We start from the raw sequence: 166685 nt of genomic DNA on the forward strand, positions 1-166685 counted from the left end.
TCCATTTGTTCATAACTCAATTCATTTGTCAATACAGCATTGCCAATCTTAGGAGAACCTGTTACATAATAGTGATCTCCTTGGGTTCGATTTGCATAGATATAGCTAATTTTACTTTGCAACTCATTCGAGAGGTTATACGTCTCCATCCAATTGAGATTCGGCTTTAAAAGAGCCGTTTTTGAAGTTTCTTTACACGTTTCACACAGTTTAACCATCCCCAATTGTTCTATCCACTGTACAAGCAATGCATCGCGTTGTGCAGGGGAGGTTACCTGTAGATAGTTTGGTAAAAAGCGAAATAGTTCATAATCCCAATTGTAATTTCCTTGAGCAATAGCAGGATGATGATATTTCAAAAAACCCCACACTCTTCCCAAGAGCGCTAAATTATCGATTTGCTTCTTGTCTAGCGTTGGAAAAACAACAGCAGATCCCGTATCAAAGGCTTTATCCTCTTGAGCAGGATAGTTGATTTCAAACACTTCAGCGGCTACAACATCCTGACCGTCGATCGTTACCTTAAAATCGTCTAACCAAACCGTTCCGCTCCCCATTACCTGAGTAGCCACCACAATTTGCTGGGTTTGTCTAGGTTGTAAATCCACCTCAACTTCATACTTTGTCCATGCTGTTGACCCCGTTATCAATTCCGGTAGTCTTACATATGCTAACATGGGGCTTACCTCAATACTCGGTGTTAACTTAAGTGTAGCATCGCCCTTCGTCTTAATATAAGCAGAGAATACCAACTTTTCCCCCTTATAATTTGGTAAAACCTTAGCTACCATGGTCATTGGATTCGCTTGATCTGTTGCTGGTATAGTAATACGCAAAGAAGACTTTCCTTCCTTATATTCCTCAAAATCTTGAATAGCCGTAAAAGTACTCGCACTATTTACCTGCCAACCGACAGGCTGTCCCGCTTCAAAGGTTTCAAAATTGTAATTTGGATGTGTTTCTTGTGACCAAGAACCCCAGGTCAACCCACAAAAAGCTATAACAGTGTAAAGCTTGGTCTTAACTATAAACATAAGGCTATAATTCGTCTTTTGATTGTTTGCTAAACATACAAAAAACAAATTAATATTTTGCAGATTACTTATTTTTTCGTCAGCGGTCAACCGTTAAACAAACCAACCTTTTCTGCCTTTGTACAGGCGAAAAGAACCAGGACCAATCATAGCAATAGCTAAGGCTCCTACAAGATAGAGCAAATTCAATTCCGCACCTACCCCTCCAGTGGCAGGACTTAAAGCAAAAGACCCACCTCCTTTAACGAGCACCAAAGACATCACCATCGTAAAGGCGATTAACACCCCTGACAAGCGCGTAAAAGCACCGACGATCAATAAAATGGGGGCAACAATTTCCCCGATAGGAACACCTAGCCAGAGCCAAGTTGGTAACCCTTTGGCCGCCAATTGATCTATAATCATATCGTGTCCGTGGATAATTTTGTGGATGCCGTGAAAAATCATCAATCCACCCACACCTAATCGTAAAATAAATTTTCCTAAATCTTGCATATTTTTTTTCTAAGGGTTAACTTGTTTTTAAGGGTCTAATTTCAATCTTACTTGGCAAAGTACGCGGATTCATTTTCAACAAATCCACTACTAACGCTCCAATATCTTCTGGTTGAATTTTCCAAGCATCTTTTTCGCTGGGTTCATGGTTATTAAAATGACTGCTAACTGAACCTGGTAAAATGGTCGTTACTTTAACGTCATGAGCACGTAAATCAAGCATAGCGGCTTGGGTAAAACCTACAACACCAAACTTACTGGCATTGTATCCACTTCCTGTTGCAAAGAAGTTAATCCCTGCTAAACTCGCTACACTGATATAGTATCCTTTGTTTTGTTTTAATTGAGCAACACTCGCTTTTAACGTATGAAATACCCCCGTCAGGTTGGTGTCAATCATCGTATTCCAATCTTCAATTGACAATTCCTCAATCGAGGCAAAAATACCTACACCTGCATTGGCAATAACTACATCCAAGCGACCAAATTTGGCAACAATCTTTGCTACCGCTTCTACTTCATCTTGGTATTGTGTTACATCAGAAGCAAGGGCTAACACTTGCTCTGTTGTGCCTATTTCGCGAGCAACTCGTTCTACTTCTTCCAATTGACGCCCTGATATAGCTACCTTATAACCTGTTGCAACCAAAGCTTCTGCTATTCCTCTACCTATTCCTTTAGTTCCACCTGTAATGTATACTACTTTTTCTTTACTTGCTGTCATTTTGATTTTTAACTTTTATTTTTACTAAAATAAAGAATAAAAAGCACTTTTACACACTACTAGTTTACTAAATAAGATCAAACACACAATAGCCTTGCACAGGTAAACGTTATTTAGGTGATGTGCATTGTATTAACTAAATTTAAGCTACAATTATTTTTTTCACTTTTATTTAAGGGTATGAGCCCTAACAATTATGTATCTTAGTCTATACGTTTTACTAGCGTTCATTCACTTCATTTAAACGCATTTTTAAATTCAATCAATAAAAAATCAAACATATGGCTGTTAAAATAAAAGGTTCAGGTAGTTACATTCCTACCGAGGTTGTGACCAATAACGATTTTCATCAGTTTGACTTCCGCGATGAAAACGGGCAACCTTTAAAAGATTCGACCGAGAGAGTGGCAAAAAAGTTGGAGCAAATCACGGGCATTCAGGAAAGACGCTATATCACAGCTAACTTAACAACCACAGATATTGGTACGATTGCTGCTCAACGCGCCATTGACAATGCAAAAATTGATCCTGAAAAACTAGACTACATCATTTTCGCACACAATTTTGGCGATATGAAACACGGCACAGACCAATCGGATATTGTACCAAGTTTAGCGTCCCGTGTAAAACACAACCTCAAGATTAAAAATCCGAACTGTGTTGCATATGATGTATTATTCGGATGTCCGGGTTGGTTACAAGGTGTTATTCAGGCCTATGCGTTTATGTCCTTGGGCATTGCTAAATACTGCTTGGTTATTGGTGCAGAAACCCTTTCTCGCGTAATTGACTTACACGATCGCGATTCGATGATATACGCCGATGGCGCAGGAGCCACTGTATTAGAAGTAACAGACGAAGCGGGAGGCATTATCGCCACCAAAAGCTGTAGTTTTACTGCAGACGAAGCCTACTATATTCACTTTGGAGAATCCTATAAGAAAGACCCCAAACAAGATACGCGTTACATTAAAATGCACGGCCGAAAAATCTATGAATTTGCTCTAACCGAAGTTCCGCAAGCCATGAAAGCCTGTTTGGACGATAGCGGCATCAAAATCGATCAAATCAAAAAGATCATTATCCATCAAGCCAATGAGAAAATGGATGAAGCCATCGTGAAGCGCTTTTATGAATTATATGACACAACCATGCCTGAACACGTGATGCCCATGAATATCCAAAAACTCGGAAATAGCAGTGTTGCTACCTTACCCACGCTATACGATATGATAATCAACAAACAACTCGATAACCACAGCTTTGAAAAAGGAGATTATCTCTTGTTTGCATCTGTTGGGGCAGGTATGAATATTAACGCATTTGTCTACCAAGTATAGAACAATTCTAATGGCAATTTGCTCTTTTTACAATGGATCTACCTCTAAATGAGCGAATTGCCTTTTATACTTCCCCTCTCCTTTCTGAATAGTTGGGTTATTCACCCTTATTCTTGTACTATTCACCCATTTTACTCCTTTTACTTCTAAAAATAAAACTTCACAAACTGCCTTTATTTTAACTTTATTTTATTTGTTATTGCAAATAGAAACATCATTAATTATATTATTGACAAAATATAAACACATATGATATTATATTATAATTAAATACCCAATTAAAATAAATATCTTATACTAAAAAGTAATAATATATTTTACTTTACTCTTTTTATTATAGCTATGTTTGCACCGTAATAATTACACGTACGTACGTAAGTATCAATTTAATAACAAATTAAAAGCTATGAAAAAGAAAATTTTACTATTCGCTTTATTAGGTGGTTTTATGTTGAGTACAACCGCTTGTAGTAGTGATGACAGTAACAGTGGAACTGAACAAGTTGAAGTACCTAACACGCTAAAAGACGACTACTTCAATATTGAAGGCGCTACTTTTAACGCGGGCAGCATCGAATCGGGAACTGCAGAAGCTATTGCAGAAATCAATGTCAACAATTTCATCATTAACGGTGGAAAGGCGATCATGACAGTGAGCAGTACAGCTCAATTACAGTCGATTCACATTGGTTTAAAAGGACATGATGGCTATTATGATGTAAAAACATCAAATGAAAATCTGACGCGAAATGGACTTTACAGTTATGAGGTAATTCTAGATTTTTCTCAGGATCTGATTTTAGACATTGTAGGATTAGAGCTAGTAGGGTATATCACAGATGGTACACGCACTATTTTATACTTTAGAGAGCTACAAGTGATTCCTGCAGGTACAGGAGAATTGCAAATTTCACTTTCTTGGGATAGAGAAGATGACGTGGATTTACACTTAGTGAAAAGAAATGTGGATCGCATCTACTACGGAAGTAGACAACTACACAACGCAGACGGTGAAAAAATTGCGGAATTGGATATTGATTCAAACCCAGCATGTCGCATTGATGGAATTAAGAATGAAAACATTTATTTCGATCGTTTAGAAGACGGTGTATACTCTATCTATGTGGATCTTTACAGTAAATGCGAGGTTAGTGGTTCGGCGGGAAGTAAATACATCGTTAATGTGATGTACAATGGAACGAGTATTCGCTTATCGGATCACATGATTGGCAAATTTGACGATACAGATCCAGGAAGTGGAAATAACGAAAGTCGTCACGTGTTGATTGGTTCATTCTCTGTGGTAAATGGTAGTTTCTCTTCAGTTGTGGAAGAAGAAGCTACAACGAGAACTTTAGATACTTTTGGATTATCTAAAAAAATGATTTACACAAAATAAAGTGACACCCCAATAGCTTACTATCTTATTCCTTTAGTAGGTTGATTGGTTTTATTTGAAATAATTTGTCTTTAATTTTTCAATAAATTACCTGAAACGCCAGTAAAAAAAACTCTTTTTTACTGGCGTTTTCTTTGTTGACTCCTCTTTCAAATTCAAGGGATATTTCTGTGAATATATTCGAGAAACACCGTGTACAAACTAAACTATTTTGAGTATTTTTGTCTAAACTCATAAAAAGCGACTGAGGTGGATTTTATTAGAATTACGGAGCAACCTTCTTCCTATGATGATTTGGAAAAGATGTCTGTTCAAGAGATTTTGACTAATATCAATACAGAAGATCAAAGCGTTCCTTTGGCAGTTGAAAAAGCGATTCCGCAAATAGAAGCAGTAGTTGAACGAATCGTTGAACAGCTACAAAAAGGTGGGCGTTTGTTTTATATGGGTGCGGGGACTTCTGGTCGATTGGGTATTTTAGACGCTTCGGAGTGCCCTCCTACTTATGGTGTATCTCCGGATTTGGTGATTGGCTTAATCGCAGGAGGAGATCAAGCGATTCGCAAAGCTGTAGAAAATGCAGAAGACAACGCAAACCAAGGTTGGTTGGATCTTCAAGCGCACCAAATCCAGCCCAACGACTTCGTCATCGGAATTGCTGCTTCAGGTACTACGCCATACGTGATTCACGCCTTGCAAGCATGTCAAACGCATCAAATCCCAACCGCCTGTATCACGTGTAACCCCAACAGTCCAGTAAGTCAAGTTGCCCTACTACCTATTGAGGTTGTGGTGGGACCTGAATTTGTTACGGGTAGCTCCCGCATGAAAGCAGGAACAGCACAAAAACTAGTGCTCAACATGATTTCTACCACAGTGATGATTCAATTGGGACGCGTAAAAGGCAATCGCATGGTCGACATGCAAATGACCAATGCCAAACTTGTACAACGCGGTATTAAAATGCTGCAACAAGAACTACAAGTGAGTGAAGAGAAAGCCTCTCAACTCTTACATCAGTATAAAAGCGTGCGTGCAGCACTCGAAAACTACAAATTATAAACATTATGCAAGCAGAAGGAGTAAATCGAAAAGTATTACAAAAAGGAGTTAAATACCTTGCTATTACACTGCCTTTATTGTTTCTTGGTCCAATTGTTATTCACAGTTCGTTGAAAAATCAGGGACATCCATTCTTTATTCCAATCTTTGGATTGGGATGCATCATGTGTTTGTCTGCTATGCTTTTACTTTTTAAAGGCATTAACACCATTATGAAATCATTATTTGGGAAATAATTATCTATGAAAACTAAACTATTCTATCTTTTACCTTGTTTTGCTTTATTTGCATCTTGCTATCAACAAGAGCGAAATTGCGCCAATTTCCGCACTGGTAAATTTGAATTTGTCACGGAAATCGACGGTGTTGAAAAACGATCTACTTTTATTCGCACAGAAGAATATGAAATTGAAGAATTCGAAGGAAAAGTAGATACATCAAGCATCCGTTGGGTCAATGATTGTGAGTTTGTCTTACAAAAAAAACACCCTAAGAATATGGCTGAGAAAAAAGCGGTAAGTATTAAAATCGTCACGACTGATGGTGATACTTGTGTTTTTGAATATGGCTTAGTAGGAGACGCGAGAAGAGAACGCGGGAACCTTAAAAAAATTGGCGAATTATAATTGTTACTCCATATGGAAATTTTTTTAACAGCAGATGCCATTGTAGCGTTTATTACGCTAACATTTTTAGAGATTGTCTTAGGGATAGACAACGTTATTTTCATTTCGATTGTAACAGGTAAACTCCCAGAAGAAAAAAGAAAAAAAGCAACCAAAATAGGGTTGTTTTTAGCCATGTTTATGCGAATAGGTTTGTTATTTGCCATTACTTGGCTAATCAAAATGAAAGCCACCTTATTTGAAGTAGATTGGGGTTGGTTTAGCGCCCATTTCAATGGACAAGCCCTCATACTTCTGGCTGGAGGTATCTTTTTGATTTACAAATCAACCAAGGAGATCCACGAAAAAGTGGCACATGTTCAAGTAGCAGAAGACGTTAGCTCTACACCCAATGCCAAGCAAATTGCAACCAAATCATTCGGAAATATTCTAGTTCAAATCCTATTGATCGATTTGATTTTCTCTGTGGATAGTATTCTTACTGCAGTAGGAATGACCAACGGAATTGAAGGTGCTTTGTACATCATGATTGCTGCCGTTATTGTTTCTGTCGCTGTAATGATGATTTTCGCTGTACCTGTAGGAACCTTTGTCAACAACAATCCATCAATTCAAATCTTGGCTTTGTCCTTCTTAATTCTAATTGGATTTATGCTTACAACTGAAAGTATGCACTTGTCAGACGCAAAATTAGCTGGACAAGATATTGGTGCTGTTCCAAAAGGATATCTGTATTTCGCCATCGCTTTTTCTTTAGTGGTCGAGTTTATCAATATGCGTATTAGAAAGAAAAAATAACAACATGGTTATCGGAAACCGAAAGGTAGTGCAGGTTCGTCCAACACTAAAACCAATATAAAATCAGTGAGATAAATGGGAAACCCGTTTACCGTTTACGGGACATGTATCAAATAAAAAAGGATCAATCTAGTAAAAGATTGATCCTTTTTTATTTATCGTGTATTTTTACTCTTCTCCCTTCTCTGCTCTCCCATCTCCAAAATAGCGTTCGGTAACAAAGTCTATATCCTTAATCGTTTTTCTGGCCCAATCAATGCGTTTAGCAAGTAATTCTTCTTCAGACAGCTGCCAATTGACTTCGGATTCTCTCAAGCGAGTCGTTAAGCTTTGGATGATGATTGCCGCAGAAACAGAAATATTCAAACTTTCGGTGAATCCCACCATGGGAATAGTAATAAAATCATCGGCTTGTTCGATAATTTCTGGTGACAATCCCGATTTTTCTGTTCCAAAAAAGATAGCAACAGGTTCTGATAAATCAAATTTATCCAAACTTTGTGCAGTTCCATGCGGCGTTGTTGCGACCACTTTATACCCTTTAGCTTTAATGGCATCAATACAGCCTTGCACCGAATTATAGCGGTGAATATCCACCCATTTTTCTGCTCCTAGGGCAATTTGCTTATCGATTCGCTTGCCAAACTTTTGTTCAATGACATGGAGTCCCTGTACTCCAAAAACCTCACAACTACGCATCACTGCACTGGTATTGTGCAATTGATAGACATCTTCTGCTACTACTGTAATGTGATCGGTTCGATTGGCTAAAACGTTTTTGAAGCGTTCTACACGATTCTCAGTCAAAAAAGTTTCTAAATAAGCTAAGTATTCCTTGTCTTGAAATAGCTTGTTTGAAATATTCATTATATCTTTAGTTTTATTCAAAAAGGCAAAGGTAACAATATTATGGAAAAACGGTTAGTTGTGCTTTCAGGAGCAGGGATGAGTGCAGAAAGTGGAATAAAAACCTTCAGAGATGCGGACGGACTATGGGAGGGACACGACATTATGGAAGTTGCTTCTCCCCTGGGTTGGGCAAACAACAAAGAACGCGTATTAAAGTTTTACAACGATAGACGCCGGCAGTTGTTGACTTGTGCACCCAATCCGGCACATGAGGCTATTGCAGACTTAGAGCACTATTTTAAGACAACGGTAATCACCCAAAACGTAGATGACTTACACGAACGTGCCGGCAGTAAAGAGGTGATTCACTTACACGGAGAATTGCTCAAAGTGCGCAGTGAGGTCAATGAACACCTAGTATATCCTTGGACAACCGATCTCACGGCTTCCGATTATAACGAACATGGACATGCATTGCGCCCGCATATTGTGTGGTTTGGGGAGATGGTTCCTGAGTTGGAACGCGCCATCCCCTATGTAGAACAAGCAGATGTTATTTTAATCATCGGGACTTCCCTACAAGTATATCCCGCAGCTTCTCTGCTGGATTTCGCTAAACCCGAGGCTGTGGTTTATTATATTGACCTTCACCCCGCCTCCACCAAGCACTTCAAGCACAAAATCGAAGTAATTGCCGAAAAGGCCTCTGTGGGTATGAATATAATTCGAGAATCACTCCTAGAGTTGAGTCAATAGACAAAAAAAATAGGATGGCCATTTTTAACCATCCTATTTTTTTATATCAATTAGTTTAAGACTTTTGCGCCTTTTAGAAAAATCCATGACACACAGATTTTATCTCCTTCATCCGTTTTAAAAACTTTAAACTGTGGAGCGAACACTGTAGCTACAATAGCACTTACTATAGGGAGCCAGATGCCCGACAAATCGGTAAAATACATCAAGCCTACACGCGCTAAGATAAACAAGATCGCAAAACTCACAAATTGCAACAGTAATGTTTTAGTTCCTGCACTCATCGTTTTTTAATTTTGATTCATATATTTTCCTTTTTTACTTCCTTCGTAAAGATCGTATTTCGCCAAACGCGCTTCTAATTTACCATTAAATAATTTAATCTTTCTCGAAGGGCGTAAACCTACGTATTTCAACGCCTCAATATTAGCGGTAATAAACCAGGCTTCTGTTCCTGGGTAGCCTTGCTTTAGGGTATCTCCTATTTCGCGGTAAAAACGCTCTAAATTAATATCCAATCGCTCGCCATACGGTGGGTTAAAAACCATATGTAGAGGTCCTTCAACTTCTTTAGAGGTATCAAAAAAGTTGAGATTTTCCACTTTAATATACTCCTCTAAGTTAGCATTGCGCACGTTATCCATGGCTTTCATTACAGCAGAAGGCGCTTTGTCATAGCCTTGAATGGTATAGTGGAATTCGCGAACGCGTTTTAACAGAGAACCTTGAATCACCTCAAATAAATCAGCATCCCAATCATTCCAACGCTCAAAAGCAAATTCTTTTCTATTGATATTGGAAGGAATATTACAAGCAATCATCGCAGCCTCGATCAAGAGTGTTCCTGAACCACACATCGGATCCATGAAGTGACTTCTGCCATCCCATCCCGAAAGCAAAAGCATACCTGCAGCTAGCACTTCGTTAATTGGCGCAATATTCGTCGCTGTTTTATATCCTCTTTGATGCAAAGAAGCGCCTGAAGAATCCAAAGAAACCGTACACAAATCGCGTTGAATATGCACGTTAATACGCAAATCTGGAAAGTCTTTATCTACATTTGGACGTTTTCCGAATTGCTCTCTAAACTGATCAACAATAGCATCCTTTGCTTTTAATGAAACGAATAAGCTGTTGTTGAACTGATCAGAAAACACAGTCGAATCAATAGCAAAGGATTGATGCGCACCTAAGTATTTACTCCAATCAATACTTTGGATTCCCTTATACAGATTGTTTTCATTGTATACAGCAAATTGTTTAATTGGAACTAAAATTTTTAATGCGGTACGCAAAGCTAAATTCGCCTTATATAAAAATCCTTTATCTCCTTCAAAACTCACCATACGAGTTCCTTCCTTCACTTTCGTCGCTCCTAAAAGCTGTAGTTCTTTTGCCAAAACCTCTTCTAAACCGAACAAAGTCTTAGCAACCATTTTAAAATTTTCCATTTTTTTATATCGCTATAAGGAATAATTGCATTCGTTATCCAAATGTGCAAAAATAAAGTAAATTTGCAAGCTAATAAAAAGATTTAAATTAAAACTATGTCTGAACAAAAGAAAGCTTGGTACGCATCGTGGTTTGATACCCCTTATTATCACATTTTATATAAGGATAGAGATTATGATGAAGCACAACTTTTTATAGATAATCTCACCCATTATTTAAACTTCGATGAGGATGCTACGATTTTAGATTTAGCTTGTGGTAAAGGGCGTCATGCGATTTACCTCAACAGCTTAGGCTATAATGTAGTTGGTGCAGATTTGTCGCCAAACAGCATTGAGGTAGCCAAAACCTTTGAAAATGAAAAATTACACTTTGTGGTGCACGATATGCGTGAACCCTTAGAAAAAAAATACGACGCCATTTTCAACTTATTCACTAGTTTTGGTTATTTTAGTGATCCCGAAGATAATATCAAAGCACTAAAAGCCATCCACAATAGCTTGACTGACTATGGACTCGCTGTGATTGACTTTATGAATGTCAATAAAGTAATTGCAAATTTAGTTCCTACAGAAGTTAAAACCGTTGAAGGGATTGAATTTCACATCGAACGAAAAGTAGAAGACGGCTATATTTACAAAGATATTCGCTTTCATGCAGATGGAGAAGACCATGCTTATACCGAAAAAGTAAAGGCATTCACGCTGCAAGATTTTGAGGCGATGATGAGTGAAAACGACATTTATCTGCTCGATGTCTTTGGCGATTACAAATTAAGAAAATTCTATCCAAACGACTCTGATCGATTAATCATGATCTTTAAATAAGCCGATGGCGTATACTGTACCTTTACTAGCCGTAATTATTGGATATTTAATTGCGCTACTTATTCAACCGAAAAACAAAAAACACATTAAACTCTTGATGGCGTTTAGTGGTTCTTTTTTGCTTACGATCACAGTAACACACCTATTGCCAGATGTTTATCAGGCAGCCATAGGAGATCTTGTTGCAGCAGCTGGTGATCACCTTCACGATCACGGCCACAGCCATGATCACAGTGGAGCAGGTCGAATCGGTTTTTTCATTATGGCGGGAATCGTATTCCAAATTATTTTAGAATATTTCTCAAAAGGAGCCGAACACGGACATGTGCACGGGCACGAAAAATTAGAGCGCATCCCTTGGTTGTTGTTTATCAGCTTGTGTATTCACGCCTTTTTTGAAGGAATGCCCATCAGTCAACACAATGAACTGGCCTTGGGAATTGGTATTCACCACCTCCCCATTGCCATTATTCTAACGGCCTTTTTTATCAATGCCCAAATGAATAAAAAGATGGTGTTTGCCTTTATGATGCTCTTTTCTATAATGACGCCTTTAGGCACCTTGGTCTCAAGTAGTATTCCGGTATTGAGTACGTATTATGCAGAGATATCGGCTGTGGTAGTGGGAATTCTTTTCCACATCTCCTCTACCATTATCTTTGAAAGCAATGAAGACCACAAGTTCAATATAAATAAATTAATAGCGATATTACTCGGTGTAATTGCCGCTTATTTCATATAAAAAGTCGGAAGGATTCTTCCGACTTTTTTGTCTGGACTTGATTTATTTTAGCAATTTAAAAAAACCTCCAGACAACCATATAAATCATTTGGTTTGTTTTTAGTATTTTTGATGCTGTTTACTATTTGTTAGACTTATTCTTTTATGAAAAAAATAATAATGATCACTTCTTTTTTGTGTGTAGCTGCCTTTGTATTTTCGGCTTGCGAAAAGGATGATATATGCGGTAAAACTGAACCGACAACCCCCCAGTATAAAATAGAATTCTTTGATTATGAAGATCAAGAAATTAAAAAAACAGGATTGGTTGAAGCGTATGCTGTAGGCATTCAAGACACCATAAAAAGTACGGGGAATACCTTGTTACTTCCGTTGCGCTTAGATCAACAACAAACGGATTGGGTCTTACAAATCAAAGAAACAAAGGGAAAAGAAACCCTAATTCACCGAGACACCCTAACCCTAAAGTACAGGATAAACACACAGTACTTAAATAAGGCTTGTGGCTATGTATCTACTTTTTCTTTGCTACAAGATGGTAGTTCACCTCAACTCAATGGAGCTGCCAATACAACCAAAGGCAATTGGATCAAATTATATATAACAGAAACAAACGAAATAGAAAATGCAGAGCAAACTCATTTTAACCTATATTACTAGTAGTATACTTTTGTTGTTTTCTGTTGTAAGTATTGCGCAAGAAAAAGGCAAAGACACCAAAAAGAAAACAGAAACCCAGCATATGGCAGCTGTTGCTCCACCGAAATATCCACAGCGCTATGGTTTGCGTTTAGGTGCGGATTTATTTAGAATTACGCGTTCATTCTACGATAAAACGTATAATGGCTTTGAAGTGGTAGGTGATTATCGATTGACTAAAAAGTTATTTGCGGTAGCCGAATTAGGTCACGATAAGCTGGAAAAAACAGAAAGCACCTATGGTTTTACGACCAATGGTACCTATTTGCGCATTGGAGTTGATTACAACTTACACGAAAACTGGCTGGATCGCGAAGATATGATTTACGTCGGTGCACGCTACGGTTTTGCCACTTTTTCACAAAACTTAGATTGGTATAAACCCTATAGCAGCAGTGATTATTTTTCGAATCCTCCTATAGCGGTAGACAAAAAATACAGCGGATTATCCGCGCATTGGGTTGAATTTGTTGCAGGTGTAAAAACTCGCGTTTTCAACAATGTTTTTATGGGATTTAGTCTTCGTTTAACGGGTTTGGTTGCTCAAAAACAACCGGATGATTTCGAAAATCTATATATTCCAGGCTACAATAGAAAGTACAGTGGCGCTATTGGTGTTGGTTTTAACTATACGGTAAGCTACTTTATTCCGTTGTACAAATCAAACAAAAAAGCCTTTACAATTCCGGAAAAAGATGCTCAATACGATTTAGAAGGAAATAAAATCGAAGCGGAAGAGTTGAAAATGATCCAAGAGAATAAGCAGAAAGCTGCCGAAGATCAAGGACAACAACCGTAACATACACAAAAACCTCCTAGTCAAGAACTAGGAGGTTTTTTTATACTACCTGAAAGATAGAATACAAAAACAAGGCGAATGAGGTTCGCCTTGTTTATTATGACCCTTTTGTATTGTAATTCTTTACTAATTGCTTTAAGAAGGCCCATTGTTTCAATGTGGTCTTCGCTTCTAAAGCTGGATATCCCAGTACAGTTTTCCCTGCCTCAACGTCTCCTGTCACACCTGAACCAGCACCTACTACTACACCATCGCCAAGGGTTACGTGATCTTTAATAGAAGCACTTCCCCCTATTACAACGAAATTTCCTAACGTTACTGAACCTGCTAATCCACTGTTGCCTGCCATGATACAGCATTTACCTAAAACAGAATTATGTCCAATTTGAACCAAATTGTCTATTTTACATCCATCTCCAATGCTAGTTGCGCTGAATTTCCCACGGTCAACACAAGAGTTTGCGCCAATTTCAACGTAGTTTCCAATTTCTACATGACCTATTTGTGGAATTTTCACTAATCCTTTTTCCGAAGGGCAGAAACCAAATCCATCCGCACCAATCACCGCATTGGGATGAATAATACAGTGATGTCCGATTTTCGTGCGCTCGCGAATCACAGCCCCTGACCATACGATTGTATCATCGCCGATCACACTGTTATCCATGACTGTAACATTAGGGTATAAAATTACATTCTTACCTAAAACTACGCGATCTCCTACGTAACATCCAGCCCCTATTTGTGTGCCTTCCCCTATTTGAGCCGTCACTTCAATCGTTGCTTTGGGATGAATTCCCTCTTTTACCTCTGGTAATTTAGGTGCAAAAAACGACAGTAACTGAGACATCGCTATATCGACATTGTCTACCTTAATAAACGCTCTATCTTCACCTGGTACTATCGATATATCTCGATTCACAATCGCAATGCTCGCTTTGGAATTTGCCCATAAGCGTTCATACTTCTTATTACCTATAAAAGATATTTGACCATCTTCGGCTTTCTCCAACTGCTCAGCTGCGTGTATCTTCTTTACAGTTGTGCCTATTACAACACCATTTAGGACTTCGTTTATTTCATTAAGGGAGTACGTTCTCATACTGAATTTGGGTTTCTTGGTTTATATCAAAGAAAACGAATAAAAATTAATTATATTGCAAGAATACCTTTTTATTTTTCGAAAAAATAAAGCATAACAATTAATTAACCTAATAATATTCAAAAACACATTTTTATTTTTATTAGTTCACAATGCCTTTACCTAAATCACATACAAATAATCTATCATTTTAACAGAATATAATAGATTATTACTTCATTACATACTAAAATACATAACTGAGAAATAAACACTCAAAAGGCGATCTTTTGTTGCTTTTTTAGTATCAAGATTCCTCAATTACATTAAATACTAAAAAATAAAGGACCTATTTTTTCTTTTTTTTACTTCAACATGGCTCTTTAAACCTACTTATGACTATTGCTTCACGGTATTCTCTTTCAATATATTATGCAATCTTGATCCTTTTATGTATATTTTACTACCACAAAAAATTAGAAATTACATGAAAGAATTATTTAGAATAATCGGCGAGCACATTGCTGAAGAAAATTTCAGTGCTCTACACGATTTAAAGGTAGAAGAGCCGACCCACTTCAATTGGGTAACGGAAATATTCGAGGGAATCCACGTCAAAGAAACGCCAGATAAAACGGCATTACTATGGACAGATGGTGAAAAAACAGCGCATTATACGTTCAAAACGCTCTACCATCGATACAACCAACTCTTGAATTTTTTGCGTAAAAAGGGCATTGAACAACAAGATGTCATCATGACGCAAATGATGTTAGAGCGCATTAATTGGGTCACCCACTTAGCGACAATCAAAGGAGGCTATCGCCTTTCTCCTGCCGCTAGTATTTTAGGCATCAATGACTTAAAATATCGATTTGAAAAGATTGCACCCAAAGTAATCTTAGCTAATGCCGATAACGCAGCCAAGATTGATGCAGCTGAAAAAGCAGCGAACCACAGCATTTCTATCAAAATCATCATTGATGGAGCGCGCGAGGGATGGTATCCTTTATCTGTTTTAGATGAGCAAGAAACCGAAGCGGAAGCTGCTAACACTAAACCCGATGACAACCTCTTTTTATTTTTCACTTCTGGCACAACGGGTATGCCTAAAATTGTGTGTCACACTCAATTGAGCTATCCTATTGGCAATCTGACAACTGCTGCTTGGATCGGCTTAAAAAAAGACGATATTCACTACAATATTTCTCAACCTGGATGGGCGAAATTTGCTTGGAGTAGCTTATTTGCTCCGTGGAGTGTGGGTGCAGCTATATTTGCCTATCACACCAAAGCGCGCTTCCATGCGCCGACAACTTTAGCGCTCATGGAAAAACACAATATTACAACGCTCTGCGCACCTCCTACAGTTTTACGCTTTTTTATTCAAGAAGATTTAACTCAGTACAACTTTAGCTTGCGCCAATGTGTAGCCGCAGGAGAACCGCTAAATCCCGAAATTATCGAAGAGTGGTTTGCTGCTACTGGCTTGTATATTCGCGATGGCTTCGGACAAACTGAAAGCACGTGTATGGTGGCTAACTATCCCAATGCTAAACTCAAATACGGCTCTATGGGAAAACCAACTTTTTTATACGATATAGTTATCGCAGACGATGAGGGATATGAACTGGCGAATAATGAAGAAGGCAATATTTGCGTGAGAACCAACACGGGAAAAATCAATGGAATCTTCAAAGAATACATGTTCGACAAAGAACGCCAAAACCAAGTTTTTAAAAATGACGTTTACTTTACGGGCGACAAAGCTTATAAAGATGAGGAAGGTTATATTTGGTTCATTGGACGTGATGACGATGTGATTAAAGCCTCTGATTACCGCATTGGTCCTTTTGAAGTAGAGAGTGTTTTACTGGAGCACCCCGCTGTAATTGAATCGGCTGTAGTGGCTAGCCCTCATCCTGTGAAGGGATTTGAAGTCAAAGCATTTGTTGTAATCCAAGATTTTCAACAGGCCAACGCTACCTTAGCCCAGGCGCTTTTTCAGTTTTCGCGCCAACACTTAGCCCCCTATAAAATGCCGCGAAAAATCGAATTTGTAACAGAACTACCTAAGACTATTAGTGGTAAAATAAAACGCGTAGAACTTCGCGCCTTACAAGCAGAACGCCTTGCAAAAAAAGAAGAAGTTCCGATGGAATTTGTTTATTAATGGAGGGGCAGGTGGCGATTACAAAACGCCTCTACCCCTATTTAAACTTGATATAAACTAGAAAGGTCAAAAATATATTTTTCAATTTTATTGTACCTTTCTACATATAAAAAACACTGTTATGCTATCCGAACGCTATGCTACTTTTGCACGTGAATTGGCGGCCTATATCAATCCGCTGCAAATCATGACCAATCCGATACAAACGATTGCCTATGGTACGGATGCGAGTTTCTATCGCCTTACGCCACAGCTTGTTGTAGAAGTTCACAATGAAGCGGAGGCGATACGCACCATTACTTTGGCACATCAACAGCAACTTCCCCTTACCTTTCGCGCAGGAGGAACTAGCTTATCAGGACAAGCAATTACCGATTCTATCTTAGTAGTTGCTACCCACCATTGGAAGAACTACAGCATTAGTGCTGATGGCTTACAAGCTACATTTCAGCCTGGTATTATCGGTGGGAGGGCAAATATACTACTAGCGCCTTATGGCCGTAAAATAGGACCTGATCCAGGCTCCATTAATGCCGCCATGATTGGTGGTATTGCTGCGAATAATGCCAGTGGTATGTGCTGCGGAACAGCACAAAATTCATACAATACCCTTGCCGATATTCGACTGGTTTTTTACGATGGGGTCGTCTTAGATACAGCAGACCCACAAAGTAGAGAAGAATTTGCGGAAAAACATCCAGAAATTCTGAGAGAACTCACCACTATACACAGCGAAATACAAGAAAACAAAACGTTGTACGAGCGCATTCAACGCAAGTATAAAATCAAAAATACCACGGGATACAGCTTAAATGCCTTCCTCGATTATCGCGATCCGTTTGATATCATCAAACACTTGATGATTGGTTCAGAAGGCACACTTGCCTTTATCTCGACAATTACCTACAACACTGTTGTAAACTACCCGAATAAATCGTGTACATTAATGGCATTTGACAGTATTGGAACGGCTTGTCAAGCAGTCCCTTACCTTAAAAAAAGCCCTGTTGCAGCTGTGGAACTCCTCGATCGAAATAGCATTCGATCGATTGAACAAGAACCACAAGCGCCTGCTTACTTCAAAACGTTACCTGATTCAGCTTGTTTATTACTCGTTGAAGTTCAAGCGACAACACAAGAAGAATTGGCACACAAACAACAACAAGTACAAGAAGCCGTTTCGCCTATTCCGACTTTGGGTGATTTCCGCTTTACTTCAGATCCCAAAGCTTACGCATTTAATTGGAAAGCACGCAATGGCTTACTTCCAACAACAGGAGCGCTAAGGGAAACTGGAACAACATGCATTATTGAAGATGTTGCATTTCCATTGGATCGCCTAGCAGAAGCTAGTCTAGCTTTACAACAACTATTTGCCAAGTACCACTACGACGATGCCGTACTATTTGGTCATGCCTTAGAAGGTAATTTGCACTTAGTTTTTTCGCAGGACTTCAGCCAAGCGGCTTCCATTCAGCGCTATGCTGATTTAATGGATGAATTAGTGGAATTAGTCGTTCATCAGTTTGATGGTTCGCTAAAAGCCGAACACGGAACGGGACGCAATATGGCTCCTTTTGTTGAACGCGAATGGGGCGAACAAGCTTATGCCTTGATGTTGCGCATCAAACAAATCTTTGATCCCCATTACATTATTAACCCTGGCGTAATCATCAATAGCAATCCACACATCCACTTAGAAAACCTAAAAGCAACACCTGCTACCCATCCCATCGTAGATAAGTGTATTGAATGCGGGTTTTGTGAATCACATTGCGTATCGGAAGGATTGACCTTATCCCCTCGTCAACGCATTGTAATAGGACGCGAAATCAAACGTTTGGAACAAACGAATGAGAATCCCTTGCTTCTAGCTCAATTGAAAAAAGAAGCCCAATATTACCTGGATGACACTTGTGCTACCGATGGCTTATGCGCTATTTCATGTCCGGTAAAAATTGATACAGGTGTTTATGTAAAAGCCATTCGCGAAGAGAAATTAACAGCTAAAAATCACCAAGATGCGCTGTACTTTGTAGAACATTTAGACCGTGTGACTCAAATGGGCCGCTATAGTCTAAAATTTGTGCGTCTATTTCAAAATATGCTCGGTAATCGTTCGATGTTGCGCATAGCCACAAAAATGCGAAAAATAAGCAACAATCGCCTTCCACAGTGGAACACTGCCATGCCAACGGGTACGGCAACAGCTCTTAAACAACCAACACCTACTACAACAGCTAAACCAAAAGTGGTTTATTTCCCCTCTTGTATTAACCGAACTATGGGAAAATCAAAAGACTACGACAAAAGTGAATTGGACCTCAAAGATCTAATTGTCGTATTGCTTGAGCGCGCAGGTTATGAGGTTATTTACCCTACAGATGTACAAAACTTATGCTGTGGCATGCCGTTTAGCAGTAAAGGTTTTCAAGAAGAAGGACTACAGAAGTCCACCGCCCTTGAAACAGCCTTACTCACCGCTTCTGAACAAGGAAAATACCCTATTCTATTTGATATGAGTCCTTGTTTTTACACCTTCCAAAGTCATCATACCACATCAGATTTTACGTGCTATGACCCGATTGAATTTGTATTGGATGTGGTTTTCCCTCTGCTACCCATTACCAAACCTAGGGAAGAAGCAACCATTTTCCCGGTTTGTTCTGTTAAAAAATTAGGTTTAGAAGGAAAATTACTAGATATTGCGAAGCGTTGTGCAAAAAAGGTATATGCAATTGATAGTAATTGTTGTGGTTTTGCCGGAGATCGCGGTTTTACTTTTCCTGAATTAAATCAGCATGGAACGAGAAACCTCCAACAGCAACTCTCTTCCAATTCGCTCAATTGCTCCGATGGTTTTTCAACGAGTCGCACTTGTGAAATAGGGCTGACTGCTAGTAGCAATCACTCATTTAAATCAATTTTTTATTTAATAGAAGAGGTTACTAGATAACGATAAGTTTTACTTAACTCAATAAAAATGTTTACAAAAAAGGCATCTAAGTTCCCTTAGATGCCTTTTTAAATTATAAGCTTATTTCTTTTACAATTCTATATTGTATAGCTTCATTTTATTGTAGAGTGTTTTTCGATCGATTCCAAGCAATTGGGCTGCTTTTGTCTTGTTGAATTTCACTTTTTCCAACGCTGTACGGATCGCTTGTTCTTCGTTTTTAGACGAAAACAATTTCAAATCGCGTTCTTCTTCATTTGAGCTGTCTACAGTGGCGACTTTCGGAGCAAACATTTCGTCTGGCAAAACTTCCTTTTCGATGTAATCGCCTTTAGTTAAAAGTACAGAACGCTTGATAATATTTTTCATTTCACGCAAATTTCCTGGCCAATCATAGGTTAAGAAAATGCGTTCAACCTCACTTGAAAATCCTTTAACTTTTTTCTCTAACTCTTGGTTTGAGTATTTTAAAAAATGTTTGGCGAAAGAGAGAACGTCACTACCGCGATCGGTCAATCTTGGTGCAACAATACCAAATTCATTTAATCGGTGATATAAATCCTCACGGAATTCTCCTTCTCGAACTGCTTTAGGCAAATCCTCATTGGTAGCAGCGATCACGCGGATATCCACGTCAATTTCATTGCTACTGCCCACGGGTTTTACTTTTCTTTCTTGTAGCGCACGCAACAATTGTATTTGCACTTCATAAGATAAATTCCCTACCTCATCTAAAAAGATTGTTCCGCCATTTGCCGCTTCAAAATGTCCAATTTTATCTGTAACAGCACCGGTAAATGACCCTTTTATATGGCCAAAGAACTCACTAGAAGCTAAATCCTTGGGAATAGCCCCACAATCAACGGCGATATAGGGTTTATTTCTTCGTTTACTCAACAAGTGAATGGAATGGGCTATATTTTCTTTTCCCGTACCACTATCTCCGATAATTAATACAGACATATTTGTAGGGGCCACCAATTCGATATATTCTTGGAGCTGAAGCGAAACTTTGCTTTCTCCTTTTACATATTCTTCCGTATCTTCTTCCCTTTGTTCTATACCTACAGCTGTAGGTCCTGTTTCTTTGCGCCCTTTGTCTTCTGCTTTACTTTTCTTATCCAAAGCTTGTTTTATTGTTAAAACAATTTCATCTGGATTGATTGGCTTAGCCACATAGTCAAAAGCACCTAATTTCATCGCGTTTACAGCCGTTTTAATTTCGGTATACCCCGTCATCAAAATCACTTGAGAAGTAAAACATTTGGCTTTGATATATTTCAACAATTCAATTCCGTCGCTATCAGGAAGTCTAACATCCGTTAATACAATATCATAACATGTATCATCAATTGCTTTTTTGGCATCTTGGGAATTGAAAGCGTTCATAACAACAAAACCTTTTTTAGTCAAAAAGGCTTTCAACATCTCGCAAAATGGAACATCATCGTCTATAACAAGAACTTTATGACTCATATTTTATCCGTCTTTTTTTAAAGGGCTAAAGACAAATTTAATATAATTATTTTGTAGAAACTAACAAGTCGTAAAACTTTAACCTACTATAAAGGAATAAGAAGGAAAACTAAGGATTAGGGATTGTTTCTTACAACCTACTGTAGTTGCCCTCAAGCATCGACCGCCTAAAAAAGTAAAAGGGAGCCTGAGCTCCCTATTTACCTGAAGATTTCTCTTCTTCACCTTACTAACGATCTAACCTATTACCTCATTAGGTAATAAAATTTTTTTAAAACAAACACTTAATTTTCTTTTTCTAGCAATTATAGTTGACGAATCAACTCATTTGTTTTTTTGTATAACACCTTACGCTATAGTATATAGAAAAAAGCGTGCCAAAAACTTTTTTTTAGTCAATATTCAAACAAAACATTACCTATCAATGACTTAGGTCTTTTTTTTCTTTTTTGCACTACTTTGGGGAAATAGTATTCCACAACACAAATTGGGTACATATTCCCCAAATACTAGAATGGATACCCAATTGCCAAGTTAAACATCAAGTTGTCTTTTCTCCATTTGCCGCTACCAAAATTAATATCTTTCACTACCCAGCGTTCGCCCGGTTCGTTATAAGGGACGCGCAATGGAAAGGCAAAATCAAAACGCACAACCAAAAACGTAATATCAAATCGGAGTCCTGCTCCGGCACCTAAGGCAATTTCTTTGTAAAAATCGCCAGAAATTTTTCCTCCTGGTCGATCGGATACCTCATTTAAGTTCCAGATATTTCCGCCATCTAGGAATAAAGCCCCATGAATAATACTCACTAATTTTTTGCGGTACTCGAAATTAAATTCAAATAACAAGTCACCGGATTGATCGGGAATAAACTTAGCGTCAAATGAATTGGGATTAAAGCTACCCGGTCCTAATGTTCTTGCCCTAAACGCACGGATACTGTTGGATCCTCCAACAAAAAATTGCTTGGTATACGGAAGGTTTTTTGAATTGCCATACGCATATCCTATCCCTGCGTGAATGCGGCTGACAAATTGGGCGGTTTTACTCAACTTTAAATAATGTCTAAAATCGTGTTCTGTTTTGAAGTACTGACTAAAGGGCACACCTAAAATTGATTTTTCTTTGTCTTTATCGACATCAGCCCCCATGATTAATCCCGTAATATTTCCGGAAAAATCAAGTCCCCCGCGGTAGTAAAACGTATTCTTTTTAAACTGATTCATCGTATTTGTATACGTATAGGTATAGGTAGGACCAAAAATCAATTGCTTGTCTAATACGCGTTCCAATGAAGGATTTCCTGCTGCTGTTTCTCGGTACAAATCGGTAATATTTTGGGGTGTTACATAATTAACTTCCAATACATTAAACTGATGTTCCTTTCTGACGTTTTCTTTCCACAGGTATCCCCAAGATCCTTTAAATGAGGTCAGTGAATACAGCTTGCTTCGCTCTAGGTATTCTCCCCCTAGCGTTGCTCGTGTTCGTGGAATATAACCACTTGAAGAATGGAAATTCCAAGGTGCGATTAGGCGTGGCCATGTTAAACTCGCTTCCATCCCCGTTTTGTATACATTGTATCCTTTATTTTTGGACGACATTTGAAAATCAGCTCCTCCATATGCCGATACAGAAAATAGCTCGGCTCCCTTGAAGAAGTTTTTGTGACTCCAATTGACTTTTAATTCAGCTCCGTTATAACTAGATGAATTTGTTTTCCCCAACATTTCTAATCGAATAGACTTTGGATTATCTGGGGTTAGAAAATAGTATACATCCAATTTATTTGAAACTGAATCCACTAATTCAAACTGGTTTTTTACATATTTAAAAACACCTAAGTTCACGAGTCTGTTGAGCGATAAGTTGTGGTCATTTCGATTGTATAGTTCACCTTCTTCCAAGTAAACTGTGCGATCGTAAATACTCGGTTTAAATTTATTTTTGGGATCGATAATTTCGAAACCATTATGCGATTTCGCGTTTTGTATATCGCGTTTGATGTCTGTTTCTGCTAGGGAATAATCGGGAAAAATATACACTTTATTGATTGTATAGGCTTTTGTAGCCAATACGGGCGTATCGTCTTTTACTTTGACAAATAGATTGACTTTGTGGTTTCCTACCGTACTATCCACCTGAACCAAGAGGTTATCGGGGCTAAAATAAAAATAGCCTTTGTTTTTCACATAATTATCAAAGCGAACGCGTTCTTCTTTGATCTGATCGAGATTATAGGGGCGGTCTTTTTTCAGCCGAGTCCAACGGTTTCCAGCTTCGTAAATGGTTTGTTGTAAAGGCGTAGAATCATTTAAAAAGGTTACGTCATTTATGGTAAACTGCACTCCTGGATGCACGCTATATTTCGCTCCTTTTTTCTTTTCTCCTACTTGAAGGGTATCATAGGCCACTTGAACATTAAAATACCCATCATTTTCCATTCGGTTAACCAAAATGGCTTGATTGTGTTCCATATCTACCTGACTAAAAAGTACAGGCGGTTGCCCCATAGAGTTGCGCAACCAACGTCTTACTTTATTTGTTTTAGTTGGATCGCCCCCTAAATTGTAAAAAAACAATTTGGGTCTAAACCCCAAAAAAGAAGCATTGGGTTCTGGACGCAAAAGGGACTGAAGGGATTCTTCCAACTCTTTTTTCTTTGCTTTATCTACTTCTTCTCCATCAATATCAACAACTCCTTTGGTATACAGAGCTTCACCATCTTCGATATACTTGGTCGAACTACAAGAACTTATAAAGAAACCAGCAATTCCCGTTAAAGTAAATAGTAGTACGTTAGTCTTCTTTTTTAGCTTCATTCCTCAGTTGTTTTTTCAATTGTCTTTTGTCTTTCGAGCGTTCAAATAGCTCTTTAAAATGCTCATAACTCATGGTAATAATAAATCCTACGCCCGTTTCCACAACTTGACCTTGTAAGGCAACTTCGTATTGATTTTTGCGGTAAACGCGCAATAAATAGCGTCCGTCTTTTGACAAAGCATATTCCAATTCTATATCACCTGCAATATTTGTGGCTTGTTCATTTTGCCTTTGATTACCTTCTACCTCAAAGCTACTGCCCACGGTTACTTTTAGGCGATCGGAGAACAAGCGTTTGGAAACGGCAATATTCAAGTCAGTTCGATTTTCTCTGCTTCCAGAGGAGAAATCTTCCGTTGACTCGAGGTTAAAGTTTAGTTCTACTCCTTGAATCAAGTTCGTAGCCAGGTTGTTCAACTGGTCAGACAAGAGTCGGTTTACACTTTGACGAGCCATTGTTCCCGCGCTTAACCCACCCATACTACTCTCAAATGGGTTATCACCAATGAAGTGATTCAGTAAAAGTAAGGCAAATACCTGTTTGTTTAATTCAGACTCGTTGGCTTTAATTTGCTCTAACTTGGATTTAGTTAGGGAAATTACATCTCCTGAAGCACTTGTTATTCCGTCTTTCAAACGAATATCAAACGATATTTCCGGTTTGAGCAACTCGCCTTTCATCATCAACAAGGCCTGGAATGGCAATTGTTGTTTATACTTATTTTGTTCTGTCGGCGTCATTGCTGATAGCTGATTTTGAAGCAAGTCAATTGGGGCTGTTTTGGTTTCATAGATAGCCGTTAAATTGAGGATTGCATCAGTTGGATCCCCAGCGAATGTAATCGAACTTCCTTTTTCAACTAAGAATTTGCGTTTAATAAAATTAAAAGACAAGTCATAGGATCCCTCAGAAAACTCATAACGTCCGGTTAGGGTCACTTTTCCGGAAGGATCAATACCTCCCACAATATCACCTTCTCCTTTTATTACAACTTTATCGCCACTGCTCTTATCCATAATCATCGTGAATGTAGCTTCTTTATCCACAACAATAGATACCGATACATCCATGCCTTTTAAGGCAGATTGATCAAAATCAGCTTGGTATTTAAGCAATTCTGCTTGTCTCAAACTCGCTTCATCAATAAATTCTACAATTCCCTCTCGATCGGCAATTGAAGGATCCTCTTGAGGCATGACCAAGGTAAAATCTGTTTTCTCTCCTATTGTTACTTGACCTGATACCTTAGGCGTATTGAGATCTCCTCTTATTTTGAGATCAGAATCAAAAATCAACGTACCATAATACATATCATTATCCTTAGATGTAGAACTAACTGCTTTAAAATCGACCGCTTTTACATCGAGGTTGAATTTAAAATCTGTATACGTTTGCGTTAAGATTTGTCCGTCAATGACTAGTAAATTCCCCTCTGAATCGGTGATACTAAAGGTATTTAGTTCAATTCCTTTTGGGGTAAAGGCAATTTTTTCATTGATATCTTTAAAATCAGCATTGATAGGATTGACGTGAAAACCAATTTGATTAAAGTCGATCGCTCCTAAAATAGCAGGTTGTTCATACTTACCCCCTAGGGTTATTTCTCCTGAAAGGTAGCCTTGAGCATTACTGAGGTTCCCCATGCTGAAATGTTCTACTGCTTTCAATTGGAATTTATCTACTGCTAGTTTTAAATCTAATGTTTGTTGATCTACATCAGTAGTTCCAAACAAGCGAATTTTATTTTCTTGTCCTTCTAAAACGATATTCGCCCCATACTTGCTATGTGATTCATTAGCCACTCCTATATGCAGATTTCCCAAGCCTATTTCGTAGACTGTTAAATCGGCAATGTCAATATTGGAAACAAAGCGAAAATCCGTGGTTAAATCTTTTAAGTGAATCTCTCCATTAATAGTACCAGCCGCCAATAGTTTTTCTTTTTGAATCATTTTAGTCAGGGTTTCAATGCTAAAATTTTCAAATTTCACAGCCAGTGGGCTATTGATCTTTTCTTCTTCCGAAGCCAAGCGAATCAGACTGCTTTTGTAACTCATTTCAAAATCTGTGGCAAAGAAGCCTTTATCGCTGAGCACAATACTATTATTCGGGTGAACAGTCCACGGTTTGTAATCTAAGATAAAACCACCTTCTTTTAGTTTAACGCGTTGTTGTTGCGTCCCAGCTAAAATCTCTGCTCCCACTAAATAGCTCGTTTGTTCTTGGCGATCGAGTAATTTAAAATTGAGGTCAATTTTATTGTCTTTAGCAAATCCATCCAACACCATGCGTCGAATTTGAAAGGAGGCATTCGAAATACTTTGGATCGCTAATTCATATGACAAAGCCGATGCGCTATTTGGTTTAACATCCAACGTGATCGAATCAATAGTCATATCGCCATATTGAATAGAAGGAATTTCCCCTTTTAAGGTGAGGTAATCGTCTTTTTGTCTGTAGGTTCCACCAAATACAATGGGTTGAATTTCCTTTAACTCTGGCGCTATTTTTTGAAAAATAGGGTCATTTTTGATGCGCAACTGATACGTAAAATGGTTCTGTTTTTCGGTTGTTTCGAGTTCATTTGCATTCGAATCTACTTTCTTAGCTTCATCATTAGCACGTAAGTTGTAATACTTTTGAATGGTTTGGGTCATCGCATCACCTAATTTTGTCAGGAGATAATCCCCCTCCATGTCAAAGTCTAAGATTTGTGATTGCAGACTCATCTTGCGGTAAGCAGGCGTTGCTTCTGCATTGAATGTAATGGGTTGCAGCACAAAAGATCGACTTAATGCGTTGAAACTCAAATCGCGTATTGAGGCTGTTCCGACAAGACTATCTGGCAATATATTCGGCATATCCACTTCTACCTTTCCACTTAGGACAGAAGCTTCATCATTTAGGCGCAATTGATGTAAGTCGATTTGCTTTAAATCCGCTAACAATGATAGACTAAGTGCTTTATCTGTCCAAGTTCCTGTGGCATTCAGATTAAAATTCAAATTGGGATCGTCATTTTGACTGTGTACTTCATAGTGTCCATCTGCCAAATGTGCTTGCAGCAGCATGTCTTTATACTCATAGCCGTTATAGGCCGCTTTTACAAGTTTAATCGAGGCATTGGCTTTTGCATGTGCAGGTTCCAATCCCATTCCATCTACTTTGGCCTGTAAGCTTATGCTTCCAATGGAATCATTTTTAATAATTCGCCCGACATTCAATCGGTCAATTGTCAGATTACCCCAGTATTTTTCTTTGTTTTTTATGCGTTGATTAAATCCTCCATCAAAAAGAATAGATCCTGAACTTGTTTTTAATTCAAACGTACTAACGAGGTCGCGTTGAGTTCCTTTGGCTATACCTGTAAAGCGAATTAATGCAGGAATTTCAATGTCTTTAGGAATTACACTAGCGGGTGCTAGGGTGTAAATATCTTTGGCTGTAGTTTGAAAATCTTTGATATTGACGTCGAGATAGGCTTGCTCAACATCAGGTAAATTTCGAACCTTGCCCTCTGCGTTGATAAAGGTCGACCCCAACAAATTGACATACATTTTCTCGAGAGAGAGATCGCTCATCAATCCTTTTGCGATGAGGTCAATCTCAATTTTCTCTTGGCTTAGTTTTGTCAATCCATGAGCTTTAAAAACATCAGGCATCAAGAGATAGGCGTCTTTCAATCCCAAGTGAGAGTTAGAAATTACCACATCTACAGAGAGTTGTCCTAGTTGTGTTGTCAATTGTTCCAAACTTTTGTAATTGAATACAGCTGTTGATTGGAATTGGGTATTTGGGGTTTCAATACTCAGGTTTTTCACAAAGGACGCCTGCTGACCATATTGAAAATACGCCTTGCTATTCGATAGGGTAAATCCACTTTGTTCTTTAAAGGCAAGCTGTTGTAGATTTCCATTTAAACCCGCATCTGTGTATTGGAAGTCTTTCAAACTAAACTGCAAGTCTTCAATAGCCACGTGATTGACATCTAATCCTTCTTGGCGTTTTTTGTGATTATTATCGTCGTATTTCGCATTAAAGTCGTTGATATCAAAATTGCGCACAGCAAGATTCCACCCCAAGGTCTCATTTTCGGGTGTAGCCAAACTATCCGGGCTCACAGCAGCGGGTGGAGTTGTTGCTTGTGGACGGGATAAGAAGGCAACCTCAGCTTTAGTTTTATTCAACAACACCTCCTCAATATCGAGTTGTTGCTTGGCGAGATCTAATTTATTCAAGGACAATTTGAATTCGCCCAAGTCTAAAATAGCTTGTATATAATCTTCGGCACTTTGATAGTCAATATACGTTTGAGTCAGTTCTATTACACCAACATTCAAATCAATGGGTTGTTCATTCCCTTCGGGTGATGCTGCGGTATCTTCTTCTATTACCTCTGGGTGTTCACCAGCTGGCGATGCCTTGTGATACACCAAAGTGATACCATCAGACGCGATCTTTGGAAGCGCAAAGCGCATCTGCTCTAGATCAAAATCCTTAAAACGAGTAACAAATTGATTGAGTTTAAAATCGAGGTGATGACCATCGTAGGCGTCATCAAAAGTAAGAGCAATGGAATTTAAGTTGATCTGCCCTACTGAAACAGTCATAGAGGAAGGTGTTTCCTCTTTTTCTTCTTCCGAGGCAAAAGCATCAATAATATAATCAAAATTAAAACGCTGTAAACTATCGCGTTTCACCGTTGCTCTTAGTCCATTTAAATCAACTGAACTAACATTAATTTTATTTTGTAGCAATCCGAATAATCCTATGTCGACACCTAAGTGGTTTACATAGGCTAAGGTATCTTTTTCTTGGGATTCAAGATAGAGTCCTTTTAAGACGATTTTCTTAGGAAACGAAATGGCAATTTTATCCAATTTTACAGGAGTCCCTATCTTCTGTTCAACGAAGGTAATAGCCTTGTCTTTGATGGCATTTTGAATCGAGGGTAGCTGCACCAATACAATTAAAAGTATTAGTAAAACAAGGATTGAAAATACAATCCAACCCACTATTTTACTTATTCTAATAAGGAGTTTCTTCAAGGTCTTTTATTTTTAATCAAAAATAGCAAAAACATACCGTATTTAGAGGTGTAAATAACTAATTTTTCACAAATATTCTTGTTTTGACCCACAATAACAGAGAAAAAAATAAAAGTTTAGCTAGCGTACTCACTACTATTACAGCATACTTATTTTTTGCTTCTTTAGCAATTAACGGAAACAGTACATTCAAAAAAGTAACTTTTTTTTTTGAACTGACCGTGATCTGCATATTCTCTATTTCTCGTTGACAAAGAAGCATGCCACCTCCTATAAAAATTAAAAAAAAGTTAAAAATAACAGTAGGTATCAATTGTTTTTTTAGTAGAAAAACAACTAGGATTCCCAGTACTGGTCAAGGATTAAAAGAATAATATTTTTCAAAAAATATCCATTCCTTTTTAAATAAAAAGAAACTAACTTTAAATTTTAACGAAATTAAGTTAAAAATAAAATTATTTTTAGTAATTTTACAGTAACAAAACAACACTTACAATTTTAATTCTATCAAAGCCCCTTACAAAATTGATTGTCGTTCTTAAAAAGTAGCCGAAATGAAGAAATTATTTTTCAATCAAGAAGGAATTGAGCAGAAACAACAAAACATGACTCAACTTCCCGCTCAACAATTGCAAGAGGAGCTCTTAATTATGCTGTATGATACAAAAAATTGGGTTATTAGTAACTTCATTTTATCAAAGCATCAATTAGAAAAATTAGAAAATGCACCAGAGGCATTTCTGAGAAATTTTAAACTTACAACGATGAATATCGTTTGTAATTAAGCTAATTGCAAATTATTAATTGATACTGAAAACAAAAAAAATCCAGCTCAATAGAGCTGGATTTTCTGCTTAAATTACATTTTATTTTTTGCTAAATAGGTTCTAAAATATCCACATTCCTTAATAACCTCTTGGTAGTATTTTGTATCGCTGTATTGGGTCGCCAATTCTTGGAATCCCTTCCATTTTTTAAACATGGGGTCATCCCATCCTGCCCCCCAATAGTAGTCTCTATTGTGGTACTGATTCGCATAAAACTCATTGCGTTCTATCTTGGCTTCTAAATAAGCAATTTTTGCTTTTTGTTCCTTTGTTGTAGCAGCTTTTTTCGCTATGCCGTAGTATTTTTTGGCCTGACTCATATTCAATAAATACTTGCGTTCCGCAGGTGAAATTGAGTTGCCATATTCATTGACTAAGGCATTGTAATAAAATACACGTGCGTTTCCGTAATACGTGGCATTGTAAAAAGCATTTCCTACTAATAGCGCATTGTTAAATCGATCGTCTCCGTTGGCAATTTTATCTTGCATTTCTTTCACTTTGACTAAGAAATCTAATTTTGTGTATTGAATGGACTGTTTTGCCGCGTGATCACAATCGTTGCAATCTTGAATCTTGCCGTTGAATGGATTTCCTAACAATACTGTGTTCTTATACGATTTTTCATAGGTATCTCCGCTGTACTTTGAAACAGTGCGTACAGGTTCTGCCTTTTTCATTTCGACAATCGCCTCGTCTATTATGTCTTGGTAGAACAAATTAATGGCCCTTCTCTCGTATATATCACTTAAATTATACTCGTATTTGTCGACCATCAATTGCTCCAAACTGGTTTTATTTTTGCTCAACAAGAATTTTTCCATTTTCACTGTATTGTCTACTTTACTGTAGAAGTCTAAGTTAGAAAATACAATCTCACTCATAACGCTATTGCCTTGTTCTTGGTAGATGGTAGCCAAGTATTGACGGATCCAATGAAGGGCATAATCATAGCGAAACGGATCTTCCCATGTAGCATTAGGTATGATGTCATTGTAGATCCACTGCATATCAGCCAAGATTACTTGTTCTGCTTGGGCGTCTATTTTTTTAATCTGTGACACTTGATTAATTAGACCAAATAGGCGAAGTTGATTGTTGATTAATTCATTGCCTTTTGCGTCTTTTTTCGCTTGAGCAAAAGCGAGATCTGCCTCTTGATACTGCCCTTGAAAAATAGCTAAATATCCACTAGCCATTTGCCATAGCGCAAGATTGTCAACATGACCTTCTTTTGTTGTTTGCTTCACCCATTCCAAGCCTGGTTGATCAATTTTGTTCTTTAGACTCTTGAAGTAATCTTTGCTCGATTGAAAAGTTTCTTCTCGATAAGCCAAGATAGCTGCTTCTTGTTCATTGACCCAACGCGTGAGTAAGAAATTGGCATGCGGACTTTTACTGTCTACAGCAACCACCTCTTTTAAGGCTTCTATCGCATGGCTATAATATCCTTGCATAGCCCATAAAGCTGCTTGTACCTCTTTTGTAGGTATTGTTTGAGCCAACGCTTTTACACGCGTTGTTTCCATTGGTTTGTAGTTGTATAAAGCCACTTGTCGCAAGGCGGGACTTCCGTTGAAAACTTCTGCATACAACGCATTAGAACGCTCGTAATCCCCGTCTTGGTAATAGGCTCCCGCTACATAACTCAACCCCCTGTAATACAGTGTATTCTTAGGCTGCTTGGCTGCTGTTTGCTCAAAAAAAGTGATAACACTCGCGCGATTAGTCGAATAAAACTTCGCTTTCATCACCTGAAACCACATCCTATTGGTGTAGAACGCATCTTTGCTCTTGAGGTTTTTATATACTTTTTCCACTTTATCCGCTTGACCTTCATGCATCAGATTCGCAACATAGGATTCGTAATCCCAATAGCTATAGCTGTCATTTGAATGCGCATCAATGGCTTTAGCGTGATATAGAAAAGTAACGAAATTCTTTACTTTATCATCTTTTAAGTCCCAACCTTTCGATTGCTTCTTATTCAAATTGGCATACAATTGATCAATCTCAGTGGCGTGTGAACTGGTTGACAAGACAAAGTCCTTAATTTGGTCTTGGTCTATTTTGCCCTGTAAATAGGTGGCCCACTCTTGGACAATATCCTCGTCAAACATCGTGGCATTATCCATATAACCGCCATTGTAAAAGCGATCATAAGGAGCAAAAAACAAGGGCTTGTAAGATTCATCGGCAAAAGCCTCTGGGGTAAAATTAGAAATGCTCGAATAGCTCCACCAGCCATCTGCACAGCCATAGGTGTATACGCCTGATCCTAAGATCAACGACATACTACCTACAACGCACCATTTCTTTAAAGATTTCTTGATCATAGTATTTGATGTTTTTTGAATTCAAATCGTATAGTATTATTTCAGTGGGGCACTTTCCACTGGCTCGATATAAGTCGGTAGTCATTTCTTTGAGCTGACTAGCAGTAGTGTTCTCCACTTTTAGGCGATCTCCTTTTTGAAAGACAAAACCAAACATACTCGCTTCTTGTTTAACTACAAACTCATGGTCTGTTAGTTGTTCTAGTGCTGACTGTTCTTTTAAATCAGCCACGCGCAAGCGACTCACTAATCGAACAACTTGATCGTTTCTACTGTGAACAACCCAAGAATAAATGGGCAAAGCATAAGCTAATGACAATGGATAATCCTTTAATCCGCTATTGTATTTTTGTGCGATATTGCGATCGTAAATGGAATTAAGAGAATCACTGGCAATGCGCCCCATATTGTAATACATCAACACGCCTCGATCAACAGGAGGCACACCTGTTTTGGCTGCATATTTTACTTGATGCAGACGTATTGTTGCGGAAATTTTCATTTCTGTTTCTTTGCGCAATTGCTCTATTAGGGCAAAAAAACGATCTTTACTAGTCAAAGACCAATCGCAATCAAGCTGGATTTCTTGACTGTCGATATTGTTGTGTTCATTAATTTGCTGCACAAAATCCACGAGTTGACTCGCCAATTTTTTAACGTCTAATTTGTCGTAGAGCACTACCTCATTCTTGAGGTATATAACGGGAACCACTTCTAGTTGTGGCACGGATTCTTTAAATACAATCGGTGTAATGGGAACGGCTGTTCCATTTTTTAATCCCACGTCAAAATAGCGTATATACAGTTTAGTCACGGCTAAATTTTGGAGGGTTTCCCGTTCGATTTGATCCAAAGCAAAACTAGTTTTCCAATAGTAAAAGGAAAGTTTAGAATCTGATTTAGGTGAAGAATTCACACAAGATACTACAAGCATAAGTAGCATCCCAACTAGTATTTTTTTCATAGCATTTAAAAGCATCTCATTCCCTTAAAATAGGATGATCTTTGCCATGCAAATGTACAGCTTAGCCTGTATTTTCAACAAATTTATCTTGATTTAATTTCAAGCTTATAGACGCGGTTGACTCCCACAGTGAATGTCATTCCCCCACCTATTTCTCACGATGAATCTTCCAATTTATTAGGGATAGCATCTTGTCTTTTATCGCCTCTGTACAGCAAAAGATCACAAAAAAAGAGAGAATCGTTTGTGATTCTCTCTTTCTATATCTTTCTTTACTTACTAAATTCGTTCATTCGTCAAATCAAATCCCCAGTCTTTCCCTTTTAGGACAGCAGGCACTCCTCTTACCATCCAAACAGGTGCTTGCGCATCTTTTAGATAGTAGTCGAAGAATTGTTGTTGACGAATCTGAATGTCTTTTCTATTTTGACGTTTCATCAAATTGTGTTCATCTCCATTGTAGTTTAGCATCCATACGGGTTTTTCTAATCTACGCATAGCCATAAACATTTCGATTCCTTGATACCATGGCACAGCTCCATCATTGTCATTGTGCATGATTACTAAAGGAGTAGTTATTGCAGGCACTTGAAATAAAGGAGAGTTTTCAATGTATAGGTCATAGCCTTCCCACAGTGTTTTTCCAATTCTGCTTTGTGTTTTTTCGTACTGGAATTGACGGCTCATTCCTGTTGCCCAACGGATTCCACCGTAGGCTGAAGTCATATTAGCAACTGGTGCACCCGCCCAGGCTGCCGCATACCTATCCGTTACCGTAACCAAATGTGTCACTTGATAGCCGCCCCAGCTTTGGCCCTGAATTCCAATTTTATCTCCATTTACCCAGTAATTTTCTTTTAAGAAATCAACGCCCGAATTAATAAACTCCTCTGCCGCTTTTCCTGGAAATCCATCAGTATAGCTAATATCAGGTGTAAAGACTATATAGCCATTACTGACGAAATACGGAATATTCAAACGTGAAGGTGTCGGTGCAGGTGCTTCATATCGATGAAGATTGTCCGATAATTTTTCGTAAAAATACACAATCATAGGATATTTCTTTGTGGGATCGAAATCTTCAGGTTTAAACAAAACACCCGTAGCCTCATAGCCATTTGGCGTAGTCCAATGCACCAATTCATTTGTTCCCCAATTGTAGTTTTGTTGCTGCGGATTCAACTGGCTAAGGCGAGTCGTTTGATCTAACTTTTCCCCAACATATAAATCATTTGACTGGGTGAAATTTCCTTTTATTAAAGCGTAAACATTCGCGTCTTTTGCTTTACTTAAAGAAGCAAAACCACTGTAATTTTCAAGCAATATTTGCGCAGGATCTTGCTGTTTTGCTAAATTAATTTCAAAATACCCTCCCTCTTTTGTCACTTCATTAAAAGCGGTAGCTAAGGTATAGGATTTTTTATCGAAAGATTTCTTCTCTTTGTCCAGCTGGATCAAATCAAATTTAATCTTGTTTTTGCGTCCATAGCCATTAGTAATCATTCGCGCTGCTTTATTTCCTTTGAGGTAAAACTCCCAGATATCATAGCGATCCCCAATAAAAACGGATTCATCGTTATCGCTCCAGCCTTTGATTCCATATGCATCAGGCAAATCAGGCATATCGAATTCTTCTTCGGCAAAAGACACGGATAAGCCTGCATTTAATTGTTTCGTTTTACCCGTTTTCACCTCATAGTGATACCAATTAGCCTCTTGACTATTGTAGTACACAACTGCTGTCCCTTTGGGTGAAACAGACGCAGTTCCTGAAAGGTCTTTACAAATTTCTTTGCGTTTACCTGTTTGTACGTCTACGGTATAATATGAGGTATACCCAGCGATATTCCATTGTCTTTCCACACGTCTTCCGAAATCAGAGGTCTGAAAAACAAAAGAGGCATTTCCTTCATCTACCCAAGTGGTACGATTGGACGTTTCATCCGCTAGGGGTACAATTTGCGTTGTTTTAGTTAGATCAACAGTAGCGAGATACGATCGCTTGAGGTCTTTTTCTAGGTTAACCAATTGTTGGGGTTGTAAATAATCTTCTTTATAGTGCCAGATATCTACAATAGCGTGATCATCGGCTATTAGTGTTGTATCTTTAGGTACGGGATTCGGTGCAATTCCAAAGTACAATCTCTTTCCATTTTTACTAAATTGAGGGCTGTGATTTTCGACAATACCCCACTCTTTTGGCATTCCATTTCCTTGACTTGAAAGTAATACCTTTGCCTGATTGGGCAGGGTGCTATGGTAGATTGTATAGGACTTAACTAAGGCTTTTTCATCATCTTCTGTATAAGTAAAGACCATTTGTTTACCTGCTGTATCAAAACTAAACTGAGAAAACTTTCCTTCGCCTTGAAATAATTGCGTTGTTTTACCTGTTTTAATGTGCAACGCATAAACACCGTAGTTTTCCTTTTCCGTTGTTGTTGGACTTTCTACTGTTTGTACTTCAGCACTCACTTCGCCTTGTTTTTCGTCCTCTTTTTGATCGTCTTCTTTTTTCTTCGGTGTAGGATTCGCTGTTACATAGACCAAATAATGTCCCATGTCATCGAAATAGTAAGCCGATACATTGGCGATGTGCTCTTCAACTGCTGTTTCTAAGTTGCGAACAACAAGTAGAAGCGGTTGATTTTTGTCGTCTTTTTTGGTTGATTTCGCTTTTTTGGTCTGTGTTGTATCTTTTTCCTTTTCTAGTAGATACGCCAATGTTGTTCCAGCTTTTTCAGGCACTTTGAACGATTTTACACCAGGGAGTTTAACTAAGGATTGTGTATTGAGATTGAAAATTCCTAGGGAATCTTTAGCGAGTTCATCTTCTTTCTTTTTTTTGTTTTTTACTGCTTTTATATCCTGATAAAAAGGTTTAATCGCAAAAATCATATACTTAGAATCTGCGGTAAACACCGCATGTTCACCTCGATAAAATTGTGTGTTTACTTTTGTTTTAAGCTGGTCAATAACAAGCTTCTTATCTCCTTCTTGTGGGGCGATTTGATAAAAAATAGCCGTTCCATCATTGGATAATTGCTTCTGCGTAATACTTTCCCAACCATCATATACGCTGTGGTCAAGGGGTTTCTTTTGTCCATATCCAAAAGCAGTTGCAAGAAGCATAAAAGCAATGGAAAAGAATCGATTCATTCGGATCATTTTGTAGATGACTTGGAGTTAATTAATATTTTGAGAAAAGTTACAAGATATTTCTTTATGAATTATATAACAAACCTATTAACACCATCGTTTGAAGGCAGTTGTTTCGATTTGAACGATGTGCAATAATTTAACGTTTTTACAGCTATAGCGCAACACTGACAGAAAAATTTGCCATAAAAAAAGGATAACCCCTTTGTGGTTATCCTCTATAATGGCTATTCTTTTTTTAGATTTATTCCTGTAATTCTCTAATGAAAGTTTCTACATCGGTATCGAATGTAGGTTCTTGTATCAAGGCTAAGGCTAGGGCAGTCATTTTCTTAAAGTGTACTTTGGTATAACTGCGTCCAAAGCTCAGCTTACAGAAATCGCCAACGATACCAAAAACACCGTTAATTTCGGCTTCGGTTACTTTTTTTTTATCTGCATATCGTCCTCTTAGTACAGCTGCACCAACAAAAGCACCAATTTTCACCACCAAATCTGTATTTAAGACTCCTTTTTTATCTGCTAAATACAATAATTCATCCAGGTTGTGATGAATCAATGTCTTTATATCCATAATCTTTATTCTTAGTTAAAACACAAAGTTATAAAACAATTGACGAAATTCCTTGAAATAAAAAAAGCTTCTAGTAAAAATAGAAGCTTTATATAATTTTAGTTGATCTTACATCTTTTTAAAGTAAAGGTAGACCTTCTCACCATTTAATCTTTTGTAATTTGACAAATGATCCTCAATACGCAGGTAACCTGCTTGGAAACCGATTTCTAAAGTACCTGGATAATGTGTTTTTCTTTTTCTTGTTTTAATTATCTCAACTTCAATATTTCCATCTTTATCTACTATGTCTCTTGTTGTAACTTCGATATAATCATCTGTTACATCTGCTTTTAGTTGACCTGAGGATTTTAATTCCATATTTCTAACGATTCTTGGAAACTCGAAAATACTCATACAAGTTTCGCTATTGCCGCTTACATTTCTACCATAATTATTGTATGATAGGGAATCTAAAACTGCTCCTGTACGGTGTGCCACTAAATAATCTTTAGTCTTACACTCATTTGTTTCATGAACTAGCCCTACCTTTCTATCGCCAATCTTATTTCCAACATAGGCATACTTTCCTCCTACTAATTCATCCAAACTTGCCAATTCGGTATATGGTTGAGAAAAAATAGGATCTACAGAACTAGAAGAGCTATCATCGCTAGAACAAGCAACTAGAACAATTGCGCCAGATAACAGAGCCAATACTTTTTTCATTTTGTTTATATTTATATAAATTAGGAAAACAAATATATTGTTTTTTATAGCACAACAACTAAAAAGGAGTCTAAATATTCATTTAGACTCCTTTTTTAACATATATCTATTAAAAATACTTATACGTGTAATGCGCGATTCTCTGTAGCGGCCAAAGCAGCTTCTTTGATTGCTTCAGCAAACGTAGGGTGTGCGTGAGACATTCTTGAGATATCTTCTGCAGACGCTCTAAATTCCATTGCTGTAACCGCTTCTGCAATTAAGTCTGCAGCACGAGCTCCCACCATGTGGATTCCCAATACTTCATCTGTATTTTGGTCTGCGATGATTTTCACTAACCCGTCTAAGTCCCCGCTAGCACGAGAACGTCCTAAAGCTCTGAATGGGAAGCTACCTACTTTGTACGCTACTCCCTCTGCTTTCAATTGTTCTTCTGTTTTTCCGACAGCAGCAACTTCTGGCCAAGTATATACAACACCTGGAATCAAGTTATAGTTGATATGCGGTCTTTGTCCAGCTAAATATTCAGCTACTAGAACACCTTCTTCTTCTGCTTTGTGTGCCAACATCGCACCGCGAACTACGTCACCAATAGCATAAATATTAGAAGCTGTTGTTTGTAAGTGATCATTTACTTCGATTTGTCCTCTTTCTGTCACCTTCACACCTGCTTTATCCGCTTGTAACCCGTCTGTATATGGACGACGACCTACAGCTACTAAAGTGTAATCTCCTTCTAATGTAACGATTTCACCTTTTTTATCTTCGGCAGAAACTTTTACTACATCTCCTTCGCGTACAACACCTTGTACTTTGTGAGACGTATAGAATTTCATTCCTTGTTTCTTTAGTACTTTCGTCAATTCTTTTGAAACAGCTCCATCCATTGTAGGAAGGATACGATCAGCGAACTCAACAACAGAAACTTGTGCTCCTAATCTCATGTAAACTTGACCTAATTCCAATCCAATTACACCACCACCAATGATGATTAAGTGTTTAGGTACTTCAGGAAGTTTTAATGCTTCAGTTGAGGTAATGATACGTTCTTTATCCAATTGGATAAATGGCAAAGTTGACGGTTTAGATCCCGTAGCAATAATGGTGTGTTTTGCTTCAAACTGCTCAACAGAACCATCATTTTTTGTTACATTAATTGTAGTTGCATTTTCAAATGATCCCACGCCTTCAAATACGGTAATTTTATTCTTATCCATTAAGAATTTTACCCCTGAACAAGTTTGATCTACAACTGCTTGCTTGCGTTCAATCATCTTAGCTAAATCCACTTTTACATCACCAGGGATTTCAATACCGTGCTCTGCAAAGTGTTTCACCTCCTCCACCATGTGAGACGATGCCAATAATGCTTTCGATGGAATACAACCTACGTTTAAGCAAGTTCCTCCCAATGTTGCATATTTTTCTACGATTGCAGTTTTAAAACCTAATTGGGCGCAACGGATTGCAGCTACATATCCACCAGGCCCTGAACCAATTACAACTACGTCAAATGAATTCATATTTTTTTTAACTTTTTGATGTTTATAAACGATGTACAAATGTACGCTTTTCTAAAGTAACTCTTTACACGATTTCGTGTTGTTTTTGTGCCAAAAAGGCGAATTTTATGTTAGCAAATAACTTGTAAGCTCTTTTGGATGACTTCGATAGTAAAAAGATGGGTATCATATTCGTAATACTCCCCATCAATTTGAACGCCATTTTTAGGGCTATTCAAAATTTCCACCTCTATTTTGGAAGTTTGTACATAATCAGTACGTCTAAATTTTTCTGTTTTTTTCACCAGAACATATAAGCCAAAGGTCAATTGTTTTAAAATACCTATTTTAGGTACCATTAAATAGTCCAATAAACCGTCCGTCAAACTTGCTTTTGGCGTTAGACTCATGCTATATCCCATTTCATTTGAATTGGAAATAAATAGCAGCAACGGATTGACGTTTTTGGTATGTCCGTTATAGGTAACGCGCATTTGCTTGGCTTTGTATTGTTGAGCCGAATTCAATGCAGCGCGAATATAGGATCCCAATTTTCGCTTGCCTGATTTTTCGTACTGTTCAATAATTGTCGCGTCAATTCCGAATCCCATATTGCTAAAGAAATACGCCCCATTTAAGGACCCAACATCCATAGCGATCACCTTTTGTTTTCGGATTAACTCCAAGGCTTTGTCTATCTCCTTCGGAATAGACAAATTAGAGGCTAATCCATTTCCCGATCCGACTGGTACGATACCAAACCGCACGGACTTTCCAACTAATTCGGTTGCAACTTCGTGAATAGTTCCATCTCCCCCACAAGCAACAATAATGGAGGCTCCTTGGTCTAACGCGAGCTTAGTCAATTCAATTGCATGTCTTTTTCGCTGGGTTAAATGCACGGTAACTTCGTATTGTGTTGCAGGAAAAAAAGTTTTTATATAAGACTCCGTCAGGTCGTGTTTTCCTTTACCTGAAATGGGGTTTACGATGAAGTGAATGTGCGTCATATACGGGCAATAAGGGGTTAAAGAATCAAATCCAGTGGTCTTTTACTGTAACAAAAAAGCCAACTAACGTTGACTTTTTATACCGTTGGTCCTTCCCAAGCTGTGATTCCTCCTACTAAATTGAAGGTATTTTCAAATCCAAGTTGGTTCATTAGCATACACGCTTGGTGACTTCTTCCTCCTGCTTTGCAATATACGTAGTAGTTTTTTGACTTGTCCAGTTGTTCAACTGCATCTAAAAAACCTTGTCCTAAATAGATATCAATATTAATTGCATGAGGTATTGCTGCTTCCTCCACTTCTTCATCGGTGCGAACATCTAAGATAACAGCATTTTCATCTTGCTGATATTGTTCCCACCATTGTTCTTGTGTTAAATCCATTTTTTTTAATTCTAAGAATAGCTTCAAAGATAAAGTTATTTTGTGTTTTATCTAGTATTTGGGGTTAAAAAAAGACTATTAGTAGGATTTATTGTTTTACTTTGTTTACTCAAACGCAAAAGTAATTTATGTCATCACACCACATCGTTCGCGATGATCAAGAACCCGCTTTAATAATTGCTAATGGCGCGGCTTGTAGTCAAGAGTTAATGGACCAATTACTAGAATGGTCTCCTTATATTGTCGTACTAGACGAAGCAATAAAACGCGTCCTGGCCTTAAACATCAAAGTAGATGTCCTTATTGGAGATTTTGACAGGAATTTTGATCCTGCACCCTATTTAGCCATGCAGTACCCTTTAGAGGTTATTCACGATCCCAATCAAGAAAATACCGACTTGGAAAAAGCGCTTAATTTTTTACTTAAAAGAGGAATTAAAGCCGCTAATGTTATTTGGGCAACAGGTAAACGCGCCGATCATACCTTTACGAATATTACTACTTTAGTAAAATACCGGGATACAATGAAAATTGTCATCCTCGATGATTATTCTAAAATTTTTAGATTACCAGCTACCTATAAGAAATGGTATACAAAAGACACTATTCTCTCGCTGATTCCCGTTGGCACAGCTAGGGGAATTACGACAACCAATCTAAATTACCCCTTGCAAAAGGAAGATTTAGTACTGGGTGTACGAACAGGTTCCAGCAATAGTGTTGCTGCAGATGGTTTGGTTACCATCACTTATGAATCAGGAGATTTATTGTTGATGGAATGTACAGATTGAACGGTCGACTAAGAGAAAACCGCAAAGAAATAACCATAAAAAAAGGACTGATTTCGCAATTAGTCCTTTTTATTATTCTATAATTTACTTCTTATTTTCCTAAGAAAATTTGGAAACCAAATGCAATACCTAATCCATTTTGAGCGGTAGCGTTTGCTTGATTTGATTTACTGTAGTTATATCCTACGATTGCTTCTAAAGCCACGTTACGGCTTACAAAGTGAGAATATCCTGCATTGATAGCGAAGGCGAAAGAAGTATCACTTGTAGCTCCATCTGTACCAGAAACTCCAATTGCACCTTGTCCGAAGAAGCGTCCTGTTTCACTAGCTCCTTCTGGGAAGTAATAGCGAACAAAAGGCATTACTTTGTAGTTCCAATCGTTTTCAGTTCCCTTATGTGTAGTTAATCCAGTACCTAACTCAAGTCCTACTGCAATACCATCAGAGATGAAGTATCCAGCTCTTGGTGAAATATTGATATTAAAACTCTCGTCTTCAAAGCTATACCCTGTAGAACCTAAAGCTCCCCCTACAATCCAGTTTCCTTTCTTGATCGGAGTAGTACCCACTTTCTCAGATAACTTTGGTGTTTCTACTAATTTACCTTTTTGTGCGTGTGCTACGGTCATACCTGCTAACAATAACGCTGTAATCAATGTAATCTTTTTCATCGTTTTTTGCTTTTTAATTATACCTATTTTTTTAACTTCCTGGTTTACTGGCTCGATAAAAAATTTCGTTTCAATTCTAACAAGCTCTTATTCGTATTAACCAGACCGTTAATTAAATATCTTCTAACTTCTTCTTGATCGGGATGGGTAATATATTTATACCAATCATCTGCAAGAAGAACTTTTTTAATTTCAACAATGCGCTTTGCTGTATCATTTGCATTTCTACGACAGGCATCGCTGTCCTTAAGACTAGCATAATGTTTAAAGGTCACTTCTTTTAATAAAAAATTAACACTTATAACATAGTTGTTTTCTTTTTCATCATTGGGAAAAAAGCTAGACCAGGAAGCGTAACCGACACAGAATCCTTGGTTTGCTTTTCGATCTGAAATTAATTTCCATCTACAATTAGCTACCCTTCCCCAATGGTTTGCATAGCGAAAAATTCCTACCTCGCTAAAAAAATAACAGCTGCCTTTTTCGCTTTTGTAATTGGGCGTTTTTTGAGCAATTGCGGTTAAGGGCACTTCGGTCCATTCGCAATAGGTGTGCTTAAAAAAATTCCCTGCGTTGTATTTTTTCATTTAGACGTTTAATTCATCTGGGGTTTGTACCACAACAATCCCCTGTTGTATCATTTCGGCTTTGGCTTGTTCTAGCCCCACAGGAGAGATTGGCTTGGTTGCAAAATCTAAAAAATACGTTTTAAACCCCGCCTTTTGTGCATCTCTTGCTGTGTAAAACACGCAAAACTCAGCCGCTAATCCACAGACGTAAACCTCGGTAACTTGTTGTTCATTCAAGTAACCCAAAAGGCCTGTAGAATCAACTTTATTGTTGTCGTAGAACCCACTATAGGAGTCTATTTGCTTGTTCATACCCTTTCTGAAAATGGCAGCTACTTTAGCACTATTCCAAGCGTTGCTAAAAGCAGCACCTGTTGTTCCCTGCACACAGTGATCTGGCCATAATACTTGAGGTTGTCCTTGTAGTTCAATCTCATCATATGGATTTTTCCCTTGATGCTGAGAGGCAAAACTCTGGTGGTCCAAGGGATGCCAATCTTGGGTTGCAACGATCAAATCAAAGCGATCTTGAATGGCATTGATTTTTGGAATAATTAAATCCCCCTCTTGGACAGCCAACGCTCCATCTGGCAAAAAATCATATTGCAAATCAACAACTAATAAAGCCGTCATAAGTTACTCATTTTATTTGAAATAATAAAGAATAAAGGAATAATATAAGATTATTCGTTTATTTTTCGAATTCTTTTAATGTTTGAGTGATGATAGAAACACATTCTAACAATTGCTCTTCCGTCATAACTAAAGGCGGTGCGAATCGGATAATATTACCGTGAGTTGGTTTAGCCAATAATCCATTATCTCTCAACTTCAAACAAATATTCCAAGCGGTATCACTTTCTTCCGTATCGTTAATAAGAATAGCGTTTAACAATCCTTTTCCGCGAACGAGTGAACAGATATTGCTTGTTTGAATGTACTTGTCCAATTCAGCTCTAAACAAATGTCCTAAGCGTTCTGCATTCGCTGCTAATTGTTCGTCTAAGACAACATCAAGGGCTGCAATAGCGATTGCTGCTGCCATGGGATTTCCTCCAAAAGTAGATCCGTGTTGACCTGGTTTGATTACGTTCATAATTTCATCATCTGCAAGGACAGCGGAAATTGGGTAAGCTCCCCCAGACAAAGCTTTTCCTAATACCAGGATATCTGCTTTTACATTTTCGTGTTGAATAGCCAACATTTTTCCAGTACGCGCGATACCTGTTTGAACCTCATCTGCAATAAACAATACATTGTGTTGTTCACAAAGTAATTTTGCTTCGGCAAGGTAGCCCGCTTTAGGCACGTATACTCCAGCTTCTCCTTGGATTGGTTCTACTAAGAATCCAGCGATATTTGCGCTATCTTGTTCTAATATTGCGCGCAAGGCATCGATATTATCATAAGCTACGCGTATAAAACCTTCAGTATAAGGTCCGTAGTTATTTCTTGCCTCTTCGTCATTTGAAAAAGAGATAATCGTAGTTGTTCGTCCATGGAAGTTATTTTCACAAACGATTATTTTAGCTTGATTTTCAGCGATTCCCTTTTTCTCATAGGCCCATTTACGACAAACTTTCAAAGCTGTTTCTACAGCTTCAGCCCCTGAATTCATTGGCAATACTTTGTCGTACCCCATCAATTCAGTAATTTTTTTCTCGTAAACGCCCAATTGATCGTTGTAAAAAGCACGAGAAGTCAACATCAATGTATTGGCTTGTTTTGTCATTGCTTCAACAATTTTCGGGTGACAATGTCCCTGATTCACTGCTGAATATGCAGATAAAAAGTCATAATATTTTTTACCTTCAACGTCCCAAACATAAACACCTTCTCCTTTTGTAAGTACAACAGGTAAGGGATGGTAATTGTGTGCTCCGTGTTTATCTTCTAATGCAATCGCTTGTTCTGAAGTTATTTTTTCTGACATCATACTATCTGTTTTAATTTACCTGCAATTTACTGCTTTTTATGTAAATAATTCGAAAATACCTTTGTTCTCCTCTACTCTATTCCCTCCATTTGCACAAAAACCGGAGGCTATTCGTTTTCGGTATTTTCTATCTATGCCGATAAAACCAATTTTCCTTCTAGACTATCTCCTTATTTTTTACACTAAAACGATACAATTTTTGTTTTTTATATCAAAATCACAATTCTTCGTTGAAACAAAAAGGGGAATAAAATTACTTTTACTCCCCTTTTATATTTTTGTTTTTATTTACTTTTTTACTCTTGTTCTTTGCTTTTTAACTGCTGCTCGATTTCTACCCATTTGGTTGGATCTTCTTTTACCTCGATATAGTAGTCATATAGCATTCGCGTTAGCTTAACTTCTACGCGTTGTCCCATAACTTCGTTAAGCGTAAAATAGCCGTAAAACTCACCTCCTTTTTTAATAATAGGTGGTTTTTCGGCATGCTGATTCCAAGGAGAAAAATTGCTTTTTTCATCTCCATAAACGCCATATTTATTCCAAATCGACTTTTTGTTGTACTCATTTCCGTAGACACCATATGAATTCCACACGGAATTTTTATTTTCAGAAGGACAATTAAGACATCCTAAATACTCTTGGGCTTTATTATTGCTGTAAATCTCCAAAATTTGCGCTTTCAAATTAAAGGAAATCAAACACAGCAAGGCTACGATTAGACCTGTATTCTTTTTCATTGTTTTTTTCATTGTTTTGCCTGTGCAAATTACAACTATTTTTAAACATTAACAGCATCGCTTTTTTTCTTATTTGTTAATTTTATGAAGACAATACCCTCCTTATATAGCTGAACACTAGCGTTTACATAGCTTTTAATTATATTTAGTATTGGAGATAAAAAATTAATGTTATAATTTATACTAAATTAAAAAACACTAAATTTATTCTTTTAACACATCCTACAATAAACACATTAGTTCTTTACAAAAAAAACAGAGCTCCCCCCTTCAAAAGAATAACACATTACCTCATGGAAAATATACAAACTCAGCGCTTGCTTTTGACAAAGATTGACTATTGTGATACTGATTTTTACCTTGAACTCGTCAACACACCCGCTTGGTTGGCCTATATAGGGAATCGAAACATATACAGCACTTTAGATGCTCAGAATTACATTCAGGCTATCCTAGATAACCCCCAGACAAGCTACTGGACGGTACACCTAAAAATGGACCAAAAACCAATAGGCACTATTTCTTTGATCAAACGCGAGTATTTGAAAGCACATGATCTTGGCTTTGCCTTTTTACCGCATTATATGAACAAAGGGTATGCCTATGAAGCGGCTCATGCGGTGGTTGAACAACTAAAAAAAGAGGGAACCCATGTGCTGCTGTATGCTGCAACTTTACCTGAAAATAAAAGTTCAATCAAATTGTTGATGCGCTTGGGCTTTTCCTTTGTTGAAGTCATCAAGCCCGCTGGAGAACTATTGAATGTATACCAATTAAATCTATGGGAGGAATAGCGCCAAATCCTCCTTATCTTCGCCTTTTAAACGCCTAAACGTATTTCTATCATGAACTGTATACTATGTCAAAGTCCGCTGACGCATCAAATTGATTCCCACTACTATCAATGCAGTAGGTGCTATGCCTACGTCAAAGATGTTGCATACTACTTTTCTGAAGCACAGGAAAAACAGCATTACGAATTTCACAACAACGATGTCAATGACTTGGGGTATCAAAAATTCACTTCTCCTATTACCAATGAGATTCTCCACCGGTTTTCAACAGACACCTTGGGATTGGATTTTGGCTGTGGTAAAGGTCCAGTGATCACGAAGCAATTAGTGGATCGCGGCTATCATGTAAATTTATACGACCCTTATTTTTACCCTGATCAGTCGTATGCGCATGCTGTATATGACTATATTTTTAGCTGTGAAGTATTTGAACATTTTTATCAACCTGCAAAGGAAATTGCCCACCTCAAATCACTGTTGAAACCCGGTGGCTTACTCCTTATTATGACGCACCTTTATCAGGAACAAGTGCCCTTTAACTCCTGGTATTACCGAAAAGATGAAACCCATGTTTTTATTTATACCCCTCAGACAATTGCCTATATCGCTCAGCAATTTGACTTTGAAATACTTAAACTTTCAGAGCGCTTCATTGTTTTAGCATCGAGAAACCGGAACTAAACAGTTGTATCCTCATTTTACTGCACAAGTAAAAGGAGTAACTCAATAGAACTACTCCTCTTACAAATGCTGCTTGGGTACAAACAGCGAGAACAATAAAAAAAACTATGAAATCTAGGTAAAAAAATCGCACTGCGACTATTTTTACTTTTGCTACTAAAAATTGGTGATCTTCTGTTGATAGCTAGTTATGTTTATTCAAACTAAGCTGTTTTTGTTTGATTTTTTAAAGTCTTCATTTATTAATTATCAAGTATCATACCAAAAAATCTCAATAGTAGATTTTCTCTTATATTTTTACAAAAAAAGTAAAACCTTTACAATCAATAAATTAAACAATTAAAAAGGATTAACCGTTTCCGGCTAATCCTTTTCTTACAATCACGTTAGGTTTTATATAAAATACTTACAGGTTTAAAATAATAAATTCACTACGTCTATTTGCTTGGTGTTCTTCATTCGTACATTTCACTCCATTGCTACACTTGTTAATCAATTGACTTTCGCCATACCCTTTACCTGATAAACGGCTAGCTTCTACTCCTTGACTAATTATCCATTGCATGGTTGCTTTTGCACGACGTTCTGATAGTTGCATATTGTAGTTATCATTTCCACGACTATCGGTATGTGAACGAACATCAACTATCATACTTGGGTTTTCGAGCATGGTTTTCACCACTTTCATCAGCTCAATTTGAGCATCAGGACGAATCACAGCCGAATCAAAATCAAAATGGATAGGTGCTAACTTCAATTTCTTGAATGCATCATCTCCTTTTTCCATCGATTCTAGTTCAATATTTAGGCGTGTTTGTGCTTTTCGATCGGTATCTACTGTAAACTCCTGCGTCCAATACTTCTTTTTCCCTACCTGAATGCGATAGTGGTGACCACAGCTTAATTTCTCAGCGCTGTAATAGCCTAGTTCGTCCGTGTACACTTTTTCTACTATATTATTTCGCTGATCATACACCACAACTTCCACCCCTTCGAGTCCTATTTTGTTATTGCGATCAGTTACTACACCATCAATAATTTGAAAACATGGTTTTTCTATAAACAAGTAGATATCATCACTACCTAAGCCTGTATTTTTGTTTGAGGTCACAAAGCCTTTTTTAGTTGAAGCATCAATATATAGACCAAAGTCGTCAAAGCTACTGTTGATGTCAGGGCCTAGGTTAGTGGGAACTCCTAATTGTCCATCGCGATTGATTTTCACTTTAAACAAGTCCAATCCTCCAAATCCAGGATGACCATCACTAGAGAAGTACAAGGTATAGTCAGAAGAGATGAATGGAAAGGTTTCTCGTCCTGCGGTATTCACTTGATCGCCCAAGTGTTCAACCAAGCCAAAACGCCCAGATTCAAAGAGACTAATGCGAAATAAATCCGACTGTCCTATACTACCTTGGCGATCTGAAACAAAATACATCCACTTTTCATCGGGGGTTAAGGCTGGATGTGCGGTATTGTATCCGTCTAAATTAAAAGGCAATTCTTCCACTGCTCCCCATGTGCCATCCCCTTGTTTTTTTGCTTTGTAAATCTTCAATAAAGAAGATTCGTCTTCATTGTATTGGGCGCGTTTGCTTCCCTTAGTTGAGCCATTGTTGCTCGTAAAATACATCGTATTGCCATCTTTAGTAAAAATAGCTGATCCCATGTTTAGCTCTCTTGAAGCAATTTCTTTGGCAAACAATACCGGTGGTTCAAAACTACCCTCATCGGTAATGGTTGTTGCATATAATTTGGTGTATTGCTCATTGGTCCAATTGTGTATTTTGTTTTTCATTTCATCACTCTCTCGTGAAGAAGTGAAAATCAATTGATTACCTAGAAGCGTTCCTCCATAATCAGAATACTTACTATTCGTTGATAAGTTGAGCATTGTAAAACGAGAACAATCGAGGGTTTGATGGACTAATTCCCCTTGTGAAATCAGTCGCTGGGCTCGAGAGTCATTAGCGTCTAGAGCAGCGAACTCTTTCAATACGGCATCTGCTTTTGCGGGTTGGTTGACTGCTTTGAGCGTTTGTGCATAGCGGTAGTAGTACTCTTTATTTAAAGCACTAAGGTCTTTGTCTTCATAAACCCCTTGAAACAATTGATCGTACCATGTATAGGCATCCACAAATTTTCCGTTGTAGTAATAGGAGTCGCCCAATTTACACAAAATAGATGCAGTTATATGTCCTTGTTCCACCATTGTTTCATAATAACTAATAGCTTCTACATAGGCGTACGTATCGAAGTTTCGATCTGCTTTTTTTTCTTTTCTTGTTTGTCCAAAGCTAATCAGGCTGGAGAACAAGAAACAAAGTACTATCCCTTTGGTTATGTTTTTTACCATCATTGCTTGTATTTAGAAAAATCGAGGAGCGACTTTTCTTCTGTTGTTACTAAATAATTCGAATTTCATAAAGATCTCATGGGATCCAGAGTGATACTTTCCTAGCTTACTAGTATCCGCATCATACGTATATCCAACAAACAGTCCATCAGTAATTTGGAATCCTGCTAATCCGCTAACGGAAGCATCCCATCGGTAAGCGGCTCCTACTGTAAATTTGTTGTACAACAAAAAGTTTGCTGTAAGGTCTACTTGTAGAGGAGAGCCTGTGATCACCTTGACTAAAGCGGCAGGTTTGAATTGAATATCGGGATTGATATCAAAGACATAGCCTCCCATCAAGTAAAAATGCGTTTTTTCTTTCATCACTTTATAGTCGTTCTCGTTGTATACATTACTCGACAAAATCATAGGAGCGGATAAACCGACATAGGCTTTATCTGAATATAGATAAACTCCAGCGCCAATGTTTCCTGAAAATTTATTTTTGATGTTGTCTTGCGTAATAGGATCAGTACCATCGTAAATTTGGAGCTTGTCATAGTCCACATCTAGAAGCGTTCCTCCTCCTTTTAATCCGAAGGCCAACTTATAGTGATAGTTCAGATTCACGGTATAGGCTAAATCGATAGATAGACTATTTTCATCCATTACCCCGAGGTGATCGTTTTTAAAGTGAACACCTAACCCCAAACCATTGTCAGTTAGTGGTGTGGTTACGGATAGATGAGCCGTTTTTGGGGCTCCTTCTAATCCAACCCACTGGGTGCGGTAGAGTCCAAAAATTTGTAAGTTACTCACACTCCCTGCATAAGCAGGGTTGATTACCGCCGGATTATACATGTATTGTGTATATTGGGGGTCTTGTTGTGCTGAGACTTCTTGTATACCAAATACGCTCAAACAAGCGAATATAAAGGTTTGTATTATGTTATTTCTTTTCATCTCCTGCGGTTTTAGTTATTCTCCAAGTGAAGGTTGGCCGCTTTTTTGATCATGCGACTTCCGTTATCATCTGTGTATTCGTACGTAATGACGTAATAGTACGTACCACTTGGAAGCTTACTTCCCTTATCAATGGTTGCTTTTCCTTCAGAATAGCCACGGAAAACATTACTGCTTCCATCGCCATTGGGGTCATACCCACGGGTTTCATACACCCGTGATCCCCAACGATTGAAAATTTCAACCTTATTGTTGGGATAGTTCTTGATATTATCGATAATAAAGTAATCGTTCTTGCCATCACCATCGGGTGTTACTAAGTTGTAGATCACGATATCTCCGTCTAAAACCCAATCCTCTTTCACGGTAGCAAGGGTAAAAAACCCATAGCCTTTTACAGTTGCTATAGTGGTTACTTCTTTGGTTGACATATCCACAACCCCTCCTTCGTCAACCCAAAGTTGTGCTTTATCATCCCAACGGACAATGTGCAAGTTTGCTTCGGGTGTTTTCAATACTTCGGGCGAGGTGGTTGTCTCATTCCAACTCAGGGTTAAGAGCACATCACTAGTATTATTTTCTCCTTTATCGATCAGCCAATATTCTTTGGTATTTAGGGTATTAATTACCCCTACTTTATTGGGACGAGACTCAAAAAAGGCAGGATCGTCATAGGTATATGCACCAGTAAAAGCATCTTTGCTTCCTTTAGGTGCAGAAATACGCGCATAGCGGTATTTTCCTTGATCGCCACTAGGATAAGTAAACGACTCATTTCCAATCTTTTCAATCACTCCATCCACATGGGCTTCATCGCGTACATTCAAGGTCGTTGAGCCATTTTGAAATGTGATCATTCCATGAGAAACTCCAGTAACCGCATTCTTTTCGGGATCTACTTTGATAATACCAGATTGAAAATCGGCTGTTCCGTATATATCGATATTCTGCTTCAAATCAAAAGCCACCTGTTGAATGGGATTGTCAAACTGTACATTGTAAAAAGAGGCAATTCCGTCTCCAAGTAATTGCTTGATTCCGTTAGGACGGCCATCAACGGTAAATATAGTTGTGGAGGTTTTGTGATTTTCTGTAATACCATATAATCCATCATTTAAAAAATGTTGAAAGTAAATTACAGTTCCATCATTGGTTACATCTCCAGATTCTTGATTTTCAAAGGTACCTTCAAAGGAGACCAAATCTCCTGATGATACAGACAAGACCCCTTCGTTGCTGGTCAACGAAGGTTCCTGACTGTAAGTTGTTATACTAATACAACAGAAGGCTACTGCAGTAAATATTATTTTCTTATTCATGCTTTCTTTTTTTTGGGGTTCTACAATCGTTTTGACAATTAGTGGTGATCGTAATAGTGGTCATCCGTATTGCGCTGCACATAATCAATTGCCCAAGCCAAGAAGTTCATGGTAAAGTGGCTGTTGTACGTTGCTGCACTACTATTTCCTTTTGACCCAGACCCTGTTGCAAAAGTAGCATTTGAAGAACTTCCACTTGCTCCAAAGACTGTGTGTTTAAAGAATCCACTATCTCCAACATAGACAAAGGCATGTTGGTTGTGTCGGACAACCCAACATTTAGTTGGATCGGCATCATAGCGAATATAAGAGGATGGTAGATTATTAATTATTCTACCCGAAACATCTTCTCCAAGCATTCTTCCTCTAACATCAAAAAATGGTCCTACAAGTAAAGGATCGTTTGTATTAACTAACGTATGGAATGTACTTTGCAAAGAAATGCTTGCATTTCCACCTCCTGCTAATTGGTTAATAAAATTAGCGGCATGACCTCCATCCGACTCGTTTACAATCATCGCAGCACCTCTTTTGTTTACTAAGAATTCATATAATGCATTATTCTTGTCTCGATCAAAACCAAAATTTAAAGACCCCATAACAATATCGACCTTATTATTTCTCAAAGCCGCAATAAAATTATTTGCAGTGCTATGGTTTCCTGAAACTACAGTTACACTCTCCACTTTAACGATTCCATGTGGTCCAAAATAAGCTGGATTTTTAAATAAGCCTGCTTTCGTACCATCATCTACTCTAAAACCAGCACTACTTCCTGAAGCTAAAATCACCATTGGTCTATACAGTACAGGTACTACAACAGTTCCTCGTTGTTCTGCGTTTCCAACGCTATTTCCAAGAAGTTCCATCGTATAATGTTCCGCAATTTGAGGGGTACCTGCCGCAGTTAATACCATAGTTACTTCACGGCCAACCTCGGCATCCGTTAGTGTTCTAATTCCTTTATACGTAATACCATTAACAGGGTTTGTTGTTTCAATCACAGCCTCACCAGGGAAGATAACCTTAACTGGTAATTCAATTTGATTGGGTCCTGTCAAGAATGTTGGTTTATAAGGGCGTAGTTTTCCGATTACTCTTGCTCTGCTCCAATCTACTTCATACTGTACCGGGGCACCCGACACTGGAATATCGTAGTTACAACCATCCAATTCTGTTAATTCAGGTGGATAAGAAGCATCATAATCATGGGCTCCTTTAGAGATCAACTTCATTTTTACGGTTATATTTCGATTGCTAACCGTTGGCTTACCTGTACCAACTTTAGGTGTTAGCACAACATTCTGTACATCATCTCGTAAATTATTAAATACAAAGTCAATTAACCCTGAAGTAAATTCTATTTTTTCGGTTTGATTTCCATAGCCTATACCCTCAATTTCAACTGTTCCTGTTAGTTCACCACGACCAGTAGCGTTAACTTTTAGTGGAACGTGTATTTTATGGTCTGCCGTTAGATTCACGTTGTATTCAAATACCCCTTCATGGCTGATTGGATACTGAGCATTTGCACAATAAAACGCTACAGTCAGCGGTTCAATTGGCACAGTATAGTCATAAAAATCAGGCGATTGTCCTAATTCAACTTGAACATGTGAATTAGTAAAGAAATTCAAAGGGGTATTTCTTGGAACAACGGGTGCTCCTTGACCTCTTAAAATTATTTTGGCTGTTCCGGCAGCAATTTCTGCATTCGTTAAGGCACGTCTACCTGAGAATCGAATTCCATTGTTGTCCAACGTATTGATTTCAACCGTTCCGCCCATCGTAATATTTGAAATAGTTGCTTCAAGGTTTCCACTTTTCGGATCAGTCATGTTGACACCAGTAAAAAACTTTCCTACTGGATTAATATGGGTAATCTTATATTTTAGTGATTCTTTTTCAACAAAATTGTTGATTACACAGCTCGAAGTCTTTCCGTTTAATACAAATTTAATCTCATCGCCTGAGCTTGTTGGTGCTCCATTTCCATCACGTAAATACCCTTTTATGGGAGTACCTGATCCTCTTAAAACGATGTGGTAATTCCCTGCATCAGGAAAGATACCGCTGCCTTGAAAAGCATATCCATTGGGTTCTGTACCGTTATAAGCTGTAGCTTCAACAGTATATCTACCAGGTGTTGACACACTGACTTCAAGGAAAATCATATTCGAACGCTCTTTTAAGAACACCCCTTCAAAATAATTTCCCTCTATTTGGATGGTTGAACATTTGCTATTCTGAATTACAAAAGTAGCAGGCTCAATTTCTCCACATAGATTTAACCATCTGTCTCGAGATTCATTATAGAACTCCATACAATCGATGGTCGTATTATATATCATTAATCCTTGCTGTAAATCCGCTTTGGGAATATTTCTACGCTCACTCGTTGTCATTTTAGGCAACAAGAAACCTTTTTCTACCGAACTTAGATCTAAAATACTAAAAGGTAATACATCACTAGCTGGCTCACTAACCGATAGGTCAGATAATTTCATTCCATTTCTATTGTTTGTATTTTGCCCTTGTGCTGTAGTGATACAAAAAAAGACGGCTAAGAATATATAATACAATAATTTATATTGTTTTTTTTCTAAATTCATATGCATTATTTTTTGATTAAAGAAGCTGAAACCTACTAAGACGTTTCAGCTTCTTCTCTATTAATTAGAAGGTCTATTTTCTTTCACATAGTCGATAGCCCACGCCATCACGTTTGCATAAAGCACACTATTGTATACTGTACTACCTTTATAGTAAGGTTTTCCAACTGGTGTACCATCTGCTAAATATTTTGAAGGCCAAATAGAAGTATGCGTACTTGTAGAGGTTCCTACAAACCATCCACCATCTCCGAAGAAAGCAAAACCTAAATCTCTGTGTTTAAGTCCCCAAACCTCAGATGCGTCACCGTCTTTAGAGATCAACGGTACAAGGTTAGTTGGTAGATTGCTGTAATACCATCCATTTGAAGCATCGTTTCCTATGTATTTTCCACTCAAGTTTCCGAAAGGTCCGTTGATAATAGGATCGTTACTTGCGCTGTTTAATACTGGGTTTAGCATGGTATAACGACTAGAGTGGTTAATTCCACTACTAGCTGTTAACTGCTCAATAAAGCTCTTCGTCGTCGAATGTACTCTATTCTCATCTCCAACAATCAACACTCCTTTTTTGTTTTTCACGAAGTCAAGGAGAACTTGATTGGTTTGCTCTGTTGAGTTGTATCCAATAACATTAACAATGATATCTACCTTGTTTGCTTCAATAAAATTACCCAAGTTTTGACCTTGTAGTTTGGTATCTAGGATGCGGATGTTGTTTACTTTTACAGTTCCATTTGGTCCAAAATTAACACGACTGTTTAAGATTGCTCCACCTGCATAGGCATTAGACGTTGATGGTCCATAATTCTTATGTCCTAAACGCAGGACAACTATCTCTCTATATCGCACAGAAACCATAGCGGAACAGGTTGTTGTTCCCGCTTGACTGTTCGTTGTTAGGGTGTAAGTTATATTTCCTCCTACCGTGTATTTTCCAGTTGGAACTAAGCGAATTGTTTGCTGTCCTTGTCCATTGAATGTACCTGAAGCACTGAAACTAACACCGTTGACTTCGTTCGTACTAATTGTATATGGACCTGGATAATCTACATTTACTTGAACTTCAATATAGTGATTCCCTCCTAAATTTGAATCTACTGTGTAAGTTCCATTTACTTTTACTGTGCTACACAAGATAGAGTAGCGAATCGGTTGTACTTCTACAGTAATTTCTGGGAATGTTGCACAAATTGCAGCTGTTCCAGGTGTAAGGTTGGTAAACTTAATTGCTGTTGTTCCCTTTGGAATCATTGTTTCTTCCGGATAAAGGGTTACAAACTGAATATTGTTTCGATTTGCATTGAAGGCTAAGTTTACATTATTTGCTTTAAAACTAACTGGTGTTGTTGTCGTTCCAGTAACAAAATGACCTTTTAATTCAATAGAGGTTGTTCCTGGTGCTAAAACTTCTACTGGAATCAAAATAGAATTTGCCTGAGATAATCGGGTGTCTTCTTGGTAGGATCCTCTTATTTCAATAGGATTGTTCACATCATCACAAACTAAATTAAATGCGACAGGTTTTACGTGAACCATCACTTTGGCATTCGTTGGATTGGTATGACTAATCGAATTCGTTGTGAAGGTAAACACATCAGGATTTGCAGCTGAGGTAGAAACAACGGGTGTTCCCTGCCCTACTACTTCAATTGATTGTGATCCTTCACTTGTAAATTCACCTGAACCACTAAAAGACATTCCATTTGTTGTATTGGATTGTACTCTCCAGAAGCCTGTTCTTGTTACATTAACATCTAATACGACTTTATTGTCGTTTGCATTCAAAGGAACTCCGATGTAGGCATCCCAAGCAACTACTTTATTTTGTGGTTCATTAATCGTAAAATTAAGATCCGAAGGTTTTACTTTGATACGCGTATTCGCACAAACTGTACTTACTTTTCCGTTCACCGAAAAGGTTAATAAATCCCCTTGAATTTCATTTCCTGTAAGTGGTGTACCAAGACCATCCAAGGCAATTGTGTAAACCCCGGCTGCATTAAAACTTCCACTTTTGCTAAAAGAATAACCATTTTCAGGGTTTGGTGTAGCCGTAATATGATACGAACCTGCTTCTTGTACATTCAATTGTACATAGAGAATATCAGTTTCTTTTAAGAACTTTCCTTGTTCTAAGTAATCATTGCCTGATGCACTTAGGACAATTCGACTACAATCAGTTAAATCGGCAATAGCTGGAGGTAATGTTCCACATAAGCTCAACCAACGATTCCCTTCTCTACTGTAATAATTGATACAATCGGTATCTGTATTGTAGATAACTAAACCATTTCCACGTTCTACATCTGTAATATTAATAGCATTTCGCTCTGCTGTTGTCATACGTGGAAGTAAAAATCCTTTGGTAGAACTTTCTAATTCCAATAATGTTGCAGGCGCTGCTGTCACAGCACTATTGGCTACCGAACCATCCGTAATCTTCGTTGTGTGAGGATTATTTTGTCCGAAGGTGGTGGCTATTGTACAAAACACAGCCACCATCATCCATACTATATATTGAATAGATTTCAAGTTATTTTTTTTCATCAATATCATTTTTGACTTATACAATTATCTATTTTAAAAGCGCTTCAAGTGCTTCTAATCGCTTAGTTAAATCCTGTACTTCATTCTTCAATACTTGAATTTCATCCGCTTTTTGATCTAACTCTTTTTTCTGTTCAATTAGGTGTAAGAAAAGTTCTTCTGTTTTTTCCAATAATTGAATGGATAACTCTGATACGTTAAATGAATACCCAGTTTCAGTTTTTTCCAATTCGCTAATTGGTGTAATTCCAGGTAAATGTCTATTTGTTTTAATATAGCTATCTACTGTAGTTAAATCATTAAATGTATAGTCATATTTCAACGAAGAGAACCCATCAAAATAGTTTTCAAATACATAATCCGCATAGTAGCTATTTGTAGCAGTAATACTACCATTTACACGCAATCGTTCGTTTGGTGCAGCTGACTTGGTAGTATAACCAATACCTACCCATCCCATGGTATAGATATCTTGATCATTTTTAGTTGCTTGCACCCCATTACCTGTATGCCAAGGCTCTTGAACAAGCTCATTGAACGAAATAATAGTTGCGTTTTTATTCTCGTCTGTATAAATTAATTCGCGCGAATCTAATTTTGCTTCTAACTGAGTTAAGGTTTCAGACTGCTCAAAAATATCCTTGATATAAATTGGGTTCTTCGACTTTTCTTCGTCTTGGAAAACTAAAGCTTTACCAACACCCGCATAATTATCTTCTAAGGTTAATGAGGTAATCGTTTCTAAACTATTACTACCCGTTGATCCAAATAATTCTGTCCCTTTAATTTCCACATCTTCATTCGCCTCATTTTTATATACATACTTGGTAGCCTCATAGGTTCTCAAATACGTTTCTCCTGGGCGTTCAGTTTCTTCGTGTACTTCTAAATATTCGCCATTCACTTCATCCAAATACACATACATATCGTATTTCTCTGGGGTTAATGTCGTTTTCGTTTCCTTACTTCGAATTTCGGTAGTCAGGTTAAATTCATTATTCCCTGCAGTAATGATAATATCATCATTTACGTCACGTACAACCGAAACATCTCCAGTAGATGATGAAATAAAAGTTTTTAATAGCGTTATTACTTTAGGATCTTGGATAATTTTCTCAAAATCAGTGATCACATCTTGGGTAATTTCCAATACTACATCATCTTGCTCTCCTGTTTCATCAACGAAATAGTACTCAATCATTCCTGTCGTTTGATTGCTTCCTTTTTCCATTTTTGTTAGAGTCTCAGCGAATTTTATCTCAATTGCATCTTGCCCATTATTGAATACAAATCCTGCTTTTACTTCTTCTTTATTCAGATTGGCATCCGTCGTCTTTAAACTGGCTAGTGCTGAATTATTCTTAATCACCGTTTTAAATTCATTACTATTTCCAAGTTTTGTAATAAACTCTTGGTTGTCTACAAGTTCTGTTACAAATACGTCGTTGTTCGCGATGATTTTTCCTAAGTCATCCATCTTCACAGCAAACACATTGTTTTCTGTATCAGTAATCGTTAAGAATTCATCTGTCGCTACAAACGATTTGATTTTCGTATTCCCTAATGCATCCCAGCTAATTACTACCGGTTGCTTATTGTCATCGTAGTAGAAGAAAGTGTTGTTTACTGTATCGTAACCTACGTTTCCATAAACGTCTTTTAATTCTTCAATGATGTTGGTAATGAACTCATTGTTGTTGGTGATTTGCTCAATGAACTCTACCTTATTTCCAAGTTTTGTAATAAACTCTTGGTTGTCTACAAGTTCTGTTACAAATACGTCGTTGTTCGCGATGATTTTTCCTAAGTCATCCATCTTCACAGCAAACACATTGTTTTCTGTATCGGTAATCGTTAAGAATTCATCTGTCGCTACAAACGATTTGATTTTTGTATTCCCTAATGCATCCCAGCTAATTACTACCGGTTGCTTATTGTCATCGTAGTAGAAGAAAGTGTTGTTTACTGTATCGTAACCTACGTTTCCATAAACGTCTTTTAATTCTTCAATGATGTTGGTAATGAACTCATTGTTGTTGGTGATTTGCTCAATGAACTCTACCTTATTTCCTAACTTGGTAATAAACTCTTGGTTATCTACAAGTTCTGTTACAAATACGTCGTTGTTCGCGATGATTTTTCCTAAGTCATCCATCTTCACAGCAAACACATTGTTTTCTGTATCAGTGATCGTTAAGAATTCATCTGTCGCTACAAACGATTTGATTTTCGTATTTCCTAATGCATCCCAGCTAATTACTACCGGTTGCTTATTGTCATCGTAGTAGAAGAAAGTGTTGTTTACTGTATCGTAACCTACGTTTCCATAAACGTCTTTTAATTCTTCAATGATGTTGGTAATAAACTCATTGTTGTTGGTGATTTGCTCAATGAACTCTACCTTATTTCCAAGTTTTGTAATAAACTCCTGGTTGTCTACAAGTTCTGTTACAAATACGTCGTTGTTCGCGATGATTTTTCCTAAGTCATCCATCTTCACAGCAAACACATTGTTTTCTGTATCGGTAATCGTTAAGAATTCATCTGTCGCTACGAACGATTTGATTTTCGTATTTCCTAATGCATCCCAGCTAATTACTACCGGTTGCTTATTGTCATCGTAGTAGAAGAAAGTGTTGTTTACTGTATCGTAACCTACGTTTCCATAAACGTCTTTTAATTCTTCAATGATGTTGGTAATGAACTCATTGTTGTTGGTGATTTGCTCAATGAACTCTACCTTATTTCCTAACTTGGTAATAAACTCCTGGTTGTCTACAAGTTCTGTTACAAATACGTCGTTGTTCGCGATGATTTTTCCTAAGTCATCCATACTCACAGCAAACACATTGTTTTCTGTATCGGTAATCGTTAAGAATTCATCTGTCGCTACAAACGATTTGATTTTTGTATTCCCTAATGCATCCCAGCTAATTACTACCGGTTGCTTATTGTCATCGTAGTAGAAGAAAGTGTTGTTTACTGTATCGTAACCTACGTTTCCATAAACGTCTTTTAATTCTTCAATGATGTTGGTAATGAACTCATTGTTGTTGGTGATTTGCTCAATAAACTCTACCTTATTTCCAAGTTTTGTAATAAACTCTTGGTTGTCTACAAGTTCTGTTACAAATACGTCGTTGTTCGCGATGATTTTTCCTAGGTCATCCATCTTCACAGCAAACACATTGTTTTCTGTATCGGTAATCGTTAAGAATTCATCTGTCGCTACAAACGATTTTATTTTTGTATTCCCTAATGCATCCCAGCTAATTACTACCGGTTGCTTATTGTCATCATAGTAGAAGAAGGTATTGTTTACTGTATCGTAACCTACGTTTCCATAAACGTCTTTTAATTCTTCAATGATGTTGGTAATGAACTCATTGTTGTTGGTGATTTGCTCAATGAACTCTACCTTATTTCCTAACTTGGTAATAAACTCTTGGTTGTCTACAAGTTCTGTTACAAATACGTCGTTGTTCGCGATGATTTTTCCTAAGTCATCCATCTTCACAGCAAACACATTGTTTTCTGTATCGGTAATCGTTAAGAATTCATCTGTCGCTACAAACGATTTGATTTTTGTATTCCCTAATGCATCCCAGCTAATTACTACCGGTTGCTTATTGTCATCGTAGTAGAAGAAGGTATTGTTTACTGTATCGTAACCTACGGTTCCATAAACGTCTTTTAATTCTTCAATGATGTTGGTAATGAACTCATTGTTGTTGGTGATTTGCTCAATGAACTCTACCTTATTTCCAAGTTTTGTAATAAACTCTTGGTTATCTACAAGTTCTGTTACAAATACATCGTTGTTCGCGATGATTTTTCCTAAGTCATCCATACTCACAGCAAACACATTGTTTTCTGTATCGGTAATCGTTAAGAATTCATCTGTCACTACAAACGATTTGATTTTCGTATTCCCTAATGCATCCCAGCTAATTACTACCGGTTGCTTATTGTCATCGTAGTAGAAGAAAGTGTTGTTTACTGTATCGTAACCTACGTTTCCATAAACGTCTTTTAATTCTTCAATGATGTTGGTAATGAACTCATTGTTGTTGGTGATTTGCTCAATGAACTCAATATTGTCACCTAACTTGGTAATAAACTCTTGGTTGTCCACCAAATTCGTAACGAACGTACTGTTGTTGGCAATTTCTGCTACGTCTAAGCGAACAGCGTTGTTGTCTGAGTCTGTAATAATCAACTGATCGTTGAGCAATTCAAAACGAACGTTGGTCGTATTTAATGCAGACCAATCAATTTCGTGTTCTACGCCATGCTCATCGTAATACACAAATGTATTTGTAGTCGAATTGTAGTTTACATTTCCATAGGCTCCTTTTAGTTCCTTGATAATGTTCTCAATAAACTCGTTATTATTTGTAATGTGCTCAATAAACTCAATATTGTCACCTAACTTGGTAATAAACTCTTGGTTGTCCACCAAATTCGTAACGAACGTACTGTTGTTGGCAATTTCTGCTACGTCTAAACGAACAGCATTGTTGTCTGAGTCTGTAATAATCAACTGATCGTTGAGCAATTCAAAACGAACGTTGGTCGTATTTAATGTAGACCAATCAATTTCGTGTTCTACGCCATGCTCATCGTAATACACAAATGTATTTGTAGTCGAATTGTAGTTTACATTTCCATAGGCTCCTTTTAGTTCCTTGATAATGTTCTCAATAAACTCGTTATTATTTGTAATGTGCTCAATAAACTCAATATTGTCACCTAACTTGGTAATAAACTCTTGGTTGTCCACCAAATTGGTAACGAACGTACTGTTGTTAGCGATTTCTGCTACATCTAAGCGAACAGCGTTGTTGTCTGAGTCTGTAATAATCAACTGATCGTTGAGCAATTCAAAACGAACGTTGGTCGTATTTAATGTAGACCAATCAATTTCGTGTTCTACGCCATGCTCATCGTAATACACAAATGTATTTGTAGTCGAATTGTAGTTTACATTTCCATAGGCTCCTTTTAGTTCCTTGATAATGTTCTCAATAAACTCGTTATTATTTGTAATGTGCTCAATAAACTCAATATTGTCACCTAACTTGGTAATAAACTCTTGGTTATCTACAAGATTGGTAACGAACGTACTGTTGTTGGCAATATCTGAAACTGCTAAATATACACTGTGACTTTCACTATCCGTAATCACTAAGGATTCCTCTCCATTTTTTGAGGGATTTCCTTCAATTGTAAATGTGTTGTTTTTGCGATCTTTGTATGTATCGCCAGAAAGTAAAGGTGTCCATTCATTAGATTTCCAATAATAAAACCCTGCAGTTAAATTCGCACTACCTGTGTGATATACGAGTAAACTTTCTACTTTTTCCCCTTCGATAGGCGAAAAATCACTTTTGTTTCTCAACTCTACTCGAGGAAGTAAAACTCCTTTTTTCAGCGCCACAATCTCCAATTGTGCAGAACTAGCTGCTTTTCTGGTACCGATACCAACTTGAGCCATTGCTGAACTACTTAACATTAGTACTACTAGTGGGATTAATCTTCTTATCATATCCAATTTTTTTGTTATACAACTCATAAAATCTTGTTATACAAAGTTACGCCTATTAAATATATTCTTATAATAAATCTTAATATTTACAAATAAAACAAGTAATAACACAAAATAATTAAATTATCTTCATCTATTTGATTAGAAAACAAAGAAAACGCATAGCGCCAAAAAAGTTAATTATTCGCATATAATCACTTTTTTAATGAATTAAATCTTCTTAGCAGAATAAATTGAAAAACAAGGAATTTTTGAACAAAAACAATCTCAAAACGAGTAGGTCAAAAAATAAAAAAAAAATAAATTTTTCGCATCGCCATTTTTTCTCTTTATAGAGAGAAGTTACACATTATGCATTTAAAAACGTCAGACGTTGATGTTTTTAGAAGAAGTTCACCATATTCGATCTTTAGCTAAAAAACAACGAATTTGCTGTTATGCATGCATATAAAAATATACCTATTACGCTGTGCTTTTCAGCAGGACAAAGTCGCAAAAAATGAATAGATCAAAAAAAAGGGAGCCCTTTTGGGACTCCCTTTGATCTAAACAAAACTATTTACTACTTTATAAACTTATATTTCGTGTATAAAAATTAAATTCTATGAGGTAAAACTACTTACAGATTCATAATAATGAATTCACTTCGTCTATTGGCTTCATGTTCTTCATCCGAACAATCTACCCCATTGCTACAACGGTTAATTAGTTGACTTTCACCATATCCTCTACCTGTTAATCGGCTCTCCTCAACTCCTTGGCTTATCATCCATTTCATTGTTGCTTGTGCACGTCTCTCTGATAAACTCATGTTGTACTCATCATTTCCACGGCTATCGGTGTGGGAACGAACGTCTAACTGAATTTTTGGATGTTGTAGTAATACATCGACTACTTTTCTCAATTCAACTTGCGCATCCGGGCGAATAGTTGCAGAATCAAAATCAAAGTGGATTGGAGATAATTTCAATTTCTTAAATAAGTCATCTCCTTTTTCAATCAATTCAATTTCAATATTTACGCGTTGTTTAACATCGCGATTCGTATCTACCGTAAACTCTTTTGAAAAATAACCTTCTTTGTTCACAAGAACGCGGTATTCCCCTCCACACACTAATTTATCTGTACTATAATACCCCTGTTCATTCGTGTAAACTTTGTCAATTAGCTTGTTGTACATATCGAAAACTTGGATTTCTACCTCTACAATTCCTCCTTTAGAATCGACATCTGACACAAGCCCCTCCATGATTTGATAGCAGGGTTTTTCAACGAAGAGATAGATATCATCTGCGCCGTATCCTCCAGGTCTGTTCGAACTGATGAACCCTTTTTTCGTATTTGCATCAATATAAATTCCAAAATCGTCATAAGGGCTGTTGATGTCTGGTCCTAAATTAACAGGAGTTCCTATCTTTCCATCTGCATTGATCTTAGCTTTATACAAATCTAATCCACCAAATCCAGGATGTCCATCACTGGCAAAATAGAGCACATAATCTTTAGAGATAAACGGTAAAGTTTCTCTTCCACTGGTATTGATTTGTGTTCCCAAATGTTCTATTAAACCAAAGCGACCTGTCTCAAAAACACTTACGCGAAACAAATCTGACTGTCCTAGACCTCCTTTTCGATCTGAGACAAAATACAACCACTTCTCATCTGGAGTTAATGCGGGATGTGCCGTATTGTACTCGTCTAAATTGAAGGGTAACTCTTCTACTGCTCCCCAACTTCCATCGGCTTGCTTTCTCGCTTTATAAATTTTTAGCAAAGAAGCTTCATCTTCATTGTATTGGGCGCGTTTTCCTCCTTTTGTCGATCCATAATTACTCGTAAAGTACATGGTTTTACCGTCTTTAGTAAAAACAGCCGTCCCCATATTGAGTTCCTTAGACGCTATTTCTTTGGCAAATAACACAGGCGCTTCAAAACTTCCATCTTCACCGATTGCAGTTGCATACAATTTAGTAAAGTGTTGATCCGTCCAGGAGTGCACTTTATTCTTCATTTGGTCATTTGCACGAGAGGAAGTAAAAATCAAACGATTCTCAAGCAAGGTAGCTCCATAATCTGTAAAGGCGCTATTAACTGTCAAGTTAGCTATTGTAAAACGAGAAGCTGGCAAAGTTTGATTCACGAGTTCTTCATTGGTAATAAACAATTGAGAACGAGAATCTGAAGCCTTTAATTGGGCAAATTGCTGCAAAATTTCATCCGCTTTTTGAATGAAATTCATCGATTTAAGCGTTTGTCCGTATCGATAGTAGTATTCTTTGTCTAGGCCTGCGAGGTCCTTGTCCTCATAGGTACCGTTAAACAATTCGTCATACCATTTGAATGCTTCTTCAAACTTGGCATTGAAGTAATAAGAATCTCCTAATTTACTAAGTATAGAGGCATTCACTTGTCCTCTTGCGATCATCTCTTCATACACTTTGATCGCATCTACATAAGCAAACGTATCAAATTTGTGATCTGCTTTTCGCTCCTTTCTAGTTTGTCCTATACTAGGTAAGCTGAACAAAATAAAAAACAGCACAAAGCTATTGAATATATATTTTCTAACCATAACTGCTTTCGTTTAGAAGAATCGTGGAGCGATTTTTCTCTTATTATTACTAAATAATTCGAACTTCATGAAGATTTCATGAGAACCAGAGTGGTATTTCGCCAATTTACTAGTATCGGCATCATAGGTATAACCAATAAACAAGCCATCTGTTACCTGAAATCCAGCTAATCCACTTACAGAAGCATCCCAACGATAGGCAGCTCCAACGGTAAATTTCTCATAAAGCAGGAAATTGGCTGTTAGATCTACTTGTAGAGGAGATCCTGTCATCACCTTGACTAAGGCAGCAGGTTTAAATTGTATCTCTGGGTTAATCTCAAACACATAGCCCCCCATAAGGTAGAAATGTGCTTTCTCTTTCATTAGTTTGTAATCACTATGGTTGTATACATTACTAGACAAAATCGTTGGTGCTGAGAGTCCTACATAGGCTTTATCTGAATATAGATAAACCCCAGCCCCTACGTTTCCGGAAAATTTACCACTGATATTGTCTGCAGCAACCGGATCTGTACCATCGTAAATTTGTAATTTGTTGTAGTCCACATCTAGTAATGATCCAGTTCCTTTCAATCCAAAAGCCAACTTATAGTGGTAGTTCAATTCTACGGTATACGCTAAATCAACTGCAAAACTGTTTTGATCAACAATCCCCAAGCGGTCATTCTTAAAGTGAAAGCCCATCCCTAGGCCCGAATCATTCAATGGAGTCGTTCCTGATAAATACGCTGTTTTTGGTGCACCATCAAGTCCTACCCATTGGGTGCGATATAAACCAAAAAGCTGTAAATTACTCACACTACCCGAATAAGCAGGGTTGATCGCCCCAGGGTTATACATGTACTGTGTATATTGAGGGTCTTGTTGTGCAAAAGCGGAAGGAACAGAAATCAAACCTAAAATTGCAAAAATTACACTGTATATTTTATTTTCTATTTTCATCTCTTGCCCGTTTAATTATTTTCCAAATGGAGGTTAGCGGCTTTCTTTATCATGCGACTGCCATTAGCATCAGTGTACTCATAGGTAAGTACATAATAGTACGTCCCACTAGGTAGTTTACTCCCTTTGTCTATCGTAACATTTCCTTCAGAATAGCCTCTAAATACGTTACTACTTCCATCTCCATTAGGATCATACCCCTTAGTTTCATAAACGCGTGCTCCCCAACGATTGAAAATTTCAACTTTACTATTCGGGTAATGCTGGATATTGTCGATAATAAAATAATCGTTTTTACCATCTCCATTTGGACTAACCATATTGTAAATCACAATACCTCCATCTAATACCCAATCTTTCTTCACTGTTGCTAAAGTGAAAAATCCATACCCTTTCACAGTCGCTACAGTGGTTACTTCGCGCGATGACATATCTACAACTCCTCCTTCATCTACCCAAATCTGTTGCTTGTCGTCCCAACGCACAATGTGCAAATCTTCTTCTGGTGTTTTCAAAACATCAGCATCCGTAGTTGATTCATCCCAACTTAAAGTCAACAACACATCACTTGTATTGTCTTTTCCTTGGTCAATCAACCAATATTCCTTTGTATTCAGCGCATTTATCACCCCTACTTTAGTCGTACGGGACTCGAAAAATGCCTGATCATTATAGATATATTCGCCAATAAACGCATCTTTACTGCTCTTAGGAGCCGAGATACGCGCATAGCGATATTTACCCTGATCTCCAATTGGATAGGTAAATATGTCTTGCCCTATTTTTTCAATAACTCCATCAACATGTGCCTCATTGCGGACATTCAATGTGGTAGATCCATTTTGAAAGGTCATCATACCATAAGATACCCCTGTTAGTGGATTCACTGCAGGATCAACTTTAACAATGCCCTCTTGAAAATCTGCAGCCCCATATATATCTATATTCTGCTTTAAATCAAAAGCAACACCTTGAACAGGATTGTTAAACTCCACATCGTAAAAAGATGCTATTCCGTTACCTGTCAGTTGTTTTACCACATTAGTTGTGCTATTTACGGTAAAAATAGTTCTTGACGTTTTATTGTTTTCAGTAATTCCATACCAACCATCGTTGATGAAATGTTGAAAATAAACCACAGTTCCGTCGTTGGTGACGTCCCCTGATTCTTGATTTTCAAATGTCCCCTCAAAAGAAATCAGATCTCCTGAAGACACAGACAGAATCCCCTGGTTGCTAATCAACAACGGGTCTTCTTGCCCATACATTATTAAACCACTACAAAATGCGGTTAATACTGTATATAAAATTTTTCTTTTTTTCATGCTTTTCTTTTTTGGTTCGTTAGTTTAGTTACACCGTAACCAATACTTACCTATCATATAAAGTAATCTGTAGTAGGAGTCATCGATGGTTATAGCGCAGGTACATGACTTGTCCTATTCCTGCTCCTTTTCAGTTTACTTTATTTTTTTTTCGTATACTTGAACAAGTAAAATACCTGTTCCGAAATTTTCTCTTCCATCTGTAAAGTCTCCAAAGTAAACTATTCCAGCACCTCCTTCGATATAGGGTAAAGTGGAATAAGTAAACGACATGGTATTGGCCGTTTTATTGACTACGATATCAGTAGCCTTACCCGTAACTGGCATAGAAGCAATGTAGTATCCATCAAAAGTAGTTCTTGTTTCAAAACTGGTATATTTTCTAGATCCTTCATCAAGCTCCTCCCTTCTGTTGTTAGCATTGTTTGTTTTCATCAACGTAATGCCCGCATAACTTGGAGCCGACCTCCACATGGTTACCGGAATATTGTATTCAATAGCTATGGCCACTTCAGTAAAAGGTTCTACCTCAACTGTAATATCTAAACCTAAACGGGAATAGCCCGCATTGCTTCCCCCGGCATTTACCACCTCAGGGTCTATCATCTTGTAAAAGATATCTTTTGCTTCATAGTTATCCGCCCCTTTAGGGATATACCCTAAATCGCCATTTTCATTGGCTACCACTACTTTGGTTGAAGGCAGCGTAGTGTTTATGGCACGAAGGCGAACTTCTCCGTCTACATCCAAATCCGCTTTAGGTTGCTTTACGCTAATTCCCACTTGCGCATAGGTCATTCCTGTACACAATAAAAAGCATACTACTTGTAAGAGTTCTTTTACCATCTTAATAATCAAAAACATTAATATTCATTGATCCTCTTCCCCAATTGTAATTTTTTCCTGTTCCGCGAGCATACATTCCAAATTGGGTTGGTGTACCTTTGGTTTCCCCATACAAGCGGTAGGTTATCTTTATCGGAGTATTAGAGGGATTCTCAATTGCGTCATAATAGGTATTGGCAACAGCTCTACCATTGGCGGTACCTGTTCCGATATAGGCGCTAGGTGGACTATAACCGCGACTTGCTTCATTTATAAAGGCTTCCGTAGCAGTATTGATTTGACGGCTTACATGTACCATCAAATTACCATTAGTACCAGTCATAATAGGAACACTATAGTGAAGTTCAATCAGAAATTTTGCATAAGGGGGAACCTCAATCGTAATATCTGCATTTAAATTTATCCTATTGGGTGCTCGAGCAACTACTACCGCAGGCATCTTTGAGAAATAACTCGTGCGATAGATAAAATTTCCCTCTTCTTTTACTTTTGCTCCTACATATCCCTCTTGATCCAAAAAAAGAAAATGATTGTATTCTTCTTGGCGATCACTTACATCAGGCAAGCCACTAAACTTAGTTTGTACGTTGATGTCGAGAGCCGCTTCTGGCTGGGCAACCCCAATTCCCACCTGAGCAAAAGTTAAGGTAGACATAAGCAATAGGATTGCTAAACTATATTTATATTTCATCTTGATTCGTTCTACAGTGCTTTAAAAAATACCATGCTTGAGAATACACCTACACCAAAATTTTGGGCTGTAGCGGTATCACTAAAATAAAAGGAAGCCACATTTGCATTCTTACTTTCGATAAAACCTTGGAGTGAATAGGTCACACTTTCGGTAGCAGAAGTAGTATTTTTAACAACATCTACGTATTTCCCATCGATGTAAGAACCGCCATGAGAAGTAGCATTTGGGACACTATAGGTGGAAGGAAAAGTAAATTTTCTCGCCCCCAACGGCAGATGTCCTGCTTTACTAGAGATCAATTTGATTCCCGCATAGTCGGGCAACGTAGCTATTGTATTGGGCAGTTTATATACCGGAATATTATAGGTGAGCACCACGATGATCTCACTAAAAGGGGGAACATCAACAGTTAAACCTACCCCTAAATCAACACTTTGATTCGGTTCCACCAACACTGGAGGTACGAATTGCTTTTTCAAACCATCATAGTAAAAGCGCTCTTTAACTACTTCTGAAGCGGTTAAATTACCCGCATCATCACTTGTAAGTTGTCGCGATAACGCTCTATTATTGTCTAGATTTTGAAAGCGAACTGTTCCTTTTACTTCGAATTCTTGCGTTGGCTTACTAATTCCAATTCCAACTTGTGCATGTGAACACATGCCTATCAGTAGAAAAAAGAAAAAAATGGTCGTGTTTAATTTTTTGCTCATAATCCAATTCGGTATAGAAGAAAACCTATTTACTGCCTTGTAAAATAAAAGAGAAGTCTCTTTTTTAACACAAACTAGCATCCCTTGTACAACACAATAAATAGGTCTCTTTATTTCAGTCAATTTGTTCGTATACGTTGTTTCTCTTATTTGATATATTCTAAGATCAAATAGTAAGATCCTTCAGGATACACTGTAGTTAAAGAGTTAGCTACACCAATAGTTATCAAAGTCTGACTGCCAATGATTTCTTTACTTACAATTCCTTCGTTAATTGCATTAGTCGCTTTATTGATTAGACGAACTTGCAAAATAACCTCGTTAAGCACTTCATTAATTAGCACTTCATTTGTTTTTTCAGCCAATGTAATATCCCATACGCGTTGTGCAATTTTCTTATTTGTGCCCAACCATTTTTCTTCTTTGATAGTCTCATCATAAGTATAGTCAACGATTGCTGCTGATGTTGCCTCATTAACAATTGTTTTAAATACTTGGTTGTCTCCTAATTTGGTAACAAACTCATTGTTCTGTGCTAAATGGGTAACAAACTCACTGTTCTCTGCTAAATTGGTTACAAAAACCTCATTCTTCGCCATGATCTCTCCTAAGACATCCATAGACACTTGGAATTCAACATCATCTGTATCAGTGATAGTCAAGAACTCCGTTGTTGCTACAAACGATTTGATTTTTGTATTTCCTAAAACATCCCAGCTAATTGCAACTTCATTGTATTCCTCGTCATAGTAGAAGAAGGAAGCACTTGTTACGTCATAACCAACGTTTCCGTATTTTCCTGTTAACTCCTTGATGATGTTTTCAATGAATTCGTTATTGTTGGTAATTTTAGTTACAAATTCAGCGTTTTCAGTTAATTCAGTAATAAACTTCTCATTCTTAGTTAAGTTCGTTACAAAGACATCATTCTTCGCCATGATCTCTCCTAAAGTATCCATAGACACTTGGAATTCAACATCATCTGTATCCGTGATAGTTAAAAACTCCTCTGTTGCAACAAACGTTTTGATTTTTGTATTACCTAAATCATCCCAGCTAATTGCAATTTCATTGTATTCGTCGTCATAGTAGAAGAAGGATGCACTTGCTACATCATAGCCCACGTTTCCGTATTTCCCTGTTAACTCCTTGATAATGTTATCAATGAATTCGTTATTATTGGTAATATTAGTTACAAATTCAGCGTTTTCAGTTAACTCAGTAATAAACTTCTCATTCTTAGTTAAGTTCGTTACAAAGACATCATTCTTCGCCATGATCTCTCCTAAAGTATCCATAGACACTTGGAATGCAACATCATCTGTATCCGTGATAGTCAAAAACTCCGTTGTTGCTACAAACGATTTGATTTTTGTATTTCCTAAAACATCCCAGCTAATTGCAACTTCATTGTATTCGTCGTCATAGTAGAAGAAGGAAGCACTTGCTACATCATAGCCTACGTTTCCGTATTTTCCTGTTAACTCATTGATGATGTTTTCAATGAATTCGTTGTTCTCTGTAATCTTATTTATAAATTCACTGTTGTTGGTAATATGCTCAATAAATTCAACATTATCACCTAATTTTGTAATAAACTCCTGATTTTCAGTTAAGTTAGTTACAAACGTCGTATTATTTGCAATATCTTTAACTGCTAGAGAAACACTATGTCCTTGCGTATCCGTAATAATTAATGATTCCTCATTAGTAACGGTATCCATTCCAAGAACGAAAGTGTTGTTTTTTCTATCAACAAAGGTTGTTCCTGAAAGCAAAGGCGTCCAGCTATTGTCTTTCCAATAGTAGAAACCAGCTTCCATTGTAGGAATACCAAGGTGATATACTAATAAACTCTCTACCATTTCACCCTCAATAGAAGTACGGTCAGTAAGTCCATTTAACGTTAAGCGAGGAAGTAAAACCCCTTTATTTGATGCTACAACATCTAGTTGCGCAGCGGCTGCTGCTTTTTTAGTACCGATACCAATTTGAGCAAATGCTGCTCCACTTAACATAAGTGCGACGAATGGAATAATTCTTTTTATCATATTCTATTTATTGATTTATTTAACTTTTAATTTTCCTTCACAAAGATACCTTCATAACATTATATTCAACAACACCTTGTAAATATTACGAATAATTTAATTATTTAGTTAAATTAAAAGTTTACATTTTGATTTTATTGATTTTTATTAATTTTAACACAAAGCCAAAAACCACAGTTTTAATCGCAAAAATTCACTACAGCTAGCTAAAAAAATCTAGCATAAAGAATAGTAGGTATTTTTTAGGTACAGTTTAAGTAACACAATCACAAAATGTAGGGGAGTAAAAACGAAAACAAAAATTAATTTTTCTCATCGCTTTTTAGAAGCAAACCCCTTAAAAAAAACAGCTTTTTCAAAAAAAAACGTTAGGTAAGTGATAATTTTACGTAAAACCAATCAAAATTGTCTCTTAAAAAAATGATTGGATTGGAATGTAACTGCATGAACTAGCCACCTGACAACAAACTACTGTTAAAACAGTACGTTTTTATCAAGATAGAATGCTTTTTCTTTAACTAAAGAACAGCAACGCTAAAACAAGGTGATGATTCTGTATAAGTCAGGTAAGTTTAAAAATCCTTACCCCTTTATATCGGCCGGATTACACAAGAAATGGCAAAAACGGCGATACGTTTCATGCTAATCTAACTTAGTAATCCGTCAGATTCTTAATATTAGGTAAGAAAGCTCCGCGAATACAAAAAACTTCTCTTACATCTTTAGGCTCAACCGAGAAATTTTCAAAAGCAGGGTTATCACTTACAAATAAAAGTTCGCCTGTTTCTGTGTGACGTTTAAATCGATAACACAAAATTCCTTTGCCCTCTACAACTAATAAATAAATATGCCAGGGTTTCATTTCAGTTAACTCAATTTGTTTTGTCAACACATAAGAACTTACCTTAATCGTAGGGTACATATTTTCAACCCCAATTTGAAAGGCCATATCAATTTCTTCTTCCGTTGGAAAAACACAACTCGGTGAGGTTCCACAACATTTTTCCGGATTGAGAAAATATTCGATATGGTGATCGACCGAAATCATCTTTACTCTTCTGTTTTCCAAATCAACATTGAGTACAGAATTGGGATGAGCCAAAAACAAATCGTTTAAGTCGATTTTGTGTTTTTTACACACCTCTATTATTTTATCATAACGCAAAGTTTCTCTTACTTTCCAAGATGATAACGTATTCGGTTTTATACCTAACAAGTTCGCTAGTTCTAAATCGTTCTTGTAACCGAGTAGTTGTTTTAATCTTTTAATTACTTCGTTTGCTTGTAACATAGTTTTTTTCTTTTCTCTTTTTCTCTTTTTGTATATGGAGAATATTGTTCTATTCTCTAAATTCCAATTATCTTGCCAAAAAAATCGCACAGCTTGCATTTATGGCAAAAAAATAGGTAAAAAAAATCAAATTAAATTACAAACAACTGATTTTCAATTATTTATAATTTTATTTGTTTATTTTATTTAACTTTTTTTTAAGATTATTTTTTTTCATTACGCAAATAAATAAGGCCAAAAAATATATTCCAAACCTAAAAAAAGGCTTCAAATTGAAGTAAATCGCAAAATATCACTAAAACTTATCCTGTTGTATTCAGAATTGCGTATGTAACAGTATACTTTTTGGGAAGTGCAGTATGCGCCTCATACACCTAAACAGAAATGCCAGTACATACCCCTTATTGGCCTCTAGTTTATTATTATAAACAAAACAAACAAATTTAAACAATTAACAAATAAATCGTAGCATACATCTTATTTTTACCACTAACACTTTATTTTATAAGAAATATCATAATAATTAAACATATTTTAATAAATAATAAACAAACTATCAATTTATATCTATTCTAAAAACCCTAATAACTAAAGGTTTAGACGGTTTAAATTCGCTAAATGCCATTTTTAACAATAAACTCCATATACCCCTTCACTTAAATCTCGTAATGTGAGAAAATAATCACAACCCTCGATTTTGAAAAATAAGTAGTAGCCCTATAAAAAAAGAGCCTCATTTTTAGATAAAACTCCCCAACAAGAAGCGAGTTTGTAAAAATCTGCTTCAATTTATAGCCTGAAAAGATGATGAGCAGCTGAAGTTTGTAGTTTTCCAAAAGTGTGAAAGCGAAAACAGTGCTAAAAAAAGTACTCCATTCAAAGTAAAACCAAGAGGAAGAGCGGTTTACAATACGCCAAAGAAATTCCTCTCCTCTAAGCGCTCGTTTTACTCTATATTGTGCGACACATACTGCATCAGCAACAAGAACGTCTTATTGTTCCTATTTGTTGTTCTAGAACTCCCCTATCGCCCGCTTTGAAGTTACAAGCTATTTCTTTAAGGTTGAAGTCGGGAGGTATACAGTACACCTCCATCCTGAGTTCATGCCCCCTCTATTACAAACAAGCGTATGAATAGACTCAGCTCGAACAAAACTCAAACGAAAGCAGATGAAAACTATACGCATCCAAAAAAGAGGCTGTCTAAAAAGTCTAAAAAACAAAACCCGATCGCGCGGATTTTCAATCCGTGGGATCGGGTTTTGTTTGAGTCTTGTTCGGGTCATGTTCGAGTCAGCTTCGGTAAATCGAGGATAAACCCCCGTAAATACACAGGTTTACCGAAGAAGACCCGAAGAAAAGTAAAACTAAAGCAAACAAACAACTGAATAACAGCTGTTTGTGCTGTTATTTGAAGGAAAAACAACACCATTTGTGCTATTGTTTACCAAATAGTGGAAAAACACGAAAGGGGTATTGCTGGTTGATTTCGACTGATGTAGGTTGTTAGTGTATTCCCGATCGCGCGGATATGATAATCCATGCGTTAGGTATTTGTAAATCCGCGCCATCAGACGAAGCTCGAACAACAAAAGCCAAACACACCCCAAAAAAAAAGAGTGTCCATTGGGGACACTCTCTTTATCTAGTTCTATTTTATTTTAATTCGAAACTAATCGAAACGGAAGAATTTATCTCAATCTCACCAACAGCTAATGTTTGATCCATTTCGCCATCTGCTGTGGCAGATTTTAACGCATACATCGGTCTGAAAACAGGGGGTGGCATGGAGCCTCCACCATCAGTAACGCTTAGTACGCTACCTACTTGCTGTCCTAACGCCTCTGCATAGTCCTCCGCTTTTTTCTTCGCCTCTTTTACGGCTAATTTGCGCGCTTCTGTTTGATACGACGCCAATTGAGAGGATTTGTACTCTACTCCATCAATGCGATTGACTCCATTTGTCATCACTCCAGCGATTAAGGCTTCGTATTTTGACAAATCTTCTACAGTAACTGTAATCGTTTGAGTCGCTTGATAATAGTCTTTTTTATCGGTATAATCCGTATAGGAATAAAAACTTAAACGTTGTGTTTGAATGTTTTTTTCTGGAATTTTATTGGCTTTCAAATACTTTAAAACGCTAGCTACACTCGTGTCATTTGCTTTTTTAACTTCATCCGCCGATTTTCCTTTGTGTTCTATGCCTAAGCGAACAACCACCTGATCCGGTACCGCCTGTACTTTTCCTACTCCTTGTACTTGTATTTGTGGCACACTGCTAACCGCTGCGCTTTGCGCTTGGCCCGAAGCTCCTACTAATAGGGCTACGCTTCCTATCCATACTTTGTTTTTCATGCTCTCTTTTTTATACTTCGTTTATAACAAATATAAAAATTCCAACGGGCATAAATCGTACTTTTTTTGGATTAACGCAAGTTTAAGACAAACAAGGCAGTACTACCTCGCCGACGGTAAGCCGTTCCGAATCGACCCGTTTACCTTTTTACTATGAATAAAATATTAAAATAGGATTTACTGCTAGTATGCGTACTACTCACGTCAAAAGTCAATTTACCGTCATTGCTAATAGAAATTGTATTGGGATTGATAATGCTTTCGTCAAAATCCGTAATTACGTAATCCAATTCATTGCGTTGATATAGGCGATCAGTTCCTGCAATTGGCAATACGTCGAGGGTATAACCTGGGTTTGATATAAAATTAGCATTTAAACTACGGGTAAACTGTCTTTCATATTCTGCATATAAATCGACTTCTTTTCTTTGGTTGGCTTGAATAGAAATATTAAACGAAGGCAGGTAGAAGAAGTAGTTAATATTTTGAACGATGTCTTCTGTAGGTAAATCTTGTTTTTCCCACTCCACTCCATTCCAAATATACATTCCCTTTGTAAAACCATTGGTTGTACTGAGGTTATATACTTGTAGTCCGATATGTTTTTCTTTAATCTTAGAGCTTGCATTGTTTACCCACTCCGCATCTGTTGTTGCAATAAAAGGCTCTAATGTTGTGCTATTTACCAACAGTACACGAGGCAATAAGAGTCCCCCAGTTGTAGCTGTTTCGTTATTGATGCCTGGCGTAATTCGATCCTTGATATCCAACAGGGCAGCGCGATTGGCAATACCTTCTGAACCAATAGTAACTTGCGCCCATGCTGTAGTGGACAAACCAACTAAAGCGGTAAATAAAACGATGATATAAGTGGTTATTTGTTTCATTATAATTGATGTTTTTATTCGAATTGTTATTGTTTTTCTTTTCCTTTATGTACAACAAGATAAATGTTTAAGAAGGACGATGAATCTGGGTTTATATTGTGAACAGTATACTCCATAACTCCTTCATCACTAATGCCGTGTATGGTTATAATATTCGGATCATAATGGGTAACGACGTAATCTAATTCATTCCTTAGATACGTATTGCTAGACAAGAATGCCCCTTTATTTGGTATAGTCGTAATAAAGTAATTGGCATGCATATTCTTCACATATACTTGATACAGGTCAACGCTCAATCGTCTAGTAGAAGCATTATAAGGATCAATTAATGGTAAATTGAAAGCTGGCAAAGGAAAGACAATGCGATTAGGTTCACGTATGATCAATTCTTTCATTACCTTTTCCCACTGTGTGCCATTCCATACATAAGCTCCTGGTTGAAAGGCCGACGTACTACTGAGGTTATACACTTCTAACCCGATATGTTCTTGCATTAATTCACTTTTCTTCCCTGCATCCGTCCATTGGGCATCTTGTGTATTTATAAAAGGCTCCAACGTATGCAAATCCACTAAATTAACGCGTGGCAACAACAATCCGCCAACGGTGGTCGTTGTATTATCGCTTGATGCCTTTTGACTTTTGAGATCCAAAAGCGCAGCGCGTTCGTTTGTATGTTCCATACCAATGGTTACTTGTGCCTTCACTGCTGTGGTAACACCAAACAACAAACAAAGTATTCCTATTTTATATTTCATTATCATTTTTTTTAGGGTTGTTCCAAACTAGTATTCCACATTTTTTAAATTGTGATTGACAGGTAAATAACAACTGTACACAACCGTATACACCGATTTTTCTTCCTCTGGAATTGGTTGTCCTGAAGTGTCTAATGGACGTACGCGAATCAGATAGTTTCCTGGTTTTTTGAAGTAGTGTCTCAATTCACGAGCACTCGGAATAATTTCTGCCCCTCTTCCTTCTCCGAAATCAACCTCTATATAAGAGGAGTTTGTATTCAGTACAAATACGGCTTCTTCACCTACACAAAGGGTTGAAGGACCATCAAATCCCAAAAAGAATGAGGAAGCAAAAGTAGGCAATCCCAATCTGGTTCCAGAAATTCCATCACCTCCCTGTTCGGGAGTTCCACTATTTCCAGTCCCTGGTGATAGATTTTCTAAGGCATATATTTGCGTAGTCAAAGGCTCATTAGGTGTTTCAAACATATACATCAACGAAGTCACAGGCTCGTTAATATTACTAGAGCGCATCATGGTCATATACATTCGCATATCCGGGCCTAATTGCATGGCTCCAGGCCAACCTATACGGGTGGAGGTTCTATAGGTTTTTAAAATACGTGTATCTCCTTGTAACAATTTTTCAAATTCAAAAACATAAGCGATGATTTCTGAATCAATATTCGTTCCTCCTGTTGCAGCTGTACTGATGTATAAGTATTTCCCATCAGGCGAAAACTCCCCTCCGTAGGTTTGAAAAACAGGGCGAGCATAAGGAATAAAAGCACGATAATGGTTCATATTGCTAAAGACCCCTGTTTCATTGTCAAACTCTCCCCAAAGAAAATCGTCCTTTTCATGGAGCATTAAGGCAAAATGATCGCCTTGAGGAGATATTTTGAGATAGCCGTAGGCTCTTTCCGTTGCAGACATTTTAAGATTTGGAATTTCCGATACAACAGGTGTATTGGAAACACCGTCCTCTGTCACTAACCAAGCGACCAAATTACTCGGTTTCAACCTTCCTGCTCGATCAACAGCGACAATCCAGTAATCTAGACCATTGGCGTGTCTTGTAGCCATAAGCGATTCAGAGAAATTTTCTTTTACTGTTCCAGGAGGAAAAGTGAATTGGCGATTCTTTGGCAACACAATTCCGCCTGCTCCTCCATTTGCTTCACTGTCTAGTATACTATAAGCAAATCCACTAGTAGTATCAGTCGCCGTTCCAATCGTAATGACAATATATTGGCTTCTGTGACGAGGATAAGGAATAACAAACCCTGCTTGAGCGGCACTATAATTACCTTCTAAGTCAGTGGCTCCAGGAACAACCTCGTGATTGCGATTGTAAATCGTGCTTCCACTAGAATAAAACATTAAATTCCCACTTGGGTCAGACAACGTAAAACAACCTTCCCTTGTGCTCATTGGAAACATTTCTGGTCGTTCGCTCACTGGCTCATAGCGGGTTGGAATACCCGTTAGCTGCACTTTGCGATGTGGTGCATTCATTACATACGCTTCAAAGGTTTGGGTGCGATTCCAAGTAATTCCTTGACCAGATCCATAAAACCAGTTAAAAGCTTCTCGTTGTGCTTGTGTTGATAAGCTGATCAACAGAAATACAACAACAGTATATAGGTGTATTTTTTTCATTTTCATTTTTTACGATTAACAGACTATTCAACGATAACCTTGTGAATATTAGGATTCACAGGTATCTCAGGTGACACAGGAGCCGTACATGCCTCTACAACAACATCGATCTTTTTATCTTCATCCGCTGTTGGCACATAGCCACTTGTGAAAAATTCTACTTTAACTTGGTATACCCCCGGAATATCATAAGTGTAACTCGTTGTTAAAGTACCTGCCCTTGTCGGTATTCGTACAAATTTTGGCGGTTTTCCGTCTCCAAAATCCCAATACGTTATATCTGCTTCAAGGGATTTAAAGCGAATATCTAAGGTATAATCGCGTTCTACATCTCTACAGGCTTTTTGGACTTCTTGCGTCATAATGCGATTTTGAGCACGCCCAGCCTGGCGGTCCGGCAAAGCTTCGTAATACTCCATCCGATCTTCCGCATTTAAGCGGTTTAATTCGGCGATTTCTAACTCTTTTTGCGCCTGAATTAACTCAGGAGTCAGCCTTGTCGATGACTGCTGCCGAATAACAACAGTTACGTCCTTTTCTTGTGCATAGCAGGCACTTTGTCCAGGAAGACAAATAAAAATTCCTCCCATAAGGAAGAATAATAGACTTTTTTTCATAGTAATTTTATTATGATAGTTGATAGGATAACACTTATTTTTCACGTCCACAGCAAGTGGTGATTGATGTTGATTTTTTACGCTAAATACCTATCAGCTAATGAACAACGAAATTACTACTTTTTTTTACCTTTTAATGACACCGAAAAAGCCAACACTAAGAAATTAAGGCAATTACAGTTACAACATTCTACACAAAAGGCAAAAAACAATATTCGCACCTCGTGGATTTTAAAACAATCGCCTTATTTATACTTGCTTTTTGCGATATGAATACCCTAGTACTTACTAAAAAACGCAACCTAAAAAAAACGGTTAAGACGGATAAAAACCACCCTATTTCACCTATTTTTTTTATAAAATTTATGTTTTATTTAACATAATTGAGCGTAAAAACAGCTAAAATTCCATACGAATTATGCTGCATATTTTGAAAATCCCTCTCGTTTAAAAGTTAGACTTCTAGCTTTTAACCTAAAAAAAACTAAAAAAATGAAAATTTATAAAAATTAACACAGAAAAAGTTAGTATTTACCGCAAACCATGGCCCACAGTGCGATTAGCCGACAAAAACCAAGTTGTAGAGCAACTGCGGTTGCTAAGGGCTGTAGTAGTTGGATTCCCCTTGTGAGAAAAAATAAACAAAAAATCTTCTACCAAACAAAAAGACCGTTCTTAAAGGGCTTAGGCATACTAAAAACTAGAGTTTGTTTGTGCGCACCATAAGTAAGAGTAGCGCGATGGGTATCAAGAGTAAAAAGATCAAAAACGCTTGTTGTTGCAAGAGCATAGGATAGCGAACTAGGGTAAGGACTAAACCACCAATTGCCCCTCCAAAATGAGCTGCATGCCCTATATTGTCACTGTTCTTTTTCATTCCATACAGGCTGTACAACAAGTAGGCAATCGCAAAAATATAGCCTTTAATTCCAATGGGAATAAAGAATAAATACAATTTTAAGTCGGGATACAGCAATATAGAAGCATATACCACACCCGTAACACCACCTGAGGCCCCTACTGCGTAGTATTGGGTGCGTTTTTGATACAATTGATAGGTCAAGATATTGCCAATGGCGATACTCAGCATATAGATCAAAATAAAGTAAAAACTCCCACTAATAGCTACGACAATACCTGCAAACATATATAGGGTAAACATATTGAAAGCGAAGTGCATCCAATCTACATGCAAAAAACCAGAAGTAATCAACCGATACAGCTCACCCTTTCGTATGCGATCTAAGTCGAAATTGTACTTGCTAAAAAAAGAGTAGTCTTGCAATCCTTTATACGTAACGAGTCCCGTTGCAACCAAAATAACTAAAATAATTGGGGCTATATCCATCTTCTACCGTTTAAAATCCATCCACCTCCTTAATTTATGTGTGGATTAACGGGCTAAAAATAGTCTAAATCCAGTATCTTTGCTAGTAAATTATACCAAAAAAATGAAGTTAGTAATCTACTATATCGCTTATCCTATTCTCTGGCTTATATCGAAATTACCATTTCCTATCTTTTACTTTGTATCTGATTGCTTTTTTGTACTGCTCTATCACATCGTGCGCTACCGCCGCAAAGCGGTAACCGAAAATATAAAATTGACGATGCCACACTTATCGGATCACCAAGTTCAACAAACAGTCAAACAGTTCTATAAGCATCTGTGTGACATTTTCTTAGAAATGATTAAGACCTTTACGATCTCAGAAGAAGAGCTGAAAAAACGCTTTCAATTTACCAACCTTGACACCATACTCGAGGTGGAAAAACAAGGGAAAAGTGCGCTGCTCTTCTGTGCACATTACGCCAATTGGGAATGGCTCATTATTTTGGATAAATTCATCAGTTTCCAAGGATATGCGGTATATAAAAAACTGGCAAACCCTCACTTTGACAACCTATTCCTAAAAATACGCACCCGATTCAATACGCGCTTGGTGGAAATGAAAGAAACCATACGCGTAATCCGCCAAAATGAAGTCAATAAAAATCACGGAATATACGCCTTCATCAGCGATCAATCTCCGATGATTGGCGATGCCAATTATTGGCAAGACTTCATGGGGATTGAAGTTCCCGTTTTTACGGGTGGTGAAGCACTGTGTAAAAAATTTGACATGGTGCCTATGTACCTCAAAGTAGACTATGTGAAACGCGGGCATTATCAAGCGACATTCGTTCCTCTTTTACAACCTGGTGAACAAGTTAAAGAGGTACCGAATTACGAACTGACCAATCGCTTTCTACAAGAAGTGGAAAAACAGATTAACCAAGCACCTGCTTACTATTTCTGGACACACAAGCGATGGAAACACCGCGGTAAAAAACCCGCCAATATTAAATCCTTTCACTAAAAAACACCTGAGTTATACGCTGTTTAAAATTTGCATTTTGTACCTTTAACTGAAATTACGCATATTATGACACATATAGAAAAGCTAAACGCAATACGCTCTTTAATGAAAGAGCAAAAGATAGACGCTTATATCATTCCGTCTTCGGATCCACATATTAGCGAGTATCTACCGGAATACTACAAGTGTATTGCTTGGACTTCTGGTTTTACAGGATCAGCAGGAACGCTGGTAATCACCCAGCAATTTGCTGGTTTATGGACCGATTCTCGCTACTTCGTACAAGCCCATGATCAGTTGGCTAATACGGGCTTTGAACTAGTAAAGCTACGCGTACAACATATGCCGGAATATGTGGAGTGGATTGCCGCTCAATTTACAACGGGTGGAACTGTTGCTTTTGATGGAAACCTCGCTTCTTTAGCCGTGGCTAATGCCATTCAATCAACCTTGATTCCCCTCGGTTTTACCATTGACGGACATGTAGATTTACTAGCGCCTATTTGGAAAAATAGACCTGCATTACCAACAGAAAAAGCCTATACTTTACCTGTTTCTACAACAGGAGAAAGTACAGCGGATAAATTGGCGAAAGTAAGAGCTATCCTCAAGCAAAAAAGAGCTACTTGCCATATTGTATCTTCCCTAGATGATATCGCTTGGCTCCTCAATATACGCGGAACGGATGTTCCTTGTAATCCGGTAACCTTAAGCTTTTTTTATATCGATGCAGAAAAAGCTACCTTGTTTATCGATGAAACAAAATTAGACGAGGCCACAAAACAAGAACTAAACCGTTATGGAATTAGCCTTGGCGCGTATACAGCGTTACCACAAGCAATCGCTGCAATTCCTGCAGGAAGCACTATCTTATTGGATCCTAAACGCACCTGCTTTGCAACCTATGACAGCGTGCCGTCTACCATTACAATAAAAGAAGACCTAAACCCTTCTACCTTGTTAAAAGCAATTAAAAATGAGGTTGAAATTGCCCATGAGAGAAAAGCCATGATCAATGACGGGGTAGCCATGACTAAATTCTTCAAGTGGATTGAAGAAAATGTTGCTTCAGCTACCTTAACCGAACTGAATATTGCCGATCATTTACTCCAATTACGCGCAGCTCAACCTGGTTTTAAAGACATTAGTTTTAATACAATTGCAGGATACAAAGACCATGGGGCACTACCCCATTATTCAGCAGATGAAAAGAGTAGCTACGACCTAAAAACAGAAGGTTTACTCTTAGTGGATTCGGGAGGACAATACGAAACAGGAACTACAGATATTACGCGAGTTGTTGCCTTAGGAACACCAACACAGCAGGAAAAAGACGATTACAGCATTGTATTGCGCGGCACGATTGAAGGTTCAATGGCCATCTATCCAAAAGGAACGAGAGGATATCAAATCGACGCCATTACGCGTAGACCCATTTGGGCTACCTTGAGAAACTATGGACACGGTACGGGACACGGTGTTGGATTTTTCTTAAACGTACACGAAGGACCACACGTATTTAACCCTACTCCAACGGATATCGCAATCGAAAAAGGCATGATCACCTCTATCGAACCCGGACTATACCGCGAAGGTAAACACGGTATCCGAATTGAAAACCTAGTTTTAGCCAAAGAGCTAGAAGGAAATCAATTTGGTGATTTCATGGACTTTGAAACGTTGACTATTTGTTATATCGCTACGGACTTAGTGGATAAAAAGTGGTTGGAACAACCTCATATTGACTGGTTAAACCAATACAACGAATGGGTGTACAACAGCTTAAAAGATCTTTTATCACCAGAGGAAGCTGCCTGGTTAAGAGAAAAAACAAACGCTATTTAAGATAAAAAAAACCGCCTCAAAAGGGCGGTTTTTATATTATATCTCATTTTAAATCTGCCAATTGATCGGTGATTTTCCTACCTCAACTAAGTAGGTATTGATCTTGGAAAAAGGCTTACTCCCGTAAAACCCTCTATAAACCGACAAGGGAGAGGGATGAGCCGTTTCAATCACAAAATGCTTGTTGCGATCAATCATCTTTCCCTTTTTTTGAGCGTAACTTCCCCATAGCACAAAAACAACGTGCTCATGAGCACTGGCTACACGTGAAATTACCTCATCCGTAAATGTTTCCCACCCTTTTTTTTGATGAGATCCCGCTTTAGATGCTTCTACGGTTAATGTTGCATTGAGCAATAAAACACCTTGTTTCGCCCAGCTGGATAAATCGCCATGGTGGAGATTTCGAATGCCTAGATCGTCTTCTAATTCCTTGAAAATATTCTTTAAACTCGGAGGAAACTTCACCCCTTGATGAACAGAGAATGCCAATCCATTGGCTTGAAACTCACCGTGATAGGGATCTTGACCCAAAATCACTACTTTAACCGCTGAAAAATCAAGGCACTCCAACGCGTGAAACACCTGTTCTTGCGGTGGATATATCGTCTTTTCCTCTCGTTCTTGGGCAACAAATGCCTCTAATTTTTTAAAATATGGTTTGTCGAATTCATCCTGTAAAACCGAATTCCAACTTTTATTTTGTATGCTAAAACTCATTATTCTATATACACCGTTCTTCTATAAGAGACTACTTGGGACGCGTCTCTTGCTTCTATTAATATCTGATTGTATTCGTTTACCCCCTTCTTCGGATTGATAATCTGTTGACGAACCACCCAGAAAAACTCTTTCTTGTCTGGATCAAATTCAAATGACACAAAATCAACTGGTTCAAACTTCGTTTCGGTTTCTTTGGCTATTTGTAAAACTTTACACACATTCAAACTGTAATCAATAGCCAATTTCTCCTCTGTCTCTGGGAAAGGCAAAGGTGAAATAATCTGTTGGTAGTCGTTTAATGCAATGCCTACACAATAATTTACACCCGCTGTCGGTTGAAAATCGTAGTAAAAAAAATACTTCGTCATGCATTTCGCCATATCCACAACAGGATAACGGGATTCAAATTTACGAATACTATCGTACGCACTTATACTAACACCTTTAAACTTTAGCTTGCTCACCAGCTCTTCCCCTACTTTAGTTACCAAAAGCGCTTCTAAGTTTTTCTTTATCTCTGCAAATCCATTAGGTACCATAGTCATCGGTCTATTGCTATAATGATAGCCCGTCGAAGATTCTTCCGCATCAACAAAGTAATTGTAATAAGGACAAGGATCAATAAATAAATCACTTTGATAACTTCCCCCTATTTTTACTTTACTTTCAGCTAAACATTGGGCCTGTATTTGAAAAATACTTAAGAAAAGTAAAAAGACCGATAGATATAATTTCATGATATTAATATTTCATTAAGAAATCAAAAATATAAAACTTTTCAAATATTCCATGCGATTCAACATTTAATTTCTCAAATAGTGAATCGTTGCGGTAAACTGTCCAACGTAAACTCTTCCTTCTCAGGTAAAAAAAAACAACATAAGAAGGTGTAGAACGACCTCTATGTTGTCTTTTTTTATTGTATTCTGACAAGTCATTGTGTATCAGATGATCTTGACTAGTTAGCTATGTTCCATTTATTCTCTGCCTCAGGACCACCCCATAGTAGGGTAGCAAGATGAGGGTTGTCTATAAAAGGGTTTCTATTTCCTTGAATGTCTGGTTTGCTTAAATACTCATTGCGCTGTATTTCAATGGTTGAAACGGGATCTGTTGCATTCCATTCCAAGAGCAAATTAATCATATTTGCATCGTTTTTATTGGGTTGACCGAGGGCCACATTTTTGGGCAAACACTGATCTGGATAGCGGATGTACATATAGAGCATCATACGCGCTACATCTCCTTTCCACTCGTCTCCAGGATACCATCCTCCTGGAACATCTCCAGCAGCTCCCGACCCTTGGGCAAATTTTTTATTGCCTCGTTGGGCATTCCACTGCACATCGGCAGGTCGGATGTGATGGGCATCTTCATTTGCGCCTGTGCTTGATTGTCCTAGCTTAGGCGTCCCCAACGAACGCGCATAGGTGTGCTCTCTATTCCATTGATGCTGTCGTCCTCCATGTTGATTCTTACCTCTAGCATAGGCATTTTCCCCCTTCAATACTCCTTTTTGACCATAAAGCAGGTAAACTTCATTGGCAGCCGGAGTGAGATCGGTAACCTTTAACACCTCCCACAATCCGCCATACGAAAGACGATGGGTGTGTTTTGCGCGAGTGAGATGAGTGAGATCAGCCTGTAAACTAGCCTGATCTTGATTAAAATTGACCTCACTATAGTAAGACGCAATAGCATCGGGAATAGCATAAATTGCTGCGCTTTGTTTCGTTGAAACAATGGATTGCATCTCATTTTTCGCTTCAGTGGAATGGGTACCTTTTTTAGTACATCCACAGCTCAAAAGCACAGAAGTAAACAAAACAACCGCTAAATACTTTCTCATCATCAAGGAAATCTCTATTATTTAACGCGTTCTAATAAGGCCATGTAAAAACCGTCAAATCCTGTTTGGTGAGCCAATACTTTATGATCCTTAATGAATTTGAATCCTTGTCCTTGTTCAGAAGCTAAGAATTTTTCAATCTGTTTCTCATTTTCAGACGGCAAAATAGAACAAGTAGCATACACAACTTGTCCGCCTACTTTTACAATTTTTGTATAGTCTTGTAAAATCTGCTGTTGCACTTGTTTAATTTCCTCTACAAATGCTGGTTGTAATTTCCATTTTGTATCAGGATTACGCTTGATTACGCCTAAACCACTACACGGTGCATCAATCAATACGCGATCAGCTTTTTCGTGTAATTTTTTAATGGTTTTAGTTCCTTCAATAATGCGGTATTCAATGTTAAAAGCCCCATTTCGTTTGGCTCTTATTTTGAGTTGTTTTTGCTTGCTCTCGTAAATATCCATGGCAATGATTTGCCCTTTGTTTTCCATTAACGAAGCCATATGTAGGGTTTTTCCTCCTGCACCTGCACAGGTATCTACCACGCGCATTCCTGGTTGAACACCTAAAAAAGGAGCCACCAATTGAGAGGAAGCATCTTGTACTTCAAATAATCCCTCTTTAAACGCATCCGTTAAAAATACATTCGCTCTTTCTTTTAGGATCAACGCATCTGGATATTCTTCAGGCTGAAGCGTCTCAATGTCCAAATCCATTAAAATAGCATGTAATTTTTTACGTGTTGTTTTTAAAGTATTCACGCGTAAAATAACTTGTGCTTGTTGATTTTGAGCTGCAATTTCTTTAGCCCATAGTTCTTCACCCAGTTCTTTTACCCCCAATTCATCCATCCAATCGGGAATCGCCTCTTTGAATTTTCTGATTTTACTTAGTTCGTCAAATCTACCTTTGATTCTGCGAAGTGGTGCATTTTCAAAATACTTCCAATCCGGCAAGTTATATCCTCTTAATACAGCCCAAACCGTAAAAATACGCCATGCATCATCGCGAGTATAAGGTTCTTTTACTTCTGCAATTTCGGTGTATAATCTCTTCCAACGCACGATTTCGTATATCGTTTCTGCAACGAATTTGCGGTCTGCACTTCCCCAACGCTTGTCTTTTTTCAAGGCACGCGCAACGACTTTGTCCGCGTATTCCCCTTCGTTGAAAATTAATAAGATAGAGTCAATAACGGTAAAAACTAAGTTTCTGTGTAATCTCATTATATAATTAAATAAAATAGCCTACAAATATAGGTCTTTTGTAGGCTAGGTTTGGTAGATTTTGCTATTTTTTATTTATAGCTTATTATTTGTCTTTATACTTTTTGAGTAATTTTCGATTAAAATCGTCTTCTGCTTTTTTGAGTAAGAGAATTTTTTTGTTCGATAAGATCTTCTTACAATCAACAATAAACTGTTTTCGAACGGAACAATAGTCCTCTTCAAAGGTCTCTATCGCTTGTACTTTTTCTGTCGCTTGTTTTTCTGTTAGGTTTTCAATATCCTGAGTCTCATTAGATTTAAGATAATGAATAACCGCTGAATGTCTTAACTTGGATATCTTGCTGTCATAAGTATTATAAAGTGGCCAAAATTTCTCAGCTTCCTCAGTTGTTAGATTCAAAACAGAGGTGATATGAGCTATTTTTAATGATTTTATTTGATCCGAGGAGTGCTGCTGCGCAAAACTGATAGACGAAAAGCTTAATAGGATAAGTAATAATAAAAATCTTTTCATAGTATAATTAGTCATTTAAGTAATAGTCAAGATCGATATTGGTTTGAACATACTCATTAATCTCATTTTGATTAATTTGAATGCTTTGTTCAAGTTCTTTAATGTCTGCTTCGTCAAAAGCCTGAATAAATTCGTTGGACAACGTATAGGAAGGGTTGTACTCTAAATACGTTTCTAAATCTTCATGGCTAATAGCGGCATTCAGTTGTATTTTGATAAATAAACCCACCCCTAGTAAAAGCGCTATGGTAGCAGCGATAGCAATAAAATAGGTCGGTGTGAATGGAATAATACCCTTTGACTTAGGTTTTTTCTCTGCGATAATTCGCTCAAAAAGACGCTGATCAAAGGATTCCAAGTACCCATCAGGTAGGTTGAAACCGTCTTTTCTATCGTTAGGTGCATTGTGGTTCGTTATCATTTTTATATGCTTATACTATTTAGACTGATTTTTTGTACAAAGGTTTAATGCGTTTGTAAAAATAATTCTATTTTTTTTACTGCGTGGTGATAGGAAGCTTTTAATGCGCCCACAGAGGTATCGAGAATTTCGGACATTTGGTTGTAGTCGAGTTCTTGAAAATAGCGCATTTTAAATACCAACTGTTGTTTTTCGGGTAAGGAAGCGATGGCTTGATGCAGTAAGGCCGTTGCTTGATCCCCGTTAAAATAGGGGTCAGCTTCCAGCTCATCTACCTTTTGTTGGTTGTATTCTTCTGATGTAATTTTGTTTAACCTGCTCTTTTGTTTTAAGAAATCCAACGCCTGATTGGTGGCAATTCGGTACAACCAAGAGGAAAGCTTGCTATTGCCTTTAAAACTTTCGATGTTTTGGAATGCTTTGATAAAGGTTTCCTGTAAAATATCATCCGTATCGTCGTGATCTAACACCAAGGAACGAATGTGATAGTAAAGCCTTGCCTTGTTTTGCGTAACAAGATCGCGAAATGCTGCCTCTTTCGTATTGGCATGTTGTAGTTGTTGTACGAATTGTTCTTCTTCAGATGCAGACAAGGTGTAATGTTTATTTTTTATAGGTAAGGTGTGAACGTAAAAATAGTAAAAAGCACGTAGGCAACGTTATAAATTTCGGAATATTTCGTTTCAGCAAGACAGAATGGAGTCACAAGACTACGTCAATGGGGAAAAACCTCTTACCTTTACGCAAAAAAATAGAAGATATGTTACGCACGGTTATTTTTGATATGGACGGGGTAATTGTAGATACTGAACCCGTACATCGTTACGCTTATTATTCACATTTTGACGAATTGGGTATTGAGGTAACTGAAGATATATACACCTCTTTTACGGGATTATCTACCAAAAATACCTATCAAAAAATAAAGGAACTCTTTCCGGTAGAACAAGAGGTTTCAGACTTAGTCTTGCGCAAACGCGCTTTGTTTAACGCTTCTTTTGATACAAAACCGGATTTGGAACTCATCGAAGGGGTAAGAAATCTTATTGTTAGCCTACACCAATGCGATATTGAATTGATTTTAGGGTCCTCGGCATCAAAAAGTACGATTCACCGCGTATTTAATCGCTTTGAATTATTCCCCTATTTCACACATATCGTAAGTGGAGAGGATTTTCCGAAATCTAAACCCGATCCTGCTATCTTTATCCAAGCGGCTTCATTGGCAAAAGTAAACGACAAAGCACATTGCTTGGTGATTGAGGATAGCACAAATGGCATCAAAGCAGCCAATGCAGCAGGTATTAAAGTATTGGGATATAAGAGTCAGAACTCCAAACAACAGGATTATAGTACCGCTGATTTTGTTGTGGAATCCTTTTTAGACCTCCAACCCGATCAATTAATTCATTTGTTTCAATCCCTTTAGAATCTCAACGAATAGAAATAGGCTGTAGGTTTATGTGGAATAATTTTTATACTACGCTTATTTTTTTAATTTTGCATTCTTAATGAAGTTAATTCTAGCATATGTTTCATAGGTATATTAAATTAGGTATCGCAGCACTATTACTAGCAACGGCTGTTTGGCAATTTTCAGAATCAAATATTGGAAATGGAATTTTTCTCTTGTTCTTGATGGGGCTTGTTATACTCTTGTATTTTAAAAATGAGTTCATCCTGTTGTCTTTCTTAAAATTGAGAAAACAAGATTTTGAAGGAGCAGAAAAATGGTTGAAGCGAATTAAAAATCCTGAAACAGCTTTAGTGAGAAAGCAAAACGGATACTATAATTACTTAATGGGTATTATGACCTCTCAAACCAATCTAAATGCTTCTGAAAAATACATGAAGAAAGCCATTGAATTGGGATTGAATATGGATCAAGACTTAGCTATGGCTAAATTGCAATTAGCGGGAATCTCAATGACCAAACGCAGAAAAATAGAAGCGACGAAGTTATTAAGCGAAGCACAAAAATTAGATAAACAAGGCATGCTAAAAGATCAAATCAAAATGATGAAGGAGCAAATGAAACGCCTTTAAATATAAAAAACCACTTGAAAACAAGTGGTTTTTTTTTGTTTCCTATTCTAAAGGAGAAAGCTTAGGAACGATGATTTACCTCATTCTTTTCTTTTCGAACAAACATCAGTTCTTTCACTTTTTCTTTGTCTTCTTTTTCCTTTTCCAGGTCGAACATCGTTCCAAAGACACGATCCCAAAACGTATTGCTCACGCCGAAGCCCAATTCTTCATTTTTATAATGATGTAAGTGGTGGTTTCTCCATAAGGGTTTCATAAATTTAAACGGGGGTGCAAAAGCGTGAATGGCATAATGCATGGAAGCGTACAACAGATACCCTATGATAAAACCAGGATAGAAACCAAACGTATAGGGTCCTAGGAGTAAGTATTGCAAGCCAAACAAGAGAGAGGCAAGGATAATGCTCGGTACGGGAGGCATAAACAGACGCTGTCTATCACGTGGATAATGGTGGTGATTGCCGTGCATGATATAAGCAATACGCTGTAGATTTCGTTTTTCGCTAATCAGGTGAAACAAGTAGCGATGGGCTAAGTATTCAAAAAACGTCCAGAACAACATTCCACCTAAAAAAAGTAAAATGAGGTTCTGAACGGATAATTGATAATCGGTATAACCTAAATAAACCACATACGACAAAAGTGGAATATACATCCCCCAGATTACAGCGGGGTGTCCTTTTGTCAACATTTCTAAATAGGGGTTTTCAAATAGTCTCGCTTGTCCTTTGTTGTTTATTTTGTCAAATTTCATATTTCTTAACTACTTTTCTAGCTAAGATAAAAAAAATTACCATTTTAACACAACACTTCCCCAAGTAAAACCACTTCCGAAAGCGGCTAAAACGACTAAATCACCTTTATTAATTTTGCCTTTTTCCCAAGCTTCAGTTAAGGCAATGGGCACTGATGCGGCTGTTGTATTGCCGTATTTTTGGATATTATTGTATACTTGATCGTCTGAAAGTCCAAATTTTTGTTGGATAAATTGAGAAATTCTCAAATTCGCTTGATGTGGAATCAACATATCAATATCGGATACTGCTAACTTATTCGCTTCTAATCCTTCGAGGATTACTTCGCTGAATCGCACCACTGCATTTTTGAATACAAATTGGCCATTCATATGAGGCATATAGCTCAAATCATCTGGATCGTTGTCTTTCAAAATATCAGACACCCATCGTCCACCCATACCTGGTGCGAGTAGAGCTAATTCTTCCGCATGTTCTCCTTGGGAGTGAATATGCGTAGATAGAATACCAGATTCATCATCAGATCGCGTTAAAATCGCCGCTCCTGCTCCATCACCAAAAATCACAGATACCGAGCGACCTCTAGTCGTCATATCTAATCCGGCTGAATGTACTTCAGATCCTACCACTAAAACCGTTTTATACATGCCCGTTTTAATGTATTGATCCGCAATAGACAGGGCATAAATAAACCCTGAACACTGCGCACGGATGTCCAAAGCAGCCACAGTATCTAAACCTAATTCCTTTTGCAAGAGCACCCCTGGACCAGGAAAGTAATAATCAGGACTCAACGTAGCAAACACAACAAAGTCGATATCTTTAGCTTCTACTCCTGCACGCTCCATCGCCTTTTTAGCGGCTTTTACACCCATACCCGAAGTAGTGTCCTCTGCTAAAAGCTTATGTCTACGCTCATGGATTCCTGTTCGTTCAACAATCCACTCGTTATTGGTGTCCATTATTTTTGACAAATCGTCATTGGTCACTACGTTATCGGGTACATAGTAACCTAGACCCGAAATCTTTGATCTAAACATACTTATCTGATTTAATTTGTTAAAGCAAAGGTAAGTTTTTTGTGTATTGTAAAAAACATCCTCACAAAAAACGGTTTCTTTTTTAAATATTCCACGTATATTGCTCATATAAACTAAAACAAACAAAAAAATGAAGATTTTAAAAACTTCTTTATTCTCTCTTTTTTTAATTACATCTATGTTTGCACAAGAAAATGTAACCTATCAAAAGCCTTCACAAGAAATTTTGCAACTAGCAGAATTCGAACGTGCCCCATCCATCTTTATGGATAGCAAAATGGAATACATGCTTTTGAGTTACCGCAGCACCTACAAAACGCTCGATGACTTAAACGTAGAAGAAATGCGATTAGGCGGTTTACGAATCGATGTAAACACCAATATTTCCAGCACTTTAACCTATATTGAAAACTTAAAAGTCAGAAAGGTAAAAGACAAAAAGGAGATTCAAGTGAAGGGATTACCCGCTAATCCGAGAATTTCCAACGTGACGATTTCTCCTGATCAAACGAAAATAGCGTTTACCAATACAGTAGCTACAGGCGTTGAATTATGGGTATTGGACTTCAAAACCGCTGAGGCAAAAAAGCTAAGCCAAGCCAATTTGAATGCCAATTTAGGGAATCCTATCACGTGGATGAAAGACAATGAGCAAATACTAGTTAGCGTAATTCCTGCGAATAGACCCGCTTTAATTGATACAAAAAAGAACTTACCTACAGGACCGATTGTATCGATCAGTGAAGAGGGCGTTGTTTCTCAAAACAGAACCTACCAAGATTTGTTGAAAAACAAAACAGATGAAGCTAATTTTGAAACCTTGGTAACATCTGAACTGTATTTAATTGACTTAAAAGGAAATAAAAAACTTTTCAAAGAGGCTGCGATGTATGCTAGTGAATCGTTTTCTCCTGACGGGAACTATCTCTTAGTAACGACCTTAGAAAAACCGTTTTCATACCTAGTACCCCTAAACCGATTTCCTATGAAAACAACGGTTTACAAAGCAGATGGTACTTTGGTAAAACAAGTAAATGACGTTCCTTTAAGCGAGATTATGCCCAAAGGTTTTATGGCTGTTCGCGAAGGAAAGAGAAATATGCAATGGCGTGCAGATCAACCGGCAACACTTTCATTTGTTGAAGCTTTAGACGGTGGAGATCCTGCTAAGGAAGCGGAATTTAGAGACGAAGTATTTACGTGGGAAGCACCCTTTACATCAGCGCCAAAATCACTGGTGAAATTAGGACAGCGCTATGCGGGTATTACTTGGGGGAATGACCAAGTTGCTGTAGTTGCAGATCAATGGTATGACACGCGAAATATCAGACAATTCTTGCTTAATCCATCAACTTCTAACCCCAATCCTATTAAAATTGAAGATCGCAATGAACAAGATGTGTACAGCGACCCTGGAACATTTGAAACTAAGCGAAATGAATACGGCCGTTATACCTTAGCTATTGAAAACAACAAAATGTTTTTACTTGGTGATGGTTATACACCCAAAGGACAATTCCCTTTTATCGATGAGTTCGATTTAACCACGCTTAAAACAAAGCGTCTTTACCAATCGACTTATACAACGAAAAAAGAGAACATTCAATCGATTCAAGACATCAAAAAAGGATTGGTATTAGTTTCGATTCAGTCGCCAACAGAATATCCGAACTACTACTTTAGAAACATCAAGAAGAAAAACGATTTGACTGCGATTACGGACTTCAAAAATCCATTTGAAAGCTTGAATGGGGTGTACAAAGAAGTAATCACTTACAAACGCGAAGACGGACTGGAATTATCGGGTACACTCTACTTGCCAGCCAACTACGACAGAAAGAATAAAACAGAAAAATTACCTTTACTCATTTGGGCTTATCCGACAGAATACAAGGATAAAAACAGTGCAGGACAAGTTACATCAAACTCGAGTGAATTTACCTTCCCTTACTATGGATCATTTGTGTACTGGGTAACGAAAGGCTATGCGGTATTGGATGATGCAGCTTTTCCTATTGTAGGAGAGGGAACAGAAGAACCTAATGACACCTATATTGAGCAATTGGTAGCTAATGGTAAAGCTGCTATTGATGCTGTAGATGCTTTAGGTTATATTGATCGTTCAAAAGTGGGTGTTGGTGGACATTCTTATGGTGCTTTTATGACGGCAAACTTATTGACGCATTCGGATTTATTTGCTGTGGGTATTGCGCGTAGTGGAGCGTATAACCGAACGTTGACTCCTTTTGGATTTCAAACAGAGCAACGCAACTATTGGGAAGTGCCACATGTGTATAACACGATGTCACCTTTCATGAACGCAGACAAAATGAAAACCCCTATGTTATTAGTGCACGGAGAAGCCGATAACAACCCAGGAACCTTCACTTTACAAACAGAGCGTTACTTCCAAGCGTTAAAAGGATTAGGAGCACCTGTTCGCATGGTCATCCTACCGAAAGAAAGCCATGGGTATGTAGCCAAAGAAAACATCTTGCACTTGCTATGGGAACAAGATCAGTTTTTAGAAAAATATTTAAAGAACAAACAATAGAATAAAAAAGCTCAGCATTTTTGCTGAGCTTTTTTTATTCTATTGTTTGTATTGTTATTCATCAACGCGTTCAATTTTGGCACCTAATGCACGTAAACGTTCGTCAATGCGTTCATATCCGCGGTCAATCTGATCGATATTCTGAATCACACTTGTTCCTTGCGCAGACAATGCAGCGATTAATAAGGAAATTCCTGCGCGAATATCTGGTGATGACATACGCGTAGCTTTCAATTGAGATTTAAAATCATGTCCTATTACTACGGCGCGATGTGGATCACAAAGGATGATCTTCGCTCCCATATCAATTAGTTTATCGACAAAGAACAAACGACTTTCAAACATTTTTTGATGAATAAGTACCTCACCTCTTGCTTGTGTAGCTACGACGAGCAATACACTCAACAAATCAGGTGTAAGTCCTGGCCATGGTGAATCGGCAATGGTAAGAATCGATCCATCGATAAAGCTTTGGATTTCATAACCCGCTGTATGGGCAGGGATATAAATATCATCCCCTCTTTTTTCCAACTGAATCCCCAATCGTCTAAACGTATTGGGAATTACACCTAAGTGCTCCCACCCTACATTTTTGATTGTCAATTCACTTTTGGTCATAGCAGCTAATCCAATCCACGAACCGATTTCGATCATATCAGGCAAAATACTGTGTTCGCATCCTTTTAGGCGTTCAACCCCTTCAATCGTAAGGAAATTAGACCCTACTCCTGTGATCTTTGCTCCCATGCAGTTTAGCATCTTACACAGCTGCTGCAAATACGGTTCACAAGCCGCATTGTATATGGTTGTGGTTCCTTTTGCCAATACAGCTGCCATAATAATGTTAGCTGTACCTGTAACAGAAGCTTCTTCTAACAGCATATCAGCACCCACTAATTGTTGTGCCTCAACCCCGTAAAAATGTTCTTCTCTATTGTATCTAAATGTTGCGCCTAATTTAATAAACCCTTCAAAGTGAGTATCCAATCTACGTCTTCCAATTTTATCTCCTCCTGGTTTTGGGATATACCCTTTACCAAAGCGACCTAAAAGTGGTCCCACCATCATGATTGACCCTCTCAATGCCTTTCCACCTGCTTTAAAATCATCTGAAGTTAGGTACTCCAAATTGAGATCATCCGCCTGAAAAGCCATTTTATTTGGTGCCAATCGCTCGATTTTCACTCCGAGGGACTCCAACAATTCGATTAATTTATTGACATCAATAATATCGGGAATATTGGAAATTACCACGCGCTCCTCTGTCAACAAAACCGCACAAAGTATTTGTAAAGCCTCATTCTTAGCGCCTTGTGCATACACCTCTCCTTTTAGTTGATGCCCTCCTTCAATTCTAAATGTACTCATTACTTTTTACCTTTTGCTTGATAATTGTGCTTGTTGTATTTTTTACTGTTATTGTTGTTGCTGTTACTACCGCCTTTTTGATTGTTATTATTCGCATTGTTGTTGGTATTGGAATAATTACTTTTATTGGACTGCTTGCGATTCACCTGAATCAGGTTAGCCGTAGTCGACAACTCCTCTTCTTGTTTTGACAGATTGATTTTTCCTCCAGAAAGTTCGGCTAAATGTTCAAAGATCACTTCGTCTTTTACATTGTCCTTATTCCAGCTGAGGTAACTTTTTTTCATGTGATTTGCGATTACAATGATTAACGCATCTCTCATTTCTCCTTCTTCAAACTTCAATGCTTCAGCAATCATACTTTTGATGTTATTGCCATAGTAACGATAGTTCAGCTGTTTTTTAGGATAAGGCAGTACTTCTGGTTTTGCATACACAGTTTCTCTCGTCGCAATTGGAAAAGGACAAGGGACATCTAGTTTAAAATCGGAAATCATAAAAAGCTGATCCCATAATTTATGCTGAAAATCAGGAACATCACGCAAGTGTGGATTCATATCCCCCATCACGCGAATGGCGTAATTTGCGGCTTTATTTCGTTCTTCTGCATCTTCTATCAAAACGATTTGTTCAATCATTATCTGGAGATGGCGTCCATAATCGGGAATAACTAGTTTATTGGTGGCTGTATTATAGCCTAAGTGTGTTACTGCTTCTGCGGAATTAAATTTCATCTAATCTGTGTTTACAAAGTTTGGTTCATTGTACTAGCTATAAAAGTAGGAAACTTTCTAGGATAAAGCAATTTTTACAGCGACAATAACCCTTCAATAGTTGATAGCTCAATATACTTATCAACGATAGCTTGTGCACTTGTCATATGCACTTTTATCGATACACTGGTAAAAGTTCCCTTGCTTGAGTTTCTGAAGTTTATTGCGGGATTCATACCGTCAAAAGCGCGTTCAATTTGTGCAATTTTACGCTCGTCAGCTGGGACAATAAACTTAAATAAGTATTCATTTGGCCACGTTCTTTCAAACTCTAGCTTCTCTTTTAAGCTCTCATAAAATTCTTTTGTCTTAGTATCCATAAAATATTTTAATGCAAATATACGTATTTTCTACCTTTTTTCAGGCTTTGTTGTTGGGGTGATTTGTTTGTTGCTTGTCCGTAAGTCGTTTGCTCTTTCCCACTTTAACCTTATCTTAATAGTAAAGAATCTGAGAAAAGTCGTGCTATCCCGACTTTTTGTTCTATTTTTGCCCCTTTCTTATTTTTAAGTAGAAATGAATACAAAACTCGTTTTAATAATCGGAGGCCCAGGATCTGGTAAGACAACCATAATCAATGAATTAATTGAGAAAGGGTATACGTGTTATCCTGAAATATCAAGGGAAGTTACAAAGAAGGCACAAGAAAAAGGAATTGATCAACTTTTTTTAACGGAACCGTTATTATTTAGTCAACTATTACTAGAAGGTAGAATAGATCAACATAAAAGTGCGGTTGCAGAAGACGCTAATCTCGTTTTTATCGACAGGGGGATTCCCGATGTATTGGCTTATATGCATTACAAAGGAGACGCCTATCCCGAAAGTTTTGACCAGGCGTGTAAAAATCACTTGTATCATCAAATTTTCTTACTACCTCCTTGGGAGAATATATACGTGAGTGATGATCAGCGTTATGAATCGTTTGAGCAGGCGAATCTCATTCACCGCTATCTCGTGGACACCTACAAGAGCTACGGATATGATTTGATTGAAGTGCCCCGAGAAACTATTGCGAAAAGAGTAGAATTTATCTTAGATCGAGTATAATATAAAAAAGGATTGTTGTTGCAATCCTTTTTACATTTTTGACTACCTTAGTCAAAAGCTAAACCTGCCCTTCTATGACAAAAAAGCCGATTGATATCCTTCAAAAATACTGGAAACACACTTCTTTTAGGGAGCCACAAGAAGAGATTATCACATCTGTTTTACAAAAAAAAGACACTTTTGCTTTACTTCCCACGGGAGGTGGAAAAAGTATTTGCTTTCAGATTCCCGCCTTGCTTCTTCCAGGTACGTGTTTGGTGATTTCACCACTCGTTGCTTTGATGCAGGATCAGGTCAACAACCTCAATGCACTCGGCATTAAGGCTGCCGCTATTGTTGGGGGAACCTCCATAACGGATATTGATGCGATTTTAGACAATTGCCTTTATGGGGATTATAAATTGTTGTACCTCTCCCCAGAACGATTGGAGCAAACGTGGTTATTGGAGCGCATAGAAAACTTAAAAGTGAGTGTAATCGCCGTAGACGAAGCACATTGTATTTCACAATGGGGTAATGATTTTCGTCCTGCTTATCTCAAGATCAACCAATTGCGAAAGCTCTTTCCTTCCGCACCTGTTATCGCCCTTACGGGATCGGCGAATAAACGTGTCATTTCTGACATTTGCACCCATCTCGAACTCAAAGACGTAGCGCTATTTACCAAGAGTTTTTACCGCAACAACCTCATCTATGGCGTATATAAGGTTGAAAATAAAGAAGCTATCGTTGAGCGCATTTTACAAAAACACCCTTTTCCAGCGATCATTTACGTACGCAGTAGAAAAGAAACTCAACTATTGGCCCAACGTCTTAACCAAAAGAATTTTAACGCTAACTTTTTTCACGGTGGACTACATGCCTTTGAGAAGAAAAAGCGCTTAGAAGACTGGGTTGCTGAGAAAACGCCAATTATGGTGGCAACTAATGCATTTGGAATGGGAATTGACAAAAAAAACGTCCGCAACGTCATTCACCTCCAACTGCCAGAAAATCTAGAAAATTACTACCAAGAAGCAGGTAGAGCAGGTAGAGATGAATCCAAGGCTTTTGCTTCTCTCCTTGTCTCGCCCAACGAACCAAAATCTGTAGCTGATTGGGCCAAAGAAAATCTCTTTGACAAGGATTTTCTAAAGTTAGTCTACCGCAAACTAAACAACTACCTGAGTATCGGACTCGGCGAGGGATTCAACACCGCTTATTCTTTTAGTTTTAATCAGTTTTGTCTGCAGTACAACTTCCCCTATACGCTCACCTATAATGTCTTGCAGTTTTTAGATCGCCAAGGAATTTGTAAGTTAACCCCAAATTCGAATAATAAAACGCAACTACAATTCATTGTTAGCAGTAGTGAATTGCTGGATTACGTCTATGACAATGAGCGACAAGAACAAGTATTGTTGCAGATTATCCGCCATTATCCGGGTATTCACGAATACAATACGCCAATTAACCTAGCCTATCTGAGCGAACAGACGGGCGAACCTCTGTTGTTTATTCAAGAATGTTTGCAACATTGGCATCAGGAAGCATTGTGTCTCTTTACCCCAGAGGAACACGACCTAGAGCTCACCTTTCTTGAAGCGTGGGAGGAGGACAAAACCATCTATAGGACGTTTCCCTTCTTGGAACAGCAAAATAAATTAAAACTAGACCAATATCAGGCCATTTACTTTTACGCACAAAATGACGATATTTGTAAAAACAAAATCATCTTGCGATACTTTGATGAAACCTTGGAGCAAGATTGCGGTAGCTGTTCCACTTGTTTACAGACGCAACAAAAAAAGCCCCAAGTCAACATCTCTCAAGTAAAAGAACGCGTAGTACAGCATTTACAACACGAGCAAGCAGCCTCTGCCCTTGAGTTGGAAACAGCACTGAATCTTGCCCTGCCAGATCTTCTTCTGGTATTGCAGATATTGTTGGAACAACAGAAAATTAAACTGAATAATAAAAATCAATATAGCTTAGTATAATGAAAGACTTACGTATCATTTTTATGGGAACCCCAGACTTTGCCGTTGGGATTCTCGATGCGATGTATCAACATAACTTCAACATTGTAGCGGTGATTACAGCACCAGATCGACCTGCAGGAAGAGGACAAAAACTGAAGTATTCGGCAGTAAAAGAATATGCTTTAACTAAAGAGCTCCCTATTTTACAGCCAACTAATTTAAAAGACGAGGCTTTTTTAGAAGAATTAGCCTCCTACCAAGCCAATTTACAAGTAGTAGTAGCTTTTCGCATGTTACCTGCGGCGGTATGGCAGATGCCTGCCTTAGGCACCTTTAACCTCCATGCCTCACTCCTACCGGATTACAGAGGGGCGGCTCCAATCAACTGGGCCATCATTAACGGAGAGACCAAAACAGGCGTAACAACCTTCTTTATCGATGAAAAAATAGATACAGGAGCGATTATCCTTAAAAAAGAAACCCCCATTGGACCGAAAGAAAATGCAGGTGAGTTACACGATCGCCTGATGGTTTTAGGCGCCGAAACTGTAGTGGAAACCTTGCAATTAATTCAAAAAGGAGAGGTAAAAGTAGTACATCAACCCGCTGAAGACACAAAAACTGCTTATAAATTAAACCGAGACAACTGCAAAATCGATTTCAGTAAAACGGGAGTTGAAATAGAGCAACTAATCCGAGGGCTAAGCCCGTATCCAGCTGCTTGGTGCATGCTTGAAGACCGCGATTCTCAACAAGAATGGAACATCAAAATCTATGAGGCTCACTTCGAAGAAGAAGAACATCAACTACCTATAGGACAAATAATTACAACCAAAAAAACAATAAAAGCAGCAGTAAAAAACGGCTTCTTAAACCTCGTAAAATTACAATTACCAGGCAAGAAAATGATGTTAGCAAACGAAGTATTAAATGGACAAAATTTTAGCGAAAACACTATCGTATTATAAATGCTTTTCCCTTAATAGAATACTTCACATAGAACCTTAACACAAAAAAAGATATTCTAATTCGTTTTTTTTTTTGAAAAAGCTTGTTTTATAACTTTATAACCCTAAATTTGTAAGAAGAACGTTAATAAAGTTAACCTTTAAAAAAAATTATTATGAACAAAACAGAATTAATCGATGCTATCGCAAAAGATGCAGAGATCAGTAAAGTTGCAGCTAAAAAAGCTTTAGAATCTTTCTTATCTAACGTTGAATCTACTTTAGCTAAAGGAGACAAAATTTCATTAGTAGGTTTCGGTTCATGGTCAGTATCTGAAAGAGCTGCTAGAGAAGGAAGAAACCCACAAACTGGAAAAACAATCAAAATTGCTGCTAAAAAAGTAGTTAAATTTAAAGCTGGGTCTGAATTAGAAGGATCTGTGAACAAGTAATTACTGACTTTGTTTATGTAGATAAACACATCAAAATAGTAAAAAATTAAAAAAGTCTTATTATATTGTATAATGAGACTTTTTTTATGCCTATTCTATGACACAACACGAGATCAACAAAGGGGATTATTTAATTGCACTACCCTCTGCCTACAATCCCAATGATGTAGAATTTAATCAATCGGTGATTCTGTTAACAGATCACAATATCGATGGTTGTATGGGCTTTATTTTAAATAAACCAACTCCCTATATACTCAGTGAGCTTGTGCCCGAAAGCAATGGTGCCTTTACAGTGTATCACGGAGGTCCTGTAGAATCCGATCGCCTATTTTGCATTCACAAATGCCCCGATCTTATTCCTGATAGCATCGCAATTACGGATCAACTGTATTGGGGTGGTGATTTTAACAGCATCTTCTCCCATATCGAAACGGGACTACTCACTCATTTAGACCTGCGCTTTTTTATGGGATATGCCGGTTGGGACAACGGTCAGTTGGAAATGGAACTTTCCAATCAGCACTGGATCAAAACCCAATCCCTGCGCTTTAATCCCCTAGAACAACCTACTAAAACATACTGGAAACAAGCCCTACAAACACTAGGGAAAGATTTTAGCATCTGGTTCAATGCACCAGAAAACCCCAATTTAAATTGATTTTTTATTGGTGATGCGTGATACGTAAACCGTTAACTGTAAACAATATAATAAGAGATGGCTTGCAATTGCAAGCCATCTCTTATTATATTCAGATACATTTACTCATCTCCCTTTTCTCATCTCTCATCACCCAAAAAACTACATCAATCTAATTTTCGCATTTAAGCGATCCAATAACTCTTTAGACACTTGTGTGGTAAAAGTTTTCTTTCTGTATTTTGTTATAGGTTGGATTCCCACAATTACGTTGGTGATGAAGATCTCATCTGCTTTTTGCAATTCAAAAGGCGAGATTGGACTCTCTTCTAAGGTCAAATTAGGGTGTTTTGCGAGCAGTTCGATGATTTGCTTGCGCATTATACCTTTGACACAACCTTCGTCTAAAGGCGGGGTTTTAATTGTGTTTTGACTAACGACAAATAAATTTCCGTTGACTGCTTCGATGATATTTTTTTTATCATTGACCAACAAACAGTTTTGGTAGTCGTTTTCTGAGGCAAAAATACTAGCCAATACATTCACTGCTCGGTTTGTCGTTTTCACGGTAGACAACAGATTGGCTGCCACGTAAAAATCTTTGTATAGTTCTACCTCATAGGCTTGGTCTTGGAAAGTGTATAAGGCTTCCTCCAATGCTTCTGCTGTAGCGACAAATCCGATGGTTTTATTTTCTTGAGGCAGGTACTTACCTGTTGCGTCGCGATAAACGGTTAGGCGTACGCGAAAAGCTTTTGCTTGACTTGCAGTAGCCTCTACTGTTTTTATTATTTCTTCTTGGAAGTTTTCTAAGGTAAAGTGCATGGGAATTTCCATGCGCATGATTCGCATGGAAGACATCAATCTAAAGTAGTGATCTTCAGCGAATAATACTTTTTTATCGAGAACTCGAACTGTTTCAAAAACAGCGTCACCATATAAAAAACCGCGGTTGTTTTCTATGGCTAGGTCTGTAGTAGAAACAAGTTTGCCGTTAACATTAATCATAGTTCTAATTTGTGATTACTATTAACGGCAAATATAAGTTATATTTTATGGAATCTAAGCAGATCCTAGGACTTGTTTTAAATCCATAATTTGATTTTCCCACAATTGTTTTGATTCATCTATTTCATCTGCTACCGCAAAATCAGTTACGATAATGGTGACATCTTTGGTCAACTCATCGCGTATTATTTTTATTTCAAAGTAGTACTCTGTGTCTTCTCCATCTTCATCTAACCATCTGTAACGCACTCTTTCGTCCGTTTTTCGCGTAACTACTCTTGCTTTTTCTTCTGAATCCCCCCATATAAAAGAATAAACCTCTCCTCTTGAATTCACGTTATCCGCAAACCATTCGCTTAATCCTGAAGGATCTGACACGTATTGATATAACAATTGAGGGGATGAATTTATAGAAAATTCTAACTCATATTTTTCTTTCATAGCTGTACTTAAAAAGTTATAATTCCTCGAATATAAACATATTTTGCTAATAAAAAAATATTTTTTAAGAAGGCTTCTCTTTGGTTTGTTTGAAAATTATAGTAACTTTGCACTCGCATTCCCAAAAAAGGAATAAATAACCGAAAAATGGCGAGGTAGCTCAGTCGGTTAGAGCGCAGGATTCATAACCCTGAGGTCACGGGTTCAACTCCCGTCTTCGCTACAAGCAAAAAAGACTTAATCGAGAGATTAGGTCTTTTTTTGTTTACACTTGTATGGATTATAAATAAAGGTAAAAAAAGGAGACTTTCAACAGTTTTCATTCGCTTTCTATTGAGTATTTTTCATAAACCACTAACGGTCAACTAAAAACCTCTTTAATCCGATTGGATAGGTTGGGATGGCAGTATTTTATTCTAACTTTAGTAGTTACTCAATAACCACAACTTCTTTTTTTATTTCCTCAAATATTCTGTCAAAATGAACAGAATCACGCTTTCCTTTGTCATTAAAATAGTTATACATAATTTCATCGTGAATTACAACGAAAAACAAATATTTACCTTTATCTTCTATTTTAAAATTTCCTAAAGTGAATAGTTTATTAGGAATCAATATAGAATCTTTTGCTTTAAAAGCAATATCTTCATTTCTTTCACCTACTTTAATTGGGTTGTAATAGAACATAGTTATAGTTCTAAAGTTTATTGTGTCTACCATTGGATCTACTATTGTATCAAAAGGACTATCAAATTTAAATACAATATCATAAGCTTGATTTACTTTCAATGTGTCAGGCAAATCGAATGTATATGTAATATTACCACGGAGAGTTTTAGTCCGTGATTCTGTTAATTGCATTCCATTATATTCTTCATAGAAATCCTCTTTCTTTTGCTTTTTTTCACATGAAATAAGGAGTAATAAAAATAAACTTACTATTCTCATTACAAATTAGATTTAGCATTTAACATATTAGCTGTATTCAACTTTCGTAGAGAATCTCTTTGCTTATTTAATCTCTAATCCCTTTGTCGAATCTGACTTTCTTTCATAAAAGTATCTCTCTGCTCTGGTACAATATAAAAAACTACTTTAAAAATATACGCTACAACTGTTTACTTTTATTGCGATTGATTACGTACTGCAAAACACTTTTTAAATCAATTGTATGCCTTTAAATTGTAGTGTACGTTAGAATTCATCTCCTTTATAGCACTAAAAAACATTTCCCCTTTTGTCATACTGAACATAGTGAAGTAACTGACTAAAACCCACTACTCTTTTTACTACACCATTGTTGCTTTTTTGTAGTCTTAGGCTGTACTTTACCTTTTTAAACACTTTACCATTGTCGTTGGTTAAAGTCGAAGCCTTTTTTAATAGTGTAACGGTGGTAGGGTGTTTCTTTTTTTTCTCTAAACAATCCCCCTTAAAAAAAGTCTTTTCTAATTGTCATACTGAGTGAAACGAAGTAAAAACCCCTTTGATCCGTTTTGGAAGATTGGGGGAAATGTATTATTCTTTGTCGATTACAACTACTTTTTTTGTTACTCTTACTTCATCTTCTAACCATCTAATTTGATCTATTCCCTCTTCATTTTTTTTATGTAAATCTATTAGAATTAAATCATTTATAACCCCATCAATATAAAACACCCCAGGGTTTTCAAATTTAAGCATGAAATAAATCGATCTATTATCGTATGCACCAAATGTATCCTTAACAATACTTTTTAAATAAGCGTAATCGTAATCTATACTATTTGTAGTGGTTATTATCAAACGTGCATATCTATTAGTATCCTTAACTCCAAAATCAGTTATTATAGAATCATAATGGCTTTTGTAGCTAACTAAACCATAATTATCTTCTTTAGAATATACTGTATCTGGAAAATCTATATCATAAACAATTCTATTTTCATCAAAATAAATTTTATCCTGGTTTGAATCATTATTTTTAACTCGACCATCACAATTGTAAAAGAATATTCCTATTAAAACTATTAAACTAACTTTTCTCATTATTTATCTTCTATTATAATAATCCCTCATTTTTATTCCATTTAAAGAATCTCTTGTATTTAATTCTTTGACGATTGGAGCATCTTGCCTATTTACTGTTGTATCTCTTGGTACTGGAGTATGAAAGGTAGATCCATTATCTCTAAAAGGTTTAGTTGCACTATAGTCTATTCGTTGCATCGTAACCTTATCCAAAGTAGGCACAACAGGTACTATCGGTTGTGGTGAAATCGGTTGATTATTTGCTTTAGGCGCAAAAGTATTACTTCCATCAGGTACAACTCCTGGCAACACCGTTTCAGGCCCAAACACATCCATGGCAAAAATCATAAATATTGTCATATCCACCCAACGCGTAAATCTATTTCCTTTTGGCGATTCTAAAGGAGATGATTTACCTCCTTCCACAGTAAAACTCATTCCTTCCAATTTCCAATTACTAAAACCTCTTTTAAAATGATTATACCCTGATTTTTCCTTATTTCTCTCAAAATCAGAAGCTAATTTATCAGCTCCACGTTGCAAATTAATAACAATTTCATCTAATACGGTTCCCATATTGGATACTACTGTATTCATAATATTTCCTAATTCTGGTTGTTTCTTCGGATCACCGTCGCCAGGGTTTTGTGCACTCATCCCCGTAGGGTCAATCAAATTAACCGGGTTATTGTGTACATAATGGTATGGATTCCATCCTGGGAATTGATCTGCTAGCGGATCCACACTCAAAAATATACTCGCTCCAGGATCATAATAACGTGCTCCATAATAGTAGTAGCCTGTGCTTTGATCTAATTCTTAGGCACTGGATGACCGCCCCAACTGTTAGGACCTGTTTGTTCCCAAGCGATATCATGAGTAAAGATCATCTTGATATAGCCCCAGATAGCTAAAGAAAGTACGAGGATAAAGAAAACGAGAAGAGCTGTCACAAAAAAGGGCACTTTATTTCCGTAAAATAAGGCATAGATTAGCAATCCATCAAAGAGGATCATCAGCAGAGGAATAAAAAAAGTAACCCCGATAAACTTAGCTCGCTGGAAGTAATTGGTCATGTCGTAATTCATTGCGTATAGCAAAACACCCCAGAAGACGAATGCTAAAGTGACCATAAAAATAAGCGCCCCTACAAACAGCGCCAATGCCCCAAATCCAAAACTCATGCCCTTTTGTGTTACCTCGTCATAATACACGGTAACAAATTCCCCTATCGTTGGTTTACTACTGGAGGAATAGGATACAGTATGCTCCACCAACTGACCAGATGCAGTTGTAAACTCAAGCGTTGGCGTAAACATTGTGGTTGTGGTACCCGCATCGCTATCGTGACTTTCATAGGTGGAATACGATATGACTTTGGCTGGATAGCGTTGACCATGCAGCAACAGTTGGGTTGATTTATAGAGGGACGACCCCACCCCTATAGCACTTCCAATGGCAAAAACCATCAAAATAGTTACCACGAGAAAAACATAACCAAACCCGAGACATCCCAACGATTCCTTGCCAGATTGCACGCGTCTTTGTCCAATTTTATAGGTAAGTAACAAGCCTACAAGCAGTGCTACAACTCCACTCCACCCATAGGTAGTTAAGGCAAGCGGAACTCCATGAAATAAAAGCATACTCCTTGATTTTTCTTTTATTTATAACGGGAAGTCTCATGTTTAAACGTTCGCTTCTCTCGTTGAATCAAATCGTTATCGTGTTTACTTGCAGTATCGACTATAGTTACACTGTTATCCAAAACAGTAGTTGTATTTTCATATTGGGTTGTATTTCTCGGCATTTCGGGTTGATTGCCCCAATATTTTCGCGCCTTTTGTATACGCGAAAGCACCACAATTAAAGAGTAAAGCCCATAAACGGCTAAAAAAGCAATAAAAAAAGTTTGCTCTTCTTCGTATGCAAAAATTCGGTATTGATAAAACACAGCAAGTACATAACCAAAAGTGAGTAAACGAAGGGGTTTTAGTAAAAGCCCCAAGGCTATTTTGCTGTTTCGAACTGCTTTTATAGTAGTATTAGAAACAAGTACGAGAAACGACAACAAAAGAGAAATTAGCAATCGAAGCACAAAAAAGCCAACCAAAAGGATCGCATAAGCAATTCCCAAATCTTCATAGGTGATCCAAAAAGTTGCCCCTGTTTCATCCATCAAAACCACTTGATCACCTTGACTAAAATAGTCCATGGTTAGATCACTCACTCGATCAGCCACAATACCCCACGGAGATCCGTCCTCTTTTTCAAAAGTAATACCCCAATGGTTTTGCCCATAAGGATCTCGTAGCTGTTCAAATTTCCCGGTATATGGTTCTCCATTGAGGAGTGCAGTTGCCATTTGCAAGGGAATACGCCCTATAGAAGACAATAACGAACTCCCATACGACAGGAAGACCAGCACAATAACAATAAGGAAGAAATTAATTCCTTTTCCTTGGTTCTTACTCATAGCACTTATTTTTTCTTTTTCATTTGGAGGCAAACAAATGTGATGCTTCCTCTCTGCAAGGTAACACAATAAAAAAATATATTTCCATATTCTGCCAAAAAGGCAAAAAAAAGAGGCTGTTTACCCTCTTCATTCGCCTTTAGAAAACCAAGGACTACTTTACAATTGACCATAATCATTCACGAACGAGACACAACCCCTGCGCTATGACCTAGGATTAGCCACTATTGTTGTACCGATGCAGCGGAATGCGTGCAAGCGACCATGCTTGAGCAACAACAAGGACCAAGATTCCTTAGCGCATGCCAATGTAAGGCTGTAAAGCCTTTGGTCCACAGCACAAAAAACCCCACCTAAAAAATAGATGGGGTTATATTTGTTAGTCTTTTTAGACAGCCTTTTTAAGTGTAATAGAATAGTTTAAATTTATTTTACTCTTCTTTGATAAACGTCAAAAACTCGTCATAATACTGCGCCAATAAGATTTGATATCCCTCGCTTCGATCTACCTTTATTTTATCAGTATCCGGTTGAGAAACAAAATAGATGACAAAAGCATCTAGGTGATATTCAGGAATACCTAAGTCTTTCATTAGATCTTCTCTTGGATATTGTTTGTAAAACGAGGCCATATTCATTTCAATACGCTCGTATTCGATCATTTGTAGATCGCGTTTTCGCGTTCCGTTGAGTCGATTGATGATTGCATCGATGGTAATTCCCATTTTTAAATCGCTTGTTGCCATGAATACGCGATTATTTCTATTGTATCGCTTCTCTGCGGGAGTCAATTTTTTAGTTCCGAAATCCATCTCACCTTCCCCAAATTCTTTCTTTACGATGATAATCTCCTCCAATTTTTGTCCAGGTTTTACCAAAACAGGTGTAATGCGTTTGGTTTCCAAATCTCCCTCATCGATCACATACAACATCGTAGCACTATATTCACTGGAGAAACGAAGGGTATCTCCCAAATGGGTTTGAATCAAGAAATATCCGGTTTGATCGGATTGAGTTTTTTCTTTCGTATTTTTATTTTCGATGGTAACTGGAACAATTTGTCCATTATACAATCGAACGCGCCCATCTAGTAAAGTAGCTCGTTGAGCATAAGCGCTCATGCCGATACACAACAGACTCAATAGTGCCAATAGCTTTTTCATAGTGTTTTGGTTTGTTTGGATAAAGATATAATTACTTCAAAGAATAAAAAAAATTATTCCTCTGCCATCTCATTTATTTTCTCCAACACATAGGCAGGAGGTACAGTAGGGCGTCCCGTTTTCATATCGACAAACACCAACATGGAATATCCCGTTGTTAATAACTCCCCTTGTTGGTTAAAGATTTCATAATCGAATTCTATTTTAACGCCTGTGCACTGTTTAAAAATAGTGCGAACACAAAGGTCTTCATCGTATTTTGCTGGCTTTTTGTAGTTCATAGTTAGTGACACAACGGGCAACATAATCCCCAATTCCTCCATTCGTTTGTAGGAAATTCCCAAATTGCGCAACCATTCAACTCGCCCAATCTCAAAGTATTGCGCATAGTTCCCATGATATACTACGCCCATCTGATCTGTTTCAGCATAACGCACCCGTACGGTGTAATCGAATTTTTTCATATTCCTTTTAATTATATTTGACTAATTGAATTATAAATGTACTTACCATTTTTTTTTGAAAATTACAATGACCTAATCGTTTTTTTATCCCAAAAATTGTTCACATATTTGCCATCTGATTCGACACCGACATCAATCCAAAAAACATTCAAAAATAGTAACTGTTTTTTTAAAAATCTAACCAAAAATGCACGAATACAAAGACATGACAGCGCAATCTGCTTGGAATGCTTGTCTTGAATTCATAAAGGACAACATAGGCGAACAAGCATTCAAGACTTGGTTCATGCCTATTAAAGCCATTGAATTAACTGAAGACAAGTTATATATACAAGTGCCTAGTAAATTCTTCTACGAATGGCTAGAAGAGCACTATGTAAGCATATTGAAGGTTGCATTGACAAAAGTGTTAGGTGGCAATGCAAAGTTACTATATAAAATACAGATGGAAAATGTATCGGGCAACAAGCAGCCCTATACAGAACAGTTACCTAGTTCGCAACGAGGTCCTGTGAAACCACAAGAATTGGATGTTCCTGTTCAGAACAAAAACCCTGAACTAAAAAATCCATTCATCATTCCTGGTATTCGAAATGTAAAGATTGAATCCCAATTAAATTCAAACTATTCATTTGATAACTTCCTAGAAGGAGATGCAAACCGCTTAGCGCGTTCTGCGGGAATGGCTGTATCTAAAAAACCAGGAGGTACTTCCTTCAACCCTTTGTTGATTTTTGGTGGCGTTGGATTAGGTAAAACACACTTAGCTCATGCCATTGGTGTAGAAATTAAAGAATATTTCCCTGATAAAACTGTTTTATATATTTCAGCAGAAGTATTCACCCAACAATACGTAGACTCAGTACGTAAACAAACGAGAAATGACTTTATCTATTTTTATCAATTAATTGATGTATTAATTGTCGATGATATTCAATTCTTGTCCGGTAAGTCTGGAACACAAGATGTGTTTTTCCACATTTTCAACCACTTACATCAAAATGGAAAACAAGTAATTCTAACTTCAGATAAGGCTCCTGTAGACATGCAAGATATCGAGCAACGCTTGTTATCTCGTTTCAAATGGGGCTTGTCAGCAGAGATTCAAACACCAGATTTTGAAACTCGCGTGAAGATTGTTAAACATATTTTATACCGTGATGGGGTAACAATGCCTGAAAACATCATCGAGTATATGGCTAAAAACGTATCGACCAACGTGCGTGAATTAGAAGGGGCTATTATTTCGTTAATCGCACAGTCTTCGTTCAACAAACAAGAGGTAACGATTGATTTAGCTCGTCAAGTGATTGAGAAATTCATCAAGCATACGCAGAAAGAAATTTCCATTGACTACATCCAAAAAGTGGTATCTGATTACTTCGAAATGGATATAGAAACACTGAAATCCAAAACGAGAAAGCGCAATATTGTACAAGCCAGACAATTAGCTATGTTCTTTGCTAAGAAATACACCAAAGCATCCTTGGCCAACATTGGTTCACAAATTGGAAAACGCGATCACGCTACTGTATTACACGCTTGCAAAACTGTCGATAACTTATTGGAAACAGACAAAGAATTCAAGAAGTTTCACGATGAAATTAACCAAAAGTTCAATATGTAATGAAAGCAAAAGTACTGATGGTATGTTTAGGCAATATTTGTAGGTCTCCTTTAGCAGAAGGAATTTTACAAGCTAAACTTCCTCAAGAACACTTTTTAGTTGATTCTGCCGGAACGGGCAATTGGCATGTAGGTGAGTTACCTGATCCACGCTCAATTGAAGTGGCGAAAAAATACGGAATTGATTTGACCACACAGCGTGCAAGACAGTTTAAAAAGAGTGATTTCAGTACCTTTGACTACATTTTCGTCATGGATCAATCGAATTACAACAACGTAATCCAACTAACAGAAAATCAAGAAGAAAAAAATAAGGTCCGCCTACTTTTAGACGTACTTGATGAAACGAAAAAAGCGGAAGTTCCAGATCCGTATTACGGAGGTCCCGATGGATTTGAACACGTTTTTCAACTGATTGATGAGGCTTGTAACCTGATCGCTAAAAATTTAAAATCTTAGTTATTTATAACCTATAAACAAGGAAGAAATTGCATTTCTTCCTTTTGTTTTTTATAGGCGGATTGACTTACCTTTGCAAATAAAAATAACAGTTCCTCAAATTATGGATAAAGCTACTCACACGGGAACCTTGTATATGATTCCTACCACATTAGGAGACAACGAACCTATGCAAGTACTTCCTCAAGCTGTAAAAGACACGATCGATCGATTGTCTATTTTCATTGTAGAAAACGAAAAAACGGTTCGCAAATTTATCAAGCGAATTGCTCCAGATAAAAAACAGTCGGAATTAATCTTATTCCCCCTAAACAAACACACTGATCCTTCAACCTTTAAGCAATATATACAACCGCTACTAGAAGGCAAAGACGTCGGTGTAATCAGCGAGGCAGGGTGTCCTGGGATTGCTGATCCAGGTGCAGCCATTGTTGAACTCGCCCACAAACAAAATATTCGCGTATTGCCTTTGGTAGGTCCATCTTCTATCCTACTCGCCCTAATGGCTTCGGGAATGAATGGCCAAAGTTTTGCTTTTAACGGTTATTTACCCATCGATAAAAACGAAAAGAAAAGCGAACTAAAAACCTTTGAACGCCTGTCGTTTGAGAAAAGTCAATCCCAAATTTTTATTGAAACGCCTTATAGAAACAATCAATTACTACAAGATTTAGTCCAAGTCCTTCACCCTAATACGCTGTTGTGTATCGCTTGTGATATCACCTTAGAAAGTGAATTCATCCAAACAAAACCCATATCCGCTTGGAAACGAACAACGATTGATTTACATAAAAGACCTTGTATTTTTATTCTACACAAGAATTGATGAAAAATGAGATACCGAAACGCAGCGTAAGTTCATCAAATACTAAATATAAAATCAGTGAGATAAACGGGAGAAGGAGTGAATTTTAGATTATACTAGATTAGACATATAAAAAAGGGATGAGTTTATATAAAAACTCATCCCTTTTTTATTGAAGAAGAACTGCAAGTCAAATTGAAAATTCACTCCATTCTTATTTTTTCACCTTAATTGTACAACCAATAGCTACAGTTGTCGTTTGTTCGATCGCTTTTCCCGCGAGTAAGGCATCGACTGCATTCTCTACGTATTTTTCAGACACCTGGCTTTCATCCTCATAGTTATCATCAATAGCCCCGATGTATTTTACGATATACTTTGCTGCTTCTTTTTGTAAAACAAAGACATGAGGGGTTTTAGTAGCCCCATATTGCGGATAAATTTTTTGTCTCTCATCTAGCAGATAGGGAAAAGTAAAACCTCTTTCCTTTGCTCTTACCTTCATTAATTCAAGTCCATCTTCTGGTTGCACAACAGGATCGTTAGGGTTAATTGCAATTACAGGATACCCCAATGCTTTGTATTTCGTATCTAATGCGATAATGCGCTTTTCATACGCTTGAGCATAGGGACAGTGGTTACAAGTAAAAATAACGATAAAACCTTTGGCTTCTTTAAAATCTGCCAGGCTGTGTTTTTTATCATCCGTTCCCAAGAGACTAAAATCTGTTGCGGCATCGCCTATCTTATAGCCCAAAACGCCTTTAAAGTCATTTACAGGCTCTATCACTTCTTCCGTAGGAGCAATTACCCCTGCGTCTTTTACTTCTTTCTTGCACCCAATAAACGCAAGACTACAGCATACTGCTAAAACTAAATTTCTCCACATATATTTCTTATTAAATTAATTTCTTCAACGCTTCGTAGGACAAAACTCCCTCGTGAAAATAAATTTGTTTGCCATTTTTATAAACTGCTGTAGCAGGTATTGCTCCGCTCCAATTCTTATGTACAAGGGGAATCCATTCATTCATCCGCTTTACATCAGCTAACAACACCACGGGAGGTGTGAGTTGATGCTCCTTGATAAAGGGCTGTACTTTGGTTTCAAAATCACCAGAACGATCCAAGCTTACCAATACAAGTTCCATTTTTACCTTGTCTTTATAATCCTGATAAAACTGAACAAAATCAGGTAGTTCTTGTACACAAGGCACACACCAAGTCGCCCAAAAATTAACGATATAAATCTTGTCGTCTTCTTGATTTACCGCTTCTAAAAGTACAGTGTAATCCTTAATTATACCTGTTAAGGCAAAAGGCTTGCCTTGCGTTGCTTCCTTTTTGCAACTACTTGTTAATAAAATAAGTAGGGCTATTAAAAAATATCGACTCATAGTATATTTCATCAAGGTGTTCTACAAATATAATTTTTTTAGTCAAAAAAAACATCCCTATACCCAAACAAAAATAGCGAAGCATATGCTTCGCTATTTTTGTTTTCTATTTGTTTTACTTTTCTACTTTTTCTTTGGGATAAATAAATCCTAATCCCATACGCGTCAACATTTTTTTGACAAAATTCCAAAAGAACTCCCGTTGACCAAATAAAGTCCCGATACAAATCAGGATGACCTTATACATGGGAAAAATAATTAAAACATACAACACCCAATACAACAAAGGATGTGTCAATCCTCTTTCTATGCCTAAATAAGTCAAAATAGGTTTCGAAATAAACGCAGCAGTTGAACCTGTAATTGCAAATACCACTAATATAATTCCCACTTGGAAATTAGAAGTAAGTCCCCAACGTTGCTTTAACTTTTCCATTTATTTATTTTAATTCTAAACAAAAGTAGTTCTTTTTAGAGTAGTAAAAAACTAATTTTTCTTAAAATATAAAAGCCATTCGTCCGAATGGCTTTTACTTATATTAGAGTTCGATTTGATTCATGGTTTCTAAGACATATTCATGCATGACTTCGCGATAATCCAAATGGGTAACGATGCGCAACCATCCTTTTCCTATTTCGCTAATGAGAATATTTTTTTGCTTGAGTTTGTCCAAAAAAGGTTTAATTTTTGCATCGTCTTCTAAACGAAAAACTAAAATATTTGTTTGCACAGGCAGAACTTCCTTCACCCATGTTTTTTTGTTGAGCAACATTTCAATTTGCTTGGCTCTATAGTGATCGCGTTGTAGGCGGCTCACGTTGTTTTTTAGGGCATACAAAGCTGCTGCAGTTAGATATCCCGTTTGTCTCATTCCACCTCCCATAGTTTTACGAAGGCGGATTGCACGCTGGATCAACTCCTTAGATCCCAACAAAACAGATCCTATTGGTGCACCTAAACTTTTGGAGAAACACACCGAAATCGTGTCAAATAAAGCGCCAAACTGCGTGGGATGCTGTGATTTTGCCACTAAGGCATTCCACAGTCGCGCACCATCTAAGTGCATTTTTATTCCATAAGCATCACATACTTCTTTGATACGCTCAATTTCACTCAGCTCATAACAAGCCCCTCCACCCATATTAGTCGTATTTTCTAAACACACCAACTTGGTAAGTGGCAAATGGATATTCGCAGGATCTGTATAGTGATATAGGACGTCTTCTGCTGTAATTCGCCCGCGATCTCCATCCACTAAAGCTGAACTTACGCCGTGATGAACCGCAGCTCCCCCTCCTTCGAATTGATAAATATGCGAACTTCTATCGCAAATTAATTGATCTCCCGGTTGAGTATGTAATTTGATCGCAACTTGATTAGCCATAGTTCCCGAGGGAAAAAACAAGGCAGCTTCCATTCCAAACAGCTCTGCAACAGCCGCCTCTAACTCATTGGTACTTCCATCTTGTTTGTAAACATCGTCCCCTACTCTCGCTTTCAACATATAGTTCAACATTTCTGGCGTAGGTTTTGTAATTGTATCGCTAATTAAATTAATTTCCATAAATCCGCAGGAATAAGTATTTTTGCTTGTAAAAGTATTAAAAATTATGGTAACCACAGAACAACAGAAGGACATTATTGATCGCCTTGGTGCGTTAAGGAGGTATCTTTGACGTCGATAAGAAGTTAATTGAAATTGCAAACGAAGAAGAAAAAACGTTTGCCCCTGACTTTTGGAACAATTCAAAAGAAGCTGAAATCATTGTCAAAAATCTAAAATCCAAGAAAAAGTGGATTGAAGACTATGAACAAGCAAAAAATCATTTAGAAGAATTTCAAGTGTTGGTTGAATTTTACAACGCCAAAGAAGTATCGGAGGAGGAAGTAGTAGATCAATACAAGAAAACCCTGGAGCTCATCGAGAATTTAGAGTTCAAGAATATGTTATCAGACGAAGGAGATAACATGAGTGCGGTCTTGCAAATTACCGCAGGTGCAGGTGGAACAGAAAGTTGTGATTGGGCTTCTATGTTGATGCGCATGTACATCATGTGGTCTGAAAACAGTGGATACAAAGTAAAAGAACTCAACTATCAAGCGGGAGAAGTTGCGGGGGTAAAAACCGTAACCTTGGAGATTGAAGGTGAATTTGCTTTTGGTTATTTAAAAGGAGAAAATGGCGTGCACCGTCTGGTTCGTATCTCCCCTTTTGACAGCAATGCCAAACGACATACCTCTTTTGCTTCGGTTTATGTCTATCCCCTTGCGGATGATACCATCGAAATCGAAATCAGTCCCTCAGATATTTCTTGGGAGACGATGCGTTCTAGTGGTGCCGGTGGACAAAATGTAAACAAAGTAGAAACAGCGGTTCGCTTGAGACACCATCCTACGGGAATTATTATTGAAAACTCAGAAACCCGTTCTCAATTAGACAACAAAATCAAAGCCATGCAGCTCTTAAAATCTCAACTTTACGAAATTGAGTTGAAGAAAAAACAAGCCATGCGCGATGAAATTGAAGCCAATAAGAAAAAAATTGAATGGGGCTCACAGATCCGAAATTATGTGATGCATCCTTATAAATTAGTCAAAGACGTTCGAACAGGTCAAGAAACAACAGATGTTGATTCAGTTATGGATGGCGAAATCGACGCTTTCTTAAAAGCCTATTTAATGATGATGGGCCAACAAGAGGAATAATACCGTTGACAGTTTACGGTAAATAAAATGCATAAAAAAACAAGCTTGGGTAAAACTCAAGCTTGTTTTTTTATTGCTATTGGACTTTAGGTATTGGGCTGTGGATATTTGGATTTTGCTGTTTGGATTTTGCTGTTGGGCAAAGTTGTTCGTTAGAACGAATCATTTTCACATAAGGCAATCAAAAGACAAAGAGCAAAGCACAAATCGTAACGAAGTGAAAATCGTAACGAAGTGTAGATTCATCGAACACCAAAACAATATATAATCTTGGTGAGATATATTCATCGAACACCAAAACAATATATAATCTTGGTGAGATATATTCATCGAACACCAAAACCAATATAAACTAGGTGAGATAAACCGCGCAAAGTACAAAAAACAAACCGCACAAAGTACAAAAAACAAACCGCACAAAGCACAAAACTAATTCATCTTCTTCACAACATCTTTCAACATATGACGTATTTCCTGAAACATAGCTTTGGTATCAGCTTCCCCTAGGTCTTCGGGTTTAAATTCTTCCGTGGCAATGCTACACGCATACTCCCATATTTCGAGAATATCATACGCCTTGATGCGATAAGGTTCGTAAAATGTGTTGTCCGAATGCAATTCGTACGTATCTTCATCGATGCGATACACCCGTTTATACACCACGCCTTCATTTGCCGTCATAATGATATACGTTCGTCCGTTGCGGATGTACTCCAACTGTTCAATATAGCTCCCAATAATAAACGATCCTTCTTGATGCGGTGGCATAGAATCTCCTTCAATGGGGAATGCGCGATACTTGCCATCTCTTAAGAAAGGCAATGAAATTTGATCGAGGTTTTGAATAAATTCTGGATCAGCATAGCCCGATAAATAACCGGCTCTCGCCTTGTGTGGGATAATCTCAATAAAATTATTTCCATTGGGATCGACCATAATAGGCAATAGTATGCGATTATCTTCCAATTTCAATAAATCTTGCATGGGCACCTTTCTCAAATCTACCGAAATAAGTAAATCCACGCTCACGTGAAAATAACGCGAGATTTTCAACAAAACTTCCAAAGGCGGTTCCGATGCCCCTTCTTCATATTTAGAATAACGAGCACGCGTAATGAGTAGTGAATCTGCGACTTTTTGCTGAGACAACTCCTTCTGTGCTCGCAAATACCTGATGTTATCTGATAAGTATGACATTTGCTATTATTTATAGCATCAAATATACTAATTATTGCTAACATACGTAGTAAGTTTGTTTAAAATATTTTAAACTCGAGCAGATGGAACGCGCAATTGTACATTTAGATTTGGATAGTTTTTTTGTTTCTTGCGAGCGATTAACCAATCGCCAACTCGCTGGTATTCCCCTTATTATAGGAGGAGGTGATCGCGGGGTAGTTGCGAGTTGTTCTTATGAAGCCCGCGCATTTGGCGTGCGTTCTGCCATGCCTATTCGCATGGCGATGCGCTTGTGTCCTCAAGCTAAAATCATCAAAGGCGATATGGAGTTGTACAGTAAAATGTCGGCAGAAGTAACGGAAATTATAGCGGAAAAAGCGCCGATCATGGAAAAAGCAAGTATTGATGAATTTTACTTGGACCTAACGGGGATGGATCGCTTTTTTAGCACCAATCAATGGGCTGCTGAATTGGCTTCGACAATCAAAAAAGAAACCCATCTTCCCTTGAGTTATGCTTTATCAGTTAATAAAACGGTTTCGAAAATGGGAACGAATGAAGCCAAACCTGCTGGAGCACTCGTAATTCCCGAAAAGGAAGTGCGCCCGTTTCTCAATCCGCTGTCGATTCGCAAAATTCCTATGCTTGGACAAGCGACATATGATTCACTTGCGCGCTTGGGTATTCGCACTATTGAAACCTTGTCCAATATGCCCTCGGAAATACTGTTTCAGCTTTTGGGAAAAAATGGATTAGACATTTGGAAAAAAGCCAACGGAATTGATTATGCGCCTGTTGAACCCTATCGAGAACGCAAGTCCATTTCAGTAGAGCACACATTTGCTCAGGATACCATTGACCTCACTTTGTTGCGAACGACTTTGTTGGGAATGGTAGAACGCCTAGCTTTTCAATTGCGATCAGAAGGCTGGCTGACTTCTGTGGTATCCGTCAAGATTCGATATACCAATTTCGACACAGAAACCAAGCAGTGCAAAATTGCCTATACCGCAGCGGATCACCTGCTCAATGCTCAGGTGTTAGACATATTTGAAAAGCACTACCAACGCCGCATGCGTTTGCGATTGATTGGAATTAATTTCAGCGGATTAGCAAGGGGGAGTTATCAAATCAACCTATTTGAAGATTCCCAAGAAATTATGGCGCTCTATGAGGCTATGGACCACATCAAAAAACAATACGGCATACAAGCAGTTCACCGCTGTTCGAGTGCGATACTCAAAACTAAAAAAAAATAAAGATGTTGTTAAATTGTCATTCTTACTATAGTCTGCGCTTTGGCACGATTCCCTTAGCGCAATTGGTAAACAAAGCCAAAGAACTACAAATCACCACCTTAGCACTCACAGACATCCATACCTTTTATGGGATGTATGACTTTATTCGCCTGTGCCAAGAAGCGTCGATTAAACCACTTATTGGCGCTGAGTTTCGCGTAGATCAACGCGTACAATACATCGTTATTGTCACGAGTACACACGGTTTTACTGCTGTCAATCAATATATTTCTCATCACAATAAGACCAAACAACCCTTCGCCAAAAAAGCCCCTAACTTGGTCGATACCTTTGTGATCTATCCTATGGATAATTGTCCACCTACCCTTGCGGATCACGAGTATATTGGCGTGAGAATGAATCAACGCAACCTACTCTATCAAGAACAATGGAAAAAGCTAGTACACAAAATGGTTGTTTTACACCCCGTAACGATTCAACATCCTGAAGAGTATGAGTTGCATCGCATCCTACAAGCGATTGATCAAAATACACTATTGAGCAAATTAGATCCTCAAACATCTGCCTTACCCGATGAAGTTCTCGTGAGTGAAGCAACCTTATCTCAGCATTTTGCCGCCTTTCCTACCTTACTTGCCAATACTAAAAGAATCGCAGCTGAAGCTACTTTTTCGTTTAGCGCGAAAAAAAACAGAAATAAACGCCATTTCACCGACAGCAAAGAAAGCGATTTACAGCTGCTAACTCAACTGGCGCAAGAAGGATTAATACGGCTCTATGGCAGTGAAAACAACCAAGCACAGCTGCGGTTAAAAAGGGAATTAGCGGTTATTGAGCAATTGTCTTTTGCCAGCTATTTTCTCATTATTTGGGATATTATTACCTACAGCACAACACGGGGTTTTATGCATATAGGCAGAGGAAGTGGCGCTAATAGTTTAGTAGGGTATTGCATAGGGATTACCAATGTGTGTCCTTTAGAACTCGACTTGTATTTTGAGCGTTTTTTAAATGTCAATCGAAAATCACCTCCTGATTTTGATATTGACTGGTCGTGGACAGATCGCGATGCGATTATAGACTATATCTTTGATCGATACGGCAGTGAACACGTTGCTTTTTGCGGAGCCATGTCCACCTTTAAAGCGCGTTCTATTGTTCGAGAAATCGGCAAAGTATACGGATTAGCTAAAGAAGAACTCGATCAGCTCAACAATCGATATACAAGCGAACACATCGATAACAATTCCGTGGTTCAACTGATTCATCGGTATGGACAGCTCTTGGAGGGATTTCCAAATCAACGCAGCATGCACGCATGTGGAATCCTGATTGCAGAAGAACCACTGACTTGTATTACTGCCTTGGATTACCCTCCCAAAGGTTACGCTGTTGCACAATTTGACATGCACACTGCCGAAGACATTGGTTTTGAAAAATTCGATATCCTCAGTCAGCGCGGTATTGGACACATTAACGAAGCTGTAGCCCTGATCCAACAGAACCAAAACACAACCGTTGATATTCGCGATATTTCGCTTTCCAAAAACGAGTTGCGTTCCAACGCCTATTTACAAGCGGGAAACACCATAGGCTGTTTCTACATTGAAAGTCCAGCTATGCGTGGATTATTGAGAAAATTAAAGTGTAACAATTACAAAACATTAGTCGCAGCTTCGTCTATTATCCGACCTGGAGTTGCCCAAAGCGGTATGATGCAAGAATATATTTACAGACACAATCACCCCAATCAATTTGAGTATTTTCACGATGTTTTTAAAGACCAACTCGGGGAAACCTATGGCATAATGGTATACCAAGAAGACGTCATTAAGATTGCTCTTCACTACGGAGGGTTACCTGCCGAAGACGGCGACATTCTCCGCCGTGCTATGAGTGGAAAAAGCCGTTCCAAAGAAGGCTTACAAGCGGTTCGCAATCGCTTTTTAGCCTTATGTGAGGCAAAGGGACATCCACAAGCCCTTAGCGAAGAAATATACCGCCAGATCGAATCTTTTGCAGGCTATTCTTTTTGCAAAGCCCATTCGGCTTCTTATGCGATTGAAAGCTATCAAAGTCTATACCTCAAAGCCCATTATCCCCTGGAGTTTATCGTGGCTGTGATCAACAACCAAGGTGGATTCTATCGCACAGAAGTGTATGTACACGAGGCTAAAATGTCTGGCGCTCGCGTTTTTCCCCCTTGCATCAACCGAAGCAACCAAGGAGCTACCTTGAGAAAACGAGATATCTTTTTGGGATTTGAACTGGTGAAAAACCTCAACACAGCGCTAGTAGAAGCCATCATAAAAGAGCGTCAGCGACAAGGAAATTACACCTCTTTGGAGAATTTTATCCAACGTGTAAACATTCCGCTTGATGCCTTGGAAACCTTACTATTTATCGGAGCTTTTCAATTTACAGGACTCCAGAAAAACGAATTGCTCATCCAAGCGAAATTGTTGTATCACAAGAACAAATCCAATCCAACTTGGTCGTTGTTACAAGAACCCATGAAACCATTTAACTTGCCAAAACTGAAGAGAATACCAGAAGAAGATGCCTTTGATGAACTTGAATATTTGGGTTTCCCAGTATCTTGTAGCCCCTTTAACCTCTTACAGACGAAATTTAGAGGAGAAATCACCACCAAGGACTTCCTCTACCACAAAGATGAGAATACGCGCTTAGTGGGCTATTTAATCGCCTTAAAGCCCATTCAAATCAAAAGTGGACTCATGTACTTCGGTACGTGGATTGATGTACATGGAGATTACTTTGACAGCGTTCACTTTCCTCAAAGCTTACAGCAATACCCCTTTCAAGGAAGTGGTTGTTATTTGCTCTTGGGAACGATTCAAATAGAATACGACGTGCCAACGCTTCACATTATCAAAATGGCCAAACTCCCTTTTATGGCAGATCCGAGATATCAAGTAGACAACAAACAAAACACAAAAGGAAAAATAATAGCTAAAAGAGCATAACACAATGGTGAATTGAAAGGGAATAGAACAGCAAATAGAAGCATCCTATGCAAAGTGGCGCAGATACAAACTGATGTAGGTCGTTATACCTCCAGCGATCTACCCTAAAAAAAGGCAAAAAAAAATCCCCTATTTAGGAGATCAAAATAAAAAAATGGCAAGCTACCTACATCGCACCGCTACAACCACATACCTTTGCTGCGTTCCCACCCTGGAGGATTCTGCAGGAGCTGGTCGTGTAGGACTTGCCGTTGCAAATATACAACCATTTTATATTTTTCCAAGTGTTTACTACTATTATAATAACTTTTGTATATTGTAATAAAATTTAAACGACCGATGAAAAGACATAACATGCTTATACCCTTAGCCTTATCCTTAACCATTTTCAGTTGTTCTGAGAAAAATAATTTACAAAAAAATGTAATTTCTTTAAATACATCCGAATTAAAACAGGTTTACAACGATAAAGAGACTATAAAATTAAGCTTAAATCTCGCGCCAAACACCGAGCTTGACTCCGTAGTTTATTACTTAAACGACCATCGTCTTGGTTCTTCAAAGGCCAATGAACTAGTAACTGCCCCATTAAAAGGGTATAAATATGGACAATATATACTAAAAGGAACCGCTTATGCCAATAAAGAAAGTATTGATGTTACTACTCGTGTTACCCTACTTTCTTCTGTTGCCCCTCAATTAGTTAATTACTCCATTGTCAATACACTTCCTCACGATATCAAAGCGTATACACAAGGATTGGAGTTCCACAACGGAATCCTATATGAAAGCACAGGAAATGGTGAAGGCATCGGAACAGGAACGAAAGGCGTATCAAGCGTGCGTCAAATCAACCCTAAAACGGGAGAAGTCCTTAAAATAAAAGAACTTCCAGCGAGCATATTTGGAGAAGGCTGCACCATTTTAAACAACAAGCTGTATCAATTGACCTATAAAAACAATGAAGCTTATGTTTACAATCCAGATACTTTTGAAAAAATCGCCACTCTTCCCTACTTTCAACGAATGGAAGGTTGGGGCTTGTGCAACGATGGAACATACCTGTATATGACAGATGGCTCAGAAAAAATATACAAGCTCAATCCTGATACCTTCGAAAAAGTGGATGAGATCACAGTCGCTGCTCAACGTGAAATCTTGGTCAACATCAACGAACTAGAATGGGTAAATGGCAAGATTTACGCCAATTTCTACGGAAAAAGTGGTGTAGCTATTATTAATCCAACTACAGGAGCTGTAGAAGGTGTTATAGATCTGTCACAACTTTATGATATGGTAGAACATCACCCTGACTTAGACGTATTAAACGGAATCGCCTACAACGCTAAAACCAATACCTTCTTTGTAACTGGAAAAAACTGGAACAAAATGTTCGAAATTAAAATTATTGAATAGCGTTATTGGAGATGGGTGACTGAAAAATTTTCTTTCAATGAAAAATAAAACAGCGATGGCTTCCAATTGGAAGCCATCGCTGTTTTATTTTAGTTTACGGTTGACGGTTTACAGTTTCTAAACCACCACTCATTACTCCCCTCTCACTCATACAAACTCACCCCATTAACATCAGTAGTCAAGACGTCCGACATATAATCAAAAAACGGTTTCATTACTTCAAAAGTTTGAATCACTTCATTTATAAAAGTGGGTTGTAGCAGTTCCTCATCCGCAAAAGGGCGCATAACTAAAAACTGTTTTTTGCGCAGTAAATCAATGGCGGGATGTTCTTTATCAAAGCCTTTAGGTGCAGTTTTCAGCTCTTCCCCTACCAATCCGCCAAAGGTTTGAATAAATTGCGGATCATTGATGAGCTGACGCATTTCAGAATCATCTAAAGCGATTTCCTTTCGAATGCGCAATAAGTCATCTTTATTGGGTTCCCAAAATCCTCCGCCAACAAAACTCTTTCCAGGCTCTATATTCAAGTAATACCCCCCGCGTAACAGTGGTTTTTTACGCCCGATATGTAAGCCAAAATACGTTTTATACGGTGTTTTATCTTTGGAAAAACGCACATCGCGATATAAGCGATGGACGTGAAACAACTCAACCTCATCTACAGCAGCCATTTGATCAAAAACGCTTTTGAAAAACGCTTTTACTTCGGTAAAAACGGCATCTATTTGTGGCTTATTCTCCGTAAACCACGGCTTATTGTTATTTTTACTAATCGCCTCTAATAGGGCTATATGTTCTTTTTTTAAGTGATCCATAGTTTCTTCAACAATTGACGGACAAATTTACTTTAAAATAGTTGTATTCTTATTAATATACTGCTGACGTTGCTCCTTCGTGATGGATAACCCCTGTGTAATATACGCATCCATTGTACCGTACTTGGCCTCAATAGCAGTAAACATTGCCGTTAAGTAGTTGGGTTTAATCCATGAGAAATTTTCAATGACCTCATAGTCAATTTTTGGAAACATAAATTTTCCAAATTTTGCCAATTTCATGCGACTAGCAACATCATCAACCCGCCCGTTGTTGGACAGTAAATATTCTTCCATGATGGTTTGGCGATCTACGTTTAAAATACTCAACACAATAGCGCCTATCATACCCGTACGATCTTTACCTGCCGAACAGTGAAACAGTGTTGCTTCTTCATTATCCAAGATGCGCACAACAATCTCGCGGATTTTTTCTGGGTTATCCAAAACGTAAATCCCGTAAAACTCCTCGACCGCTTTATTTGATTCCTCAACAGTTACACGTCCTTTTAGCACTTCTTTCTTCGCTTTGCTAAACATATCTTCTGAGTCTTCAAAAGCTTGTAGGTTATAGTATGAAATGGTTGTTGGCAAGCGATCGGGATGCTTTTTAATTTCCCTATCCGTCCTTAAATCAATTACTTGAGAAATACCATAGTCTTGCAGCACTTTAAAATCCTTCTTCTTCAATTTTCCCAAATGACCACTGCGATAAAAGCGCCCAGCTTGAACCACGCGTTGGTCTTGCGTGATAATTCCTCCAAGCTCGCGAACATTAGCCACATGATTAATCGCCACTGCTGCATTAGCTTCTTGATATAATGTTTTTTGTTGGGCGGCAGGAGAAAATGACGTGGTTTCTCCACTGGCATAGCGCTCAGCTAAAGCTTCATAATTCTCCTTTGTATCTAGCTTTGAAAACACAATGGGTTGGTAGGCGTGTTTATACGAACAGCTCCCTAAAAACAACAGTCCCCCCATTAAAATTAACCGTCTATATTTCTTCATAACACATCTTGTATGGTCCTCTTTCAAAGTTAAGCATTTCTATTCTATTTCTCCGTTTCCCCTCTAGATACAAAAAAAGCAATGCGGGTATCGCATTGCTTTTTTATATTTTTCAGGTAGTTTCTGTTTTAAACTCCCATAAATTGAAACGGTTTGCTAGCAACTAAATGATCGTTAGACAAGCCAAAATACTGCTGTCTATTGGATACATCTAATTTTCTAACTCCTGCTTTTTCTCCAAAATCAAGGGTTTTAAGGTCTAACCACAGAGGCGATAACGTCAATGGGTCTTCGTAATAATACACTAGATTTTTTTGATCTGACACCGCTCTCCATTTTGTTGAAGACAAGTTGGGATATCCTTCGATATGTACTCCATAAGGAACAGAACAGTTGCGGATGACACTAAATGCCGATCCAACTGCTACCATGGTATCATCGCTTTGATCTACTGCTGTAGCGTAATACGAAGCTCTTGCGAAGCGATCTTCTGATCTTCCTGTTCCTGGTAACACCTGATTACCTGGTAAAAATGCCCAGTAATCGCGGATTGCTAATTGCTTGTCATACGTTGGTGAATTGGTAACAACAGTATAAGAAGGATCGTGGTAAATCTTTAATTTTCCATCGATATACTCCAACACAGCATTGTCGCCTTTGGCGTCTGACATGGTTAGGTGAACCGTTGCCAAGGTGGTTCTCCCTGGTGTATTAGCTGTAACGACAGTAACTGGATTTTTCTGTAAATCAGCTACGGCTTCCGCTACAGTTGCATAGTTATCCAATACATATTGCGCCCATATAGCTAAGCTCATTCCCTTTTGTTTTCCATTTGGATCATAATCAGGATATTGAGATTCGACTAACCACAAAATATTGGCAACAAGTCCTTTTTCATTCATTCCGTCTGTTGTGGCGATATCAAAGGCTGATACGATGACACTTCCGTATTTAGACTTCCATTTGGCAGAGGCTTTCCCCACTTCCCCTGTGCGTTCCATTCCTCTTGGAAAAACCCAAATATTCGGGTCGATTTCATCTTTCCAATCCATTGAACGCGCGGTAATTATTGTATTATTTGGCCCTTTGTATACCACTCGGGTACACGCATAAGCATCTGATGCAACGGGTAGTAAAAAGGCTGCTAAGGCTAAATTAGCTACCCAAATTTTCCATTTTTTCATAGGTATAGAATTTATGTGTTTTTTATTTCAATGCTTGTTTAAACGCTAGCAATGCTCGTTCTCTAGCTAGCTTGTGGTCGACAATTGGCGCCCTGTATAATCCCTCTAGATCTTCGGGCAACCATCGCTTGATATACTGTCCATCTTTGTCAAATTTTTTTTGTTGTTCGGTGGGATTAAAAATGCGAAAATAAGGCGCGGCATCACAACCACATCCTGCTGCCCATTGCCAGTTTCCAACGTTTAGTGCTAAATCGTAATCATTTAACTTTTGCGCAAAATACGCCTCTCCCCAACGCCAATCAATCAACAAGTGTTTGACTAAAAAACTAGCCACCACCATGCGCACGCGATTGTGCATATACCCCGTTTGATTCAATTCACGCATTCCTGCATCAACCAAGGGATAGCCTGTTTCTCCTTTACACCACAACTCAAATTCTGCTTCGTTATTTCTCCAAGCGATTTTTTCGTACTCTCTTTTAAAACACCAGCGAGCCGAATGCGGATAATGATATAAAATTGAAGTAAAAAACTCTCGCCAAATCAATTGACTTAACCACGTATCGTTATCAACTAGTGCTTGTGCTACACAGGCGCGAATAGAAACGGTACCAAATCGAATGGCCATTCCCAAATGCGTTGTTGCATCCAAGGCTGGATAGTCGCGGTTTTCCGTATAGTTTTGAATAATAGATCGATCGAAAACTGGAGGGACAAATCGAGGGTTATTCCCCTCCACATAACCTAAATCCGATAAACTAGGCATCGTATTTCCCTTTGTTTTGGGAAGAAAATGCGTTTCTTTTAACGGGATTGTCCACGCGTTTAGGTGTTGCTTGGTCAGCGAATTTCTCCACAATTTTGCATAAGGCGTATATACCTTATAAGGCGTTTGATCGCTCTTCAGCAATTCATCCGCACGAAAAATAACTTGATCTTTGAACGCGTAAAAACCAATGTTCTTCCCCCTTAAAAAGGCTTCTACCTCAGCATCGCGTTGCTGGGTTAATGGTTCGTAATCCTCATTGGTATAAACGGCCTGAATAGCATAAGTAGCTGTTAGTTGTTCAAATGAATGCAGCACCGTATCACAGTAAAAAAACATTTGACTAGTGAGTGCATTCAATTCTGCGTTCAGCTGTTCTAATGCGCCATAGATGTAAGGGATGCGCTTGTCATTTCTATCGGGAAATTGCGCTAAAATATCCGTGTCAAAAATAAAAAGAGGCAAGACTTTTTTTCCTGATTGTATAGCGTGATATAAGCCTACATTATCGTGCAAGCGAAGATCTCTTCTAAACCAAAATACTACAATTTCTTCCATACAATAAGTCTAGTAAAAAGACCCTTTACTTTTTGAAATAAAGGGTCTTTAAATATAACTTTTTTTATTTAAAAATAGCCAATAATACTCAACCATGTTGTACCGAGTATCAAATAAACAGCCAAAAGCAAAAGTCCGATGCACAAGCCATAGCTCCACCAAGCCTTTAATTCAACATAACCACTACCAAAAAACACGGGAGCTGGACCGTGTCCATAATGTGTTAGTGTACCGTATATAGAGCCCATAAAACCGAGGGTCAACGCCAAAAGCATCGGAGGTACACCTAATGATAGTCCCACCCCCAACAAGGCGGCATACATGGCTGCTACATGGGCTGTGGCACTAGCAAAGATATAGTGACTAAAAAAGTAGACTATGACGAGTAAAGGATAGGCATAATGCCAGCCAATTCCCCCCATTTGCACTTTGATTAAATCGCTAAACCAACCAATGAAACCAAGGGTATTTAACGAACTAGCCATCATAACTAAAACCGCAAACCAAACAACCGTATCCCAAGCTCCTTTTTCAGATTTGACATCCTCCCACGTTAATACAGAGGTTAACAATAGGATAGAGAGACCAATAAAAGCAGTTGTTGTGGCATCAATGGTAAATAAATCTCCGGTAATCCACAAAAAAAGCAAGATAAAGAAAGTCAGTAACATCAACTTTTCTGACAGGGATAATTTACCCATTTCTTTTAGTTTTGCTAGGGCAATCTTAGGAGCATCACCTGTTTTCTTTAATTCAGGCGGGTAAATTTTATACAACACCAGAGGCGTGATAATAAAGGCTATGATTCCAGGTACGAAGCCTGCAATTGCCCAGTCCATCCAGCTAATATGGATCCCCATATCAGCTGCAAATTTTTGACACATCGGATTACTCGCCGTTCCTGTTAAGAACATTGCCGAGGTAATCAGATTGAGATAATAACAATTTAACGTTAAAAAAGAACCTACTTTTTTCTTTGTTTCTTCTTTAGATGGATCTGAACCAAAGTTCATCGCCATGGATTTCATAATGGGATAAATAATACCACCACCCCGGGCAGTATTACTTGGGATCGCTGGTGCCAATACTAAATCTGCCAGCCCTAATCCATACGCTAATCCCAACGTACTTTTACCGAATGTGCGAATAAACAGATAGGCTATTCGATTTCCCAATCCTGTTTTGATAAAGCCACGAGCAATAAAGAATGAGATTCCGATTAACCAAATTACTTTATCCCCAAACCCCTGTAGACTTAATGCGATGGATTTTCCTGCATTTCCAGGAGCTAAAAGCTGAAAAAAAGCAGTGAGTCCCACGGCAATCATACACATAGTACCCATTGGTGCAGCTTTTAGAATAATCCCTAAAATAGTGCTGACAAAAATGGCAAATAAATGCCATGCTTCTAATGTAACCCCCTCTGGAATTGGACAAAACCACAATAACAAGCCTACAATTAATGTGATTCCAAGTTTTTTTAGGTGTACTTCTTTCATAGAAGAACCGTTTTAATAGTTATTGTAATCGGCATTGAAATTGGATGAAGGCAAGGTTAGAATTATAAGATTTCGTTTGTTCTACATTCGTCTTAAAATTGTCAATTTGCATTCCCACTTGTAAGCGAGCACCATAATTCTTTAAAAATTCTAAACTGACCATGGGAACCCAGGTTTGTCTTGCGTTCGAATTGAGGTGCGCACTAGCGTCTAAATACTCATAACGGCAGGCAAATTCGATGGTTTGCAAGCGTTTTTCTCCTAATTCATATCGTATATTCGGCAAAATGTAGAAACTTTTCATCAAATAATCCTTCATTACGCCTACGCGCTCATCGACGGCTTGATTAAAAAACATAAAGTGATTTGTACCTTGCTTGGCTTCGAGCTGGAAGTCAATGCTCCAACGATCACTCAGCGGGAAGAAAGCCGTTGCTTCTGCGCCCACGGCATACACCGTTTGGCGTTGTACCTCTCCTAGTCCACCACTAATTCCCACATTAATTTTGTGCTTGGGATCGACATTGAACAACAAACGGCTCGAATAGTGTTTGCCGTCGTCATTATCTGTCTTGTTTTTACCATTTCCATTGGTTACTGAAAGACCGTAACTCATAGGAATTTTCCCTAAGTCCACACTTCCTGTTACTGCGGCACCAATTTGGAAGCTCGTCCAACCATTATCGCCAAATAAGTAGTAGGAATTGGAATAGTCAATGGATTTTACAACGTCAACAGGATAGGTTTCCTCTACGCCAAACAGCGGTCTAAACTGACCAACTGTAAATTGCAAATAACGATTCAACGTATACTTTGCATAGGCATTTTCCAATACTTTTGTCTTGGGATCTGACTTAAAATCTGCCAAATTCACCAACGCTACAACTTCTAAATTTTCGGTTATTTTGGCGTTCATCGAAACGCGCATTCGCTTAACTTCAAAGGAATTATTCGTTCCATCCCCATCGCCATAATGCATTCCATTAATATCTACGCCTCGTTTAAAATTATCCAAATAGCGCGCTTGAAAAACACCTCCTACTTTAAATTGAGGATACGTTTGCGTCGTATTATGTAAGACTATTTTTTCTTCAAATACGCGAATTGTATCTTGTACCATTTCCCTCTCCTGTGCCCAACTACTTACTGCAGTACACAAGCCTATTCCAAAGAGAAATAGGCTTTTTAAAACCTCAATTTTACTTTTCATTTTATCATTTCTTTTTAAACTTGAGAAAACTTGCTCGATTGTATTCATAATTCATACGGGCAATATTCAACACCGAAATTCCCTGAGGGCATTCAACCTCACAGGCTTCTGTATTAGAACAATGTCCAAATCCCTCTTCATCCATTTGCATAATCATGTGCAAGGCACGTTCTTTTCGCTCTTGTTGCAATTGAGGCAACAAGGCTAATTGGGTAATCTTTGCTGAAGTAAACAAAGCGGCACTACCGTTTTTACACGTTGCCACACAAGCACCACATCCGATACAAGCGGCAGAATCAAAGGCAGCTTCTGCTGTTTCATGAGAAACGGGGATGGTATTTGCTTCTGGAGCTTGTCCGGTATTCACCGATACATAGCCTCCGGCAGATATGATGCGGTCAAAAGCTGTGCGATCTACTTTCAAATCCTTTTTAACAGGAAATCCAGCAGCCTTAAATGGTTCAATTAGAATGGTTTCTCCATCTTTAAACTCGCGCATATGCAATTGACAAGTCGTTGTATTTTCTAAAGGTCCATGTGCGTTTCCGTTAATCACCACCCCACATTGTCCGCAAATCCCCTCTCTACAGTCGTGATCAAATTCAATAGGTTCCTCTTTTTTAGAAATTAGTTGTTCATTTAATGTGTCCAACATTTCTAAGAAAGACATATGTGTATTCACATTATCTATCGCATAATCCACTAATTTACCTTCAGATTTGCGATCTTTTTGTCTCCATATTTTAAGATTCAATTTCATAGCCCTATTATTTATAACTACGGATAGTTGGTTTGACGTATTCAAATGTTAATTCTTCTTTATTTAAAATGGGTTCCTGATCCAAAGATCCCGGCCACTCCCAAGCAGAAATAAATTGGAATTGCTCATCGTTACGAGCAGCTTCCCCTTCTTCGGTTTGGTATTCCTCTCTGAAATGCGCTCCACAAGATTCATCACGGGTTAAAGCATCATAACACATAAGCGTTCCGATTTCCAAGTAATCTGCTACGCGCCCCGCTTTTTCTAGCTCTGAGTTAATCGTAGCATTAGTTCCAGGAACGTGTACATTCGTATAAAATTCGGCTCTCAATTTTTTAATTTCCTCAATGGCAAACGTCAACCCTTCTTTTGTACGGGCTAAACCACAATAATCATACAGGAGTTTTCCCAATTTTTTGTGGTAGTAATCCACTGTCTTATCGCCTTTAATTTTCAAGAGATTTTCCAATTTGTCTTTGACTTCTTGTTCTGCTTTTTCAAACGCTGGGTGATCTGTTTCAATTTTCCCCACCCTAATTTGATCGGCCAAGTAGTTAGCAATGGTATAAGGTGCTATAAAATACCCATCTACTGAAGCTTGCAACAGTGAGTTTGCTCCCAAACGATTTGCGCCATGGTCCGCAAAATTAGCTTCACCTAAAGCAAATAATCCTGGGATGGTTGTCATTAACTCATAGTCTACCCATAAGCCTCCCATAGAGAAGTGAGCCGCTGGCGAAATCATCATCGGTTCTTTGTAGGCATTTGACCCTGTAATTTTTTCATACATGGTAAATAAGTTGCCGTATTTTTCAGCGATTTTCGCCTGTCCTTGCTCTTTGATTGCCTTAGAGAAATCCAAGTAAACCGCATTTTTCAACGGTCCTACTCCAAAACCAGCATCGATGCGCTCTTTGGCTGCACGAGATGAAATATCACGCGGCGCTAAGTTTCCAAAAGCAGGATAGCGTCTTTCTAAATAGTAGTCGCGTTCTTCTTCGGGAATATCATTGGCGAGTCTGGTTTCATTTAGGTTTTTAGGCACCCAAATACGACCGTCGTTGCGCAGTGATTCTGACATTAGGGTCAACTTCGATTGATAATCTCCAGATTGAGGTAAAGATGTTGGGTGAATTTGCGTCCAGCTAGGCGAAGCGAAGAAAGCTCCTTTTTTATGGGCACGCCAAATTGCAGAACCATTACATCCCATGGCTAAGGTAGATAAATAATATATTTTACCGAATCCACCCGTTGCAAGTACAACGGCGTGAGCGGCATGTCTTTCAATTTCTCCTGTTTCTAGGTTTCTCACAATTACACCTCTTGCTTTTCCATCGATCACCACCAAATCCAACATTTCATGTGAAGAGTACAGCTCAACAGTTTTCTTATTGACCTGACGCATCAGGGCTTGGTAGGTACCCAACAACAACTGTTGTCCCGTTTGTCCACGGGCGTAAAATGTTCTACTCACCTGTACCCCTCCAAAGGATCTATTGTTCAAATAACCGCCGTATTCTCTACCAAAGGGAACCCCTTGAGCAACTGCTTGATCAATTAAGTTAACCGAACACTCTGCTAGGCGATAAACATTGGCCTCTCTGGCTCTAAAGTCCCCCCCTTTTAGCGTATCGACGAACATTCGATAAATACTATCCCCGTCATTTTTGTAGTTTTTGGCAGCATTCACTCCTCCTTGGGCCGCTACGGAGTGCGCGCGACGTGGCGTATCTTGAAAGCAAAACGATTTTACATTATACCCCATTTCACCTAAAGAAGCCGCTACAGAACTACCAGCTAACCCCGTTCCAATTACAATTACATCCAGTTTTTTTCTGTTTGCTGGATTGACCAAACGAGCATTCTTTTTATAGTTAAACCATTTTTCTTCTAATGGTCCTTCAGGAATTTTTGCATCTAATTTCATAACAAGCTTGTATTAATGGGTGATATAAATATAAATGGGCATCAAAGCGAATCCAACACATAGGATAACGGCATAGGCAACACCGAAGGCGTTAATCCAACGCACGTATTTGGGGTGAAATAGCCCGAGTGTACGCACGCCACTGTGGATGCCGTGAATCAGGTGGTACGCCAGTGCGATCATAGCAATAACATAAACTACAACTAGCCATAACTCTTGAAAGGCAGTCACCACTACCGTATATAAATCTTTATTGCCATTGGCGTCTAAACCAATGCTACCAAATTTGTAGACATACCAAAAGTTCTGAAAGTGAAGCACAAGGAAGATTAAAATGATCACACCTAAAACCCCCATATTCCTGCTATACCATTTGCTAGCCCTACCTCTTCTGTCGCGTTTGTAGGTTCCTCCAGCTTTTTGGTTTTTTGAGGTGATAATAAGCGCGTAAATCGCATGTCCTAAAATGGACAAGTAAAGCACATAAGACACCGCTTTTACCAGCGGATTACCCGTTAAAAAATGGGAATAAGCATTAAAGCTTAGCTGTGCTTGTTCGGGTTCCAGAAACAACTGAGTGTTTCCCAAAAAGTGAATCAGTAAAAAGAAACACAGAAACAACCCAGTCCCTGCCATTACAATCTTTCTTGAGAGTGTATTCATCTTATTTTTGTTTTAATAATTAATTCATGAACGGATGTATAATTCTATCGATTGGAACGATAATAAAAACCACACAAATAGTACCAAAAAAGGATTTTCACTTATCTTTTTTATCTTAATATTTAAAATAAACAGATAACTTTCTAAAACCACCACCTACAATCACACATAATTAATACTAAAATTACTAATTATTAGAAACATTTATCAAAAAATTAATCAATTTCATTTTTTTTTAAAACAATACAGAATGAATTTAAATTAGCAACGCCTCTATATGCCTTACAATGCAGCGATTCCGGTATAAAAGTGCTATCTTGACCATGAAATTAAAAAAAATATTTTCCTAAAAATGTAACAATTATCATAGTTGGACATCTAATTATACTATGAAACAAAAAAGTCTTGAATTAGAGTTTGTTAGCCTTTTGGATGAGCATCAAAATCTCATCCACAAAATCTGTCGGCTATACACAGATGAGGAATCTGCTCATAAAGATTTGTTTCAAGAGATCTCCATTCAACTATGGAAAGCATACCCTGGCTTTAGAGGGGAATCAAAATTTACAACCTGGGCTTATCGAATCGGACTAAACACGGCTATTTCGCTATTTCGAAAGAAAACGCGCCAAATTAGCACCACGAGTTATGATCCAATGATTCACCATTTTCACTATAACGAGTACAACGAAGAGGAAGAACAACAACTCAAATTAATGTACAAAGCGCTTCATCAATTAAATGATATTGACAAAGCATTGGTATTCTTGTATCTCGAAAGCAAAACCTATGAAGAAATCGCAGAAACACTAGGAATTAGTGAAGTGAATGCTAGGGTAAAAATGAACCGAATTAAAAGCAAATTAAAAAAAATACTAAATCCGTAAGGATACACGATATCATGAATGAACTTGATTTATTAAAAAAACACTGGAACGCTAACCAAAACTTTCCAAAGATTTCCAAAGACGAAATCAAGAAGATGATTCACAAGAAATCATCTTCAATCGTCATGTGGATATTTATTATTAGCGTTATTGAGTTTCTTTGTCTCAACTTGGCAAGTTTTTTCCTATTTAATGAAGAAAGTACTGATTTACAAGAAAAAAACAATCCTATATTTGAGCTAATTGTCAATAATATTGACTACCTCAGTGGCTTTATTTCCTTGGTATTCATCTTTCTATTTTACACGAAATACCGCAAAATTTGCGTAGCAGATAGCACTAAAAATTTAATGAAACAGATTCTCCAAACCAAGAGAATGGTCAATTACTATATTGCCATCAATATTTCATTAATCTCGATTTTATCCCTTTTTGCCATTATTAGTATTTTGAGCTCAGATGCCGATACCTCCCACAGTTGGAAGTATTACACCTATATTCTTGGGTTGTTCACTTTTTTATTTTTGATTTTCTTCGTAATCATCTGGTTGTACTATCGCGTGGTTTACGGAATTTTGACTAAACGCTTGATGAAAAATTATCAGGAACTTGAGAAGATAGAGAATTAAATTTGTATCTTGGATACTCATTTTACCTTATAATTCAAGCTATGACTATCACGCAATTACAATATGCCTTAGCTGTTGCAGAGCACAAAAATTTCACTCTTGCAGCAGAAAAATCTTTTGTGACTCAGCCGACCTTGAGTATGCAAATCCAAAAATTAGAGGAGGAATTGGGTGTTCAAATTTTTGATCGCACCACAAAACCGATTCAACTGACAGCAATTGGCGAAGTGATTATTCAACAAGCACATAAAATTTTAAACGAATCCAATCGAATCAAAGATATTATTGACCAAGAAAAAGGCTTTATTGGAGGTGAATTTAAGTTGGGAATCATCCCCACTGTTACACCAACACTATTACCTATGTTTATTAAAACTTTTGTCAGTAAGTTTCCAAAAGTCCATTTAATTATTGAGGAGTACACCACGGAAGAAATCATCAGCAGGCTCAAAGGTGGGTATTTGGATGCTGCCATTGTTGCTACGCCATTAGAACTAGAGGATATTAGAGAAAAAGTGCTGTATTACGAGCCTTTTATCGGTTATATCCCCCAACAATTACAAAGTGAATTTGGCGATAAAATTACAACGGATCAACTCGATCTAAAAAAGTTATTGCTTTTACAAGACGGACACTGCTTTCGGGATGGTATCATCAATATCTGTAAAAACAAAACTGCGGACGCTGATCGCCCGTTCTCCTTAGAGAGTGGTAGCTTTGAAACCTTAATTCAATTGTCTAAAGAAGGTTTGGGTTACACTTTATTACCCTACTTACACACGCTTCAACTCAACAGTGAGGATCAAAAGAACCTCCTGCCTTTTGAATCGCCACAACCTGCAAGAGAAATCAGCTTAATACACACGTCCAACGACTTAAAGCTACAGATCATTCAAGCGCTATACGACACCATATTGAGCGTTATTCGCGGGGCAATTGCCTTTCAGGACGTCAAGATTATCAGTCCGAAGAAAAAATAAAATTCTCAACAAGCCTCTACCATTATCAAGGAGAACAGTTGACAATACCGAGGCAATCGATACAGGAAATAAAATTCTCCAATCAAATCTAAAGCAAACGCAACGAATACAAAATAAAAAAAGGGAGTAAGAATTAGATCTTACTCCCTTTTATGTTAGTTGGGAAGATTACTCTTCACCTTCACCTTTTACTACCAAACGGAATCCTTCTCCGTGGATATTTAAAATCTCAACAGCTTCGTCTAATTTTAAATATTTTCTCAATTTTGCGATATAAACGTCCATACTACGAGAAGTGAAATAGTTATCATCTCTCCAGATTTTCGTTAAAGCAACTTCTCTTGGCATTAAATCGTTTTCGTAAATTGCCAATAATTTCAGTAATTCATTTTCTTTTGGGGACAACTTAATTGGTTCTTGGTCTTGGAATGTTAAGAATCTCAATTTAGAATTCAAATGAAATTTACCGATTTGGAATTCGAATTTCGTGTTATCTGTTTTTACTTCAGATGTTTTTCTGTGAATAATTGCCTTGATTTTCATCAACAACACTTCAGAATCAAAAGGTTTGTTTAAGTAATCGTCAGCTCCTACTTTATATCCTCTTAACACATCCTCTTTCATCGATTTTGCAGTTAAGAAAATAATAGGCACTTCCTTGTTTTTGTCACGGATTTCCTTGGCTAAAGTAAACCCGTCTTTGTAAGGCATCATCACATCTAGAATACAAAGATCGAAAGTGTCGCGTTTGAACTTTTCAAATCCTTCCATTCCATTCTTAGCTAACGTAACTTCAAAGTCATTGATGGCTAAGTAATCTTTCAAGATCGCTCCAAAGTTTGGATCGTCCTCGACTAATAGAATCTTTTTGTTGTTTGTTGTTTCCATATATATATTGATTAATTTATTAATGGCATTTTAATAATGAACGTACTTCCTTTACCTTTTTCACTTTCAACATATACTTGTGCATTGTGGTCTTCTACGATTTGCTGTACGTAAGCTAACCCCAATCCATGTCCTTTCACATCGTGTAAGTCACCGGTATGCTCGCGATAGAATTTATCAAAAATTCTCTTTTGTGCATTTTTACTCATCCCCACTCCTTGATCGACAACTTTTATCAAGATAAAATCTTTGATATTTTCTGTATACACATCAATGATTGGTCTTTCTTTTGAGTATTTTATTGCATTGTCTAACATATTCACCATCACACTGGTCAAATGGAATTCATTTCCTAGTATATCGGATCTTCTAGCGTCGAGATGTAGGTTAATTTCTCCTCCTCTATCTTGAACGATCAGGCTTACGTGATCTACTGCAGATTCGATAACTTCGTGAATATCGACGGCTTCTTTATCTGCTTCAAACTCTTTCTTTTCGAGTTTGGATATGCGAAGCACGTTTTCCACTTGGGCGTGCATGCGTTTATTTTCTTCCCGAATCATATTGAGGTATCGCTCGACCATTTCTGGTTTATCGATCACCTTGGGATTTTTTATCGCATCCAACGCTAGGTTAATCGTTGCTATTGGCGTTTTAAACTCATGCGTCATATTGTTGATAAAATCCGTTTTCATTTCTGAAATCTGTTTTTGCTTAATCAACTGATTGATCGCATTCAAATAAGCTGCAATAATAACAACTGTGAATAAGATTGACAAAAATGTAATTCCAATTAATGAAGAGAATAAATACTTACTCTTCTCTGGAAAAGTTACATACAAGTGATACTTACTTTTTCCGTCATTATTTTTTAGAATAGGCACCCCATAAGTAGATCCTTCGCTGTATTCGAATTCATCTGACTTAATTTTAGTTGCCAGTCCTTTGTTGTAAACACCAAATTCAAATTTGGCATTTACTCCGTATTGATGTAGCTCGTTTTGTAATAATTCGTTGAGTTTTTCCTTAGAAATTCTCTCATCTACTCGTTTTAGCGCCACGATGTCTTTGAAATAAATCTCAAACTGTGCTTTATCTAAAACGTCTAAATTTCCAGATTTTTCGATTACCTCATCTGGATAATTTTGATGCAAATTATCACTCCCTCGATCAAAGGAATTTCCTTTGTGAATCTCGGTTTTACGTCTAGCTACAAAACTTTTTATGTTTGTACTATCGGCTCTCTTGTCAAAGAACGAACTTCGCAAATTAAAATCTTCCAAAATCAGTGTGTTCGAATAAAACACTGATTCGTTGGTTATGGGATTGCGTTGATAAATAACGATCTCTTTTAATTCACTTTGCTTTGGCGGTTCGCCAATACTATCTACAATATTGTTGTACATTTTGTAGAACTCCATCGCTTCATTTTGTTCGATGGCGTTCGACACATTTCCAATCACTTGTTGGACGTGGTATTTAAACTGTTCCTCGTTATTGTTGTACGAACTAACAATCCAATATAATTGTACGATGATGATGCCAATCAATGAAAAACTCATTATACCGACAAGTATCCTAAATCGTAATTTATTCATCGCAATTCAAAATTATGATTAATAATATATATTCCCTAGTAGTTAACATAAAATTAACCGATTAAATTAAATGATTTTTTAAATTAATGTCACGTATTATCGAAATAATATCACTTTCAATTGATTTTTTGTTATTATTTTCAATTATATATTGACTTCTTTTTACCTTTTCTTCGTCTTTCATTTGATTATTTATAATTTTTTGGACTTGTTCTTTTGAGACTCCATCTCGGGCCATCACTCGCTCAATTCTAACTTCTTCAGGTGCAACTACAAGCACGATTAGGTCGCAAGTATGCTCCAATCCATTTTCAAACAAAATTGCACTTTCTTTCATCACAATAGGTGCATGCTTATGTTGATCTAACCATTGGTCAAAATCCTCCTTCACTCGAGGATGAACCACCTGATTGAGCTGTTGCAACAGTTCTTTTTGATCAAAGACAAGTTGTTTAATTTTTGCGCGATCTAACAAACCGCGTTCAGTAATAACGGAGGTTGTAAAGATTTGTTGTACAGCTTGTACCACATCTGGGCGATCCATGATCTCTCGTGCTCTTTCGTCGGCAATATAAATGGGAATCCCCTGTTTTGCAAACAATTTAGCTACTGTAGTTTTTCCACTACCGATTCCTCCTGTTAGTCCTACAACGATACTCATTTCTATCTTATTTAAAAAACATTTCTGGCATTCCTATTTCGGGTTGTTTTTTCAACACGTGCAGGATATAATTTGATTTAACAAATCCCGTACCATACCCATAAAATTGCACAAAAACTGCACAAATCGACAAGAACGAAACCTTAAAACTCTTCTCTTTTAACAAAGATATCACAAAAACAGAGAAAAAATAAAATAAATATAGAGAAAATACTGAACAAAAACCCACAAATAGGAGTAAAAGACTTATAAAAAGGCCACCAATAAACAAACTGGGGAACCAATACGTCATTTTAGCATATTGTGGATAACGCTGATTGAGAATTGGTCTCGCCTTTCCAAACTTATGAACTTGGGTATAAAATTTTTTCCAATCGATTCTGCGTTTATGGTAGACATAAGCCTTGGGAAAGAGTTGGGTGTCAAAACCTAAGTTCCAGAGACGGATCGTTAAATCGGGATCTTCACCTGGGTGAATTTTGCCAAATCCACCAGAGGCTTGGTATGCTTTTTTAGAAATCCCCATATTAAAACTGCGGGGTTGAAATTTACTCAATCGCTCAGATCCTCCTCTAATCCCACCAGTGGTGAGGAAAGAAGTCATGGAAAAGTTAATTGCTTTTTGCACAGGGGTAAAGCTAGACAAGGCTTCATCGGGTCCGCCGAAACAATCGACATAGTGCTCGTTCAAATAGTGATCTACTGTTGCTAAATACCCTTGGGGAATGATACAGTCAGAGTCTAAGATGATGTAGTACTCTCCTTTTGCCTTTGTCATACCGTAGTTTCTCGAATCCCCCGGTCCTGAATTACTTTTATAGTAGTAGGCGATATCCAATTGATCTTGGTATTTCTCCACGACAAATCGCGAATCAATAGTCGATCCATCTTCTACAATCACCACTTCAAAAGGGCCTTGAAAAGTTTGCTTCGCTAAGCTAGCCAACAATTCATCCGTTTCATCTGGTCGATTGTAAACAGGTATAATAAACGAATAATGCATGATCTTCTTAATATAGCAACAAAAATATCGCTTCCTAAATTGGAATACAAAATTTACTCCTTATATTTATGTACATTATTTATATTTTTTACGTTATAAAGTGTAAACTTTCTGAAAAAGTAGACCATCTAACTGTAATTGATTTTAAATATTCGAAACTTTATTATATGAATGCAATTAATATACTTTGGGTTGATGATGAAATTGACTTATTAAAACCTCATATTATCTTTTTAGAAAAAAAAGGCTATGCCGTGACCAAAGCTACCAATGGAGCTGATGCTATAGATCTGGTAACGCAACATCATTATGACATTGTTTTTCTCGACGAGAACATGCCGGGATTAACGGGATTGGAGACGCTAAACGAAATCAAAAGCCTCAAAAGTAGTCTTCCCATTGTGATGATCACAAAAAGTGAAGAAGAATACATTATGGAAGAGGCAATTGGCGCCAAAATCGCAGATTATTTAATCAAACCTGTGAATCCCAATCAAATTCTGTTGTGTTTAAAAAAGAATTTAGACGATTCCCGCATTGTTTCTGAAAAATCTTCCTTGAGTTATCAGAAAGAATTCCGCAATATAGCGATGGATTTAATGTCGATCAACACTTATGAAGACTGGATTTCCCTTTACCGAAAGCTCCTTTTTTGGGAGGCTAAGCTCGAAGATATTGAGGATCAAAATTTGATCAATATCTTAGAAGGACAAAAAAGCGAAGCCAATAGTTTATTTGGGAAATTCATTGAAAAGAAATACGAAACTTGGATCAACTCCACTGCGGATCGACCGACTTTTTCGCATGAAATATTCAAAAAATGGGTGGTTCCCGAACTGAAAAAGGAGAATAATAAGATTCTCTTTCTTGTCGTAGACAATATGCGTTATGATCAATGGCGCTCGTTTGAACCCATCGTATCGAATTATTACAAAATTGAGAGTGAACACACGTTTTTTTCTATTTTACCGACAACGACACAATATGCGAGAAATGCTATTTTTTCGGGTTTAACACCTCTACAAATGGAAAAAATGCATCCTGAATGGTGGAAAAACGACGTTGAAGAAGGGGGTAAAAACCTCCATGAAAACGATTTTTTACAGGCACAATTACAGCGTTTGCGCTTAACAGTACCCAATGAATATTACAAGATTGTCGGACAAAAAGACGGGCGAAAATTAGTTGATAATTTTAACGCTATCAAACACAATCAACTGATTACCATTGTTTACAATTTTGTCGATATGTTGTCTCATGCGAAAACGGAAATGGAAGTGATCAAAGAATTGGCATCTAATGATAAAGCCTATCGTTCTTTGACGACGAGTTGGTTTAAAAATTCGACTTTATTGGATGTGATTCAACAGGCACAACAAGCTGGTTTTAAGTTAATTATAACCACCGATCACGGAACCATAAACTGCAATACCCCTTCGAAGGTTATTGGTGATAAGAATACAAGTTTAAATCTCCGTTACAAAACAGGCAAGAGTTTAACCTTTGAAAAAAAGGATGTATATGTGGTTAAAGATCCAAAAAAGATACAGCTTCCCGCTATAAATCTAAGTAGTTCCTTTATTTTTGCAAAGAATGATTGTTTCTTAGCCTATCAAAATAATTACAATCACTATGTATCTTATTTTAGAAACACCTACCAACACGGGGGGATTTCACTGGAAGAGATGATCGTTCCTTTTATCATTTTAAATCCAAAATAAATGGAATTTATATATCAACTTGAGGAAATAGACAAAATAGCGGCAGCGGTTTTACCGTTGTTAACGCATAAGATTGTGTTGTTTGAGGCGCCTATGGGTGCGGGAAAAACGACTTTTATCAAAGCTTTGGCGAAGCAATTAAAGATAACTGACATGACGAGTAGTCCGACGTTTTCTATTGTTAATGCGTACCAAATACCCGAATCAACTGCGTCTTTGTACCATTTTGATCTGTATCGTTTAGAGGAAGAGGAAGAGGCGTATGACTTTGGTTTTGAGGAGTATTTAGACAGTGGAAACTGGTGTTTCATTGAATGGCCGGAGAAGACACCTAATTTGATTCCCGATCACCACAGTATCATCCAAATTGAAGTTGTAGATACTCAGGTTAGAAAATTAATAATTACCAATGCTTAAACTGTAATGTATGGCTAAATTATATCCTTTTTCTAAAAAATCGTTCCTTCCACAAGAGGAGTGTTTGCTTGTTGAGCCGCGCAAAGGGGAGTTATTCATTGGGGTCCCCAAAGAGAATTTTACCTTGGAGAAACGCATCTGCATTACACCAGAAGCCGTGCAAACGCTACATGCTTATGGCCATCGCGTTTTAATTGAGAAAGGAGCTGGTGAGGCAGCTAGTTACAGTGATTTAGAATACAGCAAAGCAGGGGCTGAAATTACTACGGATACCAAAAAAGTATTGGGTTGTCCAATAGTGGTCAAGGTAGTTCCTCCTACCCTAGAGGAAATCAAACAGATGACGCCTCATAGCGTATTGTGGTCAACCATTCAGTTAAAAACATTAGACCCTTCCTATTTTAAGGCGTTAGCCAAGAAAAAGATCTCGGCCATTGGGTTTGAGTTTATTCAAGACAAGAGTGGTTCTTTTCCCGCTACGAGTATTTTGAGTGAAATTGCCGGAATTGCCTCCATCCAGATTGCTTCGGAGTTGATGACTACAACGAATCAGGGCAAGGGATTGCTCATGGGTAATATCACAGGCGTTGTTCCGACAGAAGTGGTCATTTTAGGTGCGGGCATTGTTGCGGAATACGCGGCTAAAACGGCGATTAGCATGGGAGCCAATGTGCGTATATTCGACAATTCCATCCAAAAATTGAGGCGTTTACAGAACAATCTTCCATTTCCTGTTTCAACCTCAACAATTCAAGACAAAATACTATTGAAAGCCTTGATGCGTTGTGATGTAGCTATTGGCGCAATCCGAGGAAAAAACCGATCACCAATTGTCGTGACGCAAACCATGGTAGAAAGCATGAAGAGAGATGCCGTAATCATAGATGTTGCCATTGACAATGGCGGTTGTTTTGAAACGTCAGAATTGACAACACATGAGCATCCAACACAACGAAAATACGAAGTTATTCATTACGGAGTACCTAATATTACTTCGCGCTATTGCAAAACTGCTTCTATGGCGATTAGCAATGTTATTACGCCTTTTCTGTTGGATTTTGCAGATAATGGAAGTCTTGAAGGTACTGTTTTTACGGATAATATTCTCAAATCAGGCATTTACACGTATAAGGGATTGATCACAAATAAAGTGGTAGCGGACTGGTTTGGTCTAGACTATAAAGACATTCGCCTTTTTGCGTTCTAATTTTTTGCCAATTATTTAGTTTTACAAAGCTATATTGCTACTTTTGTACAAATTTTGAAAAAATGAGCTTTATACAACGACTTGCATACTACTTGTTTGGCCTACTGATTGGCTGCATGTTTTTATTTTACTTTTTTGGAGAGAAGAAAACAGAGTTTTGTTATTTACCCAATTGTAGAGTGTTAAAAGATTTGAGAAGCAAGCCCGTTCACTATAGTGCTGATACTGAAAAAATTTTCAAAGAAGGATGGGTTGGTGAAGAGGATGTTAGAAAATCTTTGCAATACGGAAAAGTCAATTTTGATCAGAGTAATGTAGATTTCGAAGACGGCAAGCTCTATGTGATTAGCGGACGAACAGCCAACAATGATCCTATTACCATAAAAATGGTCAACTATACGGATAAGGTAAAACTTTTAAATATAACAAAGCCCTAATAATTAGGGCTTTTGTCTTTTTATAATTGATCGAGTTTCTTTCGATGTGGAAGACTGAGTTGCTTGAATGCGGTTGGTGTCATCCCAGTTATCTTTTTAAATTGTGTACTGAGATGTGCTACACTACTATAATTCAGTCGAAAAGAAATTTCCTTTAAGCTCAATTCGTCATACAACAGCAATTCTTTTACTTTTTCTATTTTCAACTGAATAAAATACTGTTCAATTGTCGTAGATTCCAGCTGTGAAAAAAGCTGTGTTAAATAGAGGTATTCTCTGTTTAACTTGGTTGACAAATAGGTGGACAAAGGCATTTCTAAAACCAATTGTTCACCTTGTAGCAGTTCGACGAGTAGCGATTTGATTTGAGAAACGCCTTGTCGTTCTTTATCATTGAGCAATTCAAAACCGATGGCTTCTAGCTTTTGGCTTATTTGTTCCAGATCTGCTGGTTTCACTTGCTCTTGCAATTCTACTTCGCCCAATTTTATTGCTATAGGCGTGTATTGCATCGATTTAAAGATTTGTTCTACAGCAAGTATGCAACGATGACAAACCATATTTTTTACAAATAGTTTCATCCTGCGTTATTTTTTTTGTGGTTCAAACTCCATATCATAGAGGTCTAAGCCCACTGCCCAAAAGTCTTTTTGTATTTGCTTGGTCACAAAACCGTATTTTTCATAAAAGGGATATACAACTTGAGAGGTACGCACGCGAATACGGTCAATTGCTGGTATTTTTTGTAAGATTCCCAAGCGATACAACAGCAAGGCGCGTCCTATGCCCTTCCCCTGAAAAGCAGGTGCAACCATATCCCAACTGATTCGACCTTCTTTTTCTTTGACTAACACATTGATTCCTCCTGCTCCTACAAGTTGTCCTTCATCTTCAACAACAAAATATTGGTCTAGTTCTTCTTCTAAGTAACGCTTGTATTCTGCCACCTCTTCTGCTGCAAAATACAAGGGTACATTCCACTCGATTAACTGAAGTAAAGCATTTTTATCTGATTCTATATATGGGCGTATTTTCATAATGTGGTTGATTTTACTCCCAAAGATAAAAAAAAGCAGACGAACAATAGAATCCTCTATCGCTTACGAAAAACCTATACATAAAAAAAAGCTACCTCCGTTGGAGGTAGCTTCACTTTATACGTTTAATAAATGTAATGAATCTCTTAATTCTGGTTTTTCTTGTATGAAACTATTTACCCATTCACCTAATTGCTCCACATCATAAGGGACTAAATGATTTAATGCTTTTTGTAATTCTTTATAAAATAATTTCGAATCAAAACTAACGCTCTCTAAAACAGTCTTAGCATAGTTCAACATTACTCTTGTTTTCATAACTCAATATTTTAAATATCTTACTTCATCATAAACATACTTCTTTTTTTATGTAAAACACGTTTATGCTGTATATTTTAATATTATTTTAATACTTCAGTATTTTAGGGTAATTACCCCCATAAAACGTAATATTTTTTGTCTTATTGTGTGAAGTACAAAAAAAGGGGCTTTTTTTTACTAATAATCCAATTATGCTATTTTATATTCTTTTAATGCTAAAAAATAGCAGGTACAATTCAAAATATGTTGTACTTTAATCTTCGATATTTAGTTATTCACTTAACATATAACCTATTGATAATGAAACAAAAAACTAATTTATCTCGTATTGCTGTGCTTGTTTTAACGATTATTTTTCTAATTACAGCAGTTACTTTTGAAATTTTTGAACTCAGTTCGTTGCCGGCACAATTTTTCGGCACCTTATTAGGGGTTGTGATTACGGCCATTATCACGGTATTGCTCTTGCAAGGACAAACGAAGAGCGAGGAATCAAGGGAGCGCAATTTGATGGTTTTTGAAAAGAAACAGGAGGTGTTTTTTCATTTTTTAACGCAATTAAACACCATCTTACAGAAAGAAAAGCTAACGTTGCACTTGAGTCACGATAAAACTTTAGAACGTGAGGTACACAGCTTACAAGATTTGCTTTTTGAGTTTGGTTTTTTACAGATGCACACGTCTTCGGAGACTTTCGATCAAATATTGGCTTGCGTAGGCAATTTAATGGAAGAGAGCAAAAAGATCAAACACCTGCAAGAAAAAACGGAACACGATTTTGAAGTGTACTATAAAGTGCTAGCGACGGATTTCTTTTCAATTGTTTCCCTGTTGAAGTTAGAGCTATACAAGTCTGCGCCTACCTCCATTGATAAACGTCAATTAGACCGCATTATAAAGCTGTCCTTTTAAAATAAGCAAAGGGGAACTTCTCCCCCTTTGCTCTTTAGCTAAAAAAAATCCCTATACTTTTGCATATACTCGGTGTTGTATCACGTACAAAATAGCGTTGATGAAAATGACACTAGACCTCAGCAGAAGTAAGGGATTAGGTGTTACGGCAGCCATCCCCCTCCTAAGGAGCGATATAGTTGTATGGTCGCTAACCATTTTTCCAGTTCGTTATGGGCCATTTCCAATTCGGCATAGAGGTATGCCTGCTCAGAAGTTAATACATCTGTATACGTAGTCTTTTGGTTATACAGCATCAACTTTTTGGTATAATCCACAGCTAAGGCTAATTTTTCTACTTGTTTTTGGCGGAGTTGCTGTTGTTCATCTGCTATTTCATACGCCAATAAAGCATTTGATACTTCCTTACTTGCCTCCAATACTTTTTGTTGAAAACGGTAGATCTGCTCTTGATAGGTAGCCTTGGCTACAGCTAACTTGGTTTGATTTTGACGTTTGCCAAAGATGGGTTGCAACAATCCCGCAGTTAACTGTGCAAACAATCCGGTGGGTGTAAACCACTCTTTCACATCATAGCTAGAATATCCAACGGAAGCATTGATAGTTATGCTAGGGTAAAAGGATCGCTTAGCCACTTTTACATCTTCAAAATAGGCCGCTAAGGCCAATTCCTCTACGCGAACATCAGGGCGATTTTGCAACAATTGAGCAGGAACGCCTACTTTCATCTGTGAAGGTGGAAGTTGCTCTTCTATTGTTCCTCTTTCTATTGTTCCTCCTGTTCTTCCCAGTAAAATACTCAAAGCATTTTCTACTTCTTGTATTTGTTTTTGGATGGCAGGACGTGTAATTTGGGCATCGAGGTAATTTGCCTCGCTTTGAACTACGGCAGCTTCTGTAGTGAGATTAGCCTTTTTTAGTTGCTTCATGGTTGAGACGTCTTGCGCTCGATTTTCAAGCGTTCGCTCCACAATACGGAGTTGCTTATCCAGAAGTAACAGCTCGTAATAGTAATGGGCAATTTGCGCAACAAGCTGCGTTTGTATTGCCTGCTTCGCAGCTTTCGTTTTTATCAATTGGTAATAGGCTGATCGTTTACTACTCGCTAGCTTTCCCCATATGTCGAGTTCCCATGTACTTGTTGCTGCTACTTCGTGAAGGGTAGCATACTTAAAGAATCCAAAGCTTTGAGGATAAGACGCTCTTGTTCGTTGCAGCGATCCCCCTACATTTACATCTGGTAAAAAGGAGGCCTTTGCCTGGGAGACAACTGCTTGTGCTGCATCGATACGCGTCAATCCTATCTTGAGGTCTAAATTATTTGCTATTCCTTCTTCGATTAGGCATTTGACATAGTCATCTTGGAAGAATTCCTGCCAAGGCAAGGTAGCGACAGAAGAAGAGTCAGTAGCTATCTCATTTCGATAAGCAACTTCCACTTGCTGTTGACCTGGATATACTTCTTTTGCTGATTGACAGGATAGCGCGAGTGTAATACCCCCTAACGCCCATATATATTGATAGATTGGTTTCATTTTCTTGATTTTCAATTCAACATGACATTTAAAGGTGTTCTTGTTCACTAGGCTGAGGAGTTTGGCCACTGAATCGTTCTTGCATTCCTTGGAAAAAGACAAAGAGCGTGGGAATCGCCAATACCCCTAATACAGTTCCAATGAGCATTCCACCTACAGCGGCAGTACCGATAGATTTATTACTCCATGCACCTGCACCTGAAGCCATTACTAAAGGAAGTAAGCCGAAAATAAAAGCAAAAGACGTCATTAAGATAGGACGCAACCTCACTTTAGCCCCCTCAATTGCTGCTTGTACCAAAGACAAGCCACTCGATCTGCGTTGGAGCGCAAATTCAACAATTAAAATTGCGTTTTTAGCCAGAAGTCCAATAAGCATAATTAAGCTAATTTGCAGAAAGATGTTATTTTCAATCCCGAACAATTGAGCAAATATAAAGGCCCCTGCTAATCCAATTGGCAACGAAAAAAGGACGGCCAGTGGGGTAATATAGCTTTTAAACTGAGCACTTAACAAAAAGTAAACAAAGACAATAGACAAGGCGAAAATCAGAAGGGTTTGATTGCCACTTGAGCGTTCCTCTCTTGATAATCCCGTGTATTCAAAGCCGTAATCTTTTGGCAATGTTTGAGCGGCCACTTCTTCTATAGCGCGAATAGCATCACCCGAGCTGTATCCTTCATTTGGACTTCCGTTGACATAGGCTGAATTATACAGGTTAAATCGCGTTAAAAATTCAGGGCCATACACCTTTTTGAGTTCCACAAAAGCTGTAATGGGAGCCATTTGACCCAAGTTGTTTTTGACGTATAAGTGCTCTATCGCTTCTATATTCTCTCTGTATTTGGGATCTGCTTGCATCACGACTTTATACTGCTTGCCAAAACGATTAAAATTAGTTGCGTAAATTCCGCCTAAATAGCCTTGTAAAGTCGTTAGTATTTCGGTCACTTCAATACCTGCTGCCATTGCTTTTTCTACTTGAACAGCAACTTCATACTGAGGGAAATTAGTGTTATAAGAAGAAGTGGCATAGCTAATTTCAGGGCGTTGATTCAGGGCTTGTAAAAATGCACCAATACGCGATTCAAATAGAGCATAATCGCCTTCACCTGTTTTGTCTTGCAGTTGAACTTCAAATCCAGCACTATTTCCAAACCCTTGTAAAGTGGGGCCTGCAAAAAAGACGATTTGCGCTTGTTTTAGGTGAGCCGTTTTTGCAAATAATTCCTGTACGACATGGTGGATATCCTGCTCTTTGTTAGGGCGTTCTTTCCAGTGTTTAAGTTTGACAAAGAGCACCGCATATGAACTCCCATTTCCACTAAAAAAGTCCATTCCTGACAAAAGAGAGGTGAATTTCACTTCTGGAATTGTACTTGCAATACTGTCAATTTGATTGGCGATATACTCGGTTTCTTCTAGAGAAGTTGAGGGAGATAAAATGATATTTCCATAAATAGAAGCACTATCCTCATTAGGAACAAAGCCTGTTGGTGTGGTCTTAGCTAAGTAAGCAAAAAGACAACCGAAAAAGAGTACACCAAAGAGCACAATAATTTTCTTTTTATTGAGAAGGTGTAAAATGGCTACATAGCGTCCAGTGAGGCGATCAAAACTGCTGTTAAACGCTGTTTTAAAACGCGGAATCCACCCTTGTTTGCTTCCTTCTCTCTTCCCTCCTGTTTGAGGTTCTGGCTTTAATAGTAAGACACATAAAGCGGGACTTAACGTTAAGGCATTAACGGCTGAAATTAAGATGGCTACCGCTAAAGTAATGCCAAATTCTTTGTAAAATACACCCACAGATCCTTTGATAAAAGTTACAGGTATGAAAACGGCAGACATCACAAGTGTAATGGATACAATAGCCGTAGTTAACTCACTCATTGCATTTAGCGTAGCTACTTTGGCATTGGTAGCCCCTTCATATAGTTTGGCGTGTACAGCTTCGACCACAATAATAGCGTCATCGACCACGATACCAATAGATAATACTAAAGCAAACAGCGTTAGTAAGTTGATGGTAAAGCCAAACAAGTTGAGAAAAAAGAACGTTCCAATACAAGCGACAGGTACTGCAATAGCGGGTATTAACGTAGAACGCCAATCTTGTAAAAACACCAACACAACAATAAAAACTAGCACAAATGCTTCGATCAATGTAGCGATCAATTTAGACAAAGAAGCTAGTAAGAAATCATTCGAATTAGCATAAACTTCAAAAGCAGTAGCTGGCGGAAGATTTTGTTGGGCTTGCTGTAAAATTTCCTCACTTTGTTTAATAATATCATAGGCATTGGACCCTGCAGTTTGACTCACCGCAATATAAGTTCCTTTTTTGCCATAAGCTGTAATAGACATAGCGTAGGAATAAGCTCCTAATTCGATTTCAGCAATATCTCTTAGCCTCAACACGCGTCCATCAGCTTCAGCGCGAATAACGATAGCTCCAAATTGTTCTGCTGTTTCTAATCGTCCAGTATATTTCAAGACATATTGGAAGCTTTGTTTACTATTTTCTCCAACTTTTCCTGGAGCAGCTTCAATATTTTGCTCGTGTAATGCTTGCTTAACATCTAAAGGAGTTAAACCGTAATTGGCCATTTCTTTGGGTTTAAGCCAAATGCGCATGCTGTAATCCATACCTCCATAAATAGAGGCTTCCCCTACTCCGTTAATTCGTTTGAGTTGTGGTAGAATATTAATGCGAGCATAGTTTTCAAGAAAAGTCTGATCATAGCGATCATCTGTACTGTAAAATAAAAAGCTAAAAATTTCACTACTTAACTTTTTTGTTGTCGTTACACCTTGTTTTACTACTTCTTCTGGCAATTGGCTCAAGGCTTGGCTCACTCTGTTTTGGACGTTAACGGCAGCCATATCTGAATCCGTACCTTGATCAAAGGTAATGGTTATTACTGCAGAGCCGTCGTTACTCGCTTTTGAACTCATATACGCCATATGTTCCACTCCATTAATTTCTTCTTCAAGTGGCGTTATCACACTTTTCATTACAGCTTCTGCATTTGCTCCTTGGTAATTTGCAGCGACTTGTACCGTTGGCGGGGCAATTTCAGGATATTGTGTAATGGGTAGTTCAGACAATCCCAACAGTCCAAGTATGACAATTATAATGGAAATTACGGTTGACAATACTGGATTTTCTATACATTTTTTAAGCATACTATCTTCTGTTTAATTCACTACTTTCATTCCTTCTTTCGCTCCGCCAATTTGATCAGCAATAATTACGTCACCTTCTTTAATTCCGTCTACTACAATAAAGGAATCACTCGAAGGTTGATGCTCTAAAAGCTTAATTTCTCTGCTTTCAATTACATTTTCTGTATTGACGATATACACAAAGCGCTTGCCTTGTATATCGAAGGTGGCTAATTGGGGGATAACTAATGCCTGTTCCATTTCGTATTTTAATCGAATCACTCCTGTACTTCCACTTCGCACTAGCTGATGAGGATTGGGAAATGCCGCTCTCACTTGAATACTCCCTGTTTGTAAGTCAAGCTGTCCACTAATGGCAGTAATAGATCCTTGCTGATCAAATAGTTGTTGATCGGACAGCTGTAATTCAACGGTAGCCATTGCTTGAACATAGGGCAATAACGCTTGATTATGCGCTTGTTGAGCCAAGGCTAAATACTGTTTTTCACTCATTGAGAAATAGGCACTGATCGTCGAAATATCAGATAACACCGTCAGCGGTAGTTGCGTTTGTGTATTCACTAGTGCCCCTTGTTTATATGGCAATAAGCCAACGTAGCCATCAAAAGGAGCAGTAATTGTAGTATAAGCAGCATTACTTTTGCTAATGTTACGCTCAGCTTGCACTTGAGCCAAAAACGCTTGTTTGCTCTTCAGATCTAAAGTCGCGGTTTTCAATTCAAATGGACTGATAATTCCCTCTTCTACAAGAGGTTTTGTCTTTTCCACTTGCAATTGCGCTTGACTCACTGCTGCCTCCGCTTCGTTGAGCTTCGCTTGAGCCGCTTGGTTTTCCTCTGCATATTGTGGAGCATAAAGTGTAAATAAGGCCTGTCCTTTGGTCACCCATTGTCCTTCATCCACAAATATTGATTCAATATACCCTTCTATTTTGGGTCTGATTTCAATATCTCGAATTCCCCTTATTGTTGCAGGATAGGAAGTATAGACGATAGCCTTTTCTTTTTGAATGGTTTGCAAAGGGAAACTTCCTTCATTAGGCATTGTCCCCCATCCTCCTTGTTCTGTATTCTTTTTACAGGAAGACACAAGAGAAAGTAGACAAAGCATCCACATAAATTTTGACAATACATGCATAAGTAGTCGGTTTTTATTTGATCTAATCATCAGAAGTACATCTTCTGATTGCGTGTACAAATGTATTCTACACCAACTACCCAATAAAGGGCTAAAAAGCAGGTTTAATTGTCAAAAGGTAAGATTATACTCTTTTTAAAGAAGTATAAAGCGCAATAAATAGTCGAAAGGTTCGTTACAGAATAGTCAGGTTAAGGTATATGTTACTATTAGAAAGCGTTGCGATATTGTTTTGGTGTCATGCCTTCGTAACGTTTAAAGTATTTACTAAAGGTACTTGCATCTGGAAAATTCAAATTTTCTGCGACGGCATTGATGGATAAGGAACTGTCTTGTAGCAGTATTTTGGCTTCAAGGACTACTTGGTTTTGAATCCATTCACTTGCTGTTAACCCAGTTTCAGCAGAAATCACTTGACTTAAATACTTTGGATGTAGATGAAGGTGATCCGCATAAAAAATTACACTTCGCTCTTTTTTACAGTGTTTTGCAACTGCTTCTCTGAACCGCAACTCTATGGTATTTGCTGTTTTTGTTTTATTTCCATACTTTTCATAGAGGTAGGCAATCTCATTCACCATGCTGTAGACGACTCCGCGGATCACTTCTAAGTGCTGAGAAGTGCCGACTTTGTTTGCGTGTTCAATAACGCGAAAAAGGGTTTTAAAATTGCTAAATTCGTCTTGAGACAATTGAGAAACGCATCCGCCTAAGCTCGATAAGTCTGAGAACGCAGTTAGTACATTGTTTTCAACTAATTTATCGTGTAAAAAGTCTTCCCCAAACAAAATAGTTTCCATTTCATAGGTTGGTCTAGTTTTATCCCATCGCTTAATGGAAGTGGTATCTGCAAAAATAATGGCAGGTGCTTGTACGTGAAATTCCGTAAGATCAATGTGAAAGGTAATTTCCCCTTCTTCAAGTAGTCCAATTCCGTAATAATTAGACCGATAGGGTTCTGCGGGATAGTAGTCTAAATTAATAATAGGCATATAGATATAGCGATCTTGTGAATCAAATTCAGCAAAATTTTGTTTCAATCGATCTAAGGTTTCCCATTTAATCTGCTTCATCTACATTGGTTTTGTATTATTTTTTCAAGGTAGCGTTAATTCGCGCTAGCGCTTCTTTTTCGGTAATGCCTTGGTAAAAATCGTTCAGCAATTCATTTCCTTCCTTATGGTGTAAATAGATAAACGGTCGGCCTTTTTCATTATCTACTTCCACATTGGTACCTATTTGAATACAGGTATCAAAATCATAAGGAGCTATATGGTTATTCAACCAGCCAAAATAGGTTGCTTTAAAGGATTTATTGTCAAAATTCTCGTAATATTCTTTGAAGCTCTTTTCACTTACTGACACCCATACGCCATAGTCCAAATCCTGACAAGCATCAACTACGGTTTGAATCAAGACAACGCGAATGAAATAGTAGGTTTGATCTGGCTGAATGATAGCACAAAAGTCGCTGGTTACTTCAGCATTTTCTTTTTCAGCATCGGTTAATTGCGCATAGCTCAATGGTGTTGGATAAGCTAAGGCAGGCCAACTTTCATGTTCTTTTCCACAATCTGTACAAGTAAATAGCATTTGTTTTTTTTTACAATAGTACGAAAAAATTAGAAGATGGCGGGATGAGGTTTGTTGCTTGTGCAATTTTCAGATCTATAAAAAATGACGGGGTATGCTTCGCAGTCAATTGGAGGAGGAATATAAAAAAACAGGACACTCAGAGAGCATCCTATTTTCATTAATTACTATGCAAGTGTATTATTTTGCCCAAATTAGTTTGGTATTCATTTGATCCCCTCCCATTCGAGCTGCGGCGGCATCCTTATTCGCCTTATTGATCAAATTAAGATCAGTTGGATAGGTGATTCGCGCTGGTAAGTCGGTCAATCCAAAGAAGGGTACGAAGGTATATTCCGTTTGTTTTTGAGGTCCAGGCACACGCAATTCATGTGTTTCACCAGGGAGCAAGAGTGTTTTAGGGTAATTTGTTCTTCTGTATTCTGCCCAAGCTTCATACGGTTGCATATACAAGGCAATGTATTTTTGCGTGAGTATATTTTCTAGGTTTACTGTATTGACTTGAGCTAAATATGTGTCTTGATCTGTTGTTGTTACCTGCCATTTTTGCATAGACGCTCGAATTCCATTCTTATAGTTTTCTTGAGGATTTATGCCTAATTCAGCTAGGATGAATGCAACTTCAGCATATTCCATGAGGATCTCTGTATGGTCTGCGTTGTAAATCGTACCGCTAAATTGAGAAGCATAATCTGCTTGACTTCCAGTGTAATCATCCGTAACTCCGATGGGCATTCCGTAGTAGAAATCAGCGGTTCGATCGACGTAGTCGTTTTTTTCAATACAAGGAGCAGCTTTTGAGGAGTCGTAAAAAAAGGCTAAAGTCGTTTCTACTTCTTTTCCACTTTCCTCGTCTTTTAGCAATTGACTAATTGGCGCGACCATTTTAAACAAACGCGGATCTAGCACCCCAGCGAAAGGATTGGTTCGCTTTGTTTTGGATTCTCCTTTGAGTAGTTCTACGAAGGTATTAGCGGGCGAAAAATCGTTTCTTTTGTCTATAAAAGCATCAAAATAAAAAGGAGAAGGTCTCACTCTATCATTTTGGTAAGCCTGTCCCACGTTATCGTCGTTTGACTGCATTAATTCCTCTACATGGCTGCTTAAGTCTGCAATATGTTCTCTAGCGCTCGGCAGGACATCTTTGAGGCGATTGGCAATTCTCAATCGAAGGGAATTGGCAAATTTTTTGAGTTTTAAGGGAGAGCCAAAGAGGAAGTCACCCGATGAGAAGACTTGATCTGCATTCATATTTAAGGATGCTGCAGCATCTTTTAGCTCCTGCATGAGATCGGTGTATATTTTTTCCTGAGGGGCAAATACGGGCGTGGCTATTTCCGATGCAGTTCCCAGGGTCATTGCCTGGAAGTCGGCATCTTTTGTTCCGTAGGAGTAGTAGGGAACATCGCCATACATATCGACCAGTTGCAGTTGGGCATACGCAATCATAATACGCGCAGCTGCTAGTTGATTAGCGGGGTCTCCATACGTTTTAACTTTTGCTTCATTCGCAGGATTTGTCACAATATCAATAATTTCCTTGTATCCTTTCACTGCTAGAAAAATATTTTTATAGAGGCTGTTGTTGACTTCGCCTCTAAACTGATAGCGATCTTCTGCGGTATAATTTCGTTGAGCGGAATACTGTACCCAGGGCAATGCCATACGTCCGGAGGGCATTCCCCTACGGGTATTAGTCATCAGCGTTCTATTGGTATTGTTAAATAATCCATTGGTTGTTACTTCTAGGGGCTTATTGGGATCGATGTTGATTTGTTCCAAATCACTATCACAACTTGTAACTAGAAAAAGCAGTACTACAAGCGCCCAGGAGAAGGTATATTTTTTCATAGGTATTGATTATAATTTGAATTTAACGTTCATCCCATACGAGCGTGTAGAGGGTAGAGAAGCACCTTCGATAGCTTGGATATTTCCACTGGCGTAGGAAGCCATTTCAGGGTCCATACCATTCCAAGCGAGATTCCAACTAAACAAGTTTCTGGCAAATAGAGAGATTGTCACGCCGTGAAAAGGGCCAATCCACTTCACAGGTAGATCATAGGCTAAGGTTATTTCGCGTAGTTTAACGTAGTCGGCATCAAATACATTTTGTGCATCTACGGTTGTATTAAAGCCTTTTGCCCAATCTACTGCACTAATTCTTTGGTCGTTTTTCGCTCCGTCTTCGGTTACGCCATCCAAGATCAACCCTGCTTCGCGAATACCTCCTTTGGCTGTTTCTTCTAACATACCGGAATACATCCCATACATATGTGTTGTAGAGAAGTACTTGCCTCCTTTTTGGATATCAATGAGAAATCCTAGGTTGAAGTTTTTATAGCGGAAACTGTTGCGTATTCCCATGTTGTAATCGGGCAGATAGGATCCCAAAGCTTTCACTTCTGTGGCTTTATACAATCCATCTTCTCCTATAACTTTGTTTCCATTGGCATCATATACGTAATCTGTACCGTAGATTTGCCCGTATATTTCCCCTATTTTCCCTTGTAAGGACACTCGAAATGGCGCTCTTGCAATTTCAACTGACTCAACGCCTTCAGCCAATCGGACTAATTTGTTTCGATTTTTTGCCACATTCCAGGTGATTTGCCAGGAGAAATCGGCGGTTTTTACGGGTGTTATATTCAGTGTTGCTTCAATTCCTTTGTTGCTCATATCACCGGCATTCATCCAGCGGTATGCATATCCTGTAGCCGCATCGTATTGCACTTTAGTGATAAGGTCTTTGGTGTCAATTTCATAATAAGACAGCTCAAATCCGATTCGATTCTTTAAGAATGCGGCCTCAATACCAATCTCTTTGGTTGTCATCAGCTCTGGTTTTAAATCTGGGTTGTTGGCTGTATCTTCTAATCCATAAGAGGGATCTCCTAAAAAAGGGCCGATGACATTGTAGTAATCTTTTGTGCGATAGGCCTCAGTATCATTCCCTACTTGTGCCCAGCCAAGGCGTATTTTACCAAAGCTCAACCAATCCACCTCATTCAAAACGTTTGAAAAGATAAACGTTCCCGTTAAGGAGGGATAGGTTACGGATTTTTTTACTGTTGAAAACCAATCCGTACGAATTGTTCCTTCGAGGAAAGCAGTTTCAAGATAATTGACACTAGCAGAACCAAAGACAGAATTGGTGCGCGCATGTGAAAAGTCATTGATGGATTTAGCTGTTGCTACGCTATTGTTTAGGTTGTACAAATTGGGAAGATTCAGTCCTCCTACAGTTTCACCTTGTAAGAAATCGGCTCTTTTTTCACTTCTATTCACTCCGACAAAGGCATTAACACCTAGGGATCCGAAGGTATCATCGTAGTGTAAACGCCCTTCATAGTTGTATTCTGAGCCAGCGCGTCTGGAAACCAAATAAGAGGAAGTGCTTTGGGAGCCGACAGCCACGCGTTCTTCAATGTTCAAATTATAGCGATCTCCATAGGCGGTTCCCACTACATAGACTTTATCTGAGAAGTTATAGGTCAACTTTACATTTCCATAGAGGCGGTTTCGAATATCCTCTGATAAATTTTCATAGACCACCCAATAAGGGTTATCGGAATAGGCGGGAATTCCACTATCCCAGGCGGTTCGATTCCAAGAGCGTTGATTGCCGTTTGCGAGTTTGTAGTCTTTTAAAGTCTCGAAGTCGAGTTGACGTTGTCCCCATTGAAAAAAGCGCTCTGCGACTGAATTATCGCCATAGCCTATTTCAGGTCGGTTAAACCCTTTGGTTCTCACGTAGGTAACATTGGCTTCAGCTTTGAGGTTATCACTTAATGCTGTGGAGGCATTGATGGTCAAATTGTTGCGCTGTAGTTTGGAATTGGGAACGATTCCCTCGGTTACATTGTTGTTAAATCCCATTCGAATATTGCTTGTTTTGAAGGATTTAGCAATTGAAACGGACTGATTGTAGGTTACTCCCGTTTTAAAGAAAGTTTGAACATCGTGTTTGGATTTCTCCCAAGGCACTTCTTTCATATAATCTGCGGGGAATTCTGGGTCAAAAGCATTCCATGGCAAATAGGGTGTCCCGTCAAATTTGGGTCCCCAACTTTCATCGAGGTTATATTCAGCAATATTGTATATTTTTCCGTTAATTTCTTGTTGTCTAAAGGTTGAGGTTGATCCACCACCATACTGTTGTTGCAGTTTGGGCATTATATTAACGGTTTCAAACGAGAGTCCGGTATTAAATTCAATGGCAGTTCGCCCATCTTTTGCGGACTTAGTGGTATAGATAATCACGCCATTTCCGCCTCGATTTCCATAAAGGGCGGAAGCAGGCCCCCCTTTTAAGACGGTTACTGTTTCAATATCATCAGGGTTAATATCTGCTGAACCGTCTCCATAGTCACGTCCACCAGAACCACGTTGCATGTCTTCATTCGCATAGTTGCTGTTGTCCAGGGGAATACCATCAACGACAATCAAAGGCAGGTTATTGCCCACAACGGACTTAACCCCTCTGAGGAGAATGCGCGTCGATCCCCCCATGGTAGAAGGGGCAGTTACTTGCAAGCCTGCTACATTACCAGAAAGGGCATTGATTGCGTTGGTCTGCCCTGCTTCAGCTATATGTTCACCTGAAACTTCTTGAGAGGAATACCCTAATTTCTTCTTGTCTCGCTTAATACCTAACGCGGTAACTACCACTTCGGTCAGCATATGTTCTGTGGGCACAAGTTGTACATTGAAAACCTTTTGATCGGTAACCTTGTACTGTACGTCTTTCATACCAATAAAGGAAAATACGACGGTGTCGCCTTTTTTTACCTTAATGCTATACTTTCCATCCAGATCCGTTTGGGTGCCTTGTTGAGTGCCTTGAATGATTACAGTAACACCTGGTAAGGCCATCCCTTCATCTGTTACAACTCCGGAGAGTTCTTTTTCTTGTGCATGTGCAAGCTGAAAAAACAAGCACAATACACTGAGATAGAGGTACCTTAATTTTAAATTCATTATGTATTTGATTAGTTTATTAATCAAAATTAACCTACCGTTATCTATAATAATTTAAAAAAACAAACAAGTGATTTCGGGACTAAATTCAAAAGTATAGAATTAAAATTCAACGAGTTATAGCTTATATTATTCAACTATTTATAAGGGTAAACATTTAGCCATAAGCTAAAAAAACCCTAAATATTAATAAAACATTAACTAATGGATATGGTGTTATTTAGGTGCATTTCCTGTTGAGTTTGTTAATTTATTTGTTTTCTTAAAGTAGGAAATGCTGTCTTATACAGTCAAATAAGGAAGATAATTGGGTGAAATTTCAGGTCTTTTTTCGGTTGTCACGTCCTCTCAAAGCCATGATATGCGAGTTAAATACCCTGTTTTTATCTGAATGTAGACGAAAAAGAAGTGTTGAGTACTTTACAATACAAGCAAATCCTTTGGGTTTTGTTCGGGTCTCCTTCGAGTCACCTTCGGTAAAAATGCGTCTAACCCCTGTATTTCCGAACAATTACCGAAGGAGTATCGAACAAAACTAAAACAAAGCAGTATAATAACCTGATTATAACGACCGTACGATTTTTACATAGGAACAATAATGGTAATTTATGCCTATGTAGGCCAAATAAAGGTAAATATGGGAAAGGGGTATTTCAGATTCGTTTCAACTTGCTTAGGTTTGTAGCGTTTTCCTGTAGCAAGTACATGGCAAGGAAGGATTGTAAAAAGGGAGAGTAACTATTATCACTAACAAGACAGGGTTATTGGGGATGCATAGGCGGAAAGTAGTAATTCTACTCCTAGTTTGCCCGTTACAGTTTGTTCTTTTTTTTTGGTTGAACATGATTAGGGTCTTTGTTCGACCTACAGACAGGGACATAGTAATACAAAAGAAAGAGGGTGCCCTTTCGGACACCCTCTTCTGGGCTTAGTGCTGCTTGTTTAAAATCCTACAGCAGGATTATCGAAAAAAAATTGTTTTGTTGTTTACTTGTGTGTTACATTTCTAAAATAATGAACTCACTACGTCTATTTAACTGGTGCTCTTCTGCCGTACATGGTACGCCGTTGCTACATTTGTTTTGTAACTGACTCTCTCCATAACCACGACCTGTTAAACGACCTGGATCAATACCTTGCTCGATCATCCACTTAATAGTTGATTTCACACGGCGATCGGATAACTGCATATTGTATGCATCGTTTCCTCTACTATCCGTATGTGAACGTACATCAAGCTTCATGCTTGGGTACTCCTTCATTACTTCCACTACTTTCATCAACTCAATTGAGGCATCTCTGCGGATGTTTGATTTATCAAAATCAAAGTAAATCGGTTGTAATTGTAGCTTTTTGAATAGGTCATCGTTTATTTCTAGTGGTTTTTCAGTTTTCTCAAGTCCGATATTCACTGTTTTAACCCCTGGTTCGCGATTGATATTAAAAGCTACTTCTACGGTATTGTATAAAGCTTTTTCTGCCTTAATGCGGTATTTATTTCCACAATCCAATAGCGAAGTTACATAATATCCTTTACTATTTGTGTATAAAGTATCGGATTTTTGATATAAGGCATCAGAAATAACAACTAAAGCATCGGCTAATACTTCGTTTGTATCCTTATCATATACGATTCCTTCTATACTTTGTTTACAAGGTTTTTCTGCTAGGAAGTAGATATCATCAGCTCCTTTACCTTCTGCTCGGTTTGAACTAACGAATCCTTTTCCTTGTGCTGGGTCTAAATAAAATCCAAAATCATCTAGGCTGCTGTTGATTGGTGCTCCCATATTCACCACTGGTCCAAAACTGCCGTTGGGATATAGTTTAGCAACAAACACATCCATTCCTCCTAATCCTGGGTGACCGTCTGAAGAAAAATACAATTGATTATCTGATGAGATAAAAGGAAAACTTTCTCTTCCTTCTGTATTAATTGAATTTCCAAGGTTTTCAACTTCCCCATAGGTTCCATCTTCATAAAGGCCTACGCGAAATAAATCAGATTGTCCAAGTGTTCCCTTTCGATCGGAAACAAAGTACAACCATTTTCCATCAGGAGTTAAAGCAGGATGGGCTGTATTGAAATTATCCGAATTAAACGGTAATTCCTCTACTAGTCCCCACTTCCCATCCGATTGCTTTACTGCCTTGTATAATTTCAACAACGAGGTTTTATCTCTATTTTGTTTGCTTTTACCGCTTGCTTTGGAGTTGTTACGCGTAAAGTACATCGTATTTCCATCTTTGGTAAAAACGGCTGTTGCATCATTCACTTTAGAGTTGATTTCTTCTGCGAAAAGCACAGGTTCTTCAAATCCATTTTGACCTACAGTTGAGCTGTATAGACTTGTGAAACTTTCGTTTGTCCACGCGTGAATTTGATTGCCGTTTTGGTGATCAGTTGCGCGGGCAGAAGTAAACACAAATTTGTCGCCTATCATCGTTCCTCCGTAGTCTGAGTATTCCGTGTTCAAGTCTAACAACCTAATGTCATAGCGATCCGAATGATTTTCGATATGTGCTAAGTAATCGCGGTTTTTGTTGAACAAGGCTGTACGAGAATCTTCTTTTTCTAGGGCAGCAAACTGCTCTAATAGCTCTTGCGACTTGGCGTAGTTTTCTACTGCTTTTAGCGTTTGTGCATAGCGGTAGTAGTATTCAGAAGACAATTTAGAGGTGTCTTTATCGTCATATGTTCCTTCAAATAACTCGGCATACCACTTATTTGCTTCGACTAATTTTCCGTTGAAATAGTAAGCGTCGGCTAAGTTTTGTAAGATAGAGGTATTGACATATCCTTTATCTGCTATGCGTTCGTAAACTTTAATCGCATCGACATAAGCTAAGCGATCAAAGTTTTTATCTCCTGTTTTTTCTTTTTTTATCTGGCTGTATCCTGAAATGCTAAAGCTCAAAGCTGCACTCAAAATCCCCAGTTGTACGATCTGTTTTACCATAGTTGTATCTTTTAGAAGAACCTCGGCGCTGTTATACGCTTAAACCCGTTAAACAATGTGAAACGCATAAAGATCTCATGCGATCCTGAGTTGTAGTTTGCCAACTTGGTTGTTTCTGCATCGTAGCTATACCCCACAAAGATATTTTCCGATACTTGAAATCCAACTAAACCACTTACTGCTGCATCCCAACGGTATGCAATTCCCGCAGTAAACTTATCTACAAACATAAAGTTGGCTGATAGGTCCACTTGTAAAGGCGATCCTTGTTCGATTTTTACCATTGCTGCTGGTTTAAACTTGATGCTGCTATTCAAATCAAATACATAGCCCCCTGTTGCATATAGGTGTATTTTTTCGCGTAGCGTCTTCACATCATTGTCGTTATAGCGCGAACGAGTCAACAAGTTCGGAGCCGATAATCCAACATAAGCTTTATCCGAGTACAAGAATAATCCCGCTCCAATATTTGGGGTGAATTTATTCTTGATATCCTCTTCTGCTACGGGATCCGAAGGATTGTAAATATGCAATTTACTGTAATTCACATCCAATAAGTTAGCCGATCCTTTCAATCCAAAGGCCAACTTATAGTCGTAATTTAAATCAATGGCATAGGATAAATCAATCGACAACGTATTGTCATCCATCACCCCAAGGTGATCGTTTACGAAGTTTACGCCTAGTCCTAATCCTGAATCACCTAATGGGGTATTCATAGATATGGTAGCTGTTTTAGGAGCTCCCTCTAGTCCCACCCATTGGGTGCGGTACAAACCAAAGATGTTTAATCCTTCTCTACTCCCAGCATAGGCAGGGTTGATATTGGAATGATTATACATGTATTGGGTATATTGTGGATCTTGTTGTGCATAGGCTTGTGTCATGCTGAACAAGCCTATACCTCCAAGAACAATCGTCTGTATTGTGTTTCTAAATTTCATCTAGTTTTGATTTAATTAGACTCCAAATGTAAATTTGCAGCTTTCTTAATCATGCGACTACCGTTTTTGTCTGTGTATTCATACGTAACAACGTAGTAATAGGTTCCACTTGGTAGTTTTTTGCTCTTATCCACAGTTACGCGGCCTTCTGAATATCCTCTAAATACATTGCTACTTCCGTCTCCGTTTGTATCATATCCTTTAGTTTCGTATACTTTTACTCCCCAGCGGTTGTAAATCTCTACGGTATTGTTTGGATATTTTTTGATGTTATCAATGATAAAGTAATCGTTCTTACCATCGCCATCTGGCGTGACTAAGTTGTAGATCACGATATCTCCGTCCAAAATCCAATCTTTCTTCACCGTTGCTAGGGTAAAGAACCCATACCCTTTTACTTCAGATACGGTAGTGATTTCTTTTGAAGCCATATCGACAACACCACCTTCGTCCACCCACATTTGTTGGGTTGCATCCCAACGAACGATGTGTAATTCATTCTCTGGATCCACAAGCATAGCAGGTAAAGTTGTACGTTCATCCCAGCTCAAGGTCAATAAAATATCGCTCTTGGTATCTGCTCCTCGGTCTAACAACCAGTATTCACTCGTGTTAAGTTCTTTGATTACACCTGCTGTAGTTGGTCTTGCTTCGAAAAAGGCATCGTCTTTGGTGCGGTATTCTCCTACAAAGGCATCTTTTACCGTTTGAGGAGCAGTGATACGCGCATAGCGGTACATTTGCTGATCTCCTTTAGGGTATTGGAAGGATTCATTACCGATTTTCTCCACTTGACCTTCGGCATGGGAAGCATCATCAACGTTGGCAACTTTAGCACCTTGTTGGAAGCTCAACATCCCTAGGGGTGTTTTTTCCCCCTCCGCTAGTGTTGGATCTACAATGATAATTCCATCTAAGAAGTCCATCGTACCGTGAACGTCCATATTGTTTTTCAAATCAAAGGCCTTTTTAGGCGTAGGGTTATTCAACTCGACATAGTGAAATTCAGAAAGCGAACTTCCACTAATCAGTTGTGTACCTTGCTCATTTTCGTAACGCGTAAAAACAGCTTTTCCTGTTTTGCGATTCGTAGTGAAGCTATAAAATCCATCGTTGTTAAAATCGCGATAGTAATAGGCCGTACCGTCGTTTAAAACTTTAGCATCCTCTTGGTTATCAAAACTATACATCGTCGAAATAACGCCTCCTGTAGCAACGGACAACTGACCTTGATTGACAAAAGCTTCTTTTGAGGACTGTGCAAAGACAGTTCCACTGGCGCTTAACACGCTTAAAAGAAGTACACGGTTCATATATATTTTTTTCATAGTTTACAGTCTTACTTTTATAAGTCCTGTGTTAATCCAAAAGGACTAACACAGGTTTTACTATCTACCAGTTTCTATTTACTGACGTGGCGTATCTCTAACTACGAATACTACTGTCATAAATGCACCGTATTTTGCTTTTTTCTTGATTTTGTACGTCAATACTCCAGCATCACTCACAGCAACACCCTCAAATACAGCAGGATCATAATATGCTACATAGAAGTCTAACTGTTTAGCATCAAATGTAGGAATTGTTGCTTTTTCAGCACTATTGTTTTTAATTAAACCTGGTCTTGTTCCCTCGATCGGTGTATCAACAACAGGATTTGAACCTCCAAACATGGACACATACTCTTCGTATAAGTTTCTTGTTTGTACATCATTGTGTTTTTTAGATGTATCAAACATTACTGGTGGCATGTAGAATACTTTTGGCATTGCTGCTTTTACATCTACTGTATATTCGTTTGCCTCATTACCAGCGCCTTGTGTAACTACTACATTAGACGTTGCTCCTTTTACAACAGTTGATTTATCTTTAGCTGTCCAAACTGCTTTTGCTTGGTCTCCTGTTCCAACAGTAGTTAGAATTTGTCCTTCCGCACCAGCTTCTATTCGAGTAACAGCAAGATTACCTTTCATGTTTTCAATGTTGAATTCAGCTTCGTTTACTGTTAAGTTAACTGCTTTTAACAAAGAGCTAGTAGCATCTCCATCAACAGTTAATAAAGCATTAGCTGAAGTCAACGCCTCACCATCAACATTCGTTGCAGCTATTTTTTGATAAACCACAGATCCATCAGCTTGTACAACAGGAACTTTACCTTCATCAGCAGCTTCAGCTCCTAATTTATCTGCAGTAACAACTTTACTTCCTAAGTCAGCAGTAGCAATACTTCCATCTTGAATTTCTTTTGATGTGATCGATTCCCCTTTCACACGTAAGCTTGTTTCAACTAGTACAGCTTGAGTTCCTCCAGTTACTACTTCAATTGTTGCAGCAGTTCCGTCAGCAGCAGTTAAGTCTTTAGCATTTGACACCGCAGTTGCGTCTACGTTAGGTGTAGCAGCAATCCACTTACCTCCTTGGTATGTCAATACTTGACCTTCTGTTTTCTGTCCTTTAGTTTCAACTTCAGTACCTTGTAATGAAGTGATTTCATTTGAACCTGCACTTCCAGTTACATCTCCAGCTAAAGTTACATTAGTCAATGTTGATTGATCTACCCATGCTGTTTTGCCATCTGCTCCAGTAACTAAGATTTGGTTTACATTACCTGGTTTGATTTCTAATGTTACATTTTTCAACGTAGCATTTGCTCCATTTGATTCTCCACCAACAGTAATACTCGTTGAAGTAATTCCTTTTGTTGAAACTACGTTCTCTTCTGATAATTCAACTGATGCATCTTTTCCATTCACAGTACTTGTTAATTTATTACCTGTTAAAGTCAATGCATTCGATGTATTCTCATGGATTGTCGTATTAAGATTAATCTCTTGCTTACCTCCTTGTGAGTTTACATACGTCAAAATACTTGTTGTCGCATCATACGATAAACTTGTGTTGTTTAACGTAATCGTCTTGCTTTGTTTGTCAGAGCCTACATATGTCAACTCATTTTTATCTGCGTCATAGGTTACTCCACCACTATTTAAGGTAATAGTATGTGATTTACCTTCCTCGTCTTGGTATACTAAAGCATTAGTAGGAATATCATAGCTCAATACCGTTAAAGTTTCATTAGCTGATACCAATGCACTTAAATTGATTGTTTGAGATTCTCCTTTTGAATTCTTATACGTTAATGAATTCGTATTCTCATCGTATGTTAAACCTGTTTCGTTGAATGTGAAGTCTTTTGAAACACCTTTTGCATCTACATACGTTAATGTATTAGTCGCTGAATCATAAGATACAGATCCTGTTCCTAAGTTTAATGCAGTTTCAACTCCACTCTCATCTTTATACGTCAATTTGTTTTCAGCTATGTTGTAGCTCAATACCGTTAAAGTTTCATTAGCTGATACCAATGCACTTAAATTGATTGTTTGAGATTCTCCTTTTGAATTCTTATACGTTAATGAATTCGTATTCTCATCGTATGTTAAACCTGTTTCGTTGAATGTGAAGTCTTGTGAAACACCTTTTGCATCTACATATGTTAATGTATTAGTCGCTGAATCATAAGATACAGATCCTGTTCCTAAGTTTAATGCAGTTTCAACTCCACTTTCATCTTTATACGTCAATTTGTTTTCAGCTATGTTGTAGCTCAACACCGTTAAAGTTTCATTAGCTGATACCACTGAACTTAAATCAATCGTTTGTGTTCCTCCTTGTGAGTTTACATACGTCAAAATACTTGTTGTCGCATCATACGATAAACTTGTGTTGTTTAACGTAATCGTCTTGCTTTGTTTGTCAGAGCCTACATATGTCAACTCATTTTTATCTGCGTCATAGGTTACTCCACCACTGTTTAAGGTAATAGTATGTGATTTACCTTCTTCGTCTTGGTATACTAAAGCATTAGCATTAATATCATAGCTCAACACCGTTAAAGTTTCATTAGCATCAACAACATTTACAATGGCATCATAAATATCACCTTTGTTTGTAATGTTGTTTACTACGTCTGCTGTTAAAGCAATAGTTGTGATTGGGTTTCCTGCTGCATCTTTGAAGATGTATGAAGTATTTCCGTTTGCGTCAGCTACTTTTTCTACGTTTACTGTGTTGATATCAAATTCAACTACATCTCCATCAACTGTAGTGTGTTGGAACTTACCGTTTCCTAAGTCTACTAAGCTGTCAGTTTTTGATGTAATTACCTGGATGATCGCATCGTAAACATCACCTTTGTTTGTAATGTTATTTACTACGTCTTCTGTTAAAGCGATAGTTGTGATTGGGTTTCCTGCTGCATCTTTGAAGATGTATGAAGTATTTCCGTTTGCGTCAACTACTTTTTCTACGTTTACTGTGTTGATATCAAATTCAACTACATCTCCATCAACTGTAGTGTGTTGGAACTTACCGTTTCCTAAGTCTACTAAGCTGTCAGTTTTTGATGTAATTACCTGGATGATCGCATCGTAAACATCACCTTTGTTTGTAATGTTGTTTACTACGTCTTCTGTTAAAGC

137 protein-coding genes, 1 tRNA gene, 1 other RNA gene and 1 pseudogene (1 of these 140 only partly in view) are annotated in these 166685 nt (G+C 37.9%); 43 read left to right on the forward strand and 97 right to left on the reverse strand.

Features of this window, described 5'->3' with window-relative positions; genetic code table 11:
- The 3 genes from H4K35_RS04330 to H4K35_RS04340 form a co-directional block, all read right to left on the reverse strand.
- Nucleotides 1-1034, reverse strand: partial view of a S41 family peptidase gene (locus H4K35_RS04330; protein WP_182626160.1) — the start only. 1189 nt of this gene lie to the left of the window's left edge; the window shows 1034 of its 2223 coding nt (coding positions 1-1034); its start codon is at nucleotides 1032-1034; its stop codon lies beyond the left edge, outside the window.
- Nucleotides 1035-1127: 93 nt separating this feature from the next.
- Nucleotides 1128-1529 carry a DoxX family protein gene (locus H4K35_RS04335; RefSeq protein ID WP_182626161.1) on the reverse strand — a complete coding sequence of 134 codons (402 nt, stop codon included), beginning with the start codon at nucleotides 1527-1529 and terminating at the stop codon, nucleotides 1128-1130.
- A gap of 16 nt (nucleotides 1530-1545) precedes the next feature.
- Nucleotides 1546-2253, reverse strand: a complete 708-nt coding sequence (locus H4K35_RS04340) for an SDR family oxidoreductase (RefSeq protein ID WP_182626162.1) — start codon at nucleotides 2251-2253, stop codon at nucleotides 1546-1548.
- Nucleotides 2254-2534: 281 nt separating this feature from the next.
- On the opposite strand from H4K35_RS04340, the gene H4K35_RS04345 reads away from it, so the two are divergent.
- The 6 genes from H4K35_RS04345 (at nucleotide 2535) to H4K35_RS04370 (ending at nucleotide 7478) form a co-directional block, all read left to right on the forward strand.
- Nucleotides 2535-3593, forward strand: a complete 1059-nt coding sequence (locus H4K35_RS04345) for a 3-oxoacyl-ACP synthase III family protein (RefSeq protein WP_182626163.1) — start codon at nucleotides 2535-2537, stop codon at nucleotides 3591-3593.
- Between the two features lie 406 nt (nucleotides 3594-3999).
- Complete coding sequence (locus H4K35_RS04350) at nucleotides 4000-4992, forward strand: hypothetical protein (RefSeq protein WP_182626164.1); 993 nt, start codon at nucleotides 4000-4002, stop codon at nucleotides 4990-4992.
- Between the two features lie 249 nt (nucleotides 4993-5241).
- Complete coding sequence (gene murQ, locus H4K35_RS04355; protein WP_182626165.1) at nucleotides 5242-6054, forward strand: N-acetylmuramic acid 6-phosphate etherase; 813 nt, start codon at nucleotides 5242-5244, stop codon at nucleotides 6052-6054.
- Nucleotides 6055-6059: 5 nt separating this feature from the next.
- Entirely contained in the window at nucleotides 6060-6290 is a 231-nt protein-coding gene (locus H4K35_RS04360) for a DUF6095 family protein (protein WP_182626166.1), read from the forward strand.
- 6 nt (nucleotides 6291-6296) lie between these two features.
- A complete protein-coding gene (locus H4K35_RS04365) occupies nucleotides 6297-6680 on the forward strand; it encodes a DNA topoisomerase IV (protein WP_182626167.1) in 384 nt (127 codons plus the stop codon).
- A 12-nt stretch (nucleotides 6681-6692) separates the two neighbouring features.
- Nucleotides 6693-7478, forward strand: coding sequence for a TerC family protein (locus H4K35_RS04370; protein ID WP_182626168.1), 786 nt, complete (start codon nucleotides 6693-6695; stop codon nucleotides 7476-7478).
- Between the two features lie 168 nt (nucleotides 7479-7646).
- Here the strand turns inward: H4K35_RS04370 and H4K35_RS04375 are convergent, their stop codons facing one another.
- Nucleotides 7647-8345 carry an RNA methyltransferase gene (locus tag H4K35_RS04375; RefSeq protein ID WP_182626169.1) on the reverse strand — a complete coding sequence of 233 codons (699 nt, stop codon included), beginning with the start codon at nucleotides 8343-8345 and terminating at the stop codon, nucleotides 7647-7649.
- A 42-nt stretch (nucleotides 8346-8387) separates the two neighbouring features.
- Between H4K35_RS04375 and H4K35_RS04380 the strand changes: the two genes are divergently transcribed.
- Nucleotides 8388-9083: a Sir2 family NAD-dependent protein deacetylase gene (locus H4K35_RS04380; RefSeq protein ID WP_182626170.1), complete on the forward strand. Its 696-nt coding sequence runs from the start codon at nucleotides 8388-8390 to the stop codon at nucleotides 9081-9083.
- Between the two features lie 50 nt (nucleotides 9084-9133).
- Here the strand turns inward: H4K35_RS04380 and H4K35_RS04385 are convergent, their stop codons facing one another.
- Both H4K35_RS04385 and H4K35_RS04390 read right to left on the reverse strand, forming a co-directional pair.
- A complete protein-coding gene (locus tag H4K35_RS04385; protein WP_182626171.1) occupies nucleotides 9134-9367 on the reverse strand; it encodes a hypothetical protein in 234 nt (77 codons plus the stop codon).
- A 6-nt stretch (nucleotides 9368-9373) separates the two neighbouring features.
- Nucleotides 9374-10534, reverse strand: a complete 1161-nt coding sequence (locus H4K35_RS04390; RefSeq protein WP_255492362.1) for a class I SAM-dependent RNA methyltransferase — start codon at nucleotides 10532-10534, stop codon at nucleotides 9374-9376.
- A gap of 96 nt (nucleotides 10535-10630) precedes the next feature.
- Here H4K35_RS04390 and H4K35_RS04395 point away from each other — a divergent pair, with 96 nt between their 5' ends.
- The 4 genes from H4K35_RS04395 (at nucleotide 10631) to H4K35_RS04410 (ending at nucleotide 13602) form a co-directional block, all read left to right on the forward strand.
- Entirely contained in the window at nucleotides 10631-11362 is a 732-nt protein-coding gene (locus tag H4K35_RS04395; RefSeq protein WP_182626172.1) for a bifunctional 2-polyprenyl-6-hydroxyphenol methylase/3-demethylubiquinol 3-O-methyltransferase UbiG, read from the forward strand.
- Between the two features lie 4 nt (nucleotides 11363-11366).
- The gene (locus tag H4K35_RS04400) at nucleotides 11367-12104 is read left to right on the forward strand and encodes a ZIP family metal transporter (RefSeq protein ID WP_182626173.1); all 738 of its coding nucleotides are present in this window, start codon (nucleotides 11367-11369) and stop codon (nucleotides 12102-12104) included.
- Nucleotides 12105-12248: 144 nt separating this feature from the next.
- Nucleotides 12249-12764, forward strand: coding sequence for a DUF6452 family protein (locus H4K35_RS04405; RefSeq protein WP_182626174.1), 516 nt, complete (start codon nucleotides 12249-12251; stop codon nucleotides 12762-12764).
- Nucleotides 12730-13602 carry a DUF6048 family protein gene (locus tag H4K35_RS04410; protein WP_182626175.1) on the forward strand — a complete coding sequence of 291 codons (873 nt, stop codon included), beginning with the start codon at nucleotides 12730-12732 and terminating at the stop codon, nucleotides 13600-13602. The genes H4K35_RS04405 and H4K35_RS04410 overlap by 35 nt, the downstream gene beginning before the upstream one ends.
- Nucleotides 13603-13699: 97 nt before the next feature.
- Here H4K35_RS04410 and lpxD read toward each other — a convergent pair whose 3' ends face one another.
- Nucleotides 13700-14704: a UDP-3-O-(3-hydroxymyristoyl)glucosamine N-acyltransferase gene (lpxD, locus tag H4K35_RS04415; protein ID WP_182626176.1), complete on the reverse strand. Its 1005-nt coding sequence runs from the start codon at nucleotides 14702-14704 to the stop codon at nucleotides 13700-13702.
- Between the two features lie 466 nt (nucleotides 14705-15170).
- On the opposite strand from lpxD, the gene H4K35_RS04420 reads away from it, so the two are divergent.
- The gene (locus tag H4K35_RS04420) at nucleotides 15171-16856 is read left to right on the forward strand and encodes an acyl-CoA synthetase (RefSeq protein ID WP_182626177.1); all 1686 of its coding nucleotides are present in this window, start codon (nucleotides 15171-15173) and stop codon (nucleotides 16854-16856) included.
- 121 nt (nucleotides 16857-16977) lie between these two features.
- On the forward strand, nucleotides 16978-19812 hold the full coding sequence (locus tag H4K35_RS04425; RefSeq protein WP_182626178.1) for an FAD-binding and (Fe-S)-binding domain-containing protein: 2835 nt from the start codon (nucleotides 16978-16980) through the stop codon (nucleotides 19810-19812).
- Between the two features lie 90 nt (nucleotides 19813-19902).
- Here the strand turns inward: H4K35_RS04425 and H4K35_RS04430 are convergent, their stop codons facing one another.
- The 3 genes from H4K35_RS04430 to H4K35_RS04440 all read right to left on the reverse strand — a co-directional run bounded on the left by H4K35_RS04430 (nucleotide 19903) and on the right by H4K35_RS04440 (nucleotide 29163).
- Nucleotides 19903-21288 (reverse strand): sigma-54 dependent transcriptional regulator, encoded by a 1386-nt coding sequence (locus tag H4K35_RS04430; protein WP_182626179.1) that lies wholly within the window; start codon nucleotides 21286-21288, stop codon nucleotides 19903-19905.
- A 509-nt stretch (nucleotides 21289-21797) separates the two neighbouring features.
- Nucleotides 21798-24113: a BamA/TamA family outer membrane protein gene (locus H4K35_RS04435; protein WP_182626180.1), complete on the reverse strand. Its 2316-nt coding sequence runs from the start codon at nucleotides 24111-24113 to the stop codon at nucleotides 21798-21800.
- On the reverse strand, nucleotides 24091-29163 hold the full coding sequence (locus H4K35_RS04440) for a translocation/assembly module TamB domain-containing protein (protein WP_182626181.1): 5073 nt from the start codon (nucleotides 29161-29163) through the stop codon (nucleotides 24091-24093). Before H4K35_RS04440 ends, H4K35_RS04435 begins: the two co-directional genes overlap by 23 nt.
- A 554-nt stretch (nucleotides 29164-29717) precedes the next feature.
- Here H4K35_RS04440 and H4K35_RS04445 point away from each other — a divergent pair.
- Entirely contained in the window at nucleotides 29718-29948 is a 231-nt protein-coding gene (locus H4K35_RS04445; protein ID WP_182626182.1) for a hypothetical protein, read from the forward strand.
- A gap of 74 nt (nucleotides 29949-30022) precedes the next feature.
- Here H4K35_RS04445 and H4K35_RS04450 read toward each other — a convergent pair whose 3' ends face one another.
- From H4K35_RS04450 to H4K35_RS04485, 8 genes are all read right to left on the reverse strand, one after another.
- Nucleotides 30023-32326, reverse strand: a complete 2304-nt coding sequence (locus H4K35_RS04450; protein ID WP_182626183.1) for a lipopolysaccharide assembly protein LapB — start codon at nucleotides 32324-32326, stop codon at nucleotides 30023-30025.
- Complete coding sequence (locus tag H4K35_RS04455) at nucleotides 32286-33290, reverse strand: hypothetical protein (protein ID WP_182626184.1); 1005 nt, start codon at nucleotides 33288-33290, stop codon at nucleotides 32286-32288. The genes H4K35_RS04450 and H4K35_RS04455 overlap by 41 nt, the downstream gene beginning before the upstream one ends.
- A 279-nt stretch (nucleotides 33291-33569) precedes the next feature.
- Nucleotides 33570-36449: a S9 family peptidase gene (locus H4K35_RS04460; RefSeq protein WP_182626185.1), complete on the reverse strand. Its 2880-nt coding sequence runs from the start codon at nucleotides 36447-36449 to the stop codon at nucleotides 33570-33572.
- Between the two features lie 244 nt (nucleotides 36450-36693).
- Complete coding sequence (locus H4K35_RS04465) at nucleotides 36694-37023, reverse strand: hypothetical protein (protein ID WP_182626186.1); 330 nt, start codon at nucleotides 37021-37023, stop codon at nucleotides 36694-36696.
- A 108-nt stretch (nucleotides 37024-37131) separates the two neighbouring features.
- Nucleotides 37132-37731: a hypothetical protein gene (locus H4K35_RS04470; protein WP_182626187.1), complete on the reverse strand. Its 600-nt coding sequence runs from the start codon at nucleotides 37729-37731 to the stop codon at nucleotides 37132-37134.
- Between the two features lie 119 nt (nucleotides 37732-37850).
- A complete protein-coding gene (gene lpdA / locus H4K35_RS04475) occupies nucleotides 37851-39254 on the reverse strand; it encodes a dihydrolipoyl dehydrogenase (RefSeq protein WP_182626188.1) in 1404 nt (467 codons plus the stop codon).
- A gap of 110 nt (nucleotides 39255-39364) precedes the next feature.
- The gene (locus H4K35_RS04480) at nucleotides 39365-40243 is read right to left on the reverse strand and encodes a diacylglycerol kinase family protein (protein ID WP_182626189.1); all 879 of its coding nucleotides are present in this window, start codon (nucleotides 40241-40243) and stop codon (nucleotides 39365-39367) included.
- 77 nt (nucleotides 40244-40320) lie between these two features.
- A complete protein-coding gene (locus H4K35_RS04485) occupies nucleotides 40321-40626 on the reverse strand; it encodes a rhodanese-like domain-containing protein (protein WP_182626190.1) in 306 nt (101 codons plus the stop codon).
- A 128-nt stretch (nucleotides 40627-40754) separates the two neighbouring features.
- Here H4K35_RS04485 and H4K35_RS04490 point away from each other — a divergent pair, with 128 nt between their 5' ends.
- Nucleotides 40755-41417 carry a thiamine diphosphokinase gene (locus H4K35_RS04490; protein ID WP_182626191.1) on the forward strand — a complete coding sequence of 221 codons (663 nt, stop codon included), beginning with the start codon at nucleotides 40755-40757 and terminating at the stop codon, nucleotides 41415-41417.
- Nucleotides 41418-41508: 91 nt separating this feature from the next.
- Here the strand turns inward: H4K35_RS04490 and H4K35_RS04495 are convergent, their stop codons facing one another.
- The 5 genes from H4K35_RS04495 to H4K35_RS04515 all read right to left on the reverse strand — a co-directional run bounded on the left by H4K35_RS04495 (nucleotide 41509) and on the right by H4K35_RS04515 (nucleotide 45335).
- Nucleotides 41509-42090, reverse strand: coding sequence for an outer membrane beta-barrel protein (locus H4K35_RS04495; protein ID WP_182626192.1), 582 nt, complete (start codon nucleotides 42088-42090; stop codon nucleotides 41509-41511).
- A 44-nt stretch (nucleotides 42091-42134) separates the two neighbouring features.
- Nucleotides 42135-42677, reverse strand: a complete 543-nt coding sequence (locus H4K35_RS04500; RefSeq protein ID WP_182626193.1) for a hypothetical protein — start codon at nucleotides 42675-42677, stop codon at nucleotides 42135-42137.
- The gene (pncA, locus tag H4K35_RS04505) at nucleotides 42678-43292 is read right to left on the reverse strand and encodes a bifunctional nicotinamidase/pyrazinamidase (RefSeq protein WP_182626194.1); all 615 of its coding nucleotides are present in this window, start codon (nucleotides 43290-43292) and stop codon (nucleotides 42678-42680) included.
- 58 nt (nucleotides 43293-43350) lie between these two features.
- Nucleotides 43351-44592, reverse strand: a complete 1242-nt coding sequence (gene rocD, locus H4K35_RS04510) for an ornithine--oxo-acid transaminase (protein ID WP_182626301.1) — start codon at nucleotides 44590-44592, stop codon at nucleotides 43351-43353.
- Between the two features lie 299 nt (nucleotides 44593-44891).
- A complete protein-coding gene (locus H4K35_RS04515) occupies nucleotides 44892-45335 on the reverse strand; it encodes a hypothetical protein (RefSeq protein WP_182626195.1) in 444 nt (147 codons plus the stop codon).
- Nucleotides 45336-45628: 293 nt separating this feature from the next.
- Between H4K35_RS04515 and H4K35_RS04520 the strand changes: the two genes are divergently transcribed.
- Complete coding sequence (locus H4K35_RS04520; RefSeq protein ID WP_182626196.1) at nucleotides 45629-46129, forward strand: GNAT family N-acetyltransferase; 501 nt, start codon at nucleotides 45629-45631, stop codon at nucleotides 46127-46129.
- Nucleotides 46130-46180: 51 nt separating this feature from the next.
- Nucleotides 46181-46810: a class I SAM-dependent methyltransferase gene (locus tag H4K35_RS04525; protein WP_182626197.1), complete on the forward strand. Its 630-nt coding sequence runs from the start codon at nucleotides 46181-46183 to the stop codon at nucleotides 46808-46810.
- A gap of 406 nt (nucleotides 46811-47216) precedes the next feature.
- Here H4K35_RS04525 and H4K35_RS04530 read toward each other — a convergent pair whose 3' ends face one another.
- The 20 genes from H4K35_RS04530 to H4K35_RS04625 all read right to left on the reverse strand — a co-directional run bounded on the left by H4K35_RS04530 (nucleotide 47217) and on the right by H4K35_RS04625 (nucleotide 80192).
- Nucleotides 47217-49169 (reverse strand): OmpA family protein, encoded by a 1953-nt coding sequence (locus H4K35_RS04530; RefSeq protein ID WP_182626198.1) that lies wholly within the window; start codon nucleotides 49167-49169, stop codon nucleotides 47217-47219.
- 9 nt (nucleotides 49170-49178) lie between these two features.
- On the reverse strand, nucleotides 49179-50111 hold the full coding sequence (locus H4K35_RS04535) for a type IX secretion system membrane protein PorP/SprF (RefSeq protein WP_182626199.1): 933 nt from the start codon (nucleotides 50109-50111) through the stop codon (nucleotides 49179-49181).
- A gap of 11 nt (nucleotides 50112-50122) precedes the next feature.
- Nucleotides 50123-51430, reverse strand: coding sequence for a gliding motility-associated C-terminal domain-containing protein (locus H4K35_RS04540; RefSeq protein WP_182626200.1), 1308 nt, complete (start codon nucleotides 51428-51430; stop codon nucleotides 50123-50125).
- 38 nt (nucleotides 51431-51468) lie between these two features.
- Nucleotides 51469-54042, reverse strand: coding sequence for a hypothetical protein (locus tag H4K35_RS04545; RefSeq protein WP_255492363.1), 2574 nt, complete (start codon nucleotides 54040-54042; stop codon nucleotides 51469-51471).
- Between the two features lie 60 nt (nucleotides 54043-54102).
- Nucleotides 54103-56592 (reverse strand): hypothetical protein, encoded by a 2490-nt coding sequence (locus H4K35_RS04550; protein ID WP_182626202.1) that lies wholly within the window; start codon nucleotides 56590-56592, stop codon nucleotides 54103-54105.
- Nucleotides 56593-56620: 28 nt separating this feature from the next.
- Nucleotides 56621-62140 carry a hypothetical protein gene (locus H4K35_RS04555; RefSeq protein WP_182626203.1) on the reverse strand — a complete coding sequence of 1840 codons (5520 nt, stop codon included), beginning with the start codon at nucleotides 62138-62140 and terminating at the stop codon, nucleotides 56621-56623.
- Between the two features lie 619 nt (nucleotides 62141-62759).
- Nucleotides 62760-64712 carry an OmpA family protein gene (locus tag H4K35_RS04560; protein WP_182626204.1) on the reverse strand — a complete coding sequence of 651 codons (1953 nt, stop codon included), beginning with the start codon at nucleotides 64710-64712 and terminating at the stop codon, nucleotides 62760-62762.
- 12 nt (nucleotides 64713-64724) lie between these two features.
- Nucleotides 64725-65657: a type IX secretion system membrane protein PorP/SprF gene (locus H4K35_RS04565; protein ID WP_182626205.1), complete on the reverse strand. Its 933-nt coding sequence runs from the start codon at nucleotides 65655-65657 to the stop codon at nucleotides 64725-64727.
- Between the two features lie 11 nt (nucleotides 65658-65668).
- The gene (locus H4K35_RS04570; RefSeq protein ID WP_182626206.1) at nucleotides 65669-66982 is read right to left on the reverse strand and encodes a gliding motility-associated C-terminal domain-containing protein; all 1314 of its coding nucleotides are present in this window, start codon (nucleotides 66980-66982) and stop codon (nucleotides 65669-65671) included.
- Nucleotides 66983-67117: 135 nt separating this feature from the next.
- On the reverse strand, nucleotides 67118-67828 hold the full coding sequence (locus H4K35_RS04575; RefSeq protein WP_182626207.1) for a hypothetical protein: 711 nt from the start codon (nucleotides 67826-67828) through the stop codon (nucleotides 67118-67120).
- Between the two features lies 1 nt (nucleotide 67829).
- Complete coding sequence (locus H4K35_RS04580; RefSeq protein ID WP_182626208.1) at nucleotides 67830-68519, reverse strand: hypothetical protein; 690 nt, start codon at nucleotides 68517-68519, stop codon at nucleotides 67830-67832.
- An 11-nt stretch (nucleotides 68520-68530) separates the two neighbouring features.
- Nucleotides 68531-69235 carry a hypothetical protein gene (locus H4K35_RS04585; protein ID WP_182626209.1) on the reverse strand — a complete coding sequence of 235 codons (705 nt, stop codon included), beginning with the start codon at nucleotides 69233-69235 and terminating at the stop codon, nucleotides 68531-68533.
- A gap of 146 nt (nucleotides 69236-69381) precedes the next feature.
- On the reverse strand, nucleotides 69382-71286 hold the full coding sequence (locus H4K35_RS04590; protein WP_182626210.1) for a hypothetical protein: 1905 nt from the start codon (nucleotides 71284-71286) through the stop codon (nucleotides 69382-69384).
- A 652-nt stretch (nucleotides 71287-71938) separates the two neighbouring features.
- Nucleotides 71939-72577: a helix-turn-helix domain-containing protein gene (locus tag H4K35_RS04595; protein ID WP_182626211.1), complete on the reverse strand. Its 639-nt coding sequence runs from the start codon at nucleotides 72575-72577 to the stop codon at nucleotides 71939-71941.
- Nucleotides 72578-74233: 1656 nt separating this feature from the next.
- Entirely contained in the window at nucleotides 74234-74935 is a 702-nt protein-coding gene (locus tag H4K35_RS04600; protein ID WP_182626212.1) for an SIMPL domain-containing protein, read from the reverse strand.
- 140 nt (nucleotides 74936-75075) lie between these two features.
- Entirely contained in the window at nucleotides 75076-75822 is a 747-nt protein-coding gene (locus tag H4K35_RS04605) for a hypothetical protein (protein WP_182626213.1), read from the reverse strand.
- Nucleotides 75823-75848: 26 nt separating this feature from the next.
- Nucleotides 75849-76583 (reverse strand): hypothetical protein, encoded by a 735-nt coding sequence (locus H4K35_RS04610; protein ID WP_182626214.1) that lies wholly within the window; start codon nucleotides 76581-76583, stop codon nucleotides 75849-75851.
- Between the two features lie 27 nt (nucleotides 76584-76610).
- The gene (locus H4K35_RS04615; RefSeq protein WP_182626215.1) at nucleotides 76611-78227 is read right to left on the reverse strand and encodes a hypothetical protein; all 1617 of its coding nucleotides are present in this window, start codon (nucleotides 78225-78227) and stop codon (nucleotides 76611-76613) included.
- Nucleotides 78228-78250: 23 nt separating this feature from the next.
- A complete protein-coding gene (locus tag H4K35_RS04620) occupies nucleotides 78251-78844 on the reverse strand; it encodes a hypothetical protein (protein ID WP_182626216.1) in 594 nt (197 codons plus the stop codon).
- Between the two features lie 700 nt (nucleotides 78845-79544).
- Nucleotides 79545-80192: a rhomboid family intramembrane serine protease gene (locus H4K35_RS04625; RefSeq protein ID WP_182626217.1), complete on the reverse strand. Its 648-nt coding sequence runs from the start codon at nucleotides 80190-80192 to the stop codon at nucleotides 79545-79547.
- Nucleotides 80193-80295: 103 nt separating this feature from the next.
- Between H4K35_RS04625 and H4K35_RS04630 the strand changes: the two genes are divergently transcribed.
- On the forward strand, nucleotides 80296-81204 hold the full coding sequence (locus tag H4K35_RS04630; protein ID WP_182626218.1) for a lysophospholipid acyltransferase family protein: 909 nt from the start codon (nucleotides 80296-80298) through the stop codon (nucleotides 81202-81204).
- A 66-nt stretch (nucleotides 81205-81270) separates the two neighbouring features.
- A complete protein-coding gene (locus tag H4K35_RS04635) occupies nucleotides 81271-83049 on the forward strand; it encodes an aminopeptidase P family protein (RefSeq protein WP_182626219.1) in 1779 nt (592 codons plus the stop codon).
- Nucleotides 83050-83097: 48 nt separating this feature from the next.
- On the opposite strand, the gene ung is transcribed toward H4K35_RS04635, so the two are convergent.
- From ung to H4K35_RS04670, 7 genes are all read right to left on the reverse strand, one after another.
- Nucleotides 83098-83769, reverse strand: coding sequence for a uracil-DNA glycosylase (ung, locus tag H4K35_RS04640; protein WP_182626220.1), 672 nt, complete (start codon nucleotides 83767-83769; stop codon nucleotides 83098-83100).
- Nucleotides 83769-84509: a hypothetical protein gene (locus tag H4K35_RS04645; RefSeq protein ID WP_182626221.1), complete on the reverse strand. Its 741-nt coding sequence runs from the start codon at nucleotides 84507-84509 to the stop codon at nucleotides 83769-83771. The genes ung and H4K35_RS04645 overlap by 1 nt, the downstream gene beginning before the upstream one ends.
- 221 nt (nucleotides 84510-84730) lie before the next feature.
- Nucleotides 84731-85624: an endonuclease I family protein gene (locus H4K35_RS04650; protein WP_255492364.1), complete on the reverse strand. Its 894-nt coding sequence runs from the start codon at nucleotides 85622-85624 to the stop codon at nucleotides 84731-84733.
- Nucleotides 85625-85638: 14 nt separating this feature from the next.
- Nucleotides 85639-86853: an RsmB/NOP family class I SAM-dependent RNA methyltransferase gene (locus tag H4K35_RS04655; RefSeq protein ID WP_182626222.1), complete on the reverse strand. Its 1215-nt coding sequence runs from the start codon at nucleotides 86851-86853 to the stop codon at nucleotides 85639-85641.
- Between the two features lie 85 nt (nucleotides 86854-86938).
- On the reverse strand, nucleotides 86939-87370 hold the full coding sequence (locus H4K35_RS04660; protein ID WP_182626223.1) for a hypothetical protein: 432 nt from the start codon (nucleotides 87368-87370) through the stop codon (nucleotides 86939-86941).
- A 7-nt stretch (nucleotides 87371-87377) separates the two neighbouring features.
- On the reverse strand, nucleotides 87378-87791 hold the full coding sequence (locus H4K35_RS04665; protein ID WP_182626224.1) for a hypothetical protein: 414 nt from the start codon (nucleotides 87789-87791) through the stop codon (nucleotides 87378-87380).
- Between the two features lie 44 nt (nucleotides 87792-87835).
- Entirely contained in the window at nucleotides 87836-88384 is a 549-nt protein-coding gene (locus H4K35_RS04670; protein ID WP_182626225.1) for an RNA polymerase sigma factor, read from the reverse strand.
- Between the two features lie 167 nt (nucleotides 88385-88551).
- Between H4K35_RS04670 and H4K35_RS04675 the strand changes: the two genes are divergently transcribed.
- Nucleotides 88552-89220: an HAD family phosphatase gene (locus tag H4K35_RS04675; protein ID WP_182626226.1), complete on the forward strand. Its 669-nt coding sequence runs from the start codon at nucleotides 88552-88554 to the stop codon at nucleotides 89218-89220.
- A 101-nt stretch (nucleotides 89221-89321) separates the two neighbouring features.
- Complete coding sequence (locus H4K35_RS04680) at nucleotides 89322-89837, forward strand: DUF2892 domain-containing protein (RefSeq protein WP_182626227.1); 516 nt, start codon at nucleotides 89322-89324, stop codon at nucleotides 89835-89837.
- Between the two features lie 61 nt (nucleotides 89838-89898).
- On the opposite strand, the gene H4K35_RS04685 is transcribed toward H4K35_RS04680, so the two are convergent.
- Nucleotides 89899-90591: a sterol desaturase family protein gene (locus H4K35_RS04685; protein ID WP_182626228.1), complete on the reverse strand. Its 693-nt coding sequence runs from the start codon at nucleotides 90589-90591 to the stop codon at nucleotides 89899-89901.
- Nucleotides 90592-90627: 36 nt separating this feature from the next.
- Nucleotides 90628-91632, reverse strand: coding sequence for a 3-oxoacyl-ACP synthase III family protein (locus H4K35_RS04690; protein WP_182626229.1), 1005 nt, complete (start codon nucleotides 91630-91632; stop codon nucleotides 90628-90630).
- Nucleotides 91633-91762: 130 nt separating this feature from the next.
- Here H4K35_RS04690 and H4K35_RS04695 point away from each other — a divergent pair, with 130 nt between their 5' ends.
- Complete coding sequence (locus tag H4K35_RS04695; RefSeq protein WP_182626230.1) at nucleotides 91763-94186, forward strand: S9 family peptidase; 2424 nt, start codon at nucleotides 91763-91765, stop codon at nucleotides 94184-94186.
- A gap of 54 nt (nucleotides 94187-94240) precedes the next feature.
- Here the strand turns inward: H4K35_RS04695 and murA are convergent, their stop codons facing one another.
- From murA to H4K35_RS04710, 3 genes are all read right to left on the reverse strand, one after another.
- Nucleotides 94241-95554, reverse strand: coding sequence for a UDP-N-acetylglucosamine 1-carboxyvinyltransferase (gene murA, locus H4K35_RS04700; protein WP_182626231.1), 1314 nt, complete (start codon nucleotides 95552-95554; stop codon nucleotides 94241-94243).
- On the reverse strand, nucleotides 95554-96288 hold the full coding sequence (locus H4K35_RS04705) for a DUF4290 domain-containing protein (RefSeq protein WP_182626232.1): 735 nt from the start codon (nucleotides 96286-96288) through the stop codon (nucleotides 95554-95556). The genes murA and H4K35_RS04705 overlap by 1 nt, the downstream gene beginning before the upstream one ends.
- Before the next feature lie 74 nt (nucleotides 96289-96362).
- On the reverse strand, nucleotides 96363-96647 hold the full coding sequence (locus H4K35_RS04710) for a DUF493 family protein (RefSeq protein WP_182626233.1): 285 nt from the start codon (nucleotides 96645-96647) through the stop codon (nucleotides 96363-96365).
- A 196-nt stretch (nucleotides 96648-96843) separates the two neighbouring features.
- Between H4K35_RS04710 and H4K35_RS04715 the strand changes: the two genes are divergently transcribed.
- The 5 genes from H4K35_RS04715 (at nucleotide 96844) to H4K35_RS04735 (ending at nucleotide 101398) form a co-directional block, all read left to right on the forward strand.
- A complete protein-coding gene (locus H4K35_RS04715; RefSeq protein WP_182626234.1) occupies nucleotides 96844-97377 on the forward strand; it encodes an AAA family ATPase in 534 nt (177 codons plus the stop codon).
- Nucleotides 97378-97451: 74 nt separating this feature from the next.
- Nucleotides 97452-99356 (forward strand): ATP-dependent DNA helicase RecQ, encoded by a 1905-nt coding sequence (locus H4K35_RS04720; protein WP_182626235.1) that lies wholly within the window; start codon nucleotides 97452-97454, stop codon nucleotides 99354-99356.
- Complete coding sequence (fmt, locus tag H4K35_RS04725; protein WP_182626236.1) at nucleotides 99356-100306, forward strand: methionyl-tRNA formyltransferase; 951 nt, start codon at nucleotides 99356-99358, stop codon at nucleotides 100304-100306. The genes H4K35_RS04720 and fmt overlap by 1 nt, the downstream gene beginning before the upstream one ends.
- Before the next feature lie 155 nt (nucleotides 100307-100461).
- Nucleotides 100462-100737 carry an HU family DNA-binding protein gene (locus H4K35_RS04730; protein WP_002986040.1) on the forward strand — a complete coding sequence of 92 codons (276 nt, stop codon included), beginning with the start codon at nucleotides 100462-100464 and terminating at the stop codon, nucleotides 100735-100737.
- 97 nt (nucleotides 100738-100834) lie between these two features.
- Nucleotides 100835-101398, forward strand: a complete 564-nt coding sequence (locus tag H4K35_RS04735; RefSeq protein ID WP_182626237.1) for a YqgE/AlgH family protein — start codon at nucleotides 100835-100837, stop codon at nucleotides 101396-101398.
- A gap of 141 nt (nucleotides 101399-101539) precedes the next feature.
- Here the strand turns inward: H4K35_RS04735 and H4K35_RS04740 are convergent, their stop codons facing one another.
- Together H4K35_RS04740 and H4K35_RS04745 are read right to left on the reverse strand one after the other, a co-directional pair.
- Nucleotides 101540-102385, reverse strand: coding sequence for an aminotransferase class IV (locus H4K35_RS04740; RefSeq protein ID WP_182626238.1), 846 nt, complete (start codon nucleotides 102383-102385; stop codon nucleotides 101540-101542).
- 54 nt (nucleotides 102386-102439) lie between these two features.
- Nucleotides 102440-102826 (reverse strand): START-like domain-containing protein, encoded by a 387-nt coding sequence (locus tag H4K35_RS04745; RefSeq protein WP_182626239.1) that lies wholly within the window; start codon nucleotides 102824-102826, stop codon nucleotides 102440-102442.
- A gap of 149 nt (nucleotides 102827-102975) precedes the next feature.
- Between H4K35_RS04745 and H4K35_RS04750 the strand changes: the two genes are divergently transcribed.
- Nucleotides 102976-103049 (forward strand) — tRNA-Met (locus H4K35_RS04750).
- 206 nt (nucleotides 103050-103255) lie between these two features.
- Here the strand turns inward: H4K35_RS04750 and H4K35_RS04755 are convergent.
- The 7 genes and pseudogenes from H4K35_RS04755 to H4K35_RS04785 form a co-directional block, all read right to left on the reverse strand.
- Nucleotides 103256-103774 carry a hypothetical protein gene (locus H4K35_RS04755; RefSeq protein WP_182626240.1) on the reverse strand — a complete coding sequence of 173 codons (519 nt, stop codon included), beginning with the start codon at nucleotides 103772-103774 and terminating at the stop codon, nucleotides 103256-103258.
- Nucleotides 103775-104344: 570 nt separating this feature from the next.
- Nucleotides 104345-104854 (reverse strand): hypothetical protein, encoded by a 510-nt coding sequence (locus H4K35_RS04760; RefSeq protein ID WP_182626241.1) that lies wholly within the window; start codon nucleotides 104852-104854, stop codon nucleotides 104345-104347.
- A 624-nt stretch (nucleotides 104855-105478) separates the two neighbouring features.
- Nucleotides 105479-105595: pseudogene (locus H4K35_RS15750) on the reverse strand (RHS repeat-associated core domain-containing protein); the annotation flags it as partial.
- Between the two features lie 53 nt (nucleotides 105596-105648).
- Complete coding sequence (locus H4K35_RS04770; RefSeq protein WP_182626242.1) at nucleotides 105649-106482, reverse strand: DUF3592 domain-containing protein; 834 nt, start codon at nucleotides 106480-106482, stop codon at nucleotides 105649-105651.
- Between the two features lie 17 nt (nucleotides 106483-106499).
- On the reverse strand, nucleotides 106500-107312 hold the full coding sequence (locus H4K35_RS04775; protein ID WP_182626243.1) for a hypothetical protein: 813 nt from the start codon (nucleotides 107310-107312) through the stop codon (nucleotides 106500-106502).
- Between the two features lie 431 nt (nucleotides 107313-107743).
- Nucleotides 107744-108475: a hypothetical protein gene (locus tag H4K35_RS04780; protein WP_182626244.1), complete on the reverse strand. Its 732-nt coding sequence runs from the start codon at nucleotides 108473-108475 to the stop codon at nucleotides 107744-107746.
- 53 nt (nucleotides 108476-108528) lie between these two features.
- Nucleotides 108529-108939: a thioesterase family protein gene (locus H4K35_RS04785; RefSeq protein ID WP_182626245.1), complete on the reverse strand. Its 411-nt coding sequence runs from the start codon at nucleotides 108937-108939 to the stop codon at nucleotides 108529-108531.
- Between the two features lie 187 nt (nucleotides 108940-109126).
- Here H4K35_RS04785 and dnaA point away from each other — a divergent pair, with 187 nt between their 5' ends.
- The 3 genes from dnaA (at nucleotide 109127) to H4K35_RS04800 (ending at nucleotide 111850) form a co-directional block, all read left to right on the forward strand.
- Nucleotides 109127-110566: a chromosomal replication initiator protein DnaA gene (dnaA, locus tag H4K35_RS04790; protein WP_182626246.1), complete on the forward strand. Its 1440-nt coding sequence runs from the start codon at nucleotides 109127-109129 to the stop codon at nucleotides 110564-110566.
- A complete protein-coding gene (locus tag H4K35_RS04795) occupies nucleotides 110566-111024 on the forward strand; it encodes a low molecular weight protein-tyrosine-phosphatase (RefSeq protein WP_182626247.1) in 459 nt (152 codons plus the stop codon). The genes dnaA and H4K35_RS04795 overlap by 1 nt, the downstream gene beginning before the upstream one ends.
- Nucleotides 111025-111127: 103 nt before the next feature.
- The gene (locus H4K35_RS04800; RefSeq protein WP_182626248.1) at nucleotides 111128-111850 is read left to right on the forward strand and encodes an SAM-dependent methyltransferase; all 723 of its coding nucleotides are present in this window, start codon (nucleotides 111128-111130) and stop codon (nucleotides 111848-111850) included.
- A 193-nt stretch (nucleotides 111851-112043) separates the two neighbouring features.
- On the opposite strand, the gene H4K35_RS04805 is transcribed toward H4K35_RS04800, so the two are convergent.
- From H4K35_RS04805 to H4K35_RS04820, 4 genes are all read right to left on the reverse strand, one after another.
- On the reverse strand, nucleotides 112044-112718 hold the full coding sequence (locus H4K35_RS04805) for a thioredoxin family protein (protein WP_182626249.1): 675 nt from the start codon (nucleotides 112716-112718) through the stop codon (nucleotides 112044-112046).
- Nucleotides 112719-112728: 10 nt separating this feature from the next.
- Complete coding sequence (locus H4K35_RS04810) at nucleotides 112729-113226, reverse strand: TlpA disulfide reductase family protein (protein WP_182626250.1); 498 nt, start codon at nucleotides 113224-113226, stop codon at nucleotides 112729-112731.
- Between the two features lie 115 nt (nucleotides 113227-113341).
- Nucleotides 113342-113662 carry a DUF6787 family protein gene (locus tag H4K35_RS04815; protein ID WP_182626251.1) on the reverse strand — a complete coding sequence of 107 codons (321 nt, stop codon included), beginning with the start codon at nucleotides 113660-113662 and terminating at the stop codon, nucleotides 113342-113344.
- Nucleotides 113663-113765: 103 nt separating this feature from the next.
- Nucleotides 113766-114791 (reverse strand): low specificity L-threonine aldolase, encoded by a 1026-nt coding sequence (locus tag H4K35_RS04820; protein WP_182626252.1) that lies wholly within the window; start codon nucleotides 114789-114791, stop codon nucleotides 113766-113768.
- Nucleotides 114792-114837: 46 nt separating this feature from the next.
- Here H4K35_RS04820 and prfB point away from each other — a divergent pair.
- Nucleotides 114838-115933 (forward strand): peptide chain release factor 2 gene (prfB, locus tag H4K35_RS04825; protein ID WP_182626253.1). Its coding sequence is split into 2 segments (ribosomal slippage): nucleotides 114838-114900 and nucleotides 114902-115933, totalling 1095 coding nucleotides; the frame shifts between segments, so codons are not numbered across the junction.
- 429 nt (nucleotides 115934-116362) lie between these two features.
- On the opposite strand, the gene H4K35_RS04830 is transcribed toward prfB, so the two are convergent.
- Nucleotides 116363-117130 carry a LexA family transcriptional regulator gene (locus tag H4K35_RS04830; RefSeq protein WP_182626254.1) on the reverse strand — a complete coding sequence of 256 codons (768 nt, stop codon included), beginning with the start codon at nucleotides 117128-117130 and terminating at the stop codon, nucleotides 116363-116365.
- Nucleotides 117131-117213: 83 nt separating this feature from the next.
- Here H4K35_RS04830 and dinB point away from each other — a divergent pair, with 83 nt between their 5' ends.
- Both dinB and H4K35_RS04840 read left to right on the forward strand, forming a co-directional pair.
- Nucleotides 117214-118371, forward strand: coding sequence for a DNA polymerase IV (dinB, locus tag H4K35_RS04835; protein ID WP_182626255.1), 1158 nt, complete (start codon nucleotides 117214-117216; stop codon nucleotides 118369-118371).
- Nucleotides 118372-118373: 2 nt separating this feature from the next.
- Nucleotides 118374-121358 (forward strand): DNA polymerase III subunit alpha, encoded by a 2985-nt coding sequence (locus H4K35_RS04840; protein WP_182626256.1) that lies wholly within the window; start codon nucleotides 118374-118376, stop codon nucleotides 121356-121358.
- Nucleotides 121359-121510: 152 nt separating this feature from the next.
- On the opposite strand, the gene ffs is transcribed toward H4K35_RS04840, so the two are convergent.
- Nucleotides 121511-121609, reverse strand: an RNA gene (gene ffs, locus H4K35_RS04845) — signal recognition particle sRNA small type.
- A gap of 88 nt (nucleotides 121610-121697) precedes the next feature.
- Between ffs and H4K35_RS04850 the strand changes: the two genes are divergently transcribed.
- Entirely contained in the window at nucleotides 121698-122774 is a 1077-nt protein-coding gene (locus H4K35_RS04850; protein ID WP_182626257.1) for a glutaminyl-peptide cyclotransferase, read from the forward strand.
- Nucleotides 122775-122917: 143 nt separating this feature from the next.
- Here H4K35_RS04850 and H4K35_RS04855 read toward each other — a convergent pair whose 3' ends face one another.
- The 9 genes from H4K35_RS04855 to H4K35_RS04895 form a co-directional block, all read right to left on the reverse strand.
- Nucleotides 122918-123592: a DUF2461 domain-containing protein gene (locus H4K35_RS04855; RefSeq protein WP_182626258.1), complete on the reverse strand. Its 675-nt coding sequence runs from the start codon at nucleotides 123590-123592 to the stop codon at nucleotides 122918-122920.
- Nucleotides 123593-123619: 27 nt separating this feature from the next.
- Nucleotides 123620-124600, reverse strand: a complete 981-nt coding sequence (locus tag H4K35_RS04860) for a tyrosine-protein phosphatase (protein WP_182626259.1) — start codon at nucleotides 124598-124600, stop codon at nucleotides 123620-123622.
- 128 nt (nucleotides 124601-124728) lie between these two features.
- The gene (locus tag H4K35_RS04865) at nucleotides 124729-125784 is read right to left on the reverse strand and encodes a linear amide C-N hydrolase (RefSeq protein WP_182626260.1); all 1056 of its coding nucleotides are present in this window, start codon (nucleotides 125782-125784) and stop codon (nucleotides 124729-124731) included.
- Between the two features lie 22 nt (nucleotides 125785-125806).
- Nucleotides 125807-127111 (reverse strand): deoxyribodipyrimidine photo-lyase, encoded by a 1305-nt coding sequence (locus H4K35_RS04870; protein ID WP_182626261.1) that lies wholly within the window; start codon nucleotides 127109-127111, stop codon nucleotides 125807-125809.
- Between the two features lie 68 nt (nucleotides 127112-127179).
- The gene (locus H4K35_RS04875) at nucleotides 127180-128610 is read right to left on the reverse strand and encodes an anion permease (protein WP_182626262.1); all 1431 of its coding nucleotides are present in this window, start codon (nucleotides 128608-128610) and stop codon (nucleotides 127180-127182) included.
- Between the two features lie 19 nt (nucleotides 128611-128629).
- Nucleotides 128630-129820 carry a porin gene (locus tag H4K35_RS04880; protein WP_182626263.1) on the reverse strand — a complete coding sequence of 397 codons (1191 nt, stop codon included), beginning with the start codon at nucleotides 129818-129820 and terminating at the stop codon, nucleotides 128630-128632.
- Nucleotides 129821-129824: 4 nt separating this feature from the next.
- Entirely contained in the window at nucleotides 129825-130580 is a 756-nt protein-coding gene (locus tag H4K35_RS04885; RefSeq protein ID WP_182626264.1) for a succinate dehydrogenase/fumarate reductase iron-sulfur subunit, read from the reverse strand.
- 7 nt (nucleotides 130581-130587) lie between these two features.
- Entirely contained in the window at nucleotides 130588-132507 is a 1920-nt protein-coding gene (locus tag H4K35_RS04890; RefSeq protein WP_182626265.1) for a fumarate reductase/succinate dehydrogenase flavoprotein subunit, read from the reverse strand.
- Between the two features lie 12 nt (nucleotides 132508-132519).
- Entirely contained in the window at nucleotides 132520-133170 is a 651-nt protein-coding gene (locus tag H4K35_RS04895) for a succinate dehydrogenase cytochrome b subunit (protein WP_182626266.1), read from the reverse strand.
- A 389-nt stretch (nucleotides 133171-133559) separates the two neighbouring features.
- On the opposite strand from H4K35_RS04895, the gene H4K35_RS04900 reads away from it, so the two are divergent.
- The 3 genes from H4K35_RS04900 to H4K35_RS04910 are packed head-to-tail and all read left to right on the forward strand — an operon-like array spanning nucleotide 133560 to nucleotide 135666.
- Entirely contained in the window at nucleotides 133560-134057 is a 498-nt protein-coding gene (locus tag H4K35_RS04900) for an RNA polymerase sigma factor (protein WP_182626267.1), read from the forward strand.
- A 14-nt stretch (nucleotides 134058-134071) separates the two neighbouring features.
- Nucleotides 134072-134686 carry a hypothetical protein gene (locus tag H4K35_RS04905; RefSeq protein ID WP_182626268.1) on the forward strand — a complete coding sequence of 205 codons (615 nt, stop codon included), beginning with the start codon at nucleotides 134072-134074 and terminating at the stop codon, nucleotides 134684-134686.
- 41 nt (nucleotides 134687-134727) lie between these two features.
- Nucleotides 134728-135666 (forward strand): LysR family transcriptional regulator, encoded by a 939-nt coding sequence (locus H4K35_RS04910; protein ID WP_182626269.1) that lies wholly within the window; start codon nucleotides 134728-134730, stop codon nucleotides 135664-135666.
- Nucleotides 135667-135834: 168 nt separating this feature from the next.
- On the opposite strand, the gene H4K35_RS04915 is transcribed toward H4K35_RS04910, so the two are convergent.
- The 4 genes from H4K35_RS04915 to H4K35_RS04930 form a co-directional block, all read right to left on the reverse strand.
- On the reverse strand, nucleotides 135835-136554 hold the full coding sequence (locus tag H4K35_RS04915; protein ID WP_002986137.1) for a response regulator transcription factor: 720 nt from the start codon (nucleotides 136552-136554) through the stop codon (nucleotides 135835-135837).
- 11 nt (nucleotides 136555-136565) lie between these two features.
- Nucleotides 136566-138116 carry a sensor histidine kinase KdpD gene (locus tag H4K35_RS04920; protein WP_255492365.1) on the reverse strand — a complete coding sequence of 517 codons (1551 nt, stop codon included), beginning with the start codon at nucleotides 138114-138116 and terminating at the stop codon, nucleotides 136566-136568.
- A 97-nt stretch (nucleotides 138117-138213) separates the two neighbouring features.
- The gene (gene coaE, locus H4K35_RS04925) at nucleotides 138214-138813 is read right to left on the reverse strand and encodes a dephospho-CoA kinase (protein ID WP_182626271.1); all 600 of its coding nucleotides are present in this window, start codon (nucleotides 138811-138813) and stop codon (nucleotides 138214-138216) included.
- Between the two features lie 7 nt (nucleotides 138814-138820).
- Nucleotides 138821-139816: a glycosyltransferase family 2 protein gene (locus H4K35_RS04930; RefSeq protein ID WP_182626272.1), complete on the reverse strand. Its 996-nt coding sequence runs from the start codon at nucleotides 139814-139816 to the stop codon at nucleotides 138821-138823.
- Nucleotides 139817-139983: 167 nt separating this feature from the next.
- On the opposite strand from H4K35_RS04930, the gene H4K35_RS04935 reads away from it, so the two are divergent.
- From H4K35_RS04935 to H4K35_RS04950, 4 genes are all read left to right on the forward strand, one after another.
- A complete protein-coding gene (locus H4K35_RS04935; protein ID WP_182626273.1) occupies nucleotides 139984-141537 on the forward strand; it encodes a PglZ domain-containing protein in 1554 nt (517 codons plus the stop codon).
- On the forward strand, nucleotides 141538-141954 hold the full coding sequence (gene tsaE, locus H4K35_RS04940) for a tRNA (adenosine(37)-N6)-threonylcarbamoyltransferase complex ATPase subunit type 1 TsaE (protein ID WP_182626274.1): 417 nt from the start codon (nucleotides 141538-141540) through the stop codon (nucleotides 141952-141954). It abuts the gene before it with no gap.
- 10 nt (nucleotides 141955-141964) lie between these two features.
- Nucleotides 141965-143161 carry an alanine dehydrogenase gene (locus H4K35_RS04945; protein WP_182626275.1) on the forward strand — a complete coding sequence of 399 codons (1197 nt, stop codon included), beginning with the start codon at nucleotides 141965-141967 and terminating at the stop codon, nucleotides 143159-143161.
- Between the two features lie 62 nt (nucleotides 143162-143223).
- Nucleotides 143224-143598, forward strand: coding sequence for a DUF4258 domain-containing protein (locus tag H4K35_RS04950; protein WP_182626276.1), 375 nt, complete (start codon nucleotides 143224-143226; stop codon nucleotides 143596-143598).
- A gap of 20 nt (nucleotides 143599-143618) precedes the next feature.
- On the opposite strand, the gene H4K35_RS04955 is transcribed toward H4K35_RS04950, so the two are convergent.
- The 3 genes from H4K35_RS04955 to H4K35_RS04965 all read right to left on the reverse strand — a co-directional run bounded on the left by H4K35_RS04955 (nucleotide 143619) and on the right by H4K35_RS04965 (nucleotide 144953).
- Nucleotides 143619-144179 carry an AraC family transcriptional regulator gene (locus H4K35_RS04955; protein ID WP_182626277.1) on the reverse strand — a complete coding sequence of 187 codons (561 nt, stop codon included), beginning with the start codon at nucleotides 144177-144179 and terminating at the stop codon, nucleotides 143619-143621.
- Nucleotides 144180-144185: 6 nt separating this feature from the next.
- Nucleotides 144186-144635 (reverse strand): GNAT family N-acetyltransferase, encoded by a 450-nt coding sequence (locus tag H4K35_RS04960; protein WP_182626278.1) that lies wholly within the window; start codon nucleotides 144633-144635, stop codon nucleotides 144186-144188.
- Nucleotides 144636-144752: 117 nt separating this feature from the next.
- Nucleotides 144753-144953: a hypothetical protein gene (locus H4K35_RS04965; protein WP_182626279.1), complete on the reverse strand. Its 201-nt coding sequence runs from the start codon at nucleotides 144951-144953 to the stop codon at nucleotides 144753-144755.
- A gap of 303 nt (nucleotides 144954-145256) precedes the next feature.
- Between H4K35_RS04965 and H4K35_RS04970 the strand changes: the two genes are divergently transcribed.
- Entirely contained in the window at nucleotides 145257-145868 is a 612-nt protein-coding gene (locus H4K35_RS04970) for a hypothetical protein (protein ID WP_182626280.1), read from the forward strand.
- Nucleotides 145869-146011: 143 nt separating this feature from the next.
- Here H4K35_RS04970 and H4K35_RS04975 read toward each other — a convergent pair whose 3' ends face one another.
- The 11 genes from H4K35_RS04975 to H4K35_RS05025 all read right to left on the reverse strand — a co-directional run.
- On the reverse strand, nucleotides 146012-147403 hold the full coding sequence (locus tag H4K35_RS04975; RefSeq protein WP_182626281.1) for an efflux transporter outer membrane subunit: 1392 nt from the start codon (nucleotides 147401-147403) through the stop codon (nucleotides 146012-146014).
- Nucleotides 147404-147431: 28 nt separating this feature from the next.
- Nucleotides 147432-150590 carry an efflux RND transporter permease subunit gene (locus tag H4K35_RS04980; protein ID WP_182626282.1) on the reverse strand — a complete coding sequence of 1053 codons (3159 nt, stop codon included), beginning with the start codon at nucleotides 150588-150590 and terminating at the stop codon, nucleotides 147432-147434.
- 12 nt (nucleotides 150591-150602) lie between these two features.
- Nucleotides 150603-151700, reverse strand: a complete 1098-nt coding sequence (locus tag H4K35_RS04985) for an efflux RND transporter periplasmic adaptor subunit (protein ID WP_182626283.1) — start codon at nucleotides 151698-151700, stop codon at nucleotides 150603-150605.
- A gap of 236 nt (nucleotides 151701-151936) precedes the next feature.
- Nucleotides 151937-152800: an AraC family transcriptional regulator gene (locus H4K35_RS04990; RefSeq protein ID WP_182626284.1), complete on the reverse strand. Its 864-nt coding sequence runs from the start codon at nucleotides 152798-152800 to the stop codon at nucleotides 151937-151939.
- 16 nt (nucleotides 152801-152816) lie between these two features.
- Complete coding sequence (locus H4K35_RS04995) at nucleotides 152817-153320, reverse strand: DUF2199 domain-containing protein (protein ID WP_182626285.1); 504 nt, start codon at nucleotides 153318-153320, stop codon at nucleotides 152817-152819.
- Nucleotides 153321-153500: 180 nt separating this feature from the next.
- Complete coding sequence (locus H4K35_RS05000) at nucleotides 153501-155171, reverse strand: SusD/RagB family nutrient-binding outer membrane lipoprotein (RefSeq protein ID WP_182626286.1); 1671 nt, start codon at nucleotides 155169-155171, stop codon at nucleotides 153501-153503.
- A gap of 9 nt (nucleotides 155172-155180) precedes the next feature.
- Nucleotides 155181-158300, reverse strand: a complete 3120-nt coding sequence (locus H4K35_RS05005) for a SusC/RagA family TonB-linked outer membrane protein (protein WP_182626287.1) — start codon at nucleotides 158298-158300, stop codon at nucleotides 155181-155183.
- Nucleotides 158301-159298: 998 nt separating this feature from the next.
- The gene (locus tag H4K35_RS05010; protein WP_182626288.1) at nucleotides 159299-161260 is read right to left on the reverse strand and encodes an OmpA family protein; all 1962 of its coding nucleotides are present in this window, start codon (nucleotides 161258-161260) and stop codon (nucleotides 159299-159301) included.
- A gap of 11 nt (nucleotides 161261-161271) precedes the next feature.
- Entirely contained in the window at nucleotides 161272-162204 is a 933-nt protein-coding gene (locus tag H4K35_RS05015; RefSeq protein ID WP_182626289.1) for a type IX secretion system membrane protein PorP/SprF, read from the reverse strand.
- Between the two features lie 11 nt (nucleotides 162205-162215).
- On the reverse strand, nucleotides 162216-163532 hold the full coding sequence (locus H4K35_RS05020) for a gliding motility-associated C-terminal domain-containing protein (RefSeq protein WP_182626290.1): 1317 nt from the start codon (nucleotides 163530-163532) through the stop codon (nucleotides 162216-162218).
- A 78-nt stretch (nucleotides 163533-163610) separates the two neighbouring features.
- The coding region (locus H4K35_RS05025; RefSeq protein WP_182626291.1) for a hypothetical protein at nucleotides 163611-166685 on the reverse strand (3075 nt) is incomplete at its 5' end.

It is taken from the genome of Myroides sp. NP-2, from assembly GCF_014145665.1.
GTDB lineage: Bacteria > Bacteroidota > Bacteroidia > Flavobacteriales > Flavobacteriaceae > Flavobacterium.

What these genes read in the sequence shown, in the direction of transcription:
- H4K35_RS04555 (WP_182626203.1), bottom strand. Translation starts at nt 62,140, where the DNA reads ATGATAAGAAGATTAATCCCACTAGTAGTACTAATGTTAAGTAGTTCA.
- H4K35_RS04660 (WP_182626223.1), bottom strand. Translation starts at nt 87,370, where the DNA reads ATGAAAAGATTTTTATTATTACTTATCCTATTAAGCTTTTCGTCTATC.
- H4K35_RS04335 (WP_182626161.1), bottom strand. Translation starts at nt 1,529, where the DNA reads ATGCAAGATTTAGGAAAATTTATTTTACGATTAGGTGTGGGTGGATTG.
- H4K35_RS04890 (WP_182626265.1), bottom strand. Translation starts at nt 132,507, where the DNA reads ATGAAATTAGATGCAAAAATTCCTGAAGGACCATTAGAAGAAAAATGG.
- H4K35_RS04485 (WP_182626190.1), bottom strand. Translation starts at nt 40,626, where the DNA reads ATGGATTTAACACAAGAACAATGGTGGGAACAATATCAGCAAGATGAA.
- H4K35_RS04360 (WP_182626166.1), top strand. Translation starts at nt 6,060, where the DNA reads ATGCAAGCAGAAGGAGTAAATCGAAAAGTATTACAAAAAGGAGTTAAA.
- H4K35_RS04380 (WP_182626170.1), top strand. Translation starts at nt 8,388, where the DNA reads ATGGAAAAACGGTTAGTTGTGCTTTCAGGAGCAGGGATGAGTGCAGAA.
- H4K35_RS04880 (WP_182626263.1), bottom strand. Translation starts at nt 129,820, where the DNA reads ATGAAAAGTAAAATTGAGGTTTTAAAAAGCCTATTTCTCTTTGGAATA.
- fmt (WP_182626236.1), top strand. Translation starts at nt 99,356, where the DNA reads ATGAAAGACTTACGTATCATTTTTATGGGAACCCCAGACTTTGCCGTT.
- H4K35_RS04405 (WP_182626174.1), top strand. Translation starts at nt 12,249, where the DNA reads ATGAAAAAAATAATAATGATCACTTCTTTTTTGTGTGTAGCTGCCTTT.
- H4K35_RS04770 (WP_182626242.1), bottom strand. Translation starts at nt 106,482, where the DNA reads ATGCTTTTATTTCATGGAGTTCCGCTTGCCTTAACTACCTATGGGTGG.
- H4K35_RS04610 (WP_182626214.1), bottom strand. Translation starts at nt 76,583, where the DNA reads ATGAAATATAAAATAGGAATACTTTGTTTGTTGTTTGGTGTTACCACA.
- H4K35_RS04520 (WP_182626196.1), top strand. Translation starts at nt 45,629, where the DNA reads ATGGAAAATATACAAACTCAGCGCTTGCTTTTGACAAAGATTGACTAT.
- H4K35_RS04430 (WP_182626179.1), bottom strand. Translation starts at nt 21,288, where the DNA reads ATGAGTCATAAAGTTCTTGTTATAGACGATGATGTTCCATTTTGCGAG.
- H4K35_RS04910 (WP_182626269.1), top strand. Translation starts at nt 134,728, where the DNA reads ATGACTATCACGCAATTACAATATGCCTTAGCTGTTGCAGAGCACAAA.
- H4K35_RS04840 (WP_182626256.1), top strand. Translation starts at nt 118,374, where the DNA reads ATGTTGTTAAATTGTCATTCTTACTATAGTCTGCGCTTTGGCACGATT.
- H4K35_RS04905 (WP_182626268.1), top strand. Translation starts at nt 134,072, where the DNA reads ATGAATGAACTTGATTTATTAAAAAAACACTGGAACGCTAACCAAAAC.
- dinB (WP_182626255.1), top strand. Translation starts at nt 117,214, where the DNA reads ATGGAACGCGCAATTGTACATTTAGATTTGGATAGTTTTTTTGTTTCT.
- H4K35_RS04955 (WP_182626277.1), bottom strand. Translation starts at nt 144,179, where the DNA reads ATGAAACTATTTGTAAAAAATATGGTTTGTCATCGTTGCATACTTGCT.
- H4K35_RS04410 (WP_182626175.1), top strand. Translation starts at nt 12,730, where the DNA reads ATGCAGAGCAAACTCATTTTAACCTATATTACTAGTAGTATACTTTTG.
- H4K35_RS04395 (WP_182626172.1), top strand. Translation starts at nt 10,631, where the DNA reads ATGTCTGAACAAAAGAAAGCTTGGTACGCATCGTGGTTTGATACCCCT.
- H4K35_RS04545 (WP_255492363.1), bottom strand. Translation starts at nt 54,042, where the DNA reads ATGAATTTAGAAAAAAAACAATATAAATTATTGTATTATATATTCTTA.
- H4K35_RS04805 (WP_182626249.1), bottom strand. Translation starts at nt 112,718, where the DNA reads ATGTGGAGAAATTTAGTTTTAGCAGTATGCTGTAGTCTTGCGTTTATT.
- H4K35_RS04895 (WP_182626266.1), bottom strand. Translation starts at nt 133,170, where the DNA reads ATGAATACACTCTCAAGAAAGATTGTAATGGCAGGGACTGGGTTGTTT.
- ung (WP_182626220.1), bottom strand. Translation starts at nt 83,769, where the DNA reads ATGAGTTTTAGCATACAAAATAAAAGTTGGAATTCGGTTTTACAGGAT.
- H4K35_RS04960 (WP_182626278.1), bottom strand. Translation starts at nt 144,635, where the DNA reads ATGAAAATACGCCCATATATAGAATCAGATAAAAATGCTTTACTTCAG.
- H4K35_RS04970 (WP_182626280.1), top strand. Translation starts at nt 145,257, where the DNA reads ATGAAACAAAAAACTAATTTATCTCGTATTGCTGTGCTTGTTTTAACG.
- H4K35_RS04850 (WP_182626257.1), top strand. Translation starts at nt 121,698, where the DNA reads ATGAAAAGACATAACATGCTTATACCCTTAGCCTTATCCTTAACCATT.
- H4K35_RS04945 (WP_182626275.1), top strand. Translation starts at nt 141,965, where the DNA reads ATGGCTAAATTATATCCTTTTTCTAAAAAATCGTTCCTTCCACAAGAG.
- H4K35_RS04575 (WP_182626207.1), bottom strand. Translation starts at nt 67,828, where the DNA reads ATGGTAAAAGAACTCTTACAAGTAGTATGCTTTTTATTGTGTACAGGA.
- H4K35_RS04715 (WP_182626234.1), top strand. Translation starts at nt 96,844, where the DNA reads ATGAATACAAAACTCGTTTTAATAATCGGAGGCCCAGGATCTGGTAAG.
- H4K35_RS04550 (WP_182626202.1), bottom strand. Translation starts at nt 56,592, where the DNA reads ATGAAAAAAAATAACTTGAAATCTATTCAATATATAGTATGGATGATG.
- H4K35_RS04875 (WP_182626262.1), bottom strand. Translation starts at nt 128,610, where the DNA reads ATGAAAGAAGTACACCTAAAAAAACTTGGAATCACATTAATTGTAGGC.
- H4K35_RS04480 (WP_182626189.1), bottom strand. Translation starts at nt 40,243, where the DNA reads ATGACGCACATTCACTTCATCGTAAACCCCATTTCAGGTAAAGGAAAA.
- H4K35_RS04500 (WP_182626193.1), bottom strand. Translation starts at nt 42,677, where the DNA reads ATGAAAAAATACAACGCAGGGAATTTTTTTAAGCACACCTATTGCGAA.
- H4K35_RS04935 (WP_182626273.1), top strand. Translation starts at nt 139,984, where the DNA reads ATGAATGCAATTAATATACTTTGGGTTGATGATGAAATTGACTTATTA.
- H4K35_RS04625 (WP_182626217.1), bottom strand. Translation starts at nt 80,192, where the DNA reads ATGGATATAGCCCCAATTATTTTAGTTATTTTGGTTGCAACGGGACTC.
- H4K35_RS04635 (WP_182626219.1), top strand. Translation starts at nt 81,271, where the DNA reads ATGACACATATAGAAAAGCTAAACGCAATACGCTCTTTAATGAAAGAG.
- H4K35_RS04730 (WP_002986040.1), top strand. Translation starts at nt 100,462, where the DNA reads ATGAACAAAACAGAATTAATCGATGCTATCGCAAAAGATGCAGAGATC.
- H4K35_RS05000 (WP_182626286.1), bottom strand. Translation starts at nt 155,171, where the DNA reads ATGAAAAAATATACCTTCTCCTGGGCGCTTGTAGTACTGCTTTTTCTA.
- pncA (WP_182626194.1), bottom strand. Translation starts at nt 43,292, where the DNA reads ATGACGGCTTTATTAGTTGTTGATTTGCAATATGATTTTTTGCCAGAT.
- H4K35_RS04975 (WP_182626281.1), bottom strand. Translation starts at nt 147,403, where the DNA reads ATGAAACCAATCTATCAATATATATGGGCGTTAGGGGGTATTACACTC.
- H4K35_RS04570 (WP_182626206.1), bottom strand. Translation starts at nt 66,982, where the DNA reads ATGAAAAAAAGAAAAATTTTATATACAGTATTAACCGCATTTTGTAGT.
- H4K35_RS04595 (WP_182626211.1), bottom strand. Translation starts at nt 72,577, where the DNA reads ATGTTACAAGCAAACGAAGTAATTAAAAGATTAAAACAACTACTCGGT.
- H4K35_RS04400 (WP_182626173.1), top strand. Translation starts at nt 11,367, where the DNA reads ATGGCGTATACTGTACCTTTACTAGCCGTAATTATTGGATATTTAATT.
- H4K35_RS04370 (WP_182626168.1), top strand. Translation starts at nt 6,693, where the DNA reads ATGGAAATTTTTTTAACAGCAGATGCCATTGTAGCGTTTATTACGCTA.
- H4K35_RS04650 (WP_255492364.1), bottom strand. Translation starts at nt 85,624, where the DNA reads ATGATGAGAAAGTATTTAGCGGTTGTTTTGTTTACTTCTGTGCTTTTG.
- H4K35_RS04585 (WP_182626209.1), bottom strand. Translation starts at nt 69,235, where the DNA reads ATGAGCAAAAAATTAAACACGACCATTTTTTTCTTTTTTCTACTGATA.
- H4K35_RS04340 (WP_182626162.1), bottom strand. Translation starts at nt 2,253, where the DNA reads ATGACAGCAAGTAAAGAAAAAGTAGTATACATTACAGGTGGAACTAAA.
- H4K35_RS04385 (WP_182626171.1), bottom strand. Translation starts at nt 9,367, where the DNA reads ATGAGTGCAGGAACTAAAACATTACTGTTGCAATTTGTGAGTTTTGCG.
- H4K35_RS04985 (WP_182626283.1), bottom strand. Translation starts at nt 151,700, where the DNA reads ATGCTTTGTCTACTTTCTCTTGTGTCTTCCTGTAAAAAGAATACAGAA.
- H4K35_RS04795 (WP_182626247.1), top strand. Translation starts at nt 110,566, where the DNA reads ATGAAAGCAAAAGTACTGATGGTATGTTTAGGCAATATTTGTAGGTCT.
- H4K35_RS04950 (WP_182626276.1), top strand. Translation starts at nt 143,224, where the DNA reads ATGAGCTTTATACAACGACTTGCATACTACTTGTTTGGCCTACTGATT.
- H4K35_RS04830 (WP_182626254.1), bottom strand. Translation starts at nt 117,130, where the DNA reads ATGTCATACTTATCAGATAACATCAGGTATTTGCGAGCACAGAAGGAG.
- H4K35_RS04760 (WP_182626241.1), bottom strand. Translation starts at nt 104,854, where the DNA reads ATGAGAAAAGTTAGTTTAATAGTTTTAATAGGAATATTCTTTTACAAT.
- H4K35_RS04615 (WP_182626215.1), bottom strand. Translation starts at nt 78,227, where the DNA reads ATGAAAAAAATACACCTATATACTGTTGTTGTATTTCTGTTGATCAGC.
- H4K35_RS05005 (WP_182626287.1), bottom strand. Translation starts at nt 158,300, where the DNA reads ATGAATTTAAAATTAAGGTACCTCTATCTCAGTGTATTGTGCTTGTTT.
- H4K35_RS04455 (WP_182626184.1), bottom strand. Translation starts at nt 33,290, where the DNA reads ATGAAAAAAATACTAGTTGGGATGCTACTTATGCTTGTAGTATCTTGT.
- H4K35_RS04560 (WP_182626204.1), bottom strand. Translation starts at nt 64,712, where the DNA reads ATGGTTAGAAAATATATATTCAATAGCTTTGTGCTGTTTTTTATTTTG.
- H4K35_RS04390 (WP_255492362.1), bottom strand. Translation starts at nt 10,534, where the DNA reads ATGGAAAATTTTAAAATGGTTGCTAAGACTTTGTTCGGTTTAGAAGAG.
- H4K35_RS04435 (WP_182626180.1), bottom strand. Translation starts at nt 24,113, where the DNA reads ATGAAGCTAAAAAAGAAGACTAACGTACTACTATTTACTTTAACGGGA.
- H4K35_RS04470 (WP_182626187.1), bottom strand. Translation starts at nt 37,731, where the DNA reads ATGAAAAAAGTATTGGCTCTGTTATCTGGCGCAATTGTTCTAGTTGCT.
- H4K35_RS04990 (WP_182626284.1), bottom strand. Translation starts at nt 152,800, where the DNA reads ATGAAGCAGATTAAATGGGAAACCTTAGATCGATTGAAACAAAATTTT.
- dnaA (WP_182626246.1), top strand. Translation starts at nt 109,127, where the DNA reads ATGCACGAATACAAAGACATGACAGCGCAATCTGCTTGGAATGCTTGT.
- H4K35_RS04620 (WP_182626216.1), bottom strand. Translation starts at nt 78,844, where the DNA reads ATGAAAAAAAGTCTATTATTCTTCCTTATGGGAGGAATTTTTATTTGT.
- H4K35_RS04365 (WP_182626167.1), top strand. Translation starts at nt 6,297, where the DNA reads ATGAAAACTAAACTATTCTATCTTTTACCTTGTTTTGCTTTATTTGCA.
- H4K35_RS04995 (WP_182626285.1), bottom strand. Translation starts at nt 153,320, where the DNA reads ATGCTATTTACTTGTACAGATTGTGGAAAAGAACATGAAAGTTGGCCT.
- H4K35_RS05015 (WP_182626289.1), bottom strand. Translation starts at nt 162,204, where the DNA reads ATGAAATTTAGAAACACAATACAGACGATTGTTCTTGGAGGTATAGGC.
- H4K35_RS04565 (WP_182626205.1), bottom strand. Translation starts at nt 65,657, where the DNA reads ATGAAAATAGAAAATAAAATATACAGTGTAATTTTTGCAATTTTAGGT.
- H4K35_RS04350 (WP_182626164.1), top strand. Translation starts at nt 4,000, where the DNA reads ATGAAAAAGAAAATTTTACTATTCGCTTTATTAGGTGGTTTTATGTTG.
- H4K35_RS04885 (WP_182626264.1), bottom strand. Translation starts at nt 130,580, where the DNA reads ATGAAATTGAATCTTAAAATATGGAGACAAAAAGATCGCAAATCTGAA.
- H4K35_RS04535 (WP_182626199.1), bottom strand. Translation starts at nt 50,111, where the DNA reads ATGAAAAGAAATAACATAATACAAACCTTTATATTCGCTTGTTTGAGC.
- H4K35_RS04710 (WP_182626233.1), bottom strand. Translation starts at nt 96,647, where the DNA reads ATGGATACTAAGACAAAAGAATTTTATGAGAGCTTAAAAGAGAAGCTA.
- H4K35_RS04375 (WP_182626169.1), bottom strand. Translation starts at nt 8,345, where the DNA reads ATGAATATTTCAAACAAGCTATTTCAAGACAAGGAATACTTAGCTTAT.
- H4K35_RS04540 (WP_182626200.1), bottom strand. Translation starts at nt 51,430, where the DNA reads ATGAATAAGAAAATAATATTTACTGCAGTAGCCTTCTGTTGTATTAGT.
- H4K35_RS04900 (WP_182626267.1), top strand. Translation starts at nt 133,560, where the DNA reads ATGAAACAAAAAAGTCTTGAATTAGAGTTTGTTAGCCTTTTGGATGAG.
- H4K35_RS04870 (WP_182626261.1), bottom strand. Translation starts at nt 127,111, where the DNA reads ATGGAAGAAATTGTAGTATTTTGGTTTAGAAGAGATCTTCGCTTGCAC.
- H4K35_RS04695 (WP_182626230.1), top strand. Translation starts at nt 91,763, where the DNA reads ATGAAGATTTTAAAAACTTCTTTATTCTCTCTTTTTTTAATTACATCT.
- H4K35_RS04580 (WP_182626208.1), bottom strand. Translation starts at nt 68,519, where the DNA reads ATGAAATATAAATATAGTTTAGCAATCCTATTGCTTATGTCTACCTTA.
- H4K35_RS04685 (WP_182626228.1), bottom strand. Translation starts at nt 90,591, where the DNA reads ATGAAATTTGACAAAATAAACAACAAAGGACAAGCGAGACTATTTGAA.
- H4K35_RS04980 (WP_182626282.1), bottom strand. Translation starts at nt 150,590, where the DNA reads ATGCTTAAAAAATGTATAGAAAATCCAGTATTGTCAACCGTAATTTCC.
- H4K35_RS04630 (WP_182626218.1), top strand. Translation starts at nt 80,296, where the DNA reads ATGAAGTTAGTAATCTACTATATCGCTTATCCTATTCTCTGGCTTATA.
- H4K35_RS04740 (WP_182626238.1), bottom strand. Translation starts at nt 102,385, where the DNA reads ATGATTAATGTTAACGGCAAACTTGTTTCTACTACAGACCTAGCCATA.
- H4K35_RS04810 (WP_182626250.1), bottom strand. Translation starts at nt 113,226, where the DNA reads ATGAGTCGATATTTTTTAATAGCCCTACTTATTTTATTAACAAGTAGT.
- murA (WP_182626231.1), bottom strand. Translation starts at nt 95,554, where the DNA reads ATGAGTACATTTAGAATTGAAGGAGGGCATCAACTAAAAGGAGAGGTG.
- H4K35_RS04530 (WP_182626198.1), bottom strand. Translation starts at nt 49,169, where the DNA reads ATGATGGTAAAAAACATAACCAAAGGGATAGTACTTTGTTTCTTGTTC.
- H4K35_RS04525 (WP_182626197.1), top strand. Translation starts at nt 46,181, where the DNA reads ATGAACTGTATACTATGTCAAAGTCCGCTGACGCATCAAATTGATTCC.
- H4K35_RS04780 (WP_182626244.1), bottom strand. Translation starts at nt 108,475, where the DNA reads ATGAAAAAGCTATTGGCACTATTGAGTCTGTTGTGTATCGGCATGAGC.
- H4K35_RS05020 (WP_182626290.1), bottom strand. Translation starts at nt 163,532, where the DNA reads ATGAAAAAAATATATATGAACCGTGTACTTCTTTTAAGCGTGTTAAGC.
- H4K35_RS04755 (WP_182626240.1), bottom strand. Translation starts at nt 103,774, where the DNA reads ATGAGAATAGTAAGTTTATTTTTATTACTCCTTATTTCATGTGAAAAA.
- H4K35_RS04865 (WP_182626260.1), bottom strand. Translation starts at nt 125,784, where the DNA reads ATGAAAAAATGGAAAATTTGGGTAGCTAATTTAGCCTTAGCAGCCTTT.
- coaE (WP_182626271.1), bottom strand. Translation starts at nt 138,813, where the DNA reads ATGAGTATCGTTGTAGGACTAACAGGAGGAATCGGTAGTGGAAAAACT.
- H4K35_RS04785 (WP_182626245.1), bottom strand. Translation starts at nt 108,939, where the DNA reads ATGAAAAAATTCGATTACACCGTACGGGTGCGTTATGCTGAAACAGAT.
- H4K35_RS04420 (WP_182626177.1), top strand. Translation starts at nt 15,171, where the DNA reads ATGAAAGAATTATTTAGAATAATCGGCGAGCACATTGCTGAAGAAAAT.
- H4K35_RS04515 (WP_182626195.1), bottom strand. Translation starts at nt 45,335, where the DNA reads ATGAAAAAGAATACAGGTCTAATCGTAGCCTTGCTGTGTTTGATTTCC.
- H4K35_RS04930 (WP_182626272.1), bottom strand. Translation starts at nt 139,816, where the DNA reads ATGCATTATTCGTTTATTATACCTGTTTACAATCGACCAGATGAAACG.
- H4K35_RS04675 (WP_182626226.1), top strand. Translation starts at nt 88,552, where the DNA reads ATGTTACGCACGGTTATTTTTGATATGGACGGGGTAATTGTAGATACT.
- H4K35_RS04445 (WP_182626182.1), top strand. Translation starts at nt 29,718, where the DNA reads ATGAAGAAATTATTTTTCAATCAAGAAGGAATTGAGCAGAAACAACAA.
- H4K35_RS04345 (WP_182626163.1), top strand. Translation starts at nt 2,535, where the DNA reads ATGGCTGTTAAAATAAAAGGTTCAGGTAGTTACATTCCTACCGAGGTT.
- H4K35_RS04690 (WP_182626229.1), bottom strand. Translation starts at nt 91,632, where the DNA reads ATGTTTAGATCAAAGATTTCGGGTCTAGGTTACTATGTACCCGATAAC.
- H4K35_RS04490 (WP_182626191.1), top strand. Translation starts at nt 40,755, where the DNA reads ATGTCATCACACCACATCGTTCGCGATGATCAAGAACCCGCTTTAATA.
- H4K35_RS04800 (WP_182626248.1), top strand. Translation starts at nt 111,128, where the DNA reads ATGGATAAAGCTACTCACACGGGAACCTTGTATATGATTCCTACCACA.
- H4K35_RS04815 (WP_182626251.1), bottom strand. Translation starts at nt 113,662, where the DNA reads ATGGAAAAGTTAAAGCAACGTTGGGGACTTACTTCTAATTTCCAAGTG.
- H4K35_RS04600 (WP_182626212.1), bottom strand. Translation starts at nt 74,935, where the DNA reads ATGAAAAACAAAGTATGGATAGGAAGCGTAGCCCTATTAGTAGGAGCT.
- H4K35_RS04855 (WP_182626258.1), bottom strand. Translation starts at nt 123,592, where the DNA reads ATGGATCACTTAAAAAAAGAACATATAGCCCTATTAGAGGCGATTAGT.
- tsaE (WP_182626274.1), top strand. Translation starts at nt 141,538, where the DNA reads ATGGAATTTATATATCAACTTGAGGAAATAGACAAAATAGCGGCAGCG.
- H4K35_RS04605 (WP_182626213.1), bottom strand. Translation starts at nt 75,822, where the DNA reads ATGAAACAAATAACCACTTATATCATCGTTTTATTTACCGCTTTAGTT.
- H4K35_RS04590 (WP_182626210.1), bottom strand. Translation starts at nt 71,286, where the DNA reads ATGATAAAAAGAATTATTCCATTCGTCGCACTTATGTTAAGTGGAGCA.
- H4K35_RS04665 (WP_182626224.1), bottom strand. Translation starts at nt 87,791, where the DNA reads ATGATAACGAACCACAATGCACCTAACGATAGAAAAGACGGTTTCAAC.
- H4K35_RS04450 (WP_182626183.1), bottom strand. Translation starts at nt 32,326, where the DNA reads ATGATCAAGAAATCTTTAAAGAAATGGTGCGTTGTAGGTAGTATGTCG.
- H4K35_RS04680 (WP_182626227.1), top strand. Translation starts at nt 89,322, where the DNA reads ATGTTTCATAGGTATATTAAATTAGGTATCGCAGCACTATTACTAGCA.
- H4K35_RS04965 (WP_182626279.1), bottom strand. Translation starts at nt 144,953, where the DNA reads ATGAAAACAAGAGTAATGTTGAACTATGCTAAGACTGTTTTAGAGAGC.
- H4K35_RS04645 (WP_182626221.1), bottom strand. Translation starts at nt 84,509, where the DNA reads ATGAAATTATATCTATCGGTCTTTTTACTTTTCTTAAGTATTTTTCAA.
- H4K35_RS04720 (WP_182626235.1), top strand. Translation starts at nt 97,452, where the DNA reads ATGACAAAAAAGCCGATTGATATCCTTCAAAAATACTGGAAACACACT.
- H4K35_RS05010 (WP_182626288.1), bottom strand. Translation starts at nt 161,260, where the DNA reads ATGGTAAAACAGATCGTACAACTGGGGATTTTGAGTGCAGCTTTGAGC.
- H4K35_RS04655 (WP_182626222.1), bottom strand. Translation starts at nt 86,853, where the DNA reads ATGAGATTACACAGAAACTTAGTTTTTACCGTTATTGACTCTATCTTA.
- H4K35_RS04745 (WP_182626239.1), bottom strand. Translation starts at nt 102,826, where the DNA reads ATGAAAGAAAAATATGAGTTAGAATTTTCTATAAATTCATCCCCTCAA.
- H4K35_RS04495 (WP_182626192.1), bottom strand. Translation starts at nt 42,090, where the DNA reads ATGAAAAAGATTACATTGATTACAGCGTTATTGTTAGCAGGTATGACC.
- H4K35_RS04860 (WP_182626259.1), bottom strand. Translation starts at nt 124,600, where the DNA reads ATGAAGAAATATAGACGGTTAATTTTAATGGGGGGACTGTTGTTTTTA.
- rocD (WP_182626301.1), bottom strand. Translation starts at nt 44,592, where the DNA reads ATGTCAGAAAAAATAACTTCAGAACAAGCGATTGCATTAGAAGATAAA.
- H4K35_RS04460 (WP_182626185.1), bottom strand. Translation starts at nt 36,449, where the DNA reads ATGAATCGATTCTTTTCCATTGCTTTTATGCTTCTTGCAACTGCTTTT.
- H4K35_RS04820 (WP_182626252.1), bottom strand. Translation starts at nt 114,791, where the DNA reads ATGGAAATTAATTTAATTAGCGATACAATTACAAAACCTACGCCAGAA.
- H4K35_RS04705 (WP_182626232.1), bottom strand. Translation starts at nt 96,288, where the DNA reads ATGAAATTTAATTCCGCAGAAGCAGTAACACACTTAGGCTATAATACA.
- H4K35_RS04465 (WP_182626186.1), bottom strand. Translation starts at nt 37,023, where the DNA reads ATGGATATAAAGACATTGATTCATCACAACCTGGATGAATTATTGTAT.
- H4K35_RS04775 (WP_182626243.1), bottom strand. Translation starts at nt 107,312, where the DNA reads ATGAGTAAGAACCAAGGAAAAGGAATTAATTTCTTCCTTATTGTTATT.
- H4K35_RS04735 (WP_182626237.1), top strand. Translation starts at nt 100,835, where the DNA reads ATGACACAACACGAGATCAACAAAGGGGATTATTTAATTGCACTACCC.
- lpdA (WP_182626188.1), bottom strand. Translation starts at nt 39,254, where the DNA reads ATGAATTCATTTGACGTAGTTGTAATTGGTTCAGGGCCTGGTGGATAT.
- H4K35_RS04425 (WP_182626178.1), top strand. Translation starts at nt 16,978, where the DNA reads ATGCTATCCGAACGCTATGCTACTTTTGCACGTGAATTGGCGGCCTAT.
- H4K35_RS04915 (WP_002986137.1), bottom strand. Translation starts at nt 136,554, where the DNA reads ATGGAAACAACAAACAACAAAAAGATTCTATTAGTCGAGGACGATCCA.
- lpxD (WP_182626176.1), bottom strand. Translation starts at nt 14,704, where the DNA reads ATGAGAACGTACTCCCTTAATGAAATAAACGAAGTCCTAAATGGTGTT.
- H4K35_RS04920 (WP_255492365.1), bottom strand. Translation starts at nt 138,116, where the DNA reads ATGAGTTTTTCATTGATTGGCATCATCATCGTACAATTATATTGGATT.